The organism is Flavobacterium sp. P21, assembly GCF_050632225.1.
In the GTDB taxonomy this organism is placed as follows: Bacteria; Bacteroidota; Bacteroidia; order Flavobacteriales; family Flavobacteriaceae; genus Flavobacterium.
This window is the reverse complement of the sequence record NZ_CP192585.1, coordinates 3,458,462-3,689,147: the sequence shown is the minus strand read 5'-3', so window position 1 is coordinate 3,689,147 and position 230,686 is coordinate 3,458,462. Positions and strand designations below refer to the sequence as shown.

Sequence of the window (230,686 nt, the reverse complement as noted above, 5' to 3'; positions counted from 1 at the left end):
AAAGTTAAAACTGATTCAGCATTTTCAGTTAATTTCAATGCTTATTTGCAATCCATGTCGGTCTGCTGTTGGATATGACTACTATTGGGATTACTATTGGGGACCAGTGGCAGTTACTGATTATGCATCAACGTTCCAATTTGGTTTAGGAGCTGTTTTGAGTTATGATTTTAAAAAATAAAATCGCGATAAAGCATCTTTAATCTTAAAATTTTAATCATGAAAAAAGTAGTTTTATTAGCGCTTCTTGTTTTCTCTGCAAATTCATTTGCTCAATCGAGCTTAAAAGAAGATGTAGAAGTTATACAATCTATTTATGGGAAATCTAAAGCAGATTTGGTGAGACAATATATGAATTTGTCTGAGCCACAAGCTTCTGCATTTCAAAAAATTTATGACGAATATGAAGTTTCCCGAAAAGCTTTGGGACAACAAAAAGTTCAGATCATAAATGATTATGGAAATAATTATGCTACGCTTGATGATGCTAAAGTCATGCTCAGCTTACAGAGGCAAGTTTGAAAAACGTTGGCGATTACGACAAATTGTTGGCTAAAACTTACGGAAAGCTTAAAAAAGCAGTTGGCGGACTTAATGCGACAAAATTTGTTCAAATCGAACAATATCTTCAAGTGACAATAAGAGCGGCAATCCAAGATCAGATTCCTTTTATTGACGAAATAGATAAAACAAAAATTAGTAAAGCATAAATAAAGAAAGCGGTAATAGAAATTATTATCGCTTTCTTGTTTTTAGTAAACAGCTTATTTGTAAAATGCAGATTAAAAGCAGTATAACATCGTTATTTTATAAAATTCCAAAGAGATGTTATAATACTTAAACAGGGCTCAAGAAGTATTTTTGATTGGAGTTTTATACATGCATTTTATTGGTATAATCTCAACATTAAATAACATTCAAAATTAATACTATCATGATACATCAAATTGATACTACAGATAATATTGTTGCATTTCGAGCATTGGCAGAAGTAACAAAAGATGATTTTTTAAGCGTGGTTGTGCCAGCGGTCGAACATTTGGTAAAACAAACTAATGAAATTAATTTTTTGTTGGTTCTTGATACTGATATCGAAAATTTTACCGCAGGAGCTTGGCTTCAAGATGCGTTGCTTGGATTAAAGCATTTAGGAAAATGGAATAGAGCCGCAATTATTTCTGATTCAGAAGACATTATTTCATTTACAAACGGATTTAGTTTTGTAGTTCCAGGCGAATTCCACGGATTCAAAAAAGAGAATTTCAACAAAGCCTTGAATTGGGTTGAAGGGAATATTAATCTTTCATAATTGTGAGTTATGAGTTATGAGTTATGAGTTATAAGTTATAAGTTATTCGTCAAAGATTGAATAAAAAAACAGCTTAAATTTTATTAAAATTTAAGCTGTTTTTTTATGACAAAATCTAAAATCTAAAATCTAAAATCTAAAATCTAAAATCTAAAATCTAAAATCTAAAATCTAAAATCTAAAATCTAAAATCTAAAATCTAAAATCTAAAATCTAAAATCTAAAATCTAAAATCTAAAATCTAAAATCTAAAATCTAAAATCTAAAATCTAAAATCTAAAATCTAAAATCTAAAATCTAAAATCTAAAATCTGAAATCTTAGTGATTATATTCAATTCCGTCGCTATCTGTAAGTTCTTTTTTTGCTTTGTATGATTTTGAGATTTGTTTGTAGCAAGCTGTTGTTAAAAGAGGCAATGCTAAACTTCCTACCACTGCGGCTGTTTTATTATGTCCTGTTTTTTTCAACACTGCACCCACTAAAAGTGCTCCAAGTCCTGCACAAACTAAATTTTTTGTTGATAATTTTGAAGCCGGAGCCGGCGTTATTCCGTGTAATAAAGGATCTATGAAATTCAAATTTTCCATGTGTATAATTATATTTAGTTAAACTTTATTTCTATTTAGTTGGACAGTTTTTCATTCTCTGTCTCATTCTCAATTTTTTCTATTTCTACTTTTTCTTTTTTTATTGCTTGTCTTAATAAAGCAAAAAGGCTCATATAGATATTTGCCATAAAAACCAGCGAGAATCCTGCCAAAATGTAGCCACGCCAGTCATTTAACAAAAGTTTATAATCACAAAGCACTAAAAACGCAATTGTGACATAGTGACTAAAGCAATATTCACAAGTGAATAGATAAAATGCTTTTCTTGACCAAATTGTCTTGTCATTTTTGGAATGTCTGACACACCATTCTCGTGGTTCTTTAAAGATTTCTTCATGCGTCACCGTCCAGCTGATACAAGCAATTGGAACAGCTAAAACAAAAAGCCAGATAATTTGGGTGGTCAATTCCATGATCAATTCAATTATTCTCTCGGATGATTTTCAGGATAATGCTCTGCATCAAAATCATCCATATCTTTTGTATCGTCGTCATCTAAGTCGGCGCCCTTTTCCAAATCTAAATCGGGATCATAATCGTCATCAAAATCATTTTTTCGGTCATCATTTGTAATGGCGTCATCTTCATTTATAATTCGTTCTTGATTCGGAATATTTTCAGATCGAATGTTGCTGTTTTTTTCAAAATCTGTCGGCGGATGTTGCAGATCACCAATAAATTCTTCCTGATATTGATACGGATCTTCATCTCGTGCATAGTTATCATTGTCAACTAATGTGTTTTGATCAATATAATCAGGATCACTTTCGCCAAATTCACGATTGTCATGCTCCTTTAAATCTTGTTTGAATTCATCTTCATTAAAAGAACCATTCACGATAATATTTTGTTCGATAAAATCAGGATCGTGCTGATTGTAATCGGGGTTGTGATATTTTTCCATAACGTTTCCTTTTAAAGTTAAAAGTTGTGTTTTTACAAATTTACCAAGCAAACGCACAGAAGTTCTTACATGAATATTAATTATAGCCGCATAATTATCAGTTGCTTATAATACAACGCTATCAATGAGTTTTATCGTTTTTTATATAAGAAAAGATTTTGAATTGAAATGATAATCTGAAGAAGACAAACTTGGTGTTACTATTTACAAAGTTTCTGAATTGATTTTAAAGGAAATCAAAAGCTAATTCAAAAAGTATGAGTTATTGTATTGGTACAAAATGATTTATAAGTAATGTTTTACATTTTTGTTCTGAATTATAACTTGTAGTTATATTGTAGTATCAGTATTGTAAGAAAAAAAGTAGTTATTGCGTAATATTGCCAGAGAGAGTTAAAAAGAGACTACTTATAACTTTTGAACCATTCCTAAAATTTATTACCTCAATCCTATGTTCATTACCTTTACTCCAAATCAAGTCCATTTTTGCTATGGCAAAAAAAGTTGGTATTATGCTTTCGAAGAAATAATCGAGCTCGGTTTAGTTCGTAAAAAGAAAAATTATTTTCTTATAAACGTTTTGTTTGGTCTTGTTACAGCCATTGCTTATTACTGCATGCTTTTTACAACGATTCCAGATCTTTATTATATAATTCCTGCTTTAATGGCTTTTACAATTCTTACTATTTTAAGATTTCATGATACGGCAGAGTTTGATTATTATGTTTTAGTACGGGATTGCTATCAGAAGGAAATCGAAGTAAAAATTAAAAGCAAGGACAGACCTGCTCTAGGCAAGCAAATTGACATTTTTTCTACTATTCAATTTGAGCAAACGATAAAGAAAACAGCGTAACTTTTAAAATTTATAAATGAGAGTTACTGGAATTCTCCATTTCGACTTGGCTTTTATCGTTATTGCTGTCGTATATGGATTTATTATAACTACTAAGAAAAAATAACGGCAAAGTTGCTTTATTCACCTACGAATAAAGTAGCTTAGAACCCTTTAAAATTCAGGTTTAACTGCAATGCTACTTAATTAGTATTGGGCTATATCAGTTGAGCCATCCCAAATCAAAAATATGGCCACTTCAATTAAAAATAAAATTAAAAGCATTCGAGAATTAAAAAATTACACTCAGGAATATATGGCGGAACAACTTGGCGTGACTCAGGCAGGTTATAGTAAAATTGAAAAAGGTAAAACGGTTTTATCTTATGTGAAATTAGTTGAGATTGCCCGCATTTTAGAAGTCAGTGTAGAGGATATTTTGAGCTTTGACAGTGAAAGATATTTCAACAACTTTAATAAAGTAATTGGAAACAACAACGGAAGCATCTTGATTAATACTGAGGAAAATTCAACGACATTAAAAATCCTTTATGAAGACAAAATAAAACTATTGGAAAAATTGCTTGAAAAAACAGAAGCAGAGTTGGAACGCTACAAAAAAAATACGGCCCGATTTAAAATTGTCAGATAAAATAAAAATCACTATTTATAGTGATGTGTAAAATTGATTCGAATTATAGTTTTGCCCTTTATGAAAAGAGGTAAAACATATAGCAGGAGAATGAAAAATCACACAATTGTCTTCGATAAAATACTCAAGTTTTTTAGCATAATTTTCTTTTCGGGAATATTGTTTTCTTATGGTCAGAACGGCTGTCCGCAAATTCCCAAATCAAGTTTAAACGGATTTAATGGTTTCTCTGCAGAAGGAAAAGCTGGAGCAGATGATTTTGGAAAAAGTGTAAAAAGCGCCGGAGATATCAATAACGACGGAATTGAGGATTTAATGATTGGTGCTCCAAATGTAGATTTTGGCGGAAATTCGAACGTTGGGGAAATCTACATTATTTTCGGAAAAGCCGGACTTTCAATAAGCACTTTTGATGTGACAACGCTTAATGGTACAAACGGATTTGTAATAAGAGGTGTTGTTGCAAATGAGCGATTAGGTGCTGTAATAAGTGATGCAGGCGATTTAAATAATGATGGAATTGACGATATTATTATTGGAAGCGAATTTGGAAATCAAGCTACAGCATTTGTTTTTTACGGATCTTCTTCGCCATTTTTACCACTTTATAACAGAACAGATTTAAATACTTCAAACAGCGCCGCATTTTTAGTTGATTCTTCTACATACACAGATATTGTAGATCTAAGCAACGCTGGCGATTTAAATAATGACGGAATCAGCGATGTGCTTTTGACTATTGATGGCGGATTTTATGTTCACTACGTTATCGTTTTTGGAAAAAGCGGACTCACAAATTTGAATACAATGGCCTTAAATGGGGTTAACGGATTCATTATTAATGGTTATCATATTACTTTTTTAGGCCCGAATGTTGTCGGACGCAATGCTGGCGATATTAATAACGATGGAATAGACGATTTAATTTTTGGACTTCCTAGTTTTAGCGATGGCGGTTTTACAAATAATGGAAGAGCGGTAGTTTGGTTTGGGAAAAGCACACCTTATGCCGCTTTATATAGTTTGGATACAATGGGCGCTACCGAAGGTTTTGTGATTACTGGAACTGGAAATTATAATTATTTAGGAGCTTCGGTTGCAGGCGTTAAAGATTTTAATTCTGATGGTATTGATGATGTATTGATTGGAGGATATGGGAAAACCGTGAATGGAATTTCGCAAGCAGGGGAGGCTTTTGTGCTTTTCGGAAAAAATACTCCGTTTGCATCTACTTTTTCTAACAGTTCATTAAATGCATCTAATGCAGTAATTTTTCAAGGAAAAGTGGCTAATGAAAATTTTGGATACAAAGTAAATTCGGTCAGAGATATAAATAATGATGGAAAAAATGATATTATAATAACCGCCAAAAAAGGCGGAAGAGCGAATAATGGTGCCGCATATGTTGTTTTTGGGGGAACAACCGCGGCAGGCATTATTGGCAATAATGAAATTTTAGATGCAAAAGGTTATCAGGTTTTTAATGACGAAAACTATTACTCGTTTTATGTTTTTGGTGCCGATGCCAGTGGTCTAGGCGATTTCAATGCCGATGGAACAAATGATTTTGTTGTAGGTTCTATTGGAATGAGCGCTACTTTCAACATCAAAGGAAACGCATATGTTTTTTATGGAGAAAAATTTGATCGTAAAGATGCTGTTCTGCCCGTAATAAATTGCCCTACCGGAATGGAATTGTATGCAAATGCTACATTGCCAAATTATGTTCATTTTTTAGGTACGATTTCAGACAATTGTACAGATGTAAATGATTTGGTTTTTACTCAAAATCCTCCAGAAGGAACGCTTTTTACAGCAAATACTAATGTAACGATTACCGTTAAAGATGAATCAGGAAATGTCAGTTCCTGTACTTTCTTAGTAAAACTTAAAACTAATACTCCAGTATTTGATTGCAAAACGGCTTATTTAAGTACAGCAGATTTGAATGGTACATTAGGTTTTACAGTTTATGGAGAACAATCCTCAGGTCTTGCAGGTGCGAGCGTCAATACGGCTGGTGATGTTAATGGAGATGGAATAGCCGATTTTATAATTGGTGCTCCAGGCGAATATCAGTCGGCAAGTGGTCCTTACAATAATATTTACAGAACAATAAACGGTGCAGGTTATGTAGTTTATGGAACAGCTTCTGGTTTTCCGCCAAACATTGATTTGGCTTTGTTGAATGGAACAAATGGCTTTAAAATCACAAACGATTTGCCACAAACTAATTTTCCTCTAACGGGTTATGATGTTGGTCCGGCAGGAGATATCAATGGCGATGGAATAGCCGATTTTATGATTAGTGATCCATACAGGCATACTACATACGGAAATGAAGTTGGACATGTTTACGTCGTTTTTGGAAAAGCATCTGGTTTTCCTTCAGAAATTCTTTTGTCATCATTAAATGGAACAAACGGTTTTGCCTTAATTGGTGTAAACGGTTACTCGGCAATTGGAATTGATGTCACAAATGTAGGAGACATTAACGGTGATGGCATTGATGATTTGGCAACAATTGACAACGGCTACGGAACAACTACCGGAAATGTTTTTGTAGTTTATGGCTCACATTCGCCTTTTCCGGCCGTTCTACGAACCAATCAAATTAACGGAACTAACGGATTTATAATTCAAGGAGATGCTTCTCAAGGAAAAGTAGGGCGAATGATTTCGGGTCTTGGCGATGTAAATGGCGACGGAATTCAGGATATCGGAATTGGAACAGGAGATGATTCGGCCGAAATTAGAAAGTTTGTGGTTTTTGGACGTTCATCTAATTTTCCTGCAGTTTTGAACACACTGAGTTTAAACGGGACAAATGGTTTTGCAATCGAAAATTCGGTTTCGCCTTTGTCTGAAAGCATCGGAATTAAGAAAGCAGGTGATATCAATGGCGACGGATTAAACGATATGGCAATAAATGGAGATTACATCTTATTTGGTAAAAATTCTTTTCCGGCATTAATTGATTTAAAAGATCTTAATGGAACAAACGGATTTAAATTTCTGAATACTAGTGCTAGTGATGTTTTTTCTGGTGGAGGCGATTTCAATAATGATGGCTTTGATGATTATTTGGTGCGATCAAATAACAGTGTTGCCATTTATTATGGAAAAAGCACCTGGACTGCAACTGTTAACGTAAGTGCTTTTACAACAAAAGATTATATAAATATGTATGTGCCATATTCATATCCTGACGATATGAATTATGCCGGCGATGTGAATCATGATGGTATTGATGATGTAATTGTTGGAACTAAATTGGCACGATATACTATTGTGCCAAATAATCTGCCGGGCTTTGCTTATGTACTTTTTGGAAAGAAAATCGAGGATAATGAAAAGCCAGTAATTACAAATTGTCCGACAAATCAGAGCTTAAATATAGGAGATGCAATTCCGGATTACAAAGCGACAATAACCGTGACCGATAATTGCGATCCAAATCCTTTAATTGAACAAACACCGCTTCCAGGAACTATTTATGCTGGAGGGACACAAACGATAACGTTAAAAGCAACTGACGCCAAAACGAATTTTCAAACCTGCACTTTTACGATTTCAGCGGGTAGTGACATTTTGCCACCGAGCATAACATGTCCTGGAGATCAACAATTGGCTTGTGGCTCTTTGGTTCCAAATTATTTGAATCAGCTTATTGTTTCAGATGATATTGATACAAGCATTGATGTTACTCAATTTCCGGGCGCAGGTTCGACTTTTTTCGACGGAATGCAAATTAATTTTACAGCAAAAGATGATGCAGGAAATGAAAGCCATTGCAGTATTACGCTAACAGCTTCAGGAGCTGATACAGAACCGCCAACATTTACTTGTCCAACAAACGTAACTTTAAATTGTGGAGATGTAACACCAAATTATGCAATTGATCCCATGATGAATCTTGCCGATAATTGCAGTGAAACGGTTCATTATGAAATGACGCCGGCTGACGGAACGCCTTTTTATGACGGGATGCCAGTTCATATCAAATATACAGACGAATCTGGAAATTCATCTTTTTGTGATTTCATTATTCATAACGCGACGCCAGATGTTACAAAACCAGTAATTACATGTACAGGAAATAAAACTTTGGCTTGCGGAAGTGTTTTGCCAGATTACAGAAGTTTTGTAACGGCGAATGATAATTGCGCAGGAACAATTGTTTACACACAAAATCCTGCACCGGGAACTGCTTTTACAGCAGGAATGACAGTTACCATAACCGCAACAGACGTTTCAGGAAATTATGCTGATTGCAGTTTTATAATCAACGCTTCCGCGGATGTGACAAAACCTGTAATCACTTGCATTGGCAACCAAACATTAGCATGCAACAGCACGATTCCAGATTATAGAAACCTAATTTCAGTTACGGATAATTGCGATGCTTCGCCAATTCTGACTCAAAATCCAGTTGCAGGAACTGCTTTTGTTGATGGCATGTCCATAACAATTACAGCAACAGATGCCTCAGGAAATTATGCTGATTGTGGCTTTATAGTCAACGCTTCCGCGGATGTTACAAAACCGGTCATCACTTGTATTGGAAACCAAACGTTAGCTTGCGACAGCACGATTCCAGATTATAGAAACCTAATTTCAGTTACAGATAATTGTGACATATCACCAGTTTTGGTTCAAAATCCAGTTGCAGGAACTGCATTTGTTGATGGAATGTCCATAACAATTACAGCAACAGACGTTTCAGGAAATTATTCTGATTGCAGTTTTATAGTTAACGCTTCCGCAGATGTTACAAAACCAGTAATCACTTGCATTGGAAACCAAACTTTGGCTTGCAACAGCACGATTCCAGATTATAGAAACCTAATTTCAGTTACAGATAATTGCGATGCTTCGCCAATTCTGACTCAAAATCCAGTTGCAGGAACTGCTTTTGTTGATGGAATGTCCATAACAATTACAGCAACAGATGCTTCAGGAAATTATTCTTATTGTAGTTTTATCGTTAAAGCTTCCGCGGATGTTACAAAACCAGTAATCACTTGCATCGGAAACCAAACATTAGCATGCAACAGCACAATTTCCGATTATAGAAATCTAATTTCAGTTACAGATAATTGCGATGCTACGCCAATTCTGACTCAAAATCCAGTTGCGGGAACTGCTTTTGTTGATGGCATGTCCATAAAAATTACAGCAACAGATGCTTCAGGAAATTATTCCGATTGCAGTTTTATAATCAACGCTTCCGCAGATGTTACAAAACCAGTAATCACTTGCATCGGAAACCAAACATTAGCTTGCAACAGCACAATTCCAGATTATAGAAACCTAATTTCAGTTACAGATAATTGCGATGCTTCGCCAATTCTGACTCAAAATCCAGTTCCAGGAACTGCTTTTACATCTGGAATGTCCATAACAATTACAGCAACAGATGCTTCAGGAAATTATTCCGATTGCGGCTTTATAATTAACGCTTCCGCAGATGTGACCAAGCCTGTAATTACGTGTCTCGGCAATCAAGAATTGTCATGTGGTAGTGTAATTCCAGATTATACACCTTTAGTTACAGCAATTGACAATTGCGATGCCTCGCCAACAATTACGCAAAGTCCAGTCGCGGGAAGTGTTTTTACATCGGGAATGACGGTAAAATTAACCGCAACTGATATTTCGGGAAATTATTCAGATTGTAGTTTTGTTATTAACGCTTCCGCAGATGGTATTGCGCCGGTTATAACTTGCATTGGAAATCAAAATCTAAATGCAGGAACACTTCTACCAGATTATCGCTCAATGATTACCGTGACAGATAATTGCGATTCAGGTTTGACAGTTACACAAACGCCGAGCCCGGGAACTCCAATCACAAACGGAATGAGTGTTGTGATGTCAACATCAGACAATAGCGGAAATTCTAAAAGCTGTTCCTTTATCATTAATGTCGTGCAAGATAATGAAGCGCCAGTTTTCTCTTGTCTTTTAGATCAGTTCGTGTCTTGTAATACTAAAGTGATTCCTGATTTCACCAAAATGATTACGGTAACTGACAATTTCGATTCAAATCCAGAGGTAACACAATCGCCAAATCCTGGAAGTGCTTTTATAGAAGGAATGATTGTCGAAATAAAAGCCGTTGACAAAAGCTATAATTTAAAAAAATGTTCTTTTAAAATCCAATCAAATCCCGTAGTTGTCGATGCAGGAGAAGATCAAGAAACAACAGAAGGGCAATTAGTAACTTTGGATGGGATGGCATTAGAATCAGGAACGTATTCTTGGTCGCCTTCAAAAGGATTAAGCAATAGCAAAATCGCGAATCCGTCATTTTTTGCATCTGAAACAACAACTTATACGGTAAATTTTAAAAATGCACAAGGTTGTGAAGCGACAGATGAGGTTACGATTACAGTAACGCCATTGGATAAAGACGAAACAAAGTATGGCTTTTCACCAAATAACGATGGAATAAATGATTTCTGGGAAATTGATGATATTACACAATATCCGCAGAATCAGGTTTTGATTTACAGCCGTTGGGGAGATCTGGTTTTCCAAATGGATAATTATAACAACTCCACAAACGTATTTACCGGAATTGCAAACAGAAGTCGAAAACTAGGAGCCAACGAACTTCCAGAAGGAACTTATTTCTTTGAAATCCGTGTCAATCAGCCTAATCATTTTAAGAAAACCAAGGGCTACCTTGTTTTAAAACGTTAATTCATGAAAAATAAACTCAATATATTTATAGCCTTATTCATCATTATTATATTTATAGATGGCGCTTATGGCCAGCAAACTCCAGTTTTTTCAAGTTACAATTATAATGCAGTTTTAATAAATCCTGCGCATGCGGGTTATTATCCAGATACTGATATTGTGATGACAACAAATGGTTACTTTAATTCTGTTGACGGAAGTCCGAAGAATTTTGATCTTTCTATTAATACACTTTCTTGGAATGAAAAAATAGGTTTGGCAGGCGGAATTTCGAACGATCAAATTGGAGTGACAAATACGACGACTATTTTTACCTCGTATTCCTATAAAATCAAATTTGATTCGGATTATAAATATGGAAAATGGTGGGCATACGACCCTAATGTCATTTCGTTTGGTCTTACAGCGGGAGCAATGATTTACAATGAAAATCTAACGCAATTGGGTTTAGAAAATGATCCTGAATTTCAGGAAAATGTACATAGTGTTACACCGACACTCGGACTTGGTTTTTTGTATAATAAAGATGCCCTTTATTTCGGAGTCTCAGCTCCAAATGTGTTGAGCAGTACTTTCAATTCAAAAAACAATACCAATTTGCAGAATGCTTATTATAGTTATTTCGGTTATAGATTTTTTACAAATCGTTTTGAAGAAGTATTAATTAACCCGAGTTTTTTATTGAAATATGTTGAAGGAGCACCTTTTCAAGCCGATTTTAATATTTTGGTAAATTATAAAAACAAACTGGAATTTGGAGGAGGTTATCGAACATCAAATACCTTAAATCTTTTAGCGGGTTTTCATTTAAACGAAAACTTGAGAATTATTTGCACTTACAATAAATCTTTTGAAAATGTAGTGATTCCGGATACTTTTGGTTTGGTTTTGAATTACAGATTTGGCGAAGGTTTTGAATAAAATTAGTTCTTTGAACGCAATTTTCTAACACATAGTTCCAAAGCTCTAAGTCTCAAGTTTAAGCTATTGGTAAATTAAATTAATCTTATATAGGCATGACTTAAGCACAATATTGTCATTTCGACGAAGGAGAAATCTTCACGAGAAGCTCTACAAAGATTGGCTTATAGGAACGGAGTTACTTGCAAAGATTTCTCCTTCGTCGAAATTGTAAAGGTTAGATATTTCGGTAACAAAATTTAAATTTAATAAATTTTGTTACGATGAGAAATAATAGTCAAGATTGTACATTAGAGAGGAACTATTTAGAGAAATATCGTTTCTTGATAAAAGAATATGAGCAGGTGAAAAACAAAACTCATCCACTTTATAAAAAGGCGATGGATTTTTACACAGCAAATGACACGTGCAGAAAAAGTTTCTTAAAGTATTATAATCGCTATAAACAGAGTGGGAAATCTCAGGATCTATTGCCTCAAAAGCGAGGTCCAAAATATAAAACCCGACGTCCTTTGCCTTTTATAGAACAAAAAGTAATCGAATTAAGAGAAAAAGGAAACAACAAATATGAAATTGTTAGTATCTTAAATCCCAAATTAGGAAAACATGCACCATCATATTCTGGAGTTTATAATATTTTAAAAAGGCATAAAATAAATAGATTAACTCCGAAGATTAAAAAGAATCATCAGAAAATAATCAAGGAAAGAATGGGACAGCTGGGTCATATTGATTGTCATTATTTAAGTAAAAGCATAATTCGTGGAGAAAATAAAAAACTCTATTTAGTCTGTGTAATTGATGATTACAGCCGGATTGCCTGGGCAGAATTAGTTCCAGACATTACCAGTTTAACAGTGATGTTTGCGTCATTAAAATGCTTAAACATCCTAAGCAGTCATTATGAAATAAAATTTGAAGAGATATTATCTGATAATGGAGCTGAATTTGGACCTAAAACAAGCAAAGTCAAAAATAACCATCCATTTGAAAGAATGCTGATGGAATTAGGAATCGTGCACCGATATACAAAACCTTACCGTCCACAGACAAATGGTAAAGTAGAGCGGTTTTGGAGAACTCTGGAAGACGATTTATTAAGAGACACGGATTTTGATTCTCAAGAAGAGCTAAAAGAAGAATTATTACAATATTTATATTATTATAATCACGAAAGACCACATCAGGGAATCGATGGAAAAAAGCCAATTGAAATGATAAATCCGTTACCGAAATAAGTGACTTTTACAGAAATGACAAAACGTTGTGTTGAATAAAAATAGAGATCTAAAAGGTTTAAATTTAATCAACCAAACCATTTTCAACCGCATATTTTACAAGTCCAGCCGTATTTTTCGCATTCAATTTTGACAATAAATTGCGACGATGCGTATTTACAGTATTCAAACTGATAAAAGTTTTTTCGGCGATTTCGGCAGTATTGTATTCATGTGCAATCAGAACCAAAATTTCTTTTTCACGCGAACTTAGTTCAGTCAAAATCGAAACTTGTTTTTCAATTTTCAAATGATTGGCCAGATGTTTTTCTTCCGTTTCTTCCGAAAAATAATTCTCGCCCGAAGCAATTGTTTGAATTGCTTTCAACAATTCCGATTTTTCGGCATTTTTCAATAAATATCCATTTACACCAATTCGAATCAATCTCGAAATTATTTTCACGTTGCTGTGCGTGCTGACCACCAAAATCTTTACTTGAGGAAAATCTTTTTTCAAAATTTTGCTCAATTCAATTCCGTCCATTTCTGGCATGCTGATGTCGAGAATCACTAAATCAGGATTTTCAGTTTTTATTTTTTCCAAAGCTTCAATTCCGTTTACAGCTTTTCCAACAATATTGATTTCAGATTCTTGTTCCAATAAAGAAACAATTCCCTGTAAAAACATTGTGTGGTCATCGGCAATAAGCAGGTTGATTTTTTTCATTGTAAGTGGTATTTTGGTTGGGTTTGCCTTTTAATTAATCAGCTGATTTTTTATCTGAATTCCTTGAACTGGATTTTTCTTGACAGTGGATTGGTCCAAAATCGGAATTTCAATATTGGCAATTGTTCCTCTTTTTAGTTTTGAATCTAAAGCAAAAATTCCGTTCAGTTTTGCAATTCTAGCTTCTAAATTAATAAAACCAATTCCTGGAGAATAATTCTCAGTATTAAAACCAATGCCATTATCTTCAAATAAAATATTCAAAGATTGATCGATGAGATTGAGTTGCAGTTCAACATTTGAAGCTTTTGCATGTTTTATGGTGTTGGTCAAAAGTTCTTGGACAATTTTGAAAGTTTCAATCTGGATGGTTTCATCCATTTGATTTATAGCAGTTTTTGGATAGGAAGTAAACGCTATTTTGATTTTGCTTGCTTCGCTAATATTCGTCAAATAAGATTCTAAGACTTCGCAAAATTTATGATTGCTGAATTTCTTCGGAATCAGATTATGTGCCAAATTTCGCACCTGTTGATAGGTTTCATCAAGTTGCGCGCTGAGGTTTTCGATATTTTTTAAATTCGATTGATTCAGGTTGTTAAGTTGCAGTTTTATAGCCGCAAGATTACCGCCAATGCTGTCATGAAGTTCCTGCGAAATTCGTTCACGCTCTTTATCTTGACCACTTATTGACGCTTTTATCAATTTCAATTCTTGTTCTTTCAAAATTCCGTTGATTCTTTGCGCGCTGATTTCAATTTGTTTCGCATTCAGCAAACGTTGATTTTTTAAGCGGTTTCGGTATTGAAAAGAAAGCCCTGCAATCGGAATTAAAACAATCAGAAAAGCTAAAATTGTAAAAGCCCTATTTTTCTTTTGTTGCGAAATTTCAAGCGCTTTTAATTGCTGATCTTTTTTCAGAAGTGAAATTTCATTGCGTTTTTTATCGGCCGAATTCTGAAAAAACAAAATCGTATTTTCGTTGATTTTCTTAGTAATTTCTTCCTTAAGGCTCATGTTTTTAATGGCTTGCGCCTGATTGGCCAAAGTCAGTTTTTTGGTTTCGTTTTCAAATTCCAGCTGTTTTATGGCTTTTTCTTTTTCAGAAGTATGGTATTTGACTTCCAGTTCATTAATCTCCTTGATTTTTTGAAGTTCATTGATGGAATCTTTAAGCTGATTTGATTTTTCCAAGTAATTATAACCGTTTTTATAATCGTCTTGCGCAATAGCAATTTTTCGAAGTTCATCATAAAAATGAACTTGATCTTGCAATAATCCAAATTGCACGGCTTTCTGAATTCCTTCAGAAAAAATAAGTTTGGCCTCGTTGTATTTTTTCTGATCAATATAGATATCAGCAATATTTCCTCGGCCAATTACAGCGAGTTGATTCAATTCGCTTTTGTCAGCTATTGCAACTGCATTTTTGTACATTTTCAAAGCCTCGATTGAATTATTCTGCAATTGAAAATTGGCTCCTAAACTCAATAAAATAACTGCTCGACCTTGATTATTATTGGTTTTTTCGCAAAGCAATTGTCCTTTTTTGTAATATGAATTTGCATTATCATATTCCTTCAATTCCGAATAAATATCGCCAATATTAATGTAGCTTCCCAGAATGATTTCTTCGTCTTCTTTGTATTCCAAACACTTTTTAAACAATTCAAGCGCTTTTTTGTATTCGCCCAAATCACTGTATGTTTTTGCTAAACCGTGCGTATGAGTGTAATAAAGATTTTTCTCGTTGTATTTTTGCGAAGCTTCAATTCCTTTAATATGCCATTTTTTGCTTTCTTCGAGCAAACCGCGCTTTTTGTAATTGATTGCCATTAGATTATAGCCCAAACTGAAAAGTCTGTTTTTCAGCGAATCATTAACAATCGTATTGAATTTTAAAGCTTGTCGAGTGTAGTAAAGTGAAGAATCTACAAGCGCTCTTTTGTTGAAATAATACGCTAAAAGTAAGTTTGCAGATGCCGTTGAACGATTGCTTGAGGGCGATTTTAGTAAAGAATGTGCTTTGAGATATGCCTTTTTTTCGTTGCCTTTATTGTACAAGGCATACAAATCTTTAATGGTTTTTTCTTCTTGGCTTACGACAGTATTTTTATGCACAAATGTTTTCTTTCTATTTTCAAGCTGAGCCAGCGTAGAAAATGAAATGAACAAGAACATCCAGATATGAAGCCTTTTATAAGAAACTGCCATAATTTTAATTTGAACTCTAAAAAAATAGAGCAAGATTAAAGTCTTGTAAATTTGGGATTTATAAGAAAATTAAAATTCTAATTAGCGATAAAAGTACTACAAAAGGATTAAAATGGCTTTATTTTAATTCAATTTTTTGGGTTAAATTGTGATATAATGAGAGTGGTTAAGATACCTAGACTTTTTGTTTCTTCAAATGTTCCAATTCGGCGATGATTAATCCTTTCATCGTGGTGTGAACATAATCTTTCGCTTCGGCATATGAAATGGCATATTTTCTCGGAATATCTTGAAAATGAATAGGGAAGATGTTTAGAATTTTATCATAATACAAATCCAATTGTTTGTTGCTTGGCATTTCAAATTTTAATTTGATTTGAAATCTTCTCAGCAATGCAGTATCAATGCTATTATAAAAATTAGTGGCACAAATTAACAGGCAATTTGTTGGGAAATAATCAATCAACTGAATAATAGTATTGACTAGACGTTTCATTTCGGCAACATCTTTATCATCATTTTCACGACTTTTGGCAATTTGGTCAAATTCATCTAAAAATAAAACCGCATTTTCTCTCGTCGCTTTATCAAAAAGAGCTTTTGCATTTCGAGAAGTTTCGCCAATTTTTGCATTAATAATTGTGCTGAGGTTCACAATAATAATTTCTTTGTTCAAAGCAGTTGCAATGGCTTTTGCGGTAGTAGTTTTGCCACATCCAGAATGACCATGAAGCAATATTTTATTATCAACAGGAAGATTGTATTTTTTAATTCTTCAATATATATATGCTCTTTTATTACTTGCTCTAAAACTGCCTTGTTTTCTTCGCTGAAAAAAAGATTTTCAATAACAATTTTTTCGGTATCCTGTATGGTAAGCTCGTGTAGACTCATTTCAAAATTATTTGCTCGCAAAATTAAAGTTTATTCTGCAATATTTTCATTCCAAATTTCTTTGCCTAAAAATCGGTTTCCAAAGATCGAAGTTCCGATTCTGACCAAGTTTGAACCTTCGGCAATTGCCAGTTCTAAATCTTGCGACATTCCCATTGAAAGTTTCAAATCATTGATTTTGAGAATTTTTTCGGCATATATTTCATCCCTGATTTCTCTTAATAATTTAAGTGAAGGCCTCATTTTTTCTTTTTCAACATCTAATAAACCAATTGTCATTAAACCTTTAATTTTCAAAGAATCATACTGTTTTATTTTCTTGATGAAAGAAATCACTTCAGCAGGCGGAAGCCCAAATTTGCTTTCTTCAAAAGAAGTATTGACCTGAACATAAATATCAATATTTCTGCCTTCTTTCTGCAATTGTTTGTCTAATTCTTCCGCAAGATTTAGACGATCAATGGATTGAATGCAAGTGGCGTATTTTAAAACATCTTTTATTTTATTGGTTTGTAAATGTCCAATAAAATGACGCTCAATATCAAGTTGTTTTAAAGCTTCATCTTTATCGCGAAGTTCCTGCATTTTGTTTTCGCCAATCAAGGTTTCGCCGGCTTCAATCGCAATCTTGATTTTATCTGCCGAAACGGTTTTAGTTGCCAATAAAAGCTTGACATCTGAAGCATTTCGGCCAGAAAGTCTGCAGGCGTTTTCGATACGTTGGTGAACTTGTTTCAAATTAAAAATAATATCCTCTTTCATAGAAACAAAATTACATTTATCTGGATGTGTTAGGAAAGCCAGTTTTGTTTATTTATAATAGTCCAGATTAAAACTTGATTTTGAACTGGACCAGTAACTATGCATAAATCAAAAAACTGGATGAGATGTAAAATTGAAAGCTGTGATAAATTTGCAGTAATAAAAACATTGAAAAAATATTTTAAAACATACAATTATGAAAGTAGCAGTATGGGATACTTATGTAACCCGAAAAGACGGTAAAATTATGCATTTTGATATTTTGGTTGACGAAAATACAGATGATGCGGATCAGGTTTTTGAATTCGGAAGAACTTATCTTAAATCAGTAGCGCAGGAAGGTCAGCCTTTAACTTCAAAAGAATGCAATTTTTGTCATATTGATAAAGCTCCTATTGAAATTGAAAATCAAATTAGAGAAAATGGTTTTTCAATAATTGAAATGGAAAACTGCAATTAACTAATTTTAAAGGCATAAAGATTCCAAATGTGGGGATTTGGGTCTTTATGCTATTAAATAATTTGCTATAAAAGTTTAGAAAGGGCGATAATGCCTTCTTCCATTTGATTTTCAGTAAGTGAAGCATAACCAAGTCTTAAACCATGTATCGGAGTTTTGAAACTGAATTTTTCCGGACTCATTATCTTAATTCCTTTGGAATACAAATTTTCACAAACTGATTCCAGATCAATATCGGATTTTGGAACAATCCAAAAAGCCAGTCCGCCTTCTGGTTTTATATAGGTAATTTTCTCTTGAAGATGTTGCTGGCAAAGACTTTCAAAATAATCTCTTTTGGCTTTGTAAATTAAATGCGCTTTCTTAAGATGCCGTTTTATCTGACCTTCATTGATAAGAGTTAAAACAGCTTCTTCCATAATATTATCGCCTTGAACATCAATTATTTTTCGGTGTTTTGCCACTTTTTCTATGTTTGCAGAAGAGGTTGCCAGATAACCAATACGCAATGCAGGAGCAATTATTTTGCTTAATGTGCCAATGTAAATGAAATTTTGAACACTGCCGTAACTGGAAATAGGAAGAATAGGGCGCTGTCCAAAATGAAATTCATTGTCATAATCATCTTCTATAATTGTAAAGCCGTACTGATTAGAAAGTTCAATAAGTTTTAGTCTTTTTTTGAGACTCATGGTAACAGTAGTAGGAAATTGGTGGTGAGGTGTTACATAGATGGCCTTAATTGTACTGTATTTTTTGAGATAATTTTCGACTTCTTCCATATTTGCACCATCAGTTTCCACATTTACAGGAAGCAAAGTAGCGCCGGCATTTTCAAACGTTTCCCAAGCTGGTTTGTAACCAGGATTTTCGACCAAAACAAAATCTCCTTTTGTAAAAAGACAATGAGAAGCCAAATACATCGCCATTTGACTGCCGCGCGTTATGCAAATTTGATCTGATGAAATGTTGAGGCCTCTCTTAAAATTCAGCATTTGAACCATTGCTTTCCGAAATTCAATATCGCCAAGTTCATTGCTGTAACCCATTATTTGCCAGCGTGATTTTCTTTTGAAAATTTCTCTGTGAGCACGCGCCAAATCATTCATAGGAGCCAGACGGCTGTCTGGAAGTCCATCATCAAAAACAAGGTAAGGTTTTGGTTCCTCTTTATTTAGCAGTGATTTCTTTTCAGGTTTTGTCGCTTTTAGATCCGTTGGCAGTTCTGCAATAAAAGTGCCTTTTCTGTCAATTGACATAAGCCAGCCTTCAGCAATTAAAACATCTAAAGCTTCAACAACTGTGTTTCGGTTTACATTTAATAATTCGGCAAGTTTCCGGCTTCCAGGCAAAGCATTGCCAGCGGTTAAGTTCCCTGATTTTATAGCAATTATAACCGCATCGGCAATTTGCAGATAAAGTGCTTTATCTGATTTTTTATCTAGTTGAATTTCGAATTGCCAAGGACGCAACATCTGGACCAGTAGTTTTTGTTTAAAAGTAATTAAGCGGATAGTCCAAATTTACAATAATTTTAAAGCAAAAGCTCAGATTATTTTTGTTTTGAAAAATTATTTCTTTTTTAGTTTCAGTTTGAAAAAATCTATAGTTCTTGTCCACGATAAAGTTGCTCGCTGCTTCATCATATCGGGGTGTTGTGTTGTTATGAAAACCATGATTGACTCCAGGATAAAAATAAGCCGTATGCTCGACTTTATTTTTGTTTAGGATTTGTTCAAATGCTGGCCATCCTTCATTTACGCGCGTATCAAGGCCGGCGTAATGTAAGAGCAATGGTGTTTTGATTTTTTCGGCTTCTTCGGCAGTTGGTTGTCCACCATAATAAGGAACCGCAGACTTTCAAATCGGGTAATTTTACCGCCATCATATTCGAAATCCAGCCTCCAAAACAAAACCCGACTACGCCAACATAGCCATTACAGTCTTTATGCGCTTTTAAATATTCGTATGCGGCAATAAAATCTTCCAGCATTTCTTCACGTGTACGTTTCTTTTGCAATTCGCGTCCCGCATCGTCATTGCCGGGATAACCGCCTAATGGCGATAATGCATCAGGCGCAAGTGTAATGAAACCTTCGATAGCGACTCTTCGCCCAACATCTTCAATATAAGGATTAAGTCCGCGATTTTCGTGAACTACAATAATGCCCGGAAGTTTCTTTTTGGTTTCGGAAGGCTGAGACAAAAGTCCTTTAATGCTTCCGCCACCTTTCGGAGAATCATAATTGATATAACCCGTTTTTAATCTTGGATCAGTTGGTTGAACCAAAATGCTATCAACATAATTTGGCGTCATAAAGCTTAAAAGCGATGGAAGTGTCAATGTCCCAACCGCAAAAATGGATAATTTCTCAATAAATATTCTGCGGTCAATTTTATTGTGAGCATAATCATCATATAAGTCAAATACTTCTTGGCTTATGTCTTCTTTGGTTAGTTTGGTCATAGCATTTAATTTTAAAACTAATTTAAAAAAATTAATTGATTACTTTTAATTAGATTTTTAATTCTTGAAATAGAAAGCACATTTTCAACGTTATAACATGTAATTCTATAAGTTATGATAGAAATTATGTAAATCAAATCTGATTTTATTTAAGAAATTTGGATAATGCTACCCAAAACTATTTTTAATTTTAAATAATCAAATAAGATGAAAAAGATAACCTGCTTATTAGCGCTCTTCGCAATATTTTCGATTTCTTTAAGCTGTAACAGTTGTTCCAATGATAAAGATACTCCATCAGATCCCGGCACGGTGACTGATCCAGTGGAAACAAATGCACCAAACAGTGCCTATAAACCGGCATTTGAAGGACAAACCCGAATTAACGGAATTAAAACAAATACCAGTTTTGAAGGTAAAGTTATCACAAGTACTTTAGCAAGCCCGTGGGGAGTGAAAATGCTTCCGGACGGCCGACTTTTAATTACTGAAAAAGCAGGGCAAATGCGAATTGTAACTACAGCCGGCGTAGTCAGTAGTCCAATTACTGGACTTCCAGCAGTTAATCCTTCTGGTCAGGGCGGATTATTAGGTTTGTGCCTAGATCCTGATTTTGCATCAAATAAAATGATTTATTGGGTTTTTTCAGAAGCAACTACTGGCGGAAATAATACGGCTGTAGCCAAAGGAAAACTTTCTGCTGATGAAAAAACGATTGAAGGTGCAACGGTGATTTATCGTGCAAAACCCGCAAATTCAAGTAATCTTCATTATGGTGGCCGAATCCTTTTTGATAAAACGGGAAATCTTGTTGTAAGTACAGGAGAGCGTTCGGTTTTAGAAACTAGACCATTGGCACAATCAGTTTCTTCTGGTCTTGGAAAAGTGGTGCGATTAACAAAAGAAGGACAACCAGCATCTGGAAATCCTGTTTTTACAGGAAGTGGTGCATTGGCAGAATTATATTCGATTGGTCACAGAAATCCGCAAGGATTAGCACTTCATCCTGTTACTGGCGACATTTGGGAAAGTGAACATGGCCCGCGTGGAGGGGATGAAATTAACAGGCTAAAAGCGGGAGCAAATTTTGGATGGCCGACAATTACTTACGGAATTGAATATAGTGGTGAAAAAGTAGGAGCGGGAATTCAGCAACAAAGCGGTATGGAACAACCTGTTTATTATTGGGATCCGGTGGTTTCTCCAAGCGGTATGACTTTTTATAGTGGCAATCGTGTACCAGAATGGGAAAATAATTTATTTATTGGAGCTTTGAGCGGAATGCATATTGTAAGGCTTGCTATTGAGAATAATAAAGTAGTAGGAGAGGAAAGACTTTTGGCTTCCGAAAATCAGCGATTCAGAGATATTACACAAGGCAGTGACGGCGCTCTTTATGCCGTTACTGATCAAGGCCGACTTTATAAAATTGATAAAAAATAAAATTTTTTAAACGCTATTGAAAACTAATTCAGTAGCGTTTTTTGTTTAGAATTAGTTCTCGAAAAAATTATTCGTCACCCGAATTTTCAGTCGTTGAAGGTGCTTTTTTCGGATGCTGGTATTCAAGTAAAAAAACAATCTAATGGTATGATTCATATCATATTGATAACCTGAATATTTTTGCTGATAAACATTCATGTATCCAAAATCATAACTCCATTTTGGATTGATTGTTTTTTTGATTCCGATGAAAAATCGGTTTTGATCAAAAGTATTATAAACGACTTCTTCTCCAAAATGCAAAAGGATTTCATCAGAAAGCACCATTGATGGCCAAGATTTTTTATCGGAAATTCGGAAAGTAAAACTCGCTAAATAGCGTATTCTATTTGTAAAACGCCAATCTCCGCTTGGTTTGTCATCAACTATTTTTTCCTGCCATCGCTGTTCATTTCTCAAACGTTGCAAGATACTCACATTTCCCATTTTTGTATTTAATTGTGCCTGCTGATAAATTCTGTTTTCATCTGCAAATGTACTCCAGTCTGGATTTGACGGCGCCAGCCACATATGCGCATATCCTGCATTTACGGAAACATTTGAATTCGGAATGTAGCTTAAACCGCCTCTTATAAAATAAAAACTCGGATCGGAAACAAAGTCGTTTCGTCTAATATGAAAATCGCCAATAATTCCCCAATGATCAGCAAATTTAGTAACGCTGTTTATAGAAACCCAGGTTTGAAGTTGCTGGTTGATTTCTTTTTTTGACCTTCTTGTGCAAATAGCATAATTGGAAGCAAAAGAATATAAATCCAAGTAAAATTGTTTTTCATATACAATACGATAGAAATTAGGTTATTGAGTAAATTTCTTTTTAATCGATAAAAGGCAATAACTGAAAACAATATAAAGTAAAGATACTATTTTTCAGTGAAATAGTATTAAACAACTTTTTTAATCAAATGATTAAAAAAGTTGTTTAACATATCTAAAAATGATTTATATTTGCTGTAAATTATTTGAAATGAGTACTTCAGAATCTAAAAAGAAGGATACAACTACAGAAGAAAAAATTAAAACTGCGGCAAAAACAGTCTTTTATAAAAAAGGTTTTGCTTCAACACGAACTAGAGATATAGCCGAGGAAGCTGGTCTGAATTTGGCTTTGCTCAATTATTATTTTAGAAGTAAAGCCAAACTTTTTGAACTGATAATGACAGAAACTTTCGCTGGTTTTGTTGGGAGTATGAAAGTGATTTTGAATGAGGAAAAAACTTCTTTGGAACAAAAAGTCATCATAATTGCCGAAAGATATATTGATTTTATTAGCGCCGAACCAGAAATTCCAACATTCATTCTTACTGAGATTCGAAATAATCCTGAAGGGCTTTTAAAAAAATTGCCAATCAAAGAAATTGTAAACGAATCGGTTTTTATAAAGCAGTTTCAGGAAGCTGTGAAGAATAAAGAGATTTCGGAACCAAATCCGCTTCATTTTTTGATGAATATTTTAGGGTTGGTCGTTTTTCCATTTATCGCCAAACCTATTATTATGGGAAGCCGAAATTTGGAAACAGCAGATTTCAATAACTTGATGCAAGAGCGCAAAAAGAAAATTCCGATTTGGATAAAAGCTATGTTTTCAGCTGTTTAATGGATTTATTAAAGCTAGTTTATTTATGTAATATGAGGAAATTAGACGTACTTAAATATATAGGATTGCTATCCTTTATGAATGTTGTTTCAGCACAGACTTTGACAATTGACCAAAGCTACAAGCTTGCAGTTGAAAATTATCCCTTAATCAAACAATACGAACTGATTGAAAAAAGCAAAGAATATACCTTGAGCAATGCTAATAAAGCGTATCTGCCTCAAATAAGTGTAACAGCAATTGAAGGTTATGTTTTTGGCGATTTTCCAACTATGGGGAACTCTGGAAACGACAGTAAATTTAAATTTATCGGACTTGGTCAAGTAAATCAGGTAATTTGGGATGGCGGCGCAACTAAAACGCAAAAAAGATTGTAGAAGCTTCTTCAAATGTTGATAAAGCTTCGGTAGAAGTTTCGCTTTATGACTTGCGCTCGCGAGTGAATCAACTTTATTTTGGCGTATTGCTAATTGAGGAACAGCTGAAACAATTGGAAATACAAAATGCAATTCTTGCCAACAATATTGACAAGGTCAAAAAACTTCACGAAAATGGCTTGGCTTATAAAACTGATGTTGACGAAATGAAAGCCGAACAATTAATTCTAAGCAGGCAAAAAAAGGATTTTGAATATACTAAAAATGGCTACCAAACCATGCTTTCCTATTTAATTGGGAAAAACATCAATCAGTCAAAATTTGAAAAACCTATAAATGCTGTTGGTTTAGATACGTTGATTAAACGTCCAGAACAATTGCGTTTTTCGAATCAACGAAACTTGATAAACGCACAATCGGATATGCAAAAAGTAAGTTTAATGCCAAAAGTCGGCTTGCTTGGCGCTGGAGTTGTATTCGCGCCTGGAATTAATTTCGGAACAAATAAAATTTCGACCGTTGGTGTTGCTGGATTAAGCGTCAATTGGGATATAAAAGGCTTGTACAAAAATTCTAATGAAAAGGAATTGACAAAACAACAATTAAAGCAAGTCGATCTTCAAGAAGAAACGTTTTTGTTCAATACCAGATTTCAAATGAATCAAAAAACGGCTGATATTGAAAGGCAAACTTCAATTTTGAAAGATGATGATGCGATTGTAAAACTTCGCCAAACCATCCGTGAAGGATATCAACTAAAATATGACACTGGCGCCGGTCCGTTAATCGATTTGTTGAACGCGACAGAAAAAGAAGGAAATGCGCGAGCAGAGAAAGCTTTGCACGAAATTCAGCTTTTAATGAGCGCTTACGAATACCAAACAATCAAAGGAAATTAATACCAATATATTATGAAAAAGATAAAGCTTTTATGTTTTTTAGCGACAACGTTTTGCTTGTTTTCCTGCACTAAAAATGAAAATGAATTTGATGCGTCTGGATCTTTTGAAGCTGTAGAAACTATTTTATCCGCGGAAGCGAATGGACAAATATTAAAATTCAATGTTGAAGAAGGACAGCAATTAGAAGCTGGACAAAAAGTTGGTTTTATTGATAGTACTCAATTATCGATCAGCAAAATGCAGTTGAGACAAAATAAAAAGGCAATTTTAAGCGGAAGACCTCAAGAGCAGATTCAAACTGAAAGCTTAAAGAAACAACTGGCGAATGCGCTTTTAGATCGCAACAGAACTGAGAAATTGGTAAAAGGTGGCGTGGCTTCGCAGAAACAATTGGATGATGCCAACGCAAAAGTGGCGACTTTGCAATCTCAAATTGCGGCGCAAAAAATTCTTTGGAAATAACAAACGAAAATCTGACCGAACAAGGAAATACAGTTGGTGTTCAGCTAAAAGGAATTGACGACCAATTGAATAAAAGCGTTATTGTAAACCCAATCAAAGGAACCGTTTTGGCAAAATATGCCGAACAATACGAAATGGCAGTCGTAGGGAAACCTCTTTATAAAATTGCCAATCTTGAAACGCTTGATCTGCGAGCTTATATTACCGGAACACAATTGCCACAAATTAAAATTGGACAGCAAGTTAAAGTCAGAATTGATGAAGGCGAGAAAAAATATAAGGAATATCAAGGCACAATAAATTGGATTTCAGATAAATCAGAGTTTTCACCCAAAACAATTCCGACGAAAGACGAAAGGGCAAATTTGGTTTATGCAATAAAAGTACGTGTCAAAAATGATGGCTTTTTGAAAATTGGTATGTACGGCGAGGTTCTTTGGTCAAAATAAAACAGTTTTATGCCTGCAGTTGCGCTACATAATATTACTAAAAAATACGGCGATTTTGTTGCCGTAGATAATGTGTCTTTTGAAGTCAAGAAAGGCGAGCTTTTTGGACTGATAGGTCCAGATGGAGCTGGAAAAACCTCTATTTTTAGAATTTTGACCACATTGTTATTAGCTGAAGAAGGCACGGCAACGGTTGAAGGCCATGATGTTGTAAAAGATTTTCAGGAAATTAGAAATAAAGTGGGGTACATGCCAGGGAAATTTTCGTTGTATCAAGATTTGACTGTGAAAGAAAATCTGAATTTTTTTGCTACTATTTTTGGAACTACAATCGAGGAAAACTACGAATTGATAAAAGATATTTACGACCAAATAAAACCGTTTAATGATCGACGTGCAGGAAAACTTTCTGGCGGAATGAAACAAAAACTGGCTTTATGTTGCGCATTGATTCATAAGCCTGAAGTTTTGTTTTTAGATGAACCTACAACAGGAGTTGATGTGGTTTCCAGAAGTGAATTTTGGGAAATGCTCGACAAACTGAAAAAACAGCAAATCACAATAGTCGTTTCAACTCCTTATATGGATGAAGCAAAATTATGTGATCGCATTGCTTTGATTCAGAACGGAAAAATAATGAAAGTTGATGCGCCACAGCAAATTATAAATGATTTTCCAAAACCGCTTTTTGCCGCTAAAGCGAAAAATATTTACAAGCTTTTGAAGGATTTTCGAACCGATGCGACAATTGAAAGTTGCGATGCTTTTGGAGAATTTATTCATCTTACTTTGACATCAGAAACTGCGAATGAGGAAATTATAAAAGCAATTGCAGAAAAGTACAATCCGGAGAATTTTGAAGTCAAAAAGATAGAACCAACGATTGAAGACAGTTTTATTCGTTTTATGAGAGAACAAAGCAATTCAGAAGAATCTAAAGAAGTATCAAATGGAAAATAAAGCTATAGTTTGCAAAGATCTAACCAAGCAATTTGGTGATTTCAAAGCGGTGGATAAAATCAGTTTTGAAGTCAGCGAAGGCGAAATATTTGGTTTTCTCGGTGCAAACGGAGCGGGAAAAACAACGGCAATGCGAATTCTATGCGGACTTTCTTTTCCTACTTCTGGAGAAGCCAGTGTAGCAGGATTTGACGTTTACAAACAACAGGAGAAAATCAAGAAGAATATTGGTTATATGAGTCAAAAATTCTCTTTATATGACAATTTAACTATTCTGGAAAATATTGAATTTTATGGCGGTGTTTATGGGGTTTCTCGACCAGAAATAAAAGAAAGAAGCCAAGATTTGGTCAAAACTTTAGGTTTGGAAAAAGAAGCTAAAAAATTGGTTGGCGGATTGCCTTTGGGCTGGAAACAAAAACTGGCTTTTTCTGTAGCAGTTTTTCATCGGCCAAAGATTGTTTTTTGGATGAACCAACTGGCGGTGTCGATCCAATTACAAGAAGACAATTTTGGGATATGATTTATGAAGCTTCAGCCAACGGAATTACGGTTTTCGTAACGACGCATTATATGGACGAAGCCGAATATTGCAATAGAATAAGCATTATGGTTGATGGCAGAGTGGAAGCGATAGATTCGCCGGCAGGATTGAAAAATCGTTTCAATACCACTTCTATGGATGAAGTTTTTTATGAATTGGCACGAAACGCTAAAAGGGCGACAGATTAATATGAAAAGATTATTGGCTTTTATTCGAAAAGAATTTTATCATGTATTCAGGGACAAAAGGACTTTGCTGATTCTTTTTGGGCTTCCTGTTGCACAGATTATTCTTTTTGGATTTGCGTTGAGCAGTGAAGTTAAAAATATCGGAATTGCGATTCAGGATAATGCACATGATATTCATTCTGAAAAAATTATTAGAAAAATACAATCAAGCGATTACTTTCATGTCGAAAACCCGATTTTGGATTATAAAGATGTTGAGAATCGATTTAAAGACGGAAGCATAAAATGTGCTGTCATTTTTCCGTCAAATTTTGGTTCTGAAATACAACGTCTTGGTGGCGCAAAAATTCAAGTGATTGCCGATGCTTCAGATCCAAATACTGCAACTATTGTAACGAATTATTTAACAGCAATTGTTGGGGATTACCAACGAGAATTAAATCCAACGGCTAAATTAAATTATCAAATTGTTCCAGAATTAAAGCATCTTTACAATGAACAGCAAAATGGTTCGTTGAATTTTATTCCGGGCGTTATTGCCTTGATTTTTATGATTGTGAGCACAGCGCTGACTTCTGTGTCAGTGGTACGCGAGAAAGAACTTGGCACTATGGAAATTCTGCTTGTGTCGCCTTTCAAACCTATTATGGTTTTGATTGCAAAAGCAATTCCGTATTTAGTGCTTTCATTGATTAATTTTATACTGATTTTATTTTTGTCGGTATATCTTCTTCATGTCGAAATAAAAGGGAGTTTTTTATTGCTTTTTGCCGAAAGTATTTTGTTTATCATTACGTGCCTTTCTTTAGGTTTGCTGATTTCAAATGTGACAGATTCACAGCAAACGGCAATGTTGATTTCGATGATGGGAATGATGTTGCCAACGTTGATACTTACAGGTTTTATGTTTCCGCTGGAAAATATGCCTTGGATTTTTCAAGTTGTTTCGCATATTGTACCTTCCCGATATTATTATACTATTGTAAAAGCCGTAATGCTGAAAGGTTTGGGTTTTGAGTTTGTCTGGAAAGAAACTTTGATATTGGCCGGAATGGCGAGCATTTTTATTGACCGTGGCTTTGAAAAAATTTAAAATCCGTTTATCATGAAAGTGCTCCGATTTATATTGCAGAAAGAATTTCGCCAGATATTCAGAGATAAAACCATTTTGGCGATGATGTTTATGGTTCCCACAATACAACTTATTATTTTGCCTTTGGCGGCAAACTTTGAAGTGAAAAATGTAAACATCGCTTATGTGGATCACGATCATAGTTCATATTCTCAAAAACTGACAAACAAAATTGGCTCATCTGGATATTTTCATATTGTGGGCGCTCCAACTTCCTATTTAGGAGGATTAGAATTGATTGAAACAGGAGAAGCCGATTTGATTTTAGAAATTCCATCTGGATTAGAACGAAATTTGGTCAGAGAAGGAAGCCAGAAAGTAAACATCGCCGCAGATGCCATTAACGGAACAAAATCAAATATTGGATCTGCATATCTAAATGTGGTGTTAGCCGATTTTAGCCAAGATCTTGACATCCGGTTTAAATTGCCAAAACAATCTGCTTCGATTTCTCCGTCATTAATTACTTTGACCAGCACCAATTGGTACAATCCAAGAGCCGAATACAAGTATTATATGGTTCCTGGAATTTTGGTTTTGCTACTCACATTAATCGGCGGATTTATCACGGCACTCAATATTGTAAAAGAAAAAGAAATTGGAACGATCGAGCAAATCAATGTAACGCCTATTCAGAAATGGCAATTCATTTTAGGAAAATTAATCCCTTTTTGGATCGTCGGAATGATCGTGTTTACGGTTGGCCTCACGGTAATGTATTTGATTTATGGAATATTCCCAAAGGGAAGTCTTGCCGTATTATATCTTTTTGCGGCTGTTTATTTAATAGCTTTATTAGGTCTCGGACTTTTGATTTCTACATTTGCAGATACACAGTTGCAAGCCATGTTTATTGCCTTTTTCTTCATGATGATTTTTATGTTGATGAGCGGTTTTTTCACCAGCACAGACAGTATGCCAAATTGGGCTAGGACAATGTCTGAGTTTACGCCAGTAACACATTTTATTAAGGTCGTGCGCTTGATTGTTTTAAAAGGAAGCGGTTTAAAAGAAGTTGGAAGAGAACTTTTGTACTTAGGTATTTTTGCTGTAGTTTTAAATGCGCTCGCAATTTACAATTATAGAAAAACGAGTTAAATAAAAAAGTCTTTAGTTTGATTATTCGTACGGTAATATAGGTTCAGGATCAAATAAATAAGATTTTTGAGTTGAACTTATCATATTGTTTTCTTTATCTAAAGTAATATATATAGTTCCATATGCTACAAGATACTTTTGCGCCGTATTTTCTTTAAATCCAAGGTAAATAGGACGTTCTCTCAAACTCATCGTTATATTTTCTCCTTTTTGATTGAAATAATTATACAACTTTGATCTTTCTTTTACAGGAGGATATGTTGCATCTTCAGTTAAATAAAGACCTTCGGAAACTTCATATATCTCAGTTCTAATTTTAGATGAAGGAATAATTATATTGCCATTATAATCAATAATGTATTGATTGTCAGTGTCACCATTTCTTATATCTTCATACCTTCGATTTACAATAATTTGCCCATATTTATTAAAATTGCTAATTGTTGCTTGTATGTCAGGAAGTGATTTTACAATCTCAAAATTTTCATTTATGATTTTAAAGCTTCGGGTTTCACGTCGCGGAAATGGTTCTCCATAATAATTATAGCGCTGTTTTTCTTTAATTATTTCCTGTACTATGCAATGTCCGTTATAAAAATTGCTGTGGGGAACAAAAGCGCTTTCTATTTTACGGCCATTTTTATCAAAAAAGCCATTGTTATAAGTAAAGATTGTGCTTTTGGCTAATGGAATACCATTTAGTCTTTTGAAATCTTTCGGAACAGGTTGTATTTTTCCATCATGAACTAAAATGTATTTTTCCTGTTTATATTTTTTGACCAAATAATTGTTTGGATTCCAGTATTCTACAATACTGTCTTTTGTTGCTAATACTTCTTTTCCAGTTATTTGATCAATCAAAACAGAAACAAGCTTCTTCTTCTCGAAATAATAATTCAAATGCGGATTTTCTCGATAGTCAAATTCATTTGTGTATTTTAAATCGGTCAGGAATTTTCCTTTACTATTTACTAGTGCAAATTTTCCATTTCGCGAAGCAGAGCCATATTCTTCCGTCAATCCTGAGCGAATATTTTCATTTGTTAGTTCATTTGTTCCTTCAAAATAGTATTCGTCAATAAAATGCAACGCCTTCATTAATTCCAAAATATGAAAATCACCTTGAATACTGTAATTGTCGTTATTGGGTTTTAGACGGCTTTGACTTTTGTCTGCTTTTAAAATTGCTGTAATCCTACAGTTTTCAGGTATGTATAGATAGTCATATTCTTCAGATTCTAGCCCTTCAGGCCCAATAAAAACATAACCGTTTAGTGTTTTTTTATAGACAAATATCTGTTGATGATTTTAATGTCTCCCGTTTTTAGTAAATCTTGAGAAAAACACCAAAATGATTTCATCAGCAAAATGAGCAACAAAACTTTTTTCATAATTTCTCTTTTATAAGAAGATGCTCTTTTTTATAAAAAGGTTGGAACTAATATAATTATTTTAATTCTTTTTTGCTAAAAGCTTAAGCTTATCCGTTTTAAAATTGACTTCAGAAATAATAGTTGCAGAAAAAATTAGGGTTCCGCCCAAAAGAAGACGCCAACCTAGATTTTCACCCAAAATAAAAAATGCTCCAATAGCGCCAAAAACTGGTTCAAACAAATAAATGACAGCAACTCTTTCGGCTGATAAATAGCGTTGTGAAATATTAGAAACCGTGTACATATAAGCGGTTGAAAATAATGCACAGTAAATTACACCAAGCCAAAAAGTATTATTTTTGGAAGCCAATCTGCATGGCTGTCTGTAAGTGCAATGCAAAAAGTGAAAAGCGCGCAAAATGCAAACATTGGAACAATTGAATACAAAAGATTTTTTAAAGCCGAATGTTTTTCAACCGTAATTAAATAAACCGCAAAAGCAAAAGCTCCCGCAATGGTGTACAAATCGCCAATGTTTATTTCGAATTTTTCTTTGATAGCGATAATAAATAAACCTGTTAAAGCGGTAAAAGTCGCCACCCAAATTTTTAGTGAAGTATTGGTTTTATAAATCGCTAATTTTAGCAACGGAATAATTATAACGGTTAATCCGGCAATGAAAGAACATTGTGAAGCATTGGTATGTTTAAGTCCAATAGTTTGCAAATGAATTCCCAAAAACATCGGAATTGCTAGAATAGCTCCAGTTTTTATGGCTTCAAGATTGGTTTCTCTGACGTATTTCCAAAAAATTAGAGTCAAAACAAGTACTGCCAATAAAAATCGGTAAAATAAAAATGTTGCAGGAGAATAATCTCCAATTGCCATTTTTGTAATTGAATATGAAATTCCCCAAAAAGCTGTACCAATGATCAGCAAAATCAATAAAAGTCGTTGTTTTTCCATTTCGAAATTTATGTTTTTAGGATAAGACTTTTTTCATCATAAAATCGGTTTGCTCGTCATCGCCCAATCTAAAAATATGAGTATCAAATTGTACGAAACCGTTTTTAGTATAAAAACTTACGGCTCTAAAATTCTTTTCCCATACGCCAAGCCATATATACGAGGCGTTTAGTTCTTTTGCCGTTTTTAAAGCTTCTGCATATAATTCTTGTCCAATGTTTTTACCATGAAATTCTTTTGCAACATAAATGCGTTCAATCTCGAGAGCATTTTTATCTTGATTTTCAGTTTGAGCTTCTCCAGTGTTTAATTTCAAATAACCGATTACTTTTTCATCGATTTCTGCTAAATAAAAATAGGAGGATTTATTTTTAAGCTCGGAAGTCAATTTTTCCGTAGCAAAACTTTCTTCCAGATATTTTGCCATATTTTCTTCTGAATTTACTTCTGCAAAAGTTTCAGAGAAAGTTTTTCTGCCAATATCTTGAAGTTTTGCAATATCGCTTAGCGTTGCTTTTGTAATTTTTAGCGTATTCATTTTATTTCTTTTAATGCGTTAAAAGCTGTTTTTATTCTCAATAAATGCGTAAATTGCATCAATGGACTTACAGCAAATCAAATATTTTTTGGCTCTTGCCAAAGAACTTCACTTCTGGAACACTGCCGGAAAAATGAATATTACACAATCGGCATTGAGCAGACAAATTCAGTCGTTGGAAAATCAGTTAGGCGTACAGCTTTTTGAGCGCAACAAACGCAATGTCAAACTTACTGCGCGCGGGTCAATTTCTCAAAGAAAAATGGGAAGTCGAGCTCAGCAAGCTTGAATTTATTCATCAGTCAGCACGTCAGATTCAATTAGGCGAAAGCGGAACTATTACTATTGCGCATCCAGATTCTATTTCTGCTTCAATCATGCCCGATATTTTATCCCGAATTTCAGTTGCTTTTCCAAAACTCAAAATCAAATTGGTTCAAGTTCTTTATGAAGATCAGCAGGATTTTCTTCGAAATTATAAAATCGATTTGGCATTTACCAGAGATATAAATAATGCCAAAGATATTGCTTCAGAAAAATTCTATACTGATAATTTAGCCATCGTTGTTCCTGAAAATCATCCGTACAAAACGCCCGAAGATTTGACAAAAGAAACACTCGCTTTTCAAAAATTCATTCTTCCAACAAATGACGAAGGCGACAGTTACAGCGATTTGATTCAGAGATTATTCAATTCCTTTGAAAATGCTCCTGAGGTTTATCTTCATTCTGAATTCGGATCAGCGATTATCGCTTTGGTTCGAAAAGGACTCGGAATTGCAATTTTGCCTGATTCTTATCTTTTTCATGAAATTCCAGGCATTCGATTTATAAAAATGCCACTTCAAACCGATTTATTTATTAATTGGCGAACAGAAGATCATAATCCGGTATTGGCCAATGTTTTAAAACTGATTATCCCGTAATTCTTAATTTCTCAGCATTTCGATATGCGGAATTCCGTCTTCGTCGTACGGTGCGCCTTGCTCCATAAATCCAACTGATTGATAAAAGTTGGACAAATGATATTGTGCGCTAATCCGAATTGGGCCTTCGCCAAATTTTTCTTGACAGCCCGCAATCGAAGCTTCCATAATTTTTTTCCTAAACCTAATCCGCGATAAGCGGGAGCAATCACAACTCTTCCAATAGAAATTTCGTCATAAGACAAACCTGTTGGGAGCAATCGCGTGCAACCAGCCAATTCATTATTTACATAATATAACAGATGAAAACTTTTCTGATCCTTATTATCCAAATCCAGATAGATGCAATTTTGCTCTACCACAAAAACTTCACTTCTTAAACGGAGCATTTCATAAAGTTCCAAATTGGTAAATTCTCCAAATGCTTTAATTGCGTAGCTGTAATTCATTAAATACTGTTTTAACCTGTTGGGTGAAATTATTATTTTTCAATTTTGATTGCCATTTTAGATTCAAATCTGTGTAAATCTGCTGAAATCTGTAGAATCTTCGTGAAAAAATCGATGTGCAAAAGTATTTCACGCAGATTCTACAGATTTCAGCAGATCAAATTAGATTTTATTTGCTGAATAAAATTTTATTTTTTGTCAAAGATAAAATCCTGAGTAATGATATAAAATGCTATTTTTTTATCATGTGATGCTGAAAACGCATTAAAAGAGGGGGTAAAATTGTACAGAACTAGTACTAATACTAAAATGCCCCTTTTAGTATATCTAAATGGCCCTCATGTCTTTTAAGTGAATATCTAAATTTGTTTTCCAGAATTTGTCATCCCAAATTGATTTAAAGTGTACGTTTTTAAGATTTGGTTAGTGTTAGGGCCGTTCCTTTTTTATAAGTTTTTTATAAAGAAATGCTTTAAATCAATTTGGAATGACATTTTTTCTGTTTTTAAAACCAAAACCTTAGACAATCAAAAATAGTTAGATGAAGAAAATTTTTTTAGCGACTGTCGCTGTTTTTAAGTGCACAGATTAATTTTGCACAAACCAATGAATGGGAAAATCCGCAAGTGTTAGATCGAGGAAAAGAAGCCGGAAGAAGCTCGTTTCTTTTGTATAGCAATGCAGATGAATTAAAGGAAAACAATCCTAAAAAATCGGCATTGTATCAAAGTTTGAACGGACTTTGGAAATTCGATATTGTTAAAACTCCAGCACAGAGGCCAACGAATTTTTTCGAACCAAATCTTGATGTGAGCAAATGGTCAGAGATTCAGGTGCCTTCAAACTGGGAATTGCAAGGATATGATATTCCTATTTACACTAATATTACGTATCCATTTCCTAAAAATCCTCCTTTTATAGCAGGAGATTATAATCCTGTAGCAAGTTACAGACGTACGTTTACAGTTGCAGATTCTTGGAACGACAAAGAAATTATACTTCATTTTGGCTCTATTTCGGGTTACGCCAGAGTATTTTTAAACGGAAAAGAAGTCGGAATGACCAAAGCGTCAAAAACTCCGGCTGAATTTAATATTACTTCATTTTTGAAGAAAGGCGAAAACTTAATTGCGGTTCAGGTTTTTAGATGGCACGACGGAAGTTATTTAGAAGATCAGGATTTTTGGAGATTAAGCGGAATTGAACGCGACGTTTATTTGCAAGCAATGCCTAAAACGGCTGTTTGGGATTATTTTGTAAAAAGCGATTTAGACAATCAATATAAAAACGGACTTTTCAATATTGATGTTACTTTAAAATATTTCGAAAACAACAAGATCAAAAATCCGTCTATTAAAGTTGAATTGTGTGATAAAGAAGGAAAAACAGTTTATTCTGAAAACAAAAAGGTAAATGCTAAAGAACAAAATGTTAGCTTTTCGAAAACAATTGAAAACGTAAAACAATGGAATGCCGAAACGCCAAATTTATACCGTTATACGATTACTTTATTAGACAATAAAGGGAATGTGCTTGAAGCGGTTTCTAAAAAGACAGGTTTCCGAAAAGTTGAAATCAAAGACGCACAGCTATTAGTAAACGGAAAAGCGGTGATGGTAAAAGGTGTAAATATTCACGAACATGATGATGTAAACGGCCACGTGCCAAACGAAGAATTGATGCGAAAAGATCTTCAATTAATGAAGGAATTCAATATCAATGCGATTCGTATGAGCCATTATCCGCATGATACAAAATTGTATGATTTATGCGATGAGTATGGATTTTATGTTGTAGATGAAGCCAATATAGAATCGCATGCAATGGGAGCAGAATGGCAAAATTGGTTTGACCAGAAAAAACATCCGGCGTATTTGCCAGAATGGGCGCCGGCGCATTTAGACCGTATTAAAAGAATGTTCGCTTTTGATAAAAATCATCCTTCAATTATCATTTGGTCATTAGGAAATGAATGCGGAAACGGTCCCGTTTTTTATGATGCCTACGATTGGTTGAAACAAGTCGATTCAACGCGTCCAGTGCAATTTGAGCAAGCGGGAGAAAATAGAAATACAGATATTGTTTGCCCAATGTATCCAGGAATTAAAAGTATGAAATCCTATGCATCGGCAGATAAAAAACGTCCTTACATAATGTGTGAATATGCGCATGCAATGGGAAACAGCGGTGGAAATTTTCAAGAATATTGGGACATCATCAACAGCAGTAAACACATGCAAGGCGGTTTTATTTGGGATTGGGTTGACCAAGGAATAAAAACGAAAGATGCAAACGGAAAAACATTTTGGGCTTATGGAGGTGATTTAGGAGCTTCAAAACTTCAAAATGACGAAAATGGTTGTGCTGATGGTGTGATTTTTTCAAACAGAACGCCAAAACCAGCTTTAAGCGAAATTAAAAAAGTATATCAAAATATTCATTTTCAGCTTGATAATGAAACAGATTTAACGGTGAAAAACCTTTATAATTTTACCAATCTTTCTGATTTCAATTTTAAATGGGAATTGGTTAAGAATGGCGTAATTGCAAAATCAGGAGAATTTAATCTAGATGTTGCGCCTGAAGAAAGCAAAAAAGTAGCTTTAGATTTAGGTTCAATCGATTCTGATTCAGAATATTTTGTGAATGTTTATGCGGTTTCAAAATACGATGCGCCTTTGGTTGCTAAAGGACATGAATTTGCAAGAGAGCAGTTTGCAATTGGAAAAGGCTCTTATTTCAAAAATAATGAAAGCGCAAAAACGGCTTCAAAACTAAAGTACACAGTTAAAAATGATGTAGTTTCTTTTGAAACTGAAAATGTTGCTGGAGAATTTGATCTTAAAAAAGGAGAAATTCTGAAATACAATTTGAAAAATGATTCAAATCCAATTTTCACCAATTTCCCAACTCCATATTTCTGGCGTGCGCCAACCGATAATGATTTTGGAAGCAACATGCCAAATAAATTAGTGGTTTGGAAAGAAGCTTCAAAAAATGCTACAGTTGTAAGTGTCGTTTTAGACAAAAAAGCAACTGATGGATTATTGATAAAAGCAGTTTACAAATTGGCAACAATTGATGTTCCTTACACAGTTGATTATTTGATTCAGAATAATGGAGCAATAAAAATTACGGCTTCTATTGATTTAGCTGGAAAAGAATTGCCTGAAATGCCACGTTTTGGAATGCGCGCACAGTTAAACGGAAGTTTCGATAATTTGACATATTACGGAAGAGGTCCTTGGGAAAATTATTCAGATAGAAATTCGGCGGCGTTTGTTGGTGAGTATTCAGATAAGGTTATAAATCAGTACACTAAAAGTTATATTCGTCCGCAAGAAGGAGGTTATAAAACGGATGTTCGTTGGCTGACTTTGAAAAATGAGAAAAGTCAAGGCCTAAAAATCGAAGGATTACAAGCTCTTGGTTTTAGTGCTTTGAATATTTCGACAGAAATGTTGGATCCAGGAAAAACAAAAGCGCAACGCCACCCGTCTGATTTGGATTTAGATTCTAAAGAAGCTGTTTATCTTCATATAGATTATAAGCAAAGAGGTGTGGGAGGTGATGACAGCTGGGGCCGTTTGCCACACGATCAATATCGTTTAACAGACAAAAAATATACTTATTCTTATATCATTTCATTGGTTAATTAATTAAGAATTGTATGTGTTTTTTACAAGAAAACCTATGATTTATTTTCATAGGTTTTTTTTAAGATTAATTTAATAATTGTATTTTTCACACGAATAATTTATAATTCTCATTTTTAAAGGAAATAATACTATTCAAAAAATATATACTTAATCTCAAATCCGAAATTTTGAAAACCAAAATTCTATATTTTTTAGTGTTTTTAATTTGTTGCACAGCTAATTCACAGACTGCAGGAAATGCTATTCCCAAATTTGGACAAAAGAAATATGATATCAGGTATATCGGAATAAAAAATGGTCTTGCTAATAATGCTGTAACCTCTGTTTATAAAGACAAAAGAGGTTTAATGTGGTTTGGAACTTATGACGGAATCAGTCGCTATGATGGTTATAATTTTTTAAATTTCAGAAATGAGCCAAATGATGCTAATTCTTTAGTAAACAACAGAGTTGTAAGTATTTGTGGGACACAGAATGAAATTTGGATTGGAACAAAAGGAGGGATTTCTGTTTACAATTATTTGAGCAATCAATTTAGTACAAAGAATTATGTCAATGAAAAAACGTCTAAAAGTGAAAAGATAGATTTTGTTGTCAATCAAATCAGGGATTATAAGTCAAAAATGTATATCGCTACTGCAGGAAAAGGATTGCTGTATGCTCGCAGGAGAAAATGAAAATATTGTTCAAATTCCGCTTTTAGTAAAAGGAAAATTAAAGTGGGATTTTCACGTACAAGAATTAGATTTTGATGCTTCGGGCAAATTATGGTGCTCTGTTGCGGGCGTAGGTTTAGTGGCAATGGAATCTGGGACTAAAAGACTTTCTGTTGTTTTTGAGAGTACTGTTGGAAGTGGCTGTATTTTATTCGACAAATATTCAAATATTTGGATGGCGACTGAAGAAGGACTTTTGAAATACAATACAAAAAATAAAACACATCATCTTTATGCCAATCAGGAAATTCAATATCCAATTTCTGATTTGATGTTTAAGGCTTCTGCCAATGAACTTTGGATTGCTACAAACGGGAATGGAGTCGTAAAATACAATTACAATAAAGATTCTTTTTCGCTTTTAAATGCTTGTCTAGATGAGGAAAAACTCAACAGCAACGCTATTTCATCGTTATATTTAGATAATGAAAATCGAGTTTGGATTGGAACCTTGCGTGGAGGAGTAAATACGATTGAAGAGACAAAAAGTCCTTTTGTGACCATTTCTAAAAACGAGCTGACAAAAAACACTTTGCCAAGTGATTTTATTCTTTCGTTATGCGAACAAGATTCTGAAAACCTTTGGATTGGGACAGATGGAGCAGGCGCAAGTCTTTGGAACAGAAAAACAAATACGTTTAGCAATTATTCGTATAACGCAAATAATCCAAATTCACTCAGCAATAATTTCGTTTCGGCTATTTTAAAAGACAGCAAAGGAACTTGGTTTGGAACTTACGGTGGCGGAGTTTGTCTTTTTAATTCTCAAACGCACAGTTTTAAGAAATACAATCTTTTTAATCCAAAACTTAAAGGAGTTCAAAAAAATATTTGGGTTTTATTCAAATGCAAAAAGAATATTTTATGGGCGACTTCTCCAGATGAAGAAGGCTTGTACCGATATAATGAAATTACAGACCAATTTGATTTTGTGAACGCTGGAATTCGCGGTATTATTTCGATGGCGGAAGATCAGAATAATCTTTGGATTGGGAATTTTTCAAAGTTATTCCGATTCGATACCAAAACAATGCAACGAAGAGAAATCGACGTGAAATATCCAGTTCGATCTATTGTTTCGCATTCTGATTCAAAAATGCTTGTGGGTACAGAAGGTGGTGGTTTGATGATTTTTAACCCGAAAACTTTTGAAAGAAAATTTCTAACACAGCGAAATGGCCTGCCTAATAATTCAATCTTAAACATTGTTCGTGATAAACAGGGCGCTTATTGGTGCAGTACATATAACGGAATATTTGTATATAATATTGATACCGGAAAAACCACCAGTTATCATGATGCTGACGGACTTCAGAGCAATCAGTTTAATTACAATGCGGCGCTCAGGCTTTCTACTGGAGAAATCGTATTTGGTGGCATCAAAGGATTTAATATTATTGATACCAAAGTAAACAGCCAACTTCACGCTTTTCCTAAACTGGTGATTACTTCGATTAAAGTCAATAATAAAGTGTATGATCAAGAAGGTTTAGGAGCTTTCGGAATTGAAAAACTGAAGCTTCCTTATGATGAATCAATGCTTAATATTGATTTTGCGGCATTAGAATATAGTTTGCCTGAAAAAATTTCTTATGCCTATTTTTTAGAAGGCTGGGATTCGCAGTGGCATTATGTTGATAATATAAGAAGCGCAAATTATTCCAGAATAACCGAAGGCGATTATGTTCTTAAAATAAAATCTACAAATGCGGAAGGAGTTTGGAACACAAAAGCGATTTCAATGCCTGTTACCATATTACCGCCTTGGTACAGAAGTGGTTGGGCATACTGTTTTTATTTTATAGCCTTTCTGTTTATTATTTACGCCGTTGACAAATATCAGCGTGAACAAGCAAAACTTAAATATGAAGTACGTCTTTCTCAAGATTTGGCAAAACAAGAAAAAGAATTGAACGAGAAAAAACTAACTTTTTTACCAATATTTCGCATGAATTCAGATCGCCTTTAACGATGATTATTAATCCACTGAAAGATATTATTTATGGTACTGAACAGCAGATTGATCCTGTAGCGATAGAAATGGTTTACAGCAATTCAAGAAGACTTTTGAGTTTAGTAGATCAATTGCTTTTGTTTAGAAAAACAGAAACCGAAACCGGAAAGCTAAAAGTGGGGCAGATTGATATTGTTGAATTATCTAAAGAGGTTTTCAGCTGTTTTGTGCATCATGCAAAATCAAAAAAATAGATTACAGTTTTAGTATTTCGGAGGAAAATTTAATGGTGTATGTCGATCGGGAAAAAATAGAAATGGCATTGTTCAATCTGATTTCCAATGCCTTAAAATTTACCGAAAAAGAGAATGGAAAAGTCGCTGTCAATTTGCGTTGCACAGAAAATGAGATCATTATAAATGTTATTGACAACGGAGAAGGAGTTTTAGATGCCGACAAAGACAAAATATTTAATTTGTTTTATCAGTCGGGTAAAAACATCAAAAATAACCGCAAAGGATTTGGTATTGGTTTGTATCTCGTAAAGCAGTTTATTGAACAGCATCACGGAAAAGTAAGTTGTCGTGATAATGAAAACGGTGGTTCTGTTTTTGAAATTAGACTGCTTCTTGGGAAAGAGCATTTTGGCGATATTGAGATTCGTGAAGATTTGAGCGATAGAACTTTATTTCTGGATGAAGCTTTAGAAGAAACTGCTATTCGAGAAACTGTTTTGAAGCCAATTGAAGAAGAACCTGAAACTGTAAAAGATTTGATCAAAGATGCTAAAAGCATTGTAATTGTTGATGATAATGTACAGATTAGGAATTATTTAAAACGAATATTAGCTCCAAAATATCACGTTACCGCGACTGAAAATGCCGAAATGGCTTTAAGTATTGTTAAAAAAGTACAGCCAGATTTGATTATTTCAGATGTTGTGATGGGAGAAATGAACGGCGTGGAGTTTTGCAAACACATAAAATCAGATGCCGATTTAAAACATATTCCTGTAATTCTTCTTACCGGAGGAACGTCTGAAGATGTAAAATTGAAAGGAGCCGAAGTTGGAGCCGATGATTATATTACAAAACCATTTGATAATGATTATTTGTTGGCCAGAATCAACGGGATCCTGACGCGACGTGATAGTGAGCAAAATTATCTTCTTAATTCGGTTACAAAAAATGTGGCGGGTCCGAAATTGTCTGATGAAGATAAAAAACTCCTCGATAAAATCATCGAACTTATTGATTCTAATTTAGATGTTGACAATTTTAATATTAAAGAATTGGCATCAGAACTGGGAATGAGTCATTCTTTGGTGTACAAAAAAATTAAAAAAATTACAGGCAAATCGGTTTTGGAATTTACTCGAAATGTCCGTCTTCGAAAAGTTGCAACGTTATTAATTACAACCGATTTGCAAATAAGCCAAGCGGCTTCGATTGCTGGTTTTGGCGATATTAAATATTTCAGAAAACATTTTCAACAGTTTTATAATCTGAATCCTTCGGAATTTAAAAAGAAGTATCAAAATGTGAAGGATAACAAATACATTCTGAATGAGAGTTTTTGGAAATCAACGTAGAAAAAAGAAGAGAGAAAAAAGAAGAGAGAAAAAAGAAGCAAGAAGCAAGAAAAAAGAATATAAAAAGATAAAAGAAAATATATGAGTCATCGTTTTAAAAATGCTGTTTTAGCAGTATTTATTTGTTTACTAGCACTGAATGTTCAGGGACAATCAAAGAAACCAGAAAAAGATTCTCCGGAAAAAGTGCGTGAGTTTTTTGTGGCTTCTTTGGTGAAAATTGGTGATCCGGTTTTAACTGCCTTGAGCAATAATCAGTTGAAAACGTTGATGCCTGTCGAAAGATCGCCAGGCGCATGGGACGACCGAAAACATGTAACGTATTTAGAAGCTTTTGGAAGAACGCTTTCGGGAATGGCGCCGTGGCTGGAATTAGGAGCTGATAATACTCCCGAAGGAAAGTTAAGAGCAAAGTATATCGCTTTGGCACAAAAATCTATTCACAATGCGACTGATCCAACTTCGGCTGATTTTATGAATTTTGTAAAAGATAAACAGCCCTTGGTTGATGCGGCTTTTTTGCACAAGGTTTATTGCGTGCGCCAAAACAGCTTTGGGAACCGCTTGATGAAGTTACAAAAGCAAATGTTATTACGGCACTAAAATCGACTCGAGTGATTGAACCATATCAGAGCAATTGGCTTCTTTTTGCAGGAATGGTCGAAGCGGCGATTATCAAATTTGATAAAGAAGAAGATCCAAACCGATTGAATTTTGCTTTATTGAAACATAAAGAATGGTATCTAGGTGATGGAATTTATGGCGACGGACCTGATTTTCATTGGGATTACTATAACAGTTTTGTGATTCATCCGATGCAGTTGGATATTCTGAATCTTTTGAAAGAAAAAAACAGCGACTACAAAAAAGATTTTGAAACAGAATTGAACAGAGCGAGACGTTATGCGACAATTCTGGAAAGATTGATTTCTCCAGACGGAACTTATCCGCCAATTGGAAGATCATTGGCGTATCGTTTTGGAGCTTTTCAACTTTTGTCGCAAATAGCGCTTTGGAAAGAACTTCCAAAAGAAATTGCTCCTTCGCAAGTTCGTTCGGCGCTTTATTTCATGATTAATAATCAAATAAATGCCAAAGAAACTTTTGATAAAAATGGCTGGCTTCAGATTGGTTTATACGGTCATCAACAAAATATTGGCGAAGGTTATATTTCAACTGGAAGTTTGTATTTGTGTACAGAGGCCTTTTTAGTTCTTGGGCTTCCGGCTTCTGATTCTTTTTGGAGTGATCCTTATCAGCATTGGACACAAAAGAAAATATGGTCTGGTCAGGAAATTCCAATTGATCATGCTTCAAAATAACTAAACTACTAACCTTATTATAATTATGAATTTAAAAAAATCAATTTTTATGGCATTTATGGCAGTTTCATTACTTGCTGTTGGCTGTAAAAGCACTGCTGTAAAACAGGAATCGGCAATAAAAGAATCTAAAAAAGAGGTTATCGCAATTATCGATAAAGTAAATAATCGTTGGCAGACGACACATACAGAACCAGGAAATTCTTTTGGCATGTTTCGGCTTATCATACCGGAAACATGGAGGCTTATAAAGTCACTAAAAACAAAAAATATTTGGATTATTCTTTGGCTTGGGCAGAGAAAAATCAATGGATGGGCGCCAAATCAACTGATAAATCAAAATGGAAATACAATTACGGCGAAACCGATAAACATGTATTGTTTGGCGATTGGCAGATTTGTTTCCAGACTTATATCGATTTATACAATTTTACAGGCAAAAACGATCCTAAAAAAATTGCCCGTGCGCAAGAAGTTATGGAATATGAAATGAGTACTTCAGCAAACGATTATTGGTGGTGGGTTGACGGTTTGTATATGGTGATGCCTGTCATGACAAAGCTGTACAACGTTACCGGAAACGAAATGTATCTTGAAAAACTACATACTTATCTACAATATGCAGACAGTATTATGTATGATTCGGAATCAAAATTATACTTTAGAGATGCTAAATATGTTTATCCAAAACATACAAGTGCGAATGGCAAGAAAGACTTTTGGGCGAGGGGAGACGGATGGATTTTTGCTGGCTACGCTAAAATAATTCAAGATTTACCAAAAAAATCGAAGCATAGAGCGGAATACATAAAGCGTTTTAAAGATATGGCTCAAGCATTGACGTCAGCACAACAAAAAGAAGGCTATTGGACAAGAAGTATTTTGGATCCAGAACATGCTCCAGGACCTGAAACTAGCGGAACTGCATTTTTTACGTATGGTTTTTTATGGGGAATCAACAACGGAATTTTAGATAAAAAGACCTATTTGCCAGTAGCAGAAAAATCTTGGAATTATTTAACCACTTTCGCGCTTCAAGCAGACGGAACTGTTGGTTATGTACAGCCAATTGGCGAAAAAGCGATTCCGGGACAAGTCGTTGATAAAAATTCTACAGCTGATTTTGGTGTGGGTGCTTTTTTATTGGTCGCTTCAGAAATGTATCGTTTTGTGAAATAGTTTTCAGCAAAATAATAAGAGATGAATCGGCTTAATTTCATGTAGAAGTTAAGCCGATTTTTTGCAAAAAATGCAGATTTTGAAAAATGAATTTCGCTGTTATTTATATAAAATTTTGTGCATACTGTAAATATTGTTCTTGACGAAAAGAGATTTCATATTTATGGAATTTTGATTTTAGCAGTGATTTTTTTGAAAATATCTTAAAAACCTAGTGTTTTTGCGGTAAGATACCAATTTGACCCTTGTATATTATCATATTTCCCCCTCCACAACAATAGTGTTCTGCTAGATTTGTAACTCAAATTGAATGCAGTATTTCATATACAGCGACGATTTAACCAAACTAATTATTTAACCAAAATTACAACCAAGAAAATGAAAAACTTTATTAGGAAGATGAAGACTCCTGATTATGGATCTGCATTTGATTTTAAAAAGAAATTGGCCATTTTTTGTGTACTAGCTTCTTTAACTCAAGTTCAGGCATACGCAGGAATACCTTCAGGAACAAATGCGCTGGAAAAAATGGAACAGCAAAATGGAATCACTGGACAAGTTAAAGACCAAAACGGAGTGCTGCTTCCAGGAGCTACAGTTTCGATCAAAGGAACTAAAATTAGTACGATTACAGATTTTGATGGAAAATTTGATTTAAAAGGAGATCAAAATGCAATATTAGTTGTCTCTTATATTGGGTATGTGACTCAGGAAATTCAAGTAAATAATAGAACAAATATTGCAGTAAAACTGGTAGAAAATGCGACATCTTTGAGTGAGGTTGTTGTAGTTGGATACGGTAAAATGAAAAAAGTGATTTAACAGGATCAATAGTTCAGGTTAAACCAGATGCTTTGGCTAACCAAAATCCGCAAACGGTTCAAGATTTATTGAGAGGTGTTCCGGGATTAAAAGTTGGTTATTCTGCTGATGCAAAAGGAGGAGGATCTTTGCAGATTCGTGGGCAAACTTCTGTCTACAATCCTGATGGAGCTAATCATAATTCGCCTCTTATTATTTTAGACGGAATGCAGTTTTATGGTGAACTTTCAGAAATCAATCCTGATGATGTTGGCCAGATTGATGTTTTGAAAGATGCATCGGCAACAGCAGTATATGGATCTAAAGTCATGCGATGGGTGTAATTGTTATTTCTACTAAAAAAGGAAAAACAGGCAAGCCGATTATTAATATTACCACAAACATGACGGTTGTTAACGAAAGTGCCTATCGTAATGTATATTCTCCAGAAGGATATGTAAAATATCGTGAAGATTGGGAGACTGCTAAAACATATGGCACAAATACAACAACTGGAAATTATGAGGCATGGGTTACAGGAACAGTCGCGGGTAAACCGGGCTATTACACAAATCCTAGTCAATTAAGTCAGTACGGTATAACAGAGGCGCAGTGGCTTGCTTATCAGCCAGCGGCACAAATTCAAGGAAAAAGCTTGAATGAAGTGTGGGGATTGCGCTTAGGTATTACGGATGCTACGCTTTTGAAAAATTTTGTTGATGGAAAAACGCACGATTGGTACGACAGTACTTTTAGAACAGGAATAAACCGCGACAATAATTTAAGTGTTTCTGGAGCAAGCGATAAAGTAAATTATTATATCTCTTTGGGCTATTTAGATTCAGAAGGAGCTATTCAAGGTAATGACTATACAGCAGTTCGTTCCAATATGAAAGTGGATGCTAAAGTTACTGATTGGCTTGAATTTGGAGCAAATGTTAATTTTCAAGATCGTTCAGACGGAGATATTTCTGTGGGTACAGGAACTAATTACTGGGATGCCAATATGTTAAGAAACAGCCCGTTTGCGAACTTTAAAGAAACAAACGGCGACTATGCAAGACAGCCAATGGGACCAACAATTGGTGGATACAATTATTATTACGATCGCCAGTATATGGATCTTGACAGAGGCTACACTGTATTGAACACTATTTTCAATACAAAGGTTACTTTGCCTTATGGTATTACGTATTCATTTAATGCTTCTCCGCGTTATGAATTCTTCTACAATCGTTATTTTCAGTCTGCGGGCAATAAAAACTGGAGCGCCGCAAACATAGGAGTAGACAGAGAAAATGGTAAAAAATTCACTTGGAACATCAACAACACAATAGCTTGGGATCATACATTTAATGGAAAACACCACATTATTGCCACTTTTGTTCAGGAAGCTGAAGATTTAAAAACATGGTCAGATCGTATTGATGCAAATAATATTCAGCCTTCAGATGCTTTAGGATATCACAATATTGCGAATGCGACACTTGCAAATAGTTCATTTACAGCAACAGACACGCATCAAACCGCTGATGCATTGATGGGAAGAATTTTCTATTCTTACGATAATCGTTATATGATTACAGGAACAGTACGTCGCGACGGATACTCAGCTTTTGGTGCTTCTTATCCTTATGCCACTTTTCCTTCTGTAGCATTGGGCTGGAGTTTTAATAAAGAAAGTTGGTTTCATTGGGCGCCAATGAGTACTGGTAAACTACGTCTATCTTGGGGTAAAAACGGAAACAGATCGCTTGCAGATCCTTATTTGGCTTTAGCAAACTTAAGTTCTGGTACAGGAGCAACAATGGGATATCTGGATGCTTCAGGAAATATTGTGGATATGAAATACCTTGGAATTGATCGTATGGCAAATCCTAATTTGCAATGGGAAAAAACAACAGCATCAAACATTGGTCTTGATCTTGGTTTCTTAAATGACAGAATTACAAGTACAATCGATATTTATAGATCTGTTACTCACGATATGATCATGAGTCAGCGTCTGCCAGAGTTTACTGGTTTCTCATCAATTGCAACGAATCTTGGAGAAGTTGAAAATAAAGGTATTGAAATCGCTCTGAATACTTTAAATATAAAAAATCCAAACTTTGAATGGTCAACGATGTTTGCTTTTTCATACAATAAGAATACGATCAACAAATTGTATGGCAACATGGAAGACGTTAAAGATGCCAACGGAAATGTTATTGGAACTAAAGAAGCAGATGATAAAACGAACGGATGGTTTATCGGCAGACCAATTTCTCAAATCTGGGATTATAAAGTAATCGGAATTTGGCAGAAAGATGAAGCTGTTGAAGCCGCAAAATACGGACAACGCCCAGGTGACCCAAAAATCGAAAACAGTTATACTGCTGATGACGTAAACGGAAAACCAACCTATAACGAAAAAGACAAACAGTTTTTAGGACAAACAGCACCGCCAATCAACTGGTCGCTTCGTAATGAATTTAAATTTTATAAAAATTGGAATTTGGCAATCAATATGTATTCATACACGGGGCACAAATCAATGGATGGACGTTATATGAATAATTATAATGATGGAAGTTTGTACACAAACAACTACAATCCGTTTGTAAATCCATACTGGACAATTGACAATCCGACAAATGAATGGGCGCGTCTTGATGCAAGAGGTCCTGCAGGAGCTGGAGTTGCAAGATTGTATAATCGCAGTTTTATTCGTTTAGACAATATTTCGCTAGCGTATTCTCTTCCTAAAGATTTAATAGACCGCCTGCATGTCAGAAACTTCAAAATTTATGCTTCTGTTCAAAATGCGGCAACATGGTCAGCTTCTAAAGAATGGAAATATTTTGGAGATCCAGAAACAGGAGGGCTTGCTACACGAATGTTTAATTTAGGATTCAACGTTTCACTTTAAAAATTAGTCAATAATGAAAAGATATATACAAAATAAAATTTCAAGAATAGCGCCTTTAGTTGCGGTTGCTCGCTCTTTTTGTCTCTTGTTCGGAGGATTTTCTCGAACCAGATCCGCTTTCGTTTTACGAGCCTGAAACTACATTTAGTACTGAATCTGGATTGCAGGCCGTTTTAGCAAGTGCTGATAAACAGCTTCGTAACAATTATATTCATTATAATAGTGCCAGCAATAGCGTGCCTATTGGTACGGAATATGTTTTTTCTGATATGGCAAAATACGGAAAAACAGATAACAGTAGTACTATCGCTGATTTTGCCAATACGATGGTGCCAACCATGAGCTATAAAACAGCAACAAATGATGATTTTTATTTCGGATTTTACTGGACAGAAGCTTACACCGGAATTAAACATGCCAACACCGTATTGACGTACATTGATAAGGTGACAAGCTTAACAGAAGATGTTAAACGTAAATATATCGGTCAGGCTTATTTTCATAGAGCATACCGTTATCTTAACTTGGTTTATCAATTTGGAGATATTCCATTGATTACAAAAATTTTGGAAGTTCCAAAGCAGAGTTATTATTCTACTAAAAAAGAAGCGATCATTGAAATGATTACCGCTGATATGGAAAAAGCTGTAGAATGGGTACCCGAACAATCAAAATTGCCTTATTTAGGAGTGGTGAACAAAGGAGCTTGTCGCCAATTATTGATCAAATGTTATTTGGCTTCTGGAAGATTTAAAGATGCAGAAAATCAAGCCGATTTATTGATTAATTCATCTGGATATTCGTTAATGAAAAATTCTTTTGGAACGTTTGATCAAGGAGGAAATCCAACTACTTGGACAATCAGCAGAAATGTAATCTGGGACTTGCATCGACCTGAAAATAAGGTTATTGCTGGAAACACAGAAGCCATTATGGTGATGCCGAATGGTGGAGTTCAATCATTTTTACCTTTTGCCTCAATGAGAATTTTTGGACCAAACTGGAATTCAGCTACTGTTACAACGCCTGACGGAAAACAAGCGACTGGTCGTTTTGCCTCAAACAGTGCTAGTTACCAAGCAAAATATGATTATGCTAGAGCATTAGGTCGCGGTATTGCTACCATTAGTGCTTCTTATTATTCACAGCATCCAATGTGGGTTGTAAATGGTGTAGAAGACAAACAAGATCTTAGACACAATAGTACAGTGGGTAACTGGGTAAATATGGAAGATCTTAAGTACAGTGATAAAACTTCGGCATTCTATCAGCAAAATTTTAGATTGAGAAATGGTACGACTTTATTGTCAAAAGATACACTTCGCGAATGGTTTGATTTTCCATTATACAAAATATATTTACATGATGTTGTAAATGAAACAAATCCAAACGCAACAGATTTTCAAGGAGCGAGTACAGGAAGTAAAGCGCATTGGTATTTATATCGTTTAGCTGAAACGTATTTATTAAGAGCCGAAGCACGTTTTTATCAAGGGAATGTTGGTGGAGTCGCTCAGGATGTAAATGCAGTTAGAACTAGAGCAGGAGCTTCACAACTGTACACTACAGTCACTATTGGCGATATTTGCGCAGAGAGAGGAAGAGAACTTTATTTAGAAGAATGGAGAAATGTCGAGTTAAAACGTATCTCACATTGTCTTGCGCTCAGCGGAAAACCAGATGAATGGGGCCAGACTTATAATAAAACCAATTGGGATAAACAATCCGGTACCGATGCGGCTGGAGGTAGTTACTGGTACCAGCGTATTGCACATTATACGTTATATAACAAATATCCAAGCGGAATTGTGGTTCCAAATGGTACTAAGTTTTATACCATGGACAAGCGTAATAACTATTGGCCAATTCCAAATAGTGCCATAACCGCAAATATTAAAGGTAAATTAAGTCAGAACTATGGTTATGATGGTTATGATCCAAATATTAAAGTTTGGGATAAATGGCAGGATGCAGTCGCAGATGAAAGCCAGCTTTAATACAACTTTTTTGCCTATTTAGTTTAGGTATTGTGTTTTGGAATTAAATAATATCTCTGCTGTAACTACGGCAGAGGTATTATTTATAATAATTATTCAAGCACATTTTAAAGATCAGCATTTTGTTTTCATCGTTGGTCTATTCACAAACAACAAATGTTATATTGATTTAGAACGCATTATTATCGTAAAAAATAATGCTCTAGATTTTTATTGCATCAAATGAACCAAAATCGAAATGTTCTTTTTTCATTTTAAAGAAGAAAAATTTAGATTAAAAAATAAGAAAATGAAATTTTACCTTCTACGTTTTTTGCTTGTAATCGCAGTTCTGACAGTAATTTATGGATTTGTTTCAAATGCAGAAAAAGCGTTTAGGGATAAAAAATACAAATTAGTCTGGAGTGATGAATTTACAACAGACGGAACTCCTGATGAAAAGAATTGGAATTATGAATCTGGTTTTGTGCGAAATGAGGAAAATCAGTGGTACCAAAAAGAAAATGCATACTGCAAAGATGGCTTTTTGATTATTGAAGCGAGAAAAGAAAACAGAGCAAACCCGAATTTTATTTCTAAAAATCATCCTAACTGGAAGAAACAGAGAGATTCTATCAAAGTCACTTCTTCCTGTTTAATTACGCAAGGAAAGCATTCCTGGCAATATGGCCGATTCGAAATGCGGGCTAAGATTCCTGTTGGTAAAGGAATGTGGCCGGCCTTTTGGACTTTGGGCATAGATGGAAATTGGCCTGCAAATGGAGAAATTGATATCATGGAATATTATACCGGAAAAATATTAGCAAATGCGGCATGGAAATCCAATCAGCAAAATACGGCTTGGGACAGTCAAACAAAAAAGCTGAGCGATTTTAGAGACAATGCTTGGGCCGATAAATTTCACATTTGGAGAATGGATTGGGATGCCGATTGGATAAAATTATATGTGGATGATCAATTGCTGAATGAAATCAGTGTGAAAGGCGCAAATCAAAATCCAGATCAAAAAACACTTCCGTTTCAGCGACCACATTATTTATTGGTCAATTTGGCTGTTGGCGGTATAAACGGCGGGGAACTTGCCCCAGACAGTTTCCCGTCAAAGTATATAATAGATTACATCAGAGTTTATCAAAAAAATAATAATTAAAAAATGAGATTAAAATATTCAATCATTATAAGTTTTATCAGCCTATTAATGTATGGTCAAAATAAAGAATTTGTTCCAGGAAAAGAATGGAAAGATACTGATGGCGTTCATATCAATGCTCACGGTGGAGGGATTCTTTTTTCTGAAGGAACTTATTATTGGTATGGCGAATTTAAAACCGCAGGAAAATCAGGAAACACTTCTTTGGTAGGTTTTAGCTGTTATTCTTCCAAAGATTTATATAATTGGCAAAACGAAGGAATTGTATTAAAAGCAGAAGAAAACCCAAATTCTGAAATCACAAAAGGTTGTATAATGGAACGCCCAAAAGTAATTTTCAATAAAAAAACAGGCAAGTATATAATGTGGTTTCATTTAGAATTGAAAGGACAAGGTTATAGCGCGGCAAAAGCGACCGTTGCAATAAGTGATAATCCAAAAGGTCCCTTTAAATATCTTAAATCGTACAATCCTAATAAAGGCGTTTGGCCTATGGATTATAAAAATGAAAATAAAATTGCTTCCGCAAATGAAAGCCAGTTAAAATCATGGAGCCCTGAATGGCTAACTGCAATTGATAACGGAATGCTGGTTCGCAGAGATTTTAATAAAGGCCAAATGTCTAGAGATATGACAGTTTATGTTGATGATAATGAAAAAGCATATTTGATTCATTCTTCTGAAGAAAATTTGACCCTGCATATTTCAGAACTTACAGATGATTATTTGGATTTTACCGAAAAATGGTCCCGAATGGCGCCTGCAGGACACAATGAAGCACCTGCTGTTTTCAAAAAAGACGGGATTTATTATATGATTACTTCGGGTTGTACTGGTTGGGATCCAAATGAAGCGCGCTCTTTTTCGGCAAAATCGATTTTTGGCCCTTGGAAATCACTCGGAAATCCATGCGTAGGCAAAGATGCGGCGCTTACGTTTCATTCGCAAAGTACTTATATTCTTCCAGTTCAAGGAAAAAAGATCAGTTCATTTTCATGGCCGACCGTTGGAAACCTGAAAATCCAATTGATGGCGGTTATATTTGGTTGCCAATTACAATTGCAAATGAAAAACCTGTTTTGAATTGGTTTGACAAATGGAATTTAACAATTTTTGCAAAAAAACAATAAAAATATAGTAGTTGTTAATGTTGGTAAATTAATAAATTGCAGTTGCTTGTTAATCTTAATTGTTTTAAAAAATCTGAAAATGAAAACATTACAAAATTTTTTTATACAGAAATTAGGCCTTATTTCTCTTATGGTTCTCTGTTTTTTATTTTTTTCAGCGGTACATGCTCAGAAAAAAAGAACAATAAAAGAAGCAATTCCTTTAGACTCAATTAGATTGAGCGATCCTGCTATTTTAGCAGATAAGAAATCCAATATGTATTATATGACTGGAACAGGGGGCTTACTTTGGAAAAGCAAAGATTTAAAATCTTGGAGTGGTCCTTATGATATTGTCAAAACAGATCCAAATTCATGGATGGGACCGAACCCTATGATTTGGGTCGCTGAATTACATTTGTATAAAAATAAATATTACGATTTTGCCACTTTTACAAATCGTGACAAAAAAATAGATACAGTTGCTGGTAATGTTATTGAACGTCGTGCAAGTCATATTTTAGTGAGCGATAAAGCAGAAGGACCTTACGTTCCCGTGAAAAATAACATTTATTTGCCTGCTAATAAACCAACACTTGACGGTACATTTTGGGTTGACAAAAACGGGAAACCCTATATGATTTATTGTTATGAATGGTTGCAAAATGGAAATGGAACCATTGAAAAAATAGAACTTAAACCAGATTTAAGCGGTTCTGTAGGAGAGGGAAAATTACTTTTTAAGGCAAGCGATTCGCCTTGGAGCAGAGAGAAAGATGCAAAAGGCAATGATAAGCCAAATAAAGTTACTGATGGTCCTTATTTGTTTACAAGTGGAACTGGCCGTTTGGGAATGATTTGGACCAGCTGGATTTATGACGTTTATACGCAAGGAGTAGCCTATTCTAAAAGCGGTACTTTAGACGGTCCATGGATCCAAGAAAAAGATCCTATTACGCCGCCAAATTTTGGACATGGCATGTTATTTCAAACTTTTGAAGGAAAATGGCTGATGTCGGTTCACAGTCATAAAAAAGTAGATGGCAAAACAGTCAGAATTCCGAAACTTTTTGAGGTTGATTTGGCTGGAGATAAATTAGTGGTAGTAAAAGAATTGCAAAGTTTTTAAAATGAATCAATTAAAAGTATTATTGTTTTTGACTGTTATTTTCGGCCAGTCTTTATTTTCTCAACAAAAGGAAAACACGGAAAATGTATTTCAGGTAAAAAATCCTGATTTCAAAAATAGTCCCTATACCGGAATGACCAAACAGCATTGGCGAGATGCGGCATTGTATTTGCTTGAAGGAGCATTTACTTATGTTCATTCAATTGATGATCCAATGAAATTTCCAAAACAAGAAGGCAAAAGTTATCCAGCAAATGAATCTCAAGTTCCAACTGAAAAACTGGAAGGCCTTTGCAGAACATTATTTATAGCATCGCCGTTATTAAAAGAAAATCCGAATTTAGTAATCAACAATATTGAAGTTGCGGATTATTATCGATATCAAATAGGAAAATTGACAGATCCAACAAGTGCTTCATATATAGAGCCAAGAGGAAAAAATGGAGGTCCAAGCCAAAAATTAGTTGAATTTGGAGCTTTGGCGCTTTCGCTTATGACAAATCCAGATGTTCTGTGGAAACCGCTTCCGCAAAAGCAAAAAGACGATTTGGCAAAAATAATGCTGAGTTACGGAGACGGCCCGACAGTGGATTCTAACTGGAAATTCTTCAACATTTTTGTACTGAGTTTCTTTAAAGACCAAGGCTACAGCGTTAATGAAAAATTGCTTGTTGAATATTTAGAAAAATCTCTGAAACATTATCGAAGCAATGGTTGGTACAATGATGCTCCAGCTTTTGATTATTATAGTATGTGGGCTTTCCAGATGTATGGAACGATTTGGTCAGAGTTTTTCGGGAAAAAGCATTATCCCGAATTTGTAGCTAAGTTTGCTTCAAATTTTGGTGATCTAAAAGACAATTATCCTTATTTATTCAGCAAAAATGGTGAAATGATTATGTGGGGAAGAAGTATCAGTTATAGAACTGGTGCTGTTGTTCCTTTTCCGTTAATGGGATTTTATAACGATCCAAATACTAATTATGGCTGGATGCGCAGAATTTCGTCGGGCGTAATAAAGCAATTCTTAACGCATCCTGATTTTATGAAAGACAATGTACCAACGCTTGGTTTTTATGGCGCTTTTGAGCCAGCAGTTCAAAATTATAGCTGTCGTGGAAGTGTATATTGGATGGGGAAAGTCTTTTTAGGATTGTTGGTGCCAGATAATAATCCATTTTGGACAAGCAAAGAAAATAATGGAGATTGGGATACCAAGTTCAAAAAAGATGAAGTTTACAATAAATATCAAGGAGATTCTCAAATCCTGATTACAGATTACCCTAATATCGGTGCTTCTGAAGTCAGAGCGTGGTGTCACGAAAAAGTAAGCAGTGATTGGCAGAAATTTAGATCGACAGAAAACTATAACCGATTATCCTATAATAGTGCTTTTTTATGGCAGGCAGATGGAGAAAATGGAGAAGTATCGATGAACTATGTCATTAAAAACAAAAAAGAGCAATGGGAAGCATTTAGATTATACACTTTTAAAAAGTTTGAAAACGGAATTTATTACAGAAATGCAGTTTTAGAAACAGATGAAAATATAAAGTTTAATCTAGCCGATATTCCGCTTCCAAACGGAATTTTAAGAGTAGACAAAAACAATAGCGATAAATCAATTTCAATGCGTTTAGGGCATTATGCGTCGCCAAAATTAGATAAAGAAATCATTACAACTAAAAAGAAGATAGAAGGACATGAAGTTACGATTATCGATAATGGAAAATATCAACTTGCAGTCATTCCACTCCTGGGATGGAGTAAAACTGAAATTGTAAACGCAAAAGGATTGCATCCTGAAAGTAACGAAAGTACAGTCATAAACATAGTAGCAGTTTCCGAGCCAAAAAAATCGAATGTTTTTTCTGTCTTGATGCTTTGGAAAAAATCAGGTGAAAAATGGAGCAAGAAAGAATTGGTTCCTGCAAAAATTACTGATCAGGAAAACGGAAAAGTCGTAATCGAATTTAAAAACGGAAACAATAAGTTGGTTGATTTTAATGAGAAATAGTTGGGTTGTGTATTGAAAATCAGTAAATTGTCTCAGGGTAATTGCTAATGAATAACCAATAAGTGATATGAATAAATTATATTTTCTGCTTTGTCTTTTATATTTAGTTTATACGTATGGACAATCTAAAGAAGAAATGCAATTGGAAAAAACTTAGATGAACTTCTTTCTTCTAAGTTTGGTCCGTTAGAACCTGGTTGTGAAATATTGGTAGCAAAAAAAGGCAAGATTGTTTATAAAAATGCATTCGGAAACGCAAACCTAGAATTAAATGTTCCAATGAAGCCTGAAATGGTTTTTAAATTGGGATCAATAACAAAGCAATTTACTGCTGTTGCGATTTTGCAATTGGTAGAGCAAGGCAAAATTTCTTTGCAAGATAGCCTGCAGAAATTCATTCCTGATTACCCATCAAAATCTAAAACAATAACTATTGAGAATCTGCTGACTCACACCTCAGGAATTAAAGATTATATGCAAATTGACTACAAGGAACCTTATTTGGAAAGAAGAGACTTTGAGCCAAAAGAAATCATCGATCGTTTTAAAAACGTTCCTCTAGAATTTGAGCCAGGCACAAAATACAAGTACAGTAATTCAGGTTATTTTCTCTTGGGGTATATTATTGAAAAGATATCGGGCAAAAGTTATGAAACCTATATGCAGGAAAACATCTTAAAACCATTAGATTTAAAGCAAATCTATTTTGATACTTCTAACAATCTTATTCCAAACAGGGTTAATGGTTATCGAAAAGAAGGTAAAGAATTTAAAAATGCTGATTACTGGAGCATGACCATTGCATATGCGGCAGGTGAACTGATTTCAAATGTAGATGATTTGTTTAACTGGAACAAAGGTTTATATTCCTATAAAATACTTAAAAAAGAAACCTTAGAAAAAGCATTTGTGCCTTTTAAATTGAAAGATGGAAGTACAATAGGATATGGTTACGGTTGGATACTAAAAAATATAAAGGGTATAAAATCAATAGAGCATGGCGGAGCTATAACAGGATTTTTAAGTAATGAAATCTATTTTCCTGAAGAAGATGTATTTGTTGTCGCCTTATTTAATTGTGAGTGTGCTCCAAAAGAAGAATTGTCAGTTGATATTGCCAGTCTCGCTTTGGGAAAAACATTCCAAAATGAAGTAAAAGTTGACGATGCTTTACTAAATAACTATATAGGTACATATACATTATCAATAGATACTAAAAGAACTATTGTAATCACAAAAGAAAATGGGCATTTATTTGCTAAAATTTCAGGGCAAGGAACAGTTCCATTAATTTTTCAATCCGATACAAAATTCCAATTTAAAAATATTCTGGGAGCAGAATGTGAATTTATAAAAGAGAACGGAAAGGTTACAAAATTTAATGTAAGTCAGAATGGGAATTTTGAATGGAAGAAAAAATGAAAAATCTATTAGTTGAGCGTTTCAGTGCTTTCAATTCTTAAGCAATGTTCTGTCCCGAGATAAAGTGGGTTTCCATGTTTTTCAGACCAAAATCCATCAAGAACATCTCTGGTAATACATCTATAAACAGCAACTCCTTTATACGTTTTTCTATCGTCACCTTTATAATTAAAGTTAATGACAAGAATATTGTCTTTAAAAAAGCCTTTCCCTTTTTGTTCTTGTGAATTGTTAATTAACCAATGTGCAATTATTCGATTGTTTTCATCCAAAGTTAAAGTCAAAACACCTTTATAAGTTATTTGATTGCTTTCGTCCTGATTGCTTCCTGAAATAGCATATCTGCCAATTAAATTTTCTATTGTCATCTTAATAGGTAAAAAAAGTGAATAGTATTAATAGAATTTCATTTCAAGCAAATATAAAAAGGATATTTTGATAATATTATCTTCGTTATAATATATAGGTATGCTTATGGAACTTCATTTTTAATTTATGCCCGACAGGTTTCCAAAACCTGTCGGGTTTGTTTTTTGTGTACATATATAGTATAATAGAATAAGAAGCCTTTTAGGGTAGAGGCGCACAGCAGTGCGTCTTATGCACACGATGAAGACTCCTATGTAGATTTCGGATTTGTTCAGGAGCTGTTTCCCGCTATCCGCTTCAATCTTTTTGTGGCTCCCGAAGCCTCGGGACCGCCACAAAAAGGATTTCCTCCCGATGCCTCGGGACTATCGGGGTTATGGCGCCGGTTTTCAGGAGAAATTCATTGAAGGAAAAGACAATCCTGTGATGAAAAACAGAATAAAAAAGTGAAAACTCTGCGTCTTTGTGGCTCTGGGGGATTAAAAAGAGGATCCAAAAGAGATCTTAAGCCTTGTTTTTTCTTCAAAAAGAGTGTCGAAGACTGGGAATTCCATAAAACGGAGAGCAGAAAAGATCCGAAAACAATCAAAAGCATATCATAACTCAGAAAAACGCTACAATGACTCAAAAAACTTTGCTTTGTAAAGAAACGGTTATCAGCAAGTTAGGGAAAAAATAAAAAAAGACCGAAAAAACATTGAAAAAAGCCTTGCACAACTGGAAAAAGGTGCTACTTTTGCACCCGCAACAGCGAAAACGTTCACAGAAATACTGGCAGGCAATAGGAACCAAACGGGAAGAGATTCCTGAGAAAAAAAGTTCAAAAAAAGCTTGCAGGTTTTGAAAAAGCGTTCTACATTTGCACCCCGCAAAACACGGAAAGTTCCTTGAGAGATTGAGAGAGAAATGAGAAAATGGAAGCGAAAAAAAGTTTCAAAATTTTTCAAGTTTTTCTTGCGAGAAACAAAAAGAAGTTTTAGTTTTGCACCCGCTTTGAGAGACAAGCGGAATACAAGAAATTACGTTCGTAGACATATTGAATTGACAGCCGTTCCGATGAGAATCGGAACAAACAGAATAAGAGTAACGGAATCGGAAGATCCGAATATAACCACTAGATAAGCGTCGAATATACATTATTAAAATATACGATGAAGAGTTTGATCCTGGCTCAGGATGAACGCTAGCGGCAGGCTTAACACATGCAAGTCGAGGGGTAGAAGTCTTCGGATTTTGAGACCGGCGCACGGGTGCGTAACGCGTATGCAATCTGCCTTCCACAGAGGGATAGCCCAGAGAAATTTGGATTAATACCTCATAGCATCGTTTTCCGGCATCGGGAAGCGATTAAAGTCACAACGGTGGAAGATGAGCATGCGTCCCATTAGCTAGTTGGCAAGGTAACGGCTTACCAAGGCGACGATGGGTAGGGGTCCTGAGAGGGAGATCCCCCACACTGGTACTGAGACACGGACCAGACTCCTACGGGAGGCGACAGTGAGGAATATTGGTCAATGGGCGCAAGCCTGAACCAGCCATGCCGCGTGCAGGATGACGGTCCTATGGATTGTAAACTGCTTTTGTACGGGAAGAAACACTCCTACGTGTAGGAGCTTGACGGTACCGTAAGAATAAGGATCGGCTAACTCCGTGCCAGCGTGCAGCGGTAATACGGAGGATCCAAGCGTTATCCGGAATCATTGGGTTTAAAGGGTCTGTAGGCGGTCTTGTAAGTCAGTGGTGAAAGCCCATCGCTCAACGGTGGAACGGCCATTGATACTGCAGGACTTGAATTACTGGGAAGCAACTAGAATATGTAGTGTAGCGGTGAAATGCTTAGAGATTACATGGAATACCAATTGCGAAGGCAGGTTGCTACCAGTGGATTGACGCTGATGGACGAAAGCGTGGGTAGCGAACAGGATTAGATACCCTGGTAGTCCACGCCGTAAACGATGGATACTAGCTGTTGGGGGCGACCTCAGTGGCTAAGCGAAAGTGATAAGTATCCCACCTGGGGAGTACGAACGCAAGTTTGAAACTCAAAGGAATTGACGGGGGCCCGCACAAGCGGTGGAGCATGTGGTTTAATTCGATGATACGCGAGGAACCTTACCAAGGCTTAAATGCAGACTGACCGTTTTGGAAACAGAACTTTCGCAAGACAGTCTACAAGGTGCTCGCATGGTTGTCGTCAGCTCGTGCCGTGAGGTGTCAGGTTAAGTCCTATAACGAGCGCAACCCCTGTTGTTAGTTGCCAGCGAGTCATGTCGGGAACTCTAGCAAGACTGCCAGTGCAAACTGTGAGGAAGGTGGGGATGACGTCAAATCATCACGGCCCTTACGCCTTGGGCTACACACGTGCTACAATGGCCGGTACAGAGAGCGACCACCCCGCGAGGGGGAGCGAATCTACAAAGCCGGTCACAGTTCGGATCGGAGTCTGCAACTCGACTCCGTGAAGCTGGAATCGCTAGTAATCGGATATCAGCCATGATCCGGTGAATACGTTCCCGGGCCTTGTACACACCGCCCGTCAAGCCATGGAAGCTGGGGGTGCCTGAAGTCGGTGACCGCAAGGAGCCGCCTAGGGTAAAACTGGTAACTAGGGCTAAGTCGTAACAAGGTAGCCGTACCGGAAGGTGCGGCTGGAACACCTCCTTTCTAGAGCCTTAGTGTTGGTAGCAATACACGCTGAGGAAAAAAGATGCGGACCGGATGGTTTGGGATCCAAGACTGCGCTACTCTTGCTGTCGATTTAAAAAAAATGATAAAACTTAAGAAAAACAGAGTCTCGTAGCTCAGCTGGTTAGAGTACTACACTGATAATGTAGGGGTCGGCAGTTCGAGTCTGCCCGGGACTACTATTTGACTTGAGCAAAGGAAATTCTGGAAGCTGGGATTCGCCAAAAGAGATTAGAGAAGAATCAAGGGATCTAAAATCTGAATTCTAAAATCTGAGATTCAAAATGGGGGATTAGCTCAGCTGGCTAGAGCGCCTGCCTTGCACGCAGGAGGTCAACGGTTCGACTCCGTTATTCTCCACAATCCCGATGGATCGGGAAAAAGTTCATTGACATATTGAGATAAGAAAAATACAAAAAGTAGAAAGCGTTTCTGCCAGCGATGGCGGAAACAAAAAAACGGTCTCGTTTTGAAAACGAGATTGGTACAATAAGCAAAACAAGGGCGCATGGGGAATGCCTAGGCTCTCAGAGGCGAAGAAGGACGTGATAAGGCGCGAAAAGTCGCGGGGACTGGCACACACAGATCGATCCGCAGATATCCGAATGGGGCAACCCGCTATGCTGAAGGCATAGCACACCGATAGGTGGGCAAACCCGCTGAACTGAAACATCTAAGTAGGCGGAGGAGAAGAAAACAAAAGTGATTCCGTAAGTAGTGGCGAGCGAACGCGGATTAGCCCAAACCAGGCATGTTGCGGCATATCTGGGGTTGTAGGACCGCGACATTTCATGCACAAGGAACCGGAAGCTTCTGGAAAGGAGCGCCATAGAGGGTGACAGCCCCGTATGGGCAACGAGTGTAATGGATAGCGGTATCCTGAGTAGGGCGGGGCACGTGAAACCCTGTCTGAATTCGGCGGGACCATCCGCTAAGGCTAAATACTCCTGAGAGACCGATAGTGAACCAGTACCGTGAGGGAAAGGTGAAAAGAACCGTGAATAACGGAGTGAAATAGATCCTGAAACCATGCGCCTACAAGCGGTCGGAGCCCTTAAGTGGGGTGACGGCGTGCCTTTTGCATAATGAGCCTACGAGTTAACGTTGCCGGCAAGGATAAGTGGTTAAGCCATGGATCCGCGGCGAAAGCGAGTCTGAATAGGGCGCTTTAGTCGGCAGTGTTAGACGCGAAACCGTGTGATCTACCCATGGGCAGGTTGAAGCTGTGGTAACACACAGTGGAGGACCGAACCGGTTGACGTTGAAAAGTCTTCGGATGACCTGTGGGTAGGGGTGAAAGGCCAATCAAACTCGGAAATAGCTCGTACTCCCCGAAATGCATTTAGGTGCGGCGCTGATGATAGTTATATAGAGGTAGAGCTACTGATTGGATGCGGGGGCTTCACCGCCTACCAATTCCTGACAAACTCCGAATGCTATATAATGTTTCACAGCAGTGAGGGCTTGGGTGCTAAGGTCCAAGTCCGAGAGGGAAAGAACCCAGACCATCAGCTAAGGTCCCCAAATATATGCTAAGTTGAAAGAACGAGGTTTGTCTGCCCAGACAGCTAGGATGTTGGCTTGGAAGCGACCATTCATTTAAAGAGTGCGTAACAGCTCACTAGTCGAGCGGACGAGCATGGATAATAATCGGGCATAAGCATATTACCGAAGCTATGGATTTTGCGGCAATGCAAAGTGGTAGGGGAGCATTCCGACAGGGCTGAAGGTGTGTCGCAAGGCATGCTGGACCGGTCGGAAAAGAAAATGTAGGCATAAGTAACGATAATGCGGGCGAGAAACCCGCACACCGAAAAACTAAGGTTTCCACAGCTATGCTAATCAGCTGTGGGTTAGTCTGGTCCTAAGGCGAACCCGAAAGGGACAGTCGATGGCCGACGGGTTAATATTCCCGTACTACTAATTACTGTGATGGGGTGACGGAGTGATGAAAGCGCCGCGAACTGACGGAATAGTTCGTTGAAGTACCTAGCTATATTCTCTATAGGCAAATCCGTAGAGAATGGTGAAATACGATAGTACTCGGAGTCTTCGGACAAAGAGATAGTGCGCCTAAGGGCTTCCAAGAAAAACCTCTAAACTTCAGGTAATTAGTACCAGTACCGCAAACCGACACAGGTAGTTGAGGAGAGAATCCTAAGGTGCTCGAGAGATTCATGGCTAAGGAATTAGGCAAAATAGACCTGTAACTTCGGGAGAAAGGTCGCCCCGCCCACGGCGGGGCCGCAGTGAAGAGGTCCAGGCGACTGTTTATCAAAAACACAGGGCTCTGCAAAATCGCAAGATGAAGTATAGGGCCTGACACCTGCCCGGTGCTGGAAGGTTAAGAGGAGATGTTATCTTCGGAGAAGCATTGAATTGAAGCCCCAGTAAACGGCGGCCGTAACTATAACGGTCCTAAGGTAGCGAAATTCCTTGTCGGGTAAGTTCCGACCTGCACGAATGGTGTAACGATCTGGACACTGTCTCAGCCATGAGCTCGGTGAAATTGTAGTAACGGTGAAGATGCCGTTTACCCGCAGTGGGACGAAAAGACCCTGTGCACCTTTACTATAGCTTAGTATTGACCTTGGATAAATGATGTGTAGGATAGGTTGGAGACTATGAGGCGGCGTCGCCAGGCGTTGTGGAGTCATTGTTGAAATACAACCCTTTGTTTATCTGAGGCCTAACCCCGCGGCGCGGGGGACATTGCTTGGTGGGTAGTTTGACTGGGGTGGTCGCCTCCAAAAGAGTAACGGAGGCTTCTAAAGGTTCCCTCAGCACGCTTGGTAACCGTGCGCAGAGTGCAATGGCATAAGGGAGCTTGACTGAGAGACATACAGGTCGATCAGGTACGAAAGTAGAGCATAGTGATCCGGTGGTTCCGCATGGAAGGGCCATCGCTCAAAGGATAAAAGGTACGCCGGGGATAACAGGCTGATCTCCCCCAAGAGCTCATATCGACGGGGGGTTTGGCACCTCGATGTCGGCTCGTCACATCCTGGGGCTGGAGAAGGTCCCAAGGGTTGGGCTGTTCGCCCATTAAAGTGGCACGCGAGCTGGGTTCAGAACGTCGTGAGACAGTTCGGTCTCTATCTACTGCGGGCGTTAGAAATTTGAGTGGATCTGATTCTAGTACGAGAGGACCGAATTGGACCAACCTCTAGTGTATCTGTTGTCCCGCCAGGGGCACCGCAGAGTAGCTACGTTGGGAAGGGATAAGCGCTGAAAGCATATAAGCGCGAAACCCACCACAAGATGAGATTTCTTTTAAGGATCGTGGAAGATGACCACGTTGATAGGCTACAGATGTAAAGGCGACAATGTCACAGTCGAGTAGTACTAATAATCCGTAAGCTTATGTACATCCCTTTTCCCTCCGAGCAATCGGAGGGAGAGAACTTTCTATAATGGATATTGTTTCTTTGTCTCAGTATGTTAAGATATTAGCTCGCGCAAGAGCAGTGACTAGTAAAAAGTAACTAGTGATTAGTCCAAAGCTAATTGCTAATCACTAAAAGCTAATCACTTAAAACCTTAAGGTGGTTATTGCGGCGGGGCTCACCTCTTCCCATCCCGAACAGAGAAGTTAAGCCCGCCTGCGCAGATGGTACTGCATCATTGTGGGAGAGTATGTCGTCGCCTTTCTTTTGAAAACCCTGTCCAATTCGGACGGGGTTTTTTGTTTTATATGGTTTGCGGGGAATCATTAAAACCGGAACTTTCTTTTATGGCCGGAGCCGCGTTAGTGATGGGAGCGGCATCCTTTTGCGGGAACCCGCAACTTTCATCCTCCGTTGAAAGCTCTTCCGCAAAAGATACAGCGGACAGCACGGCCCGGAGGGAAACGCCATAATTATTCTTTCTACTTTATAAATCATTAGACATCTTTTGGATTAAGAAAGTATAGTAATATTGGGGTTTAAAATTTTCTTAAAAAAATGATACTTAATATGATATGGTAAAAAATGCCTTAGATGAAATTTCATTTAAGGGATTTTTTAATTTTAGAACTGAAAAGTATTTTTAGTTGTTTCCTGGTTCATTCATCTGTGCGTATTCTGTGGGTGTCATTTTGAATTGTTTCTGGAAATTACGAACTCAAATGTCGTTTGAGGATTATAGCCCACAATTTCTGCGATTTCATATACTTTATGATGGTCTAAACTTAGTAATTCTGCGACTTTTTTAAGTCGGGCGATATTTATGAGTTCATTTGGGTTTAAGTTGGTAATTTTTTTATTTTTCTGTAAAAAGTAGAACGGCTCATTGCCATCTTTTCAGCAAGGATTTCGACGCTTAATTCGGCATTTGATAAATTCTCATTGATGATTTCGTCTAGTTTTTTTAATAAATGTTTCGTCAATTTGGCTATGTGCGACACTTTTTAAATGTGATAGTGGTGAACTAGAATAAAAATCCATTAAATTTTTTCGATTCTCAATTAAATTCTCGATGTGAGCTTTTAGATATTCCATTGAAAATGGTTTACTTATATAGGCATCAGCGCCAACTTCAAGACCTTCAATTTTTGAATTCAAATTATCTTTCGCAGTAAGCAAAATCACTGGAATATGACTGGATTGTAAATCTGTTTTTATTTTTTGGCATAACACGAATCCGCTTATTTCGGGCATCATTACATCACTTATAAGAAGCTGGATCGTATGTTTTTCTTGATGAAGTTGCAATTCTAGGACAAAACTATTGTATTGCTTTTCAGCCGTATCTAATTTTAATGTTCCTGAATGCAATTCTGCTAGTGAATGCGAAAGTGATAATCCAATTCCGGTTCCCGTAATGCTCGTGGTATCTGGAGCTCTGAAAAATGGCTCGAAAATTTTGTTTTTGAGATTTTCTGGAATTCGATTTCCATCGCTTTTTATTAAAATTCTAAAATGAGAATTGTTTTTTTCTAAAGCGATAATAATTGTTTTTCTGCAATATTTTATGGATTATTACGAATGTGTAATTTACAATTATATTCTGCCCTCGTTAAATCCAGAAACAGGAATGGAGAATCACGCCAAATATGATGAGGCTATTTATGCCAAAGGAAACGAAGGTGATTTGTAAATCAATCTTTTTATTCCGTCTGTTTTAAATTAGAAAGAAAAAGGATTTAAAATAAAACAAATTAGAAATTTTCCGGAAAGTGATGAAGTGACTTTTGAGATTGAGGAAGGAAGTTTCAAAAATAAAATTTATTTGCGTGTTCCAATTTAGACTTCAAATGCGTCAGTGAAAATTAATGGTAAAAAAGCTACAGGAAATTTAACTTCGGCAAGTTATTTTGTGATTTAGGACGAACTAAAAAAAGTGATGTAATCGAATACATTATGCCGATACATCTTTATAATCAAGCTATGCCAGATGATCAGAAAAAAATGCAATGCTTTATGGGTCAGTGGTTTTGGCTTGAGAATTAGATAGAAATGCAATGAAAGCGAGAGAAATTCCGGTTTTGCTTACCAACGATTCTGATATTAACAATTGGACTCATTTAAATGACCAAAACAAGCTAAAATTTACTATAGACAATACTCAAAAAACTACTTTATTGCCATTATACTCGATAATTGACAACCGCTATATGGTATATTGGGATAAATTTTCTACAGCTTGAATGGAAAGTTCAGAAAGAAGTTTTTTAGGAACAACTTGTTGGATAAGAGTAACTTGAGGCTGTAACTTTAGATCATTTAAGAATTGGAGAAACGCAACCCGAAAGAGATCATCAGTATGTAGGGAAAAATACTTTTACGGGGAATTTCAAAATATGCGCTGGAGAGACGTGCGCGATGGTGGCTACTTTAGTTTTGTAATGAATACGAAAAACAGTACAGAAGCAAATTTGATTTGTACGTATTTTGGCAGTGATGGAGGAAAAAATCCTTTAGGATTTTAGTAAATAATGTCGAAATTGCGAAAGAAATTTTGAAAGCCAAGAAACTAAATTCGTTTTATGATGAAACATATACGATTCCGACGGCTTTATTAAAAAACGAAAACCAAATTACAATTCAATTTGTAGCAGATTCTGGGAATACAACCGGAGGATTTTTGACTGCAGATTGGCAAAACCACAAAATTAACACCATGATTAAAAAAAGATTTTACTGCTTGTAACTTTATTTTGCTTCGCGACTAGTTTCAGTCAGGAAAAAATGAAACAATCTATCAATTCTAATTGGCAGTTTTACAAAGGAAAATTAAATCAAGACGATTTAGAAAATGCAAACAAGAATGTTTGGGAAGATGTCAACTTGCCTCACAGCTGGAACAAATTTGACGTTATGGACGATCAATGGGGATATTACAGAGGTGAAGGCTGGTACAAAAAAACGCTTTTTGTAAATCCGGATTGGAAAAATAAATCGGTTTATCTTTATTTTGAAGGTGCAAATCAAACTACAGAAGTTTTCATCAACGGAAAAAAGTAGGTTCGCATATTGGCGGTTATTCTGCTTTCAGTTTTCCGGTAAATGAATTTCTTCAGTTTGAAAATCCTGAAAAAGGAAATCAAATTGTGGTAAAAGTGGATAATAGTTACAACGATGATATTCCGCCTCTTGATGCCGATTTTACTTTTTACGGAGGAATTTATCGCGACGTATATTTGATTGCTTCAAATGAAGTGCATTTTGATATGACAAACCGAGCTTCTGACGGTGTTTTTGTTACAACTCCAGAGGTTTCAGCTTTGGCGACAAAAATCCAAATTAAAGGAAGTATTGAGAACAATTCGAAACTTTCAAAAGATATAATTGTTTCTACTAAATTATTCGATAAAAATAATGTAGAAGTTGCTACTTTGAGTACTGCTTTAAAATTAAAGCCAAATTCTAAAACAGGATTTTTACAGCTTTCAAAAGCAGTTCAAAATCCAAAATTATGGTCGCCAGATGAACCTTATTTATACAAAGCGGTTTCAGTTATTGTAGATAAAAAAACAAAAGAACAACTGGATTTATTTTCTGCGCCAGTCGGTTTTAGATGGTTTTCATTTACTGCTGATAAAGGTTTTTATTTGAATGGAAAACCAACCAAATTAATTGGAGCAAACCGTCATCAGGATTATAAAGATTTGGCAAATGCATTGCCAGATGTTTTAGCCGAAAAAGATATGCAGTTGATAAAAGACATGGGCGGAAATTTTGTTCGTGTGGCACATTATCCGCAAGATCCATCGGTTTTAGAAGCTTGTGACAGAATCGGACTTTTGGCGATGGTTGAAACTCCGGAAGTAAACCGAATTACTGAGACAAAAGCTTTTGAAGAAAACAGCATTGAAATGCAACGCGAAATGATTCGCCAGAATTTCAATCATCCAAGCGTGATTGTTTGGGCGTATATGAATGAAATTTTGCTTCGTCCGAGATATGAGGATAAATCGCCAGAGAGACAAAACTATTATAAAAATGTTGCCGCATTGGCACAAAAACTGGAAAATGCAACTCGCGAAGAAGATCCAACACGTTATACGATGTTGCCAAATCACGGCGCTTTTGATTTGTATAATTCGGTTGGATTGACAAAAATTCCGATGATTGTAGGATGGAATTTATATCACGGTTGGTACAATGGTGAATTTGGCGGTTTAGAAAAATTCCTTGAAAATCATCATAAAGTATTGCCAGACAAACCTGTAGTTATTACAGAATTTGGTGCCGATGCTGATAGAAGAATGCGTTCTGATAATCCGAAAAAGTTTGATAAAACGATGGAATATGCCATGTTGTATCACAAACATTATTTGAATGCAATTGAAAATCTGGATTATGTTGCCGGAGGAACGATTTGGAATTTAGTTGAATTCAATTCAGAAGGAAGAGCGGAAAGCTGGCCACATATGAACAATAAAGGAATTATGTCTTGGGACAGAATTCCGAAAGATGCATATTATTTCTATCAAGCAAGATTGCTGAAAAAACCTGTTGTAAGCATCGGATCGAAAAGTTGGAATAATCGTTCGGGAGTTTTAAGTGCAGAAAACGAATCGGTTTTTTATCAGGATTTGGAAGTTTTTTCAAATGAAAATGAAATCACTTTAAAAGTAAACGGACAAAGTTTAGGAAGCCAGAAAACAAGAGAAGGATCGGCTATTTTTAAAGTTCCGTTCAAAAATGGGAATAATATCGTAGAAGCTTTTTCGACTTCAAATGAAAGCGTAAAAGATTTTGCTTCAATTCATTTTACACTTTATGCTCCCAATTTAAACAGTGAAAAATATCCTTTTGAAAATATCAGAATCAGTTTGGGAGATCAAAGACAATTTACCGAAGAATTGACACAGCAAAATTGGCTTCCAGAACAAGCTTATACAAAAGGAAGCTGGGGTTATGTTGGAGGGCAAGCGTACAAAATGCCTGGAAATCCTCAAATTCCATACGGAACAAATAAATTGATAAAAGGAACTGAAAATGACCCGATTTATCAAACGCAAAGAGAAGGTATTGAAGCTTTTAATTTTGATGTTCCTGACGGGAAATATGAATTGACACTTTATTTTGCTGAGTTTCTTTCAGGAAAAACAAGAGAAGCGTTGGCATATAATTTAGCAGAGAAAAGTCAGAAGGAGGAAAAAGCCTTTAGAGTTTTTGATGTTTTGGTAAACGGACAATTATTTCTGGAAAACTTCGGAAATAATAATTACTTGGAACCTGAAAAAGCCGTTGATATGAAAACGACGATTTATGTAAAAGACGGCAGAGGAATTCAGGTTGATTTCAAACAAAAAACGGGTAAAACCATCCTAAACGGAATTGAACTGAAAAGAATTTTCTAATGAATTTCATCGCAAAAGATGGCATGATGAAGTCGGGAAAGACAAATTTCTTAAAGACTAACCTGAACTTTTTGATGCATTATAAAATTGAATATTTTGAAATTGAATGAAAAAAAGTGCTGAATTTGTCAGCACTTTTTTTGTTTAATTATCTTGCGGTTAAATTTAAGGATATTGTTGAAATATTTCCTGTTCCGTCATAGCGTTCTGCCCATACTTCGATATAATCATCTTTTTTAAGTTGCACTGTTCCTACTATCGGCAACGCCAAAATACCTGCTGTAGCTAAAAATCCTGTTGATGGTCGGCCATAAACTTTTGTATCCGTCAATACAACACCATTTTTAGCAAAATACAATATTAATGTAATATCTGCGCCACTGCCTTGGTAGGACATTGAAGCTGTGATTTGAAAATATCTTGTTTTGTTTCCCCTATATGTGATTCTGTTATTTCCATCTTTCGTAAAACGAAATAAACTATTAGAAGTAGTTGTACCATTCAGTTTAGTTCTACTGGCCGAAGTTGTTCCGGTAAATGTTGTTGTAGCGCCGGTACCAACTGCGGCATCTAAATTTATATCGCCAGTAGCATCGCTGTCACCTTCCCTTGGAATTCCAGGCGCATCTACAGTCCAAGCAGTACTGAAATTATATCCAGGATAAGTCGAAGTCGCTAGCGTATCCTTTTACGTAACCTGTAGGTGCCGTTGTTGTTCCTGAAAAAACGGTACCAAGCAAGATTCCCGTTCCGACACTTAATGTACTGTCGCTGACATCTAAGGCTAAATCAGCTCCGTTGACAGAACTAAATCCACTGCTTTTTTGTACTAAACCAAAAGTGCCCGTAAGTGTTTCAAAAGTGCCATTGTTGGTATTTAGCCAAGCTTGATTGTTTAGAAGTAAACTTCCAATATTAGAATAAGTTATGCCATTCGTATTATTTATAAATTGAATGATATTGCCAAAATACAATCCGAAACCGGAAATATTTCCAACATTTGTCGTCATGCCGTCTATTATTACATTTTGAACCAGCATAGAAGTTGCTGTAGCAATTCCAGGACCTGTAACATCAAAAGCTTTTGCGCCTTTTAAGGTCAAATATCGGATGCTTCCTCCGGTAGTTCCTTGAAAAATAGTTCCAGATGACTGCAAAATATCCTCATTGGCATCTAATCCCGTAACATAAGCATTATTTAAATTTATGGGAGCTGTGAGTGTAATTGTTCCGTTTATTTCATATAAAGTATTTGTATTGAGCAGATAACTAGATCCTCCACCGGCAGTTAATTCTGGAGCTAAATCTGATGCTGTTTTTACAAGTTTATAATTGTTTCTTTTGATTGTGCTTTCTATGGCCATTCTAGTCCAAGTGCTGGTGGTTGTATTGTAGTAATAAAAAGCTTTATCAGTGGTATCATACACCAACAAACTTTCTGCAGGAGTGGTAATGGCTGTTCGTTGTGCAGTTGTCATTCTTGGGGCGAGTAATCCTTGAGTTGTAGAAGTTATATCTAATATGGAACTAGCATTTGGTGTGACGGTTCCAATTCCGATTTGAGCATGAATTGTCAGTGTTAAAAAAAGAAAACAAGAAATAACTTTATATGATTCTGAAATGTAGATTTAATTACCATAATATACGCGATTAGTTTGTTATTAAAATTGTAGTCATTTTATTTTCCCGAGTTAGAGATAACAACTTTCTGAGTTATTTTTTGATTGTCGTCAGTCAGAAATTCTGCTATATATATTCCGTAGCTTAATCCGCTGGTTGTAAAACTATAATTAGAGTTTGTTGTTAAATCTATTTTTGAAAAGACCACTTTTCCTGTCATATCATATAATTTGAACGATTTTATAGCGAGCAAATTCGGATTTGATGCTTTTAGATTATTGCGTTCATTGTCTTGATAAATGACAAATTGGTTTAAAATTTCATTATTTGGAATGCTTAAAGTATGACTTGTAAATGCGATTTTAAATCGATCCGTATAAGTTCCAGGTGCAATCGCAACTTCGTAAGAGCCAGTTTTTATATCATGATACGATTGATCAAGAGCATCATAGATAAAAATGGCTTGCGACGAATCAAAATTTATGATTTCAGGAATAGAAAATTTTAAGGTGGAATTTGCTGTCGCCTTAACAATTAACGGAATCTTTTTCTCCAGACTAAAATTGACTCCTTGAATGATATAATTGGCATCACTCAGCCAAAAATTGACATCATTAGGAAGATCTGCAGTCAAGTTCAAAGCATCAATGCCAATATCAACACCATCTGTAGCTTCAGGAAGAAATGCCAGCGCCAATTGTCTGGTAAATTCATTGTTGATTATAGCATTTAATCTAAAATAGGAAAGAGGTGCAGTTTCTTCTGTCTCATCATTATTTTTGTTTTCGGCATTTAGGGAGTGTTTTTCAAATTGGGAAGATCCAACTGCTTCTTTTAAAAATACGCGATGTGAATTTTTAAAAGTAACCGTTCCATTGGATTTTCCATTTAGCAGGAAACCTTGTCCAACTGGGACATGTCTTCGCAAAACAGCAGTTCCAGTACCTGATCCTGGCCCAGGATTTACGGTTCCATCTTGTTTGTAAGAGCTAAATGTTGGCGGAATATAAATTCCTTCAGAGGTTAAATTAATAGGAGAATATGATCCGTATCCGCCGCGATAAGCACTTAAATAATGAGAATTTACACTTTTGTCTTGTTGCCAAAAATAAGCTACACCTCCGGTAATTGCGGCATTTGTAGGATCGAGAAGAAAAGCATTTAAATGCAAAGCAGATGGATATGGATTGCCAGTCAAAGTGGCATTGTTAAGTCCTAATGCAATTGTGATATTTCCATCATTTGGTTTTCCCCTAAAATCATATCGTTGCGCACTTCCAGGATTATTTGATACACCAGTTCCTTCTGGATCGAGTACGTCAGTTCCGCTGGTTCCTTTCATGGTAAATCCTTCGCCAGCGACTAATGAGGTTGCACCACCTACAAGTACCCACTGTGAATAATTGTTTGCATTGACTAATTTATAAATCCATGAAGAAGCAATGGCTAATGGATTTGCAGTTCCATCATAACTTCCCGATGGAAGTATTGTCGCGACCGTTGATAAAGTGGAACTTGTTGGACGGCTTAGCATTGTAATTCCAAAATTCTCGTTGCCAACAGTTGCTGAGGCATTTCCAACAGGTGAGCACCAATAATTATAATCAAAATTGTCAGAAGTGCCTTCTTGAAAAACAGATAAAGTTCCCAAGCCTGAATTTCCTGAAACGGTAGTAGTGCCCTGAACTAGCTGTGAATTATTGCGCAAATATAAATTCGAATTTGATGCTAAATTGAGATTTTGTTTAACGTACAGCACTTGGCTTTTTACATACATATACGCATTAGGACTGAAATAAATCTGTGAAAAAGACGTATTGCAAATGCTTATTAGAATTAGAATCATTGTTTTTCTCATAACGCATTTTTTTTGAGTTTTAATCTTTTTGAAAAAGAATTTCGTTACTGAATTTTAAAGAAACTAGGAGATGTTTTTGTTATGATTTTTTCTTAATCATTACTAAAAAGCCAAATATTATTCCCGCAGTAAATAAAATAGCAGTTCCTTGTTCAATAGTTGCGGGAGGAGGATCAGGAAGCCCTGGCGGTGGTGGACCGCTTCCTTGAGCTAAAGTCTTAAATGGGAGGTAAACTAAAAGTAGGATCAGAAATGTTAGTTTTTCAACTTTCATATATTTTATTTTGAGGCGTGGATAAAAAAATATTTGATTATTGAATGCAATTATTCATGATGAAATAGACTAAAAAAAATGTTTTAGTAGGTTAATTTCATTTTTAAATTGTACATAAATAGTCGCATTTATTTCAAAACTACTTAAAAGAAATCTCTAATATTTTGAATCAAAAACATTTAACTAAGTTTTTTCTTATAATATGAAAACAGTGAAATCACGGTAAACAATTGTTAAAATTTAGAATCCTTGAAAGATGTATTTTAATGCTTGATAGTTATTGGAAGTCCGATGATATACGAGAATTTGCAATTATTTATTTTGAAGATTTGTAAAATTCTGACCATGCCAAGTGAGAGCGAGTAAAAAGAGAAATTTTCGCAAAACATGGGAATTGTATAAACTTGAAATTAAATTATATAAAATATCTATAATCAAAACGAAAAAATTTTATAAGTAAAATCTTTCAAATGTAAAATCTTTAAAAACATAGATTTATAAATGATAAAGATTTAACAGATAAGCCTTGTGATAAAACATCAATCTTAATATTTTTGTACTGTGCGAAAAATTTCTCTCTATATATTGATACTTCTAATCAACTTTAATAATTGCTTTTTCGGGCAATTATCTAAAGTTCCAGTGCTTGTACAGCATTATATGGAGCATCAGGAAAGGGCAAACGGACGAGGACTTGCCTTTGCCGATTTTATCGCTATGCACTATTTAGGTCAGGACATCAACGATAATGATGATGAGCGTGACATGCGACTTCCTTTTAAGAAGGTTGATCCACATTCGCAACATATTGTATTTATTCCAAACCGAGTTTATACCTCGACTTTGCATATAATTCCTTTAGATTCACATTTTGTAAATAATTACAAAGCAAATTTTCATACAAATCCTTATTTAGGAAGTCTGTTCAGACCCCCAATTGCCTAATTCTTTTATTGGAAGTTAACAATGCCATGCAGGTTTGTACTGTATGAGTATTGCATTTTAGTATTCCCAAAAAGAAAATATGCTTAATAAAATCATTCAGTTTTCAGTTAATAATAAACTGGCGATTGGGATTTTCACATTGCTGTGGATCATCTACGGCTTGTTTGAAGTAACCCGTTTGCCAATTGATGCCGTACCTGACATCACCAATAATCAGGTGCAAATTATAACCACGGCTCCATCATTGGGAGCCGAAGATGTGGAACGTTTGATTACGTTCCCTATTGAACAAGCCGTAAGTAATATTCCGCAATTGAAAGAAAGCCGAAGCATTTCAAGATTCGGTTTGTCAGTCGTTTCAATTGTTTTTGATGACGATACTGATGTGTACTGGGCGCGTCAGCAAGTAACAGAACGGTTGCAGAAAGTCGAAATAGACGAAAATGCCAGTATGCCAGAAATGGCGCCCGTAACGACAGGACTTGGTGAAATTTATCAATACGTTTTAAAACCACAACCGGGTTACGAAAGCAAATATTCATTAGCCGATCTGCGAACTATTCAAGATTGGACAGTAAGAAGACAGTTGCTTGGAACTCCAGGAATTGCTGATGTTTCTACCTTTGGAGGAAAACTGAAACAATACGAAGTTGCCGTAAATCCAGCCCGATTAAAAGCTCAGAATTTAACAATCAGCGATGTTTTTAATGCTTTAAGCCGAAGCAATCAAAATACAGGTGGAGCTTACATTGAAAAAGGTCCAACTGTATCCTATATTCGAAGTGTTGGTCTTGCCAAAAAGATCGAAGACATTGAGAATATTGTCATTAAAACAACTCAAGCTGGAACCCCAGTTTTGGTGAAAAATGTGGCAGAAGTAAAATTATCTTCGGCAATACGTTATGGTGCTTTAACGACAGATGATATTGGTGAATCGGTTGGGGGAATTGTGATGATGTTGAAAGGTGAAAATGCCAGCAATGTTATTGAAAACGTCAAAACTAAAGTAGCTGAAATCGAAAAAATCCTTCCGGAAGGTCTTAAAATAGAACCTTTCTTAGATCGTACCAAAATGGTGGACAACGCGATCGGAACGGTTGAGCACAACTTGATGGAAGGTGCATTGATTGTAGTCTTGGTTTTGGTTTTGTTTCTTGGAAATTTACGTGCTGGACTTATCGTAGCTTCTGTAATTCCGCTAGCCATGCTTTTTGCCATTATAATGATGAATACTTTTGGAGTGAGCGGCAACTTAATGAGTTTAGGTGCACTCGACTTCGGACTTATTGTAGATGGCGCTGTTATTATCGTCGAGGCGATTTTGCATCATATGCATACTTCAAAAAAATACAAATCGATAAATAACATTTCTCAGGAAGAAATGGATAAAGAAGTTTCAGGCTCAGCCTCGAGAATGATGAATGCGGCTGTTTTTGGACAGATCATAATTCTGATTGTATATCTACCAATTTTATCACTCCAAGGAATTGAAGGAAAAATGTTCAAACCAATGGCTCAGACTGTTGCGTTTGCGATTTTAGGAGCTTTTATTTTATCGTTGACGTATGTGCCAATGGTGAGTTCGCTTTTCATAAGCAAAAAAATAAGCCATAAACTGAATTTTTCAGATCGTGTAATGTTACGATTAGAAAATTGGTATGAAAAAGCACTTACAAAAGCATTAGCCATTAAAAAGAGCATTGTCATGACAGCAGTTGTACTGTTTGGTTTCGCCGTATTTTTATTCGGATTGATGGGAGGTGAATTTATTCCGCAGTTAGAAGAAGGAGATTTTGCGGTAGAAACCCGAATGCTTTTGGGAACAAATCTTTCGACTACAACTGAAACGATTGTAAAAATTTCTGCTGAATTGAAGAAACAATATCCTGAGGTCAAAAAAGTAGTTTCTCGAATTGGAAGCGCCGAAATTCCAACCGATCCAATGCCTATTGAAGGAGGCGATATGATTATTGTTTTAAAAGATAAATCAGAATGGACAAGTGCTTCTTCTTTCTCTGAATTGGCCGAAAAAATGGCAAAAACGGTTCAAGAAGTTGCGCCAGGTGTTACAACAGGTTTTCAGTTTCCGGTTCAGATGCGTTTCAACGAATTGATGACAGGAGCAAAACAAGATGTTGTTTGTAAAATATTTGGAGAAGATCTGGATAAGCTCGATGAATATTCAGAAAAACTTGGTGCAATAAGCAAAACTGTAAAAGGAACAGCCGATTTGTATGTGGAAAAAGTTACCGGTATGCCACAAATTGTAATTGAGTACAATTGGACAGAAATGGCAAAATATGGTTTGTATGTTCAAGATATTAACCGAACAGTAAATGCCGCCTTTGCCGGAGCCGTAGCTGGAAATATATACGAAGGTGAAAAGCGTTTTGATTTAGTTGTTCGCGTTGAAAACAGTGGCAGAAAAGGAATTGAAAATGTTAGAAACCTTTTAATCGCAACGCCTACTGGAGCGCAAATTCCGTTGTATCAAGTGGCTTCTGTTCAGGAAATCGAAGGGCCAAATCAGATTCAGCGTGAAGATGCCAAACGAAGAATTATTGTTGGATTCAACGTTCGTGGACGTGACGTTCAAAGCATCGTAAACGAATTACAAAAGAAGGTAAATGCACAGATCAAAATGGATCCCGGATATTACATTACTTATGGAGGTTCTTTTGAAAATTTACAGCAAGCCAAAAGTCGATTAGGAGTCGCCGTTCCAGCAAGCACTTTTAATGATTTTCGCACTCTTGTATTTTGCTTTTAAATCCTTTAAAGAAGGAATTATCATTTTTACTGCGATTCCGTTATCAGCTATCGGTGGCGTTTTTGCTTTATGGATGCGAGATATGCCGTTTAGTATCTCGGCAGGAGTCGGATTTATTGCTCTTTTTGGAGTGGCGGTATTAAACGGAATTGTCTTGATATCAGAGTTTAACCGAATCAAAAAACACGGCGAAATTACAAATCCTTTTGATATTATTATAACAGGAACCAAAAATAGACTTCGTCCGGTATTGATGACCGCGACAGTGGCTTCTTTAGGATTTTTGCCAATGGCACTTAGCAACGGAGCAGGAGCAGAAGTACAACGACCGTTAGCAACCGTAGTAATCGGCGGACTGGTGACTGCTACATTATTGACTCTTTTTGTACTTCCGGCCATTTACTTGATGACGTATAGTATGAAATCTTTTAGAAAGAAAAAGAAAATGAAAAACATCTCAGCAATTATAATTGTGCCATTCCTATTAAATGGTTTTAATAGCATTTACGCACAGCAAACGGAAAAAATTTCATTGCAACAGTCGATTGAAATTGCTCTAAAAAATAACAGCAGAATCAAAGCCGCAAAGTTCAATGAGGAATCCAAAACGTTTTTGAATAAATCGGCATATGATCTTCCAAAAACACAAATCGATGCCGATTATGGGCAATTCAACAGCCGTTTAAACGATACACGTTTTGGAATCAGCCAGACAATTAATTTTCCAACGGTATATTCTCGACAGAAAAAAGCATTTATGGCAGGAGCTGAAGCCGCAAAAGCACAAAACCAGCTTACACAGCAGGAAGTAAAATCATCGGTTCGCAAATTATATTATGAATTGGTTTGGCTGAATAGCAAACGTGATCTTTTACATTATGCGGACAGCATTTATCGCTTGATGGAAGAAAAATCGCAACTGCGATTTAAAGCTGGAGAAACGAATGTTTTAGAAAAAAGTGCTTCACAATCGGCTAGGCAGTTTTATACCAATCAGTTGAATATGTTGGAATTGGATGTTGATATTGCGCTTCGTTCGTTTAACGCTTTGTTGCAGGATGACAAACAATATTCGCCGGAAAAAACAAATTTAAAAATGGATTCGGGCTCACTTTCGGAAGTTAAAAATGCAGATGAATTGCCTATGACAAAAGTTTGGAAACAAGAAGCCGAAGTTGCAAAATGGCGCTGGAAAACAGAGAAAGCTCGTTTGATGCCCGATTTAAATTTTGGCTATAATAATTTGAGTATTACAGGTTTTCAAACCAATGCCGCAGGACAGGAAGTATATTATAGTTCTGGAGATCGTTTCAGTTATATCACAGCAGGAGTAAGTGTGCCCTTGTTTTTTGGAAGTCAATCTGCCAAAAGCAAAGCCGCAAAAGCTGAATTTCAAAATTTGGAAGCACAATCAGAAGCGGTAAAAATTGAAGTTTCTGCCCAAATACAAAATGCTTCTAAAGAAGTTGAGAAATACAAGCAAAGTCTTCAATATTATGAAAGCGAAGGTTTGGCAAATGCACAAACTATTATTGATGCCGCTAACAGTCAATTACGTAATGGAGATATTGATTACCTACAATGGGTTTTAGTCGTAAATCAAGCAATTACGATCAAGAATGAACATCTGGACACGGTAAATAATTATAACAAGGCTTTGATATCCTTGCAAACAATAATAAACTTATAATGCAATGAAAAAGAAAATCATTTTTGCGTTTGCAATAACTGTACTGATATTGACATCGTGCGGTAAAAAAGAAGAAAATAAACAGGTTGAAGCAGGAAAAACAGATTCTAATTTGATAACCTTATCAGCTGAGCAGGCTAAAAATGCCGGAATTGTAACAGGAAATCCTGAAGAAAAAGAGCTTAGTGCGATTGTACAGCTTCAGGGTGAAGTTACGGTACCGCCAAACAGTTTGGTAAATGTAACTTTCCCTTTAGGCGGATATATTAAAAAGACGAATATTGTTACGGGAATGCATGTTAGAAAAGGACAAGTTTTGGCCGTAATTGAAGATATGCAATACATTCAATTGCAACAGGATTATCTGACTGCAAAAGAACAGTTCAAAGCGGCAAATTTAGAATTCAGCCGTCAGAAAGAATTGAATGCAAAAAAGCAAGCAGTGACAAGGTTTTTGAGCAAGTCACAGCTGAACGCGAAACACAACGAATTGCAATGGCATCATTGGCACAAAAACTTGAATTATTAGGACTTAACGTAAGCCGATTGAATGCTTCAAACATTACAAAAGCGATTAATGTAGTTTCTCCCGTAAATGGTTTGGTTTCGAAAGTAAACATCAACAACGGAAAATATGTTTCGCCAACTGAAATGCTTTTTGAATTGACTAACATTCAAGATGTAATGCTGACTTTTAATGTTTTTGAAAAAGATGTTCAATCGCTTAAAGAGGGACAAAAACTAGAAGTGTATAGCAATTCTAATACTGAAAAGAAATTTAGTGCAAAAATTCAGTTTATTAATCACAGTTTGAATCAGGATCACGCCGCCGAGGTTATCGCTAGATTAGATCGTTATGATTCATTATTTCTACCGGGACTTTTTGTAAATGCGGACATTCATATCACGAATAAAAAACAGTTGACATTGCCAGAAAATGCCATTGTGGATTGGAAAGGCAAAAGCTATGTTTTTGAAGACAACGGAAACAACAGTTATAAAATAGTGGCTGTTAAAGCAGGAATCGCTCAAAATGGTTTCAAGCAATTTTCTTCGGAGGTCATTACAGCCTCATCAAAATTGGTGGTAGAAAACGCTTATACGCTTTTGATGAAAGCCATGAATGAAAGTGCTCAATAGGTTTAAATTCCAAAAAATAAAATTTCAAATTCCAAAACGATTGGAATAAAAAAACAGTTTAGTTTGAAGAAAGGCGGTGGTATTTATATCACTGTCTTTTTTTGTTTTCACTAAAAAATAAAAAGAAATAAATTCTGTTGGATTTTAGGACTTATTTTTTCTCCCATAAAGATTTTATTTTTCTTCTATATTTCTTATTTTTAGTAGATTAAACTGCTAAAACAGATTTCCATGATTTTAGGTACTAAACGTTTTCTATGTAATTTATCAATATTGTTACTATTGCTGGTTATCCCAAATACGGTATCTTCTCAATTATTGGGTACAGCTAAACCAGCCACAGAAGAACCTGAAAAATCACCAGAAGATTCTCTCGGAAGGCGTACACCTCAAGGAACAGTAAACGGATTCATAAAAGCAATTGGGGAGCAAAATTATTTGCGTGCCAGCCAATATTTTGTATTGAGCAAACGCTCGTATCGCAAAACTGCAGAAAGAATAAAAATTGCAAAGACTTTCCAATTGTTATTAGATCAAGGTGGTAACTTATCTCCTTCATCAATTATCAGTAACAAAGAAACTGGACGTACGGATGATGATCTAGCAATTGGAGTAGATCTCGTTGGAAACATATCTACCAATAAAACAGTAATACAGCTTTATGTAGAAAACCAGTCAGATGATAGCCAGCCTGCTTTATGGCTTTTTTCGGCAGAAACTATAGAATCGATTGTTTCAGCTGACGTTGCAAATGAAAAGACTTTTTTAGACCGGATATTGCCTGATTTTTTATTAGAAAAGAAATTAGGAAATGTTCCTTTGGGACATTGGGCAGTTGTCGTAATTATGATGGTAGTGTCATACTTGCTTTCTAAAATGTTGCTTTTTGCTTTGGTCTTTATGATTCAAATAATCTGGAAAAGAGCAGAAAGCGATAAAGGCAGGGCTATAATTGAAGCTTTTGAATTGCCTATTCAAATGTTTTTTGCCGTAATTTTATTTGTTGTATTTACGCAACGAATGGGGATTTCTATTGTAGTTCGTCAACGTTATAGTATCATTATCATCACTATTGGAATAATTGCTTTTTTAATATTGCTTTGGAGAATAACCGATTTTGTGAGTACGTTCACTCGTAGGAGAATGAGTTTAAGCGGACGGGTCTCAGCAGTTTCTACTATTTTATTCTTAAATCGTACCACTAAAGCGACAATTATTGTCATCGGAATTATTGCTATTCTTGGTATTATTGGCGTAGATGTTACAGCCGGACTCGCGACATTGGGAATTGGAGGGATTGCTTTGGCGCTTGGAGCACAAAAGACGATAGAAAATTTTGTTGGAAGTGTTAGTCTTATTGCGGATCAGCCAATTCGCGTAGGCGATTATTGCAGAGTCGATGATATCAAAGGAACGGTAGAAGCAATAGGAATGCGCTCTACAACGTTGCGAACTCAAGCGCGAACGATCGTGACAATTCCTAATGGACAATTATCGGCCAGCAAAATTGAAAATTTTGCACATCGCGACCGTTTTATATTTAATCCGATATTAGGTTTTAGAATGGAAACAACGCCCGATCAAATGCGTTATTTATTGGTAGAAATTAGATCTCTGCTTTATGCGCATCCGTCTATATTAGATTCGCCGCCAATAGTTCGTTTCACAGGAATTACTGCCGATGCCTTGAAAGTTGAGATTACAGCCTATATCGAAGCAATAAGTTTGGAAAAATCACAAGAAGTACAAGAAGATGTTTTATTGCGAATGATGGATATCATAGAAAAAAGCGGTACTTCACTGGCTTATCCATCTCAAACTATCTATATGGCGCGTGATACTTCTTCTTCAAATGAAAAATCTGCTCGCAGTTTCAGAAATCGTCAAAAAATGGAAAGAGAATAACGAACTGCAATTGCCAAATTTTGATCCAAAACGCATTGAAGAATTAAAAAATAGTATCAAATATCCTGACGATGGAAGTTTTAAAATGAAAGAAGAAGAAGAGTAAAAAAATATTACTCTTCAATAGTAGTTCTGTCGTTATTTGTTGTGGGTTGAGAAATCACAAGAAATTCAAGTTGCCCTGAAGTCTCATTTGCAATATAATGCTTTGTTTTTGGCTGAACCAATATTCCTTTTTGCTCGGTAACAATGGTTTTGTTTTCTTCCAAATAAAAAGTTGCTGTGCCGTTCAAAATGAAGAAAAATTGTTGCGCTTCTGTATGAAAATGTAATTTTTCTCTAGTTGAAGGAGGCATGCTTTCTTGTTTGATCGAAAGTCCAGCAGTATCTGTTAAAATCCAGCTATCACAATTTTCACCCCATAAATAATGTTCAGCGGTTTGTTTGTCAATTATTTGATCGCTCATTTTGTATTTAATGTTTTTGATTTAGATGTAATTTATTGTAAAACAAGTATTTAGTTTTTATTTTTCATAACTTTGTTAGCAACTTTCTTTGTTTAGGAATTGTTTCACTGATGTAATAAATTAAATAGTTTTTATGATGAAACATTATTATCTGCTATTTGCTGTTTTATTTCTTTTTGCTTGCAGTAAAAATAAAAATACTGAAACAAAATCTCCACAAATTACCTCAAAAATTGGTTGTTTAACTCCCAAGACAACAGATAAAGATTGGTATTCGTTAAATAAAAAAGCACCAAAATTTGAAGGTCTTAAAGGAATAGATTTTAAAATTTCTACTGAAAATCAAGAAGTACAGCAGTATTTCAATCAAGGAATGATGTTGGCTTATGGTTTTAATCATGCCGAAGCCGCAAGATCATTTTATGAGGCTTCGCGTTTAGATCCTAATTGTGCGATGGCCTATTGGGGTTTTGCTTATGTTTTAGGCCCAAATTATAATGGCGGAATGGAAGAAGATAATTTTCAGCGTGCTTATGATGCCATTCAAAAAGCTAAAAAACTTTCAGCAAAATGTTCTCCAAAAGAAATCGCACTAATAGATGCAATGGCAGTAAGATATGTAGAAAATCCGCCAGCCGACAGGAAACCTTTGGATATTGCCTACGCAGAAGCCATGAAAAAAGTCTATGTAAAATTTTCAACAGATCCTGATATTGGAGCACTTTATGCTGAATCTTTAATGAATTTGCATCCTTGGGATTTGTATGATAAAAATACCGGAGCAATAAAAAAATGGACTCCCGAAATAGTAGAAATTTTGCAGGAATTGATGGTGAGGAATCCGAAACATCCTGGAGCGCATCATTTTTATGTCCATGCGCTAGAGGCTTCTTCGACACCTGAAAAAGCCTTAAAAAGTGCTAAGTTATTAGAAACTTTGGTTCCCGGTTCTGGTCATCTGATTCATATGCCGTCGCATATTTATATTCGTACGGGAGATTATCATGAGGGATCACTTTCAAATATTCAAGCCATAAAGGTTGATAGCCTTTATACAACTGTATGCCATGCACAAGGAGCATATCCGCTTGCTTATTATCCGCATAATTACCATTTTTTGACGGCTACTGCGGCTTTAGAAGGAAACTCTAAATTGGCTTGGAATACTGCTAAAACACTTCAAGAGCATATTTCTGTCGAGATTATGCGCCAGCCAGGATGGGGAACTTTGCAACATTATTATACGATTCCATACTACATTGCAGTTAAATTTGCTATGTGGGATGCCATTATCGCACTTCCTAAACCAGACAATGATCTTGTTTATCCACAAGCGATTTGGCATTATGCGAGAGGCATGGCTTATCTTGGAAAAAATAATTTGATAAATGCCGAAAAGGAATTTTCAGCTCTTGATAAACTGTCGAAAAATAAAACTTTGAAGGACCTAACAATTTGGAATATCAATACGACTGCTGATCTTGCCGTTATTGCTTCAAAAGTTCTTGAAGCCGGAATTGCTTCAAAGAAAAAGGATTTAAATAAATCTATATTGTTGTTAAATGAAGCAATAGCAATTGAAGACAATCTCAATTATAATGAACCTCCTGACTGGTTTTTCTCGGTTCGTCATTATTTAGGAGCAGTATTGCTTAAAGCAGAAAAATACAATGATGCAGAAAAAATTTATCGAAAAGATTTAGAGATCTGGCGCAAAAACGGCTGGGCATTAATTGGACTATACAATTCGTTGCTAAAACAGAAAAAAGAAAGTGAAGCTTTAAAAGTAAAAACCGCTTTTGATGATTCATGGCAATATGCAGATTTTAAGATTTCATCTTCTGCGTCAATAATGGAATAAAAAAAGGGCTTTTGTCAAGAAAATTTTCGACAAAAGCCCAATGTTTTTTAAGCTGAATATTTAGAGTGCTTCGTACCAATTAAGAATATAATCGGCTACAGATTCCCAGCCAGGTTCTCCGCAAATAAAATGACTTTTGCCATCAAATATTTTTAGATCAACGCGACCAGATTGGTCACTATATTTATTAGCAATAGTTTCTGTGAGACTAGGAGGGAAGATGTGGTCACTGCCACCTCCAATAAATAAAATCGGTTCATGTAACTTCTTGAAATTGATATTTGAAAAAGAGTTCAAAACCAATTCGCGACTCACTTTATAACTTTCTGGAACGGCAAATTTCTCAAAAGCTTTTCTCTTTTCCGCTTCCGGAATTGTATTGAAAAAAGCATAGTCATACCATTTTCTGCTTCCCATAAAATATTTGTTTGATGAAAAGAAACCAAATGCAGGTATTACAGTTTTTAAGGTTTGAAATGGCGGAAAAACATTTTTGGGTGGTGCGCCATCAATACTTACCCCAGCGTGACTTTTCCTAATTCTACTAATTTCAAAGCGACCATTCCAGCCATTGAGTGGCCAATTACTAAAGGTTTTTCGGGTAGGGAATCGATTAATTTGCTGATATTATTAACTACATCTATAAAACCAGTTTGAATTAAATTTGGATGCACTTTTGCTCTTAATTCCGCAGGATCACCGTCGTGTCCTGGATTTGCAGGCGTATAAACGGTATATCCCTTTTGCTCATAGTACGTTTTCCAATCTGTCCAAGTTTTATCGTTGACAAAATTTCCGTGAATAAGTACAATCGTTTTTGATTTTGACATGATTATTTTTATTTGATTAATGTTAGAATTTTTTTGAAAGTTTCTTTTCTAGAGTCTTTAACAAGTTCGTAAAGGCACATTTCAATATTGGTCAAGTGAGCTCCTTTGGTTTGTAATTTTTGTAATGCTAATTCAATACTATCTTTTGACCTTGAAGAAACACAATCTGCGACAATTTCGATTTCAAAATTATTTGATAATAGTCCCATTGCAGTTTGGCACACACATATATGGGCTTCAATGCCACAGATCAGCCATTGTTTTCTACCCGAATCGATAATAGCATTTTTAAAAGATTCATTTTCAAAAGCATTAAAAGAATATTTTTCAATTGGCTTTTGACCTGTCAATAATTTTTCCAACTCGGGTATAGTTGAACCAAGCCCTTCGGGATTTTGTTCTGCCCAAATAATCGGAATTGACAATATTTGACAGCCTCGAATCAGCTTTTCCAAATTCGATACTAACTTTTCACTTTCATAAACAATTCGAGCAAGCTTTCCTTGAACATCAATCAATATTAATCCGGTGTTTTCTTGTGTTAGCATGATTTATTGTTTATCCAAATATTATTATAAAGCTGTTCCTATTTGAAATTTTAAAGCCATATTTCTTTTAAAGCTTTTTCTTCAATATTTTTTGCAAAAAGAGGCGTCTCCTCGGTATTATGTTTTACTAAATTTTGCAACATTTCATTTGTAACTAATTTATAATCAGTTATTTTTAATGATTCAAGTAAATTTATGAAATCTGGAGTAGAGTTTACAGCTACATGGTTAGAAAATTCACATGTTGTGTTGTTTAACTTCTTGATTTTTAATTCCCAAACAATATGAAGCTTAGTTTTTCCAGTTGCAGTAATAGAATCAGAAATTGATTGTACCATGCAATGATCTCGCTGGCTTACCTCTTCAACATAATGCTGGATCAACAAATTTCCTGCAATTTGTTCTACATTAATTGACATCCTTTTTCCGTTGTCAGCAATAGAATTTCCCGCGACGATATGATCAGATGAGCAAGCTTGATATTCAGAATCTTTCAAGCTAAAAAGCCACTCTGTTAAATCTATTCGTTCTAATGGAGCATTTATAATTGCTTTGCAAGTGCTTTCGGCTAACAATTTCATTTTAAATAATCTATGAATTCATCGGTAGATAATAAAGTATGTCCATAATTGGGAAAATTGGTTTCCACTGTTGCTTTGATTTCATCCCAATTGAAAGCTCCAATTCCATCTTTTATTAAAGTGACATGGTAACCAAGTTCAACGCCGTATCGTGCAGTCGAATCAATACAAGTATTTGCTCTCATTCCAGCTAAAACAATATGTGTTATGCCATGTTCTTTTAAAAGAAAATCAAGATCAGTATTAGAAAAACCGCTAGCTGTCCAGTGATTTTGTGCGATTAAGTCTTCTTCTTGTGGCTGAAGATCAGGATGAAATTCTCCGCCCCAACTGCCTTTTTCAAAAAGATTCAATTTTAAGCTCCCCATATGAGATGGAGATAAAAATTTCCAATTCAGATAATCTCCTTTTTGCGTTTTGCGATGTGGCGCATAAATAATCTGAATTTTGTTTTTTCTGCATGCGACAACCAATTTTATTAAATTGGGAATAACATTATTTTCAATAACGGTCTGTTTCACAGCGTCCCATAATTTGCCTCCTTCTGAAAGAAAATCATTATAAGGATCAATTAAAATTAAAGCTGTTTGACTAGATAAATGAGTTTCCATGATACTTTAAATTTATGTGTCAATTGTTGTGGCTATTTTTAGAATGCTAAAATTTTACTTTACAGAGTATGGCAAGGAAAGATTTCCACTCGCAACGGTATAAACTTTGTAAACACCAAGCATAGGTTTTGCTCCTTGAGAATCATGCGAGCCACCGGCGCCCGTGCTAACTTCCATATAACAACTAACAGCATCAAATTTGAAATCGGTTTTGTTGTTGATCCTAGAATTTGGTACAATCACTTTTATCGAATTTCCTTTCGTTACAATATTAAAACCTGGGCTATCCATATACATTGCCATTCCTGGATTTGTTGGTGGCAAAACGACCTTTGGATCTCCTTTTGTAAATTCTCTCACCGAAAGTCCTCCGGCAACACGTTTGTCTTCAACTAGTAAAACCCAATGCGCATGCCAAACCAAGCCATCGTTTAGATAATTTCCATCGAGATTTTCATCCCACAATGGAGTGTCTTCAAAATCTGGATGTGAGGTTAGAGCAAGTGCTACAATTCCTTCGGCTTGGCCAAAACCAATATCAGAAGATTTTAAAGTGGTTGGAAAAACATACGCCAGAACAGGAGCACCATTTAATTGACCAACTGGTTTGGGCATAGTTTTTCCTGCGGTTCCTTCAACTTTAATATCCCAAACTGTCAAGCCTAAATCGGCTTTGTGCGTAATTGTTGCCGATTTTATTTTAAAATCACTGTTGTTGTATGCAACACATTTGTCGCAGGCTTTTGCTTCGCTAAAACTTAGATACAAAATAATTAATAGCAGTATTGATTTTTTCATAATAAGTGGTTTTAGAATTTTACGATTCTAAGAAACCAATTTACATGCCATGCAATAAAGCATCAACAAACAATAGGTTTGCATGCTTTTTTAGGATTTAAAAGCACTATATTTCGCTAAACAGATTTAGATTAGTGAGATTTCGCTATCAAATTATCTTCTTTTTTCATTAATTGGAAATTCTTTCGAAAATTCGATTTTAAGTATCGTTCCATTTTTATTTTCCATAGAGAAATTAGCCTCCAAATCGTCGCTTAAGCCTTTTATCAAGCTTAATCCGAATGAATTGATTTTTTTGGCGCTTATATTTGCATCAAAACCAATTCCGTTGTCGGCAATTGTCAGCAGGTATTTGTTTTCAGAAGAAGCCACCAAAGTCACGTAAATCATGCCGCTTTTATCATCTGGAAAAGCATATTTTATTGAATTGGTAATCGACTCATTCAAAATTAATCCAAGAGGAACTGCCTGCGCAACATCTAATTCCAATGGATCGATTTTCAATTCAAAACGAATTCGTTGTCCAAGTGAAAAAGATTCACGTAAATATTCGACCAATTCTTTGATGTAATTAGGCATATTGATGGTCGAAATATTCTCAGAATTATACAATTTCTGATGGATCAATGACATCGAATGAATACGATGCTGGCTGTTTTTGATTGCCGAAAGCGCCATATCATTCTCTAAATATGCCGATTGAGAATTGAGCAGACTGATTACCGTTTGTAGATTATTCTTAACACGATGATGAATTTCTTTCAAAAGCCATTCTTTCTCATCAAGCAAATGTCTAAGATTGATGTTTTTCTGATTGATTTCTTTTTCCTTTAGTTCTAATTCGGCATTGTTTTTTTGCTTCAAGCGATAACTATTGTATAATAACGCAATTATTAGGACCAATAAAACCAAACTTGATATGGAAACTGTATTTAGTAGTTTTGATTTTTTTAATGCTGTTTCCTGCAAATCGGTTTCTTTATCTAATTGTTTGATTTTTTGTTCTTTATTTTCAGTTTCGTAAGCAATTTTAAGTTCTTCTATTTCTTTGTTTTTCTTGCTCCTAAACATGGAATCGCTTACAAGTTTAAAGTTTTGAAAGTGTTTTAAAGCTCCTTTGTAGTTTCCATCAAGAGAATCCAAGCGGAACAATAATACCTGAAAACCTTCTGAATTGTAATCTTTTCTATAAGTCTTGCGAAGTTCCATAACCTTATCAGCATAAAATCGGGCTTCTTTTAACTTGTTTTGGTTCGCATAAAACAAACTCATAAAAATATATTGATGAATAATTTCTCTTGCGGTTTCGTCGCCTTTCAACTGTTTGGCATAAAAATCCATTTCCTTGAAATATTTCTCAGCTTTTGTATAATCTTTTAATTTTTCATAACAATTCGCTTTAATATAGGCGATACACATTTTGTCAAAGGTATTATTAGGAGGATATTTTGCAGTCATGATATTGACATGATCAATGGCTTCCTTATTTTTTCCTTTTTCGGATAAAGCCGCAATTGCACCAAAAAAACTTTTGTACCAGGCTCCACTGTTTAAGGTATTTTGACCAATTTCAATGCTTTTATCATACATTCCTAATGCTTCTTCGGTGTGACCAAGTAAATTATAAACGTCGCCAAGGCGCATATAGTAAACATCGCCAAGAGTGAAATCCTTTTCTGCTTCCATTCTTTTTACACTTTTTAAAGCATAATAAAGTGCAACTTTAAGATCACGTTGATTTATGGCAATAAAGGCAAGAGTGGTCTCCGTAAATTGCTGATGTGTAAAATTAATTTTTCGTAGATCTATAAGATTTTGATAAAGCCTTTTTTTCGCTTCATTTATTTTTCCGCCCCAAAAATAAATAGTAGTAATTTTTGCGTAGTTCTCGATTCTTTTTTCCTCCATTTTTAATGAAGCATAAATTGAAATTGCTTCTTGCAGTATTTTTTCTTTCTGAGGATCTAAATTGAATAAAAGTGTCCCATACGCATCCAGAGCCCGAGCAAGACCTAATTGATCATTTTGCTTTCTGCATTCTTCAATGACTTTCAAAAAGCATTTATTTCCTTCGGCTTGATTATTCGCTTGATAATAAAATTTCCCAAGTAATAATAAACTCTCATGTTGCCATTTTTTGATTTTTAGATTATTTGATTCGGCAATAGATTGATCTATAAATGTTTTGGCATTTTGAAGATCGTCTGGTTTTGAGCCGGGCTTAAAAAGATAATAATTAGAAAGTTGATATAGAAGTTTGATGCGATCTTCATCTTTTGTTTTTGCCAAAAGCCTTTTAGCCGAATCAATATTTCCTTTATTAATTAGCTCATTTCCAATTAGATTTTCTCCATTATTAAAGCCTTCGTCGTAAGCAAGTGAAAGTGGAAGTTTATATGCTTTACAGGCTAATACAACAGAACTGTCGGCATCAATTGTGCCCTGATTAGCATTGTACAAGTACATGGCGCAATATTGGATCAGCAGTCTTTTTTCTTCAAGTCATAATTTGAAACAGATGGGGATTGAGCTGAAGAGAGGAAAACATTTACTAAAATCAGAAAGAAAGTAAAACGAAATTTCATAAAGGATTTATTTTTAGGTTTTTGGTTAAACAAATATAGAAATAAACGCAACTGATTGCTTGAAAAAATATCAAGAAAATTCACATTAAAAGTCTTTTTCATGATTTTTATTTGACAAAAAAGTTAATTTACTTCGATTAATTAAGTAATTTTATCTCAATGTTTTAGATTTGTAATAACACTAAAAATACCACAAAAATGGAAATAGCTTCTGGTCACGTTCAAAATTCGCCCGAATCTAATTTTAAAAGGAAGATTTTAATTGTAGAAGATCAATTTATTGAAGCACATGATTTACAGTTGATTCTCGAAAAGGCTAATTATGAAGTGACCGGAATTGCACGTTCGGTGGATCAGGCTTTGGAGCAAATTGAGATCGAAAAACCTGATCTGGTTTTCTTGGATATTATGCTGAAAGGAAGCAGAAGCGGCATTGAACTAGCGTATTTTCTTAAAGAAAAATATATTGGCTTTATATTTATTTCGGCCAACTCTAGCAAAAGCATTCTGGATCAGGCTAAAATGACACAACCCTACGGATTTATTGTAAAACCTTTTCGCGATCAAGACGTTCTCACGACTTTGGAAATTGCATTTTATCGCCAGCAATATAGTTTGGAAACCCAGTTGATGCAACAGTTTCAGCTCCAAAAAGAAATTACAGAAATTATAAATTCAGATTTAAAAAGAGAAGAAGCATTGCTGGCGTTCGGCAAAATAGTTCAAACGTATATTCCTTTCGATTATTTAGAAACGGGATTTGTAACGGCTAATAACTATGACAATCTCGGAATTATTCGAAAAAATATAGATTTGTATCAAATTATTGATTCCAAAAAGCTTTCACAAATTGCGGCAGTTTCTGAAAAAGAATTGAATGAAACCTACAATAAATCGAAAAAGGATAAAAACCCGATTATTTATAGTGAAGAATCGTTAATCAATAATCTTCAGGAAGCACCAATAAAAGCTCTTATTGCTCATAGTTTCAGAATTAAATCGTATTTGGTTTTTCCTATTTCGGTCGCTTCAATTCAGTGTTATCATTTTACTTTTTACAGCAGGAATTTAAACGTGTATTCTCAAGAAAATTTAAAACTCTTGAATTCTCTTGAACATACTTTCTCTCAGTTTATCAATAAAATTTATTCGAAACAAGATTTCAGTTCAACAACTCAAAAAACTGAAATTAAACAAACGAAAAACACAAAAACAACAGAAGGTTTTGAAGGAATTATTGGCAACAGCTCACAAATGATTTCTGTTTTCAATTATATCCGAAAAGTGGCTCCGTCTGATACTTCTGTTTTGGTTTTAGGCGAAAGTGGTACAGGAAAAGAAAAAATTGCGCAAAGCATTCATGCTTTATCTCCAAGAAAAGACAAACCATTTGTTGTAATTAATTGTGGCGCTATTCCCGAAAATCTTGCTGAATCATTGCTTTTTGGACATGAAAAAGGTGCTTTTACAGGTGCTTTAGACCGCAGAATTGGCAAATTTGAACTCGCAGAGGGTGGCACTGTTTTTCTAGATGAAATAGGAGAGATGTCGTTAGAGCTTCAAGTGAAATTATTGCGTGTTTTGCAGGAAAGAGAAATTGAGCGCGTTGGTGGATCGTCATCTTTAAAAATTGATGTTCGAATTATTGCCGCAACTAATAAAAATCTTGAAGAAGAAGTTGCGGCGGGAAGATTTAGAATGGATTTGTATTATCGTTTGCACGTTTTCCCGATTCTTGTTCCTTCGCTCAAAAAAGAAAAGAAGATATTCCAGATTTGGCAAATCATTTCATAAAAGTATATAGTGAGAAACTGGGTCGCAAAGCTCCAATTATTTCTGATTTTGCGTTGCGACAAATCATAAATTACAATTGGCCAGGAAACATTAGAGAACTAGAACACGTAATGCGGCGTGCCATTTTGCTGACAGAAGGAAATACAATCAAAGAAATTGAACTTTCGATGTCTGCAAAAATGCATCCGGAACAAACTTCTGAATCATTTTCTATCAAAACGATTCTAGAAAATGAGCGCGATTATATCCTTTATATTCTTAAAAAATGCAACGGAAAAATTTCTGGAGCTGGTGGCGCGACAGAGATTTTAGATATTCATCCGTCAACGCTGAATTCGAAAATAAAGAAATTGGAAATTAAGAGAGAAATCAGTTAAGCAATTTTTTTAAGCCAATTCGCAATAAATTCAGCGACAGTTTTCCAATTTTCCTGTTTTAAAACAAGATGATTGCTTTCAGGAAATTCTTTGTAACAACTTATCGAATGGACATTGTTGTATTTTTTAAAATTTGAATGCTGAATTGAAGTCACGATAAAGTGATCTTTGGAACCAGAAACAAATAACAAAGGGCAATGTTTTTTTGTGAAATCTATTTTTGAAGTCTTGAGATAAAATATCTCTTAGAACTAATTTGGATTCTGGAATTGCTAATTTTTCATACGTTTCTTTTTGTTCTTCGAATGACATTTCATTGGCAAAATAATATTGCCATTTTTTGAAAGGCATCAAATACGTTTTATCTGCAGAAGCAAAAAAAGAAACAGTGCTCCAAATTGTTTTATAAAAGGAAAAACGGAAATAAACTATTTCTGCTGGAGGAATGGCATGCATACAAACTCCAACAGAAACCAATTCTTTCTGAACCAATAATTGTGTTAAAAGTCCGCCATAGGAATGACCAATCAAAATTGGTTTTTCTGGCAGTTTTTCAATAATTTCAGCATAATAATCAACCAATTCGGTCAGTCGAAGATTGGCGATTTTGGGGTTTGAATTCGTTTGTCTTAAAGTTTCTGATGTTTCATTTTTGTACGGCCAAGGCGGTGCAACAGTTTTATATCCTTTGCTTTCAAAAAAACAATCCATTCTTCCCAACAAGAATGACTAACAAACGCCCCCGTAATAAACATAATCGTTTTTTTGTTAGATAAGTACATAGGCTCACATCGTTAAGATTGATTCAAGAAAGCAAGACAAATTTGGTTTTCAAAAACAAAAGGAATGCCTTTTTTGTAAAGTATTGATTATAAAAGCATTTGTGCAAAAGAGAATTTTTAGAATTATTATATATCGTTAAAAAGGAGTTTAAATTATTGAAATATCATAATTTGAAATGTTATGGTAATTTGTAAGTGCTTTATTTTTAAGTGTTTTGTGTTTTGGTTTAATCTTTGCCTGCCTCAATTCAAAAAAATGATTGCAATTTTTAAATTATAATTATGAAAAAAATTTATGATGCAGAAACACGTTTTGCCGATCTCGGCGATCGTAAAATTGCTTACCGTTCTTACGGAAAAGGGAAAGCGATATTTTTTGTAAACCGTTTTAGAGGAACTCTCGATACTTGGGATCCGTTATTTGTGGCATTGATGGCAAAAAAGTTCAATGTTATTGTATTTGATTATTCAGGAATTGGTTCTTCTACAGGCAGTTTAGCGCCCGATTTGACAATTGTTGCCAAGGATATTAAAGACCTTGCCGATTTTTTGAAATTGGATTCAATTGCGGTTTTAGGATGGTCTTACGGCGGATTGGTAGCACAAGCGGCAACTTTATTATATCCTAATCTTGTTACGCATGCGGTTTTAGTGGGTACAAATCCGCCGGGAACAAATTTGGTTCCAATTGAGCAGGCGTTTTATGATGCGACCTTAAAACCTTTAAATGATTTTGAAGACGAAATTGTTTTGTTTTTTGAGCCAAAATCAGAGTCTAGCCGATTGGCGCCTAAAGCTTCACATGACAGGATTCATAAAAGAATTGAAGTTGAAAAAATTCCATCAACAATGGATGTTTTTCAGTTGTATTTTGGCGGAGGCGATAGTTTTAGAGAAGATGTTTTAAATTTTAGAGAACAAATTAAAAAAACGAAAACGCCAATTTTGATTATTTGTGGCGATCACGATATTAGTTTTGCAGTAGAAAATTGGTATTCATTTTTCAATCAAATGACTAATGCCCAACTCGTTGTTCATTCTGGTACTGGACACGCGCCGCAACATCAATATCCAGAATTGACTTCAAAACAAATCATTAACTTTATAAAATACACATAATAGATTTAGAATTTCATTCACGCATAGGATTGAAATTCTATAAAAAATAGTATGTGTTAAAAGGAATAGTTTCAGCTACTATTCCTTTTTTTATAACGATTTATTACCGTTCCAATATTCCTTAGAGACGCACTGCAGTGCGTCTAAAGTATTGTGGATTTTCGTTGCGTAGACGCACAGCAGTGCGCCTCTACGATATGCTTTGTGTTAAAATCTGCGAGAGATAATTTGCTCGAAAAGACGCAAAGGCGCAAAGTTTTAATTTATTAAGCCTCGTATTAAAAAATCTGCAAAATCTGCAAAATCTGCGAAATCAGCGAGAGGAAAAATTGCTAACAAAGGCGCAAAGTTTTTATTTTTATCATTCCAAATATTCCGTAGAGACGCACTGCAGTGCGTGTAACGTATTGTAGATACTGTGCAACATTGCGTCTCTACAATATGCTTTGCGCTGAAAATCTGCGGGAGAAAAATAAAATGCAATTTTTGAATATTTTTTAGAAACGGTTTTTTTTAATAAAAAAACATAAATGATATTTCGCTAAAAAAACTTTTTTAGCGAAATATAACAGAGAAAAATGCTCTAAATTAAATATCGATTGTAGTATTTATTTTTGGCAAATAAAGTTGAAGATTAGCATTTTTGAATGCATCCAATGCTTTTTGATGATCCATAACAATGAACCCAAAAGTGTCGTAATGAACACCTAAAACTTTAATCACGCCCACAAGTTTTGAAGCTTCAATAGCTTCTTCAATTCCCATTGTGAGTCCGTCGCCAATAGGGAAAACGGCAAAGTCAAGTTTAGTGAATTTTGGAATAATCTGCATATCTAGAGTAAGTGCGGTATCGCCACTATAATAGAAGTTTCCGTCAGAAGTTGTAAGCACAAATCCGCAGGCAATACCGCCATAAGAGCCATCCATAAAACTGCTTGGATGTTGTGCAATCACGCATTTTACAGTTCCGAAATCAAAATCAAATTTTCCGCCTGGATTGATAGGATGCGCGTTTTCGATTCCGTTTTTTAAAAGCCAGTTATAGATTTCAAAATTCCCGAGCACTTTTGCTCCAGTGTTTTTTGCAATTCTTTCTACGTCTAGAATATGATCATAATGTGCATGCGAAATGAAAATATAATCAGCTTTTATGGCATCTACATCAACATCTTTTGCTAATTCATTTGGAGTAATAAAGGGATCAAAAAGAATATGTTTTCCATTGGCATAAACCGAGAAACAGGAATGTCCGTAATAGGTAATTTTCATGATTAAAGATTTAATTAGTTAATAGTCAGTATTGTTTTCAATAAATATGCCAGCGGATTTTAATAAAAAAAGCCGCCCAGATTTTTGACAGCTTTTACAATTATTTTATGTGTTTGATATAAAATCAAATGAGTTTTTTATTTTTCTGAAACTTCTTTTAATTTATCCATTGCCTTTGGATACATACTATTGAAATAATCCAAATAGTCATCAATAACATCCATTTCTACAGTTACGGTTGTAATGCCGTTATTTTCCTGAAAAGTATAATTTTCATGTCCGCCAGCCCATTTTTCTACTTGTTCGCCTGTGGTTACTTCAGTGTCTCCATCTAAAAAACCGTAATGACGAATGGAAACAAAATCAGCAGGTTTATGTTCTGCAATTTCCGATACCATTCCGCCTCTTTTGCCGTTTTCATCTGTTCCAACAAAAAGGATTTTGCTTCCTTTGTCCCAACTGCCTTCGTAAGTAGAAGTAGGGTTGAAGGTGGCCGTCCAATATTCATAAGTGGCTTTGTCCTTTAAGCCGAGCATCGTTTCATATACTTTTTGAGCTGATGCATTTATCTCTTTTTTAAATTGTAATTTTTGCATGGCTTCTTTGTTTTTTGAAGTTTGTAAATCAGTTCTAAGTCTATTTATTTAAACTAAAAAATCATACTTTAGAACTATAAATTTACGATTATAATTTGTAATCTAGGTTAATGCCTGTAAGCGTCTGCCATTTTCTATATGATATTTATAAATATAAAGGTATGTCTTTAAATTTTCGTTTTAATCTATTTTTAACTTGAGTGTTAAGCATGTTGTTTTTAAAATGAATATCGCCCAAAGACTTCATATTAAAGAATGATTCGGGTAAGGTTGTAAGATTGTTGTCGTCCATTGCTAAGCCATATAAATTAGGTAGTTTTCCAAAATTATCGGGCAGTTCTTCTATTTTATTGCTATCAAGACCAAAGTAGGTCAAACTTGTTAAATCAACAATGCTTGCGGGTAATTTAGAAATCAAATTTTTATCAAAATACAGCCAAGTCAGTTTTTTTAAATTTCCAATTGATGTTGGCAATTCTGAAATTTTATTGTAAGAAAAGCTTAAATATACCAAGCCAGAACAATTTCCTATTGTAACAGGCAGTGAAGTAAGTTCGTTACTGGAGATTTGCAAACTATATAAGTTTTTTAGGTCGCCAATAGTACTCGGAAGTTCTTTTATTTTGTTATTTGCACACTCAAAAACTATTAGGTTATTAAGTTTGCCTATATCTTGCGGAAGCTCCGCAAGTTTGTTCATCTCTAATTTCAGATGTGTTAGATTTTTCATTTTTGTAATAGACGAAGGAATTGAGGGAACTTCATTAAACATCACGTTTAATTCTATTAAGCTATCAAATGTTGAAATCCATTCGGGTATTTCTGTAATGTCATTAAATGCTAGATTTAGTGATTTAAGGTTAGTAAAAAGTTTGACTTCCTCAGGTATTTTTGTCAAAGATTGAGAAGACAAATCTAAAATTTGAACTTCTGTTGGAGATTTCATCGCCTCTGAAATGGTTTTGTAAACTTTCAGTCCTCGAAGATTTTCAGGAGGAACAGACATTGTTACAGCGCTATTGGAATGTGAAAACACTTCATTATCACCTGCAATTGTTAGCTCTACAGGTTCAGACTCAGGTAAATCATTTTTTTGGTTTTCAATTGCTCTTTATGCGATTGACAAGATGTAACAAGCATTAAAATGATTACTAGGTATTTCATTGTTTTTTATTTAGGATTTTTAATCACTTAATCCGATCGCGCGGATTTGCAATCCGTGCCCGCAACAGTAAGACACAAAGCAAATTATAAAAACAAAATTTACGTTTTTTTATTTACCGTTCGTTAGCGCAGATTTGTAATCTGTGCCCGCAACAGTAAGACACAAAACAAATCACTAAAGCACAAGTTACACAATAAATGTACTTTTTTATAATTACAAATAATACTCTCCAATCTTTGCGGGCACGGATTACAAATCCGCGCTATCGTTGCGGTGATAGATCTGCGCGATCGGGTTAGTGGAACGTGCCGCAACTTCGCGCAGTAGCGACTGTGTGAAACGTTTATTTCTTGCTAAGATAAGATTTTCTAGCGGCGAATCGAAAGTTGTTGTTTACGACAAAAGTAGCTATTGTGCTAAACCGCTGTGATGTGTAGCGCTATTGAGTTTAAAACTTTTTTACTTTTAGATCTTTTCGCATTTCTGCAATTATTTTCTTTTCAATATCTTCAAAAGGTTTATTGATTTTTAATTTATTTGAGGCTTCGAAGAATTCATTTAAGTTATCAGAATTTTTAACTGCTATATGTTTATAAAATTTTTCAAAAACTTCTTGAAATTCAGCGCGAATTTTATCTAAATCTGATATCATATCATCTGACAAAAAAGGTTGATTTATAGTATAGAACTCAATGTATTCATTTATTTTCAGCATCAGTTCTTTTCCTTCTTCTACGCCGCCTAAATATTGAAATCTATACAACTCTTTTTTTATTGTATAAGTTTTTTTAGTAAATCTCTATAGATGTCAACTTTTTCTTTAAAAAGACCTCCATAAGCAATTTTACTTTTTTCAATAGATTTACTTGTCCAAAGATAAAAGATTATATTTCCAATTATAGTTATAATAATTGGTAAATATTTTTCGATAAAAGTAGGTTCTATATTGCACATTTGTTAAAGCATTACACATAACTTATATATAAGTCTGATGAAACTAGATTTATCAGACTTAGTTTGGTTAGCTTTGTCTGATAAAAATCATTTTTTATAATTATCCAAATATAAAAGAATTTACTTACGCACAATCGAAATCCGATTAAATTTGCTAAAAACAAAAAAAGCCATCCCAATCAGGACAGCTTTTTCAAAAAAATAGTTGTGATATTCGGGTTAAACCCAATTTATTAAGCGAATTAATTTATTTTAACCAAATGAGCTTCAATCGCTTCTCTTTGAGACTCATATTGTGCAGGAAGTTTTAGGTTTTTGCCTAATTCTTCTAAGCTTTCATCTACAGTAAATCCAGGATTATCGGTAGCGATTTCGAATAAAACACCGCCTGGTTCTCTGAAATATAAAGAGTGGAAATATTGTCTGTCGATTTGTGGCGTAATCTGTAATCCGTAATCTTCGATTTTTTCTCTGAATTTCATCAAAATTTCATCATTTGGCACACGGAAAGCTACGTGGTGAACAGTTCCGTTGGCGTTTAAACCACGTTTTTCATCAGCTAATTCTACTAAATCTACGATTGCGACATTTTCAACAGCATCTGTTGCATAACGGTAACGGTTTACATCTTGGTCAATTAATTTATAACCAAATATTTCTGTTAATACCGCGACAGTTGGTTTGATGTCGTTTAAAGTCAAGGTAATGTTATGGAAACCTTTTGTTGCCACATCTGCTTTTACTTCGTCAGTTTCCCAAGCTTTTCTGTTGTCTTCGGTTTTAGATTCGATTAATTCTAATTTCAATCCGTCTGGATCTAAAAAAGTCAAATATTTCTCTCCGAATTTTTCAGCCGGTTTATTGTAAATTACGTTATATTTTTCAAAACGTTTTTGCCAGAAATCCAAGCTTCCTTTTGGAACAGAATATCCAATTTCAGTTGCCATTCCAGAACCTTTTCGTCCTTGTTGGATTCCTTCTCCCCAAGGGAAAAAGTCAAGATCGTTCCTGCACTTCCCACTTCGTCACCAAAGTAAAAATGGTATGTTCCTGGATCGTCAAAATTCACTGTTTTTTTGATGAATCTCAATCCTAAAATGTTTGAATAAAAGTTAAAGTTGCGTTTAGCGTCACCTGCAATAGCAGTAATATGGTGTAAGCCTAAAATTTTATTTTCCATGGTATTTTTATATTAAATTGTTGTTTGATTTTCTTATACAAATTTACGTCGGTTATGCTTCTGCATCGATTAACCTAGATTAAGAAATGAAGTAGAAGCATTTTTGAAACTTTTAAACGATAACCAAATAACATTCCACTCGAATTAATGTCTTAGTATTCAAGGATTTTTAAATAAAGTTCGTTTTAAGATTACACGATATATCGTGATTTTACGGAATGTGAACTGTATATTTAGAAAATCGATGGTTATTTAATTAAGACTATTTCTTAAATTTACTTTTTTACCGCCAAGAAATACCACCGAAATACCATTATGGAAAAGCCGATAGATCAAACTGCAATCCTAAAAAACCGAATGCAGGAAAGAGAAAAAGAACAAAAACTCATTTTAGCTATCTGCGCATCACTTTCTCAAGTTTCGAATAAAATAGAATTTAATGCTATTGTTGAAAATGTTTTAAAAGACAATTTTCAGTTTGATGATTTTATTTTGATTTCGTCAAATGAAGAGGAAACAGAATATCAACTCTTTTATCAATCTTCGAATAAAATCGAAGAAACAAAAAAGTATATTTTAAATGATGGATTTTTTGACTGTTGTTTGAATTCTGCAGACTTGGTTGTTTTTAATTTAACCGAAAATCAAAAACATCCAGATTATATTCAGGGAGTTTATAGAAAAGGTTTTAAAAATGGAGTAGGGATTGCTCTTCCGTATAATAAAGGAAACCGAAATGTTCTTTTTCTTTTCTTCAAAAAGGGCAATACTTTCAGTAAAGAATCTAATCGTATTTTAAGAGGAATTCTGACACAATTATCTATTACTATTCGAAATATTAGCTTGACGGAAGAATGCGAAAGAATTAAGCTTGAATTGACAACATTGAAAAGAAACGCTTCTCAAAATTTGGAAGCAACTATTGCGACACAAAATCTAGGGTTTAATGGAATTATTGGAAACAGCGATGCCATACAAAACGTGAACAGATTGATTTCGCAAGTAGCATCTTCTCCTTCAACAGTTCTCATTTTTGGGGAAACAGGAACCGGGAAAGAATTGGTTGCAAGAGCAATTCACGATTTATCGCAGGGCGCCAACAACAAAATGATTAAAGTCAATTGTGCATCGATTCCAGAAAATTTAATTGAAAGCGAATTATTTGGACATGAAAAAGGGGCTTTTACTGGAGCGACACAGCAAAGAATAGGCAAATTTGAAGAAGCAGAAAACAGCACCATTTTTTTAGATGAAATAGGAGAGTTGCCTTTAGAATTGCAAGGAAAGCTTTTACGTGTTTTGCAAGAAAAAGAAATTGAACGTGTTGGCGGAAACAAAAGTATAAAAGTAAATGCAAGAGTAATTGCGGCAACCAATAGATCACTAGAAAAGGAAGTTTCAGAACAAAGATTTAGAAGTGATTTGTATTATCGTTTAAATGTTTATCCAATTCTATTGCCGGCCCTCCGAGAGCGTAAAGAAGATATTGAAGTTTTAGCTAATTTTTCTTGGCAAAATACGCACAACGAGCAGGTAAAAATATAAAGGGTTTTACCAAAAAAGTGCTTAATAATATGAGAGCAAATCCTTGGCAAGGAAATGTGCGCGAATTGGAAAATATGATTGAAAGAAATGTTTTGTTTGCTAAGGACGATGTCATTAAAGAAATGGTTTTTCCTGAAATTTTTAAATCAGAATTGAGTTTTTCTGAAACGACATTACATACTAAAACATTGCAGGAAGTAGAGAAGGAGCACATTTTAAAAGTGATTAAAAAATGTAACGGAAGAATTTCGGGCCCACAAGGCGCGACCAAATTATTAGGACTTCCGCCAACAACTCTTGCTTCCAGAATGCAAAAAATAGGAATTAAAAGAGAGCATTTTTTAGAGTGAGAATGACATTATAATTTTATAAAAATTGACTTCCTCAGTCTAGGCTCAATATTTTTTGTTTTGTGACCTTTTCCTGTAGTGTCTTCTACCAATAATATTGAACCAGTTGGGAATGTTCTCTTTTCACCTAATGAAGTTTCGATTTCTACGCCGCCATCCAATAAAACAATATATTGACGGTCTGGAGCATTATGAAAATCGTAATCATAAGAAGGACTGACTTCTCTGAAAACGATCGATTTGACAGGCTCGTCATCAGATAAAAAACCAATGTCGCCATTGTTCTTCAACGGAACTTCAAAAACTTCAAAATGACTTTCGCCGTTGGAGTCACTGTAAACACGAGTAATCGTAATCATTATTTTTTATTGAAAATCAATGCGTTTGCACAATCTACCTCATCCTGGCTAATAGTATGTCCCATATTTGGATAGATTTTTTTAGTAACATCTGCTCCCATTTTTTCCATCAAAGCTTCAGTCTCATTTACTCTTTCTACAGGAACATGAAAATCGGGATCGCTTGTTCCTATAAAAACAGGAGTGTTTTCGAAGTTTCCAGTATAATGATTTTCATAAACTTGGTCGCCAATCAGTCCGCCAGTAAATGCTACGATGCCGCCATATTTTGCAAGCATTTCTAGTGGTGAATTCTAAAGCAAGACAGGCTCCTTGCGAGAAACCTAAAAAGTAAATGTTTTCTTTTTCAATTCCGTTTTGCTGAATGGCTACAACAACTTGATGAATGGCTTCTAATGATTTTGAAAACGAAGGTTCGTTTTGATCAAGAGGTGCTAAAAAAGAATAGGGATACCAAGTTCTATTTTCTGCCTGAGGCGCTACCAATGCAAAATCATCCACTTTAAGATGTTTTGCAATAGACAAGATATCGTGAGCTCCAGCGCCACGTCCGTGAATCATGACCAATGCTTTTTTAGCTTCGTTTAAAGGTACGCCGTCAGTTAATATTTCTGTGTTCATAGTTTTTTATCTTTTATTTTCATCTATGTCTGTTTTAAACCTATAGAAACATAGTTTTTTGTTTTGCATAAAGATATAGCTTGTTTTAATAATTCAAGCTCATTTCATTTTCTTATAGATTAATCAGATTTTTACAAATCTTTTGTCTTGCATCTTTCGTCTTTACTTTTTCCAAATATCTTCATACTCGTCTGGATGTCTTTTGAATTGCGCGTGCACGTAAGGACAAAGTGGCAAAACTTTTAAATTATTGGCACGAACATATGCCACCATTTCTTCTAAAAGTTTTTTTGCATAACCTTTTCCTTCACCTTCTGGTTCGACTCCAGTATGATAAACTGTCAATAAATCGGGTTTGATGCTAACGGTCATTTCGCCTAATTTTTTTCCGTCAACATAAAGATTAAAAGCACCGTGCTTTTTCTCGTCTAATTCTAGTTTTATTGTTTCCATATTTTTAATTATATCCTTGTTTTATACCTAATTTTTTCATTTTAGAAAATAAAGTCTGCGGTTGCATTTTTAATAGCTCTGCGGCACCTCCAGCGCCAGAAACTTTTCCTTCACACAAAAAGAGAGCATTCATTATATGTTCTTTTTCCATTTCTTCCATTGATTTTATTTTCCCTGGAATTTGTTCCACAGCAACGGAAGTTTTTATAGGAAGATCAAATTTTTCGATTTCATTAGTTTTAGCCAACAACACATTTCTTTCGATTAAATGCTCTAATTCACGAATGTTTCCCGGCCAATCATAATTGTTTAATTCTTCTAAAGCATTCGGACTTATACTTTTTACATTCTTTCTAGTGAGTGTGGCATATTTTTTTAGAAAATGATTTGCAAGTGCTTCAATATCTTCCTTTCGATCTTTCAGCGTTGGCAATTGTATCGGAAAAACATTCAAACGATAATACAAATCAAGTCTAAAACGTCCTTCGGCAACTTCTTTTTCTAAAATTCTATTGGTTGCCGCTACAACACGAACATTGATTTTGATGGTTTTATTGCTTCCAAGTCTTTGAATTTCTTTTTCTTGTAATACGCGCAATAATTTTACTTGAGAGTCTAAGGGAAGTTCTCCAATTTCATCGAGAAAAATAGTGCTGTTTGCGACTTGTTCAAATTTACCAATTCTCAAAGAATTGGCTCCAGTAAAAGCACCTTTTTCATGCCCAAAAAGCTCAGATTCAATCAAGGATGGTGTTAAAGTGGCGCAATTTACAATTACAATGGAATTTGATTTGTGCGACGACAAATTGTGTATCGAATGTGCCACTCTTTCTTTTCCTGTACCGCTTTCGCCCAAAATCAACACAGAAGTCTCAGCTGGTGCAACAAGTTTTATTTTCTCTATAACATCTTGTAAAAGCGGACTTTTGCCAATGATTTCTGAAATTTCATTATTTACGCCTTCGTTATCAATTGAAGCTAAAGTTCCAATTTCTTCATTATATTTATATTTTGCAATATCCAGCATTACAACTAAATCTTTTTCGCGAAATGGTTTCACTAGAAAACCATACGGATTTGTTGCTTTCACCGCTTCTAGCGTAGTCTGATTCGTATTTGCAGAAATGTAAACGAAAGGCAAATTTATTTTGCGAAGTTCCCACGCTAAATCTATTCCTGTCAGAGCGCCTTTGAGTATAATATCAAGCAGTACCCAATCTGGCTGTTTTTCTTCTATAAACTTTTTGGCCTGAGCAACAGAAGAAGCAATCCCTACAACTTGATAACCCGCTTTTTGCAACATGATTTTTAAATCATTTGCAACAATGAATTCATCTTCAACAATTAAAATTTTCTCTTTCATTGTAGTATTGCTGTAATTTCAGAATCTTCAACAACAGTTTCAAATTCATTATTTCTTGTAAATGTAACCTTGATTTTTAATCCGTTATCATTTTTCATTTCAAAAATTCCGTCTATTTGTGAGCTTAAGCCGGTCATCAAACTCATACCAAGTGAATCTCTTTCAGCATAGTTGAAATTTTTAGGAAGACCAATGCCATTATCTGCAATAATGAGTTCATAATCATTTTGTCCAATCTTTTTTAACGAAATGAGAATTTCACCTTTTCGCTCTAAAGGAAAAGCATATTTGATTGCATTACTGATGGCTTCATTTGTAATTAATCCAAGAGGAACAGCTTGTGCAACATCAAGACAGGTATTTTTTATTTCTAAAACAAAATTGATTTTTCCGTCTGTATCATAACATTCTTTCATGTAATTGATTAATTCATAAATATACCAAGACATATCGATATTTGAAAGATTATCAGATTGATATAATTTTTGATGAATCAATGACATGGCATGCATTCTATGCTGGCTGTTTTGAATGGCGAGTAATGCATCTTCATTATCCAAATAAGCAGATTGAGTATTTAATAAGCTAATTACAATCTGAAGATTATTTTTAACACGATGATGAATTTCTTTCAGAAGCCATTCTTTTTCAATCAGCATTTTTTTATTGAGCTCATTTTGCTCGTTGATTTGCTGACGTCGCATTTCTAATTCTTCATTCTTTTTCTTTTTAACTCTGAAACTATTGTATAAAAGTCCTAGAATGAGAATTAAGACCAAAACACTTCCAATAAAGACATATTTTACAACATTGTCTTTCTGAATTTGAATTTGCTGTACTTTGGCTTGTTGCGTTAGTAATTCAATATTTTTATCCTTTTTATTGCTTTCATATTGTACTTGAAGATTGTTGATTTGTTTGCTCGTCTCACCTTTGTAAATAGTATCTAAAATGTTTTTATAAAGCTGATAATGTTTTATGGCATCCAGGTATTTTCCTCTTGAAGAATCTGCTTTAAACCAGATAAGATAATTATCCGATAGCATTATCGTATTTTTTGCTGTTGTTGCAAGCGAATCTAAGCGATGAAGTAATGGATATAACTCATTATAGTTTTTTAACTGATAATGATAACGGACAAAACTTCTCAGAATCGGCAATCTGTTTTCGGCTTTTTTTCGGCATTTTTGCCATAATAGGCTACCAATTTTTTATAGTATACTGTGGCTTTTTCATTATTATTTAGCACTCGGTAAATACCAAGAAAAAGGTAATTTTCTTTTATCAGCCTCTCCTCATCATAAGAAGGATAATTTGCCTGCATTTCTTTTAAAAGTTGGAGTGCATCATTTCCTTTTTTTGCAAAATAAATGTTGAACAAAGATTATCGCCAATTGTCCTGACGTAATCTGTATCTTTATGCTTTTTGGCTATTACCAGACCCTTATAAAAATATTCCGCCGCATTATTTTTCTTTTGAAGATTGAGATACGCCATTCCAACATGATTGTAAATCGCACTTAGCTGTAGTGAACTATCACGTACCGCTAAGGCTGTTTTTTCTGCTAAAAGTGCATACTTCAAAGCCTCGGCAAAATTTCCTGTATGGGTATAACCGTCAGAAAGTAGATTATAGACACCTTGTAAATGAGGAAATTTTATCGATTGATACAAAAGAAGCGATTCTTTTAAAAGTGCTATACCTTTTTCCTCATTTTCATTCATAAGATATAATTCACCGGTTTCTTTTAAAACACCCGCCTGCTTAGCTTTTGCGCCTAATTTTATCAATAGCGGAATCGCCATTTCTTTGTATTTAATTCTCTCATCTAGAGATTCGCCATACATAGAAAGTTCTAAGTAAGCATCTGCCTGAAGTTCTGTTAAATAGTTTTGTTTGGAATATTGCGGCGCTTCTTTTGCTTTTTTAAGCCTTTTTCAGAATCTCCTTTTTCTCTATTAATCTGAGCGTTAAGAAGAATTGATTTTCCAATCCCAGATTTATAGTTTAATTGAGTACCTAATCGTTTTGCTTGTAAGTTTATACTATCGGCTTGATCGAGATCTGCCTTGTATTCGTGATCTTTGTTTAGATAATAAGCACTTAAAAGCAATAGTAAATCAACTTTTTGGCGATCATTATCTGCTTCAGCAATTCTTGTTTTTAGTTCTTTAGGATTCTTTTTTAATTGTGTCTGAGCGTTTAAATATGCTGAAAAAAACAAAAAAAATGCACATAAAATTTTTATGTGGTTTTTGGCAATAATACAACGGATAAAATTCATTTTTTAAAGGTACTATTATTATCAGCAATCTGCAATTTGCAATCCAAAAATTCTATGTTTATCGCACTTCGCGATGATACCAGTAACAAATAATCATTGCAGTTCCAGGAAGAATTAAGGTCCCCAATCCGAAAAACTTACCTGCAACTGCTCCCATAAAACATCCAATCAAAAATCCAATTATAGTGACTAATTGCTTTTTAAAGCTTAATAAAACCTCAGCATCTTTAAGTCCATTTTTTAGCAAGTTTCCCAGATCTAGAGAAGCTTGGGTTACATTTCCGGTCATCATAGTTGTTGGTCCATGCGTTTCTTTGGCGTAAAGCTTTCCAAAAGCATTCTGAAGTCCCATTGCAAATACAGTTGCCATTGCGACAGAATAAATTGCCCATTCTGAAGTATTGTCAAAGTAGCCAAAAAGATAGGCTCCAATACCACTTAAAACCAATATTACGCCTTCCCAAAACAAAATCGTATATCGATTGGTCGCTTTTAAAGCGATTCTTCCACCGGCAATTACAGCAATTATGAACACAGGAAATGTCAATAATTTTACCCATGCATGAATGTCATATCCTTTGATGATTTGGTAAGCAAAAACAATAAAGTTTCCTGTAACGTGCGCAGAAAAAATTGAATCGGCGGCGACAAAAGTCACGGTATCGCAATACCCTGCAATCATGGTGAGAAGCAGGGTTACGTACCAAATGTTTTTTTGTTGTAGTTCCATAGTTTTTAGTTCAAATGTGCACGAAGCATCCAAGCCATTTTTTCATGATTTTCAACAAGTCCTGTGATAAAATCACTTGTACCTGCATCTTGAAGTTCATTGGCAATACTGTTGATGTTTTCACGCAAATAGATTATGATGCTTTCATGATCCAAAAGCAATTCTTTAATAAAACCATTGGCATCATTTTTCTCTTTTAATTCTTCTGTAAGATGTGTCAATGCTAAGAAATCCTTTAACGTTGCAGGCGCATAATGCCCTAAAGATCGGATTCTTTCAGCAACTGTATCGACAATTTCGTCAATGGCATCATATTGTTGTTCAAAGAAAAGATGTTTGTTATAAAAATCTGGACCTTCAACATTCCAGTGTGCTCTTTTTGTTTTGGTATAAAGAACAAATTCGTCTGCAAGAATTTTAATTAATACCTCAACAACTGCTGAGATGTTTTCTTGTTTAATTCCGATGTTTGTTTTCATTTTTGAATTGGGTTTTATTAAGTTATGAGTTATGAATTATGAGTTTTGAGTTATGAAGGAATCTAAATGAATAAACACATAGAAACATAGATTTTCTTTGATTTGGAAAAGAATAAAGAAAGAAACTAGTTTCTCACACATAGATCTTTTTGTTGAAAAAGGGCAGATGAAAAAAATATAAATCTGCTTAATCTGCTCAATCTGCGAGAGAATAAAATATGCTATGTGTATTAATGCAAAGTGAAACGCCTTTTTTACGAATCAAATAGCTATGTTTCTATGTGTTAAAAATATTCTGTGTTTAAATTAATTGTTTACGAACGTCAATAAATAATAATCAAGTGAATAAGATCCTGCGCCAAGTGCAAGAAGTAATAACAATGATAAAGTGTACATATAAGGAACGTCGCGCACTTCGAGTGAATCATTTTTGTGAACCACAAAATAGCCAATTGCTGTTACGCCGATTGTGGGTAAAACAGCCAACCTTGTTCCGAGTCCGAGCATGATGAAAAACGGAATTATGGTATCTGAAAATGTTGCGACTAATCCATTTAGCTTTTCAGGCAAATGTAACGGATTTGGAACATGTTCTTTTTGACCGTTTTCAACTCTGAATTTTTTCATTCCATGCACTCTAAACAATTCAACTGCAAGCAGAATTCTAAAAATCAAAATTGCTCCATTATTGAAGGACGATCCTAAATCGGAATGCAGGATTTGTTTGATAATTTCAATCATTTCATCAAGATTTAAAAAGCAAAACAGGAGCAACCTAATGCACCCCAAAATGCATGATAATTATTAACCGGAACATTGCTCATTCAGGCGGCGTCGTGATTATGTGCGTGAACGCCACAACTTCCGCTACAACTGTGAATCTGTGCCGTCAGTTTTGGTTTTGAAGATGCTTTTGCATTTTTTTCAATTGCGCTTTGCAAGTTGCTTCTCACCGGATAGCCGTTGTAAATATTTGTTGGGGACCAATCTGGCAAAATCGGAATATGAGGAGGGAGAAAGATGAAAAATCACCATTGGCATAAACAATTTTTCCGTCAACAATCGTCAAATCAGATTCGATTTTTTTGATTTCTTCATCTTCAATGGTAAAATAGTCGCGATCTAAAACAGTTAAATCAGCAAACATTCCTACTTTGATATCTCCTTTTTTGGTTTGTTCTTGCGAAAACCAAGCACTTCCTCTCGTATATAATTCTAAAGCCGTTTGCCTGTTCAATCTTGTTTCATTGTACAATTGCAAACCTCCAACAGTTTTTCCAGCTGTCATCCAATACATTGAAACCCACGGATTGTAACTGCTCACACGTGTGGCATCTGAACCCGCGCCCACAGGAACTTCCATTTCAAGCATTTTTTTGATTGGTGGTGTATTTTCAGCGGCTTTTGCTCCATAACGATCTGTAAAATATTCTCCTTGATAGGCCATTCTGCTTTGTACAGCAATACCACCTCCTAAAGCTTTTACGCGTTCGATGTTTCTTTCATCGATGGTTTCGGCATGATCAAAAATCCAAGGAAGCCCATTGAAAGGAATGTCTCTGTTGATCTTCTCAAAAACGTTTAAAAATCTTGTAATGCTTTCGTTGTATGTAGCATGAAGCCTGAAGGGCCAACGGTTTTCTACTAAAAGACGCACGACTTTTTCTAATTCGGCTTCCATATTTTCGGGAAGATCGGGTCTTGGTTGAAGAAAATCCTCAAAATCGGCGACAGAGAAAACCAGCATTTCCCCAGCTCCGTTGTGACGATACATATCATTTCCTTGATATAATTTCACCGTATCAATCCAATCGGAGAAATCTTCAAATTCATGTTTGGGTTTTTGAGTAAAAAGATTGTAGGCAATTCTTACGGTCAATTGTTTCTTTTCATTCAATTCATTGACCACTTTATAATCGTCAGGAAAATTTTGAAATCCGCCACCAGCATCAATAACACTTGTAATTCCGAAACGATTCAATTCTTTCATATAATGACGAGTCGAATTGATTTGGTGTTCATAAGAAAGCGTTGGACCTTTTGCTAAAGTCGAATACAAAATCATGGCATTTGGCGTTGCAATTATAAGTCCAGTTGGTTCGCCGTTGGAGTCGCGTTCTATATGTCCGCCCGGTGGCGCTGGAGTGTTTTTGTTGTAGCCAACTGCTCTTAAAGCGGCTCTATTCATAAAGGCGCGATCATACAAATGAAGAATAAAAACAGGAGTATCAGGCGCAATCGCATTAATTTCTTCCAAAGTCGGCATTCTGCGCTCAGCAAATTGGAATTCTGACCAACCGCCAACCACGCGAACCCATTGCGGATTCGGAGTACGATCGACTTGCTCTTTCAACATTCTAAGCGCATCTGCTAAGGAAGGAACACCATCCCAGCGTAATTCTAAATTATAATTCAAGCCACCACGAATAAGGTGAATATGTGAATCGTTGATTCCGGGAACGACTCTCTTATTCTGAAGATCAATTATTTTAGTTTCTTCAGAAGAAAAACTCATAATGTCGCTATCATTTCCAACAGCAATAAATTTTCCGTCTTTGATTGCAACTGCCGTAACATTTGGAGTTTCTGGATTGAAACTATGAATTTTTCCGTTGAATAAAATTAAATCTGCTTTCATAAATTAATTGATTAGAGTTGTGCTTCGGATAGGTTCTGATATTGTAAATGAGTTTACTGATTAGTGTTTCAGCATTGTGTGTGCGTATTGAATTCCTATACCGTATGAACCTCCATATTTTTTCATTAAAGAAGTTACAGGACCGTAAGTTTCTTGACGAGCCCAATCTCTTTGAAGTTCTAATAAATATTGGATAGCAGTTATCGGAATTGCGCCAGCTTGTATCATTCTTTCTACAGCACGCTCGTGAGCTTCTTTGCTTACATCGCCACAAGCATCTGTAATTACATATACTTGGTAACCTTCTTCGATGGCTGATAAAACCGGACCAACGATGCAAACACTTGTCCATAATCCAGCAAGAACTAATTTTTGTTTTTTCTTTGCTACAATAGCTTTATAAGCATTTTCATCTTCCCAAGTATTCATTGTTGTACGATCGATATATCCAGAAGTTGCAATTGGATAAAACTCTTCTACTTCAGGAAATACTGGTCCAGAAAAACTTTCTTCTGCAACGGTTGTTACAATTGTACTTACATTAAAAATTTTTGATGCTCCTGCAACAATTGCAACATTTGTACGTAATTCGTGTACAGGAAGATTACTTGTAGCAAAAGCCATTTGTCCTTCAAAATCGATTAATACTAAAGCGTGATTGTCTGGGGTCAATAAGTTAACAGATGGTTTCATATGGTTTATTTTTTAAGATTTATAATTAGTTAAGCCAATGAAAGGCGAAACTTTTAATTTGTTTGCTAAAGAATTTGTCTTTCGAAAAGACATTTTAAATTATTGATGTATTGAAAGTTTTCTAATCATTTCAGTTGAAACACTGTCGGCATAAGTCCCGAAAGCACTTGTTAGGACACCTTTCAAATTATGAATTTCAGATGTAATGCCGTACACAATATCTTCATCTGCGGGATTACTATCGCCTTCAAAGCGAAATAAATATTCAATTTTGAATTCTTCGGGCGACAAGCTTTGTTTAGTAGTGTTGCATTGAAGACAATCTGAATCAATATTAAAATCGGCTGTAAAACCTTCAGAATTCAGCCATTGCAAAGCTTCAGTAACTGTGTCGAAAGAGGGTTGTTGGAAAAAACTCATAATGTAATAAGATTAAAACTGCCTGTAAAAACAGACCTTTTGCAGGCAGTTTTGATTGATTTATTTGATGAAAGCCAAAATATCCTTGTTGATTGTTTCTGCCTCGGTTGTAGGCATTCCGTGAGGAAACCCTGGGTAAGAAATCAATTTTCCGTTTTTCAGCAATGCGGCTGATTTTGGTGCCTGATGATAAGGAACGATCTGATCATCTTCTCCGTGCAATACAAGAACTGGTATATCTAAACTTTTAAGATCTTCTCTAAAATCAGTTTCAGAAAAAGCTTTGATTCCTTCATAATGCGCTAAAACAGATCCCATCATTCCTTGACGCCACCAATTTTGCTTAATCCCTTCTTGAACGGTTTGTCCTTCGCGATTCCATCCATAAAAAGGAATAGGGAAATCATAAAAATATTGTGATCTAGTAAAAGCTGTTCCGTTTCTGATTTCGTCAAAAATTGACAATGGAACACCTTCAGGATTTGATTCGCTTTGAACCATAATTGGTGGTACCGCACTAATGATTACTGCTTTTGCAATACGTCCTTTTCCATATTTGGCGACGATAACGAATTACTTCACCACCTCCAGTTGAATGCCCTACGTGAATTGCATCTTTTAAATCTAAAGCTTCAACTAATTGAGCAATGTCAGATGCATAAGTTTCCATGTTATTTCCTTCAGAAGTTTGGCTTGAACGTCCGTGTCCGCGACGGTCGTGTGCAATAACTCTGTAGCCTTTTTTACGAAAAACATCATTTGTGCGTCCCAATCATCACTTGACAATGGCCAGCCGTGATGAAAAACAATTGGTTGTCCCGTTCCCCAATCTTTATAATAAATTTCTGCTCCGTCTTTTACTTTAAATGTGCTCATGGTTTTTGATTTTAAGATTAATAATGTTTTGAATTTTTATTTATATAGATTATTTATTTCTGTTTTTTAACAATAAACTTGTTTAATATTCAGATTAACAATGTTTCTGATGCAAATGTATTATGGTCTTACTGGTGTATCGATTAATCTAGATTAAGAAGTAAAAAATACTGCTCATTTTAGTATTAGATTTCGCTTATAAGGCCATATTTGACGGTCTTCATCTGTGTCATTTTATAATTTGTGCCAGAATGCCAAAGAATAGCCAATTAGTGTGCCTTAATTCTTAAAACCTTTACTGGTAAGGCTTTTTGTGTTTTAGGCTATTATTTTAGTAGCGATATATCGTTAATTTATGCAACGAAATAATTTTATGGCGTTTTTTGAAGCTTGGTTGTTTTTATCGATGCCTTTTCTGTTTTTTTGCGTTTCTTTGTCCCATTAAATCTTATGTCAAGATTTAAAAAGTTTATTTCCTTTAGAAAGTTCGAGTAAGAATTAGAATCAATGTCAAATAATAAAAAATCCATTTATACACTTCAGTTTATGCTTGCTTTGTATGAGCTCGCTTTTATTTTCCTCCAGTTTCAATATGATTATACCAGAACTTCCGAATTACCTTAGTAGTTTGGGAGGAGCTGAATATAAAGGACTTATTATCTCGCTATTTACTCTTACAGCAGGATTATCGCGACCTTTTAGTGGAAAACTGACAGATAAATGGGGACGTGTTCCGGTTATGGCGGTTGGATCTGTGGTTTGTTTGATTTGTGGTTTTTTGTATCCCATATTAAGTTCAGTTGCTGGTTTTCTTTTTTGCGTTTAGTTCATGGTTTTTCAACTGGATTTAAGCCAACGGCGACATCTGCTTATGTTTCGGATATTATTCCGCAAGAACGTTGGGGCGAAGGCCTTGGAATGCATGGTTTATGCTTTAGTATTGGAGGTGCGCTAGGTCCTGCATTGGGTGGCATGGTGGCTAATGCTTACGGAATTGATGCTATGTTTTACAGTTCTTCATTTCTTGCTTTTTTGTCTATCGTGATTGTGATCAACATGAAGGAAACTTTGGAAACTAAAGAAAAACTTCATAAATCGATGTTTTTTCTAAGCCGTACCGATATTATTGATGTTGGTGCACTTCCCGCAGGCATCATTACATTTTTTTCTTATTCGGCATACGGATTAATTCTGACCTTGATTCCCGACTGGAGTGAACATCTTGGAACACAAAATAAAGGCGTATTTTTTACTGCTTTTACGGTTGCATCTGTTCTTGTGCGTTTTGGTGCAGGAAAAGTTTCAGACCGATATGGAAGAACAAATGTTTTACTCGTTGGATTAATTATTACGTCTTTAGCAATTTATACCATCAGCGAAGGCACAGATGTAACAATGCTGTTGATAGGTGCCGGAATTTACGGAATGGGGACAGGCATTTTATCTCCAGCCATAAACGCATGGACAATTGATTTGAGCAAGCCACAACAGAAGGGGAAAGCGATTGCGACGATGTACATTTCAATGGAATTGGGTATTGGTTTGGGCGCTCTCTTGGGAGGAAGTTATTACCAAGATCAGATTATGCGAATACCACAGATCTTAAAAATGGATATTTTGATGCTAGTATTGGCGATTTTATATTTAGTGTATTGGAAAAGAAAGAAAAAAGTCGAGCGGCTAAATCGCTTACATAATCTAGATTTTGAAAACCTGCAAAAAATCCTTGCAGGTTTTTTGTTTCCACCATTTTTGTTCAAAAGGAATTTATTCTCTAATTGATGTTTTATCCTGAAGCGTCATTTTGGCAATCTCGTCTTTTCTTTTAAAAGTTACGCCATTGTGTTTTTTCATATAATCCAGCAAGTCTGAGACTGTTTTTACCATTTGTGGTGTTCCGCCTATTCGGTCGTGAAAACTGATAGACATTTGTCTGCGTTTAAATTCACTTTCGGCATAGAGTTGGTCAAATTCAGCTTTTACTTGATTAAAGAATTGGTCAGTGGAAAAATTTTTGCCTTCAACCAAAACAATATCATTACAGCGAATGGTGTAGGGAACAACAACAAAATCTTTTTTATTGGCTTGTATAATAAAAGGCTCGTCTCGGCTTAAATCATCTATATGATAGATAAAACCCAATTCTTGCAGGATTTTGATTGTGTTTTCTCCACGTCTGAGCCAATTGGCATTGTAGCCAACTGCCGTAAAACCCGTTATATTTTTTATAGCATCAACACCGTCTTTGATGAATTTTTTTCTTCTTCATAAGACATCGCATATTCTGAACTCCAGTTCATTCCATGCGCTGCATGCTTCATGCCCGCGTTGTACAATTTCTTTGGCAAGTGCAGGATTTTTTAATACAGCGGAACCTACCATGTGCGAGGTAATTTTTATGCCGTGTTTGTCCCAGTTGTCCAGCATTCTCGGAATTCCTTCTTTATAACCATATTGATACCAAGTTTCAGCAGGTAAATCACGATATCCTTTTTGCATATTTTGAGGAAACGGACTTTCGGCATTTTCTGGTTGCCCGCCTGCTTCAAACTGCATCGAAACTGAAACGACTAATCTTGAACCGTCTAACCATTTGTTTTGTATTTCAGAATCCATTTTTTCTTGTTTTATAGGGTTTGAAAATGCATCAACAGGATTTGCCATTACTGCGGCGCCTGTTAAACCCGCCATTTTTATAAAGTTTCGTCGTGTTGTCATCTTTTTTACTTTTTGAATTTATAAAAGCTTTTTATTCTGAATGTTTTAATCTCGCAAAGTCGCAAAGACGCAAAGTTTAATTAAAAGGCTTAGAAAAAAGACTTTGCGTCTTTGCGACTTTGCGAGCAATTCTCAGCCAAAAAAACTTAAAATTTAAGTCGCATCGTAACGCCTGTAAAAAACATATTTTTTCCGGTTCCTGCGGCTTTTAAGAAATCCCCAGCTTTAAACCAAGTTGCCTCAACGCGGAAATACAAATATTGATTTGGCGTGTAGATAATTTCGCTTTCTAATTGTTTTCCAATTTCTTTGGCATCTGTCGCGTCGCCAGGATAAATCATGATGGTGTTTGGGCCGTAAATTCCATCTTCGCCGCTGTATCTCCAAAACATATCATAATCGATAACCCAATCGATGTTTTTTGCCAATTCTAAACTAATCGACGGATGAAAATCAACAAGATTCGAAGGACCAATTACAGATGCTAATCCGAAATAAGCGCCTCTTGGAAACAAAGGATTAAAAGTATTTAATTTAGTATCCCCATTCGTTTTATCTCCGCTGATCAATTCGACTTTAATTCCGAATTCTGGTTTTAAAACTACAGATGGAAGCCTGTATCCCGTATTTAAAGAAACCGTCCATGCTTTAATGTCTTTAGAAGCAACATCTCCAAATTGATAAACCGCTTCGGCATCATAACGCCATTCGTTGTATTTCCCCCAAATACGTGTTCCCACAGAATGACGTAATTCTTTTCCGCTGGCATCATCAAAATTGGCATTTGCTCTTTCGTAACCTAAATAATAAAGATCAATATTTTTGATGGCTGGAATTTTATTGATTACAAAATAACTTCCCCAAAATTGTCTTTTTTTATTCGAATAATCATCGAAAATACCGTCTTGAGCCACAACATAATGGCTATAGAATAAATCGGCACGATAATTATTTATTCCCAAAATTGCTTTTGCGGCATCAAATGACTGACGATTATTTGGTCCGTCACGAACCGCAACCAAGCGCTGAGAACCATAACTTAATTCTTGTCTTCCAGCTCTAAAAATCAATTGTTTGTTTCTTTCTGAAATGACATTAATATCAATAAATCCCTGATGCACTTCAAGCGGATTGCTGTCAACCGGACTGGGATCTATTCTTCCATTTGCATTACTGCTTTGAAGCTGAATAAAAGCTCGGAAATATTTGCTTGAATGAAAATCGGCGTGAAGCAAAAATCGGTTTAAAATGTAGCCGTCAGGATCTTGCGGATCGTCTCCCCATTTTTCATTTTTGGCATAGAAATATTGATACCTGACTTCTCCTCCAAAACTCAAATAAGTTTTCCCCGAAGAGGAAAGAGGCATATATTTCATGGTTTTGTGCCAACTTTTTTTGACGGTATCTTTTTGTAAAACTTCATAGTTTTCGTCAAATCGCAGTGGTTTAAAGTCTGGATATGACTGAGCATGAAGGTTAATACAAATAAGTAATAATAGAATGATTTTTTTCATGGCTTATTTGCCTAAACTGTTTTTCTTAATATCGTTGTAAGCGTTTGGAATATTGAAATTGTAATGCAACCAATTAAAAAGTACATAACCTTTATCAAATTCCTTCATCGTGACAGATGCTTTCACTTGCTCTAAAGTTTCCCCTTTTTTAACAGCAGACTTCTACATTTGTCTTCAAAGCATTTACATAATCAATAGTGTATTTAATTCCTTTTTTATTTGTAATTCGGCCGTGACCAGGAACGACAACATCATTATCGCCAATCATGTCATAAATTTTTTGAAGATTGCGAACAGGCTCCAAAAAATACCCGTCAAACAACCAAGGAATCGTTGGACTTTCAGCAATAAACGGATTTCCAGCCCACAATACATTTTTGTCTGAATCCTTCAAAAATACAAACAAATCTGCTGGCGATTGCGCTGTTCCTACATTAATAATTTCTACAATTTTATTGCCTCCCAAATCCAGTTTAATACTTTGATTTACTGCAATTGTAAGATCAGCGGGACGGTAAACGCTTTGTTCTATCCCGCGATCTTTTCCAAAAAGCATGATCATAAATTGTTTTATGTTTTCGAAATTCTTAGAAAGATTTTCTTTGCAGAATTCATTTTGTATCAAAATAGTTTCTTTTGGTAGCAGATAATTTCCAAAACAATGATCGCCATGATCGCTGGTATTTATTGCGTAAACTATTGGTTTTGGAGTAACAGAACGAATCAGTTTGTACAATTGATCGTATAATCTTTTGTTCAGCATAGTTTCGATCAACAAAACGCCTTTATCACCCACAATGAATCCAGCAGAAGTAGCTTGTGGAATTCCTTTTGTAGTTTCGGTTTCAGTCGTTGATGGCGAAACCGCATAAACATTATCCGAGATTTTATGCAATTGCAAGTTTACTTTATTGGCATCCCAAATTGGAACTTCTGGTGGCATTGGAAATTGCGCATACGTTTTTTGTGCCGATAAAAACACGACGACAAAAAGTATTGGAATTAAAATAGATTTATAATTTTTCATGGTTTATTAATTTTGTTAATGTTCAATTTTATTAGAAGCAAAAGCATTTGGCATTTTTGGATTCATGGTTCCTGCTCTCCGCTATATCTTTGCTTTTTTAAAGAAAAAAGCAAAGGATGTCGCTTCGATCAGGGCTAAAGGGTGAAAAATCGCTTTCTTGCAATCATCCCAAAAAAGAAAAAATCCGTTCAAATCCGCGTCTTCGCGAAAGCGAATCAGTAAAATCCGCGTGCCATTCTCATTTTTGATAACCTCCAAAATATTTCACAGGAGACCAATCCGGAATTACCGCAGGAATTTCTGGATTCAAAGCTTTATATTCCGCGGAAGCGTAAACAATTTTGCCATTAACAATCGTCAAAACCGATTCGATTTTTCGGATATCATCTGGTTTAAGCGAAAAATAATCATCTGATAAAATGGCCATATCGGCATACATTCCTTTGATTAATTTTCCTTTGTCTTTTTCTTCGCCAGAAAACCAAGCACTTCCAGAAGTATATAATTGCAAGGCTGTGAATTTGTCTAAAACCTGATCTTTAGGCCAGAACTGCATGCCACCAATTGTTTTTCCAGTTAAAAGCCAATGCAATGACATCCAAGGATTGTAAGTTGAAATTCGTGTTGCATCTGTTCCCATTCCAACTGGAATTCCTAATTCTAGCATTTTTTTAATTGGAGGCAATTGTGTTTTTGGAGCGCCATATAATTTGTTATACAATTCACCTTGATAATACATTCTGAATTGAACTGCGATACCGCCACCTAATTTTTTAACACGTTGTAATTCTGATGGTGTAATAGTTTCGGCATGATCGAAAAACCAGCGCAAACCGTTAAACGGAATTTCTTTATTCACTTTTTCAAAAACATTCAGCATTCTGTCAATAGATTCGCCGTAAGTGGCGTGAAGTCTAAAAGGCCATCTGTTTTTCACCAAAAGCCGAATAATAGGTTCCAAATCCGTTTCCATTTCATCAGATAATACAATTCGTGGTTCTAGGAAATTCTCAAAATCAGTTCGCTGAAGCGACGATGTTTTCTCCAGCGCCTTCTTCAACATAACCATTTGCTACAATCAGATTGTCATTTTTATTGATTTTGGTTTCGGCAACCCATTTTTCATAATCTTGTAATTCTTTGCCTTTTTGTTGTGCAAACAAATAGTATGAAATTCGGAGACTCAGTTTGTTTTGTTTGGCCAAATCTAACGAAGTAACATAATCAGCAGGGAAGTTTTGGCTTCCACCCGCGAGATCAATAACACTTGTCAATCCGAAGCGATTTAGTTCATGATTAAATTGTATGGAACTGTTGATTCGTTCTTCGGGAGTTAATTTTGTTGTTAATCCCATCGTCATGTAAATGGCTTTTGGAGTTTCTTTGGCGTACATCAAACCCGTTAAATTTCCGTTGGAATCTTGTTCTAAAAGACTTCCTTCGTATTTAGTGTTTTTGTTGTAACCAAGAACTTCAATTCCTTTTTTGTTTAGAAAAGCTTTTCCATATAAATACGTTATAAAAACCGGTTTATCAGGAACTGCGGCATTGATTTCGTCAATTGTGGGCTGTCTTTTTCTTCAAACTGAAATTCATTCCAGCCTCCAATAACTTTAATCCAAACACCATCGGGAGTTCTTGCGGCTTGTTCTTTCAGCATTTCCATGGCGCGTTTTAAGGTTTTTACACCATCCCAGCGCAATTCTGAATTGTAATTCAAGCCTTCACGAATTACATGCATATGACTGTCATTTAATCCCGGAACTACCGTTTTTCCTTTGGCATCAATCAATTTTGTTTGTTCTGATTTATAAGAAGAAAGGATGTTTTTCTCGGTTCCAACGTCCAGAATAATTCCGTCTTTCATTGCAATTGCTTGAACAAATTCTCCTTGTTTCTGCATCGTTGCAATTTTTCCATTATAAATAATCAGATCAGCTTTTTGCTGGGCTTGAGATGACAAGCCCGCAGAAAGCAATAGAATTAATAATAATTTTTTCATGATTTTTGTTATTTAGCCAAAAAGAAGGCTAGTAAATCTTTTTGTACTTGTGCCGTATTTTCTTGAACTAACCAATGCCCAGAACCAGCAATTTTAGATTCGGTAACATTTTCAGCAACTAATTTCGAATGGTCTTTAAGAAACGCAGCGACGAAATATTCTCCGCCCATTGCTAATAATGGCATTTTCAGTTTTTTCTTTGCGAAAATAACATTGTCTTTTCCATCTTGATCAAATGCGCCAAACCATTTAAATGCCGCAGTTGTACCTCCTTCAGTAGCATAAGCTCTAATAAATTCAGCTGATTCTTCTGGAGTAAATGGATCTTTTACATGTCCTACAATTGGCCAGAAATTAGTCAAGAATTCTTTTTCTTTTCCTTTAACAATTTCTCCAGAAGCAGGCCATCCGAAGAAACCAAACCACCACGCAGATCCTTTTACATTTGACCAAACTGGCTCAATTCCAGGCAAAAGTGCGTCCATCAAGGCTAGTTTATTGACGCTGTCGCCATATTGTGCGGCATAAGCATACGCCACCATAAGTCCGATGTCGTGCCCAGCCAAGTTGATTTTTTTATACCCAAGCTGATTTACCAATTCATGAATATCAGATGCCATCGTTTTTTTATCGTAACCGCTTTCTGGTTTGTCAGATTCGCCGACACCTCTTAAATCAGGAGCAATTACGGTGAAATGTTTAGAAAGTTCTGGCAATAAGCGATTCCACATGTACCAGTTTTGCCCAAAGCCGTGAACTAAAACTAGAGGATCGCCTTGTCCGCCAATTACATAATGGATTTTGATTCCGTTTACAGTTGCAGTTGCATGTTTAAAATTTGCTGGCGGATTTGCTGGCGCAACTTCTGCTGTTTCGGTTGTTTCTGCCGGTTTTGCTTCTGGCGTAGACGTTTCTTCGGTCTTTTTATTACAAGAAATTAAGGTCAATATTAAAATAGCAACAGCTAGAAACTGTTTCGCTTTTGTTTTTAAATTGAAAAAAGTAGTGTTTAATGAATTTGTTTTCATGATTAAAATTTTTAGAAGTGGTTAATGATTAATTGATTATTATGAATTTTGCGGAGGCAGTTTGGCAATCCATTCTTGGATGTAAACTGCTATTTCCTGCCATCCGGGCTGATTTAATACGAAGTGATTTCGATTTGGGAAAACCTTGAAATCGGTGATTGAATTTTTGTCGGAGTATTTTTTGTAGTTCGAAAAATTCAATGACTCGGGAATAGTGTGATCGATTGATCCTGCAATTAGCAATAACGGTTTATGCGGTGCCTTAAAATCTACTTTTGCAACAGAAGTTATCGTATCACGAACAATTAATTTAGATTCAGGAATTGCCGATTCACAATACGCTTTATCCTGCCATTCTTCAGGCATTCCGTTTGTAAAGGCATATTGCCACTGCGGAAAACTCATTAAGAAAGTTTTTTTGGTAGAAGTGAAAAAACCAAGTGGTCCCCAACCCGCCTTTAGGAAAGAAAATTTAAACGTCATTATTCCTTGAGGAGGAACCGAATGTATTGCAATTGCAGACGATGCTAGATTGCGCCGCAAGAGTATTTGCGCAATAAGCCCGCCAATAGAATGCCCAATTATAATAGGTTTCTGTGGAAGATTTTTAGCGATATTCTCAAAATATTCAATTAATTGAGACAATCGCAAACTCGCAATCTCCGGATCAGGATGACGGTCGCGCAAAACATTTGCTGGCGCATCTTTGTACGGCCATGCAGGAGCAAGGGTTTTAAAACCTTTGTTCTCAAAAAATAGTTTCCATTCATCCCAACATTTATTACTGACAAAAGCTCCCGTAATAAAAAGAATCGTAGTAGGGTTTTCGGTTAGCATAATATACATTTTAATGTTATGCCAAACTCTAAACTAAAACCGAACCTAAATTGTAACTATTTGATTTTTAAATATTTAGATATTTTAGAAGTAACTATGCCAAACTATATATCGTTAAAAAACGAAAAACCCCCAACTTAATATCGTCTTTTTTAATTATGAGTTATGAATTATGAATTATGAGTTGTGAATTTTTGAATTTTAAAATTTCAAATAAAAACTAGGTAATTAACAATTCATAATTTACCATTCACAATTAAAAATGACTTCTCTTAATCCCTAATTTTTGCATTCTTGACGCTAATGTAGTAGGAGGAAGGCCCAATATTTCCGAAGCACCGCCTGCGCCTCTGATTCTTCCGTTGCATTTTTCCAAAACATTGATAATGTGTTCTCGTTCATTTTCTTGGATGGTTTTGAAGTACCATTCGTTTGATTTATTGTTAACTTTGATTTCGTCAAAAGCAGGAAGCGGAATATGTTCTATAGTATCTGTTTTAGCCAGAAGAATGCTTCTTTCAATAAGATTCTCTAGTTCGCGAATGTTTCCTGGCCAATGATAAGCTAAAAGACTTTTTAAGGCAGTTTCTGATATTTCACGTACATTTTTCCCCGTTTTAGCGCTATATACCGCAATAAAATGACGGGCGAGAAGTCCTATGTCTTCTTTTCGTTCTCGTAATGGTGGCATTTGGATTGGAAAAACATTTAAACGATAATACAAATCAAGTCTGAAACGCCCATCTGCAACTTCTTTTTCGAGATTGCAATTGGTCGCCGCAATTATTCGAACATTTACTTTTATGGGAAGATTTCCACCAACGCGCTCAATCTCTTTTTCCTGAATTGCGCGAAGCAATTTTGCTTGCATTTCCAGAGGCATATCGCCAATTTCATCCAAAAACAAAGTACCATTGTTGGCTTGCTCAAATTTACCAATTCGTTTTTCGGTTGCACCTGTAAAAGATCCCTTTTCATGCCCGAATAATTCTGATTCAATAAGACTCGGCGGTAAAGCGGAGCAATTGATTTTTATGAACGGACCATTTTTTTACCAGATAATTGCTGAATGCTATTGGCAATACTTTCTTTTCCTGTACCGCTTTCGCCAGTAATCAAAACAGTTGTGTCTGCTGGAGCAACCTGTATAATATGATCGAATAACTTTAAAAGCATTGGGCTCTTGCCAACAATAGATTCGAATCCGGATATTTTTGTGTTTTTTCCAGTACTGTGATTTACAGCTGAGGTATTTTTTTGATCTAATTTTTTATCTGCATGAATTAAATTTTCAATAGCATATATCAAAGGCTCTTGGAGCCTGTCGCACAATTTTAAATGGTTTTTGTTGTAATTGGTAGCTTGTCTGCTAAAAAAGACAAATATAGTCCGCCGTTTTCATTAAGCGATAGCGGAACAGGAAGCATCAAATTGGACTTCATGTTCATTGAATTGGCAATCATTTTTTTGATTGGTGTTTTTTCGCATATTTTAACGAAATCATCGTCGTTATAGAATGTTGCATCAGTTTCAACTTTGCTTTTATTTCTTAATTCGTTGATTTCAGATTCCTTTAAAGCCGTAATGTTTTGCAATTCTTCAATTCCAATTTTCTGATATTCGTGCAAACCTGTTCTTGCGTATCCTAAAACGCGATTGGATAATTTGCCGTCAATGTAAAAAACAGCCATTACAAGATCAAAAGATATAAGAGATTGTAAAGAAGTGACAATATTCAAAACACGATCATCCCAAGTACCGCTTTTTTTGACGATTGATTTTAATTGTTTCTGAAATAAAAGCTCTTTTCTGATTGAAGATTCTATTCCGTGTTCTTGATGATATTCGGCGATTTCAATCGTAATCAATAAATCTTTTTCACGAAAGGGTTTTACTAAAAATCCATATGGATGTGTGAGTTTTGCTTTATTCAGCACTTCTTCATTAGAATTGGCAGAAAGGTAAATAAAAGGAATATTATTTTCTCTGAGTATTTCGGCAAGATCAATTCCCGTTTCTTTCCCTAAAAGAAAAATGTCCAAAAGAACCAATTCGGGTTTTTCCTGAGCAATATAATATTTGGCATCCGAAACTGATCGCGCCATTCCAGTAATCGAATGTCCCGCTTTTTTCAGCATCAATCGCAAATGATTTGCTTCTACAAACTGATCTTCAACAATAAGAATTTTTAAAGGTTTTGCCATTTTATAGAATTAAATTAATCAAGATTATTTTCATTGACAGTAAATTCCAAAGTTATTTTGGTACCGTTTGCGTTTGTTATTAAAAACTTTCCTTCTATATCAGCGGCCAAACCATGCATTAATTTTACACCTAAAGAAGGATTGTTATAAGGATCAAAATCGGGCGGAAGCCCAATGCCATTGTCACGTATGATGAGTACGTAATTATTGTCGTTATTTTGTTTTAGAGAAATATTGATAATGCCTTTTTCTTGATTTGGAAAGGCATATTTTATTGCATTTGTTACGGCTTCATTAAAAATAAGCCCAATGGGAATAGAGTGCGATAAGGGAAGACTAAAATTGTCAACATCTAGCTTAAACCGAATATTGTTTTGTATTTCGAAGGAATCTTTTAGATATTCTGTCAATTCAAAAATATAAGATGACATTTCAATCAAAGATAAATTCTCAGATTGATACAATTTTTGATGAATCATGGACATCGTCTGAATTCTGTTTTGACTGTCATTGATGGCCTGAACAGCTTCTGGTGTCTTTAAGAATTCAACCTGACTTGCTAATAAACCAACAACCATATGGAGATTGTTTTTTACTCGGTGATGAATTTCCCGCAACAGCCATTCTTTTTCGACTAATAGATTTTGGAGTGTGTTATTTTTTTTATTGATCTCATTTTGTTGCGTTTCTAGTACTTTATTGGTTTTTTTCTTGAACATAAAACTTTTATAAAGCAATCCAAGAATGATGAGCAAAAGCACCAGAAAAGTGATCATTGAGTTGCGCAAAATTGCCTCATTATTAAGTTTGCTTTGTTGCAAATGGTTTTTGTTTCTTAATTTGATAATATCTCTGTTTCTTTTTTCGGCTTCATAAATAATATTAAGTCTTGTAGAAATTGGATAAATAGCTTCTTCTTTTAAATGTCTTGCTCTATAATAAAATATAGCTTTTTTGAGGTAATTTAGAGAACTATTAAAATCAGAAGAAGAAAAATACAATTCGCTAATTTCTCTGTAGCAGTCGCCAATTCTTTTATTATTTCCCGATTTTTCAAATATAGAGGCCGCTTTAAAAATTGGATCCAACCTTTGCGCTATTGGTGCATTAGTTCGCATTTTAGAAGACCAAACCATAACCCAGGATTCTGCCAAATCATCTAAATCATCGGTCTGGGTTAATGCTTCGATTGCTTTTTTTGCGCAAATTTCTATCATTTTATTGTTGTTTCGCAATTCACTCACCATGGAGAGTTGCAAATAGCATTTCCCGATATAAATATTAGAATGAAGCGCTAAACTTATTTTAAGTGCCTGTTCACCATATTCAAATGCTTTTTCTAATGTTTTAGGGTTGTTGTAAGAAGCTTCATACCAATCGCTTACTTTTAATAATATTTTGATTTTATCGATGTTTTCTGGTAATGAGGGCAATTGTATTTCCGCTTTTTTTACTTGCTGTTCAGTATATGGCGCTTCTTTTTCTTTATGATATTTGTTTGTTGGAAGGCTTTTTTCTGCTGTTTCAATTTGTTTTTCATTTTTTAAATGAGTCAATGCATTTAAGTCCCCAATTGTAAATAAAACAAGGAGAAACAAAAAAACTTTTGTTTGGTTAGAAAACATCTTTGGTTGAATTAAACTTGCTATACGAAGGTATTGATAATTATGTACCTAAGTTTAAAATATCATAAAATTGATTGCCGACGATATTTCGTCGGCAATCAGATGAATTTAGCTTCTAAATGTTGAATATGAGGAAAGATATAAACTTAAGATTGCGGAATATAAATGTCAAAAGTTGCGCCTTGCATGGGTTGTGAAGTTGCGATTATGATCCCATTGTGATTTTCAACTATTTTTTTGACAATAGCAAGACCTATTCCGGTTCCGTCATAAATATCTCGGCTATGCAATCTTTGAAAAACGCCAAATATTTTTTCGCTGTGCTCGGGTTCAAAACCAATTCCGTTATCTCGAAAACTGATATGGCAGTAATTTTCAAGCGGAACCAATTTATCATTATGCAAATCTTTTCCAGTTGCAATACGGCTTTTGATTTCAATTTCTAGCGGAATTTCCTTTTGAGAAAATTTAAGCGAATTGTTGATCAGATTTTCGAGAAGCTGAATAAACAAAAACGGAATGATATTGACTCTTCCATGCAAATCAGTGATAATTTGGGCATTTTTTTCTTTAATATTTTCTCTAAGCGCTTCTTTTACATTATCGACAATCGATTCGAGATCAGTGTTTTCATAAATACGATCAATGACATTGGTTCTTGAAAAAGCTAAAAGGTCGTTAATCAATTCGCGCATTCTGTTGGTTGAATACAAAATCCGATCAAATTTTAGTCTTCCGTCGGGACTTAAATTTTCGTATTCTTTTGCTAGAATAATATTTGAAAAAGTTTGGATTTTTCGCAATGGTTCTTGAAGATCATGACTTGAAATATGCGTGAATGCGTCTAATTCGGTATTTTTTCTTTTTAATTCGTTTGCATATTTTTCAATAGCAAGATATTGCGCTACCAAATCGTCATTGGCTTTTGTAATTTTTGCGTTCAGTGCGTTTGTTTCTTCTTCTTTAATCTGTAATTCGCGTGTTTTCTTATATAATTCAGTAAAAACCATCACTTTTGCTTGAAGTATTTCGGCAGATAATGGTTTTATCATATAATCAACTGCGCCAGATTGATATCCTTTAAAAATATAATCTGACGTATTCATATTGGCGGTAAGAAAAATAATGGGTACGTGTTTGAGTTTGTCGCTTTGCCTAATAAGCTCAGCAGTTTCAAATCCGTCCATCAAAGGCATTTGCACATCCATTAGAATAATTGCAAAATCTTGGCTTTTCAAAAGAATCCGCAGAGCATCTTTTCCTGATGTGGCCTCAACAAATTGATAGCCACGATCAGCAAGAATGACTTGTAAAGAAAGCAGATTTTCCTTTTTGTCATCAACTAATAATATTTTAACAGGAGATTTTTCCATGATGTTTTTCATTTAAAATATTATTTCAGCCAAACCCTCATTAATGAAGACAATTGTTCGACATTAACCGGTTTGGTAATATAATCAGAAGCTCCAGACTCAATACATCTTTGTCGGTCTCCTTTCATGGCTTTTGCAGTAACGGCAATAATGGTCAAATCTTTGTGTCTTGCATTTTGTCGAATGATTTTCATCGTCTCATAACCATCTAATTCGGGCATCATAATATCCATTAAAACAATATCCATTTTGGCATTCTGATTTAAAATCTCAATCGCTTCATGACCACTTTCGGCACTGATTACATCAAGACCAAATCGCTCTAAGGCCGTAGTCAAAGCAAATAAATTTCGGACATCATCATCAACAAGAAGCACTTTTTTATTTATTAGGACGTCTTCTTTTAGATAATATGTTTCAATTTGTTCCCTCATGTGGTCTGGCATATCTTTATATACACGATGCAAGAATAGGGCGGTCTGATCTACTAATTCATCGATTGAAACTGCACTTTTGGTTATAATGCTGTGTGCAAATCGGCTTAATTTGCTTCGTTGTTTTTTATTGACATCGCCTGCAGAATGAATAATTATAGCGGTTTCTTGTCCGTTGATGTTGTTTTCTAAATCACTGATTAAATCCAATCCATCAGCATCTGGGAGAACGAGATCCAAAATAATGCAATCAAAAGATTTTTCTTGAATCAATTCAACGGCCTTTTTTGCTGTAAGTGCGGTTGAAATCAGAATGTCATCTCCTTTTACAGCTTCGACAATTCGTTTTAAGTCCACTGGATTATCGTCAACAACTAAAAGATTTTTTCTTTTTTGTTTTTGAAATCGTGAATGTCATTGAACATTGCAGTCAGCAAATCATTCTTTACCGGTTTTACCAGAAAGTTTCTTGCGCCACGTTTCAAACCTTTATTTCTTTCATCTTCTCCCGAAATAATATAAACCGGAATGTGTCGAAGCGTAAAATCGGTTTTTAAGCGATCAAGGATTTTCCATCCGCTCGTGTCAGGCATATTCAAATCCATTGTAATCGCATGAGGCTGAAACTGATTAATGTAATCAACAACATCATTTCCTTTTGTTGTCACCACAGCTTTAATATCGTGCTGATGCGCTCTTTCTAGCAAAATCTTGGCAAAAGTTATATTGTCTTCGGCAATCAATAGAATTTTGTCATTTGGACCAATATTAGCGCGATCATCGCCAACCTCATCTACAAAATACAAATCGACATCTGATTTATTAAAACTTGAAGACGGAAGCGATTTTAGGCGACTTTTTCCGGCATGAAGTACATTAGTTTCTTCATTGACATTTATGTCTTCAATTTCAGCAATGTGAACCGATTTTAAAGGTAAAAACAAGGTAAATTTACTTCCAATATTAGTGTCACTTTCAAGTTCAATACTACCGCCTAATAAATCAGAAAGTCCGCGGCTGATGGATAAACCTAAACCGGTTCCGCCATATTTACGGCTTGTTGATCCTTCGGCTTGTTGGAAAGCTTCAAAAATGATGTTTTGTTTTTCTTTTGAAATTCCAATTCCAGTGTCCGAAATTTCAAAAGCCACAACGGCTTCGGCATTTTCTAGATTGATATTTTTTGTTTTCCAATTATTATCTGCTTTGTAAATATTTAATCGGACTTGGCCTTTTTCAGTGAATTTGAATGAATTGGATAACAGATTTTTTAAGATTTGATTTAATCGTTGCGAATCTGTTTCCATTAATTCTGGAAGATTATCATCCATCAAAATTTCAAAATCAAGATGTTTTGCTTGCGAAATAGGGTTGAAGGTCGATTCCACGAATCGGCTGATTTCGGCAAAACTAATCGGATTGTAATCGACAGAAATATAACCGGATTCAATTTTGGAAAGATCCAAAATATCGTTAATTAACTGAATTAAATCGTCTCCGCAAGAATTGATTGTTTTGGCAAACTGAATTTGTTTTTCAGATAAATTCCCGTCACGATTGGCAATTAATTCGTTCGCCAAAATTTGCAAACTGTTTAAAGGCGTTCTCAATTCGTGCGACATATTCGCCAAGAACTCCGATTTGTATTTCGAAGTTAACGTAAGCTGATCTGCTTTTTCTTCCAAAGCTTTTCTGGCAACCTCGACTTCCTGATTTTTAAGTTCCACTTCTTCTTTTTGATTGGCCAGCAAAATTGCTTTTTCTTCAAGTTCTTCATTGGTATTTTTCAATACTTCTTGTTGACTTTTCAGCTCGTTTGCCAATGATTGGGATTGCACTAATAATTCTTCGGTTCTTGAATTTGATTCAATCGTATTCAATACAATTCCGATACTTTCTGTCAATCCTTCAAGAAAATCTAAGTGTGTCTGGTTAAATGTATCAAGTGAAGCCAATTCAATAACAGCTTTAAGTCGGCCTTCGAATAAAACTGGAAGAATAATTACGTCTTTTGGTTTCGCATCTCCGAGTCCAGAATTGATTCGGATATAATCCTTCGGAACATTGCTCAAAATTATTCTTTCTTTTTCAATAGCAACTTGACCAATAAGTCCTTCGCCCATTGCATATTGCGTAATAGAATCTTTTCGTTTGATGTAAGCGTAAGAAGCAATTAAATTCAGTTTTGAATCCATAAAATCTTCGTCTTCTTCCAGAATATAGAAAAGTCCGTGTTGCGCTGTAACGACCGCGACAAGTTCAGAAAGGATTTTTTTGGTAACGGCATTCAGCTCTTTTTGGCCTTGAAGCATTTGCGTAAATTTGGCTAAATTCGATTTCAGCCAATCCTGTTCCTGATTACGTAAAGTGGTAGCTTTAAGATTTGAAATCATTTGATTAATAGTGTCTTTAAGTGCTTCAACTTCACCTTTTGCTTCAACACCAATTGTTCGGGTCAAATCTCCCTGAGTTACAGCAGATGCCACCTCAGAAATGGCACGCACTTGAGTCGTAAGATTCGCCGCCAACTGATTTACGTTTTCCGTCAAATTTTTCCAAGTTCCCGAAGCTCCCGGTACATTTGCCTGACCGCCTAATTTTCCTTCTGCACCAACTTCACGGGCAACGGTTGTAACCTGATCGGAGAAAGTTGCCAGCGTGTCAATCATTTCATTAATAGTGTCGGTAAGTTGTGCTACTTCACCTTTTGCATCAATAGATAATTTTTGTTTCAGATTTCCTTTCGCTACCGATGTTACAACCTTTGCAATTCCACGAACTTGACCGGTTAAGTTGGATGCCATTACGTTAACCGAATCTGTTAAATCTTTCCACGTTCCGGCAACACCTTTTACTTCAGATTGTCCTCCCAGTTTTCCTTCTGTACCAACTTCACGCGCTACACGGGTAACCTCAGAAGCGAATGAATTTAACTGTTCCACCATCGTATTGAAAGTGTTTTTCAAATCCAGAATTTCACCTTTTACGTCAACGGTAATTTGTTTCGAAAGGTCACCATTTGCAACGGCTTTCGTTACATCGGCAATATTACGTACTTGTCCAGTTAAGTTCGATGCCATTTGGTTCACCGAATCGGTCAAATCTTTCCATGTTCCAGCAACACCAGGAACGAAGGCTTGTCCGCCCAGTTTTCCATCGGTACCAACCTCACGCGCCACACGAGTTACCTCTGATGCAAAGGCACGAAGCTGATCCACCATTGTGTTTACGGTTTCTTTCAATTGAAGAATTTCTCCACGTACGTCAGCTGTAATTTTTTTGACATATCTCCATTCGCCACGGCAATCGTAACCTCAGCAATATTACGCACTTGGGTCGTTAAGTTACCCGCCATTTGGTTAACAGAATCTGTTAAATCCTTCCATGTTCCGGCAACACCTGGAACGTTGGCTTGTCCGCCTAGTTTACCTTCAGTACCCACTTCACGAGCCACACGAGTTACCTCAGAAGCAAACTCACGAAGCTGATCCACCATCGTATTTAAGGTTTCTTTTAATTGAAGAATCTCCCCGCGAACGTCAACCGTAATTTTTCGGGACATATCTCCATTTGCCACGGCAATCGCCACATCGGCAATATTACGTACTTGTGCGGTAAGATTTCCGGCCATTTGATTAACAGAATCCGTTAAATCTTTCCAGGTTCCGGCAACTCCGGGAACGTTTGCCTGACCTCCAAGTTTTCCTTCGGTACCAACTTCTCGTGAAACCCTTGTTACCTCCGAAGCAAAGCCTCGAAGCTGATCCACCATCGTGTTGATGGTATTTTTTAATTCTAAGATTTCTCCTTTTACGTCAACCGTAATTTGGAGTGATAAATCTCCTTTTGCTACGGCAGTCGTAACTTCGGCGATATTACGAACTTGTCCGGTTAAGTTGGATGCCATTTGATTCACTGAATCTGTTAAATCTTTCCAAGTTCCTCCAACACCTTCGACCTGCGCTTGTCCTCCCAGTTTTCCTTCGGTTCCAACCTCACGCGCCACACGAGTTACCTCAGAAGCAAAGGAATTCAGCTGTCCCACCATCGTATTAATGGTATTTTTCAGCTCTAAGATTTCTCCTTTGGTATCAACCGTAATTTGGCGTGATAAATCTCCTTTTGCTACGGCTGTTGTTACTTCGGCAATGTTACGTACTTGTCCGGTTAAGTTCGATGCCATTTGATTCACGGAATCCGTTAAATCCTTCCAAGTTCCACCAACACCTTTTACTTTTGCCTGACCACCTAGTTTTCCTTCGGTACCAACCTCAAGCGCCACACGCGTAACCTCAGAAGAGAAAGAGTTCAGCTGATCCACCATGGTATTGATGGTTTTTTCAATTCCAAAATTTCCCCTTCGGCTACAGCCGTAATTTTTTTCGATAAATCTCCATTTGCTACAGCGGTTGTAACTTCGGCGATATTACGAACTTGTCCGGTAAGATTCGATGCCATTTGGTTTACTGAATCCGTCAAATCTTTCCAGGTTCCACCAACACCTTTTACTTTTGCCTGACCACCCAGTTTTCCTTCAGAACCAACTTCACGCGCCACACGAGTTACCTCGGCCCCAAAAGAGTTCAGCTGATCCACCATGGTATTGATGGTATTTTTTAATTCGAGGATTTCGCCCTCAACGTTTACAGTAATTTTTTTCGATAAATCGCCTTTGGCTACGGCTGTTGTAACCTCGGCGATATTACGAACTTGTCCGGTTAAGTTTGATGCCATTTGGTTCACCGAATCTGTCAAATCTTTCCAAACACCGCCCACACCTCGAACTCTTGCTTGTCCTCCAAGTTTTCCTTCAGAACCAACCTCACGTGCCACACGTGTAACCTCAGAAGAAAAGGAATTCAGCTGATCCACCATCGTATTAATGGTATCTTTTAGTTCCAGAATTTCTCCTTTTACATCAACGGTAATTTTTTTCGAAAGATCTCCTTTTGCCACCGCGGTTGTTACATCGGCGATATTTCTAACTTGTCCGGTTAAGTTTGATGCCATTTGGTTTACCGAATCCGTTAAATCTTTCCAAGTTCCACCAACACCTTTTACTTGTGCTTGTCCGCCCAATTTTCCTTCGGTACCAACCTCACGCGCCACACGAGTTACCTCAGAAGAAAACGAGTTCAGCTGATCCACCATGGTATTGATGGTATTTTTCAATTCCTGAATTTCTCCTTTTACGTCAACCGTAATTTTTTTCGATAAATCGCCTTTTGCTACGGCCGTTGTTACATCGGCAATGTTACGTACTTGTCCAGTTAAATTGGACGCCATTTTGTTTACAGAATCGGTCAAATCTTTCCAAACCCCGCCAACACCACGGACTTTTGCCTGACCACCCAATTTTCCTTCGGTACCAACCTCACGCGCTACACGAGTTACTTCCATAGAAAAAAGATTAAGCTGTTTTACCATGGCATTTACCTCTTTTGCAATTCGAAGGAATTCCCCTTGCAACGGATTCCCTTCAATGGACAAAGGCATTTCTTGCGACAGATTTCCCTTTGCAACCGATGTAATTACGTGTGCAATTTCAATTGTTGGGTGAACCAAGTCGGAAATCAAAGTATTTACCGAATCTACGCAAGAGCTCCATGAACCGCGAGCACCATCAAGAACAACGCGGTTGGTTAGTTTTCCTTGTTTGCCAATACTTTTTCCAACTTTTTGAAACTCAAAAACCATTCTTTCGTTAAGGTCAATAATTTCATTTAAAGTATCACAAATGGCTCGTTTTGTTCCATCTTGATCTGTAGGGAATCGTTGTGAAAAATTACCGTTTTTTACTTTCAGCAAAATTTTAAGAAATTCAGCATCGCTTAGAATAGATTCTTCAGTTTTGCTTTTCTTGCTTTTGCGATTCGTTATTTTTTCATCTGTTATAATTGGCGACATGACCAGTACTTCTTTTTTCGGTATCTTATCGATTGGTTTATTTTTTCATAATTGGTGACTCTTTTGCTGAAGGTTCTGTTTTTGGTGATTCGAGGTTAGTTATTAATTATTAATTATTAGTTATTAATTGTTAATTGTTAATGTGAGTTTTTGATTTTCATTAATAATTAACAATTCATAATTAACAATTGTTTTACACGTTTTCATTAAGTAAAATTTTCCTAAGATGAAATTGCACAAAAGCTTCCATTGAATCGGGTCTTTTTGTGTTATCATTATAATTAAGCGGTTTTATGATATAGCCTGAAATTCCAAGTTTTTCCGCCGTTACACGATCACTTCCTTCAGAAGAAGTTGTCATGATAAAAACTTTCAGATCTTTTAAATTTTCATCATTTCTGAGAATCTTCAAGAATTCGATTCCGTTCATTTTTGGCATATTGATATCAAGCAGAATAACATCAGGAATAAGCGGATCTTCAGTTTTTCTCAACATTTGAAGCGCTTCAAGACCATTGTATGCGGTATGTAGGTCATACTGAATTTCCAGTTTTTTTAAAGATCGCTCCACCGAAATCGTGTCAAGTTCGTCGTCTTCTATCAATAAAATATTAGGCTTTCTCATATTTTTTATTATTTCTCCAGGTGAAAGTAAATTTAGTTCCTTCGCCTAGTTTTGATTCTACATGAATTTCTTCTCCTTGATCGTCAATGATTTTTTTTACAATTGCCAATCCAACTCCAGTGCTTTCCATTTCATTTTTTCTCTCAGTGTCTGGAAAATTTCAAATATTTTTTGATGATATTGGGAGTCAATACCAATACCGTTGTCTGCTACTGAAAATTCATAAAAAGTGCCTACTTTTTGACACGTTATTTCAATACTTGGATTTTCTGGTTTAGAGTACTTGACAGCATTGCTTATTAAATTCGAAAAAACTTGCTCCAGTTTTAAACGTTCTGTAACAAGTTCTGGCAGATTGATAATTTGTAGCTTGAATTCTCTTGGAACAATTGATTGTGCGATTTCATGAACGAGAACATTCGTATCGACAAATTCTGGAATTGTCTTTCGATTTATGCGGGCATAGTCTAAAAGTCCATTAATTAAAGCTTCCATGCGCTGTGTTCTTTTTGGAATAATGTCTAAGTAATTTTTTAGAGCAGGAGATAGTTCGTTAGATAAATCTTCTTCGATCCAACTGATAACATTATAAATGCCACGTAACGGCGCTTTTAAATCATGAGATACTACGTAAGCAAATTTATTGAGTTCCTCATTTTTGTTTTCCAGTTCCTGAATATTCATTTCCAATCGGCGCGACATGATATTTAAAGATGATGCAAGCGCACTCAGCTCATCGTTTTTAAAATCTTGGACAATTGTAAAGCGCCCTTTTGAGATCGTATCGGCTACACGAACCATTGAATTTATTCGTTTTGTAATCATATTTACAATGTATGCCGTACTGCATATTCCCACGAAAACCGTAAGCGTTAAAAAAATCAACGAATACGTTCTTGCTTTTTTAAACTGTGAAGCAACATTTCGCTGTGATGTGCTCTGGCCTTATATTCGATTCGCTCAAAATTTCTAAACTTTTTTGTGATCGAATCATTAATATTTTTGCCAATGTGCTTTTTAAGTTTAGTATCTAAGAGATATAAGTATTCTGTGGGATTTTCTCTTCTGGCGCGAATCAATTCCGATGTATAAGAGAGCCATTCGCTATGAAGAACACTTATTGAATCCAAGATGGAAGCCTGAATACTGTTGCTGTCAATGAGCGTGTGCTGTTCGACAATAAATCCGGGCACTTTTTCTATGCCACTATAATAAGGAACCAAATAAGTGCTGTCATTCGTGAGCAAATAACCTCGAACAGCACTTTGCATTTGCAAAATGGCTCGATGCGTTTTGTTTGAATTTCGTATCACTTCTTCCGATTTTGATAGAAATGCCGAATTTTGATTGACTTTAAGCGATAACCTGTAATTGCTGTATGAATCTGCGGCAGAAAGCAAAATGATAAGCGTGAAGGCCAAAATTATTTGAGTTGATAATTTCATTGTCTTTCTGTTTAAGAAAACCCGTTAAGAATAAATAATTCTAAAATTGCATAAAAGCTTCTTTTTGATTGGGAGCAGAAACTTTGCGGCTATAGTTCACAGAAGAACCATAATTTGAAATTGAAATTAAAAATAGCGCAAAGATTATCGGAAAGTATAGGTGTTTCATTGAAGTCAAAAATTTAATATTAAGATTGCATTGAAAATAAGAAATAAGATTTCTCTTTCTTTTATATAATTTCTTTAAAAGTTTATATAATTAACATCATTATGATTTGCGGCTAGAAAAAATGGTTTTTGTCTTTGAATTGAAAATCATGATTTTTTGTAGAAAAAAGTTATTGATCTAGTGTAATTTTTTTTATAAAAAAGAATTTTAAAATTTAGCTTAATCTTTTTTTTTAAATCTTTTAGGGTACAAAAAAAAGCATTGATTAAGGAAATTTGCACTCAGATTTTAAGTGAATTTATGAGTGAGGTTTTCTATTTAAGATAGGTCAATGTGTCTTGATGTTCAGGGAAAACTTCCTTGTAGCAGAATTCAAATGAAATTTGCCCGCTCCAAGTCAATATTATTCTAAAAATTTATTCAAAAAATGCATATTAAGAAATGATAAAATCTATTTGGATTGCAATTGTAAGTGTACTGCTCTTATTTATTATTGTGGGTTGCGAAGCAGAAACACAAAATGTGGAAAAAAATGCGAATAAACCCGAAATCGTAACAGACTACAATTATTCTTATATGGAACTCGAAACCGAAAGATTAATAAATGAATACAGAATTTCTAATGGCTTAGATTCTCTTAAAATAATAAATCATTTATCCTATAAATCAGAAGAACATAATATTTATATGATAGAGAAAAAAGTTGCCAGCCATGATGATTTCGTTAAACGATCACAAGATATAACGGAAGTTTTAGGAGCGAAAAAAGTTGCAGAAAATGTTGCGTATAATTATCGTTCAGCTGAAGGAGCATTAAATGGTTGGTTAAATAGCCCCGAACACAAGGAAACTATTTTAGGTGATTTCAATTATTTCGGAATTTCTATAAAAGAAGATCCAGAAACTGGCAAAAATTATTTTACTACTATTTTTGTTAAGTTATAAATTAAGATGCATGCGCTGTTTTTAAAGCATTTTTCAAATATTCATATCTAAAGTTTGTATTTTTGCTTTTATGAATGACAACTTTATAAATGAGTATTTTGGTATAGGAATACAAAATGGTAAAACGCCTGAAAATTTAGGAGTTTTGTGGCGATCAGCTCAAAATATGGGCGCTACTTTTATATTTACTATTGGTAATCGATATGCAAAACAAGCCTGTGATACGCATGATGCGGTAAAATCAATTCCTTATTTTCATTATGAAACTTTTGAAGCTTTCTTTGAAAATTTGCCTAAAGGAGCACGATTAGTAGGTGTAGAATTAGCTGAAAGAGCATCTGATCTTGAAACTTTTGAACATCCAAGAAGATGTGTCTATTTATTAGGAGCCGAAGATCATGGCTTGTCTAAAAAAGCAATGGATAAATGCCATCATTTAGTAAAATTCAAATCGGAAAAAAGTCTAAATGTGGCCGTGGCAGGAACTATTATAATGTACGACCGAAACTTGTCGAAGCCACGATCTTAAAACAATCATTAAAAAAAATAATATTTAGATTTTCAATAATTTTTGCCAGATACAATTCATCATTAGCCAATAAATGGTTTTGAATTTTGTATCTGGCAAAATAATTAGATTTAATTGGTTTGTTCTAAAATCAATTGTTGCCCGGTTGTAATTAAGCCCGGAACATAAAATGTTATTGTAGCATTAAAAAATGAATTTGCTGGAATACTCCAATTCGCCAAATTTTGCGCCGGCTGTGTTGGCGTTGTGTAAATATTTTTCAAAGCTCCGTTTAAATAAAGCGGTCCGTTAAAAGTAAATGAAGGCGAATTTGTTCCCGATGTAAAGTTAGAAGCAAAAGTAAGCGAAACATTTTTTGCCGTACTGTTTTGATTGTTTAGTTTAACAGTCAAAGTATATTTGTGGCCATAATTTCCGTAAGTATTTTGCGAAGCACCATTTAATTTATAAGAGTAAGGCGCATTTTGATTTTGCAAATAAGTGCCACCAACCGCAAATTTTGAACTTGTATTTAAGCACAATCCCATGTATGCTGGCCCTGAAGGTAAATCGATATCTGTAGTTCCAGACCAGCCAGATTGCGTGTAGATTCCAGCTTCTCGGCCATAAGCGTTTGTACTTTCAGTATAAATATCTCCCAGTTGCGGCAGTTTGAGTGGCAGTTACAGCGTCGTTTATATTTCCAGTTGAGGTTACAACGGTATAAACATAAACACCTTGTGAAGCTGTAATTTCATAAGATCCATCAACCATATTATTGTTTGCCAATGTTGCTTTGTAAACTTCATAAACTTTAGAAGGATTAATAGTTACATTGCTAAAAGTCGTACGAGGCGTATTTTGCAACCAGTCTTTCGAAACAAAATAACTTTGTCCTGTTGCGCTTCCGTTTAATGGTTTTTCAGCATTTGTATAAGTTGATCCTTTTCCACTAATAGTTAGTGCAGTAGTTTGCGGATTAGAAACTAAAACATGCAGGTATTTAGTGGAGCCTGATTGGTTGATGTGGAATAAATAAACTCCAAAAGTTCCAGAAAGCGGATTTGAAGAACCGCCTCTGCTAGAATCAACTCTAGCATTTTGCATCAGCCATCCGTTTCCTTTTATAATTTCGGGATTGTTGCTTTTCCAAATTTGCTTGTCAGATAAATTTCCACTTAAAAATTTCAAATTTTGAGGTGGAACAATCGAAGTTGACAATGTCCCTGAAGTCCAGTCTGAAGAAACTAGTGAATTGACAGCTAATGCTGTTTTTGCACTCGATTTTGTTGTGCTTTGAATGGCGGTTTTTTCAGCAGAATCATCGCTTGAGCAAGCATAAGTAAGAATTGCTGTAATAACAAAACATAATAGTTTTTTTGTTTTCATAATTGGTTAGATTTAATTGATTTGACAATCAGTTAGTTGGTGGCTAAAATAACAAAAAATTAATATGTGTAACGAAATTATTAAAAATATTTAATATTAATTTCGTATTTAATTTATATTTTTTTAAATCTTTGGATGAAAATAAAAAAGACATAATTTTAAGATGTTTTTTCTTATACTGTTTTGACGGCATGCATTTTTTGAGGGTCGTTGCGCCAGAATTGCTGTTTTTTATATTGCAAGATTGCGTTTTAATTTTTGTAATAAAAAAGCAACGGTTAAGTTAAAAATGAATTATGTTTGTAATGGAATTTGTTAAAATCGATGATAAATGAATTTAAAAGATTTACTTGATATTAGTAAAGACAATAGTCTTTCTGGGCAAAAATGGCACATGCTCAGACAGTCAATTGTAAAACGATTACTTTCTGCAGGTAATGCAACAATTGCAGAAATAAGTTCTGAATTGCAATCCAGCGTTCCTACCGTTACTAAAGCGGTAAATGAGCTTTTACAGGAAGGCACTGTAGTTGATATGGGAAAAATTACCAACAGTGGCGGACGAAGACCTTCTTTATACAGTATCAACCCAACTTGTGCTTTTTTCTTGGGTGTTGAGGTTGGAAGAACGCATATGTCGATTGGGTTGCAGAATATAAAGAATGAGTTCATAAGCCTAGATTTGCGCGTTCCGTTTGCATTAAAAAATTCGCAAGAATCTTTGTTGGAGTTTTGTGCGCTTATCAATAATTATATTGAAGAAAGCTCCGTAGAGAAAAAACTAATCGTCGGGATTTGTATTAACTTTTCTGGTAGAATCAATTCGATGGAAGGTTTCAGTTATAATTATTTCTTTAGTGAAAACAGGCCTTTAACAGAGATTATATCAGAACAATTAGGGCTTCCTGTACATCTTGAAAACGATACTCGCGCAATGGCTTTTGGAGAATATTGCGAAGGCGTTGTTGACGATGAGCAAAATATAATTTTCTTGAATTACAGTTGGGGAGTAGCTATAGGAATCATGACTGACGGAAAGCTGTATTATGGGAAATCCGGTTATTCTGGTGAGTTCGGGCACAGTACACTTTTTGAAAATGAAATCATTTGCCAATGTGGCAAATTAGGTTGTCTTGAAACTGAAATTTCAGGCTGGTCTTTAGTGCGACAATTTAAAGATGCGCTTAAAGAAGGCAAGCATTCAAAAATAGAGCTCAATGAAAATGAAGATCTGCAACATTTGGATATTATTTCTGGAGCCATTAACCTGGAAGACAGTTTGTGTATCGAATTAGTTACGAGACAGAGTGAAAAAATGGGACGTTATTTGTCTATTTTGCTGAATATCTTTAATCCCGATCTTCTTGTTATTGGTGGAGATTTTTCACAGCTTGGAGATTTTGCGTGCTACGCTAATTCAGTCGGCACTTAAGAAGCATTCCCTTGGTCTGGTAAATCGAGATATGAAATTGAAAAAATCAACACTCGGGCATCGTGTGGGCGTAATTGGCGCTTGTTGTATTGTAAAAGAAAAGATGCTTTCTCCCTTTTTTAAATAAGTAAGTCTTCATAAGATTTTTAAAAACTCTATAATTAATTTTATAGAGTTTTTTGTTTTTGTACTTCTAGCTTATTGCGCCGTAAAGGTTCTTTTGGTGCTTAGATTTCGTTTTTAAAGTTTTTTCGAAATCTGTTTTCTGATTGCTTTTTTGGGTAGATAGAAATTGCTTTAGAGGATTCTTTTAATTGAGAAACATTCAGTGTTTCATTCATTTCTTGGCATCGTACAGAGTTTTTTTGTGCGAATAATTTTCTTTTCAAAAAAAATATCCCTAAAAAAGTAAAAATATTTCAAATATGTTTTTCGCGCCTTATTGGCTGTATTTGCTGAGAATTTCTATAACACTCCTAAAACTTTCTAAAAATAAGCTAAATATTAATTAATAAATTTTTTTAATAACTAAGTTGTGGTTAGTAAAATTTTATATATTTGCTCAAGCCAAAAAACAAAACCAATGCAGAATATCTTAAAAATTACCTTATTACCTATTTTATTGTTTTCGCTTTTTTGTTGTGCAAGCAATACAGCATCAATTAATGGCAAATCTCCAATTGTTCCAGTTAAAGGAGTTTGGATTACTAATGTTGCGTCAAAAGCTTTAGATTCAAAAGAAAATATTATCGAGGCTGTTGCGCTTTGCAAAAAATCAGGTATTACAGATATTTATGTAGTGGTTTGGAACAGAGGAACGACTTTGTATCCAAGTACGATTATGAAAGATTTATTTGGAAAGCCAATTATGGAACGTTTCGGAGATCGCGATCCATTACAAGAAATGATAGATGCAGGACATAAAGCAAATATAAAAGTACATGCATGGTTTGAATTTGGTTTTGCATCTTCTTATGGTGAAAATGGCGGTGCAATCCTAAAGAAATTCCCAAACTGGAAAGCAATTGATAATAAAGGAAACTTGGTAACAAAAAATGGTTTTGAATGGATGAACGCTATGGATCCAGAAGTTCAGAATTTTGTAAAATCATTGATTATAGAAGTTGTAAAGAAATATAATGTTGACGGAATCCAAGGTGACGACCGTTTGCCTGCAATGCCATCGCTTGGAGGTTACGATCCTTATACAATAGCTTTATATAAAAAAGAACACAATGGTAATCTTCCTCCTGATGATTATAAAAATGCAGATTGGCTTACTTGGCGCGCAGATAAACTGACTGTTTTTCTTGGCCAACTTTATAAAGAATTAAAAGCAATCAAACCTAAATTGATTGTGAGCATGGCGCCAAGTATTCATCCTTGGGCAAAAGAAGAATATCTGCAAGACTGGCCAACTTGGCTGGACAAAGGATATTGCGATTATGTAATTCCGCAGGTTTATAGAAAAACAATTGACAGTTACACTTCTACATTAGAAGAGCAAGTGAAATTTCTTAAAAAAGATCAGAAAGATAAATTCTTCTCTGGAGTCTTGTCGCAAGTAAATGGGGTAAACCCGCAACCTGATTTTTTAAAGCAAATGATTGATGTCAACAGAAAACTAGGAGTAAAAGGAGAATCTTTCTTTTTCTACGAAGGTTTGAAAGCTTTCCCAGAGTATTTTTCTACAGAATACATTAAAAAGTAGATTGACAAGAAAGTCAAACATATAAGTCGCTGATAAAGCGACAGCTATAATATTGTCTTAAAAATAATTGATTTTTAAAATCTGGATATGAAAACAAGAGCTTTGTCTATAGATGCCTTAAGAGGATTTGCGATTATCGCAATGATACTTTCTGGACAAATGATCCTTACGTATTTGCCTGCCTGGATGGCGCACGCACAAGTGCCACCTAATTCATCATTTAATCCGAATATTTATGGAATTACATGGGTAGATTTAGTTTTTCCATTCTTTTTATTTTCGATGGGCACGGCATTTCCTTTTTCATTAGGAAGTAAATTAGAAAATGGCGTTAATAAATGGATGCTCTGCCGAGATTCCTTTTTTAGAGGACTTCAATTGGTATTTTTTGCTATATTTTTTGAGCATATGAGACCATTTGTAATCAGTAATCCTGTTGATGTTGTTTCATCTATAATTTCTTTAGGCAGTTTTGTTTTGATGTTTTTTATGTTTTCAACAGATACATTGCCGTTTATAAAAGCATTAAAAAATCCAAAATTATATAGTTCGATCATAAAATTAGCCGCTTTTGCAATTGGATTCGCCTTGCTATTGGCGATAAATTTTCAAGGAAAAGAAAATCATGATTTTGATTTTTATTACAGCGATATTATTCTGATTGTTCTGGCAAATATGGCTTTTTTGGCAAGCGTGATTTATATTTTCACATTCAAAAAACCAACTTACCGACTATTGGTTTTGCCGTTTATTATGGCCGTTTTTTTAGCAAGCACAAACGATGGATGGGTAAAGCAATTGTATAATTTTACGCCGTTTGCATGGGCTTATAAATTTTATTACTTAAAATATTTCTTTATTGTAATTCCAGGAACTCTTGCCGGAGAATATATAAAAGAATGGGCTGTTGCGCCGGAAAATGAAGTGCGAGAAAATGATAACAAGGCAATTGTGGTAGGTCTGATTTCTTTATTAATTATTATAAGCAACGTTTATTTTTTATTTGTACGTGAATTAGAAATGAATCTTGTGGTTACTTTAGGTTTGTTGATTTTGAATTATTTCATTTTAAAATCAAATACTTCTGAGTTTGGTGTTTTTTGGAAAAAACTTTTTTCGGCAGGGGCTTACTGTTTAGTATTAGGATTGTTTCTAGAGGCTTATGAAGGCGGAATTAGAAAAGACACTTCAACGTACAGTTATTATTTTGTGACATCAGGTTTGGCATTTTTCGCGATACTATTTTTCTCTGTGGTTTGCGATTATTTCAAATGTATCAGAGCAACTAAATTCTTGGTTTTGACGGGACAAAATCCAATGATGGCCTATGTTTCGACGGCAATGGTTGTGATGCCAATTTTCACCATTTTAACGATTACAAATTATTTTGACGTATTTAATGAAAATGCTTTTACAGGATCCCTGAGAGGATTTATACTGACTGTACTAGCTGTTTTGATAACAACCTTTTTCTCTAAAAAGAAAATATTTTGGAGAACCTAAATGATTCAATCTTGCTATTAAAATATTATATATTATGAAAATTCAAATAATCGCATTTTTTTTATTTTGTTATGGGTATTCTCAGAATATCACCAAAAAAACGGTTGACGTTTTAGTAATTGGAGGCTCTACCAGCGGAACATCTGCTGGTATTGCATCTTCAAGATTGGGAGCTAATACATTGATTGTTGAAGAATCTCCATGGATAGGAGGTATGTTTACTTTGCAAGGGGTTGGTGCCTGCGATGGTAATCATAATCTAGATTCTGGAATTTGGAACGAATTCAGAGGCGCACTGAGAGATTATTACGGCGGAGTCTGCGGCTCTTGAAACAGGTTGGGTGAGCAACACACTTTTTGAGCCTTCTGTTGGGAATAAGATTTTTAATCAAATTGCGGCAAAAGAGAAAAAACTCGAAATTATCCATGGCTACTACGTAACAAGTATTTTGAAAGAAGGGAATTCAGTTAAAGGAGCTACTTTCAAAAATGATAAAAATGAGACTCTTGAAGTTCATGCAAAAATCACAATTGATGCTACAGATATTGGGGAAACGCTGAAAATGGCTGGAGCGGCTTATCGCTTAGGAATGGATTCCCAAAAAGAAACTAAGGAAGCCAATGCTCCATTAAAAGCTAATAATATTGTTCAAGATTTGACTTGGGTTGCCATTTTAAAAGATTATGGTAAAGGAACCGACAAAACGATTGCAAAACCAAGCAATTATTCAGCTTCAAATTTTACTGGTTCTTGTATGGAAACGGTTGATCACAAGGAAATTGACTGCGATAAAATGTTGTCGTACGGAAAAATGCCAAATAATAAGTACATGATTAACTGGCCGAAAAAAGGCAACGATGTCTATCTTGACGTAGTTGAATTATCGAGAGAAGACCGAAATAAAGAATTATTAAAAGCCAGAAATTATACTTTACAATTTGTTTATTACATCCAAAATGAGCTAGGATACAAGAATCTTGGCTTGGCTGATGACGAATTTGATACTTCAGATTTATTAGCTTATGCTCCGTATTATAGAGAAGGACGACGCGTTAAAGGAGTTTCGTTTTTGACTTACAACCACGTTGCTGACCCATACAATCAAAAAGAAGCTTTATATAAAACAGGAATTTCTGTAGGAGATTATCCTGTAGATCACCATCACAAACAAAACCCCAATGCCCCTGATCTAGGATTTCCTGCGGTACCTTCTTATAATGTACCGCTAGGATCTCTAATTCCTGAAAAAGTTGATGGATTTATTGTCTCAGATAAAGCGATTTCAGCTTCAAATTTAATTAATGGTGCAACACGTCTACAACCTGTAGTTTTATTGACAGGACAGGCGGCAGGAACTTTGGCAGGAGTTGCAATTAAAAATAATATAGAGCCACGTAAGGTTTCAGTAAGAGAAGTGCAACAATCACTTTTAAATCAAAAAGCATACATCATGCCTTTGTATGATGTAAAACCTACAGATCCTGCTTTTGAAGCTATTCAAAAAATTACTGCAACAGGAATTTTAAAAACAAAAGGTGAAAGCTACAAATGGGCTAATAGAACTTGGTTTTATCCAGAACAAAATATTACCGTTCAGGAATTTACAGAAGGTTTGAATCAGTTTGATAAGAAAAATAAAATTGTAAAAAGCTCAGTACTTCTAACAGAGCAGGAGGCAGTTAATATTTTGACAAAAGCAGGGGCTAAATTCCCAAAAGAAAATCTTTCGGCAAAGCCAATTAGTAAAAGAAACTTGGCAATCCTAATTGAAGAAAGCCTGCATGCCTTTGAGAAAGAAATTGATTTTTCAGGAAATATTAAAACCAAAAAATAGTAAAATGTTAAAAAGTCTTTGTTTTTTCTTTTCAACTCTGTTTATGGGGCTTTTAGCTCAAGAAAATAAGCAGGTTTTTCATAATTATTTCTATGACCAAAGACGTTCGTTTTTTGAATCAATGCCAGCAGGAAAAAACGAAATTATTTTACTCGGTGATAGTATAACAAATTGCGCCAACTGGGATGAAATTTTTCGGGAGGCAAGGTTAAAAACAGAGGAATTTCTGGCGATATCACTTTGGGAGTCTTAGATAGAATGGATGAAATCGTAAGACGCAAACCTAAAAAAGTATTCATTATGATTGGAATTAATGATATCGCTCAAAAAATCAGTAACGAAACAATTTTGAAAAACTATCAAAATATAGTTTCAAGATTAAAAAATGATAGTCCTAGAACGGTAATTTATATTCAAAGCATTTTACCTACAAATGATGAGTTTGACACATTCAAAAATCATCAAGGAAAAATGGAAACTATAAAAGAAATGAATATAGAATTAGAAAAATTGGCTAAAGAAAATAAAGCGGAGTTTATAAATCTTTTTCCGCATTTCTTGGGTCAAAACGGCAAGCTGAGCAAATCCTATACAAATGACGGACTGCATCTTTTAGGACCCGGTTATCTGTTATGGGCATCCATCATAAAAAAATACATTGAGTAGAAATAATAAACTTTTAAAAATATAGTGTAAATGTTAGAGACTAAAAATGATATCAAATTTGACCAAATTCAGCATACAGATTTGGCTCAATACGCAGACTTATACAAAGATGAATTATTGAAAGAAGTGATTCCGTTTTGGGAAAAATATTCAATTGATAATCAGTACGGCGGATATTTTACTTGTTTAGACAGGCAAGGTAACGTTTACGATACTGATAAATTCATCTGGTTGCAAGGCAGACAAGTTTGGACTTTCTCTATGCTTTATAATAAAGTAGAAAAAAACAAGAGTGGCTTGATATAGCACTTCATGGAGCAAAATTTTTGTTGGCAAACGGAAGAGACGAAGAAGGAAACTGGTATTTTTCTTTAAACCAAAAAGGAGAGCCTTTAGTTGTTCCGTATAATATCTTTTCAGACTGTTTTGCCGCAATGGCTTTTGGCGAATTGTATAAAGTGACAAACGACACTTTGCATAAGGAAGTTGCTGTAAATACTTATAATAATATCATCGCAAGACAAAATAATCCGAAAGGGAAATGGAGTAAGGCGTTTGGAGGAACAAGAGAATTGAAAAACTTCTCGCTTCCAATGATTTTATGCAATCTGTCTCTTCTTCTAGAAGAAGTAATTGGTAAAGAAGTAGTAGATCAGATGGTTCCGCCACTTATTGAGGATATCATGACTAATTTCTTAAACAAAGAACATGGCATCATCATGGAAAATGTTGGCGCAAATGGTGCTTTTAGTGACAGCTTTGAAGGAAGAATCATCAATCCTGGCCACGGAAATGAGTCAATGTGGTTTTTGATGGATATCGCGGCTCGATACAATAAGCCAGAGCTTGTTAAGCAATGTGAAGAAATTTTAATCAAAACAACAGAATTTGGCTGGGATCAAGAGTTTGGAGGAATCTATTATTTCTTAGATATCAAAGGCCACCCAACACAAGAACTGCAATGGAATCAAAAGTTATGGTGGGTACATATCGAAACCATGATTTCTTTTGCAAAAGCTTATAAACTGACAGGTAATGAAAAAAGCAAAGAATGGTTTGTAAAACTTCATGACTATACCTGGAACCACTTTAGAGATGAAAAATACAAAGGAGAGTGGTTTGGTTACCTGACAAGAGAAGGAAAACCGCTTCTGGAAGCAAAAGGAGGAAAATGGAAAGGATGTTTTCATGTTCCTAGAGGATTGTACGAATTATGGACGACTTTAAAATAAACTAATTAATCAAAAACCAAATTATTATTAACTATGAAAAAAGGAATATTATTCTTGATGTTTTGTTTGGTCTCGCTGTTTGCTGAGGCACAGACAAGACAGTTAAAAGGGGTGATTACAGATTCTGACGGCATGCCGCTGGTAGGAGCTAATGTTTTGATCCAAGGTTCAAAAACTGGAGCTTCGACAGATTTTAACGGAAGTTTTCAATTAGATGTACCCAACCAGAAAACAACGTTGGTTGTAAGTTACATCGGATTTAAAGACATGACGGTAGATGCAACAGGAAAAACTACTATAAAAATACAAATGCAGTCGGTAACAAACCAAATGCAGGAAGTTGTTGTTGTAGGATACGGAACACAAAAGAAAGCAACTTTAACTGGAGCTATCGGAATTGTAAAAGGTGCTGATCTAAACAAAAGAGCAGTCGCTTCATTATCAACTGGATTGCAAGGAACTATTGCAGGGGTTACGGTACAACAAACTTCTGGGGAGCCGGGAAGTGATGGTTCTAATATCAGAATTAGAGGTATTGGTTCTGTAAATTCAAGTACATTTCCATTAGTATTGGTAGATGGTATCGAGATGGATATCAATCAAGTAGATATGAATACGGTTGAAAATGTTTCTGTTTTGAAAGATGCGACTTCAGCTTCTATCTACGGGTCTAGAGCATCAAATGGGGTAATTTTGATTACAACAAAAAGAGGAAAAGACGGAAAAATGAAAGTAAGCCTTGATGCTTATACTTCTATTCAATCACCTACAAATATGCCTGTAGTTTTAAAAGCCGCAGATTATCTTCAAGCAGAATTGAATTCTTTGGATAATGCTGGAGTTACAATTCCGGCAGATCAGAGAGTCGCAAGAGAGCAAATGATTGCAGATCAAAGAAATTACAAGCCAGATAACTGGAACAGATATGATACAGATTGGAAAGATGCGACTATCAAAAAGAGCGCAATTATGACCAATAACAATATTTCATTGTCTGGTGGAGGAAAAGACATTAAATATTTTGGAGCTTTAACCTCTCTTAAACAAGATGGTTTAATCGAAAACAATAATTTCAAAAGAATCAATGTCAGATTAAATACTGATGCGAAAATTAATGAGTGGTTGAAATTAAATAATGAAATCTCATATAGAACTTCTACTCAATTGACACCTGGAATTTCAACTCCAAAAGGAATCATAAACAAAGCATTGTATATGTTGCCAACGCTTTCTGCAGTTAAAGAAATTGATGGCAATTGGGGATATGGTAAAAACGGAGACAATCCTGTGGCAAATGCGGAAGCGTCAGGAAGCCAGACAATCGAAAGGCCAGAGATTTTGCTAAATGCTACTTTGATTGCAACTCCAGCAAGCGGATTGGAATTATTAGCACAATACAGTTACAGAAAAACTGAAAACAGAGGAACATTTATCACAACTCCGTACATGACATCATTAAAAGGTGTGGTACAAGGTTTTTACCCAGCTAGAGATGGTGTTACGGAGGCTTACAGCGCTAATGTTCGCAACTATTTTAGAGCACAGGCTTCATATGCTAAAACTTTCGGAGAGCATGATTTTAAAATCATGGCAGGAACGCAAAGCGAAAACAACATTCTTAAAGATATCAGCGCAAGCAAAAATGGTTTTGACTTAGAAAGATATTACTTAGTAAACGGTGACGGAGCAACAGCATCAGCAACAGGTGGAGCAACAGAATGGGCAATGTCTTCTTTTTATGGTAGATTTAATTACGATTTTGGTGGAAAATATCTGTTTGAAGTAACCGGCCGTTACGATGGTTCTTCTAGATTTAGTGAAGGACAACGTTGGGGATTCTTCCCATCTTTCTCTGCTGGATGGATGGTGAGCAAAGAGAAATTTATGGAGCCAATCTTGGATTATGTAAGTGATTTTAAGCTAAGAGCATCTGTAGGAACTTTAGGAAATCAAGATATCGGAAACTATCCTTATGCATCAACTATTCAGCCTGGATATAGCTATTGGCTAGATAAACAATTGGCACAAGGTGTAGCGCAAACTACATTATCGAATCCTAATATTACTTGGGAAAAATCAAAACAGACTGATTTTGGTCTTGATGCTACTTTCTTCAACAGAAAACTTTCTGCTACGTTTGATTATTACATAAAAGACGTTTACGATATGCTTTTGGTTTATCCGGTGACTTATTATACAGGTCTTAACGCAACGTATACCAACGCTGGTGATATGCAAAACAAAGGTTGGGAGGTTAGTCTTACGTATAAAAATCATATTGGAGATTTTAATTACAGCGTTACAGGAAACTTGAGCAATAATGAAAATGAGATTACAAAATTATACGGACCAAATTCAGACAGATCAGTTACTGTAGGATATCCTAACGGCGGAATTTGGGGATATAAAACAGATGGATATTATGTAGATGCTTGCCGATGTGGCAAATTCTCCAAAATTATCTAATGCTACAAAACCTGGTTATGTGAAGTATGTAAAAATGGATCCAACTGGAGCAAATCCTACACTTATTACAGAAAATGACAAAGTATATTTAGGAGATCCATTTCCTCATTATGAGTACGGATTGAACCTTACAGCAAATTATAAAAACTTTGATCTTACCTGTTTTTTCCAAGGAGTTGGAGAGCGCAAAGTATTGATGAGCGGTATTGGAGTAAGACCATTCTTTAACGGATCAAACTTATTTGCACATCAAGTAGATTCTTGGACACCTGATCATCAAGATGCCGAGTATCCAATTTTAGTTCCTGAAGCGAACTCTGCTGATAACTTTGTTGCATCAGACAAATGGGTTAAAAACGGAGCTTACTTAAGATTGAAAAATATTGTTTTAGGATACAGTCTTCCAAAAACATTTTTAGAAAAAGCGCATATTGATGGTCTTCGCTTGTATGTAAGCGGACAAAACTTATGGACTTTGAGCCATTTCTTCCCAGGTTATGATCCAGAAGTAAGTTACGGAGGAAATCTAGGAGGTGAGTTTTATCCAATTATGCAGACGGTAACAGTAGGTGCTAACTTAAAATTTTAACAAGATGAATTTAATTAAGAAAACAGTTATAGGATTAAGCCTTATCGTTGGGTTAGGATCTTGTGATGACTATATAGACAAAGAGCCTTTGAGTGATTATTTATCCTCAAACTTTTACAACAACGAAGCGACAATTAAACAAGGTACAAACGGTTCGTACCAAGGTTTATACATGGAAAGCGACCAATTGCCGTTTTTCACGCTTTATGACATGTACACTCCAATGGGAATCGAAAGAGCCGATAACAGCTCTATTGGAGTAAACAATGTAAACTTGGAAAACAACTTTATTGTAGAAGCACAATGGGCTAACTTTTATAAAGGAGTTGCAAGAGCAAATACGGTTATTGAAGGTTCTGCGCCGTACATTGACGGTTTAAGCGATAAAGCAAAACAATATGTAGCAGAAAATAAAGTAATCAGAGCAACACATTATCATTATTTGATTTCTTTATACGGAGATGTGCCTTTCTTTACTAAATCTGTTACGCCAGAAGAGCAAAAAAGTGCAACCAGAAAGCCTTGGATGGAAATTGTTGATTATTTGTTGAATGATCTTGAAGAAGCTAGTACACAATTGCCTTGGCAAGCTACAGAACTTGGACGTGCAGATAAATCGTATGCTTTGGGTCTAAAAGCTAGAATTGCTTTGTACGCTGGATCTTGGTGTAAGGAAGGTTTTGGTCAAAAGGGAACTAAAGACAGCTGCAAAAGCGGCTTATTATTTTGACATTGCGGCTCAAACTTCAAGAAGAATTATTCAAGAATCTGGAAGAGGTTTAGCACCAAATTTTGATGATTTATTTACAAGAGCAGGCCAGTTAACTGGACCAGCAAAAAGAGAAAATATTTTTGCACTTGCTTATTCTGATCAAGCATCAAAAAAGACACATTATCAGTCTTTTGGTGAAATGGCGAGAACAGTTGGTGGACAATCAGGAAGATTCCCTACTCAATTATTAGTGGATACTTTTGAAATGGCAAACGGAAAAAGAATTGACGAACCAGGTTCTGGCTACGATCCTAAAAATCCATTTGCAAACAGAGATCCTCGTTTAAAAATGTCTATTTATACGCACAAATCTAACATCATTGCGAACAATGGAGGTGTAAAATTGAACATTATTATGGAGTTGTACAAACCGACAACTTTGTCATTTGATGCTGACAAATAACTCGACTTCAATTTCAAATCTTGATTATACAGGCTCTGTGGCACAATACGGTTATATTCAGAGTGGTGTTGGATATTTATGGAGAAAATACAATTATTTTAATGACGAAATTGTTTCTGAGCCTTCATACAATATTTTAATGATGCGTTATGCAGAGATTTTGTTGATGTATGCTGAAGCAAAAATCGAATTGAATCAAATTGACGGTACAGTAACAGGCGCTATCAATGAGGTTAGAGCGAGAGTAAACATGCCAGCGACAACACTTACAGATCAAGCAAAATTAAGACAATTGGTTCGTAGAGAACGTAAAGTAGAACTTATCAGAGAAGCAGGTTTGCATTTCTTCGATATGAGAAGATGGAGAACAGGGGCATTGGAAAATGCTGAAAAAACATACGGTTTCCCAATTGCTACTGGAGTAAATGCCGCAACGAATACGTATCCTGATGGTTACACTCAAGTTACTGCAGATATGGTTCCAACTTATGGTGCACCTGGTTCTGACAGAGATTTGAATGATTTGGCTCTTTACGGTGCATATGGCAGTAAATTACGTCAAAGAGATGCAGACAGACCAAACAATTGGAATGACAAATTCTATTTATGGCCAATACCGCAGGTTGAAAGAAACAAAGCGCCTTGGTTAACACAAAATGATGGCTACGGTCAATAATCGTTAATTAAAAAGATAAAGATAGAAAATGAAAAAAATATTTTATTTGCTTATGAGTCTGTCGCTATTGTCCTCGTGTGATGATAGTTTTAAAGACGAGCGCGGCTATCAATCGGCGAAGATTGTAGCCGTTAAATTGAATAATGTTTTATACAACATTGCAGAAAATGATGCGAACGAGGCAAAGGTTGTATTGCCTGCCGGTACTAATCTTAAAGATGTTAAAACAGAAATATTAGTTGCTAATGGTACTGTTGTAAGCCCAGAAAACAATGTTAATCGTGATTTGAGCAAACCGGTAGATGTTTCTATTTCGGGTCAAGACGGTGAAAATAGTGTTTGGAAACTTATAGTACAATCACCTCCAAAATTGACTAATTTAAGTGTTGTTGGACTTCCAATTGCAAAAGATAAAATCTTCTTTGGAAAAACATCTATAATTGTTCAAGTTCCAGTTGGAACAGACATTACTAATTTGGCAGTTACCTATGAATTCTCAAACGGAACATTAAAAAATTATGTAAACGGATCAACAAAAGATTATAGTTTTAATCTGCCAAGTAAAGCACCTTTTAGTTTAGAAGTACTTGGAGTTGACGGCGTAACAGTTTATAAATATGATGTAGTATTTACATCTGAAGCTGTTGGTCCTGCAAAAATCAACAGTATGATAATCAATGGAGATTTAACTTCTGAAATTATTGTAGTTGATGCGGCTAAAAACATTGTACAACCAGTAGTTCCTTATTTAACTAGTTTCTCTGATGCAACGGTTGTAATCAATGCTTCTTTTGGAAATACAATTGATCCTGCTTTCAAAGGAACAAATGTGAATACATTAGCTGGATTTAAAGTTAAAATAACAGGAACTGATGGAATTGAGCGTGAATTCACAGTCAAAAATCCTTTGATTAAATCAAATCCAATTTTGGAAAAATCTCATGCTGATTTTGGTTTTGCGGCAAATGCAGGTTCATCTGCAGGATTCAGCGGAAACAATATCGTAATTGCAACAAATGCAATGAATGCAGGGCAAACAGCTGTATTAGGTATTAATGCTTACGACTTGTCAGGAAACTACTTGAACGGACTTGCGAAAACAGGTACAAACTTCGACGGTGGAGCAGTTACTGGTATTAGAAAACTTGCTACAGATGACAACGGAAAAATCCTTGGAGTACAGCTGGGAGCAGGTGCTGGAGGCGGCAACGACTTTATCAATCATCAAATGGAATTCTATTTCAGATGCGGCGCCAACGAACTACATTACGTATTCTCAAAACAGTTTAGGCTTAACATTCGCGCCAAGAAGTGCTGGTATCAGCATCTCGGGATCATTGGATGGAAATGCTACAATTACAGTTCCTTTGGCACAAAAAACAAATGTATTAATCTGGAAAGTAGTTAATGGGGTTTTAAACCCAACACCAACACAGCAATCATTCCCTTACTCAGGAACTGGTTTCTACTATAGTGTTCAGCCAGATGATACAGGATTTGTTGGAGCTTCGACAGGAACAGCATATAGCGGAATCAATTTGATGAGTGGTTCTTTCTCTGAAACTTTTAAAACAACTTCTGGTTCTGTAACAACAGATTGTAAAACAATTGTTTACAAAGGAAGAAAATACATTGCTTATGTAGCATTTGTGGGCGGTAAACATGTTTTCAGATTAGTTGATTATACTACAGCAAGTACAGCCGCTCTTGAAAGTCCAATTTTAGAAGTTACTGGAGCCGCAGTTTCAAATGCTAATAATACTATAGATGCTGACTTTGCAGTAATAAACGGCAAATTGCATGTATTGTATTATGGAACTAATGATAGATTAGCAGTTTACAAATTAGAAAAATAAAGATTTGGGAGATTTTTTTTGAAAAAAGAAAATCTCCTTTAAAAACAATAAAAATGAAAAAGTTATTAATCTTATCTCTTGCCGTATTATTTTTTGCGTGCAATAGCGAAGAACCGCCGAGAGTTTATCCAAACAATCCAGTTCAAACAGGAAAAGCCATGAAAGGTGTTTGGGTTACCAACGTAGCTTCAACGGCTTTGGGTTCGTTAAATGCCATTAAAGAAACGGTACAGACCTGCAAAAAATCAAATATTACAGATATTTATGTGGTGGTTTGGAACAAAGGAAGAACGCTTTATCCAAGTGAAATCATGAATAAAGAATTCGGTATTTCAATCATGGAAGGCTATGAAGGAAGAGATCCATTATTGGAAATGGTTACCGAAGCACATAAAGAAAAAATAAAAGTTCACGCTTGGTTTGAATATGGTTTTGCGGCTTCAAACGGACAGCAAGGTGGCGTGATTTTGAAAAAATATCCGCGATGGGTCGCTAAAGATGCTTCCAAAAATTTATTGGTTTCGTCAAATGGTTTTGAATGGATGAACGGAATAAATCCGGATGTTCAAAATTTCATGAAATCATTGATTTTAGAAGTTGTGAAGAAATATGATGTTGACGGAATTCAAGGTGACGACAGACTTCCAGCAATGCCAATTGCTGGTGGATATGACGACTATACAGTACAGCTTTATAAAACTGAAAAAGGTGTTAATCCGCCAACAAATGAAAAAGACGCAAGCATGGCAAGATTGGAGGGCTAATAAATTGACTGAATTTTTAGGGGATTTATACAAAGCTGTAAAAGCCGCTAAACCTACTGTAATTGTTTCAATGGCGCCAAGTGTGCATCCTTGGGCAAAAGATAATTATTTGCAGGATTGGCCAACTTGGTTGGATAAAAAATATTGCGATTATGTAATTCCGCAGATTTATCGTTATGATTTTGCGACTTATTCACAAACATTAAAATCACAAGTTTCTTATGTTAAGAATAGTGCGGATCGCTCAAAATTGTTTGCTGGAGTTCTGATTCAATCTGGAACCTATAATGCTACTAATCAGTTTGTAGAGCAAATGGTGAACGAGAACAGAAACAATTATGTAAACGGAGAAATATTCTTCTTTTTTGAAGGATTAAAATACAATTCTGAATATTTTACAACTAAATACGCTTCAAAATAATTAAAAAATACTACTGCCAGAAATGAATTTTGGCAGTAGTATTTACATAAAAATCAAGCAGAGAAAAATTTAGATATGCGCCAAAAAAAATACCATATTATTTTTTGCACTCATTTTCTTAATGAGCATGGCTGGTTTTGCACAACATCAATCTTTTGCTTTTGCTAAAAAAGAATCGAGAGAAAAGTTACTAGTAAAACTAAAGGATTCCATAATCAATCAGGAAGCGACGGCTTATTTAAATTTCAATAAAAACATAAACTGGAACAGCTACGCGTGGGCAACTGCTTTCGTGATAGATAATTCAGAACAGAATTTTAAAGTCCTAAAAAAGGCATTATCAGATTATAAACAACTATCAAAACGTGATTTAAAGAAAGTTTTTGAATCAGCTTTTGCTTGTTTTCCAAATGAATTTGTTTTAGAAATGACTGATATTGCAGAAAATGAAACTGAAAACGCTTCAATTTTTGCAACATCACTACATTATTTAGCACAAAATAATAAAGAGGTAAAACAGCTTTTACAAACTAAGTTTGTTAATGATAATAGCCCTGTGATGCAGGCTTTACGAAACGAATTGAAATCAGATTACAAACCAATTTCAATCGCTGATTTGATGGAGTTGATAAAGTTTAATGCTCGCTAAAAAAGAGAAATTTTTATACTCCATTCAACACACAAACAGAGATTTGCCAGGAAAAGTTTTTGTTCAGAATGAAAATGGTTTTTTAGTAAAAGAAAACGGAAAAGTTATTCTTGTCGATCAATTGGCAAGAAGTGCTACTAATTTGCCAATGTACATTACAAACGGAAATACGCCGACAGGTTTATTTAAAATTGAAAGTCTTGCCAAGTCAGAAAATGTTTTTATAGGACCGACTTTGAGTTTTGTTACTTTTTTGCCTTTTGAATGTGATGCTTCGGTTTTTTATAATGATGATAAAAAGGATTTTCTTTTGGAAGATTATCTGAAATTTTTCCCAAAGAAACTGCATTCAAATTTAAGTATCCAGCAAACTTTTTGGGCAGGAAAAGCAGGAAGAGGTGAAATTCATTTTCATGGAACAACCATAGATCAAGAAATATATAAAAATCAGATTTTCTACGGACAGACACCTTCAATGGGCTGTTTGTGTACCAAGGAAATTTGGAATGAAAATGGTAATTTAACCCAAAGTGATCAGCAAAAATTAGTTGATATTTGGCAAAAATCCAATACTGAAAAAGGTTACGCGTATGTTTTGGAATTACAGGAATCTGATTGGATAAAATTTGAAAAAAGCATAAACACAAAATTATAATGAAAAAATTAATCCCAGTTTTAATCTTAGCCTGTTTGTTTATTTCATCAGGCAAAAAGGACAAAATAAATGACGTTACCCAATATGTAAATCCGTTTATTGGAACCGGCGGGCACGGACATACTTTTCCTGGAGCAGTAGTTCCTTTCGGGATGGTGCAACTGAGTCCAGACACGAGAACGCAGGGCTGGGATGCTTGCAGTGGTTATTATACAGAAGATACCAGTATTTTAGGATTTTCGCACAGACATTTGAGCGGTACCGGAATGACCGATTTTGCCGATGTACTTTTTACGCCTTTTACGGGTAAACTGCAATCGGAAAACGGTAATCTAAAAGAATATTATCCGTTAAATTTTTCGCATAAAAATGAAAAAGCTTCGGCAGGTTTTTATACAGTGAATTTTGATAATGGCATAAAAGCTTCTATGACAGCATCAACAAGAGCGGGATTTCACGAATATAAATTTCCTTCGGAAAAAGCCGGAATTATTATCGATTTGCATCATAATCTGAACAATCAAAAGGTTTTGGAATCTTCTATAGAAATTGTCAGCGATACCGAAATTAGAGGAATGAGATTGACTGAAGGCTGGTCAAAAAGAGATTATGTTTATTTTCATGCGAAATTCAATAAACCTTTTAAAATTGAATTGTACAAGGATAGTAAAATTGTTTCTGGCAAACAGCTAAATGCAGATCATATCAAAGCGGTTTTATATTTTGAAAATCCGAAAGAAGTAAAAGCAAAAGTTGGGATTTCTCCAGTTGATGAAAAAGGGGCTTTGCAAAATCTAGATGCTGAAATTCCGCATTGGGATTTTGATAAAACGAAACAGCAGGCGGTAGCATTATGGAAAAACCAGCTTGAAAAAATTAAAATTGAAGGAGGAACAGATGAGCAGAAAACGATTTTCTATACCGGATTGTATCACGCATTTATTCATCCGTCAACATATTCAGATCCAGATAAAAGATATAGAGGACAAGATTTAAAAATTCATACACTTGATTCTGGAACGTATTACACGGTATTCTCACTTTGGGATACGTATAGAGCACAAATGCCTTTGATCGATTTGATTACGCCTTCTAAAACAAATGAATTTATCAATTCACTTTTGATAAAGTACCAGCAAGGTGGTTTGTTGCCAATGTGGGATTTGGCGACCAATTATACAGGAACAATGATCGGGGCACATTCGACATCTTTAATTGCAGATGCTTATACCAAAAACATACGCGGTTATGATACAGAATTGGCCTATAAAGCCATGATGCGTTCAATCCCTTATGATACAACAGGAGTAAAAGTAAATCACCCTGCTATTTGGGAATGGTTGATGACAAAAGGAAAAAAATACAATCAAGAAATGGGATTTATTCCTGCCGATAAAGATGTGATTTTTGCCACTTCAAGAGGTTTAGAATATGCTTACAATGATTGGGCTTTGGCTCAAGTAGCAAAAGATATGGGAAAAACAGAAGATTATAAATGGCTTTCAGAACGTGGAATGCGTTACAAAAAATACTACGACAAAGAAACTGGTTTCATGCGTGCCTTAGACAGCAACGGAAATTTTATCGGGCCATTTAATCCTTCGTTTTCAGATCATATGAACAGTCCGTATTGCGAAGGAAATGCTTGGCAGTGGACTTGGTTTGTGCCACAAGATGTAAACGGATTAATTGATTTGATGGGAGGAAAATCATCTTTTGAAAAAAATCTAGACGCTCTTTTTAATACAACTGCAAAATTGGAGGGAGCAGATGCATCTGCTGATATTTCTGGATTAATTGGACAATATGCACATGGAAATGAGCCAAGCCATCATATTATTTATTTTTATAATTATATCAACAAGCCTTTCAAAACTCAAGAATTGGCCGATAAAATCATGAAAGAGCAATACAGAAATGCTCCCGATGGTTTAAGCGGAAATGAAGATTGCGGACAAATGTCCTCATGGTATATTTTGAATGCAATTGGCTTTTATCAAGTTGCGCCTGGAGATCCAACTTATACGATTTCAAGACCTCTTTTTGATAAAGCAACTATTGAACTTGAAAATGGTAAAAAGCTAATTATTAAAACGATAAACAACAGTGCATCAAATAAATATGTTGAATCGGTTTCTTTGAATGGGAAGAAATTGAATTCGCTTTTCTTCAGTCATAATCAAATTGCTTATGGAGGAGAATTAGTTTTTAAGATGACGAGTAAGATTGCTAAAAACTAAATAAGAATCCGCTCAATCTGCCAAATCTGTGGGCTAAAAATTTTTCTCGCAGATTTAGCAGATCTGCAGATAAAATATAGCCACAGATCAACAGGATTAAAAAGATTAGAAAAAATCTGCTTGATTTGCCAAATCTGCGGGAGAAAAAATCCTTTCAATCTTTTTAATCTGTGGCAAAAAAGTTAGCAGTATGTTTTAATTCATAAAATATATTTAAACATGAAAAAGTATATTATTTATATTGTTCTTCTTTTTGGAATTTTCTCGCTTTCAGCGCAGGAAAGTCAGTATGATATTTACAGGACAATTCCTTTGGCTCAATCTATAAAAGAAGTTGAAGGAAAGTCTTTTATTCTCAATACGGAATCAAAAATATTTTATCCAAAAAAGAATGACAATTTAAAGCAGATTGCTGTTTTTTTATCAGAATACATTCAGATTGCTAAAGGATTAAAAATTGAAATTTCAGTGGAAAGTCCAAAGAAAAATGGGATTGTTTTGCAGGATAATTTCAAAAATGATAATAAAGAAGCATACACTTTCGCAGTTAATCAAAATCAAATTCTAATAAACGGAGCATCCAGCGCTGGAACTTTTTATGGAGTGCGACTTTTGCGTAAAGTTTTGCTCGAAAATGAAACTAAATCACAAATTGAACTTCCTGCTGTTGAAATTACAGATTATCCAAGATTTGCTTACCGCGGTATGCATTTAGATGTTGCGCGTCATTTCGCATCAGTAGCATTTGTGAAAAAATATATTGATCTGTTGGCTTTGCACAATATCAATACATTTCATTGGCATTTGACCGATGATCAAGGATGGCGCGTCGAAATCAAAAAATATCCAAAATTAACTGAAATAGGATCCGTAAGAACAGAAACACAGGTAGGAAAACAAGTGGGAGTTTATGACGGAAAACCTCATAGTGGATTTTATACCCAAGAACAAATTAAAGAAATTGTAGCCTATGCACAAAAACGCTTCATTACGATTATTCCCGAAATTGATTTGCCAGGTCATATGGTCGCCGCTTTGGCATCTTATCCAGAACTTGGCTGTGTTGGAGAAGGTTATGAAGTGTACAAAAAATGGGGAGTTTCAGATGATGTTCTTTGTCTCGGAAATGAAAAGACTTTTACTTTTTTAGAAGGCGTTTTTACCGAATTGATTCCGCTCTTTCCTTCAAAATATTTCCATATTGGAGGTGATGAATGCCCAAAAAAGAGATGGGAAAAATGTCCTAAATGTCAAGCAAAAATCGCCGAATTAGGGTTGCAAAAAGACAGCAAACATTCGGCTGAAGAAAAATTACAGAGTTATTGCATGTCCAGAATCGAAAAATTTTTGAATGCAAAAGGAAAACAAGTAATAGGCTGGGATGAAATACTCGAAGGAGGAATTGCTCCAAATGCCACTATAATGTCTTGGAGAAGTGCTCAGGCAGGAGTAGAAGCAGTTAAGCAAGGGCATAAAGCGATTATGACGCCAAGTTCGCATGTTTATTTTGATTATTATCAAAGTACAGATGCCACTTCTGAACCTTTGGCAATTGGCGGTTTTACAAATTTAGAGCGCGTGTATTCCTTCGAACCAATTCCAGATGGATTGACTGAAGATGAAAGAAAACTCGTTATTGGTGCGCAGGCAAATCTTTGGAGAGAATATATCGACAGCGATGCACAAACAGAATATATGGTTTTGCCAAGGCTTGCCGCTTTAAGCGAAGTAGTCTGGACAAATGCAGATAAAAAGAATTACGGAGATTTCTTAAATCGATTATCTGATTTCTTAAAAATCTATGATAAACTAAACTACAATTATGCGAAACATATTTTAGAAGTTTCACCAGAATACAAAGTTGATACAGAAAATGGTCAATTGATTTTAAACCTAAAAACATCAAGCAAATCGCCTATTTATTATACTTTGGATGGTTCAGAACCGACTTTGCAAAGTAAAAAATATTCAGAAAGTATAATTATTAATAACGCTGTAACCGTAAAAGCGGCGGTTGTTTCAGAGAATTACAAAAGCAAAGTTTTTACCAAAAAGTTTGATTTCAACAAAGCGACTGCAAAACCTATTGTTTTGAAAAATGAGCCTGTTGACCGTTATCGTTTTAATGGCGGAAAAACTTTGGTTGACGGAAGAACTGGAACAACAGTTTTTAGCACAGGAGACTGGATCGCACTTTACAAAGATGATTTTGAAGCAACTATTGACTTGAAATCAGTTCAACAAATTTCAGAAGTTACTATGAATAGTTTTACCTCTCCAAACGATTGGATTTTTGGACCAAAACAATTTCAGGTTTTAATTTCAACCGACGGAATAAATTTTAAAGAGGTTCACACTCAAGATTTAAAAATCGCTCAAAAAGAGGATGGACCAAAAATTACAAATTTAAAAGCTCTTTTTGCCAAACAAGACGCACGATTTATTAAAATTAAGGCTCCAATTTTTGAGAAAATTCCGGAATGGCATTACTCTGCGGGACAGCCGACATTTTTATTTGTTGACGAAATTTCAATTAACTAATACCATTAAATAACCATGAAAAAAAGCTGTTTAATTCCATTATACACACTTTCAGCCTTATTTTTTCTAGCTGGTTGTTCTGAAAGCAATTCACAGTCAAAACCAACTGTAAAAACAAGCATTGAAGAACAAATTAAAACCAAATTTGAAAAAGAAATATTACCTGCGCCCTCAAGCCCTTGTTTTGCGGGAGCTTATTACAGAAAAGCCTATTCCAGTAAAGATTATTGGTTGGGAATTGGAGGAACGGTCGTATTGCCTGTTTTGACTTATGATCCTTCTCGAACAAATCCTAACAAGCCTGGAGCATATTTGGACAATGCCTCAATATATTTAGGCGGAAATTCAGATGAACAGGAAACAGATATTGGATTGACTTGGGAAGTAATCCGTGAAGCAGATGGCACAGTAAGTAAAGAGCACAAAGCATTTCGTCCGTTTTTGCGACGTACAGGATATAAATCGGGACAGACGGCACTTTACATGAATGCACCTGCAGAACCTGCGTATTACTGGTATCCAGGAGAAACGGTTACCATCAGCATCCAGTTGATAGAATCGAAAAAACTAAAATTTATTGTTGAAGGTGCCGGAAAAAAATACGAACAAATATTTGATGTTGATGGTTATGATCCAACATTTATGGCACAGTACAAACGTGTAAATGCCATTGATCAAGTAGCAAATGAAGGAAAACCAGCACAACCGACTACAGCAAAAGTAACGGGCGCAAAGTGGGTTGAAACTTTCCTGTTTCGTTCTGTAAACGGAAATATAGTAAAAGCGCCAATGCATACGAAACGCTTTACAGATATGCAATGTCCTGCCAAAAGTTACTTTAATTTGAGCACTTTTGGTGAAAGTGGAGAATCAATTGATATTTTTGGTTCCAGATAAAATTCAAAAAATAACTACTAAGCTATAAAAACATAAAAAATGAAAACCAGAAGAGATTTTTTAAACCAATTAGGATTAGGTGCGGCATCTGCAATGAGTATTCCTTTGTTGAGTTCTTTTGAAAGTGCTTCAGCTATAAAAACTGAAGAAAGACCAGCATTAATTACACAAGATCGTCCAGAATTATTGGTTCCAAAAGGAAATGCATTACGAATTACAGGAACTTTCCTTGACGAAATTTCACATGATATTCCGCATCAAAATTGGGGAGAAAAAGAATGGGATCAAGATTTTGCCCACATGAAAGCCATTGGGATTGATACCGTAATTATGATTCGTTCGGGTTATAGAAAATTCATTACATATCCGTCAGATTATTTAATCAATAAAAGAGGCTGTTATAAGCCTGGAGTTGATCTTTTGGATATGTATTTACGTTTGGCTGACAAGCATAAAATGAAGTTTTATTTCGGATTATATGATTCTGGTGTTTATTGGGATACGGGAGATATGACGACTGAAATCGAAGCAAATAAATTTGTGATCGAAGAAGTTTGGAAAAAATACGGACATTATAAAAGTTTCGCTGGCTGGTATTTAAGCGGCGAAATTAGTCGTAAAACGAAAGGAGCTATCGAATCATTCAGAACTTTAGGTCAGTTGTGTAAAGATGTTTCTGGAGGTTTGCCAACCTTTATGTCACCTTGGATTGATGGCAAAAAAGCAGTAATGGCGGCTTCAGGAAAACTTTCTAGAGAAGATGCAGTTTCAGTTCAGGAACACGAAAAGGAATGGGGTGAAATTTTCGACGGAATCAAAGGTGCGGTTGATGCTTGCGCTTTTCAAGATGGACATATTGATTATGATGAATTAGATGCTTTCTTTTCAGTAAATAAAAAATTAGGTGATAAATATGGTTTAGAATGTTGGACAAATGCAGAGACTTTTGACAGAGATATGCCAATCAAATTTTTCCCTATCAAATTTGAAAAATTGAGATTAAAATTAGAAGTCGCACAAAGAGCAGGATACCAAAAAGGAATCACTTTTGAATTTTCGCACTTTATGAGTCCGCAATCTGCTTATTTGCAGGCAGGACATTTGTACGACAGATACAAAGAGTATTTTGGTATCAAATAATAAAGTCTTAAAATTTTAATCACAAATAAAAAATGAATCAAAAAGAGAATATTAAGTATATAATTTTCCTGTCGATTATTGGTGCTATAGGAGGATTTCTTTTCGGATATGATGTCGCTGTTATTTCTGGAACCATAGAGCAAGTAACCAAACAGTTTTCACTTGACAATGTATCGGTGGGCTGGTACGTTGGTTGCGCTTTGATAGGTTCTATTATCGGAGTGGCTTTTGCAGGCAAAATCGCCGATCTTTTAGGGCGTAAATGGACTATGCTTTTGGTACTGCGCTTTTTACAACTTCGGCAGTTGGATGTATGTTTGTTTCGAGTTTTGAAATGTTAATCTGGGCAAGAATCCTTGGCGGGATGGGAATCGGAGTTGCTTCAATTGTTTCTCCCTTATATATTTCTGAAGTTTCGCCGGCACGTTTTAGAGGAACTTTGGTAACACTTTATCAGTTGGCAATTACGATTGGTATTGTGGCTTCGTATTTTGCGAATGCTAAAGTTTTGGCTTGGGCAACTTCAGGCCATTTTGAAGCGCAATGGGCAACAGTTATTTTCCAGACAGAATATTGGAGAGGAATGTTGGGATTATGCGGTGTTCCGTCTCTTTTATTTTTCATAATCATCTTCTTTATTCCAGAAAGCCCGAGATGGCAGATTTCGAAGAATAATTTGGTCGCGACCGAAAAAACGTTAACGCAATTGTTTGGTGCGAGCAGAAGCCAAAGAACAAATTGAAAACAACCAAAAATCACTTTTAAATAAAGAAAAAACAGACTGGAGAATATTATTTCAACCAGGTTATAGAACAGCTTTATTTATCGGGATGAGTTTGGCTATTTTAGGACAATTCATGGGAGTAAATGTGATTTTCTATTATGGACCAATAATTTTTAAAGAAGCAGGAATGGCATCTCAAGGTTCATTAGATTTCCAAATTGTAATTGGTGTTGTAAACGTATTATCTACGGTTTTAGGAATGTATCTTGTGGATAAAATTGGAAGAAAACAATTGGTTTATATTGGTGTAACCGGAATGTTTGCCATGCTTATTGCCATTGGCGCTTATTTCTATTTAAGTTTCAATAATCCAAATATTCTGCTTTATCTAATTATTGGTTATATTTTCTTCTGCGCGATTTCAATTTGTGTGGTAATCTGGGTGTTGATTTCAGAAATGTATCCAGTAAAAGTACGTGGATTGGCAATGTCAATGGCAGGTTTCTCGCTTTGGATAGGTTCATATCTTATCGGGCAATTGACACCTGTATTATTAGAATCATTAAGTCCGGCAATTTCATTTTGGATTTTTGCAGTAATGTGTATTCCATATCTTTTGATAACACGTTTTTATGTTCCTGAAACCACAGGAAAATCTCTTGAAGAAATTGAAGATATCTGGATTGCTCATTAATTTTTATATTTACTACGAAACACTATCAAACCAAAACCAATTATGAAATTCTTTTCAAAGCTCCAAGCCAAAGAATCAAAGTCAATTTTAAATGCCGCTGTTATTGTAGTCGCTTTAGGTTATTTTGTTGATATATACGATCTTTTATTATTCGGAATTGTCCGAACAGATAGTCTAAAAGACTTAGGAATTACCGGCGATGCCATTCGAAATCAAGGTGAATATCTCATCAGCATGCAGATGTTCGGAATGTTGTTTGGAGGAATTCTGTGGGGAATTCTAGGAGACAAAAAAGGAAGAATTTCAGTTTTGTTTGGCTCTATTCTGATTTATTCTGTTGCCAATATTGCGAACGGAATGGTTCATACAATTGATGCATACGCTTTTTGGAGATTGATTGCCGGAATTGGACTTGCCGGAGAATTAGGCGCCGGAATTACGCTTGTAGCAGAATCTTTGCCAAAGGAAAAACGTGGTTACGGAACCATGATTGTAGCTTCGGTTGGAGTTTCGGGAGCAGTTGCCGCATATATCATTTATGAAGTTTTTCAAGACTGGCGTTTGTGTTATTATGCAGGTGGCGTTTTAGGAATCTTATTATTGTTTTTAAGAATCAGCATTACAGAATCAGGAATTTTTAAAAGAGTCCAGGAAGAGAATGAAAAGACTGGTGATTTTTTGTCCTTGTTTACCAATAGAAAGCGATTTTTCAAGTATATAAACTGTATTTTGATCGGAATGCCTTTGTGGTTTTTGGTTGGTGTATTGATTACGTTTTCGCCAGAATTTGCAAAAGCATTAAACATTCAGCAAGCCGAAACTATTGAGGCCGGAAAAGCCATTGCATTTTGTTATGCGGGATTGGTTTTTGGAGATATTGCCAGCGGACTTTTGAGTCAGTGGCTGAAAAGCAGAAAAAAGTGATGTATTGGTTTTTGGCTTTCAATCTGTTAATGGTGTTTGTTTATCTGAATGTTTCTGCAATTTCGACAAATGTGTTTTATTTTCTTTGTCTTTTAATGGGAGTTTCTGTTGGTTACTGGGTTTTGTTTGTAACCATCGCGGCAGAACAATTTGGAACCAATATTAGAGCAACTGTTACCACAACGGCACCAAATTTTGTGAGAGGTTCGCTTCCGTTGATCATCTTGATTTATTCGTATTTCAGAGATTCGATTTTTGAAGGAGATATTATCAAATCAGGAATGGTCGTAGGATCTTTATTATCTATAATTTCATTGTTGGCTTTGTCACAATTAAAAGAAACATTCTCTGTAGATTTAGATTATTCTGAAAAAGCATAATAAAAAACCAATATTAAATTATTTCATTTACCTAAAGTTGAGTGCTTAATGGTTTGGTTATCAATTGCACCAATTGAATTCAATAAATGGTTATTTTTTAGTAAATTTAATTTTACTTGTAGATTATTGATGAAGATTGTTTTTGTAAATAATTTAATGGAAAAGGAAGGTAGCGATGCCTTCCTTTTTAAATATTAATTCAATTGAATATGAACAAATTGCTAAAATAAATTTTATGTATAAATCTCTTTTTTTAATTAGTCTTTTATGTTTTCTTTCTGGTTGTAAATCAGCAAAAAACAGTCCAATCACTCAAATTTTAAAAAGTGATAACAGTGCTATTAAAAAAGTGGCAGATCAGCCGGAACATTATGAATTGCAGATTATTTATACTTCGGTAAAAAGAAAAAACGATGGAAAAGTGATTTTAAAAGATTACAAATATAACGTCGATGCTTCAAATTATTTTTACCCGGCAAGTACAGTAAAACTTCCCATTTCGGTTCTAGCTTTGGAAAAATTGAACAAGATGAAAGATCTTGATGTAAATACCGTTTTTACCGTTGATAATGACACAACTAAAGCATCTTTTTCAGACGATTTGCGTAAAATTTTTGCAGTGAGTTCAAACGAAGCAAGCAATGATTTGTATGAATTTATGGGTCGCGATTATATTAATTCAAAACTCAATGAAAAAGGATTGAAAGAAGTTCGGATAAATCATCGTTTATCAACTCCGAATTCGGGAGCTTCGCAGACAAAAAAATAACGTTTTATAAAAAAGATGGTGAAAAAATAATCATTCCAAGTGTCGATGATAGCAAAATTACTCCATTGAAATTAAATAAAACTCTAAAAGGGAAGGGTTATCTTGAAGACGATAAACTGGTTAATTCTCCAATGGATTTTAGCAAAAAAAATTATCTTCCGCTAGAAACATTGCACGGAGTTATGAAAAGAATTGTTTTCCCGAATAATTTTTCAAGCAAAGAACGTTTTGATTTGTCAAAAGAAAACAGGGAACTCCTTTTGTTTGATATGCAGAATTTACCTAGAAATGCGGGTTATAACCCAAAAGAATATTACGACGGATACTGCAAGTTTTTAATGTTTGGTGATACAAAAGATCCAATTCCAAGTAACATAAAAATATATAATAAAGTTGGAGATGCTTACGGAACATTAGTCGATTGTGCGTACATCTTAGATGAAGTTAATCATGTCGAATTTATTCTTAGTGCTACTTTATTGGTCAACGAAGACCAAATTTTCAATGATGGGATTTATGAATACGAAAAAATTGGTTTGCCTTTCCTCGCACAACTCGGACGCGCTTTTTATGATTTGAATTTAAAGGAAAGTAAAAAGGATTAGTTGTAATCAAACTCTAGTTTTTTTGATTATAATCGGCTTTATTTGAAAACAATAGAGACGATTCTTCAATAATTTTATTATTAAAATATTTTAATAATAAAATTATTAATGGTAAAATATTTTATATATTTGCTTTTTTAAAATAAATTTTGAAAATATCATAAATCAAAATTTCATTTAGAAAGGTAATCATAACTTTACTATGTCTTGCACAAAATATTTAACTGATTTGAATGAAAAGTAAAACCGTTTCTATAAAAAATATTGCCGACGAATTGAAGATTTCAATAACGACGGTTTCTTTTGTATTGAACGGTAAAGCAGTAGAAAAGCATATTTCAAAAGAAGTGACGCAAAAAGTGCTGGATTATGCAAAACGCATAAACTACAGACCAAATTTAATTGCACAAAGTCTGAGAACTGGAAAATCAAAGATTCTGGTTTTTATGGTTGAAGATATTTCAAATAGTTTTTTCTCGAAATTGGCAAGAATTTTTGAAGATATGATTTATGAAAAAGGCTATAAAGTTATATTTTGCAGTAACGAGAATAATGATGAGCGGTCGAAAGAACTTATAGAATTGTTTCATTTCCGGCAAGTAGATGGATTCATAATTGTTCCTTCTCCGGGTATTAAAGATTCGATTGAAGGTCTTATAAAGAATAATATTCCGGTTGTTTTGATGGACCGGTTTTTTGATGATCTAGATTGCAATTATGTCGGAATTGATAATGAGAGAGCTTCAAATGATGCTGTAACGCATTTGATTGATAATCAGTTTAAGAATATTGGTTTTATCACCACAACGTCGAATCAATCTCAATTGAGAGATCGTTTACAAGGTTATGAAAATGCAATTGCGGCGCACGGATTACAACCTGCAATACTGCGAATCCCTGAAAATAAATTGATGGATGGAAAAGAATACATCAATGACTTTTTTAATAAAAATACAGATCTAGATTCTGTTTTTTTCTCCACTAATTATCTTGCACAACACGGATTAGAGACTTTTAAGGATAATGATTATCAATTATTAAAAAAGCTTGGAATAATTTCTTTTGATGATCACGATATGTTTCGTCTGTGTCCAACTTCAATTACCTGCGTATCGCGACCTCTTGCTGAAATTTCTGCAAAACTGATAGAAAAGATGCTATTTCTGCTAGATAGCAAAGATGAAAACAAATCATTTAAAAAAGATGTATTAAAAGCAGAGCTAATTATACATGAGTCATCATTGATGAAAAAATGTATTGAAAATCAGATTGTATAGAACAAAATGCTTTTGTTTATTTCTATCTTAATTTAATAAACTGCGACATCCCAAACATTTGCCATACGGGCTTTTCCTGAAGGTCCTTCGATATCCAGTATAACAATATATTTGCCGGCATTTTTATATTCATGAATTGGGTTTTGCTCATTTGAACTCGTACCATCTCCAAAATCCCAATGCCATTTGGTGATATTGCCTGTACTTTCGTCTATAAATGATACCTGTCGCTTATTCATATTTGTCACTTTAAACGACCATTTAGCATCAAATGTTTTTTGATATTTTTGTTCCAGTGGTTGCAAGGTAAAAATGGTTCCCAAACTTGAGTTGCCATACATTTTATGGTTTTTAGATAAGTTCCAAAAGCCTTTTTTCTTTTCGTCGTTTACATCATCATAATCAATTACTGCCCAAGTGAGCCCAATTTTTTTGTTATCATACAAATTTGATTCCACAGCTCTTTCTGGGCTTTCACCTGCATAATCAAAGAGTGTAATCCAAAATTCTGCAATAAGTTTTCCAGGTTCACCAGGCTTAAAGTTATAGGAATAGGCAATGTTCGAATAAGGCATTTTTTTGATCCAAGGCTGACTGCCCCATGCAAGTGCCCAGTCTTTGCCAACAGCCGGCGTAAAGATGTGGTAATTCTGTGCATGTACACCATGAAAATCAAAATAGCGTTGACGCCAAGAAAGATCTTGATTCAAATGTAGTTGATCAGTCAAAGGACCACCAGAGAGATCGCCATCTACTATTATTTCAAAAATATCATTGTGGAGATCGGGTAAAGAAAAATCCCAATAATCATCATAAGCTTCATATAAAAAGTATAATCGGTTCAGGCCTTTTACCCAAGCAACTCTCACTTTTACATCCAAATTTGAAGGATCTGTTTTTGGGTAATGTTTTGAATCATCCCACAATTGATCAGTACCTACAATATATTCCGAAGGAAAAGTATCCCAATCATCTGTATTGCCATCAATTCTTGGAATCATATTGGCTGGAAACTGATATATTTTATAGCCTCTATCTTCTTGGGAAAATGCCAATGAACTTAAAATTAAAAAGGTGCTAATTAGTAAGAGAAATTTGGTTTTCATAATGAATTTCATTTCTAATATGTTTTCGTTGTGGTTTTTTGAATTTCTAAATCTTTAAATGGCTTGCTGTCTTTAATAGAAATTTCGCTAACATCTTTTAAAACGAGGATTCCAGATTTTCGATTTTCTGGCACATTTAGATTACGCATTTTTATATTTTCTATATCTGTTAGCATTATAGCGGGACGAATTTCTTGTCCTAGCAAATAAAGATTGACATTCATAAGCTCGATGTTTTTAGCGTGCCGAATAAAAAATCCATAAACAGGTAATACACCGAATTTTTGTGGTTCAGGATAGGCTTTTTCAAATTCAGGAACTTCTTGTTGTATATTAGTTTCTAAAGAATCGAGAGCGCGATACCAAATACTGATGTTGCTAAGACGAATGTCTTCAATTGGATGATTCGGAATTCCGCTTATAAGAGTAGCAAAACGAGAATCGGCATTATATACATTTATGTTGCTGATATTTATACGACGTAATACGCCAACAGCAGTACCATCTGGCGCTCTCATTCGTCCGCCAAGACGAAGAAAAATAGGGGAGTTGACAATATCCCGCATGGTTATATTGGTAATAGTAACGTCTTCTAATATGCCACCGTCAACGGTTTCGAGTGCGAGTCCGCGGCAGTTTTCAAATACACAGTTGCTTATCGCGATGTTTTTAAAACCACCGTTTGATTCTGTACCAAACTTGATTCGCCCGGTTGGCCCTTCTTTATCCGGTACTAAATGTCCTTCATTACGCAAGTAAGTTCCATTATAAAAAGTGCCACGATCAAAACCGCTTACGCCGCAATTTGTTATGGTGACATTTTCAGTAGGTCTGGAATAGCCCAAGGCAAATGAACTTTTAAGACAAATCCCGTCATCCCAAGGAGAATTTACGGTGCAGTTTGATATTCGAACATTTTTGCAACAGTCAATATCTATTCCGTCACGATTGGTGTCAATTTTTAAGTTGTCTATCGTAAGATTGTCAACGCCAGTAGCAAGTATGCCAAAATGGCCACCATATAGTATGGTAAAATCTTTCAGTATCACATTTCGGCAAAGTTTAAGTGCAATTGCTTTATTTCCGATTGGCGCCTTAAAAGGTCCGCTTCGTGACAATCCTTTTCCGTGAATTATTCCTGGCCCAAGAATCGAAATATCTTCAAGATTTTCGCCCCATATCAAACTATTATGCCAATGACTATGTCCAAAATCCTGAAACTGATCATTTAAAGCTGGTTCAGGTGCATCGTAACCAATCTCACCATCTGGCGAAGCGCCAACGATAGTAGCTCCTTGATCCATATAAAGCGCAATATGGCTTTTCAAACGGATAGAATAACTTAGATAAGTCCCTGCTGGGAAATATACTGTGCCACCGCCTGCTTTTGCGTACCGCTATTATTGTATTGTTTATAGCATTAGTATCTAGCGTGGTACCATCGCCTTTGGCCCCAAAATTCTTAACATTATAGGTTGTTTCTGGAAATGCCCAAATAGTATTTAGTGTGATAAAAAACAGACACAAACTAAAAAAGAATTTATGGAATAAAAGTGAAGGAGCAGTTGATCGAGTTTTCATATAGCTGAGACGAATGATAGACTAATTGTTTGTAATGTAGTAGTTTGTTTATAAACAAATATCCTGTACCATCCTGCTTCCTAAATCATATAGCTCTTGTCTTTGTATGTTCATAAAAAAAGCGATTGAATTTTTCAACCGCTTTTTAATTTTTTGTAAAGATTATTTTCCTGAAATCAATTCCATGATTTTATCATAAATAGCCGTATTTTGATAAACGCCTTTAAAATTATCAGCTCCCGGCCCATAAGCAAAAACGGGAACTGGAACTGCTGTATGATCATTTGTACTGAAACTTCCATGAACATAACCTTTTTCAATACTTCCGTCGATTAACGATAATCCGCCAGTTTCATGATCTGCGGTTACTATTACTAAAGTTTCTGGATTTTTATCTGCAAATTCCATTGCTTGTCCTACTACTTTGTCAAAATCCAACATTTCTCGTACAACATATTCTACATTATTCTGATGCCCGCCGTAATCAATTTGTGCGCCTTCGGCCATGATGAAAAATGGATTTTTTGTTTTTGAAAAAGTGGCAGTGGCTTTCGCTAAAGATTTAGTTAGAAAATCTCCTCTTCCGTTTTTGATTGAAACTACTGCTTGGTCTTCTAAAACAACAAATCGGTTGTTTTTGATTGTATCTAAACTTGAAAATTTATTTGAAAATGTATATCCTTTTTCAATCAAAATTTTAGACAAATCTTTGCCGTCTTTTCTAGATTTAAATTCATTTTGTCCGCCACCAATTAAAATATCCGAAGGATTTGCTAAAAAATCATTTGCTATAGGTTCACTGTAACTTCTTTCTGGCTGATGAGCATAAAACGCCGCTGGCGTTGCATCTGTAATATTTCCTGCAGAGATAATGGCAGTTTTATAGCTTTTTTAGCCAATTGTTGTGTGATCAATTCGAGCGGTTTTCCCTGCTCGTCAACACTGATAAATCTATTGTTGGTTTTGTGTCCTGTTGCCATTGCTGTTGCGCCCGCGGCAGAATCGGTAATATAGCTGTCTGATGCTTTTGTGATAGAAAATCCTTGAGTTGGAATATTAAAAAGGCTTAATTGTCCTTTATTCGCCGTATAACCAGCATAAATTTGAGTTAGTCCCATTCCATCGCCAATCAGCAAAATAACATTTTTTGGGCGTTTGCTTTTGAATGCATTTTTTGGGACATAAGCTTGGTGAAAATCTGTGTTTTGGTAAAACGTAGTTTTAATGCTGTTGATGAATTGAGTCAATTCGGCTACTTTATCAGTTCCAATAAAATCGACTTTTAAATTAATTAAAGTCATGTAAGTATTGACGTTGTCTTGAGTGGCCCAAAATCGCACTTTTTTATTTTGACTGTGGACTTTCTTTATAATTGACTGAATTTTTTCAGAATCAGCTTGGGTCAAAACTCCTTTTCCGTTCCAAACGGTGATTTCTTTTAAATCTTCACTAATCATTTCCACACGAGCTAGTTGATCTGCTGTGTATTCTTCATTTATTCTTCCATCAAAATAAATGAAATCAGGAAAATCTTTCCAAAGAGAGGGTAGAGGCCTATTTCCTGAAATGACCACTTTTATATTTTTATTCGAAATGATGTCCGGAAAGGTTTTTAACTGTTGTGCAATTGCTTTCAAGGTAGCATCAGCATCAGATTTAATATCGATCATTAAAATTAAAGGCTTGTTGCTCGGATAGGCTTTTCCTTCTAATGTTTTTAATTTGGAAGAAAGAGGTTCAAGATATAAACTTTTAAGCGTGTTGTAAGTTTTGATTTCTTTTGAAGTATGTGCAACAAAAAGTTCATTATTTATTAAAAAAACATCCGCTTCGATAACGCCGGTTTCATTAGAATAAGCGCCATAAAAAGGCAATTTACTTTCATAATCGTTATGAGAATGAATATTGGAAGAACTGTATTCCTGCGCTTGCGCAAAAACAAAAAACTGAAGGCAAAAAAGGGTGATTATTTTTTTCATCGAAAATTGATTTGATTCTATAAAGTTGTAGGTGACTTTATAGAAAATTGAATTATAGCTTGAATTGACTTTTTAAGCAGAAACCAGTCTTTTTTTGAAGACTGGCTTATTATTTATATTGATAATTGTTTTTTTGTTTTTACCGCAACAGACTTTATACAAGCCTGTGCAGTAAAAAAACTAACAACAAAAAATGAAACTACTTTTTTACCAACCTTGGTTTTGAGTCAATGATCCTTTGCTCACTGCAATTTCATCTGGCGGAATAGGCCAAACGTGATGAATCGCTGGATTAAAATTACGTGCTGGGTAAATTACGCTTCCGTTATAATGATGCAATGGTTTTGCGTAGGTTTCTTTTGCATCACCCCAGCGTACTAAATCAAAGTGGCGATCTGTCCATTCTCCTGCTAACTCACATCTTCTTTCTCTTTTCAAATCGGTCAATGTAGCTCCTGAAAGATCTCCAAGTCCCGCACGACGACGAATCATATTGATTTCGGTATCGGCATTTTGGCCTTTCATTAATTTGGCTTCAGCCAACATCAAAATCACATCAGCATAACGTAAAAGAGGTACATTTAAAGTTGTTGAAGGTTTATCTCCGTTTGCATTTACGTAGCGAATATCTACAGCTCCAGATCCCGTTTTTGGATAACTGAAAGGCTCCATATATTTTTTAAACTGATATCCTGTTCTGTTGCTTGAACTTACAGTATATTTTCCTTCATTAAAAGTCACTTCTTCGCCAAAATAAACGAATTTGTCTCCTTTTTGTAAAATAGTAGCGCTGCGTCTTTTATCATTTGGAGCATAAGCATCAAACAACTCTTTTGTTGGATAGAAATTTCCCCATCCGTTATAAGCTCCCCATCCTTTATCTTCTAGACATACTCCTGGGAAAATAGAACCTAAAGAAGTATTATCGGCACTTGATGTTACAGACCAAATATATTCTGTTGACCAGTTGTTTTTGATTTTGAAAACATCTTCAAAATTATCCAGAAGTTTATGCTTGCCACTGTTTACAATCAAATTGGCGTATTTAATCGCATTGTCCCAATCTTTTGCATACAAATAGGTACGAACTAAATATCCCCAAGCGGCGGTTTTATGTGCACGACCATAATTGTCAGGAGATAATTCATTGAAATATGGAAGCAAATCGGCGGCTTTGATTAAATCGGCGACAATGTATGCGTAATTTTCAGCTACGTTTTTTGCACGAGGAACATAAACGTTTGATGGATTTGCACGGTCCTGAATCGGAATTCCTGCGCGGTCATCTCCATAACGGTAGGCTAATTCCAAATGCATTACAGCATGATTAAAATAGGCTTCTCCCAACATTCCGTTTTTTGTTTTTTCATCCAAAGGAATATTCGGAATATTGCGAATTACATCATTACAGCGTTTCATGACTTCATAGTGCAGTCTCCAAATATCTTTAGTGTCTGATTCTGCTCCGTCAACAATAAAGTTTTTGATACGTTCTGCATTTTGTCTTGGCTTTGTTCCGATATCATCACTGGCATTGTTAAGCCAGAAGAAACCACGACCATACATGTTATCATCAGAATATAAAGCATACATTGCATTTACTCCCGCCTTTGCATCTGCTGGAGTTTTCCAGAAATTCCCGCTTGAAGGCGCTCCTTGCGGAATTACATCAAGTTCGCTTTCGCAAGCCGAAGTGCTTACCAACAGCACAAAACTTAATACTAATAGACTTAAATTTTTCATTTTGTTAGTTTTATATTTTTAAAATGTTGCGTTTACACCCGTCATATAAATGCGAGAAAGTGGATATTTGCCTAAGTCAAGGCCAAAATTGGTAAGTCCAACTTCTGGATCCATTCCTGAATATTTTGTAATTGTAAATAGGTTTTGTCCTGAAAGAAAGAATCTTAGTTTCGCTTTTCCGTTTAACCAGTTATCTTTGATGGTGTAGCCAATAGAAACGTTTCTTAATCTTAAGAAAGAAGCATCTTCGATATAAAAGTTCGAAATTCTTCCGAAGTTATTATTGTTGTCCGTTGCCGAAAGTACTGGAATATCAGTATTTGTATTTGTTGGCGACCATGCATTTTTTGATTCTGCCAATAAATTATATCCAGGGAATGAACCATTTAAGCCAGTATATTTTACAGCATTAAAAACACTGTTTCCGGTCGCCTCCGCTGAAAAAGATATTCATGTCAAATCCTTTGTATTTAAAGTTGGTGTTTAAACTGAATGTTGTTTTTGGAAACGGACTTCCTAATACATGTCTGTCGCTATTATTGATTACGCCATCTCCATTAAGATCTTTAAATTTGATATCTCCAGCAACAGCATTTGGCTGATACACTTCACCTTTTGCATTTACATAAGCTTTTGCTTCGGCAGTACTTTGAAATAATCCGTCAGTTTGATATCCGTAGAAAGCACCAACTGGACTTCCTACTTGATAAATATTCGCTAACGGCAAACTTCTAACTCGGCTTAAATTCAAAGGCTCAAGTGAAGTAAGATCATCTTTAATAGAACCAATTCTGTTGCTCAAGAATCCGGTATTTGCTGTTACATCAAATTTAAATTCGCCACGTGTTTTTTGGTACGTCAAACTTACCTCGATACCTTTATTTTCAACATCTCCAGAGTTTACGATTCTTCCTTGCGGTGTACCAGAAACACCTGGCAATTGGTCGCGGACAAGCATATCTTTGTTTGTTTTTACATAAGCATCAACAGAACCTAAAAATGTGTTGTTGAACATAGTGAAATCCAAACCAATGTTTGTCTGTTCTGAGCTTTCCCATTTTAGGTTAGGATTTGAAAGTTCTCTCTCAGAATAACCATAGTTGGTAACAGGAGTCGCTCCAATTAAAGCTGTAGTTTGAGTCAAAGGAACACTAAATTGGTATGGCCCAAGATTCCCTAAGTTTCCTATTTCTCCCCAGCTTGCACGTAATTTTAAACTGCTTACAATTGGATTGATGCTTTTCATGAAATTTTCTTCAGAAATCAACCAACCTACAGAGACAGAAGGATAAACTTTCCAACGGTTTTCTGATAAAAGTTTTGATGTTCCGTCACGACGCACAATTCCTGACAATAAATATTTTTGATTAAAGTCGTAATTGATTCTTCCAACATAAGATGAAATAATCTCATCTGACATTCCTGCACCAGTCTGCTGAATTAATTTTGCATTCAATAAATAACGTTGCGATGGATCTTCATTGTCAAATCCGGTTCCTTCAACGGTATAAAAATCTCTTTTAGTTTCTTGATATGTATATCCTGCTAAAGCTTTCAGATTATGTTTTCCGAATGATTTCTCATAAGAAATGGTCTGCTCGCTCAATAAATCACTGATTTTCAAAGATTTTTTAGTCAGACGATTGAAATCGAAAATTTTTCCAGGTTCTGTAATTTTAACTGTAAAATCTGTTGCATTATCTTGTATTCTGGTATATCCCCAGTTTGATTTTACTTTTAAGCCTTCGATAATTTCCCATTCAGCATACGGATTGATCAAAATTGTAGAAACAGGATTTCTATTGTCCAATCTTTTTAAATAAGCAACAGGATTGATCACATCACCATAAGACCCAATATATTTTGTAGGAACACCGCCAAATTGCCCTGAACCATCTTCTTTATAAATAGTAGCGTTTGGTGGATAAAAAATAGCGCCTAAAATAGCTCCAGTATAAGCACTTGACGTATTTGCACTCTGTCCATCGGTTAAAGAGTACGATAAATTTTCGCCCAAAGTAAAGTTTGGTGCCAATTTAAAAGAAGAGTTTGCCCTAACTGTGTAACGTTCTGAATAAGTATTTAGCAAAATCCCCTCATTTTTTCTATAACTTCCAGAAAGAAAGAAATTTGATTTTTCTGTTTTTCCATTTACAGAAAGAGACAAATCCTGAATTTCTCCGGTATGGAAAATTTCATCCATCCAGTTTGTTTTGGTTGTTCTTGCTGTTGGTTCAAAAGCAGTATTAAAAGCTGGAATTCTAGGCAGTCCCGCATTATCTGTGGCAGTATTCATTGCATCAGCATATTCTGCGGCATTTAAAACATCCAGTTTTTTTGCTACATTTTGAAAACCTCCCTGATAATTTACATTTACATTAAGACGATCAGAAATTCCTTTTTTAGATGTAATTAAAATCACCCCGCCAGAAGCTCTAGCTCCATAAATTGCCGCAGAAGCCGCATCTTTCAAAACACTGATTGAGCCAATATCATTTGGATTTATCGTATTCAAAGAACCACTGTAGATAATTCCATCCAAAACAATCAATGGAGTTTCGGCATTCAAAGAACCAATTCCACGAATGTTAATTGTTGGAGAAGCTGTTGGATCACCTCCGTCGCTTATTACCGTAACACCGGCAACAGTTCCTTGCAATAATTCGGCGACTGTTGTTATACGTTCGGCTTGAGCTTTCTTTCATAGAAACGGTACCAACAGCTCCAAGAACCTCATTTTTTTCACACTTCCGTATCCCATTACAATTACTTCCTGAAGCTGTTTAACATCCGCGCCTAGTTTTACTGTAATGTTTTGAGTGCCGTTTACTTTTACTTCCTGAGTTACATACCCTACGTATGAAAAAATAAGCGTCGCTTCCGATGCATTGATTTCCATTTTGAATGTTCCGTCAAAATCTGTAGTTGCAGTTGCTTCAGAAGTTTTATCTTTAATTCCAACACCCGGCAACGGCATATTGTCATCTCCTCCAAAGACAGTTCCTGAAACCGTAATTTTATTCTGATCTGAATTTGCAACTTTCTGATTTTTCTTGATCACGATATTATTGCTTAAAATTTCATATCGGAGAGCAACACCGCAAATTTTATCTAGTGCTTGCTCAAGTGTTACATTATTTAATCTTAAGCTTAATTTCTGATTGGTGTTTACTTGACTGCTTTCGTACATGAAATGTACATCAGCTTGATTTTCAATTTTATGAAAAATATTTTTTATACTTTCATTTTCAACTTTTAGTGTCACTCTTTTGTTAATGTCAACATTACCGGCATTTACTGTTAATGATGCAAAAAATAAAGTAATAAAAAGGAATAATTTGATTCCCATTGTCCTTATGCTTTCACACTTTACGGTATTCCGCATTTGTTTTTCATTCATAATGTTTAGTTTTAATTGTTTTGTTTGTGGGTTTTCTACGTAGTTTTATTTTTGATGCGTTTATTCTATTTTATATACTCCAGAATCTATTTTATAATTAGCATTGATAATATTGCAGACAAGCCCAATTACTTGATCAGCCGTTAATTCTTTGAAGTAGGCACTAATCTTTAATTCGTTTAAATTTTTGTTTTTGATTTCAATCGCCACGTTATAATTGCGGTTTATGGTCGCCACAACTTCTGCAAGAGGTGTTTCTTCAAATACCATAATGTTTTTTCGCCAGAGCGAAATGGTGTTTACAGGAACATCTTTAAAAGCTTGCAGTTTGTTATTTTGAGATCTAAAAACCGCTTTTTGGCCCGGAGTCACATATACATTTTCTTCTGTAACGGTAGATTTTACATTCACTCTTCCAGTTAAAACAGAAACTTCTTGTGTTCTTTGATCTGGATAAGCCTGAACATTAAAACTGGTTCCAAGAACTTTTGTGTCCATTTTATTGGTATGTATGATAAAAGGATGCTTTTTATCTTTGGCTACATCAAAAAAGCTTCACCGCTCAAGTAAACTTCTCTGGTATCTCCTTTAAATTCTTTTGGATATTTTAAAACGCTTCCTGCATTTAGCCAGATTTGAGTTCCGTCGCTTAATTTTATTTTGGCATGTTCACCAAGTTTTACGGCAAATTGTTTGTTCTCAACCGATGTGGATGATTGGTAAAAGAAAATTGATAAACCAATTAATAAGGTTAAAGATGCGACAACGGCCCAGTTTTTATATGGAAGCGAAATGACGTTATTGGTATTCTTAATGGCTTTTAGTTCTTTTTTAAGTTTCGAACGATTCGAATGAATCATTTCCATATTTTCAAAAAAATCATCGGTACGGTCGTACCATTTGTTCCACATTTCTTGTCCTTTTGGAGAATATTTTCCGTCTAAAAAATGTTTTATTTCTTGTCTTAATTTATCAGGCATTATAATTTCTTTATGTCTTTAATAGTATGTCTTCGGAATTGTAATTTTGGGTAGGTGCAAAAGGTTACGCTTCTGTTAAGAAAAAAGCTGGTTTCTTAATCTGAATTTTACTTTTTAATTAAACTCACCTAAATAAGTGCGCATGAATTTCAGCGAATAGGTAATGTGATATTTTACAGTTTCGATCGAAACATTGAGTTCGTCTGCTATTTCTTTGTTGGAATAATGTTTTATGCGACTTAGGATAAAAACTTCTTTTGATTTTTTAGGAAGAAGCATGGTTGCTTTATCAACTGCTTTTTGTAATTCTTCATAATAAATAAAATCTTCGGTCACGTTATGACTGGAAAACGAAATCGTGTTTTTATCTAAAACTTCTTGTATGTATTGGTCAGTAACACTGTGGGATTTAAAATAATCTAAAGTCATGTAGCGCACGGAGGTATATATGTATGCCGCAAAACTTTTTTGAATTACGATTGTCTTTCGGCGTTCCCAAATACTGGTGAAAACTTCCTGAACGATTTCTTCAGAGATTGCTACCGATTTCATTCTGAGGTAAACAAATCGTACAAGGATATCGCGGTATCTAAAATAAAGTTCGTCAAAAGCTTTATCCTTGCCAGATTTTAATAATTCGACAAGTTCTTCGTCTGTAAACTTCTTATACATGATACATTGTTTTGGTGTGGATAATCAAATGAATCGTGCAAGATGGATCACTCTTTCTGATTTCGTTTGAATAATGATCATGCGCTTTTAAAAATGACATATATAAAGTTTTGGGTTCTTTTTATATGTCTCCAAAAATAAAGATGAGGGTAGGTGTGAAAGGTTACGTTTACATTAATAAAATCACCTTAAAACAAAACATATTATTAACATTTGGAACCAATGTTAGCTGAACATTTGAGGATTAAATTTCTTTCGGATAGATAAATGTTTCTTAAAAGTGATTTTTAGGGTTGTTTTTTAAACCATTATAGGGGTAAAATGACATATTTAAAAATAGTAACTATTTATTTACTAATGTTTTATGTGAGAAAAGAGAGCTGAAAAAATTAAGCAATTACACCATTAGATGGTAAAAAAATAAATACTAATTACTTGTTTATCAGTGTGTTATATGTAAAAAGAAAGGAACTTGAATATTTACGAAAATAACCACTCAATGGTTATGAAAAAAATAAATATAAAAAGCTGATTTTCAGTGTGTTTGTTCTTGTTTGTTCGAAAAAAAGACTTATTTCCTAAAAAAAGAAAAAAAGTAAGAAATTATCGTAAAGAGAAAATGATATCAATCGTTTTGAAAAATATATTTGTAATGTCAAACTGCAGTTGAAGACAAAGAAAGATGAAAAAATATAAAAAACTAAAAACTAAAATTATGTCAGACTTTTTAAATCAATTCGGAGAGGATCTAGAAAAAAATTGCCCAGGTTTTATTGCAGTATCAATTGCAGAAATTCAAAGTGGTATGTCGTACTTCTCACTTTCAGCAGTAAAAGATTTTGATCCTGAATTAGCTTCTGCTTTCAACCTTGAAGTTGTTAAAGCGAAACTTAATGCAATCAGCGCCTTAGGACTAAAAAATCAAATTGTCTCAGATATCATGATCACCTTATCATCTCAAATTCATATTATTGACATTTCTGATAATAATTTGTACATGATTTATCTTGCAGTTGACTCAACTAAAGCTAATATGGGAATGACAAAAGCAATTCTTAACAAGTATAAAAAAGAGATTGCTTCCAAATTATAATGGATTTTGAAATTGTGGGAAGGCTGACTTTATATGGTTAGCCTTTTTTTAAAATAATTTAAAAAGAAGAAGTTATGAAAAAGAAAATATCCCTACTTGTATTTTTTACTTTCACATTATTGGGTAACGCCCAAAACATCAAAGGTATCAGTGGCGATACAAATTGGTTAAATATGTGGACAAACTTCAATCCCAAAACCACCAGTTATAATGAGGCTTCTCAAATTATAACTGGTGTAATTACTTCAAACATGACATTAAAAAAAGAAAATGTTTATGTTTTGGTAGGGGCGGTTTATGTTGCCCCAAATGTTACCTTGACTATTGAACCCGGCACGTTGATAAGATGTGATACGAAAACGTTGAGCATATTAGTCGTCACCAAAGGCGCCAAAATTATTGCTGAAGGGACTGAAACAGATCCAATTGTGTTTACTTCCGACAAGAACTTAGGAGACAGAAATCCGGGTGATTGGGGAGGTATTATTCTTTTAGGAGATGCCCCAATTAATAAAACAGGAGGAATTGGTATTTTAGAATTCGATCTTGATCCGCAAAAAGCAATGTATGGCGGAGATAATAAAGACAGTGATTCTGGCATTTTAAAATATGTTCGAATTGAATTTTCAGGAAGAAGAACACCTGCAAATAAGCCTATAAACGGATTGTCATTGGCTGGAGTTGGCAAAAAAACAAAATTAGAATACATACAAGTCACCTTTTGTGATGACGATTCTTTTCAGTTTTACGGAGGATATATAGATACTAATCATTTAATATCTTTGCGATCGGCTGATGATGATTTTGATTTTACTCAAGGTGTGCAATGCAATATTTCTAATAGTATTGCAATTAGAAGTCCGTTTTTATCTGATAAATACGGATCTCGTTGTTTTGAAATGGAAACTGTTGATACCAGAAAAGGAGAGGTTTTAGACAGTAAAAAAGAAATGACAAGAGTTAATGCTTCAAATTTTACAATGATGCATACGGAAGATATTGGGCCTGAAATCCAAGGTCTTAAATATGAAGCAATACTAATTCGAGAAAATACCTTTTTGACCTTAACGAATTCGGTGATATCTGGATTTAGCCAACTCATCGTATTTGCAGATACAATTCCGATTACCAATGAATATTTGGACAAAATAATCTTAAAAGATCTGCTTGTAAATGATACCAAGACTCTTGGAATAACTCAAAACAAAGACTACAATTTCCTTATCAGTAATTGGTATCAGGACAAACAATATGGAATTGAGTTTATAAAACTTAAAAACAATGAATTGTTTGCAAGCGCATCCATGAAGAAAAAACCTGATTTTAGAATTAAAAACTAAGTTATCCTTAATAGTAGGATTTGCAGAAACATACTTGATTTTAAAAAATAAAGCGTTTTTTTATTAACTTATCTACCTAACTAAAAAAATCAATAAAAAACCAGTAATCGATTCGGTTACTGGTTTTTTATTGATTCAATATTTTAAGTGTATCTTGATCTTCGTAATCGTTGTCTAAATATATAAAACAGCTTTATTTTAAATGGAATTTTAGCAAAGATACTGCGTGGAAAAAGTAAATTTTTAACGGATATTTTTTGCTCTCTTTGCAGAATCTGCAATGTAGGAAAGGAGCCAGGCCATTTGTCCTTGTTTTGTAAAATAGATGTTTTTAGATTTGATATCGGGCATTTTTTCTAACAAAGTCAATAATAATGAATTTGCCGCAATCAAGTATTTTTGAGAATAGGTTTTTAGCACTTTTTCAATATCCTTGTTTTGAGATGCCAACGCTTCAAATTTTGCATAATCAGTTTTTATCATTTTGTTGTAGGCTTCAACGTCCTTAACTTCAAACGGATTAAAATTTTCTGTTGCTCCATTTCCTTTGTACAAAGTATAAAATGCCCATACTGCGCCACCTGACATGTATATGTTATCCTTTTTGAAAATTTTTGCGTTTTGCTGATACAAACTATTAGTCTGATCTTTTAATTCAGGTAGTGCAGAAGACAATAGTTCATTAAATTCATCAATTGAATTGGTTTTTGCGTTTTTGCTTATTTTTTCTGTAAAAGTTACAGTTCCTAAATCTAATGTTACAGGATAAAATACCAAAATATCCTCTTCACTGAATTCTTCAACATAACCACCTTTTGTATTTCCGCCACCTATATCAAGAATCAAAGAGTCTGAATACTGTTTTGGCGGAATGCATCCTTTTAACAATAACTTTGCTTCCGTTTCAGAGGTAATTATTGCTACATCAATGTTTGTAAACACATGCAGTTTTTGTCGCAAAATATCTATATTTTTAGCCATTGCAACTCCCGATGACACTACTATAAAAATATTTTGTTCTTTAATTTTGTCCTCCTTAATTAATTTGGTGTAATTTTTTACAACCACATTAAAAGCAGTTTCAATATCATTTTCTGCTAAATTTCCATCTTTGGATATTCCTTTTGCAATACCTACATTTTCTGTCCAGAAATCAACTACATCATATTTTCCTTTTTTTATGTTTTGAACATTGATTATCGACATTTTTACTCCCTTGCTTCCTATTTCAATTCCGCCATAAAGTTCTTGTGAAATTATGCGAGAAGGGATAAAAAAATAAAAACAATTATGACCTTTAGTGCAATGTATTTTTTCATATTGAATGTTTTTTTTAAATACTAGAAAGAAGTAGTTCCCTTTTTTGTTCAAATATTGAAAAGGAATTAATATTTCATTTTCATATTGAAGCAAGCTAAGATCTCTTTTTCTTGTCTACAAAAATTGATTGCACAATTTTTATTTTAGTTTCGATTGCTTCTTTTTCAACCATTTTCACTAAAAAGTAACATAGCGTAATAGCTAGTATGCCTATTAAACTCATAAATATAAAATCAGCTCTGTAGCTTGCATAGGCAACAATTTCCATTCCTGTTTTGGCACTTAATATATGAGCAAGACTAAAACTCATTGTAAATACAGACATGTATCTTCCTTCCTGATTATTGTGCGATCTTGTCATGGCAAATGAGTTTGAAAAAGGGAAAGTCAACATTACACCTAAAGTCATGAAAAACATCATTACATACAATATTCCATACCATTTGTCATTTAACAACAGAAGAATATAACTAAGTACCATAAATGATAATCCGACCATTATGACATTCAGCTTGTTCATTCTGTTTTTTTCGACATAATTGACAATCGGTAATTCAAACAGCAAAGTCAATATTCCGCTAAAACTTAAAAGCAAGCCACTATTTACTTCTGATAGATTAAATTGTTCCTTGTGATAAAGCGTCAAAGTTGTGAATACTTGGAAATACATAATTCCTGTAATGAGCGAAATGAACATATGAGTTAAAAAAGTTCGATCTTTTAATATCGCATATTTATCTACTCCATAATTATGTGATTTCAGTTTGAAAGGTAATTTTCTTTCTTTTACTAATAAGACAAAAACTAAAACTGCCAAAATGCAGGTAGCAGAATCTACATAAAAGAGATATTTGTAGCCAACTAATATTATTATAAGGCCACCCAAAGGAGGTCCAAATAAGAAACCAAGGCTTGTTGCTGATCTTACCAAAGACAACGCTCTAGTTTTATTTTCTTTTCGTGTATAGGTGTTTAAAGATACCAACATGGCTGGTCTAAACATATCTGCAATGGTTGTTAAAAGCAGAATTGACAAACAAAATCCTTCAAATGACGTAATAAATTGAAGCATAAAAAAGATTAATCCAGTCGCCAAAAAGACTGCCGATCATTACTTTATAAAATCCAATTCTATCAGATAAAACACCGCTTAACCAGGTACCTATAAAAGAACCAACTCCAAAACAAACCATAACCCAGCCAATCTGATTATATTCAAAATGGAGGTTCTCTTTCATATATTTTGACAGGAAGGGAATTACCATTGTTCCTGTTCTGTTTATAAAAGTTATTAATGTCAAAATCCAAATTTCTTTTGGAAAACCACTATAATTTTCGATGTATTTTTTTCTTAAGTCGCTAATCATTTTCTTTTTTTTGGGGGTGAAGTTTTTTCTTTTTAATCCAATTTTTATAAATCAAGATCTATTTAAATTATTCTCGTTTTAACCGAAATATACAGTAGCGCGATAGTAATAATTTCTGCCAATGGGCAAAAGTCATTTTTACTATGAATAATTTTTTAAAAATAATTTGATTTACTCTTTTTGCTTTTAAGAGGATGAGTCTTTGTTGAAAATAATAGTATTTACCACAACTTCTTTCATCCATTTAATAGTTTCAATTACACCTGTTTCTTTACAAATCATATTGCAATTTTGGTGTCCCCAAGCTAAATTATAGGGAGCATGATTGAATTCACCAGTTTTCAGCTGATTGATATAAAAAAGGTTAATAGGGCTGATTTCCTTGCTGAGATCTAATTTCTCTGCCGATTCAAAGAAATTCAGCAGAAAGGCGTCGGCGCTTAATTTTTTTAAACAAAGCGGACAGATCGTGTTTTTAGCATTATCAATAATTCGGGTTTTGTAAAGCCGATCAGTATTTGATAATTTTTGGTTGTTACAAGCCGTAGTTATAGTCGCTATTCGATTTTCAATCTCGCTCTCAGTCATTCCGGCTCCAAGTGCTATTTCTTTAGAATTATAGCAAAGCCAGAATAAATATTCTAATTGTAAATGAGAGGATTTTATCGTTAAGAGAGAAGCATATTCTGCAACTCTAATTCCAGCGCCTTTACAGCTACTGGTATTAAAACCAAGAATAATTTTTTCTTCTTTTGATGAAGAGGAAGGTATTCGAGCAACAAAGTGTCCCTCAATAGGAGAGGTTCTTTTTTCAGCTACGCTAAGCTTGTTTTTGTAAGGATTAAATTCATTCCACTGCGCTCTGGTCTCATAAAACAAGATCGCATTGACACCAAGTTTTAATTTGCGAGCCTTCATTAAATCTTGCGTGTCGGGATTTGTGTAGTATTCTTCAGGACTAATTACAACGATAAATCCACTTTCAAATCTGTTGGAAGTGAAGTCGGAAATGTCAAATAAATTGATTGATTCAAAAGGAATCAAAACGGTACCATTTCTGTTGGCTCTGTTTTGATAGATTACATCATCATTAGCACTTCTGGTTTGTCCGGTCTTGTAAATTTTGCTTTGCGGCAAAGGAGGTAGTTTGGGTAGTCTTTTTGCCATAGGTTAGTGTTAAGTTGGTTGTATGGTTGATTATGGGACTGACAGATATGGAAAAATTATTGAAATAGATAAAACCATTACCTGGCAGAATTGAGCAATTGAACTAACTTTAGTATGTTGAGTTTATATCATAGGCATATCAAATTTGTTAAAGTTTGGTAAAAGCAAACTAAGATTAAAGAAATATTCTCAACATCCTTTAAGCTTTTCCTTTGCGCAATATTAAATATATATTCTTAAAGTTGTTTAACTTTTTTAGTTAAATTTCAATCTGTTTTTAGCTGTTTTTTTTCTATCGTTTTTTTAAAATGAATTTAATATTTTACTTGTTCCTTTAAAATGAGTGCTTTAGTAGCTGTTGTCTCTTTTTCTAGGGCTAAAAAAACAAAAAAAACATATTTTACTTTTTATTTAACAACTTGAACGTTTGTTAAATAAAAATAAGAAAAATTTAACCACTTTTTTCTTCTTTTTGAAATATTTTTTTAGAGATAGATGAATAAATAAAAACTGGAAGTAAAACAAGCGGGGTGTTAATCCAGATAAGGTATTTTATCAACTATCATATTATATATTACGATTTTTGAAAAAAATAATGGTTTAAAAATGTCTTGCTTTTGAGTTAGTTAAATTATTTAAATTTTTGATTATATCGATAAGTATAAATACGGTATTTTTATATCAAGCAGAATTTTAGAATAATTATAAACAAGTATAGATTGATTTATCCCTTTCTCTTCTACATAAATGAGATACATGTTTTGATGTTGTCTCCCTATTGATTACGCTCTGACCAAACGTTCGACAAATTTTCCTGACTTACTTTGTCAATTTAATTTTGCGAAATCCACCAATTTTTAAAATTCGATTTTTAATTAACGGGTTATTAGTGTTTTATGTTTACGCACTTTCCTCATAAAGAAGTATTAAAACGTAGTCTTTTTCTGTAAAACAGAAATAGCTCTAAAATTTTTAAAATATTTTATTAACAATTGTTAATTATTTCCTACTAAAACTTTTCTTGTGTTTATAAGCTTTTGTGCATTATTTGCATACTTATTTGCGTTATTTTGCATGTTTTAAATTTAAAACTCATTATTGAATAAGTGTTTTTGCATGTTTTTTATAATATATTTACTAATATTTTAACTAAAAACAACCAAATCTATGAAGCAAAAACTACTTAACTTATTCTTTTTGATAATTGTGAATGGTCTGATTTTGGGACAAGGAACCAATATACCACTGGGCTGTTCTAACAGTGGCCCTGAAATAGGTACTAGCCCAAAAGCAGATTTAAGAGGTACATATTTGACCTCTGTTTATAATCTAGATTGGCCAAGTAACAGAACTGCAACTCCTGCAGTTCAACAAGCTGAGTTGATCACAATTTTAGATAAATTGGTTCTTACAGGAATCAATACGGTTTATTTTCAGGTTCGACCAGAATGCGACGCTCTTTATAATTCATCAATTGAACCTTGGTCATATTGGCTGACAGGAACGCAAGGTGTTGCGCCAAATCCTTTATGGGATCCTTTAAGTTTCGCTATTACAGAATGCAGAAAACGTGGATTAGATTTGCATGCGTGGTTAAACCCTTATCGTGCAAGTGTTGGTGGTTATACATTGGCGAATAATCACGTTTCTAAATTGAATCCTTCTTGGGTTTTTACAGCTTCAAATAATGCAAATCTTAAAATTTTGAATCCGGGTTTGCCTGCGGTGCGAAATTATATTATCAGCATTGTACAAGATATTGCTTCGCGTTATGACATCGACGGAATTGTATTTGACGATTATTTTTACCCAGATCAAGGAATGGCAAATAATCAGGATGCCGCGACTTACGCCAATAATAATCCGACAGGAATAAGCAATATTGATGATTGGCGTCGTGATAATGTCAACAAAATGATTGCTGGAGTTTATGATGCTTTGCAGGTCATTAATACCAACAATAATAAAAATATCGTTTTTGGAGTTGCTCCATTTGGTATTTGGAAAAGCGGTGTTCCAGCTGGAATTGTTGGGAACCCTTCTTATAGTGCTTTATACTGTGATCCTATAAATTGGTTGCAAAATGGTAAGGTAGATTTTATTTCGCCTCAATTATATTGGAAAATTGGAGGTTCTCAAGATTATATAAAACTTTCGCAATGGTGGAATGATCAAGTTGCCACTTATGGAAGACATTTATATGTGAGCCAAGGTTATGATCGCTTGCCGAGTACTTCATCTCAGAATTGGCCAGCTTCGGAAATTCAGAATCAAATCGATCAAAACCGAATTCCGGGAATGACAAATACTTTTGGTCAGACTTCTTATTCGACTCAATATATAATGAGCAACGAAAAAGGAATTGCTACAACTTTGCAGAATAATCAATACAAGTATAAATCTTTTCCACCTTCGATGCCATGGAAAGACAATGTTTGTCCATTGGAACCAACAAACATTCGATTTGAAGGAAATGTTTTAAAATGGGACGCTCCAGTTGCCGCTACTGATGGCGATTTGGCAATAAAATATGTAGTATATGCATTTGCTACACAGGCTGATATTCCAAATTTCAAACAAGATGGAACGAAAGTTTTGGATATTGTAAATGCAACTCAACTTACGTTGACTACAGCGCAATTGACTGCTCCAAATAATTATTTCTTGGTAACGGCTTTGGATAAAAACAATAATGAAAGTGCTAACATTACGGGTGTTCCCTATAGTAGTTTGCCAGCCGCTCCAGTAGCTTTGAGTCCGACGGAAGGGGAATTATATGTGAATTCTCCAGTAGATTTTTCTTGGAATTCTAGTGTTAGTAATGGAGATTACCGTATTCAGGTTTCAAAATCTAATTCAGGTTGGACAGAAACTAACGGATTTACAACTGCCACAACTCCAAACGCTACAGTTGTCGTAAACGCCGTTGTGAATACAACAATGAGTTATGTTTGGGATCAGCCTAATACTGCTGTTTATGAAGCCCCAATAGGAGGAACGACATATTATTATACCATACGAAGTTATAGTGCGGCAACAGGAACTTCAAAATATTCTGCTCCAGTAAGTTTTACTCCAACAAGTGCTAATTGTACCGTACCAGGAACAACTGTCATTACTATAGATAATGTTGATGCAACTCTCGTAGGATCATGGACAGCAACATCGGCAACAGCAGGTTATGTTGGGTCAAATTATATTCATGATGGAGATACTGCAAAAGGTACAAAAACAGCAACTTTCACTCCAACAATTACGCAACGAGGAAAATATGAAGTTTTTATTAATCATACTGCTGGAACCAATCGCGCGAATAATGTCCCTGTGGATATCATTCACGAAAGTGGAACTACAACTGTTCCTGTGAACCAGCAAATTAATAACGGAACTTGGGTTTCATTAGGAACTTATAATTTCAGTGCTGGGACAAACAATAAAGTTGTGATTCGTACAACAGGTACTTCGGGTGTTGTTATTGCCGATGCTGTTCGGTTTTATTTCATAGATTGTTTACCAGATGCCGCGTCAGCCAGTGGCTGATTTTACTCCGGCTTCGGCGTCTATCTGTGCAGGGCAAACAGTTACATATACAAATGCTTCTACCAATGCAACTTCTTATAGTTGGTCATTTCCGGGAGGAACTCCGAGTACAAGTACCGCAACAAGTCCGGTTGTAACGTATAATACTGCTGGAACTTATAATGTTGCTCTAACAGCGACAAACGGGGCAGGTTCGAATACAAAAACATTGACTAATGTAATTACTGTAAATCCTTCGGGAACAGTCGTAGCTGGGTTCACCGCTCCTTATTCAGAAGTGGCGACTGGCGAAAATATGACATTGACTAATACTTCTACAGGTGCAACAACTTATGCTTGGACTTTCCCTAATGGTTCTCCAGCCACAAGTACAGCCGCAAACCCAACAGTGAATTTTACAACAACGGGTACTAAAACTATTACTTTGGTAGCTTCAAATGCCTGCGGAAGCAATACCTATACAATGACAATTTGCGTTGGAACAAATACCAAGACTACTTTGGAGACTTTTGAAGCTTCAGCAGGAAGATTTACTAGCGTTCCAACGGCATCTGGTTCGACGGTAGGAATTGCAACAACATCTACATTGGCAAGAGCTACAGATAGTTACAAAAACGGAACAGCGAGTCTAAAAGCTGTTTTAAATGATAATACTTCCGTAACTACAAACTGGTTAGTTCGTTTGCTTTCTGGCGGAGGAACTCCAGCAAATAATCAAGCTTTTGTGGGGAATCAAGGATCTTTTGGTTTCTGGTTGAAAACAAGTACTGCAAATGCTGGAGCAACTGTAACAGCTTGGATCGATGATACCGATGGTTTAGAAGAATTGCCTCCGCAGACTATTATCAATAACGGAGCTTGGAATTACTACGAATGGTTTTTACCGACTTCAGTTGGAACAACTATCACAACAGGAAACGGAATTGTTGGCGGTGCTTCTGTAACCTTAGACGCCATCGTAATCAAGCAAAACAATACTGCAACTACAATGACAGTTTGGATTGATGATATTCAGCACAATTATATTTCGGCTTGTTCCGGAACCAGAAAAATGTCTAATGTAGAAGATGTTGCGGCGCTTGAAGAGGAAAAGGTTGAAGACATCAAAGTTTCGAATGAATTAGTAGTATATCCAAATCCAACAAACGGAATATTGAATTTGAAATTAGACAGCAATATAAAATCAGACGTTCGATTGTTTAATGTTCTAGGACAGCAAATGCTGAATACCATTTTTGAAGGAACAGAACAACAACTTGATCTGAATAATTTAGGAAAAGGAATTTACCTTCTTCAGGTTGAAACCGATGGAAAAATCACTACGAAGAAAATTATCTTAAATAAATAATGTTTGGTTTTTGGACTAAAAGACCGCCAAGTAATCTGGCGGTTCTTTTAGGTTTTAAAAATTACATTTTTACGTGATTTCGTACTATTAATAACCCCAATGTAAGCTATTTATTAACTAAATCAAAAAGTATGAAGAACAACAAACCTATTAATCTTCGAAACCAAATTGCCGCAATTATGGTTTTGTTTAGTGTTGCAACCGGTTTGGCGCAGAATACGCCAGACCCTAAAAAGCCAAGTGATACACAGTTGTATTCTTTGGCTGACAAGTATTTGAAATCTTCTATTAAAAAGCAAGTTAAACCTGATGGAGAAGTATTTCTGCAAAGAGATATGGACGATTATTTGGCATTAACAAATAAAAAAATGCCGTAACCAGCAAGCCGGGTTCAGTCGAAAAACACGATGAATTAGAATGCGATCACAACGGTGAACTTTTGAAAGAATATCTAAACAGGCCTCATCCATCTGTTGCAACAATGGCCAAATATTTTGCTGATGCTAGTAAGGAATTTGGTGTTCCTGTAGAAATTTTGATGGCAGTGGGACAAGTTCAAAGTAACTGGGCACAAGTTTCCTCTTCTTTCTACGGTTCTTGGGGGGTAATGGGATTAATTGAAAGTGACTACAACAATCAAATTGCTGAAGGCGCAAAATTAATCAAATCTACTCCTGAGGCTATTAAAAAAGATGCAAAAACGAATATTAGAGCAACTGTGACTTTACTCAAAAGTTATCAAAAAAATGCAAGTCCAAAAGGATTGGCAGATTGGTTTGATGCAACTCGTGAATTAACTGGTTTGAAAGATGAAGCGATGAAAACTTCATTGGCAGAACGTATTTTTAAAGTAATTAAAGACGGTTCAAAAACAGTTACACTTTGGAAAGAAATTATTGATCTTAAAGGAAATGTAGTAACGATCCCGTCAGCCAAAACTTCAAAAGGCTCTACTGCTAAAGGAAGTGCAACTGAAGCCGTTATGGCTGTTGATTATCCTGGTGCTTTATCAAGAATTACAGCTTGTAATTATGGTGTAGGACGCAATGGATATGGTATTGATTACTATTTTGTTCATTATATGGCGACAGGTACTTATGAAGGTGCTATCTCTTATTTTAATGATTGCGGCAGAACAACACCAACATCTGCACACTATTGTATCCGTAACTCTGATGGTCAGATTTCGCAAGTAGTTCGTGAGGCAGACCGTGCTTATTCTCAAGGAGTTTCTGGGTATCCGCAATGGAATGGAGCAGGGGTCAGTACAGAACATGAAGTATTGGCAACAAATTTATCTATGTGGGATAGCCAGCCAATGTTGAATGCGTGTACGCTTTGGCAATTGATGTTTGTGATAGAGCTGGTGTTCCAAAAACAAGACGAGTAACTAATGGAAATCGTGGAATTTACGGTCACAACGACGTAAATACAGGTACAGATTGTCCTAATCTTACAACTGCTCGTTGGAATGTTTTACTAGCTAAAATTGTCGCTGGAAGTACAACAAATGTTCCTGTACCTACTGCGCCTACAGCGGGCCAAATTTATGTTAGCACTCCGGTAAACTTTACTTGGGATTCTACAGTTTCAGGAGCAGATTACCGTATTCAGGTTTCTAAATCGAATTCAGGATGGAATTCTACAGACGGATTTACATCGGCAACTACGCCAAATAGTACTGTAGTGGTTAATGATGTTGTCAATACGGTAAAAACATATTCTTGGAATGCAACAAATGCGGCAGTTTCAGAATCTCCAATTGGCGGAACTGTTTATTATTATACAATCAGAAGTTACAGTGCCGCAACCGGAACTTCAAATTATTCTGCTCCAGTAAGTTTTACGCCAAAAAGCGCTGGCTGTACTTTGCCGGGATCGACTTCAATTACGGTAGATAATTTAGCCGCAACTTTGGTAGGGGCTTGGACATCTACTTCTGCAACAGCAGGATACATTGGTACAGATTATATTCACGATGGTGATACAGGAAAAGGAACTAAATCAGCGACTTTTACTCCATCAATTGCTCAAAGAGGGAAATATGAAGTATTCATCAACTTTACAGCAGGAACAAATCGTCCAACAAATGTTCCTGTAGATATCATTGATGAAAACGGAACAACTACCGTTACAGTAAATCAGCAGATCAATAATGCGACTTGGGTTTCATTAGGAAGATATGATTTCAGTGCAGGCTCTACAGGAAAAGTGGTGATTCGTACAACGGGCACAACTGGAGTTGTTATTGCCGATGCTTTCAAATTCACTTTTGTTGATTGTTTGCCAGAAAATGTAGCTCCAGTAGCTAATTTCACACCAGCAACTGCCGCAGTTTGCGAAGGACAAACAGTGAGTTATACTAGTACTTCTACAAATGCAACTTCTTACAGCTGGTCATTCCCAGGAGGAACGCCGAGTACGAGTACTGCCGCTAATCCAGTAGTCACATATAGTACTTCAGGAACTTATGATGCAAGCTTGACAGCAACAAATTCAGTAGGTTCTGATACTAAAACAGTAACAGGATTGGTGACTGTAAACCCTGCGGCGGCTGTTGTAGCTGGATTCACAGCTCCTTTAACTGAATTAGCAGTAGGAGAGAGCATGACTCTGATAAACACTTCTACAGGAGCAACTGCTTATGCTTGGACTTTCCCTAACGGATCTCCTGCAACAAGTACAGCCGCAAATCCATCAGTAAGTTTTACGACTGCAGGAACAAAAACGATTACTTTGGTAGCTTCAAATGCTTGCGGAAGCAATACATACACAATGACAATTTGTGTGGGTGCAAGCACGACTACTACATTAGAAACTTTTGAAGCTTCGGCTGGAAGATTTACGCAAGTCCCAACTACTTCTGGTTCTACTGTTGGTATTGCAACTACTTCTACTTTGGCAAGAGCTACAGATAGCTATAAAAACGGAACTGCAAGCTTAAAAGCAGTTTTGTATGATAATACTTCGGCAACTACAAACTGGTTGGTTCGTTTGCTTTCTGGCGGAGGAACTCCAGCAAACAATCAGGCGTTTGTTGGAAATCAGGGTTCTTTTGGTTTCTGGCTGAAGACAAGCACGGCAAATGCTGGAGCAACAGTAACAGCTTGGATTGATGACGCTGACGGACTTGAAGAATTGCCTCCAATTGCAATCATCAACAATGGAGCGTGGAATTATTACGAATGGTTCTTGCCAACTGCAGTAGGGACAACAATTACAACAGGAAACGGAATTGTGGGCGGAGCATCTGTAACTTTGGATGCAATTGTCATCAAACAAAACAATACGGCAAACACAATGACAGTTTGGATTGATGATATTCAGCACAATTATATTTCTGGATGTTCTGGAACTAGAAAAATGCTGGATGTTGCCGATGTTGAAGAAGTAAAAATTACAGAAGGTTTGGTAGTATATCCAAACCCGACAAACGGAATTTTGAATTTGAGTTTGGAAAACAACACAAAATCGGATGTTTATCTGTATAATATTTTAGGTCAGCAATTGTTGAATACCACTTTTGAAGGAAATGAAAAAGAGCTTGATCTGAATAATTTCGATCAAGGGATCTACCTCCTTCAGGTCATAACCGATGGCAAAACATCAACCAAGAAAATTATTTTAAATAAATAATCTTTTTAAACTACCCAAGCATTGCTTAAAATGTTTGGGTAGTTTTTATTTCAATCGGTTTGCTTTTATAGTTTAGTTTAAAAAAAATAATTGAAAATGTTATGCTATGAAAAAACACTACACTTTATTATTATTGTTATGCGGCATAATGCTTGTAAAGGCGCAAACATTTCAGCAAAAATTACAAACCGCTGTTACAAACTCATGGTCAGGAAGCGGACTTCCGGGAGTTTCCGTGGCGGTATCTACTCCAAATTTAGGAATGGTATATGCCTCAGCAGGTATCGGAAATGTATACACGCAATCGCCAATTTTGCAGAATACTCAATATAGAATTGCAAGTGCAACCAAAAACTTTACGGCAACATTAATTATGCGATTGCAAGAAGCGGGTTATTTTAATATCAATGATAAATTATCGCAACACTTAGTAATTCCCGGTTTACCAAATGGAAGTACAATTACGATTAAACAATTATTGCAACATACTGCTGGCGTAGGTGACTATTTAAACGGAAGCTCGGATTTTATAAATGCCGCCGTTCCTGACAAAATCTTTACAGATGCCGAAATAGTGGGTTACATTAATAATATGGGAGCGACATTTACTCCGGGAAGTTCTTATGAATATTCTAATGGAGGTTTTTATTTGCTTGGAATGTTAATCGAAAAGAAATTAGGAAAAACATTAGATGTAGCGATTCAGGAATGGGTTGCTTCGCCACTTGAATTAACTAATACTTTTATGGATTTTACAAGTACAACGACCAACAAAATTCCAAATTTAGCCGAAGGAACAAGAGCTTACAATTATTCGCCAACATCGGTAAAAGGGGCAGGAGCCATTGTGGCAAATCCTGGCGATCTAGCAAAATATTGTAAAGCCGTTTTTGGAGGGAATTATTTGACACAAAGTTCTATAAATGCAATGATTTCGCCTTCTGCGCTTAATTCTGCATATGGTTTAGGAACGCGACTTTATACTTCTTCAAACAATGTTAAATATCACGGTCATACAGGAACAATCCTTGGATATAATTCATTTATGTATTTTATTCCATCACTAAATGTTTCTGTCGCAATTACTACCAATGCTTATGCGAGCCCTTCTTCATTATGGGATAATATTAAAACAGCAGTTTATAATGTTGTAGAGCAAGAATATCTAAGTTATTGTGCGGCAAATAATTGTTTTAGTGCCAATATTCCTGTACCTACAGCACCTACAGCAGGCCAGATTTATGTGAATACTCCAGTAAACTTTGCTTGGGATTCTACAGTTTCAGGAGCAGATTACCGTATTCAGGTTTCTAAATCGAATTCGGGATGGAATGATACAGACGGATTTACATCGGCAACTACACCAAATAGCACAGTTGTCGTAAATGATGTTGTAAATACTGCAAAAACGTATTCTTGGAATGCAACAAATGCGACAGTTTCAGAATCTCCAATTGGCGGAACTGTTTACTATTATACAATCAGAAGTTACAGTGTTGCAACAGGAACTTCGAAATATTCTGCTCCAGTAAGTTTTACGCCAAAAAGTGCTGGCTGTACTTTGCCGGGATCGACTTCATTTACGGTTGACAATTTAGCGACAACTTTGGTTGGGGCTTGGACATCTACTTCTGCAACAGCAGGATACGTTGGTACGAATTATATTCATGATGGCGATACCGGAAAAGGAACTAAATCGGCAACTTTTACTCCGTCAATTGCTCAAAGAGGAAAATATGAAGTTTTCATAAACTTTACAGCAGGCACAAACCGTCCAACAAATGTTCCTGTGGACATTATTGACGAAAACGGAACAACTACTGTTACAGTAAATCAGCAGATCAATAATGCGACATGGGTTTCATTAGGAAGATACAATTTCAGCGCTGGTTCTACAGGAAAAGTTGTGATTCGCACAACAGGTACAACAGGAGTTGTTATTGCTGATGCTTTCAAATTCACTTTTGTGGATTGTTTGCCAGAAAATGTTGCTCCAGTAGCTAGTTTTACGCCAGCAACGACTGCAGTTTGCGAAGGACAAACAGTAACTTATACCAGTACTTCTACAAATGCAACTTCTTACAGCTGGTCATTCCCAGGAGGAACGCCAAGTACGAGTACTGCGACAAATCCAATAGTCACTTACAGCACAGCAGGAACTTATGATGCAAGCTTAACAGCAACAAATTCAGTAGGTTCTGATACTAAAACAGTGACAGGACTAGTAACTGTAAATCCAGCGGCAACAGTTGTGGCTGGCTTTACAGCTCCTTTGACAGAATTGGCAGTAGGCGAGAGTATGGCATTAACCAATACTTCAACTGGAGCAACGACTTACGCTTGGACTTTCCCTAACGGATCTCCTGCAACAAGTACAGCCGCAAATCCGTCAGTTAGTTTTACGACTGCAGGTACAAAAACGATTACTTTGGTAGCTTCAAACGCTTGCGGAAGTAATACCTATACAATGACAATTTGCGTTGGAACAAATACCAAAACTGCACTGGAAACTTTTGAAACTTCTGCAGGAAGATTTACTAGCGTACCAACGACATCTGGTTCTACTGTTGGTATTGCTACAACTTCTACTTTGGCAAGGGCTACAGATAGTTACAAAAACGGTACTGCAAGTTTAAAGGCAGTTTTGTATGACAATACTTCGGTAACAACAAACTGGTTGGTGCGTTTGCTTTCCGGCGGAGGAACTCCAGCAAACAATCAGGCGTTTGTTGGAAATCAGGGCTCTTTTGGTTTCTGGCTGAAAACAAGTACGGCAAACGCTGGAGCAGTTGTAACGGCTTGGATTGATGACGCTGATGGTTTAGAAGAATTGCCTCCAATTGCAATCATCAACAATGGAGCTTGGAATTATTACGAATGGTTCTTGCCAACTGCAGTAGGGACAACGATCACAACCGGAAACGGAATTGTTGGTGGAGCTTCTGTAACTCTGGATGCAATAGTCATCAAACAAAACAATACAGCTAATACAATGACAGTTTGGATTGATGATATTCAGCACAATTATATTTCTGGATGTTCTGGAACTAGAAAAATGTTGAAAGCAGAAGACGTTGCGGCTCTTGAAGAAACAGAAGACATTAAAGTTTCTGATGAATTAGTGGTATATCCAAACCCGACAAACGGAATCTTGAATTTGAGTTTGGAAAATAACACAAAATCAGATGTTTATTTATACAACATTTTAGGTCAGCAATTGTTGAATACCACTTTTGAAGGAAATGAAAAGGAACTTGATCTGAATAATTTGGATCAAGGGATTTACCTCCTTCAGGTCATAACAGATGGCAAAACATCAACTAAGAAAATTATTTTGAATAAGTAATTTTTATCAACTACCCAAAATCATTTTAAATGATTATTACAGGTTATCCATTACGTTTTTAAACCTAAAAAGGCTGTCTCGTTTTTTGAGACAACCTTTTCGTTTTATTGTTTTCTACTTGAAAAAATAAAAAAGGAAAAGAAATTAGAAATTAAACTAGCAACAACCCAAGACCGCATCCAAAAAAGAGAAAATTCGATCGATCTGTGCAGTTTAAACAAGCAAGAATCAAGGTTATGAATAAAGTTGTGATACAATTTCTAAAAGCTAATCTCCAAGATTTTTTAATCGAGAATATTCCAGTCTTCACTTTAATTTAAATTGATTAACTGAGGGCCAAATTCTTCGTAGAAAATATTCTCTGTTTTAATATTTAAATTAATAAGAGATTCATATTGGGATTTAATAAATAATTCTGGGCCACAGATATAAAATTTAGCTTCATCCAGTAAAATTGATTCTTTGCATTTATGAAGGTCAACGCGTCCTTGCAAAATTTGATCTGAGGAATTATTTAGATTATCTACTGTATCATAAAATGTGAATGTTTCAAGCCATTTTGCTTCTTTTTTAAACTTGAAATCTGTTTTTTAAACGCATGAACAGATTCATTTCTGCAACCATGAACCCAAACGGTTTTTTTATTTTGAAGCGCGTTTATATTCGTTTCAAGCATGCTAAGCATCGGTGTAAAACCAACGCCACCGCTAATTAATACTAATGGGTTTTTTGAATCTTTTTCTAAATGGAATAATCCTGCAGGCGATGAAATTGAAATAATTTCTCCTTCTGATTTAGAATTTAGCGTATTGGAAACCATTCCAGACGGATTTGAACCGAATCCATTTTCTCTTTTTACAGAAATTCTATAATATTCAGGATTGAACGCATTTGACAAGCTATATTGTCTCGGTTGCGACAGATTTAATTCTTCTACAAAAACCTGCACACTGATAAATTGGCCCGGATAAAAATCAGCAATTGCTTTTCCATCTTCGGGATATAAATAGAAAGATTTTATTTCAGCTGATTCTTCGACTATTTTTTTAATTACAAATTTTCGCCATCCGTTCCAGCTTCCTGGTTTTGTTGCGTTTTCAATATATAACTCTTTTTCTAGGTCAATCATAATTTGCGCAAGCTGATAAAATGCAACAGTCCATGCTTGGAGAATTTCGCGTGTTGCGGCCTCTCCAACAACTTCTCCAATTGAAGCAATTAAATGTGTACCAACAATTTTGTATTGATCTGGCTGAATATTAAGACTTCTGTGTTTCGTCCCGATTCCTTTAAGTACTCCCAAAAGAACACCGGGATTATCTATATTTTCGGCATAAGCAAGCACTGCATTTGCTAAGGCTGATTTTTGTCTTCCATTGGCCTGATTTCCCATATTAAACATATTTCGAAGTTCAGGATGATGTTTAAACATTCGGGCATAAAAATAATTTGTCAGGTCTTCGCCACTTGATCTTAAAATTGGAATTGTTGCTTTTATAAGCTCTTTTTGATCTGCATTCATTCGTATTGATATTTGGATTAAATATTTGATTTGCTGAAACAGCGTTGTTTTGCTATTTCATTAATTGCAAATTTAGATGGCGACCAAAGCTCAAGTTTATGATTGAAATCATAATTCGAATGAAAGTTTTCATTTACTATTCATTCAAAAAAAACGTTTTAAAAATATTCAAAACCAGAACGTATAGATTATTATAAGAACTGGACTATCAGTAATTTAATAATCATATTTAATTTTGAAGTGTAATGTAGCATATCGCATATCTGTTTATCATATAAAAAAAATAGTCATGTCAAAATTTCATTTAAATACTAAAGAATTAGTTCAAGGAGAATTCAAAATGCATAAAGTAAATGTTGCTTTTGTATTTCAAGTAAATTGTCCGGGTTGTTTTATATACGGAATTCCTATTGTGAATGAGCTTTATAGTTTATTTAATAATAAAATTGGTTTTATTGGAGTAGCTACTGCTTTTGAAGACTTTGAATACAATAACGAAGCGAGTTTGAAACTACTTTTAGAAAGCGGAACATTAGTTGGAGAAACTTTAAAATATTACCGCGCAAACTATGGAATTTCAACTTACTCAGAAGCCTTAAAATTTCCAGTAGCTTTTGATTCTATTGCTTCTTCTGAAGAGTTTATAAATTCAGATAAGGTGGAATTAATCTGTAATGCCATTCCTAATTTTGAAAATTTTTCTGAAATCGAAAGAAAGACTATAATTCAGAAAGTAAAGTCATATTATTCTGAAATACCTGTAATAGCCGAAACATTTACAGTCAATCAATTAAAAGGAACTCCATCTTTTATTATTTTCGATGATGAATACAATATCTTGGGGCATTATTTTGGTCATCAGAGCACGGACGTTTTAAAAACTAAACTGAACGATTTATTGGCATAGTTTTAACCTTTTTAAAAATGCGAATGCGATTTTTAGCAGTTGGCTAAAAGTTTAAAATTACCATTCTGGGACAAAACTTGCAATTCTGAAATACCTTAAAAACGACCTTAGTTTTTTGTAGTAAAAAATATTTCCGCTTCAAAATTTGTAATTCACGTAATTGCCAGATTCTCAAGATTGTTAAATATCTTCAGACTCAATTCGTTTACTTTTTTATTAAATGTTTTCTTGAAGTAGCATTTTATTTAGATTTTAATTTTATCATGATTTGGTAAAATTTAAATAAATTTTATCTTTGGCTTTGAAATGCTCCAACAAACACTAAAAAAATGGTTAAACCAGTTTAAGCAGTACTTTTTTACGTACAGCAATGGTTTCTATCATCTTCCTTACAGCAGTAAAACTCCAGAAGATCTTGTGGAGAGTTTGGCTAATTACCCCTTTATGAAACATGATAGAGTAAAACAGAGTGTTTACGCTAATACGCCATTTTGTTCGGGAGGTTTCAATTATCAAAAATTAGAAGAAGGCCTTTGGGTTATTTATTCTAAAATGAGATATAAAACTAATGTTGCTTTTGATCTCATTTATGATGACCCCGCAGAAATGAAAATTGAGGATAAAGGATACTATATGCTTAGCCTTAATAATGTTACAAGTCAGCCCATAATCGATCTTAAAATTTGTGAAAAGCAATTATGTTTTGCAAATTACAGCTGGACATTCTTTAAGCCAAAAGAACGCAATTGTGATGTAAATTTTAAAGGAGCAAATAATAAATACATCACTTTGTATTTTAATGAAGAATGGCCGCAAAAAAACTTGCTTCAAAATAGTTTGTTCTCAGAAGCTGGATTGGACAAATTTATAACCTCTGATCAGCCTTATATAGCTTGGCCGGTTGATGAGAAGGATGAGTTGGTGAAAAACTTCGGTATTTTTGATGAGGTTATGAATATGAACAATGAAGCCAGTCATATCGATTTTCTTCAGTTTAAACTCTGTACTTTAAATCTTATTTTCGGTTTTTTAAGAACTTGTAGAGATCAGCAAGTGTTTGAAAAACATTTTGCAATTGATTACGAAGATAAATTCAGTATCAACAAAGTCGAGAATTATTTGACATGCAATCTTTATGATAAATTTCCTGGAATTGATTTCTTGGCTGAAAAATTCAAAATTTCAGAAAGCAAGCTTAAGTCTGAATTTAAGCAGTTTTTTGGAAAACCAATCTACAAGTATTTTCAGGAAAAACAAATGATGCTGGCTAAAGAACTTATTATCGAAAACAAACTTTTGATAAAGGAGATTTCGTATAAGTTTGGCTATGAAAATACGAGCAAATTTACAGTCGCTTTTAAAAAATATCACGATATCCTGCCATCAGAACTTCAAAAGCAGGAATTCGATGTTGCAATTTAAAATCAATTTTTTTCTTCTACTTTTTTCTTTTCCCCAAAAAAAAACTTTTTGGGCTATAGATTTTCTTTGTCAAAACTTTTTGGAGTGCTTTTGAGCTTGTTCGCTTGTCTAATTTTGCGAGGAAACTATAAAATGCTATATGTATATTTTTTTGAAGCTTTTATTAAGAAATATACAGAGCTTATTTTGTTGATTTTAAATCGTATAAGTTAACAAGCTAACCCCAAAATATGAAGAAAAAACTACATTTAATTTTTACATTTATTCTTATCCTTTTTGCCTCGGCCAATATGTTTGGGCAAATGAAAGTTGTCTTGACTAAGACGGATATAGATTCTAATTCGCCAACTGGATCAATTACAGCCAATATTGTGAATGGATTTCCTCCTTACACATATTCGTGGTCAAATGGGCAAAGTACTCAAACAATATCTAATTTAAGTCAAGGGCTTTATTATGTACAAGTAATGGACTCCAATAATAATATGGTTTTTGCTAATATAGGGATAGGTGAATGTTTTCAAAAGGCAAAAGCAATTGCAGTCCAAACGAATGCTTCGTGTACTGGTGCAGTAAATGGTTCAGCAACAGTAGCGGTAAAAGGTGGATCTGGAAATTATAGCTACCTTTGGAATACACCAGCGTTACAAACTACACAATCAGTAACAGGGCTTTCGGCAGGAAGTTATACAGTAAGAGTAACGGACAATGTTACCTATTGTTCGACCCTTGGAACAGTTGATATTACTCTCGCTCCTACAACTTCAGTAGGTGACCCGACAGTTTATGGCAATAATTCTTGGAATGTATATGCCTGGAATAAAGGAGCTGTTAGCGGTGACGCTTGGCAAGCAGACTATTCCGGTTATTTTACGGCTAATACTTTAAGCTTTAATTCGGAGGATTATTTCGAAGATTATGACGTTCCGTCTTCAGTTGCAGGTTACCAAGGATGTAAAGTAAATGGTGATGATCATTCTTGGAGTGCAAAAAGACAAGGATTTCCTTGCGGATACTATCAAATTGATATTCCAATGCACGATGATTGGGTGAGATTGTTTATTGATGATGTACAAGTATTTGGAGACAATAATTGTTGTGAGTCACATACAAATGTTTGGCAAGGGTTTTTAGATAATAACAGTAAAGTTGAATTTAGAATTGCAGAAGAACGAGGGCAGTCTAGGGGAAATATAAAATTCAATTTGATTGAACATACAGCATCTATTACTAATGTTTCGTGTAATGGAGGAAACAATGGTGCAATCACTTTAACAGTTCCAACAAATGGAAACTATACTTATAATTGGGGTAATGGAATAACTACAAAAAATAGATCAGGACTTGCTCCTGGAGATTATACGGTGACTGTTACCAATCCAACTGGTTGTGAAAAAACAAGTACATATTCAGTTTCTCAGCCCGATGCTATCGTTACTACTCCATCACAAACGAATGTATCTTATATTGGTGGAAGTGATGGTTCTGCTACTGTGGCAGTAACTGGGGGAGTGGGACCGTATTCTTATTCATGGACACCATCTGGGCTATATGTGTATGATACGACAGCTTACTTTCTTACTAAAGGAACTTATACAGTAACTGTCAGGGATGCAAACAACTGTACGGCAACACAAAGTTTTACTATTACCGAACCAGATGCACTTGATGCAACACTAGTTTCGCAACATAATATTGACTGTAATGGAGCAAATACAGGATCAATAACAATAAGCGCAAGTGGTGGAGTTGCGCCATATTCATATTGGTGGGATCATTCAGGAGGAAATGGTGCAACAGCTTCTGGTCTTGTTGCAGGAATCTATACGGTAACTGTTTATGATGCATATTATAATTCAGTAACTAAAAGCTTTACAATTACAGAGCCTGATGCCTTAACAGCGACAGCGACTGGACAGACAAATATCGTTTGTCATGGAGCAAACACAGGATCAGCAACAGTTAGTGCCAATGGAGGGACAGGATCATATACCTATTCATGGACACCATCTGGAGGCAGTGCGGCAACAGCTTCAGGACTTAGTGCGGGAACTTATACGGTAACCGTTACCGATTCAAATTCTTGTACAGCAACGCAGAGTTTTACGATCACAGAACCTGATGCCATCGTTATCACTCCATCACAAACAAATGCATCCTGCAAGGGAACAGCCAATGGTTCAGCTATTGCATTTGTAACAGGCGGTGCAGGAAACTATACCTATCAATGGTCTCCTTCCGGTGGAAGAAATGCCTCAGCAACAGGGCTTGCCGCAGGTACATACACAGTTACAGTGACCGATGCAAATTCATGTACAGCGACACAGAGTTTTACCATTACAGAACCAGATGCTTTGATTGCATCAAAAGGAGCTCAGACAAATAATGCTATTCGCGGAGTCGCGACAGGATCGGCAACAGTGAACGTGTCGGGAGGAACAGGCTCATATTTATATTCATGGGCTCCATCTGGAGGAACTTCAGCAACTGCAACAGGTCTCAGTGCAGGAACTTATACAGTCACAGTAACCGATGATAATGCATGTACTGCAACGCAGAGTTTTATAATTACAGAACCTGATGAACTTATAGCATCAAAAGCTTCTCAGACAAATATCACTTGTCATGGAGGCGGCGACAGGATCAGCAACAATAAGTGTGACGGGAGGAATAGGATCATATTCGTATTCTTGGTCGCCTTCTGGCGGAAGTTCTGCTACAGCAACCGGACTAACAGCTGGAACATATACAGTTACAGTGACCGATGCAAATGCAAGTACAGCAACGCAGAGTTTTACGATCACAGAACCTGATGCTATCGTTATCACTCCATCACAAACAAATGCATCCTGCAAGGGAACAGCCAATGGTTCAGCTACTGCATTTGTAACAGGCGGTGCAGGAAACTATACCTATCAATGGTCTCCTTCCGGTGGAAGGAATGCCTCAGCAACAGGGCTTGCTCGCAGGTACATACACAGTTACAGTGACCGATGCCAATTCTTGTACAGCGACAAAGAGTTTTACTATTACAGAACCAGATGCTTTGATTGCATCAAAAGGTTCTCAGACAAATATTGCTAGTCGCGGAGCTAGCAACTGGATCAGCAACAGTAAATGTAATCGGAGGAACAGGCTCATATTATTATTCATGGGCTCCATCTGGCGGAACTTCAGCAACTGCAACAGGTCTCAGTGCAGGAACTTATACAGTAACAGTGACCGATGATAATACATGTACTGCAACGCAGAGTTTTGCTATTACAGAACCCGATGAACTTATAGCATCAAAAGCTTCTCAGACAAATATCGCTTGTCATGGAGGAGCAACAGGATCAGCAACGGTTAGCGTAACCGGAGGAACAGGAGCATATTCTTATTCTTGGTTGCCTTCTGGAGGAACTTCAGCAACAGCAACTGGCCTTAGAGCAGGTACATATACAGTTACAGTGACTGATGCAAATTCTTATACAGCAACGCAGAGTTTTACCATCACAGAACCAAATGAGCTTATAGCATCCAGAGATTCTCAAACTAATATTTCTTGTCATGGAGCAAATAATGGATCTGCAACAGTAGTTGTGACGGGAGGAATAGGATCATATTCATATTTATGGTCTCCCTCTGGTGGAACTACGGCAACAGCAACAGGTCTTAGCGCAGGAACCTATACCGTAACTGTGACTGATGCAAATTCATGCACAGCAACCCAGAATTTTACTATTACAGAACCAGATGAGCTTGTAGCATCAAAAGGTTCTCAGACAAATATTGCATGTCATGGAGGTGCAACTGGATCAGCAACGGTAAATGTGACTGGAGGAAGAGGCTCATATTCATATTCATGGGCTCCATCTGGCGGAACTTCTGCTACTGCTTCGGGACTTGAAGCAGGAACTTACACAGTAACGGTGACTGATGCAAACAATTGTACAGCTACGCAGAGTTTTACGATTATTGAACCAACGAAGCTTACAGCAACAGCGGTGGCTCAGACAAATATTGCATGTTATGGGGATGCAACTGGATCAGCAACGGTAAGTGTGACTGGAGGAACAGGCTCATATTCTTATTCTTGGTCTCCTTCTGGCGGAACTTCAGCAACAGCGACAGGTCTCACTGCAGGAACTTATACAGTAACCGTTACCGATGCAAATTCTTGTACAGCAACGCAGAGTTTTACAATTATTCAACCTGCATCAAGTCTTTCAGCAACAACGGCATCAGTTGCAGTTAGTTGTTTTGGAGGAGGAAATGGTGTAGCTAGTGTAAGCGTATCAGGAGGTAGTCCAAATTATACTTATTCTTGGGCACCTTTCGGCGGAACTGCGGCAACAGCAACGGGACTTAGTGCCGGAGATTATACTTGTACAATAACAGACTCAAAGGGATGTACCTTGACAAAAACTATTACTGTTGGTACTCCGGATCAAATATCTGCTTCCATAACAAAAACGGATGTTTCATGTAATGGAGGATCAAATGGTTCTGCAACCGTAATAGCTTCTGGTGGAGTTGGGGCATATTCTTATTCTTGGGCGCCTGCCGGAGGAAATACCGCTACTGCGTCTGGACTTTCTAAAGGAAATTATACGGTAACAATTCAAGATGGAAATACTTGTACATACACCGTTGGTGTTACTATAGATGAACCACCAGTATTGGCGGCATCAATTTCTCATACAGATGTTTTATGTAATGGTGGCGCAACCGGAACGGCAACAGTAGTTCCTTCAGGTGGCACTAGCTCATATTCTTATTTATGGTCACCTTCAGGCGGTACGGCGACAACTGCAACTGGCTTGGCAACTGGAATCTACAGCTGTAAAATTACCGATTCTAATGGTTGTTTTATTACCAAATCAATCAGAATTGATGAGCCTGCAGTATTAAGCGCTACAACAAGTCAAATAGATACAAGCTGTATGTCGTCTGGACAAGCGGCTGTTAGTGTGAGTGGAGGAGTAGCCCCTTATACTTATTTATGGTCACTTTCTGGTCAAACAACAGCGATAGCAACAGGATTAAATAATGGTAGTTATTCTTGCTTAATTACAGACAGTAATGGGTGTACCATTACTAAAAATTTTGTAATTCACACAACCAACACTTTGACTGCTGTAGCATCGCAAAACGATATTTTATGTAATGGTGCTAATACGGGATCCGCTTCCGTAATTCCATCTGGAGCGCCGGGTCCTTTTACTTATGTTTGGGCACCGACTGGTGGATCAAGTAATACTGCAAGCAATCTTGTGGCTGGTAGTTATTCAGTAACGATAACTTCTGCAAATGGTTGTTCGATTGTAAAAAACTTTACAATTACTGAGCCTTCTGCATTAAAAATTACACCGTCACAAACTAATTTATTATGTCATGGCGCAAATACAGGATCGGCAACAGTTAGCGTAAGCGGAGGAAAACCAGGATACAGTTATTCTTGGGCTCCATCTGGAGGAAATTCTGCCACAGCTTCGGGACTGAGCGCTGGAACTTATACAGTAACCGTTACCGATACAAATTCTTGCACAGCGACACAAAGTTTTACAATTACAGAGCCAGATGCTCTTACAGCAACAGCAGTTTCTCAAACCAATATTGCTTGTAATGGATCAAATACAGGATCAGCGACAGTTGGCGTAAGTGGAGGAAAACCAGGATACAGTTATTCTTGGGTTCCATCTGGAGGAAATTCTGCCACAGCTTTTGGACTAAGCGCTGGAACTTATACAGTAACTGTTACCGATGCAAATTCTTGCACAGCGACACAGAGTTTCACAATTACAGAGCCAAATGCTCTTACAGCAACAGCAGTTTCTCAAACTAATATTGCTTGTAATGGATCAAATACAGGATCAGCGACAGTTAATGTAAGTGGAGGAAAACCGGGATATAGCTATTCATGGGCTCCGTCTGGAGGAACTTCTGCCACAGCTTCAGGACTGAGTGCTGGAACTTATACAGTAACCGTTACCGATGCAAATTCTTGCACAGCGATACAAAGTTTTACAATTATAGAGCCAAACGCTCTTACAGCAACAGTAGTTTCTCAAACCAATATTACGTGTAATGGATCAAATACAGGATCGGCAACAGTGGGCGTAAGCGGAGGAAAACCGGGATACAGTTATTCTTGGGCTCCATCTGGTGGAACTTCTGCTACAGCTTCAGGACTGAGTGCTGGAACTTATACAGTAACCGTTACCGATGCAAATTCTTGTACAGCGACACAGAGTTTTACAATTACAGAGCCAGCATTACTTGAAGCTATAACTTCAAAAACGGATGTATCTTGTTATAATGGAAATGATGGAACCGCAACTATAAATGTGAGTGGAGGAAAAGGAGCCTATACTTATTTATGGTCGCCAAAAGGAGGAAACGAAGCTACTGCAAGTGGACTTACAGCGGGAACATATTCTATTACCATTACAGATGAAAATTCTTGCTCTATCTCTAAAACAGTAGTAATTGAAGAACCTGAGCCTTTTGTAGCAAATACATTAGTTCCAACAAATATAACAGTTTCTGGAGCAGTAGTTTCTGGAACAATTTCTTCGGAAAAAAATGATGGAAAATGTTTAGCAGAAACAGGATTTGTTTATTCGCTTACATCAAATCCGATGATAACAGATAACAAAGTTATTGTAGGCAGTTCATTAGGATCAATTACTTCAACGTTGATTAATTTAAAAGGGAATACAAAATATTATGTAAAAGCCTATGCGATAAATAGTAATGGATTTGTAGCTTACGGAAATGAAGTTAATTTCACCACAAACAAATATACTCTTACGATTACTGCTTCAACAGGACATCAGAAAGTTTTTGGCACAACGGATCCCGTTTTTAAATATACGGTTTCCGGACTTGTAAATGGTGATGCAAATACAATTATAACAGGAGTTCTTTCACGAGAATCTGGTGAAAATGCTGGAAAGTACAAAATTAATGTTGGAACAATTGATGCTGGAGAAAATTATAAAATTGTTTTTGAAAGTACTGTTTTTGAAATCACTAAAGCTGATCAATTGATTACATGGAATCAAGATTTACAATTTGGCTGTGAAACCGAAAACAACTTAAATCTTAATGCAATTTCAAATAGTGGTTTGCCAATAACTTATTCGGTTGCGAATAGTAATATTGCTGAGGTTTCAGGTAATAATTTGGTAATAAAAAATTCGGGAAGCACATTAATTACAGCATCTCAGAATGGAGATCAAAATCATAATCCAGCTGTGGCAGTTATAAAACCTATTGAAGTTACGCAGGGCGGACTTATATCGCGACATTGGTCTGATGTTCTTTTCTTTGATAATAAAAACAAAGATTTTGTTTCTTGGCAATGGTATAAAAACGGAACAGCAATCTCTGGCGCAACTCGACAGTATTTCAGCGAAAATCAAGCTTTAAATGGCACTTATTATGTTATTGCGATAGATAAAAACGGAAACAAAATTAAATCTTGTTTGTTTGAAATAACTGGAAAAGTATTTTCAAATAATATGAAAATATATCCTAATCCGGTAAGAACTTCGAGTGAATTTACCTTAGAATGTAATTTTAGTGAAGCACAGCTTAAAAGTGCCATTATTGATATTTTTGACATTAACGGAAAATTAATTCAGACTATTTCTAATGTGAAAACTCAAAACCAAATAATTGCACCTTCGCAAACTTCTATTTATATCGTAATGCTTACTTTATCAAATGGTGAGAAGAAAACACTTAATGTCTTGGTAAAGTAAAATGAGTTTTAATTTAGGATCAATGAAAATCAAAATCAAAATGAAAATCAAAATTGCAATTGCGATATTCTTATTATATAGTTCAATACAAGCGCAAGAAACTAGTATAAAGCTTAGTGGAGGTCCATCAGGGATTCTTTATGAAAGTTCTCAGGGGGATGGAAATTTGAAAACTGGTGGCGGTTTAGGAATTGGGTACACTTATTTTTTAAATAATCACTGGGGAATTAATACTGGCATAGATGTTTTTTACAATCAAAATACATTTAAGCTGTATGAAGGAACAACAATCAATTCAAATGAAGTTGATGACCAGATGTCGGCATTTGAATATCGAGTTTCACCGAAAAATTATCAAGAAAAACAGTATTTTGTTTCTTTTGCTATTCCTGTTCTTTTACAATACAGAACCTCAGTTTCAAGCCAATCACAGTGGTATCTAGGTTTTGGAGGAAAAGTTTTATTTCCCGGAAAACAAAACATAAAAGCTTCTGCTGATGAATTACAGTTAAGCGGTTATTATCCAGATTCAGATCTTGTTATTGATGATTTGCCTTCGCACGGATTTGGTAAAGTAAACAATTGGCAGGATAAAACATCGGCAGATCTTAAGACTTCATTTTTAGTAAGTTTAGAAACAGGCTTGACTTTCAAATTAAAAGAGAATTTACAGTTTTATACTGGTGTATTTGCTGACTACGGATTTTCTGATTTAGCAAAAAATACCGAAAATACCAATATTGTTTTGTATAATCCAAACGGAATTGAAAATACGCAGGCAAACGGTGTTTCAAGAAATAAAATGATAGTGCAAAAGAGCAATTATTTTTCTGCAGGGTTACAAATCAAATTAGGATTTTCATTTATAAAACCAAAGGAAATTAAGTAAGAACATAATATTATTAAAACAAAAAGGTGCGTTTCATATTGAAACGCACCTTTTTGTTTTAATTAAAGTTTTTTAAAAATATCACAAAATGAAACAAACTTTTTTAAACTTCTAAATACAAGAAGTGTATTTTGTGAATTTGCAGAAAAAACAAGTTTTAATAGCTTGTTACAAGGAGTAGGCTTGCAATGTCTTTCTTGCCCATTTTCCCCAGTCTTTCAAAGCATCCAAAAGTATTTTGTTTAGTGCTTTGTTATCAGTAGGTTTACCCTTAATTGGTGGAGCTAAATCTTTGTCAGATACTGGAATTTCAGTAACTTTTGTGGCAAACCACGTCATATTTTCGTGAGGCATTGCCAAGCCTAAAATTGTTCCAGGTAAGCCTGTAAAAGATTCAGGACCGCCTGAGAATGGAATTTGAATGGTGTAATAGGCAACAACATAAACAGAATCAAGAACTATAGCATTTGCTCTACGGCATTCGTAACCTGCAATTTCTCTGGTTTCATCGGTAATTTTCCAGTTGATTTTACGCAAACTATCTTTAACTAAATATAAATCATCGTAAACGTTTTTTTGGGTAATGCTGGTTTGGGTATCTAGATCTGTGGCGATAATATTTTTTAAATTAGCCATTGCATCATCTGCAATCCAATTGGCGTTGCTTGTTGATTCATTGGTTTCATTCCATTTATATAAACTTTTGTTTTTTGAAAAGGTGAGTGTACTCTTTACAGTTTTGAATTGTGGATTGTTTTTTTATAACTTTCAAAAGCTAGTTTATAATAACTCTCCGTTTCTCCTTTTATTTTTTTGTAATCAAAGCGTACATATTTGACTTTTTTCAAATTCGATTACGCCATTTTGTACAAAGTGATTATTTTGTACTAATTGCTCATTTTGTGCAAAAGTATTACAGCTTGCCAATACAATTATTAAAAGTAAGATGCGATTTATCATTGTTTTCATGATTTTAGTTTTGTTTAATTTCTCCTCCGCCCATTTTGCTGAAATCCCAGCTTACAGAGAACATAAAGTATCTTTGGATAGTTGTGTAAGTGCTTTGGTTGATATTTCCATTGGATGCAGAACGATTAAATCCTACATTTTGGTTCAAAAGATCTCTTCCCGTTATAGAAACTCTTAAATTATCTGATTTTAAGAATTTTTTGGTGACAGATGCATTCCAAATAAAACGTTCAAAACTTTCCTGAATCACTTGTGTTTTTCCATTATATTGATAATTACCATCTGTGCTAATTTCTAGTTTGAAAGGCAATTGTACACTGGACCAGAAATTTCCATTAAACCCCCAACCATTACTATCACTATTTTCGTTGATACTTGCATCAGAAACGTTGTAAGTAGGTCCGAAGCTAGCATTAAAATTATACTTTTTTCTTTATTCTTAGATAAGTTTAAATTAAGGGAATAAGTTGAATTTTTAGTTTGATTCAGTTTTGTATTGATGTAATTATAGTTTAAATTTTTGCTGGCACTTAAACCAATTCCTGCCGACATGTCTATGGCTTTGATCGTTTTGCCAAAATTACTATTCAAATAATAACTTGTTGCGGCTTTGTTTTTTAGGTTTACAAATTGAGAAATACTTTGACCTCTCTCATTTGTAACCACATTACTTATGATTGGATCTAGAGTAAAATTATACGATCCATTAACCGAAAAATATTGATTGCTAAGTACTTTATACGAATAATAATTCCCTCTAAAGCTATTTTTAAACGAAGGATCTAAATTTGGATTACCCAAAATCGTATTTAATGGGTTTTGATTATTTGGTATCGGTTGTATTTGTTCTAATGTTGGCTGATCGTTGTTTCCGTTATATGACAAACGCAACGATTCTCTTTGTTTAAAATTATATTGATAGCTTATCTGAGGCATGTAGTTGACAAATTTTCGATCAAAAGAACTATCTCTATAAACATCATATTGTTTAAATTTTACACCACTAAATTTAGAACCAGCAGAAAAAACAGTTTTATTTTTTTGTAGTTGAAAATCGCTCCAACTTGGTTTATCGTTTGGTCTAATTCATAATTATTACTAAAGATGGAATCCAAAACAGTATAATCACCATTTGTATCTTGATTAAAAGATTTACGATCAGCTTTACCGTTACTAATGTTGAATCCGTAATTAAGAATTAAAGATAGGCTCTTGGATAACGGTTCGGTATAGATTAAATTTGATTTAAAAGCGGTATTACTAATATTATTGACTTTGTTTTGATCGACTACTTTGGTGCTATCGGGACTAATTACAGATGGTGTAAAAAATTCAGCTCTAGAATTTAAATAACCATTACTTTTGCTATCTGTACTTGATTGACTTAAATTAAGAGATAATGTTCGCCCCGTTTTTTTAAATCTTTTGGTTAATAAAGTATTTATATTAAATGTTTTATCATCAACATCGTTTGTAGTTGTTTGTTTCAAATTATTCAATTGATTACCTTGCTCGTCAGTACCTTTTCGCGTTTCTGCGTCACTTGAATTACTCTTTTTAAATAATCCATCTACATTTAATTTTAATGTTAAAGTAGTATCAATTTTAATTTCGTAAGCTAGATCAAGTTTGTTTTTAGTCATGTTTTTCTCAAAACTCTTGTCTGAAGTATTATAAATACTGCTAGAACTTAAATTTTGCTGGTTAATATCATTGCGATTTCCTGAAAGTTTGATATCACCAATTTTATAATTTACATTGATAGATTCTTTGTCTTTGTTCCATTTATTGTCAAAATGTATTCCGCCAGTTTGAGCTACAGGAATTCCTTCGCCATTAAATTGTCCATCCCAGCTGTCAAATTCATCATTTCCATTGTTTGTAAAATAAATACCGCCATCATCAGTTACTTGGTAACTTGTTTGGCCATATTTATCTTTATCTCCCCATCCTAATCCTACTTGTCCTGTATTGCCAAAAATACCATAAGTCGCTAATTTTTTCTTATCCCAAAACTTATTAAACATGGCTTGACCTTTGTAAAAATTATCAGTTCCTCCTCCGAGTTCTAATTTCCCAAAATGACCATTTTTTTTGTCTTCTTTAAGTTTAACATTCAGCGTTTTGGTTTTCTGACCATCATCAATTCCTGTAAAAGCGGCTTGATCACTTTTTTTGTCGTACAATTGTACTTTATCAACCATGTCCGCACGTAGATTTTTTGTAACTAAAGTGGGATCATCACCAAAAAATTCTTCACCATCGACCAAAACTTTGGTTACAGTTTCGCCTTGAGCGGTAATTTTTCCATCCTTGTCAATTTGTATTCCTGGGAATTGTTTTATCAGATCTTCCACTTTTGCATTAGGTTCTATTTTAAATGCTTTTGGGTCAAATTCTAATGTATCTCCTTTGATTTTCATGGCGGCTCTATTGCCTTTGATAATTATTTCAGATAGTATTTTTCCTCTATCTTCTAAATTAATTTTACCATAATCCTTGATTAACTTTGTGGAATCAACAGAAAATTGATCTACAAAATCAGCATATTTGGGATAAGAAACCAGTAAAATAAATTTATCGGCTTTAATATTATTCAACTCAAAATAACCATTTTCTTTGGCTCGGGTGAATTTTACTAAAATGGAATCTTTTGCTCTTAACAAAGAGATTGATGCATTCGTTAAAGTAGAATGATTTATGGTATCTGTTACATATCCTTTAACCGTGCCTGATTTTTGTGCTTGTAAAGTAGTTGATAAAGAAAGAAAGCAAAATAATAATAGTATTGTTTGTCTCATTAATTGGTTATGGTTTTTTGAAAAATAGGCATTATAGTTCCTATTCTATTTTTTTTAGAAATAGAAAATTAATGCACTTGTTATGTAATTTGTTTTTGGGTAAAAAGAGAGAGTGAAGATTCTATAGTAGAAATTGAAATTGCACTTTTTTAAACAGGTTTGCAGAAGTATAGTGGCTTTTTTTTGTGAAATTCATAATTTTTTTGTGAGGTTTTGATTGATAGTAATGTAAGTTTTAACGATTTTAATTGGCAATCTTTAGCATAATAGTTAAATATTGACATGGTTCAAATCTAAGTAAAAATACTACAATGTAAAAAACGACTTTGCTTTTTTTTAACATAATAAATTATTAACAATCTTGTTTTCTGCTGATATTTTTGGCAGGTACACCGTTTTCTTCTGTACAATTGAAACAGCAATTTCGGACTATTTTTTTCTCAAAATGTCATTAATTTTTTTGTGGTAAAATTATATCAAGCCTAAAAAAGGAGTTGCCACCAATCTGGTAAAGCTCTTTCTGTTATAAACTGAGCAAATTCTAGTACCAGTATGTGTGATAATAGGTCAAAAAAAAAACTCGTTCGTTTTTCGAGGTACAAAATCGGCACATTTTTTTTAAAATCACTCAAAATCTAAAAGAAAAAGCAAATAACAAACGAGTTAAAATTTCACTTTAACTCGTTTGTTTGTTTTTGTTTTGCGTTATTTTGTTGCTCTACTTCTGGTGCAGAAATTAGCTATCCAATATTTACTGAGTTTGACAGATGTCGAGGTACAATGGAGGTGCAAAATCGGAATAAAATATCATCAAACAAATACAAACAAATTTTTATAAAACTTTTCAATTGAACAATTGTATTCTTTCAATTTGTAGAAGTATATTTTTAAGAATTAACCAGTGGTTAGAGCAAAGTTATATAATTTTAAATTGTTGAAATTTGATCGGCGATTCAAAAATCTTCGTTTTTTATAATTTTTAATGAAAATATCTCAGAAATTTCCTGATTTGGAGTATTTAGATTTGTAGGATAAAATATTATCTGGACGGTCTGCGTAGTCAAAAGAGTCATGTCAAGATCGTTTATGCCATGTGAAATATCAAACAAGTTAAAACGAAATCTTTAAAAATTAAAATTATGATACCTAAAACGATGAAAGCGGCGGTAGTCCGCGGACCAGGAAAACCGCTCAAAATTGAGGAAGTTCCAGTTAAAGAACCTAAAGGGAATGAAATTTTGGTTAAAGTCATAGCTAGTGGAGTTTGTCACAGCGATGTTCATGCCGCGCTTGGCGAATGGGATGTGCCAACTTTGCCTTTAGTGATTGGACATGAAGCTATAGGTCATGTAGTGGCACTAGGACCTTATGTCACTAGTGTAAAAGAAGGTGATGTTGTTGGAGTGCCTTGGTTGAACAGGGCTTGTGGACATTGTGGCTATTGCGCGTCGGGACATGAGGTGTTATGTGGAGATCAGGATAATAGCGGTTTTTCTGTTGACGGTGGCCATGCCGAGTATGTAATAGCAGATGCAAACTATGTAGGTCGTTTCCCTAAAGAAGGAATTGATTTTTATGAAATGGCGCCTATTCTTTGTGCTGGACTTACTGTTTACAAAGGTTTGAAAACCTCTAATCTTAAACCTGATGATTGGGTTGCAATTTCAGGTGTTGGAGGGTTAGGGCATCTCGCTATACAGTATGCAAAGGTAATGGGATATAATGTAGCCGCAATAGATATTGCGGATGAAAAACTTGATTTTGCGAAAGAAAATGGAGCCGATATTACAGTGAATGCCGCAAAAACAGATCCTTGGACTTTTCTTCAGGAGAAGGTGGGTGGTGTTCATGCAGTGGTGATAACTGCTGTTGAAAATGAGGCATTCAAAGATTCTCATAAAGGGCTTCGACGTGGAGGGACTATAACGCCGCTAGGAATTCCTGATGGAAGTGTTGAAATGCCAATTGGTCCAACAATCATGAATGAATACACATTACGTGGATCAGTAATTGGTAACCGCCAAGATTTGCAGGAAGCCATTGATTTGGCCGTAAGGGGTAAAGTGAAAACGAGGGTAACTAAAGCAAAACTTGAAGATTTAAGTGACGTTCTTGACAAACTTAAAAACGGAAAAATTATTGGACGTATGGTATTGGAAATATCACAGCCAGTTTAACAAATTATATAAAATATAATCTTGATAATAAATGTTTTATTGGTTTGTAAAAACTGATTTCGACTACAAATGAATAATATAGAAACGAATTGAAATTAATAAAAACGTCCTAAAATGGACGTTTTTATTTTATTATCACTCATGAATTATACTGATTCATTTATTTCATGTTTCTTAACATAGGTTAATGTTTTTTAATAAAAGACTTGACAATTTTGCACTGCATTTCCAGTCGATAAATAAAAGATATACATGGTATTTATAAACCACTATTATTGTCTTTTGTATTTGACATGGTGATAAAAAATCATCCCAAATATTAACCGAATTTATATGAAAAGAAAATTATTAAAATGCGTATTATTAGTTTTTATTCTCTTTAGCCCTCTTTGTTATGGACAGAACATAGCATTAAACAAGCCGAAATCATTTAAGATATTAGGTATTATAAAGGGAAATATTAAAGATAACTACGTTCATTTATATTTTAATAAGATAGAAGATAGTGTAAAAATAATAGACAATACGTTTGAATTTAATGGAGTCGTGAAAGATACAACTACTGCGTGGATCGGTATTAATTCATCTTCAAACGCACCTTTGTTTTATATTGAAAACAATAATTATGAAATGCAGATCACGGTTGAAGACATTGTTAAAAACGGAAAGCCTGCCCAGAAAATGAATATTGATGCAATCAAGGGTTCAAGCTCTTTCATAATACAAGAAGAATATAAAAAATTTTATCAGGCAAATGTCGGGAAAAGTGATTTTAATAAAACCTTGTATTCTAAATTAAAGATTTTTTTAAAGAAACATTCCGCCCATCCATTTAGCGGGGCAATATTGGCAGAATTAGCATTGATGAACCCAATATTGAATCAGAAAGAACTAAATGAACTTTTTATACTTATAGATTCAACGAAACAAAATGAACAAGATCTTAAACTATTTAAGAAAGGAATTGCGAACTTGGATTTATATGGAATCGGTAAATCTTTCCCAGATTTCAATTTACCAGATCAGACAGGAAATATTATTAGTTTAAAAAATTACAAAGGGAAATTTATTTTAATTGATTTTTGGGCATCGTGGTGCGCGCCTTGCAGAAAGAAAAATCCTGAGTTAGTCGATTTGAAACACCAGTTTGCTTCTTCTAATTTTGATATTATTGGAATTTCTATTGATGACAATAAAAAGTCTTGGCAAGGAGCAATAATAAAAGATAAGTCGCTTTGGACAAATGTATTGGATGCTAATCAAAACTTTAAAAAGACACTTGGCATAGAACATATTCCTTATAATTATTTGCTAGACGATAAAGGCACTATCATTGCTGTGAATGTAGAGATTTCTGAATTGAGAAAAATTGTATCTGCACTCAAAAGCAGTTAATTTGGATATAATATTTTTGAAACCTTATAAGGAAACGGGTTTGTTAAATTGTTGAAAATCAGTTTTTGTTTTTTTGTTATTAATAAAAAGCCTCTTTAATTAGAGGCTTTTTTACTTCAAGGATGTAAAAATCTTAATTACATTGTCATCGGTACTTCCATTAAAAGTATTTCTGAATGATCATTTTTAGACTGAACATCAAGAGTTTCAATATTCCAAATTCCGAAACCGTCTCTTTCATTTAAAAGTGAGCCATTTACAAGAAAACTTCCTTTAATTATGAAGGCATAAACACCGTTCCCTGTTTTTTTGATTTTGTAAGTACTTTTATATTTATTATCAAAGACACCAAGATGAAACCAGGCTTGCTGGTGTATCCAAACTCCCTCATCTTTCGCGTTAGGCGATAAAATCTGCTGAAATCTGTTTTGACGGTCTTTCAGATTTAAACTGATCTGATCATACCTCGGAACTACATTTTTTTGTTTGGATAGAGCCAAATCTGAAGAAATTTAACCTGCTTATCTCCATTATTGTTAAATTCACTATGATAAATTCCGGTACCTGCACTCATTACCTGAATATCTCCTTTTTTGATAATGGCAACATTATTCATACTGTCTTTGTGTTGTAAATCACCTTCAAGAGGTATTGAAATAATTTCCATATTGTCATGAGGATGTGTTCCGAATCCTTGTGAAGGATCTACAACATCATCATTAAGCACTCTCAGTACTCCAAAATGCATTCGCTCAGGATTATAATAGGAAGCAAAACTAAAAGTCTGATGTGTGTCCAGCCAGCCATGATTGGCATGTCCTCTGGATTGTGCTTTATGCAGGACCGAATTTTCTGTGACAACTGTATCGTTTAAAGGAAGATGGTTAAAGCCAACCGGATCTAGGGGCTTTATCTCGTCTATATCATTTTTCATAATATTGGCAACTGCAGTAGAGGCCACAAACATTCCTGTTCCCAAAAGGCCTTTTTTAATAAAATCTTTTCTGTCCATAGTGATAAGTGTTAAATTGCAAAAGCAAATTTCTTTTATAAAAAAAACTTAAGCATTGAACTGGGACAAGATTTTTAAAATTAAGACTTGAGTTTCCTGGTTCTGATTTTTGAAAGGAATTCTGGCGATATGCCAAGATAAGAAGCAATATAGTGTTGGGCTACACGAAGTGGAATCGTAGGATATGCTTTCAGAAATTCATCATATTTTTGTTCCGCTGTAAGAGTTATGTTTTGGAGTAAACGATTTTGAGTTACAGCCTGATGACGTTGCATTAAAATGCGAAAGGCTCGTTCAAATTTAGGTGCTTTTTCAAAAAGTTGTTCTTTCGTTTGGGGACTAAACATTAAAAAATCAGAATTTTCGAGAGTTTCTATAAAAACCTGACTGACTTCGGTTTCATAAATACTGAAGGAAATATCACTTATCCATGAATTTTCAACAGCGAACTGTAAAATCACCTCAAAACCATTTTGATCAATATAATATTTTCTAACACAGCCCCGAATTACAAATGCTTCAAAATTACATTTTTCACCCTTTTGAAGCATAATGGTTTTTTCGGAATTTGTTTGAAGGACAACAAAGCATTAAAAATATCCAATTCTTCCTGAGTGAAGTTTACATACCTTGAAATTGCCGTATTAATTTGTGTAAACATGGTTTAATTAATTTGTCCAATGGTAAAATTAATACAATCATGTATTATAATCAGGATTTAAAAATGATAATTATCGGAAATCAAGTTTTAGTAAATCAATGCTACTGAATTTACTTTTTTGAATGTGCCTGATCACTTTTGTTTGTTATTAAAATAGTCTTTTCAAAATTTAGCTGTAGTAAAGTACCGTTCTTATTTTCAATTGAAAAATGAGCCTTTAAATCATCACTCAGCCATTTTATTAGATTTATTCCGAATGATTTATTGTTTTCAGAATTTGAATTTACCGGAATTCCAATGCCATCATCCTGAATAGCTAGTAAATATCGATTCTGATGGGTTGAAAGCAGTGTTATAGAAATGATGCCGTCTCTATTATTTGGAAAGGCATATTTAAGAGCATTAGTAATCGCTTCATTTATAATTAGACCTAACGGAACTGCCTGCGTAACATCTAACTCCACTTCTTCAATTTTTAATTTAAAATTAATACGTTGTTTTGAATCAAATGAATCTTTTAAATATTCAACTAATTCTCTAATATAAATCGGCATATTGATAGTCGAAACATTCTCAGACATAAAAAGTTTTTGATGTATTAAAGACATTGCAAGAATTCTGTTTTGACTGTTTTTAATTGTCGATAATGCTATTTCATTGTCAACAAATGAAGATTGTAAATTCAGTAAACTGATTACCATTTGCAGATTATTTTTTACTCTATGATGAATCTCTTTTAGCAACAATCGGTTCTCATCGAGCAAGTGCTTAAGGTTTGCATTCTGAAAATTAATTTCCTTTTCTTTAATTTCTAATTTTTTATTATTTTTTTCTTTACTACATATTGGTTATACAATAATGCTAGAATTATCAGCAACAGCAAAATTAATCCGATAGACAAATTGTTTAAAAGTTTTGATTTCTCAATTTTAGTTTCCTGTAATTTACTCTGTAATTCTAAAGTTTTAATATTTTCTTTATCTTTTAAAGTTTCATACTGAATTTTTAATTCTTCAATTTGCCTGTTCTTTGCTATATTAAATAATGAGTCGTTAATTCGTGTATAATTTAGATGATGCCTGATAGAAGAAGTATAGTTTCCATTAAGAGAATCGAGCGTATATAAGGCTAATTCTAACATTTGAGGCTGATACTTTTGTTTTGTTTTTTCATTGTACGAAATAAGCTTGTCAGCATAAAATTTTGCTTTAGTTGAATTTCCTTTTTTTGCGTAAAAAATGGACATTGATAAATAACCAAAACCCACTGTCATGGCAGTTTTTTGAGATAAGAGCTTATCAGCATATTTATCCATTTCTATATAATTTTTTTCTGCGACTGGCATATTACCTAATTTTTCATAGGTTGATGCTTTAATTTGTAGTACAAGGTATTTGTCTAAATCATTTTTAGGAGGATATAATTCGCTTTTTTTATTATATAGTCAAGGGCTTCCTGATATTTTTTAGCTTTACAAAGGGATTCATTAATAAGCATAATGCTTTTGTAATAAGTACCGCTACTAATATATTTTGTCCCTGCTTCAAAACTTTTTTCATACATTTCGATAGCTTCTTTGTCATACTCCATTTTGCTGTAGATATTGCCTAATCGCATGTAGAAATTATCAGCGCAGATTAAATCATTTGTAGCTTCCATTGTTTTAATATTTTCAATGGAATAATATAGTGCCTTGTTTAGATCAAATTTTTCAGTATATATGTAGGCAAGCGGGGCAGTTGTATAATGAAGATGTTTAAAGCCTATTTTTTTTGAAGAGCATAACAATCTAAAAGTTCTTTCTCAGCCAGATCCATTTTTCCTATCCAAAAATGGACAGTAAGCAATTTCATTTGTGTTTCTATTTCAAGCTCTTTTTCTCCAAGTGCTCTATAAAGCAACATGGCTTCGGATAAAATTTGTTCTTTATTTTCTTCATTTAAGGGGAGAAATGTACCTTCATTATGTAATGCATCTGCCAACTTTTTTCTATTGTGCAATTTTCTGCTCTCCGACGCTATTTCAGAAAATATTTTTTTGCTTTCCACAAAGTTACTGGTCTGCACATAATATTTTCCTAGCAAAATAGTACTCTGTCTTTGCCATTTTGGTATGCCTAGCGATTCACTTATTTGATCAGCTTGTTTAAAGTATAGATAAGTATTTTGAAGATCCTCTTTTTTTTGCCGGCTTTATATAAGAAATGATATCCGAGATGTAGTAATAATTTTAAGCGATCTTTATTTTTTAATTTTGGAAGTACTTTTTTTGTTGCAGTTATATTATTTTGATCAATCAATATATCTCCGGGCAAGTATTTTCCATCACTATAGGCTTCGTCATAAAGTATTGATATTGGAATTTTATTGTATGCACAAGCGATTATCATTGTACTGTCGGCATCTATAAATCCTTGGTTTACAGAGTACATGTACATTCCTGTGGATTTGATTAATAGCTTTGTTTTTTTTAAGTCATAATTTTCTGGGAAATTTATTTTTTGGGCATAGCTCTGAAAAGTAATAGTTATAACAAGACTTAAGAGGTACAGTGCTTTCATATTTTATTTTATCAGAATTCAATTTGCTTTGAATAAATTTTTCTTAATTAGGGATTAAGAAGGCTTTATAAAAATAAGAATTTAAGATGAAAAAATAATAAAAGTAGGCTGTAATGCTCAAATATACAGGTGATTGTCATTTTTTAAGCTTTATACCTATAATTTATGACATAGAAAAAGAAGAAAAGGCTTTAAATAGCATTCCGACTTTTAGAAGGAAAAGTGGCAAGCAAATTTGTATCAACAAAGAAAAATCTTTTTTGATGAGTACGTTTGTATGTACTTTTTATAATTAAAAATGTTCATGAGAGATGCCAAGTTTTTTCATTTTGGCATAAAGGGTTGTAGGGTTTATTTTTAGTATTTCTGCGGCTCCTCCAGGTCCGTAAACTTTACCATTACAAGCTTGAAGTACCTGCATAATATGATTCCGCTCCATATCCTGCAAAGATTGGAGATCCCTATTTTCTGTAGTTGTATTGTGTTTTTCTGCAAGTACAGGTATGTTGATTTGGGAAATTTCGTCGCCAGTAGTAAGCAACGTCTTGCGTTCAATAAGATGTTCAAGCTCCCGAATATTGCCAGGCCAATTATGATTTTCTAATTGTTCAAGTACAATTGGAGAAATGCCGTTAACATTTTTGTCATAGACTAGTGCAAATTTTTTAAGAAAATGCATCGCAAGTTCTTTTATATCTTCCTTTCTTTCACGTAGTGGAGGAAGTTCAATAGGAAATACATTAAGTCTGTAATATAAATCTAGTCTGAAATGCCCTTCAGCAACTTCTCGCTCGAGATTTTTATTTGTAGCTGTAATGATTCGTACATCAACTTTTATGGTTTTATCGCCACTTATACGCTCAATTTCTTTTTCTTGTAGTACTCTCAAAAGTTTTGCTTGAGCATCAAGAGGAAGTTCTCCAATTTCATCAAGGAAAAGTGTACCTCCGTTTGCCTGTTCAAATTTGCCGATTCTTTGTGAATCAGCTCCTGTAAAAGCTCCTTTTTCATATCCAAACAACTCTGATTCGAGCAGTGAAAATGGAAGTGCGGCACAGTTTATCACTACTAATGGCTTGTTTTTACGCAGTGAATTTTCATGAATAAGATGTGCAATTTTCTCCTTGCCCGTACCGCTTTCACCAGTAATAAGAACTGAAGTTTCAGTAGGAGCAACGATGTTTATTTTTGAAAATATTTCATTTAATAAAGGACTTTTTCCAATAATTCCATGAAATATGTTGGAGTGTATTTCATTTTCAGTTAAAAAATTTTTCGTTTGATTTTCTACAATATGGCGGTAATGTGCAATGTCCAGCATTACCAGAAGATCTCTATGTCTGAAAGGTTTTACCAGAAAACCATACGGCTCTGTTTTTTTTACTGCTTCCAGAGTTGACAGATCAGTATTTGCGGAGATAAATAAGAACGGTGTTTTGCTTTTTTTAATTCCAAAGCAAGATCTATTCCTGTTTCCTCGCCTTGGAGTATGATGTCAAGTAACACCCAATCAGGCTTATCATTTTTTATCAAACTTCTTGCTTGCTCAACAGATGATGCAATACCAACCACTGTGTAGCCATTTTTTTGCAATAGCATTTTGAGGTCTATAGCCACTATATATTCGTCTTCGACAATTAATATTTTTTGCATATCTTCCATCTTACAGTAGGGGCTTAAATGCGTTTTTTTTTATAAAGTTAAATTTTATTATTACATCTTAAAAGTTTTATGTAGTTGTTTCACTTATTAAACTCTAAGGTTTTTATCCACAAAAAATCGAACAAAACTTTTAAAAATTTTGTTTTTTCACTTCATGATAATGGATTTTAAATTGTCGAACACCTGACTTGTATGGCGAAATGACGAATAATTCAAGATATGGCTCCCGGTTGCTTAATGCTAAATTTTCAGCATATACTTCATACAGCTATTAAAAAAAGCATTACTTGTTTTTTTAAATAACTTATGGAGTCTGTGTTTGTAAGCAAAATGTTTTTTGAAGGTGATAAGTAGCAACGCAAAATTAGTTCTGATAAATTTCGGCTCTTGTATTTTTAGTTCTAAGATAGTAAACTTGTATGATTGTCGGAATGTTGAAAAAAGACAATTAATTATAAAAATTAAAGATATTTTCAAAGATGCAAAAAAACATGAAATACATAATTTTATAACTCATTAATAGTAAATACGACCTTTCAATTTTATAATTAAAAAGATAAATTATATAGATATGCAAATCTGAAGTTTACCTAATTTTAGTGAAATTATAAAACTTAGAGATATGAACACAAACAATCAAAATCAGAGGAAAACTCAAAAAAGTGGTCCTGATCATCGAAGTGATATGAGGAAACATCAGTATAAAGATCATGATGAAATTTTGACAAACGATGAAAATTATGATGTTGACACTCATAAATTTAAAGGTGAAAAACCTGATTTCGATGATCAGTTGAATAATGAAGAAAAAAATAAAATTTACAGACGTCTCAATTACCAAATTGAGGCGTTTTTTTTAATCTATTTTGAAAGTAGTCATTCTCAAATCACAGTTGATTTTTATAAGTAATATCCATTTTTGTTATTACTCCTTCTTTTGCATCTAATGTAAATTTGTTTTATACAAAAGCAAATTACACGATGAAACATTTTATAATACATCAAATTGCTCACTTAGAAGATTACGCTAAAAGTATTGTGCGCTCTGCTCTTGTTGTAATTTTTATATGGATTGGAAGTCTTAAATTTTTTACCTATGAAGCAGATGGTATAGTTCCTTTTGTCGCAAATAGTTCATTTATGAGTTTCTTCTACAACTCACCTAAAGATTATAAAGCCTATCAAAATAAAGAAGGAGAATTTATAGCATCAAATCACGAATGGCATCTTCAGAATAATACTTACGGTTTTTCAAAAGGACTTGGTGTTTTTTTAATTGGAGCCGGTATTCTTGTCACATTACACAGAACAGCACCATTATGGAGTATGATAGGGAGTATATTAATATTTTTTACGACCGTAGGAACACTTTCTTTTCTTATAACTACTCCAGAATGCTGGGTTCCAAATCTTGGCGATTCTGATTATGGTTTTCCTTTTTTATCAGGAAGAGGCAGACTTGTTGTTAAAGACATAGCTCTTTTAGGATGCTCGTTAATTACCATGAGTGAGTCGGCAAAACTGTATTTAAGAAATAGTAATTCAAAAAATTTGCAATCATGAAAACCATCAATGTACCAACAAAAGAACAAGTGAGTGAACAATCGCAGTTATTGTTTGAAGCGATTACTAAGAAAATCGGAAAAGTGCCTAATCTTTATGCAACAATTGGTTATTCTGCTAATGCACTTAAAGGTTTTCTTGAATTTGAGGAAGCTTTTAGTCATGGAACTTTCAGCGCCAAAGAGAGGGAAGGCATTAACCTTGTAGTTTCGCAAGTAAATCATTGTAGTTATTGCCTTGCGGCGCATACTATGCTTGCTAGTATGAAAGGTTATACTAACGAAGAAATAATTGGATTGAGAAAAGGCTTATCTGATGACAGTAAATTTCAAACAGCTCTGAAGCTTGCAAAATCCATGGCTGAAAATAAAGGTGAAGCAGATGCATCTTTTAAAGATGCTTTTTTTGAAGCAGGTTATAATGAGACAGATCTTATAGATCTTGTAGGTATTGTAACAGTAAGAACTTTTACGAATTATGTTTATGCCCTTACCGAAATACCAATTGATTTTCCAAGAGCATCGGAACTTTAAAGAATTAATCAACCTTTAATTAAGTCAAATCATCATGAAAAAATATCCAATTCCTCCCTTTACACTAGAATCAGCAAAGGAGAAAATACAGTTAGCTGAAGATGCTTGGAATAGCCAAGACCCGAACAGAATAGCTCAAGCATATACTATTGATAGCGAGTGGAGAAACCGTCATTTGTTTATTAATGGCAGAGAAGAAATTATTGCGTTTTTAACTGGCAAGTGGCAAAAAGAACTCGATTATAAGTTGAAAAAAGAATATTGGGCGCATACTGACAATCGCATTGCTGTACGATTTGAGTATGAATATCATAATGCGACGGGAGAATGGTTTAGAGCGTATGGAAATGAAAATTGGGAATTTGATGAAGATGGCATTATGAAGAGAAGATTTGCCAGTATTAATGATCTTCCAATCAAAGAAAGCGACAGGAAGTTTAGATGATTTAAACAAATTAATAAATTAAAAATGCAGTGTTATGAAAACAAGTTATCACATAAAGAATATTAATGGAGTAGATATTTTTTATAGAGAAGCAGGTAATAAAGAAAATCCAACGCTTCTTCTCTTGCATGGTTATCCAACTTCTTCACATATGTTTCGCAATTTGATTAATTATTTAGCCGATGATTTCCATTTAATTGCGCCAGATTATCCAGGCTATGGAAGAACTGAACAGCCTCCAATGTCGGGTTTTGCTTATACGTTTGAGAATTTCAGTAATTTAATGAAAACATTATTAGATGAATTGAATATTAAAAAATTCAGCCTTTATTTAATGGATTATGGCGCTCCTATAGGTTTTAGAATTGCAAGCCGGAACCCGGAAAGAATTGATACGCTAATAGTGCAAAATGGTTGTGCTTATGAAGAAGGTCTTGAAACTTTTTGGGATCCTATTAAAGCATATTGGAAAGACAGAAATAATAAGGAAGCCGAAAACACACTCAGAGGTTTTCACGATCCAAATGGATTGAAATGGCAGTATACTCACAGCGTTCCCGATCCCACAGTAATTTCGCCAGACAATTGGGAAATCGATTTGAGACATTTAGAAAGATTAGAAAATGACGCTATACAATTAGCCATGTTTTATGATTATCAGACCAATGTAACCTTGTATCCAGAGTGGCAGGAATATTTTAGAAAACATCAGCCAGAAATGCTTATCGTATATGGAAAAGACGATTATATTTTTCCAGGTTCCGGAGCGGAGGCTTTTAAGAAAGATGTAAAAAATCTTGAGTTTCATCTTTTTCCAACCGGTCATTTTGCGTTAGAAAGCTTTGGTGATGAAATTTCAGCACTTATTAAAGATTTTCTTAAAAGAAAAACAGCTAAGAAATAATTGAGATATAATTAAAAATGAAATCTCATACACCTATATTAGAGAAAAAATAAAGTTGAAGAGCGATCTTCGTTTTATCGGAAGATGAAAAAATGATCTACGATTTAAATAAATAATTTTAAAATTAATGATCTGATACATAATGTTTTTTGCTAATCCCTAGTTTTTTTATTTTGGAATTTAATGTTGTGGATGGTATTTTTAAAAGAGAGGCAGCGCCGTTTGGACCGGAAATTTTTCCTCCACACAATTTAAGTACTTTGAGGATATATTCTTTTTCAAACTCATTCCAAGGTTTTATAATGGTATTATCATTAGTAGAAAGTACTGTTTTATAATTATTGGAATCAAGTTTTTTAATAACGCTTCCAGGAGTTAATAATACAGCTCTTTCTATTGTATGCTCTAATTCTCGAACATTTCCTGGCCAATTAAAGAATTTAAGCGAATTAAGAAGCGAGTCAGCAATTGTCTTTAATGGCTTTTCGTTTTTAACACAATAATTATGGACAAAGAAGTTGGCAAGATCGGCAAGATCATCTTTGCGGTCTCTTAGCGGAGCAATTTCAATTGGAAAAACATTAAGTCGGTAAAACAAATCGGCTCTAAAATTACCTGCACTTACTTCTTCCAGTAAATTTTTGTTACATGATGTAATGATGCGGGTATCGACAATAATGGTAGTATTACCTCCAATGCGCTGAATCTCTTTTTCTTGAATGGCTCGTAATAATTTTACCTGTAAATCTAAAGCCATTTCATTTATATTATCAAGAAATAATGTTCCTTGGTGCGCTTGTTCAAATCGGCCGATTTTTTGGGATATGGCCCCGCTAAAACTTCCTTTTTCGTAACCAAATAATTCACTTTCGATTAAACTGTCCGGGATTGCGGCACAATTTATTTTTATGAAAGGTTTTTTAGCTCTTTTTGAATTTTGATGTATCGCTTTTGCAACAAGTTCTTTTCCCGTTCCGCTTTCACCTTGTATAAGAACATTGCTGTTAGTACCACTGACAAGTTTAATAAGTTTTCGAAGATTTTGTGTAGCTTCACTGCTTCCAATAATTCCCATATTGTCAATAGTTTCTTCATTATTGAACGTTTTTATATGGGTTTCAATTGGAGCATTAGCAAGCATATTTTTTTCAAATAATAAAATATTGGTTATCGTAATTCCAAGTTGAGGCGATATCATTTTGATCCTATCTAAAATAGACCTTTCCGGAGGTAAACCTTTAAAATCGAAAATTAAAACACCCTTGCAATAGTGAAACGGAATAGAGCAAAAAACAATGTTTTGTGAGTTTTTGAAGGTTTCTTTTATTAAGAATGGGACTCTATTTTTATTTGCAAATTTACTTTTAGATAAAACAAAAGGTTCTGGAGAATTAAAAGCAGAGGCAAATAATTCAGAATTATCAGTAAAATATTCATTTTTATATTGATTATAGTGGGAAGGAATATTATGATAAAAAAGGTTGTAGTTTTTTTGTAATGCATCTTCAAGACAAATCATCACTTGACTAAATCCAATTATTTGTTTTAATGTAATATTTATGACATCATTAAGCTCGTTTTTTGTAGTTATAGGAGCAAGGCTTCCGCTCATTAAAATAATTAGGGATTGTTCATATTCTCTTTGTTCCAGACGCGTTTTAATGTCTAAATTAGATCTCATATTTACTGCTTTAATTTGTAAAGAGTTAAATATCTTTTTTTAATTAGGTTTGGCTTGATTTTTTTATGTAAATCATTTGTATAGAACAGGTTATTAAAATTACTTTTTTATTTTCAAAACTTCATACATTTGTAATTATATTTTAATATTTCGAAGGTCTCTCGGAGTATATCCCGTATGTTTTTTCAAAAAAATAGTGAAGTACGACATGTACGGAAAACCTAGGCGATATGAAATTTCTTTTATAGAAAGTGAATTATTCTGAAGTAAGTTTTCAGCGAGCAAGAACGGTTTTTTCAGTAATCCAATGACTTACCATTTTTCCTGTTCTTTTTTTAATTACATCCGAAAGGTAATTGGCATGAATTCCCTGCATATTGGCATAGTCTTTAACTCTAAGTTGTGTTCGTACTCGGCCTTCCTGTAATAGTTGAGAGTGATATTCAAGGTTTTTAATGAATTGTTTTAAAATATCATGCTCTTTGTTTTGTCCTAGCTGTTGGTCATAATTTTGCCAAAAGTTTCGTTTAATTCTTAAAAGAAGACGGGTTACGAGATTAGCAATAATATTTTTTTAAAAGGTGAATTTCCTCTGCTTATGATGTCGATTTGCTTACAGATACTGCAAAGATCTTCAAAATTTTCAGAAAGCATATCTTTAGGTGTAACAGTCTCCAGGACTAAAAAAGGAAATGTTTTAAAAAGTTCAACTCCTGCATATTTGGCAAGAAACCGTTCCGAAAATTTGATGTGATAAATTTCATCTAAATTATGCCATTCCAGTTGTCGGTGCTTATCTGGTCGGCTAAAAAAAGTGTTTTCGGAGCAACTTCTAATCTATTGGTTTTTGTAGTATAAAGTCCAGACGCTTTGATGGCTAAAGTCAGCGAAAAACAATTGGAATTAAACCATAATGTAGCATTATGAGAAAGATCTGAATGAAATTTGACATTTAAACTCCCAAATTCATCATCATTTATATGTTTTTTGATTGATCTTTCCTTTGAAACGCTTTTAGCGCGATCTTTTTTATATTCAGCAGTTTCATTTTGTACCATGATTGATAAAATTTTAATGTTATTAAAAGAATGAGATGAGGCTGTTTTGAAAAAAAGATCATAGAAAGCTAAAATCTCTTCTAAATGTACCCGGCGCATTTTGGGTGTGTCTTTTGAAATAATTGTAAAAATAATTAAGATCATAAAAACCATAAAGTGTAGCGATATCTCTCATTGGTTTATCGGTATATTTCAGCAAATACTTGATGTCTTCGATTAGTTTTTCATGAATCCATTGATTGACAGATTTTCCGGTCGCAGTACTTACAATTTTAGACAATGTTGATTCATTAAGATTTTGTTTTTTCGCATAATCATTTATATGAAATAGCATATTAGAGTGTCCGCAGGCAATTTTACTGAAGTTATCTTCTATGTCATGGATAAAGGTCGTTACATAAGAATTGTATTTTTTTTGTAAATTTCCTGATGTATTTTCAAATTGTTCCTGACGAATAAATAGCAGAAGATTAAAGATAAGATTGGTAATTAATTCGTGTTTATAGGGCTCTTTAGAAATGGCTTCTTTATAGATTTCAAGGCAGGTAGTTTCAAAACTTTTCATCATTTTGTCCGTAAGATTTGTAATGGAATTTTTAGAATTTTCTAATTTTTGAATCTCATCTATGCCTGCAGGCCAATATTGCAAAAGGAATTTTTTGCTGAAAGTTATAGTGTAAGCTTCGCCTAAACTGGACCATCGGCTTGTAAGAAAAGAATCTGGCCTTGAAAAAAGTATGCAATTTTGACCAAGTTCATAAACAGAATTACCTATATAATAAGTGACGTTTCCTTCAATAACAACAATTATACTATAATGGTCAGGTCTGAAAATTGGCGTTTGATAAGGAAGTTGCATTCCAAGTTGCTCCATGCGAATTATCGCAAAGTCGTCATTATCAATATAATCAAAAAGAGGAAGATCCATAAAAGTCAAACAGTCAGTAAATTTTCTAACTGTTGTTAATAACGGTTTCATGTTAGTTGATTTTGAAAAATGAATAATATAGTGACTTGGGAGCATCGATTACAGGATATGAATCTTATATCGTTTGTCAATTGCTTTTTATTTGAGGTCGCTGAGGTTTGAATTGCTTTCATAAACTTTAATGTTTGGTTATTAATGGTTTATGAGTGCAAATCAATTTTCCGACCCTTTTATTTAAAGTATTGTTTATCAGTTATTTATGTTTTTTGTTTGTGTTTTTTTTTACTTTATTTCGTCATTTTACAATAAGATTTACAAAATATATTGTTCAAAGTCGCATTTCGAAAAATCTTTATTTAATATAATTTTTAATTGGAATAGGAGAGATTTACGCTTTTAATTAATGCCTAAATTTGTAATGGAGAGATTGTTTTTTATAAAAAATAAATTAATAAATAGAACATATGAAAAATCAAGTTTCTTATAAAACGGCAAATATCGATGGTCTTACTATCTTTTATCGTGAAGCGGGTGTTCGTAAAGATTCGACTATATTACTGCTTCATGGTTTTCCTTCTTCATCGCATATGTACAGAGATCTTATAGCAGATCTTGCAGAATCCTTTCATGTCATTGCTCCTGATTATCCTGGTTTTGGTCAAAGTAGTGCACCAACACTTCAGGAATACAATTATACTTTTGACAATTTATCTGTTACCATAGAACATTTTATAGATCATTTGAACCTTAAAAATATAAGCCTTTACATTCAGGATTATGGCGGACCCATTGGATTAAGAATTGCCGCACGACGACCGGAGATTATTTCATCTCTGATCATTCAAAATGCTAATGCATATCTTGAAGGCCTGGGCGAAGCATTGGCTCCATTAACTGCTTATATTGATAATCAGAATACTGAAACAGAAAGCAAAGCGAGATTTTTTTGACACTCGAAGCAACCAAATGGCAATACTTTAACGGTGCCGAAAATATCGACAAAATAAGTCCCGACAGCTATGCGATGGATCAGTATTATCTTCACCGCCCCGGGAATGATTTAATACAATTAGCATTGTTTAGAGATTACGGCAGTAACGTAATGAAATATAACGATTGGCAGGATTATTTCCGAAAATATCAGCCACCGGCATTGGTTGTATGGGGAAAAAACGATGCC

Annotated in this window: 210 protein-coding genes, 2 tRNA genes, 3 rRNA genes and 18 pseudogenes (2 of these 233 cut by a window edge); 120 read left to right on the top strand and 113 right to left on the bottom strand. The window is 34.9% G+C overall.

Going from position 1 to position 230,686, the window contains the following annotated elements; all coding sequences use genetic code 11:
• The 4 genes from ACQ9BO_RS18515 to ACQ9BO_RS18500 form a co-directional block, all read left to right on the top strand.
• Window positions 1–78: the 3' end of an outer membrane beta-barrel protein gene (locus tag ACQ9BO_RS18515; RefSeq protein WP_431241931.1), read on the top strand. Its footprint begins 471 nt before the window's first position; the window shows 78 of its 549 coding nt (coding positions 472–549); its start codon lies beyond the left edge, outside the window; the stop codon is at window positions 76–78.
• A gap of 141 nt (window positions 79–219) precedes the next feature.
• Window positions 220–522 carry a hypothetical protein gene (locus ACQ9BO_RS18510; protein WP_431241930.1) on the top strand — a complete coding sequence of 101 codons (303 nt, stop codon included), beginning with the start codon at window positions 220–222 and terminating at the stop codon, window positions 520–522.
• Entirely contained in the window at window positions 519–710 is a 192-nt protein-coding gene (locus ACQ9BO_RS18505) for a hypothetical protein (RefSeq protein WP_431241929.1), read from the top strand. Before ACQ9BO_RS18510 ends, ACQ9BO_RS18505 begins: the two co-directional genes overlap by 4 nt.
• A 224-nt stretch (window positions 711–934) precedes the next feature.
• On the top strand, window positions 935–1,309 hold the full coding sequence (locus ACQ9BO_RS18500; protein ID WP_320567795.1) for an STAS/SEC14 domain-containing protein: 375 nt from the start codon (window positions 935–937) through the stop codon (window positions 1,307–1,309).
• Window positions 1,310–1,628: 319 nt separating this feature from the next.
• Here ACQ9BO_RS18500 and ACQ9BO_RS18495 read toward each other — a convergent pair whose 3' ends face one another.
• From ACQ9BO_RS18495 to ACQ9BO_RS18485, 3 genes are read right to left on the bottom strand one after another with little or no spacing between them, the layout of a single operon-like run.
• A complete protein-coding gene (locus ACQ9BO_RS18495) occupies window positions 1,629–1,898 on the bottom strand; it encodes a PrgI family protein (protein WP_431241928.1) in 270 nt (89 codons plus the stop codon).
• Between the two features lie 35 nt (window positions 1,899–1,933).
• On the bottom strand, window positions 1,934–2,332 hold the full coding sequence (locus ACQ9BO_RS18490) for a hypothetical protein (protein ID WP_320567793.1): 399 nt from the start codon (window positions 2,330–2,332) through the stop codon (window positions 1,934–1,936).
• Between the two features lie 11 nt (window positions 2,333–2,343).
• Window positions 2,344–2,823: a hypothetical protein gene (locus ACQ9BO_RS18485; protein ID WP_431241927.1), complete on the bottom strand. Its 480-nt coding sequence runs from the start codon at window positions 2,821–2,823 to the stop codon at window positions 2,344–2,346.
• Window positions 2,824–3,274: 451 nt separating this feature from the next.
• Between ACQ9BO_RS18485 and ACQ9BO_RS18480 the strand changes: the two genes are divergently transcribed.
• From ACQ9BO_RS18480 to ACQ9BO_RS18460, 5 genes are all read left to right on the top strand, one after another.
• Complete coding sequence (locus tag ACQ9BO_RS18480) at window positions 3,275–3,679, top strand: hypothetical protein (protein ID WP_431241926.1); 405 nt, start codon at window positions 3,275–3,277, stop codon at window positions 3,677–3,679.
• Between the two features lie 229 nt (window positions 3,680–3,908).
• A complete protein-coding gene (locus ACQ9BO_RS18475) occupies window positions 3,909–4,310 on the top strand; it encodes a helix-turn-helix transcriptional regulator (RefSeq protein WP_431241925.1) in 402 nt (133 codons plus the stop codon).
• Between the two features lie 90 nt (window positions 4,311–4,400).
• Window positions 4,401–11,018: an HYR domain-containing protein gene (locus ACQ9BO_RS18470; RefSeq protein ID WP_431241924.1), complete on the top strand. Its 6,618-nt coding sequence runs from the start codon at window positions 4,401–4,403 to the stop codon at window positions 11,016–11,018.
• 3 nt (window positions 11,019–11,021) lie between these two features.
• A complete protein-coding gene (locus ACQ9BO_RS18465; RefSeq protein WP_431241923.1) occupies window positions 11,022–11,939 on the top strand; it encodes a PorP/SprF family type IX secretion system membrane protein in 918 nt (305 codons plus the stop codon).
• A gap of 263 nt (window positions 11,940–12,202) precedes the next feature.
• Window positions 12,203–13,177, top strand: coding sequence for an integrase core domain-containing protein (locus tag ACQ9BO_RS18460; RefSeq protein WP_431241922.1), 975 nt, complete (start codon window positions 12,203–12,205; stop codon window positions 13,175–13,177).
• A 64-nt stretch (window positions 13,178–13,241) separates the two neighbouring features.
• Here ACQ9BO_RS18460 and ACQ9BO_RS18455 read toward each other — a convergent pair whose 3' ends face one another.
• The 4 genes and pseudogenes from ACQ9BO_RS18455 to ACQ9BO_RS18440 form a co-directional block, all read right to left on the bottom strand.
• On the bottom strand, window positions 13,242–13,883 hold the full coding sequence (locus ACQ9BO_RS18455; protein WP_431241921.1) for a response regulator: 642 nt from the start codon (window positions 13,881–13,883) through the stop codon (window positions 13,242–13,244).
• A 30-nt stretch (window positions 13,884–13,913) separates the two neighbouring features.
• Window positions 13,914–16,097 (bottom strand): tetratricopeptide repeat-containing sensor histidine kinase, encoded by a 2,184-nt coding sequence (locus tag ACQ9BO_RS18450; protein ID WP_431241920.1) that lies wholly within the window; start codon window positions 16,095–16,097, stop codon window positions 13,914–13,916.
• Between the two features lie 175 nt (window positions 16,098–16,272).
• Window positions 16,273–16,991, bottom strand: a pseudogene (locus ACQ9BO_RS18445) (AAA family ATPase).
• 30 nt (window positions 16,992–17,021) lie between these two features.
• Complete coding sequence (locus ACQ9BO_RS18440) at window positions 17,022–17,753, bottom strand: YggS family pyridoxal phosphate-dependent enzyme (protein ID WP_431241919.1); 732 nt, start codon at window positions 17,751–17,753, stop codon at window positions 17,022–17,024.
• Between the two features lie 196 nt (window positions 17,754–17,949).
• On the opposite strand from ACQ9BO_RS18440, the gene ACQ9BO_RS18435 reads away from it, so the two are divergent.
• Window positions 17,950–18,213 (top strand): DUF2024 family protein, encoded by a 264-nt coding sequence (locus tag ACQ9BO_RS18435; protein WP_431241918.1) that lies wholly within the window; start codon window positions 17,950–17,952, stop codon window positions 18,211–18,213.
• Window positions 18,214–18,278: 65 nt separating this feature from the next.
• On the opposite strand, the gene ACQ9BO_RS18430 is transcribed toward ACQ9BO_RS18435, so the two are convergent.
• On the bottom strand, window positions 18,279–19,688 hold the full coding sequence (locus tag ACQ9BO_RS18430) for a PLP-dependent aminotransferase family protein (protein ID WP_431241917.1): 1,410 nt from the start codon (window positions 19,686–19,688) through the stop codon (window positions 18,279–18,281).
• 96 nt (window positions 19,689–19,784) lie between these two features.
• Window positions 19,785–20,680: pseudogene (locus ACQ9BO_RS18425) on the bottom strand (dienelactone hydrolase family protein).
• A 207-nt stretch (window positions 20,681–20,887) separates the two neighbouring features.
• On the opposite strand from ACQ9BO_RS18425, the gene ACQ9BO_RS18420 reads away from it, so the two are divergent.
• Complete coding sequence (locus tag ACQ9BO_RS18420; protein ID WP_431241916.1) at window positions 20,888–22,123, top strand: PQQ-dependent sugar dehydrogenase; 1,236 nt, start codon at window positions 20,888–20,890, stop codon at window positions 22,121–22,123.
• A 51-nt stretch (window positions 22,124–22,174) separates the two neighbouring features.
• Here ACQ9BO_RS18420 and ACQ9BO_RS18415 read toward each other — a convergent pair whose 3' ends face one another.
• A complete protein-coding gene (locus ACQ9BO_RS18415) occupies window positions 22,175–22,942 on the bottom strand; it encodes a DUF2490 domain-containing protein (protein ID WP_431241915.1) in 768 nt (255 codons plus the stop codon).
• Window positions 22,943–23,150: 208 nt separating this feature from the next.
• Between ACQ9BO_RS18415 and ACQ9BO_RS18410 the strand changes: the two genes are divergently transcribed.
• From ACQ9BO_RS18410 to ACQ9BO_RS18370, 9 genes and pseudogenes are all read left to right on the top strand, one after another.
• The gene (locus tag ACQ9BO_RS18410; protein ID WP_431241914.1) at window positions 23,151–23,780 is read left to right on the top strand and encodes a TetR/AcrR family transcriptional regulator; all 630 of its coding nucleotides are present in this window, start codon (window positions 23,151–23,153) and stop codon (window positions 23,778–23,780) included.
• Window positions 23,780–24,396 (top strand): annotated as a pseudogene (locus tag ACQ9BO_RS18405) (TolC family protein); the annotation flags it as partial. The gene ACQ9BO_RS18410 and the pseudogene ACQ9BO_RS18405, both read left to right, overlap by 1 nt.
• Window positions 24,397–24,435: 39 nt before the next feature.
• Window positions 24,436–25,056, top strand: a complete 621-nt coding sequence (locus ACQ9BO_RS18400; protein WP_431245155.1) for a TolC family protein — start codon at window positions 24,436–24,438, stop codon at window positions 25,054–25,056.
• Window positions 25,057–25,068: 12 nt separating this feature from the next.
• Window positions 25,069–25,521: a hypothetical protein gene (locus tag ACQ9BO_RS18395; protein ID WP_431241913.1), complete on the top strand. Its 453-nt coding sequence runs from the start codon at window positions 25,069–25,071 to the stop codon at window positions 25,519–25,521.
• Window positions 25,512–25,970 (top strand): HlyD family secretion protein, encoded by a 459-nt coding sequence (locus tag ACQ9BO_RS18390; RefSeq protein ID WP_431241912.1) that lies wholly within the window; start codon window positions 25,512–25,514, stop codon window positions 25,968–25,970. Before ACQ9BO_RS18395 ends, ACQ9BO_RS18390 begins: the two co-directional genes overlap by 10 nt.
• A 9-nt stretch (window positions 25,971–25,979) precedes the next feature.
• Window positions 25,980–26,930, top strand: a complete 951-nt coding sequence (locus ACQ9BO_RS18385) for an ATP-binding cassette domain-containing protein (protein ID WP_431241911.1) — start codon at window positions 25,980–25,982, stop codon at window positions 26,928–26,930.
• Window positions 26,920–27,662: pseudogene (locus tag ACQ9BO_RS18380) on the top strand (ABC transporter ATP-binding protein). Before ACQ9BO_RS18385 ends, ACQ9BO_RS18380 begins: the two are co-directional and overlap by 11 nt.
• Before the next feature lies 1 nt (window position 27,663).
• Window positions 27,664–28,771: pseudogene (locus ACQ9BO_RS18375) on the top strand (ABC transporter permease).
• Window positions 28,768–29,892 (top strand): ABC transporter permease, encoded by a 1,125-nt coding sequence (locus ACQ9BO_RS18370; RefSeq protein WP_431241910.1) that lies wholly within the window; start codon window positions 28,768–28,770, stop codon window positions 29,890–29,892. The pseudogene ACQ9BO_RS18375 and the gene ACQ9BO_RS18370 overlap by 4 nt, the downstream one beginning before the upstream one ends.
• A 21-nt stretch (window positions 29,893–29,913) precedes the next feature.
• Here the strand turns inward: ACQ9BO_RS18370 and ACQ9BO_RS18365 are convergent, their stop codons facing one another.
• From ACQ9BO_RS18365 to ACQ9BO_RS18350, 4 genes are all read right to left on the bottom strand, one after another.
• Complete coding sequence (locus tag ACQ9BO_RS18365) at window positions 29,914–30,990, bottom strand: hypothetical protein (protein ID WP_431241909.1); 1,077 nt, start codon at window positions 30,988–30,990, stop codon at window positions 29,914–29,916.
• A 354-nt stretch (window positions 30,991–31,344) separates the two neighbouring features.
• On the bottom strand, window positions 31,345–31,635 hold the full coding sequence (locus ACQ9BO_RS18360) for an EamA family transporter (protein WP_431241908.1): 291 nt from the start codon (window positions 31,633–31,635) through the stop codon (window positions 31,345–31,347).
• Complete coding sequence (locus ACQ9BO_RS18355; protein WP_431241907.1) at window positions 31,599–32,231, bottom strand: DMT family transporter; 633 nt, start codon at window positions 32,229–32,231, stop codon at window positions 31,599–31,601. Before ACQ9BO_RS18355 ends, ACQ9BO_RS18360 begins: the two co-directional genes overlap by 37 nt.
• A gap of 16 nt (window positions 32,232–32,247) precedes the next feature.
• Window positions 32,248–32,769 carry a GNAT family N-acetyltransferase gene (locus ACQ9BO_RS18350; RefSeq protein ID WP_431241906.1) on the bottom strand — a complete coding sequence of 174 codons (522 nt, stop codon included), beginning with the start codon at window positions 32,767–32,769 and terminating at the stop codon, window positions 32,248–32,250.
• Between the two features lie 61 nt (window positions 32,770–32,830).
• Between ACQ9BO_RS18350 and ACQ9BO_RS18345 the strand changes: the two genes are divergently transcribed.
• Both ACQ9BO_RS18345 and ACQ9BO_RS18340 read left to right on the top strand, forming a co-directional pair.
• Window positions 32,831–33,058, top strand: coding sequence for a LysR family transcriptional regulator (locus ACQ9BO_RS18345; RefSeq protein WP_431241905.1), 228 nt, complete (start codon window positions 32,831–32,833; stop codon window positions 33,056–33,058).
• Entirely contained in the window at window positions 32,991–33,695 is a 705-nt protein-coding gene (locus ACQ9BO_RS18340) for a LysR family transcriptional regulator substrate-binding protein (RefSeq protein WP_431241904.1), read from the top strand. Before ACQ9BO_RS18345 ends, ACQ9BO_RS18340 begins: the two co-directional genes overlap by 68 nt.
• Window positions 33,696–33,698: 3 nt before the next feature.
• Here ACQ9BO_RS18340 and ACQ9BO_RS18335 read toward each other — a convergent pair whose 3' ends face one another.
• Window positions 33,699–33,863 (bottom strand): GNAT family N-acetyltransferase, encoded by a 165-nt coding sequence (locus tag ACQ9BO_RS18335; protein ID WP_431241903.1) that lies wholly within the window; start codon window positions 33,861–33,863, stop codon window positions 33,699–33,701.
• A 29-nt stretch (window positions 33,864–33,892) separates the two neighbouring features.
• Window positions 33,893–34,084 (bottom strand): annotated as a pseudogene (locus ACQ9BO_RS18330) (GNAT family N-acetyltransferase); the annotation flags it as partial.
• 686 nt (window positions 34,085–34,770) lie between these two features.
• Between ACQ9BO_RS18330 and ACQ9BO_RS18325 the strand changes: the two are divergent.
• The 16 genes and pseudogenes from ACQ9BO_RS18325 to ACQ9BO_RS18250 all read left to right on the top strand — a co-directional run bounded on the left by ACQ9BO_RS18325 (window position 34,771) and on the right by ACQ9BO_RS18250 (window position 57,101).
• Window positions 34,771–37,803, top strand: coding sequence for a glycoside hydrolase family 2 TIM barrel-domain containing protein (locus ACQ9BO_RS18325; protein WP_431241902.1), 3,033 nt, complete (start codon window positions 34,771–34,773; stop codon window positions 37,801–37,803).
• A gap of 194 nt (window positions 37,804–37,997) precedes the next feature.
• Complete coding sequence (locus ACQ9BO_RS18320) at window positions 37,998–38,480, top strand: ligand-binding sensor domain-containing protein (RefSeq protein ID WP_431241901.1); 483 nt, start codon at window positions 37,998–38,000, stop codon at window positions 38,478–38,480.
• Window positions 38,461–40,488 carry a ligand-binding sensor domain-containing protein gene (locus ACQ9BO_RS18315; protein WP_431241900.1) on the top strand — a complete coding sequence of 676 codons (2,028 nt, stop codon included), beginning with the start codon at window positions 38,461–38,463 and terminating at the stop codon, window positions 40,486–40,488. The genes ACQ9BO_RS18320 and ACQ9BO_RS18315 overlap by 20 nt, the downstream gene beginning before the upstream one ends.
• A gap of 2 nt (window positions 40,489–40,490) precedes the next feature.
• Entirely contained in the window at window positions 40,491–40,727 is a 237-nt protein-coding gene (locus tag ACQ9BO_RS18310; RefSeq protein ID WP_431241899.1) for a hypothetical protein, read from the top strand.
• 32 nt (window positions 40,728–40,759) lie between these two features.
• A complete protein-coding gene (locus tag ACQ9BO_RS18305) occupies window positions 40,760–42,064 on the top strand; it encodes a hybrid sensor histidine kinase/response regulator transcription factor (RefSeq protein WP_431241898.1) in 1,305 nt (434 codons plus the stop codon).
• A gap of 81 nt (window positions 42,065–42,145) precedes the next feature.
• Window positions 42,146–43,386: pseudogene (locus ACQ9BO_RS18300) on the top strand (DUF2264 domain-containing protein).
• A 171-nt stretch (window positions 43,387–43,557) separates the two neighbouring features.
• Window positions 43,558–44,565 (top strand): glycoside hydrolase family 88/105 protein, encoded by a 1,008-nt coding sequence (locus tag ACQ9BO_RS18295; protein ID WP_431241897.1) that lies wholly within the window; start codon window positions 43,558–43,560, stop codon window positions 44,563–44,565.
• A gap of 378 nt (window positions 44,566–44,943) precedes the next feature.
• A complete protein-coding gene (locus ACQ9BO_RS18290; RefSeq protein WP_431241896.1) occupies window positions 44,944–45,387 on the top strand; it encodes a carboxypeptidase-like regulatory domain-containing protein in 444 nt (147 codons plus the stop codon).
• Between the two features lie 32 nt (window positions 45,388–45,419).
• The gene (locus ACQ9BO_RS18285; protein ID WP_431241895.1) at window positions 45,420–45,710 is read left to right on the top strand and encodes a TonB-dependent receptor plug domain-containing protein; all 291 of its coding nucleotides are present in this window, start codon (window positions 45,420–45,422) and stop codon (window positions 45,708–45,710) included.
• Window positions 45,701–48,277 carry a SusC/RagA family TonB-linked outer membrane protein gene (locus tag ACQ9BO_RS18280; protein WP_431241894.1) on the top strand — a complete coding sequence of 859 codons (2,577 nt, stop codon included), beginning with the start codon at window positions 45,701–45,703 and terminating at the stop codon, window positions 48,275–48,277. Before ACQ9BO_RS18285 ends, ACQ9BO_RS18280 begins: the two co-directional genes overlap by 10 nt.
• A gap of 59 nt (window positions 48,278–48,336) precedes the next feature.
• The gene (locus ACQ9BO_RS18275) at window positions 48,337–50,274 is read left to right on the top strand and encodes a RagB/SusD family nutrient uptake outer membrane protein (protein ID WP_431241893.1); all 1,938 of its coding nucleotides are present in this window, start codon (window positions 48,337–48,339) and stop codon (window positions 50,272–50,274) included.
• A 289-nt stretch (window positions 50,275–50,563) separates the two neighbouring features.
• Window positions 50,564–51,424, top strand: a complete 861-nt coding sequence (locus tag ACQ9BO_RS18270) for a glycoside hydrolase family 16 protein (RefSeq protein ID WP_431241892.1) — start codon at window positions 50,564–50,566, stop codon at window positions 51,422–51,424.
• Window positions 51,425–51,427: 3 nt separating this feature from the next.
• Window positions 51,428–52,507: a glycoside hydrolase family 43 protein gene (locus ACQ9BO_RS18265; protein ID WP_431241891.1), complete on the top strand. Its 1,080-nt coding sequence runs from the start codon at window positions 51,428–51,430 to the stop codon at window positions 52,505–52,507.
• Between the two features lie 126 nt (window positions 52,508–52,633).
• The gene (locus tag ACQ9BO_RS18260; protein WP_431241890.1) at window positions 52,634–53,662 is read left to right on the top strand and encodes a glycoside hydrolase family 43 protein; all 1,029 of its coding nucleotides are present in this window, start codon (window positions 52,634–52,636) and stop codon (window positions 53,660–53,662) included.
• A 1-nt stretch (window position 53,663) separates the two neighbouring features.
• Window positions 53,664–55,679, top strand: a complete 2,016-nt coding sequence (locus ACQ9BO_RS18255) for a DUF2264 domain-containing protein (RefSeq protein WP_431241889.1) — start codon at window positions 53,664–53,666, stop codon at window positions 55,677–55,679.
• Window positions 55,680–55,820: 141 nt separating this feature from the next.
• A complete protein-coding gene (locus tag ACQ9BO_RS18250) occupies window positions 55,821–57,101 on the top strand; it encodes a serine hydrolase domain-containing protein (protein WP_431245154.1) in 1,281 nt (426 codons plus the stop codon).
• 8 nt (window positions 57,102–57,109) lie between these two features.
• Here the strand turns inward: ACQ9BO_RS18250 and ACQ9BO_RS18245 are convergent, their stop codons facing one another.
• Window positions 57,110–57,469 (bottom strand): hypothetical protein, encoded by a 360-nt coding sequence (locus tag ACQ9BO_RS18245; protein ID WP_431241888.1) that lies wholly within the window; start codon window positions 57,467–57,469, stop codon window positions 57,110–57,112.
• Between the two features lie 1,149 nt (window positions 57,470–58,618).
• Between ACQ9BO_RS18245 and ACQ9BO_RS18240 the strand changes: the two genes are divergently transcribed.
• The 5 genes from ACQ9BO_RS18240 (at window position 58,619) to rrf (ending at window position 63,806) form a co-directional block, all read left to right on the top strand.
• Window positions 58,619–60,134: ribosomal RNA gene (locus tag ACQ9BO_RS18240) — 16S ribosomal RNA — on the top strand.
• A gap of 126 nt (window positions 60,135–60,260) precedes the next feature.
• Window positions 60,261–60,334, top strand: a tRNA-Ile gene (locus ACQ9BO_RS18235).
• A gap of 107 nt (window positions 60,335–60,441) precedes the next feature.
• Window positions 60,442–60,515, top strand: a tRNA-Ala gene (locus ACQ9BO_RS18230).
• 127 nt (window positions 60,516–60,642) lie between these two features.
• Window positions 60,643–63,524, top strand: a 23S ribosomal RNA gene (locus ACQ9BO_RS18225).
• Window positions 63,525–63,696: 172 nt separating this feature from the next.
• A 5S ribosomal RNA gene (gene rrf, locus ACQ9BO_RS18220) occupies window positions 63,697–63,806 on the top strand.
• Together the 16S, 23S and 5S rRNA genes with 2 tRNA genes alongside form the textbook arrangement of a ribosomal RNA operon.
• A 574-nt stretch (window positions 63,807–64,380) precedes the next feature.
• Here rrf and ACQ9BO_RS18215 read toward each other — a convergent pair.
• Both ACQ9BO_RS18215 and ACQ9BO_RS18210 read right to left on the bottom strand, forming a co-directional pair.
• Window positions 64,381–64,542, bottom strand: coding sequence for a helix-turn-helix domain-containing protein (locus ACQ9BO_RS18215; protein ID WP_431241887.1), 162 nt, complete (start codon window positions 64,540–64,542; stop codon window positions 64,381–64,383).
• Window positions 64,481–65,044 (bottom strand): ATP-binding response regulator, encoded by a 564-nt coding sequence (locus tag ACQ9BO_RS18210; protein ID WP_431245153.1) that lies wholly within the window; start codon window positions 65,042–65,044, stop codon window positions 64,481–64,483. Before ACQ9BO_RS18210 ends, ACQ9BO_RS18215 begins: the two co-directional genes overlap by 62 nt.
• A gap of 19 nt (window positions 65,045–65,063) precedes the next feature.
• Between ACQ9BO_RS18210 and ACQ9BO_RS18205 the strand changes: the two genes are divergently transcribed.
• The 7 genes and pseudogenes from ACQ9BO_RS18205 to ACQ9BO_RS18175 all read left to right on the top strand — a co-directional run bounded on the left by ACQ9BO_RS18205 (window position 65,064) and on the right by ACQ9BO_RS18175 (window position 68,946).
• A complete protein-coding gene (locus ACQ9BO_RS18205) occupies window positions 65,064–65,234 on the top strand; it encodes a hypothetical protein (protein WP_431241886.1) in 171 nt (56 codons plus the stop codon).
• Between the two features lie 364 nt (window positions 65,235–65,598).
• On the top strand, window positions 65,599–65,784 hold the full coding sequence (locus ACQ9BO_RS18200; protein WP_431241885.1) for a DUF4986 domain-containing protein: 186 nt from the start codon (window positions 65,599–65,601) through the stop codon (window positions 65,782–65,784).
• A 64-nt stretch (window positions 65,785–65,848) separates the two neighbouring features.
• Window positions 65,849–65,983 (top strand): annotated as a pseudogene (locus ACQ9BO_RS18195) (hypothetical protein); the annotation flags it as partial.
• Window positions 65,938–66,066, top strand: a complete 129-nt coding sequence (locus tag ACQ9BO_RS18190) for a hypothetical protein (RefSeq protein ID WP_431241884.1) — start codon at window positions 65,938–65,940, stop codon at window positions 66,064–66,066. The pseudogene ACQ9BO_RS18195 and the gene ACQ9BO_RS18190, both read left to right, overlap by 46 nt.
• Window positions 66,067–66,095: 29 nt before the next feature.
• Window positions 66,096–66,287, top strand: a complete 192-nt coding sequence (locus ACQ9BO_RS18185; RefSeq protein WP_431241883.1) for a hypothetical protein — start codon at window positions 66,096–66,098, stop codon at window positions 66,285–66,287.
• A gap of 38 nt (window positions 66,288–66,325) precedes the next feature.
• Entirely contained in the window at window positions 66,326–66,601 is a 276-nt protein-coding gene (locus tag ACQ9BO_RS18180) for a sugar-binding domain-containing protein (protein WP_431241882.1), read from the top strand.
• 95 nt (window positions 66,602–66,696) lie between these two features.
• Window positions 66,697–68,946 (top strand): glycoside hydrolase family 2 TIM barrel-domain containing protein, encoded by a 2,250-nt coding sequence (locus ACQ9BO_RS18175; RefSeq protein ID WP_431241881.1) that lies wholly within the window; start codon window positions 66,697–66,699, stop codon window positions 68,944–68,946.
• Between the two features lie 148 nt (window positions 68,947–69,094).
• Here ACQ9BO_RS18175 and ACQ9BO_RS18170 read toward each other — a convergent pair whose 3' ends face one another.
• Window positions 69,095–69,343: a hypothetical protein gene (locus tag ACQ9BO_RS18170; protein WP_431241880.1), complete on the bottom strand. Its 249-nt coding sequence runs from the start codon at window positions 69,341–69,343 to the stop codon at window positions 69,095–69,097.
• Window positions 69,344–69,371: 28 nt separating this feature from the next.
• On the opposite strand from ACQ9BO_RS18170, the gene ACQ9BO_RS18165 reads away from it, so the two are divergent.
• The gene (locus ACQ9BO_RS18165) at window positions 69,372–69,611 is read left to right on the top strand and encodes a hypothetical protein (RefSeq protein ID WP_431241879.1); all 240 of its coding nucleotides are present in this window, start codon (window positions 69,372–69,374) and stop codon (window positions 69,609–69,611) included.
• On the opposite strand, the gene ACQ9BO_RS18160 is transcribed toward ACQ9BO_RS18165, so the two are convergent.
• The 3 genes from ACQ9BO_RS18160 to ACQ9BO_RS18150 all read right to left on the bottom strand — a co-directional run bounded on the left by ACQ9BO_RS18160 (window position 69,597) and on the right by ACQ9BO_RS18150 (window position 72,698).
• Complete coding sequence (locus ACQ9BO_RS18160) at window positions 69,597–70,424, bottom strand: hypothetical protein (protein WP_431241878.1); 828 nt, start codon at window positions 70,422–70,424, stop codon at window positions 69,597–69,599. The genes ACQ9BO_RS18165 and ACQ9BO_RS18160 overlap by 15 nt on opposite strands.
• A gap of 200 nt (window positions 70,425–70,624) precedes the next feature.
• On the bottom strand, window positions 70,625–72,424 hold the full coding sequence (locus ACQ9BO_RS18155) for a T9SS type A sorting domain-containing protein (protein ID WP_431241877.1): 1,800 nt from the start codon (window positions 72,422–72,424) through the stop codon (window positions 70,625–70,627).
• 79 nt (window positions 72,425–72,503) lie between these two features.
• Complete coding sequence (locus ACQ9BO_RS18150) at window positions 72,504–72,698, bottom strand: hypothetical protein (protein WP_431241876.1); 195 nt, start codon at window positions 72,696–72,698, stop codon at window positions 72,504–72,506.
• A 585-nt stretch (window positions 72,699–73,283) separates the two neighbouring features.
• Between ACQ9BO_RS18150 and ACQ9BO_RS18145 the strand changes: the two genes are divergently transcribed.
• The 6 genes and pseudogenes from ACQ9BO_RS18145 (at window position 73,284) to ACQ9BO_RS18120 (ending at window position 81,254) form a co-directional block, all read left to right on the top strand.
• The gene (locus ACQ9BO_RS18145; RefSeq protein ID WP_431241875.1) at window positions 73,284–73,643 is read left to right on the top strand and encodes a hypothetical protein; all 360 of its coding nucleotides are present in this window, start codon (window positions 73,284–73,286) and stop codon (window positions 73,641–73,643) included.
• Between the two features lie 79 nt (window positions 73,644–73,722).
• Window positions 73,723–78,103 (top strand): annotated as a pseudogene (locus tag ACQ9BO_RS18140) (CusA/CzcA family heavy metal efflux RND transporter).
• A gap of 4 nt (window positions 78,104–78,107) precedes the next feature.
• On the top strand, window positions 78,108–78,632 hold the full coding sequence (locus ACQ9BO_RS18135; protein WP_431241874.1) for an efflux RND transporter periplasmic adaptor subunit: 525 nt from the start codon (window positions 78,108–78,110) through the stop codon (window positions 78,630–78,632).
• Window positions 78,599–79,243: an efflux RND transporter periplasmic adaptor subunit gene (locus ACQ9BO_RS18130; RefSeq protein WP_431241873.1), complete on the top strand. Its 645-nt coding sequence runs from the start codon at window positions 78,599–78,601 to the stop codon at window positions 79,241–79,243. The genes ACQ9BO_RS18135 and ACQ9BO_RS18130 overlap by 34 nt, the downstream gene beginning before the upstream one ends.
• 231 nt (window positions 79,244–79,474) lie before the next feature.
• Window positions 79,475–81,148 (top strand): mechanosensitive ion channel family protein, encoded by a 1,674-nt coding sequence (locus ACQ9BO_RS18125; RefSeq protein WP_431241872.1) that lies wholly within the window; start codon window positions 79,475–79,477, stop codon window positions 81,146–81,148.
• A complete protein-coding gene (locus ACQ9BO_RS18120) occupies window positions 81,096–81,254 on the top strand; it encodes a hypothetical protein (protein WP_431241871.1) in 159 nt (52 codons plus the stop codon). The genes ACQ9BO_RS18125 and ACQ9BO_RS18120 overlap by 53 nt, the downstream gene beginning before the upstream one ends.
• 7 nt (window positions 81,255–81,261) lie before the next feature.
• On the opposite strand, the gene ACQ9BO_RS18115 is transcribed toward ACQ9BO_RS18120, so the two are convergent.
• Entirely contained in the window at window positions 81,262–81,615 is a 354-nt protein-coding gene (locus tag ACQ9BO_RS18115; protein WP_431241870.1) for a cupin domain-containing protein, read from the bottom strand.
• A 133-nt stretch (window positions 81,616–81,748) separates the two neighbouring features.
• Here ACQ9BO_RS18115 and ACQ9BO_RS18110 point away from each other — a divergent pair, with 133 nt between their 5' ends.
• On the top strand, window positions 81,749–83,476 hold the full coding sequence (locus ACQ9BO_RS18110) for a hypothetical protein (protein WP_431241869.1): 1,728 nt from the start codon (window positions 81,749–81,751) through the stop codon (window positions 83,474–83,476).
• Window positions 83,477–83,536: 60 nt separating this feature from the next.
• Here the strand turns inward: ACQ9BO_RS18110 and ACQ9BO_RS18105 are convergent, their stop codons facing one another.
• The 7 genes from ACQ9BO_RS18105 to ACQ9BO_RS18075 all read right to left on the bottom strand — a co-directional run bounded on the left by ACQ9BO_RS18105 (window position 83,537) and on the right by ACQ9BO_RS18075 (window position 89,310).
• Window positions 83,537–83,893, bottom strand: a complete 357-nt coding sequence (locus tag ACQ9BO_RS18105; protein WP_431241868.1) for an alpha/beta hydrolase — start codon at window positions 83,891–83,893, stop codon at window positions 83,537–83,539.
• A gap of 98 nt (window positions 83,894–83,991) precedes the next feature.
• Window positions 83,992–84,306, bottom strand: a complete 315-nt coding sequence (locus ACQ9BO_RS18100) for an esterase/lipase family protein (protein WP_431241867.1) — start codon at window positions 84,304–84,306, stop codon at window positions 83,992–83,994.
• 8 nt (window positions 84,307–84,314) lie between these two features.
• On the bottom strand, window positions 84,315–84,824 hold the full coding sequence (locus tag ACQ9BO_RS18095) for a hydrolase (RefSeq protein WP_431241866.1): 510 nt from the start codon (window positions 84,822–84,824) through the stop codon (window positions 84,315–84,317).
• An 80-nt stretch (window positions 84,825–84,904) separates the two neighbouring features.
• Window positions 84,905–85,435 carry a hypothetical protein gene (locus ACQ9BO_RS18090; RefSeq protein WP_431241865.1) on the bottom strand — a complete coding sequence of 177 codons (531 nt, stop codon included), beginning with the start codon at window positions 85,433–85,435 and terminating at the stop codon, window positions 84,905–84,907.
• Window positions 85,432–86,046: a cysteine hydrolase family protein gene (locus tag ACQ9BO_RS18085; protein ID WP_431241864.1), complete on the bottom strand. Its 615-nt coding sequence runs from the start codon at window positions 86,044–86,046 to the stop codon at window positions 85,432–85,434. The genes ACQ9BO_RS18090 and ACQ9BO_RS18085 overlap by 4 nt, the downstream gene beginning before the upstream one ends.
• A 54-nt stretch (window positions 86,047–86,100) precedes the next feature.
• Window positions 86,101–86,844, bottom strand: coding sequence for a hypothetical protein (locus ACQ9BO_RS18080; RefSeq protein ID WP_431241863.1), 744 nt, complete (start codon window positions 86,842–86,844; stop codon window positions 86,101–86,103).
• 153 nt (window positions 86,845–86,997) lie between these two features.
• On the bottom strand, window positions 86,998–89,310 hold the full coding sequence (locus ACQ9BO_RS18075) for a histidine kinase dimerization/phosphoacceptor domain -containing protein (protein ID WP_431241862.1): 2,313 nt from the start codon (window positions 89,308–89,310) through the stop codon (window positions 86,998–87,000).
• A gap of 317 nt (window positions 89,311–89,627) precedes the next feature.
• On the opposite strand from ACQ9BO_RS18075, the gene ACQ9BO_RS18070 reads away from it, so the two are divergent.
• Both ACQ9BO_RS18070 and ACQ9BO_RS18065 read left to right on the top strand, forming a co-directional pair.
• Window positions 89,628–91,223 (top strand): sigma 54-interacting transcriptional regulator, encoded by a 1,596-nt coding sequence (locus tag ACQ9BO_RS18070; protein WP_431241861.1) that lies wholly within the window; start codon window positions 89,628–89,630, stop codon window positions 91,221–91,223.
• Window positions 91,205–91,600 carry a hypothetical protein gene (locus tag ACQ9BO_RS18065; RefSeq protein WP_431241860.1) on the top strand — a complete coding sequence of 132 codons (396 nt, stop codon included), beginning with the start codon at window positions 91,205–91,207 and terminating at the stop codon, window positions 91,598–91,600. Before ACQ9BO_RS18070 ends, ACQ9BO_RS18065 begins: the two co-directional genes overlap by 19 nt.
• 126 nt (window positions 91,601–91,726) lie before the next feature.
• On the opposite strand, the gene ACQ9BO_RS18060 is transcribed toward ACQ9BO_RS18065, so the two are convergent.
• Window positions 91,727–92,311, bottom strand: a complete 585-nt coding sequence (locus ACQ9BO_RS18060) for an alpha/beta fold hydrolase (protein WP_431241859.1) — start codon at window positions 92,309–92,311, stop codon at window positions 91,727–91,729.
• A gap of 353 nt (window positions 92,312–92,664) precedes the next feature.
• On the opposite strand from ACQ9BO_RS18060, the gene ACQ9BO_RS18055 reads away from it, so the two are divergent.
• Window positions 92,665–93,501: an alpha/beta fold hydrolase gene (locus ACQ9BO_RS18055; protein ID WP_431241858.1), complete on the top strand. Its 837-nt coding sequence runs from the start codon at window positions 92,665–92,667 to the stop codon at window positions 93,499–93,501.
• Between the two features lie 588 nt (window positions 93,502–94,089).
• On the opposite strand, the gene ACQ9BO_RS18050 is transcribed toward ACQ9BO_RS18055, so the two are convergent.
• The 6 genes from ACQ9BO_RS18050 to ACQ9BO_RS18025 all read right to left on the bottom strand — a co-directional run bounded on the left by ACQ9BO_RS18050 (window position 94,090) and on the right by ACQ9BO_RS18025 (window position 98,665).
• Complete coding sequence (locus ACQ9BO_RS18050; RefSeq protein WP_431241857.1) at window positions 94,090–94,770, bottom strand: metal-dependent hydrolase; 681 nt, start codon at window positions 94,768–94,770, stop codon at window positions 94,090–94,092.
• Window positions 94,771–94,907: 137 nt separating this feature from the next.
• On the bottom strand, window positions 94,908–95,366 hold the full coding sequence (locus tag ACQ9BO_RS18045) for an SRPBCC family protein (RefSeq protein WP_431241856.1): 459 nt from the start codon (window positions 95,364–95,366) through the stop codon (window positions 94,908–94,910).
• A gap of 145 nt (window positions 95,367–95,511) precedes the next feature.
• Entirely contained in the window at window positions 95,512–96,372 is an 861-nt protein-coding gene (locus ACQ9BO_RS18040) for a leucine-rich repeat domain-containing protein (RefSeq protein ID WP_431241855.1), read from the bottom strand.
• Window positions 96,373–96,979: 607 nt separating this feature from the next.
• The gene (locus ACQ9BO_RS18035; RefSeq protein ID WP_431241854.1) at window positions 96,980–97,294 is read right to left on the bottom strand and encodes a hypothetical protein; all 315 of its coding nucleotides are present in this window, start codon (window positions 97,292–97,294) and stop codon (window positions 96,980–96,982) included.
• Window positions 97,295–97,727: 433 nt separating this feature from the next.
• The gene (locus ACQ9BO_RS18030) at window positions 97,728–98,432 is read right to left on the bottom strand and encodes a ring-cleaving dioxygenase (RefSeq protein WP_431241853.1); all 705 of its coding nucleotides are present in this window, start codon (window positions 98,430–98,432) and stop codon (window positions 97,728–97,730) included.
• Window positions 98,354–98,665, bottom strand: a complete 312-nt coding sequence (locus tag ACQ9BO_RS18025; protein WP_431241852.1) for a VOC family protein — start codon at window positions 98,663–98,665, stop codon at window positions 98,354–98,356. The genes ACQ9BO_RS18030 and ACQ9BO_RS18025 overlap by 79 nt, the downstream gene beginning before the upstream one ends.
• 315 nt (window positions 98,666–98,980) lie before the next feature.
• Between ACQ9BO_RS18025 and ACQ9BO_RS18020 the strand changes: the two genes are divergently transcribed.
• Together ACQ9BO_RS18020 and ACQ9BO_RS18015 are read left to right on the top strand one after the other, a co-directional pair.
• Window positions 98,981–100,210: a sigma 54-interacting transcriptional regulator gene (locus ACQ9BO_RS18020; RefSeq protein WP_431241851.1), complete on the top strand. Its 1,230-nt coding sequence runs from the start codon at window positions 98,981–98,983 to the stop codon at window positions 100,208–100,210.
• A 29-nt stretch (window positions 100,211–100,239) separates the two neighbouring features.
• Window positions 100,240–100,560, top strand: coding sequence for a helix-turn-helix domain-containing protein (locus tag ACQ9BO_RS18015; protein WP_431241850.1), 321 nt, complete (start codon window positions 100,240–100,242; stop codon window positions 100,558–100,560).
• 8 nt (window positions 100,561–100,568) lie between these two features.
• Here ACQ9BO_RS18015 and ACQ9BO_RS18010 read toward each other — a convergent pair whose 3' ends face one another.
• The 18 genes from ACQ9BO_RS18010 to ACQ9BO_RS17925 form a co-directional block, all read right to left on the bottom strand.
• Complete coding sequence (locus tag ACQ9BO_RS18010; RefSeq protein WP_431241849.1) at window positions 100,569–100,919, bottom strand: hypothetical protein; 351 nt, start codon at window positions 100,917–100,919, stop codon at window positions 100,569–100,571.
• The gene (locus tag ACQ9BO_RS18005) at window positions 100,919–101,197 is read right to left on the bottom strand and encodes an alpha/beta hydrolase (protein WP_431241848.1); all 279 of its coding nucleotides are present in this window, start codon (window positions 101,195–101,197) and stop codon (window positions 100,919–100,921) included. The genes ACQ9BO_RS18010 and ACQ9BO_RS18005 overlap by 1 nt, the downstream gene beginning before the upstream one ends.
• Window positions 101,133–101,540 (bottom strand): alpha/beta hydrolase, encoded by a 408-nt coding sequence (locus ACQ9BO_RS18000; RefSeq protein ID WP_431241847.1) that lies wholly within the window; start codon window positions 101,538–101,540, stop codon window positions 101,133–101,135. Before ACQ9BO_RS18000 ends, ACQ9BO_RS18005 begins: the two co-directional genes overlap by 65 nt.
• 162 nt (window positions 101,541–101,702) lie before the next feature.
• Entirely contained in the window at window positions 101,703–101,993 is a 291-nt protein-coding gene (locus ACQ9BO_RS17995) for a GNAT family N-acetyltransferase (RefSeq protein ID WP_431241846.1), read from the bottom strand.
• 4 nt (window positions 101,994–101,997) lie between these two features.
• Window positions 101,998–103,356 (bottom strand): sigma-54-dependent transcriptional regulator, encoded by a 1,359-nt coding sequence (locus ACQ9BO_RS17990; RefSeq protein WP_431241845.1) that lies wholly within the window; start codon window positions 103,354–103,356, stop codon window positions 101,998–102,000.
• Complete coding sequence (locus ACQ9BO_RS17985; protein ID WP_431241844.1) at window positions 103,353–104,402, bottom strand: sensor histidine kinase; 1,050 nt, start codon at window positions 104,400–104,402, stop codon at window positions 103,353–103,355. Before ACQ9BO_RS17985 ends, ACQ9BO_RS17990 begins: the two co-directional genes overlap by 4 nt.
• A 283-nt stretch (window positions 104,403–104,685) precedes the next feature.
• Entirely contained in the window at window positions 104,686–105,204 is a 519-nt protein-coding gene (locus ACQ9BO_RS17980) for a tetratricopeptide repeat protein (RefSeq protein WP_431241843.1), read from the bottom strand.
• A 35-nt stretch (window positions 105,205–105,239) separates the two neighbouring features.
• Entirely contained in the window at window positions 105,240–105,641 is a 402-nt protein-coding gene (locus tag ACQ9BO_RS17975; RefSeq protein WP_431241842.1) for a hypothetical protein, read from the bottom strand.
• Between the two features lie 58 nt (window positions 105,642–105,699).
• The gene (locus ACQ9BO_RS17970) at window positions 105,700–106,371 is read right to left on the bottom strand and encodes a YoaK family protein (protein WP_431241841.1); all 672 of its coding nucleotides are present in this window, start codon (window positions 106,369–106,371) and stop codon (window positions 105,700–105,702) included.
• A 5-nt stretch (window positions 106,372–106,376) separates the two neighbouring features.
• The gene (locus ACQ9BO_RS17965; RefSeq protein WP_431241840.1) at window positions 106,377–106,850 is read right to left on the bottom strand and encodes a Dps family protein; all 474 of its coding nucleotides are present in this window, start codon (window positions 106,848–106,850) and stop codon (window positions 106,377–106,379) included.
• 306 nt (window positions 106,851–107,156) lie between these two features.
• The gene (locus ACQ9BO_RS17960; protein ID WP_431241839.1) at window positions 107,157–107,591 is read right to left on the bottom strand and encodes a DoxX family protein; all 435 of its coding nucleotides are present in this window, start codon (window positions 107,589–107,591) and stop codon (window positions 107,157–107,159) included.
• 83 nt (window positions 107,592–107,674) lie between these two features.
• A complete protein-coding gene (locus tag ACQ9BO_RS17955; protein WP_431241838.1) occupies window positions 107,675–107,803 on the bottom strand; it encodes a hypothetical protein in 129 nt (42 codons plus the stop codon).
• Window positions 107,800–109,488 carry an amidohydrolase gene (locus ACQ9BO_RS17950; RefSeq protein ID WP_431241837.1) on the bottom strand — a complete coding sequence of 563 codons (1,689 nt, stop codon included), beginning with the start codon at window positions 109,486–109,488 and terminating at the stop codon, window positions 107,800–107,802. The genes ACQ9BO_RS17955 and ACQ9BO_RS17950 overlap by 4 nt, the downstream gene beginning before the upstream one ends.
• Before the next feature lie 60 nt (window positions 109,489–109,548).
• Window positions 109,549–110,181, bottom strand: a complete 633-nt coding sequence (locus ACQ9BO_RS17945; RefSeq protein ID WP_431241836.1) for a hydrolase — start codon at window positions 110,179–110,181, stop codon at window positions 109,549–109,551.
• A 99-nt stretch (window positions 110,182–110,280) separates the two neighbouring features.
• Window positions 110,281–110,601 carry a phosphoribosylpyrophosphate synthetase gene (locus tag ACQ9BO_RS17940; RefSeq protein ID WP_431241835.1) on the bottom strand — a complete coding sequence of 107 codons (321 nt, stop codon included), beginning with the start codon at window positions 110,599–110,601 and terminating at the stop codon, window positions 110,281–110,283.
• Window positions 110,602–110,661: 60 nt separating this feature from the next.
• The gene (locus ACQ9BO_RS17935) at window positions 110,662–111,102 is read right to left on the bottom strand and encodes an alpha/beta fold hydrolase (protein WP_431241834.1); all 441 of its coding nucleotides are present in this window, start codon (window positions 111,100–111,102) and stop codon (window positions 110,662–110,664) included.
• A 16-nt stretch (window positions 111,103–111,118) separates the two neighbouring features.
• Window positions 111,119–111,328: an alpha/beta fold hydrolase gene (locus ACQ9BO_RS17930; RefSeq protein ID WP_431245152.1), complete on the bottom strand. Its 210-nt coding sequence runs from the start codon at window positions 111,326–111,328 to the stop codon at window positions 111,119–111,121.
• Window positions 111,238–111,477 (bottom strand): alpha/beta fold hydrolase, encoded by a 240-nt coding sequence (locus ACQ9BO_RS17925; protein ID WP_431245229.1) that lies wholly within the window; start codon window positions 111,475–111,477, stop codon window positions 111,238–111,240. Before ACQ9BO_RS17925 ends, ACQ9BO_RS17930 begins: the two co-directional genes overlap by 91 nt.
• A gap of 559 nt (window positions 111,478–112,036) precedes the next feature.
• On the opposite strand from ACQ9BO_RS17925, the gene ACQ9BO_RS17920 reads away from it, so the two are divergent.
• Window positions 112,037–112,303, top strand: a complete 267-nt coding sequence (locus ACQ9BO_RS17920) for an MFS transporter (protein ID WP_431241833.1) — start codon at window positions 112,037–112,039, stop codon at window positions 112,301–112,303.
• On the top strand, window positions 112,294–113,259 hold the full coding sequence (locus ACQ9BO_RS17915) for an MFS transporter (protein WP_431241832.1): 966 nt from the start codon (window positions 112,294–112,296) through the stop codon (window positions 113,257–113,259). The genes ACQ9BO_RS17920 and ACQ9BO_RS17915 overlap by 10 nt, the downstream gene beginning before the upstream one ends.
• Here ACQ9BO_RS17915 and ACQ9BO_RS17910 read toward each other — a convergent pair.
• The 22 genes and pseudogenes from ACQ9BO_RS17910 to ACQ9BO_RS17805 form a co-directional block, all read right to left on the bottom strand.
• Window positions 113,245–113,619 carry a hypothetical protein gene (locus tag ACQ9BO_RS17910; RefSeq protein ID WP_431241831.1) on the bottom strand — a complete coding sequence of 125 codons (375 nt, stop codon included), beginning with the start codon at window positions 113,617–113,619 and terminating at the stop codon, window positions 113,245–113,247. The two genes, ACQ9BO_RS17915 and ACQ9BO_RS17910, sit on opposite strands and share 15 nt — an antisense overlap.
• Window positions 113,620–113,742: 123 nt before the next feature.
• On the bottom strand, window positions 113,743–114,195 hold the full coding sequence (locus tag ACQ9BO_RS17905) for a polysaccharide deacetylase family protein (protein WP_431241830.1): 453 nt from the start codon (window positions 114,193–114,195) through the stop codon (window positions 113,743–113,745).
• Between the two features lie 146 nt (window positions 114,196–114,341).
• A complete protein-coding gene (locus tag ACQ9BO_RS17900; RefSeq protein WP_431241829.1) occupies window positions 114,342–115,709 on the bottom strand; it encodes an alginate export family protein in 1,368 nt (455 codons plus the stop codon).
• Window positions 115,710–115,712: 3 nt separating this feature from the next.
• Complete coding sequence (locus ACQ9BO_RS17895; RefSeq protein WP_431241828.1) at window positions 115,713–115,835, bottom strand: hypothetical protein; 123 nt, start codon at window positions 115,833–115,835, stop codon at window positions 115,713–115,715.
• 22 nt (window positions 115,836–115,857) lie between these two features.
• On the bottom strand, window positions 115,858–116,736 hold the full coding sequence (locus ACQ9BO_RS17890) for an MBL fold metallo-hydrolase (protein WP_431241827.1): 879 nt from the start codon (window positions 116,734–116,736) through the stop codon (window positions 115,858–115,860).
• 238 nt (window positions 116,737–116,974) lie between these two features.
• Window positions 116,975–117,799, bottom strand: coding sequence for an amidohydrolase family protein (locus ACQ9BO_RS17885; RefSeq protein ID WP_431241826.1), 825 nt, complete (start codon window positions 117,797–117,799; stop codon window positions 116,975–116,977).
• Entirely contained in the window at window positions 117,753–118,256 is a 504-nt protein-coding gene (locus ACQ9BO_RS17880; RefSeq protein ID WP_431245151.1) for an amidohydrolase family protein, read from the bottom strand. Before ACQ9BO_RS17880 ends, ACQ9BO_RS17885 begins: the two co-directional genes overlap by 47 nt.
• Complete coding sequence (locus ACQ9BO_RS17875) at window positions 118,253–118,738, bottom strand: amidohydrolase family protein (RefSeq protein ID WP_431241825.1); 486 nt, start codon at window positions 118,736–118,738, stop codon at window positions 118,253–118,255. Before ACQ9BO_RS17875 ends, ACQ9BO_RS17880 begins: the two co-directional genes overlap by 4 nt.
• Before the next feature lie 8 nt (window positions 118,739–118,746).
• On the bottom strand, window positions 118,747–119,766 hold the full coding sequence (locus tag ACQ9BO_RS17870; RefSeq protein ID WP_431241824.1) for an alpha/beta fold hydrolase: 1,020 nt from the start codon (window positions 119,764–119,766) through the stop codon (window positions 118,747–118,749).
• A 39-nt stretch (window positions 119,767–119,805) separates the two neighbouring features.
• Window positions 119,806–120,603, bottom strand: a complete 798-nt coding sequence (locus ACQ9BO_RS17865; RefSeq protein ID WP_431241823.1) for an alpha/beta hydrolase — start codon at window positions 120,601–120,603, stop codon at window positions 119,806–119,808.
• Between the two features lie 256 nt (window positions 120,604–120,859).
• Window positions 120,860–121,294, bottom strand: coding sequence for a helix-turn-helix domain-containing protein (locus ACQ9BO_RS17860; RefSeq protein ID WP_431245150.1), 435 nt, complete (start codon window positions 121,292–121,294; stop codon window positions 120,860–120,862).
• A gap of 48 nt (window positions 121,295–121,342) precedes the next feature.
• Window positions 121,343–121,779, bottom strand: a pseudogene (locus ACQ9BO_RS17855) (sigma-54 factor interaction domain-containing protein); the annotation flags it as partial.
• 158 nt (window positions 121,780–121,937) lie between these two features.
• Window positions 121,938–122,807, bottom strand: a complete 870-nt coding sequence (locus tag ACQ9BO_RS17850; protein ID WP_431241822.1) for a response regulator — start codon at window positions 122,805–122,807, stop codon at window positions 121,938–121,940.
• Window positions 122,808–122,821: 14 nt separating this feature from the next.
• On the bottom strand, window positions 122,822–124,405 hold the full coding sequence (locus ACQ9BO_RS17845) for a sensor histidine kinase (RefSeq protein ID WP_431241821.1): 1,584 nt from the start codon (window positions 124,403–124,405) through the stop codon (window positions 122,822–122,824).
• A 173-nt stretch (window positions 124,406–124,578) separates the two neighbouring features.
• Window positions 124,579–125,817 (bottom strand): sensor histidine kinase, encoded by a 1,239-nt coding sequence (locus ACQ9BO_RS17840; RefSeq protein ID WP_431241820.1) that lies wholly within the window; start codon window positions 125,815–125,817, stop codon window positions 124,579–124,581.
• A gap of 8 nt (window positions 125,818–125,825) precedes the next feature.
• Window positions 125,826–126,596, bottom strand: a complete 771-nt coding sequence (locus tag ACQ9BO_RS17835; RefSeq protein ID WP_431241819.1) for a response regulator — start codon at window positions 126,594–126,596, stop codon at window positions 125,826–125,828.
• Between the two features lie 17 nt (window positions 126,597–126,613).
• Window positions 126,614–129,481: a HAMP domain-containing protein gene (locus tag ACQ9BO_RS17830; protein WP_431241818.1), complete on the bottom strand. Its 2,868-nt coding sequence runs from the start codon at window positions 129,479–129,481 to the stop codon at window positions 126,614–126,616.
• Window positions 129,478–130,563 carry a HAMP domain-containing protein gene (locus ACQ9BO_RS17825; RefSeq protein WP_431241817.1) on the bottom strand — a complete coding sequence of 362 codons (1,086 nt, stop codon included), beginning with the start codon at window positions 130,561–130,563 and terminating at the stop codon, window positions 129,478–129,480. The genes ACQ9BO_RS17830 and ACQ9BO_RS17825 overlap by 4 nt, the downstream gene beginning before the upstream one ends.
• The gene (locus ACQ9BO_RS17820; RefSeq protein WP_431241816.1) at window positions 130,548–132,146 is read right to left on the bottom strand and encodes a HAMP domain-containing protein; all 1,599 of its coding nucleotides are present in this window, start codon (window positions 132,144–132,146) and stop codon (window positions 130,548–130,550) included. Before ACQ9BO_RS17820 ends, ACQ9BO_RS17825 begins: the two co-directional genes overlap by 16 nt.
• A 193-nt stretch (window positions 132,147–132,339) precedes the next feature.
• Window positions 132,340–132,771, bottom strand: a complete 432-nt coding sequence (locus ACQ9BO_RS17815) for a response regulator (RefSeq protein ID WP_431241815.1) — start codon at window positions 132,769–132,771, stop codon at window positions 132,340–132,342.
• A pseudogene (locus tag ACQ9BO_RS17810) lies at window positions 132,758–133,596 on the bottom strand (sensor histidine kinase). The gene ACQ9BO_RS17815 and the pseudogene ACQ9BO_RS17810 overlap by 14 nt, the downstream one beginning before the upstream one ends.
• Before the next feature lie 56 nt (window positions 133,597–133,652).
• A complete protein-coding gene (locus ACQ9BO_RS17805; protein ID WP_431241814.1) occupies window positions 133,653–134,216 on the bottom strand; it encodes a CHASE3 domain-containing protein in 564 nt (187 codons plus the stop codon).
• Window positions 134,217–134,826: 610 nt separating this feature from the next.
• On the opposite strand from ACQ9BO_RS17805, the gene ACQ9BO_RS17800 reads away from it, so the two are divergent.
• On the top strand, window positions 134,827–135,330 hold the full coding sequence (locus tag ACQ9BO_RS17800) for a CAP domain-containing protein (RefSeq protein ID WP_431241813.1): 504 nt from the start codon (window positions 134,827–134,829) through the stop codon (window positions 135,328–135,330).
• A 70-nt stretch (window positions 135,331–135,400) separates the two neighbouring features.
• The gene (locus ACQ9BO_RS17795) at window positions 135,401–135,859 is read left to right on the top strand and encodes an RNA methyltransferase (protein ID WP_431241812.1); all 459 of its coding nucleotides are present in this window, start codon (window positions 135,401–135,403) and stop codon (window positions 135,857–135,859) included.
• A 110-nt stretch (window positions 135,860–135,969) separates the two neighbouring features.
• On the opposite strand, the gene ACQ9BO_RS17790 is transcribed toward ACQ9BO_RS17795, so the two are convergent.
• Both ACQ9BO_RS17790 and ACQ9BO_RS17785 read right to left on the bottom strand, forming a co-directional pair.
• A complete protein-coding gene (locus ACQ9BO_RS17790; RefSeq protein ID WP_431245149.1) occupies window positions 135,970–136,491 on the bottom strand; it encodes a DUF3370 family protein in 522 nt (173 codons plus the stop codon).
• Complete coding sequence (locus ACQ9BO_RS17785; RefSeq protein WP_431241811.1) at window positions 136,481–137,227, bottom strand: DUF3370 family protein; 747 nt, start codon at window positions 137,225–137,227, stop codon at window positions 136,481–136,483. Before ACQ9BO_RS17785 ends, ACQ9BO_RS17790 begins: the two co-directional genes overlap by 11 nt.
• Window positions 137,228–137,558: 331 nt before the next feature.
• Here ACQ9BO_RS17785 and ACQ9BO_RS17780 point away from each other — a divergent pair, with 331 nt between their 5' ends.
• The 29 genes and pseudogenes from ACQ9BO_RS17780 to ACQ9BO_RS17640 all read left to right on the top strand — a co-directional run bounded on the left by ACQ9BO_RS17780 (window position 137,559) and on the right by ACQ9BO_RS17640 (window position 167,048).
• Window positions 137,559–138,659 carry an ROK family protein gene (locus ACQ9BO_RS17780; RefSeq protein ID WP_431241810.1) on the top strand — a complete coding sequence of 367 codons (1,101 nt, stop codon included), beginning with the start codon at window positions 137,559–137,561 and terminating at the stop codon, window positions 138,657–138,659.
• A gap of 583 nt (window positions 138,660–139,242) precedes the next feature.
• Entirely contained in the window at window positions 139,243–140,370 is a 1,128-nt protein-coding gene (locus tag ACQ9BO_RS17775) for a glycoside hydrolase family 10 protein (RefSeq protein WP_431241809.1), read from the top strand.
• 87 nt (window positions 140,371–140,457) lie between these two features.
• Entirely contained in the window at window positions 140,458–141,873 is a 1,416-nt protein-coding gene (locus tag ACQ9BO_RS17770; RefSeq protein WP_431241808.1) for a DUF5009 domain-containing protein, read from the top strand.
• A 34-nt stretch (window positions 141,874–141,907) separates the two neighbouring features.
• The gene (locus ACQ9BO_RS17765) at window positions 141,908–142,204 is read left to right on the top strand and encodes an FAD-dependent oxidoreductase (protein WP_431241807.1); all 297 of its coding nucleotides are present in this window, start codon (window positions 141,908–141,910) and stop codon (window positions 142,202–142,204) included.
• A 10-nt stretch (window positions 142,205–142,214) separates the two neighbouring features.
• Complete coding sequence (locus tag ACQ9BO_RS17760; protein WP_431241806.1) at window positions 142,215–143,708, top strand: FAD-dependent oxidoreductase; 1,494 nt, start codon at window positions 142,215–142,217, stop codon at window positions 143,706–143,708.
• A gap of 4 nt (window positions 143,709–143,712) precedes the next feature.
• Window positions 143,713–143,961 carry a hypothetical protein gene (locus ACQ9BO_RS17755; protein ID WP_431241805.1) on the top strand — a complete coding sequence of 83 codons (249 nt, stop codon included), beginning with the start codon at window positions 143,713–143,715 and terminating at the stop codon, window positions 143,959–143,961.
• Window positions 143,962–143,966: 5 nt separating this feature from the next.
• The gene (locus tag ACQ9BO_RS17750; RefSeq protein ID WP_431241804.1) at window positions 143,967–144,374 is read left to right on the top strand and encodes a GDSL-type esterase/lipase family protein; all 408 of its coding nucleotides are present in this window, start codon (window positions 143,967–143,969) and stop codon (window positions 144,372–144,374) included.
• A 30-nt stretch (window positions 144,375–144,404) separates the two neighbouring features.
• Window positions 144,405–145,606 (top strand): annotated as a pseudogene (locus ACQ9BO_RS17745) (AGE family epimerase/isomerase).
• A gap of 33 nt (window positions 145,607–145,639) precedes the next feature.
• Window positions 145,640–148,072 carry a SusC/RagA family TonB-linked outer membrane protein gene (locus ACQ9BO_RS17740; RefSeq protein WP_431241803.1) on the top strand — a complete coding sequence of 811 codons (2,433 nt, stop codon included), beginning with the start codon at window positions 145,640–145,642 and terminating at the stop codon, window positions 148,070–148,072.
• Window positions 148,035–148,661 (top strand): hypothetical protein, encoded by a 627-nt coding sequence (locus ACQ9BO_RS17735; protein WP_431241802.1) that lies wholly within the window; start codon window positions 148,035–148,037, stop codon window positions 148,659–148,661. The genes ACQ9BO_RS17740 and ACQ9BO_RS17735 overlap by 38 nt, the downstream gene beginning before the upstream one ends.
• 4 nt (window positions 148,662–148,665) lie before the next feature.
• Complete coding sequence (locus ACQ9BO_RS17730) at window positions 148,666–149,391, top strand: RagB/SusD family nutrient uptake outer membrane protein (RefSeq protein WP_431241801.1); 726 nt, start codon at window positions 148,666–148,668, stop codon at window positions 149,389–149,391.
• Complete coding sequence (locus ACQ9BO_RS17725) at window positions 149,342–149,836, top strand: RagB/SusD family nutrient uptake outer membrane protein (protein WP_431241800.1); 495 nt, start codon at window positions 149,342–149,344, stop codon at window positions 149,834–149,836. The genes ACQ9BO_RS17730 and ACQ9BO_RS17725 overlap by 50 nt, the downstream gene beginning before the upstream one ends.
• Window positions 149,823–150,512, top strand: coding sequence for a RagB/SusD family nutrient uptake outer membrane protein (locus ACQ9BO_RS17720; RefSeq protein WP_431241799.1), 690 nt, complete (start codon window positions 149,823–149,825; stop codon window positions 150,510–150,512). The genes ACQ9BO_RS17725 and ACQ9BO_RS17720 overlap by 14 nt, the downstream gene beginning before the upstream one ends.
• Before the next feature lie 28 nt (window positions 150,513–150,540).
• Window positions 150,541–151,920 carry a hypothetical protein gene (locus ACQ9BO_RS17715; RefSeq protein ID WP_431241798.1) on the top strand — a complete coding sequence of 460 codons (1,380 nt, stop codon included), beginning with the start codon at window positions 150,541–150,543 and terminating at the stop codon, window positions 151,918–151,920.
• Window positions 151,880–152,368, top strand: coding sequence for a hypothetical protein (locus ACQ9BO_RS17710; protein WP_431241797.1), 489 nt, complete (start codon window positions 151,880–151,882; stop codon window positions 152,366–152,368). The genes ACQ9BO_RS17715 and ACQ9BO_RS17710 overlap by 41 nt, the downstream gene beginning before the upstream one ends.
• A gap of 53 nt (window positions 152,369–152,421) precedes the next feature.
• Entirely contained in the window at window positions 152,422–153,132 is a 711-nt protein-coding gene (locus ACQ9BO_RS17705) for a glycoside hydrolase family 10 protein (protein ID WP_431241796.1), read from the top strand.
• Complete coding sequence (locus ACQ9BO_RS17700) at window positions 153,095–153,553, top strand: family 10 glycosylhydrolase (protein WP_431241795.1); 459 nt, start codon at window positions 153,095–153,097, stop codon at window positions 153,551–153,553. Before ACQ9BO_RS17705 ends, ACQ9BO_RS17700 begins: the two co-directional genes overlap by 38 nt.
• A gap of 121 nt (window positions 153,554–153,674) precedes the next feature.
• Window positions 153,675–154,202: a hypothetical protein gene (locus tag ACQ9BO_RS17695; RefSeq protein ID WP_431241794.1), complete on the top strand. Its 528-nt coding sequence runs from the start codon at window positions 153,675–153,677 to the stop codon at window positions 154,200–154,202.
• Entirely contained in the window at window positions 154,192–154,857 is a 666-nt protein-coding gene (locus ACQ9BO_RS17690; protein ID WP_431241793.1) for a hypothetical protein, read from the top strand. The genes ACQ9BO_RS17695 and ACQ9BO_RS17690 overlap by 11 nt, the downstream gene beginning before the upstream one ends.
• On the top strand, window positions 154,857–157,097 hold the full coding sequence (locus ACQ9BO_RS17685; protein ID WP_431241792.1) for a GH92 family glycosyl hydrolase: 2,241 nt from the start codon (window positions 154,857–154,859) through the stop codon (window positions 157,095–157,097). The genes ACQ9BO_RS17690 and ACQ9BO_RS17685 overlap by 1 nt, the downstream gene beginning before the upstream one ends.
• A 219-nt stretch (window positions 157,098–157,316) precedes the next feature.
• Window positions 157,317–159,638, top strand: a complete 2,322-nt coding sequence (locus tag ACQ9BO_RS17680; RefSeq protein WP_431241791.1) for a glycoside hydrolase family 20 protein — start codon at window positions 157,317–157,319, stop codon at window positions 159,636–159,638.
• A gap of 15 nt (window positions 159,639–159,653) precedes the next feature.
• Window positions 159,654–160,535, top strand: a complete 882-nt coding sequence (locus ACQ9BO_RS17675; RefSeq protein WP_431241790.1) for a hypothetical protein — start codon at window positions 159,654–159,656, stop codon at window positions 160,533–160,535.
• 39 nt (window positions 160,536–160,574) lie between these two features.
• Complete coding sequence (locus ACQ9BO_RS17670; protein ID WP_431241789.1) at window positions 160,575–161,675, top strand: DUF4434 domain-containing protein; 1,101 nt, start codon at window positions 160,575–160,577, stop codon at window positions 161,673–161,675.
• A gap of 32 nt (window positions 161,676–161,707) precedes the next feature.
• Window positions 161,708–163,093, top strand: a pseudogene (locus tag ACQ9BO_RS17665) (sugar porter family MFS transporter).
• Between the two features lie 42 nt (window positions 163,094–163,135).
• A complete protein-coding gene (locus tag ACQ9BO_RS17660) occupies window positions 163,136–164,017 on the top strand; it encodes an MFS transporter (RefSeq protein WP_431241788.1) in 882 nt (293 codons plus the stop codon).
• Window positions 164,014–164,397 (top strand): hypothetical protein, encoded by a 384-nt coding sequence (locus ACQ9BO_RS17655; RefSeq protein WP_431241787.1) that lies wholly within the window; start codon window positions 164,014–164,016, stop codon window positions 164,395–164,397. Before ACQ9BO_RS17660 ends, ACQ9BO_RS17655 begins: the two co-directional genes overlap by 4 nt.
• A gap of 235 nt (window positions 164,398–164,632) precedes the next feature.
• Window positions 164,633–165,166 (top strand): serine hydrolase, encoded by a 534-nt coding sequence (locus tag ACQ9BO_RS17650; RefSeq protein ID WP_431241786.1) that lies wholly within the window; start codon window positions 164,633–164,635, stop codon window positions 165,164–165,166.
• Window positions 165,167–165,231: 65 nt separating this feature from the next.
• Window positions 165,232–165,771, top strand: coding sequence for a hypothetical protein (locus ACQ9BO_RS17645; RefSeq protein ID WP_431241785.1), 540 nt, complete (start codon window positions 165,232–165,234; stop codon window positions 165,769–165,771).
• A 233-nt stretch (window positions 165,772–166,004) separates the two neighbouring features.
• Window positions 166,005–167,048, top strand: a complete 1,044-nt coding sequence (locus ACQ9BO_RS17640; RefSeq protein WP_431241784.1) for a LacI family DNA-binding transcriptional regulator — start codon at window positions 166,005–166,007, stop codon at window positions 167,046–167,048.
• A gap of 32 nt (window positions 167,049–167,080) precedes the next feature.
• Here the strand turns inward: ACQ9BO_RS17640 and ACQ9BO_RS17635 are convergent, their stop codons facing one another.
• The 11 genes and pseudogenes from ACQ9BO_RS17635 to ACQ9BO_RS17585 form a co-directional block, all read right to left on the bottom strand.
• Window positions 167,081–168,103 carry a PKD domain-containing protein gene (locus ACQ9BO_RS17635; RefSeq protein WP_431241783.1) on the bottom strand — a complete coding sequence of 341 codons (1,023 nt, stop codon included), beginning with the start codon at window positions 168,101–168,103 and terminating at the stop codon, window positions 167,081–167,083.
• A gap of 65 nt (window positions 168,104–168,168) precedes the next feature.
• Window positions 168,169–169,533: pseudogene (locus ACQ9BO_RS17630) on the bottom strand (rhamnogalacturonidase); the annotation flags it as partial.
• A 364-nt stretch (window positions 169,534–169,897) separates the two neighbouring features.
• Window positions 169,898–170,590, bottom strand: a complete 693-nt coding sequence (locus ACQ9BO_RS17625; RefSeq protein ID WP_431245148.1) for an alkaline phosphatase — start codon at window positions 170,588–170,590, stop codon at window positions 169,898–169,900.
• Complete coding sequence (locus tag ACQ9BO_RS17620) at window positions 170,524–171,714, bottom strand: alkaline phosphatase (protein ID WP_431241782.1); 1,191 nt, start codon at window positions 171,712–171,714, stop codon at window positions 170,524–170,526. Before ACQ9BO_RS17620 ends, ACQ9BO_RS17625 begins: the two co-directional genes overlap by 67 nt.
• A 207-nt stretch (window positions 171,715–171,921) precedes the next feature.
• Window positions 171,922–173,457, bottom strand: a complete 1,536-nt coding sequence (locus ACQ9BO_RS17615; RefSeq protein ID WP_431241781.1) for a RagB/SusD family nutrient uptake outer membrane protein — start codon at window positions 173,455–173,457, stop codon at window positions 171,922–171,924.
• 18 nt (window positions 173,458–173,475) lie between these two features.
• Window positions 173,476–173,817: a hypothetical protein gene (locus ACQ9BO_RS17610; RefSeq protein WP_431241780.1), complete on the bottom strand. Its 342-nt coding sequence runs from the start codon at window positions 173,815–173,817 to the stop codon at window positions 173,476–173,478.
• 49 nt (window positions 173,818–173,866) lie between these two features.
• Window positions 173,867–176,116, bottom strand: a complete 2,250-nt coding sequence (locus tag ACQ9BO_RS17605; protein ID WP_431241779.1) for a SusC/RagA family TonB-linked outer membrane protein — start codon at window positions 176,114–176,116, stop codon at window positions 173,867–173,869.
• 42 nt (window positions 176,117–176,158) lie between these two features.
• Entirely contained in the window at window positions 176,159–176,857 is a 699-nt protein-coding gene (locus tag ACQ9BO_RS17600; protein WP_431241778.1) for a carboxypeptidase-like regulatory domain-containing protein, read from the bottom strand.
• Between the two features lie 60 nt (window positions 176,858–176,917).
• Entirely contained in the window at window positions 176,918–177,355 is a 438-nt protein-coding gene (locus ACQ9BO_RS17595; protein ID WP_431241777.1) for a FecR family protein, read from the bottom strand.
• Between the two features lie 41 nt (window positions 177,356–177,396).
• Window positions 177,397–177,837, bottom strand: coding sequence for a hypothetical protein (locus ACQ9BO_RS17590; protein ID WP_431241776.1), 441 nt, complete (start codon window positions 177,835–177,837; stop codon window positions 177,397–177,399).
• A 114-nt stretch (window positions 177,838–177,951) separates the two neighbouring features.
• The gene (locus ACQ9BO_RS17585) at window positions 177,952–178,509 is read right to left on the bottom strand and encodes an RNA polymerase sigma-70 factor (RefSeq protein ID WP_431241775.1); all 558 of its coding nucleotides are present in this window, start codon (window positions 178,507–178,509) and stop codon (window positions 177,952–177,954) included.
• Window positions 178,510–179,224: 715 nt separating this feature from the next.
• On the opposite strand from ACQ9BO_RS17585, the gene ACQ9BO_RS17580 reads away from it, so the two are divergent.
• Together ACQ9BO_RS17580 and ACQ9BO_RS17575 are read left to right on the top strand one after the other, a co-directional pair.
• Window positions 179,225–179,602, top strand: a complete 378-nt coding sequence (locus ACQ9BO_RS17580; protein WP_132988014.1) for a hypothetical protein — start codon at window positions 179,225–179,227, stop codon at window positions 179,600–179,602.
• A 74-nt stretch (window positions 179,603–179,676) separates the two neighbouring features.
• A complete protein-coding gene (locus tag ACQ9BO_RS17575; RefSeq protein ID WP_431241774.1) occupies window positions 179,677–180,942 on the top strand; it encodes a hypothetical protein in 1,266 nt (421 codons plus the stop codon).
• Window positions 180,943–181,185: 243 nt separating this feature from the next.
• On the opposite strand, the gene ACQ9BO_RS17570 is transcribed toward ACQ9BO_RS17575, so the two are convergent.
• The 4 genes from ACQ9BO_RS17570 to ACQ9BO_RS17555 all read right to left on the bottom strand — a co-directional run bounded on the left by ACQ9BO_RS17570 (window position 181,186) and on the right by ACQ9BO_RS17555 (window position 184,766).
• A complete protein-coding gene (locus ACQ9BO_RS17570; protein WP_431241773.1) occupies window positions 181,186–182,148 on the bottom strand; it encodes an exopolyphosphatase in 963 nt (320 codons plus the stop codon).
• 208 nt (window positions 182,149–182,356) lie between these two features.
• Window positions 182,357–183,334 carry an MFS transporter gene (locus ACQ9BO_RS17565; protein WP_431241772.1) on the bottom strand — a complete coding sequence of 326 codons (978 nt, stop codon included), beginning with the start codon at window positions 183,332–183,334 and terminating at the stop codon, window positions 182,357–182,359.
• Window positions 183,309–183,629, bottom strand: coding sequence for an MFS transporter (locus ACQ9BO_RS17560; RefSeq protein ID WP_431241771.1), 321 nt, complete (start codon window positions 183,627–183,629; stop codon window positions 183,309–183,311). Before ACQ9BO_RS17560 ends, ACQ9BO_RS17565 begins: the two co-directional genes overlap by 26 nt.
• Window positions 183,630–183,815: 186 nt before the next feature.
• Window positions 183,816–184,766, bottom strand: coding sequence for a BstXI family restriction endonuclease (locus tag ACQ9BO_RS17555; RefSeq protein ID WP_431241770.1), 951 nt, complete (start codon window positions 184,764–184,766; stop codon window positions 183,816–183,818).
• Window positions 184,767–185,963: 1,197 nt separating this feature from the next.
• Between ACQ9BO_RS17555 and ACQ9BO_RS17550 the strand changes: the two genes are divergently transcribed.
• The 6 genes from ACQ9BO_RS17550 (at window position 185,964) to ACQ9BO_RS17525 (ending at window position 196,666) form a co-directional block, all read left to right on the top strand.
• Window positions 185,964–188,336, top strand: a complete 2,373-nt coding sequence (locus ACQ9BO_RS17550; RefSeq protein ID WP_431241769.1) for a family 10 glycosylhydrolase — start codon at window positions 185,964–185,966, stop codon at window positions 188,334–188,336.
• Window positions 188,314–189,684: a PKD domain-containing protein gene (locus ACQ9BO_RS17545; RefSeq protein ID WP_431241768.1), complete on the top strand. Its 1,371-nt coding sequence runs from the start codon at window positions 188,314–188,316 to the stop codon at window positions 189,682–189,684. Before ACQ9BO_RS17550 ends, ACQ9BO_RS17545 begins: the two co-directional genes overlap by 23 nt.
• Before the next feature lie 131 nt (window positions 189,685–189,815).
• Entirely contained in the window at window positions 189,816–190,061 is a 246-nt protein-coding gene (locus tag ACQ9BO_RS17540) for a hypothetical protein (RefSeq protein WP_431241767.1), read from the top strand.
• A gap of 62 nt (window positions 190,062–190,123) precedes the next feature.
• Window positions 190,124–191,074, top strand: coding sequence for an N-acetylmuramoyl-L-alanine amidase (locus ACQ9BO_RS17535; RefSeq protein WP_431241766.1), 951 nt, complete (start codon window positions 190,124–190,126; stop codon window positions 191,072–191,074).
• Window positions 191,014–193,320 (top strand): PKD domain-containing protein, encoded by a 2,307-nt coding sequence (locus ACQ9BO_RS17530; protein ID WP_431241765.1) that lies wholly within the window; start codon window positions 191,014–191,016, stop codon window positions 193,318–193,320. The genes ACQ9BO_RS17535 and ACQ9BO_RS17530 overlap by 61 nt, the downstream gene beginning before the upstream one ends.
• Before the next feature lie 106 nt (window positions 193,321–193,426).
• Window positions 193,427–196,666 (top strand): serine hydrolase, encoded by a 3,240-nt coding sequence (locus ACQ9BO_RS17525; RefSeq protein WP_431241764.1) that lies wholly within the window; start codon window positions 193,427–193,429, stop codon window positions 196,664–196,666.
• A gap of 523 nt (window positions 196,667–197,189) precedes the next feature.
• Here ACQ9BO_RS17525 and ACQ9BO_RS17520 read toward each other — a convergent pair.
• Window positions 197,190–198,188: a globin domain-containing protein gene (locus ACQ9BO_RS17520; RefSeq protein ID WP_431241763.1), complete on the bottom strand. Its 999-nt coding sequence runs from the start codon at window positions 198,186–198,188 to the stop codon at window positions 197,190–197,192.
• Window positions 198,189–198,477: 289 nt separating this feature from the next.
• On the opposite strand from ACQ9BO_RS17520, the gene ACQ9BO_RS17515 reads away from it, so the two are divergent.
• From ACQ9BO_RS17515 to ACQ9BO_RS17485, 7 genes and pseudogenes are all read left to right on the top strand, one after another.
• Complete coding sequence (locus ACQ9BO_RS17515; protein WP_431241762.1) at window positions 198,478–199,095, top strand: hypothetical protein; 618 nt, start codon at window positions 198,478–198,480, stop codon at window positions 199,093–199,095.
• 306 nt (window positions 199,096–199,401) lie between these two features.
• Window positions 199,402–200,517 (top strand): helix-turn-helix domain-containing protein, encoded by a 1,116-nt coding sequence (locus tag ACQ9BO_RS17510; protein WP_431241761.1) that lies wholly within the window; start codon window positions 199,402–199,404, stop codon window positions 200,515–200,517.
• Between the two features lie 230 nt (window positions 200,518–200,747).
• Window positions 200,748–202,979 (top strand): annotated as a pseudogene (locus ACQ9BO_RS17505) (hypothetical protein); the annotation flags it as partial.
• A gap of 163 nt (window positions 202,980–203,142) precedes the next feature.
• Window positions 203,143–203,190 (top strand): annotated as a pseudogene (locus ACQ9BO_RS17500) (hypothetical protein); the annotation flags it as partial.
• An 84-nt stretch (window positions 203,191–203,274) separates the two neighbouring features.
• Window positions 203,275–203,601: a SprB repeat-containing protein gene (locus ACQ9BO_RS17495; RefSeq protein WP_431245147.1), complete on the top strand. Its 327-nt coding sequence runs from the start codon at window positions 203,275–203,277 to the stop codon at window positions 203,599–203,601.
• A complete protein-coding gene (locus tag ACQ9BO_RS17490; protein ID WP_431241760.1) occupies window positions 203,595–208,268 on the top strand; it encodes a T9SS type A sorting domain-containing protein in 4,674 nt (1,557 codons plus the stop codon). The genes ACQ9BO_RS17495 and ACQ9BO_RS17490 overlap by 7 nt, the downstream gene beginning before the upstream one ends.
• A 40-nt stretch (window positions 208,269–208,308) precedes the next feature.
• Complete coding sequence (locus ACQ9BO_RS17485) at window positions 208,309–209,157, top strand: hypothetical protein (RefSeq protein WP_431241759.1); 849 nt, start codon at window positions 208,309–208,311, stop codon at window positions 209,155–209,157.
• A gap of 168 nt (window positions 209,158–209,325) precedes the next feature.
• On the opposite strand, the pseudogene ACQ9BO_RS17480 reads toward ACQ9BO_RS17485, so the two are convergent.
• From ACQ9BO_RS17480 to ACQ9BO_RS17465, 4 genes and pseudogenes are all read right to left on the bottom strand, one after another.
• Window positions 209,326–209,883, bottom strand: a pseudogene (locus ACQ9BO_RS17480) (GLPGLI family protein); the annotation flags it as partial.
• A gap of 247 nt (window positions 209,884–210,130) precedes the next feature.
• Window positions 210,131–210,499 carry an outer membrane beta-barrel protein gene (locus ACQ9BO_RS17475; RefSeq protein ID WP_431245146.1) on the bottom strand — a complete coding sequence of 123 codons (369 nt, stop codon included), beginning with the start codon at window positions 210,497–210,499 and terminating at the stop codon, window positions 210,131–210,133.
• A complete protein-coding gene (locus tag ACQ9BO_RS17470) occupies window positions 210,421–211,212 on the bottom strand; it encodes an outer membrane beta-barrel protein (RefSeq protein ID WP_431245145.1) in 792 nt (263 codons plus the stop codon). Before ACQ9BO_RS17470 ends, ACQ9BO_RS17475 begins: the two co-directional genes overlap by 79 nt.
• Window positions 211,122–212,927, bottom strand: coding sequence for a hypothetical protein (locus ACQ9BO_RS17465; protein ID WP_431241758.1), 1,806 nt, complete (start codon window positions 212,925–212,927; stop codon window positions 211,122–211,124). The genes ACQ9BO_RS17470 and ACQ9BO_RS17465 overlap by 91 nt, the downstream gene beginning before the upstream one ends.
• 1,139 nt (window positions 212,928–214,066) lie before the next feature.
• Here ACQ9BO_RS17465 and ACQ9BO_RS17460 point away from each other — a divergent pair.
• Window positions 214,067–215,104 carry a zinc-dependent alcohol dehydrogenase gene (locus tag ACQ9BO_RS17460; protein WP_431241757.1) on the top strand — a complete coding sequence of 346 codons (1,038 nt, stop codon included), beginning with the start codon at window positions 214,067–214,069 and terminating at the stop codon, window positions 215,102–215,104.
• A gap of 333 nt (window positions 215,105–215,437) precedes the next feature.
• A complete protein-coding gene (locus ACQ9BO_RS17455) occupies window positions 215,438–216,499 on the top strand; it encodes a redoxin domain-containing protein (protein WP_431241756.1) in 1,062 nt (353 codons plus the stop codon).
• A gap of 137 nt (window positions 216,500–216,636) precedes the next feature.
• On the opposite strand, the pseudogene ACQ9BO_RS17450 reads toward ACQ9BO_RS17455, so the two are convergent.
• The 9 genes and pseudogenes from ACQ9BO_RS17450 to ACQ9BO_RS17410 form a co-directional block, all read right to left on the bottom strand.
• Window positions 216,637–217,511 (bottom strand): annotated as a pseudogene (locus ACQ9BO_RS17450) (pirin family protein).
• An 80-nt stretch (window positions 217,512–217,591) separates the two neighbouring features.
• Window positions 217,592–218,062 carry a Crp/Fnr family transcriptional regulator gene (locus ACQ9BO_RS17445; RefSeq protein WP_431241755.1) on the bottom strand — a complete coding sequence of 157 codons (471 nt, stop codon included), beginning with the start codon at window positions 218,060–218,062 and terminating at the stop codon, window positions 217,592–217,594.
• Window positions 218,063–218,282: 220 nt separating this feature from the next.
• Window positions 218,283–218,936, bottom strand: coding sequence for a sensor histidine kinase (locus tag ACQ9BO_RS17440; RefSeq protein ID WP_431241754.1), 654 nt, complete (start codon window positions 218,934–218,936; stop codon window positions 218,283–218,285).
• 47 nt (window positions 218,937–218,983) lie between these two features.
• Window positions 218,984–219,517 (bottom strand): hypothetical protein, encoded by a 534-nt coding sequence (locus ACQ9BO_RS17435; protein ID WP_431241753.1) that lies wholly within the window; start codon window positions 219,515–219,517, stop codon window positions 218,984–218,986.
• Between the two features lie 53 nt (window positions 219,518–219,570).
• On the bottom strand, window positions 219,571–219,831 hold the full coding sequence (locus tag ACQ9BO_RS17430) for a hypothetical protein (protein ID WP_431241752.1): 261 nt from the start codon (window positions 219,829–219,831) through the stop codon (window positions 219,571–219,573).
• 104 nt (window positions 219,832–219,935) lie between these two features.
• The gene (locus tag ACQ9BO_RS17425) at window positions 219,936–220,154 is read right to left on the bottom strand and encodes a hypothetical protein (protein WP_431241751.1); all 219 of its coding nucleotides are present in this window, start codon (window positions 220,152–220,154) and stop codon (window positions 219,936–219,938) included.
• Window positions 220,155–220,300: 146 nt separating this feature from the next.
• Complete coding sequence (locus ACQ9BO_RS17420) at window positions 220,301–220,732, bottom strand: hypothetical protein (RefSeq protein WP_431241750.1); 432 nt, start codon at window positions 220,730–220,732, stop codon at window positions 220,301–220,303.
• A 292-nt stretch (window positions 220,733–221,024) separates the two neighbouring features.
• On the bottom strand, window positions 221,025–222,053 hold the full coding sequence (locus ACQ9BO_RS17415; protein WP_431241749.1) for a sigma-54 interaction domain-containing protein: 1,029 nt from the start codon (window positions 222,051–222,053) through the stop codon (window positions 221,025–221,027).
• Window positions 222,054–222,112: 59 nt separating this feature from the next.
• Window positions 222,113–222,394 carry a response regulator gene (locus ACQ9BO_RS17410; protein WP_431241748.1) on the bottom strand — a complete coding sequence of 94 codons (282 nt, stop codon included), beginning with the start codon at window positions 222,392–222,394 and terminating at the stop codon, window positions 222,113–222,115.
• Between the two features lie 622 nt (window positions 222,395–223,016).
• Here ACQ9BO_RS17410 and ACQ9BO_RS17405 point away from each other — a divergent pair.
• The 5 genes from ACQ9BO_RS17405 to ACQ9BO_RS17385 all read left to right on the top strand — a co-directional run bounded on the left by ACQ9BO_RS17405 (window position 223,017) and on the right by ACQ9BO_RS17385 (window position 225,839).
• Window positions 223,017–223,304, top strand: a complete 288-nt coding sequence (locus tag ACQ9BO_RS17405; RefSeq protein ID WP_431241747.1) for a hypothetical protein — start codon at window positions 223,017–223,019, stop codon at window positions 223,302–223,304.
• Window positions 223,305–223,375: 71 nt separating this feature from the next.
• Complete coding sequence (locus ACQ9BO_RS17400) at window positions 223,376–223,957, top strand: DUF417 family protein (RefSeq protein WP_431241746.1); 582 nt, start codon at window positions 223,376–223,378, stop codon at window positions 223,955–223,957.
• Window positions 223,954–224,490 carry a carboxymuconolactone decarboxylase family protein gene (locus ACQ9BO_RS17395; protein ID WP_431241745.1) on the top strand — a complete coding sequence of 179 codons (537 nt, stop codon included), beginning with the start codon at window positions 223,954–223,956 and terminating at the stop codon, window positions 224,488–224,490. Before ACQ9BO_RS17400 ends, ACQ9BO_RS17395 begins: the two co-directional genes overlap by 4 nt.
• Before the next feature lie 34 nt (window positions 224,491–224,524).
• Window positions 224,525–224,935 (top strand): DUF1348 family protein, encoded by a 411-nt coding sequence (locus ACQ9BO_RS17390; protein ID WP_431241744.1) that lies wholly within the window; start codon window positions 224,525–224,527, stop codon window positions 224,933–224,935.
• Window positions 224,936–224,969: 34 nt separating this feature from the next.
• Window positions 224,970–225,839: an alpha/beta fold hydrolase gene (locus tag ACQ9BO_RS17385; RefSeq protein WP_431241743.1), complete on the top strand. Its 870-nt coding sequence runs from the start codon at window positions 224,970–224,972 to the stop codon at window positions 225,837–225,839.
• A gap of 124 nt (window positions 225,840–225,963) precedes the next feature.
• On the opposite strand, the gene ACQ9BO_RS17380 is transcribed toward ACQ9BO_RS17385, so the two are convergent.
• The 4 genes from ACQ9BO_RS17380 to ACQ9BO_RS17365 all read right to left on the bottom strand — a co-directional run bounded on the left by ACQ9BO_RS17380 (window position 225,964) and on the right by ACQ9BO_RS17365 (window position 229,557).
• On the bottom strand, window positions 225,964–227,520 hold the full coding sequence (locus ACQ9BO_RS17380) for a sigma-54 interaction domain-containing protein (protein ID WP_431241742.1): 1,557 nt from the start codon (window positions 227,518–227,520) through the stop codon (window positions 225,964–225,966).
• 135 nt (window positions 227,521–227,655) lie between these two features.
• Window positions 227,656–227,805: a helix-turn-helix domain-containing protein gene (locus tag ACQ9BO_RS17375; RefSeq protein WP_431241741.1), complete on the bottom strand. Its 150-nt coding sequence runs from the start codon at window positions 227,803–227,805 to the stop codon at window positions 227,656–227,658.
• Between the two features lie 479 nt (window positions 227,806–228,284).
• Window positions 228,285–228,578: a hypothetical protein gene (locus tag ACQ9BO_RS17370; protein ID WP_431241740.1), complete on the bottom strand. Its 294-nt coding sequence runs from the start codon at window positions 228,576–228,578 to the stop codon at window positions 228,285–228,287.
• Between the two features lie 58 nt (window positions 228,579–228,636).
• The gene (locus tag ACQ9BO_RS17365; RefSeq protein ID WP_431241739.1) at window positions 228,637–229,557 is read right to left on the bottom strand and encodes an AraC family transcriptional regulator; all 921 of its coding nucleotides are present in this window, start codon (window positions 229,555–229,557) and stop codon (window positions 228,637–228,639) included.
• Between the two features lie 413 nt (window positions 229,558–229,970).
• Between ACQ9BO_RS17365 and ACQ9BO_RS17360 the strand changes: the two genes are divergently transcribed.
• Together ACQ9BO_RS17360 and ACQ9BO_RS17355 are read left to right on the top strand one after the other, a co-directional pair.
• Complete coding sequence (locus ACQ9BO_RS17360; protein ID WP_431241738.1) at window positions 229,971–230,456, top strand: alpha/beta fold hydrolase; 486 nt, start codon at window positions 229,971–229,973, stop codon at window positions 230,454–230,456.
• Window positions 230,453–230,686: the 5' portion of an alpha/beta fold hydrolase gene (locus ACQ9BO_RS17355; RefSeq protein WP_431241737.1), read on the top strand. It continues 144 nt past the right edge of the window; 234 of the gene's 378 nt are visible here — the first part of the coding sequence; its start codon is at window positions 230,453–230,455; its stop codon lies beyond the right edge, outside the window. Before ACQ9BO_RS17360 ends, ACQ9BO_RS17355 begins: the two co-directional genes overlap by 4 nt.

Excerpts from the sequence above, each read along its gene's own strand:
- ACQ9BO_RS18510 (WP_431241930.1), top strand. The coding sequence starts at position 220 with ATGAAAAAAGTAGTTTTATTAGCGCTTCTTGTTTTCTCTGCAAATTCA.
- ACQ9BO_RS18500 (WP_320567795.1), top strand. The coding sequence starts at position 935 with ATGATACATCAAATTGATACTACAGATAATATTGTTGCATTTCGAGCA.
- ACQ9BO_RS18495 (WP_431241928.1), bottom strand. The coding sequence starts at position 1,898 with ATGGAAAATTTGAATTTCATAGATCCTTTATTACACGGAATAACGCCG.
- ACQ9BO_RS18490 (WP_320567793.1), bottom strand. The coding sequence starts at position 2,332 with ATGGAATTGACCACCCAAATTATCTGGCTTTTTGTTTTAGCTGTTCCA.
- ACQ9BO_RS18485 (WP_431241927.1), bottom strand. The coding sequence starts at position 2,823 with ATGGAAAAATATCACAACCCCGATTACAATCAGCACGATCCTGATTTT.
- ACQ9BO_RS18480 (WP_431241926.1), top strand. The coding sequence starts at position 3,275 with ATGTTCATTACCTTTACTCCAAATCAAGTCCATTTTTGCTATGGCAAA.
- ACQ9BO_RS18475 (WP_431241925.1), top strand. The coding sequence starts at position 3,909 with ATGGCCACTTCAATTAAAAATAAAATTAAAAGCATTCGAGAATTAAAA.
- ACQ9BO_RS18470 (WP_431241924.1), top strand. The coding sequence starts at position 4,401 with ATGAAAAATCACACAATTGTCTTCGATAAAATACTCAAGTTTTTTAGC.
- ACQ9BO_RS18465 (WP_431241923.1), top strand. The coding sequence starts at position 11,022 with ATGAAAAATAAACTCAATATATTTATAGCCTTATTCATCATTATTATA.
- ACQ9BO_RS18460 (WP_431241922.1), top strand. The coding sequence starts at position 12,203 with ATGAGAAATAATAGTCAAGATTGTACATTAGAGAGGAACTATTTAGAG.
- ACQ9BO_RS18455 (WP_431241921.1), bottom strand. The coding sequence starts at position 13,883 with ATGAAAAAAATCAACCTGCTTATTGCCGATGACCACACAATGTTTTTA.
- ACQ9BO_RS18450 (WP_431241920.1), bottom strand. The coding sequence starts at position 16,097 with ATGGCAGTTTCTTATAAAAGGCTTCATATCTGGATGTTCTTGTTCATT.
- ACQ9BO_RS18440 (WP_431241919.1), bottom strand. The coding sequence starts at position 17,753 with ATGAAAGAGGATATTATTTTTAATTTGAAACAAGTTCACCAACGTATC.
- ACQ9BO_RS18435 (WP_431241918.1), top strand. The coding sequence starts at position 17,950 with ATGAAAGTAGCAGTATGGGATACTTATGTAACCCGAAAAGACGGTAAA.
- ACQ9BO_RS18430 (WP_431241917.1), bottom strand. The coding sequence starts at position 19,688 with ATGTTGCGTCCTTGGCAATTCGAAATTCAACTAGATAAAAAATCAGAT.
- ACQ9BO_RS18420 (WP_431241916.1), top strand. The coding sequence starts at position 20,888 with ATGAAAAAGATAACCTGCTTATTAGCGCTCTTCGCAATATTTTCGATT.
- ACQ9BO_RS18410 (WP_431241914.1), top strand. The coding sequence starts at position 23,151 with ATGAGTACTTCAGAATCTAAAAAGAAGGATACAACTACAGAAGAAAAA.
- ACQ9BO_RS18400 (WP_431245155.1), top strand. The coding sequence starts at position 24,436 with ATGCTTTCCTATTTAATTGGGAAAAACATCAATCAGTCAAAATTTGAA.
- ACQ9BO_RS18395 (WP_431241913.1), top strand. The coding sequence starts at position 25,069 with ATGAAAAAGATAAAGCTTTTATGTTTTTTAGCGACAACGTTTTGCTTG.
- ACQ9BO_RS18385 (WP_431241911.1), top strand. The coding sequence starts at position 25,980 with ATGCCTGCAGTTGCGCTACATAATATTACTAAAAAATACGGCGATTTT.
- ACQ9BO_RS18370 (WP_431241910.1), top strand. The coding sequence starts at position 28,768 with ATGAAAGTGCTCCGATTTATATTGCAGAAAGAATTTCGCCAGATATTC.
- ACQ9BO_RS18365 (WP_431241909.1), bottom strand. The coding sequence starts at position 30,990 with ATGAAGGCGTTGCATTTTATTGACGAATACTATTTTGAAGGAACAAAT.
- ACQ9BO_RS18355 (WP_431241907.1), bottom strand. The coding sequence starts at position 32,231 with ATGGAAAAACAACGACTTTTATTGATTTTGCTGATCATTGGTACAGCT.
- ACQ9BO_RS18350 (WP_431241906.1), bottom strand. The coding sequence starts at position 32,769 with ATGAATACGCTAAAAATTACAAAAGCAACGCTAAGCGATATTGCAAAA.
- ACQ9BO_RS18345 (WP_431241905.1), top strand. The coding sequence starts at position 32,831 with ATGGACTTACAGCAAATCAAATATTTTTTGGCTCTTGCCAAAGAACTT.
- ACQ9BO_RS18340 (WP_431241904.1), top strand. The coding sequence starts at position 32,991 with ATGTCAAACTTACTGCGCGCGGGTCAATTTCTCAAAGAAAAATGGGAA.
- ACQ9BO_RS18335 (WP_431241903.1), bottom strand. The coding sequence starts at position 33,863 with ATGGAAGCTTCGATTGCGGGCTGTCAAGAAAAATTTGGCGAAGGCCCA.
- ACQ9BO_RS18315 (WP_431241900.1), top strand. The coding sequence starts at position 38,461 with ATGCTCGCAGGAGAAAATGAAAATATTGTTCAAATTCCGCTTTTAGTA.
- ACQ9BO_RS18310 (WP_431241899.1), top strand. The coding sequence starts at position 40,491 with ATGATTATTAATCCACTGAAAGATATTATTTATGGTACTGAACAGCAG.
- ACQ9BO_RS18305 (WP_431241898.1), top strand. The coding sequence starts at position 40,760 with ATGGTGTATGTCGATCGGGAAAAAATAGAAATGGCATTGTTCAATCTG.
- ACQ9BO_RS18290 (WP_431241896.1), top strand. The coding sequence starts at position 44,944 with ATGAAAAACTTTATTAGGAAGATGAAGACTCCTGATTATGGATCTGCA.
- ACQ9BO_RS18280 (WP_431241894.1), top strand. The coding sequence starts at position 45,701 with ATGGGTGTAATTGTTATTTCTACTAAAAAAGGAAAAACAGGCAAGCCG.
- ACQ9BO_RS18270 (WP_431241892.1), top strand. The coding sequence starts at position 50,564 with ATGAAATTTTACCTTCTACGTTTTTTGCTTGTAATCGCAGTTCTGACA.
- ACQ9BO_RS18265 (WP_431241891.1), top strand. The coding sequence starts at position 51,428 with ATGAGATTAAAATATTCAATCATTATAAGTTTTATCAGCCTATTAATG.
- ACQ9BO_RS18260 (WP_431241890.1), top strand. The coding sequence starts at position 52,634 with ATGAAAACATTACAAAATTTTTTTATACAGAAATTAGGCCTTATTTCT.
- ACQ9BO_RS18255 (WP_431241889.1), top strand. The coding sequence starts at position 53,664 with ATGAATCAATTAAAAGTATTATTGTTTTTGACTGTTATTTTCGGCCAG.
- ACQ9BO_RS18245 (WP_431241888.1), bottom strand. The coding sequence starts at position 57,469 with ATGACAATAGAAAATTTAATTGGCAGATATGCTATTTCAGGAAGCAAT.
- ACQ9BO_RS18200 (WP_431241885.1), top strand. The coding sequence starts at position 65,599 with ATGAAAGCGAGAGAAATTCCGGTTTTGCTTACCAACGATTCTGATATT.
- ACQ9BO_RS18190 (WP_431241884.1), top strand. The coding sequence starts at position 65,938 with ATGCGCTGGAGAGACGTGCGCGATGGTGGCTACTTTAGTTTTGTAATG.
- ACQ9BO_RS18180 (WP_431241882.1), top strand. The coding sequence starts at position 66,326 with ATGAAACAATCTATCAATTCTAATTGGCAGTTTTACAAAGGAAAATTA.
- ACQ9BO_RS18170 (WP_431241880.1), bottom strand. The coding sequence starts at position 69,343 with ATGTCCTACCAAGGCAGTGGCGCAGATATTACATTAATATTGTATTTT.
- ACQ9BO_RS18160 (WP_431241878.1), bottom strand. The coding sequence starts at position 70,424 with ATGACAACTGCACAACGAACAGCCATTACCACTCCTGCAGAAAGTTTG.
- ACQ9BO_RS18155 (WP_431241877.1), bottom strand. The coding sequence starts at position 72,424 with ATGAGAAAAACAATGATTCTAATTCTAATAAGCATTTGCAATACGTCT.
- ACQ9BO_RS18150 (WP_431241876.1), bottom strand. The coding sequence starts at position 72,698 with ATGAAAGTTGAAAAACTAACATTTCTGATCCTACTTTTAGTTTACCTC.
- ACQ9BO_RS18135 (WP_431241874.1), top strand. The coding sequence starts at position 78,108 with ATGAAAAAGAAAATCATTTTTGCGTTTGCAATAACTGTACTGATATTG.
- ACQ9BO_RS18130 (WP_431241873.1), top strand. The coding sequence starts at position 78,599 with ATGGCATCATTGGCACAAAAACTTGAATTATTAGGACTTAACGTAAGC.
- ACQ9BO_RS18125 (WP_431241872.1), top strand. The coding sequence starts at position 79,475 with ATGATTTTAGGTACTAAACGTTTTCTATGTAATTTATCAATATTGTTA.
- ACQ9BO_RS18120 (WP_431241871.1), top strand. The coding sequence starts at position 81,096 with ATGAAAAATCTGCTCGCAGTTTCAGAAATCGTCAAAAAATGGAAAGAG.
- ACQ9BO_RS18115 (WP_431241870.1), bottom strand. The coding sequence starts at position 81,615 with ATGAGCGATCAAATAATTGACAAACAAACCGCTGAACATTATTTATGG.
- ACQ9BO_RS18110 (WP_431241869.1), top strand. The coding sequence starts at position 81,749 with ATGATGAAACATTATTATCTGCTATTTGCTGTTTTATTTCTTTTTGCT.
- ACQ9BO_RS18105 (WP_431241868.1), bottom strand. The coding sequence starts at position 83,893 with ATGGGAAGCAGAAAATGGTATGACTATGCTTTTTTCAATACAATTCCG.
- ACQ9BO_RS18100 (WP_431241867.1), bottom strand. The coding sequence starts at position 84,306 with ATGTCAAAATCAAAAACGATTGTACTTATTCACGGAAATTTTGTCAAC.
- ACQ9BO_RS18090 (WP_431241865.1), bottom strand. The coding sequence starts at position 85,435 with ATGAAATTGTTAGCCGAAAGCACTTGCAAAGCAATTATAAATGCTCCA.
- ACQ9BO_RS18085 (WP_431241864.1), bottom strand. The coding sequence starts at position 86,046 with ATGGAAACTCATTTATCTAGTCAAACAGCTTTAATTTTAATTGATCCT.
- ACQ9BO_RS18080 (WP_431241863.1), bottom strand. The coding sequence starts at position 86,844 with ATGAAAAAATCAATACTGCTATTAATTATTTTGTATCTAAGTTTTAGC.
- ACQ9BO_RS18075 (WP_431241862.1), bottom strand. The coding sequence starts at position 89,310 with ATGTACTTGTACAATGCTAATCAGGGCACAATTGATGCCGACAGTTCT.
- ACQ9BO_RS18070 (WP_431241861.1), top strand. The coding sequence starts at position 89,628 with ATGGAAATAGCTTCTGGTCACGTTCAAAATTCGCCCGAATCTAATTTT.
- ACQ9BO_RS18060 (WP_431241859.1), bottom strand. The coding sequence starts at position 92,311 with ATGGATTGTTTTTTTGAAAGCAAAGGATATAAAACTGTTGCACCGCCT.
- ACQ9BO_RS18055 (WP_431241858.1), top strand. The coding sequence starts at position 92,665 with ATGAAAAAAATTTATGATGCAGAAACACGTTTTGCCGATCTCGGCGAT.
- ACQ9BO_RS18050 (WP_431241857.1), bottom strand. The coding sequence starts at position 94,770 with ATGAAAATTACCTATTACGGACATTCCTGTTTCTCGGTTTATGCCAAT.
- ACQ9BO_RS18045 (WP_431241856.1), bottom strand. The coding sequence starts at position 95,366 with ATGCAAAAATTACAATTTAAAAAAGAGATAAATGCATCAGCTCAAAAA.
- ACQ9BO_RS18040 (WP_431241855.1), bottom strand. The coding sequence starts at position 96,372 with ATGTCTGTTCCTCCTGAAAATCTTCGAGGACTGAAAGTTTACAAAACC.
- ACQ9BO_RS18030 (WP_431241853.1), bottom strand. The coding sequence starts at position 98,432 with ATGGCAACTGAAATTGGATATTCTGTTCCAAAAGGAAGCTTGGATTTC.
- ACQ9BO_RS18025 (WP_431241852.1), bottom strand. The coding sequence starts at position 98,665 with ATGGAAAATAAAATTTTAGGCTTACACCATATTACTGCTATTGCAGGT.
- ACQ9BO_RS18020 (WP_431241851.1), top strand. The coding sequence starts at position 98,981 with ATGGAAAAGCCGATAGATCAAACTGCAATCCTAAAAAACCGAATGCAG.
- ACQ9BO_RS18015 (WP_431241850.1), top strand. The coding sequence starts at position 100,240 with ATGAGAGCAAATCCTTGGCAAGGAAATGTGCGCGAATTGGAAAATATG.
- ACQ9BO_RS18010 (WP_431241849.1), bottom strand. The coding sequence starts at position 100,919 with ATGATTACGATTACTCGTGTTTACAGTGACTCCAACGGCGAAAGTCAT.
- ACQ9BO_RS18005 (WP_431241848.1), bottom strand. The coding sequence starts at position 101,197 with ATGCTTGCAAAATATGGCGGCATCGTAGCATTTACTGGCGGACTGATT.
- ACQ9BO_RS18000 (WP_431241847.1), bottom strand. The coding sequence starts at position 101,540 with ATGAACACAGAAATATTAACTGACGGCGTACCTTTAAACGAAGCTAAA.
- ACQ9BO_RS17995 (WP_431241846.1), bottom strand. The coding sequence starts at position 101,993 with ATGGAAACAATAAAACTAGAATTAGACGAGAAAAAGCACGGTGCTTTT.
- ACQ9BO_RS17990 (WP_431241845.1), bottom strand. The coding sequence starts at position 103,356 with ATGAAAGAGAAAATTTTAATTGTTGAAGATGAATTCATTGTTGCAAAT.
- ACQ9BO_RS17985 (WP_431241844.1), bottom strand. The coding sequence starts at position 104,402 with ATGCTATCGGATAATTATCTTATCTGGTTTAAAGCAGATTCTTCAAGA.
- ACQ9BO_RS17980 (WP_431241843.1), bottom strand. The coding sequence starts at position 105,204 with ATGTATGGCGAATCTCTAGATGAGAGAATTAAATACAAAGAAATGGCG.
- ACQ9BO_RS17975 (WP_431241842.1), bottom strand. The coding sequence starts at position 105,641 with ATGAATTTTATCCGTTGTATTATTGCCAAAAACCACATAAAAATTTTA.
- ACQ9BO_RS17970 (WP_431241841.1), bottom strand. The coding sequence starts at position 106,371 with ATGGAACTACAACAAAAAAACATTTGGTACGTAACCCTGCTTCTCACC.
- ACQ9BO_RS17965 (WP_431241840.1), bottom strand. The coding sequence starts at position 106,850 with ATGAAAACAAACATCGGAATTAAACAAGAAAACATCTCAGCAGTTGTT.
- ACQ9BO_RS17960 (WP_431241839.1), bottom strand. The coding sequence starts at position 107,591 with ATGATTGAAATTATCAAACAAATCCTGCATTCCGATTTAGGATCGTCC.
- ACQ9BO_RS17950 (WP_431241837.1), bottom strand. The coding sequence starts at position 109,488 with ATGAAAGCAGATTTAATTTTATTCAACGGAAAAATTCATAGTTTCAAT.
- ACQ9BO_RS17945 (WP_431241836.1), bottom strand. The coding sequence starts at position 110,181 with ATGAAACCATCTGTTAACTTATTGACCCCAGACAATCACGCTTTAGTA.
- ACQ9BO_RS17940 (WP_431241835.1), bottom strand. The coding sequence starts at position 110,601 with ATGAGTTTTTTCCAACAACCCTCTTTCGACACAGTTACTGAAGCTTTG.
- ACQ9BO_RS17935 (WP_431241834.1), bottom strand. The coding sequence starts at position 111,102 with ATGGTTCAAAGCGAATCAAATCCTGAAGGTGTTCCATTGTCAATTTTT.
- ACQ9BO_RS17925 (WP_431245229.1), bottom strand. The coding sequence starts at position 111,477 with ATGAGCACATTTAAAGTAAAAGACGGAGCAGAAATTTATTATAAAGAT.
- ACQ9BO_RS17920 (WP_431241833.1), top strand. The coding sequence starts at position 112,037 with ATGAGCTCGCTTTTATTTTCCTCCAGTTTCAATATGATTATACCAGAA.
- ACQ9BO_RS17905 (WP_431241830.1), bottom strand. The coding sequence starts at position 114,195 with ATGACAACACGACGAAACTTTATAAAAATGGCGGGTTTAACAGGCGCC.
- ACQ9BO_RS17900 (WP_431241829.1), bottom strand. The coding sequence starts at position 115,709 with ATGAAAAAAATCATTCTATTATTACTTATTTGTATTAACCTTCATGCT.
- ACQ9BO_RS17890 (WP_431241827.1), bottom strand. The coding sequence starts at position 116,736 with ATGAAAAATTATAAATCTATTTTAATTCCAATACTTTTTGTCGTCGTG.
- ACQ9BO_RS17885 (WP_431241826.1), bottom strand. The coding sequence starts at position 117,799 with ATGTTGAAGAAGGCGCTGGAGAAAACATCGTCGCTTCAGCGAACTGAT.
- ACQ9BO_RS17875 (WP_431241825.1), bottom strand. The coding sequence starts at position 118,738 with ATGAAAAAATTATTATTAATTCTATTGCTTTCTGCGGGCTTGTCATCT.
- ACQ9BO_RS17870 (WP_431241824.1), bottom strand. The coding sequence starts at position 119,766 with ATGAAAACAAATTCATTAAACACTACTTTTTTCAATTTAAAAACAAAA.
- ACQ9BO_RS17865 (WP_431241823.1), bottom strand. The coding sequence starts at position 120,603 with ATGCTAACCGAAAACCCTACTACGATTCTTTTTATTACGGGAGCTTTT.
- ACQ9BO_RS17860 (WP_431245150.1), bottom strand. The coding sequence starts at position 121,294 with ATGCCACCATTACGAGAACGAAAAGAAGACATAGGACTTCTCGCCCGT.
- ACQ9BO_RS17850 (WP_431241822.1), bottom strand. The coding sequence starts at position 122,807 with ATGGCAAAACCTTTAAAAATTCTTATTGTTGAAGATCAGTTTGTAGAA.
- ACQ9BO_RS17840 (WP_431241820.1), bottom strand. The coding sequence starts at position 125,817 with ATGAAAAACATCATGGAAAAATCTCCTGTTAAAATATTATTAGTTGAT.
- ACQ9BO_RS17825 (WP_431241817.1), bottom strand. The coding sequence starts at position 130,563 with ATGGTGGATCAGCTGAACTCTTTCTCTTCTGAGGTTACGCGTGTGGCG.
- ACQ9BO_RS17820 (WP_431241816.1), bottom strand. The coding sequence starts at position 132,146 with ATGTCGCCAATTATAACAGATGAAAAAATAACGAATCGCAAAAGCAAG.
- ACQ9BO_RS17815 (WP_431241815.1), bottom strand. The coding sequence starts at position 132,771 with ATGAGAAAGCCTAATATTTTATTGATAGAAGACGACGAACTTGACACG.
- ACQ9BO_RS17805 (WP_431241814.1), bottom strand. The coding sequence starts at position 134,216 with ATGAAATTATCAACTCAAATAATTTTGGCCTTCACGCTTATCATTTTG.
- ACQ9BO_RS17800 (WP_431241813.1), top strand. The coding sequence starts at position 134,827 with ATGATAAAATCTATTTGGATTGCAATTGTAAGTGTACTGCTCTTATTT.
- ACQ9BO_RS17795 (WP_431241812.1), top strand. The coding sequence starts at position 135,401 with ATGAATGACAACTTTATAAATGAGTATTTTGGTATAGGAATACAAAAT.
- ACQ9BO_RS17785 (WP_431241811.1), bottom strand. The coding sequence starts at position 137,227 with ATGAAAACAAAAAAACTATTATGTTTTGTTATTACAGCAATTCTTACT.
- ACQ9BO_RS17780 (WP_431241810.1), top strand. The coding sequence starts at position 137,559 with ATGAATTTAAAAGATTTACTTGATATTAGTAAAGACAATAGTCTTTCT.
- ACQ9BO_RS17775 (WP_431241809.1), top strand. The coding sequence starts at position 139,243 with ATGCAGAATATCTTAAAAATTACCTTATTACCTATTTTATTGTTTTCG.
- ACQ9BO_RS17770 (WP_431241808.1), top strand. The coding sequence starts at position 140,458 with ATGAAAACAAGAGCTTTGTCTATAGATGCCTTAAGAGGATTTGCGATT.
- ACQ9BO_RS17765 (WP_431241807.1), top strand. The coding sequence starts at position 141,908 with ATGAAAATTCAAATAATCGCATTTTTTTTATTTTGTTATGGGTATTCT.
- ACQ9BO_RS17755 (WP_431241805.1), top strand. The coding sequence starts at position 143,713 with ATGTTAAAAAGTCTTTGTTTTTTCTTTTCAACTCTGTTTATGGGGCTT.
- ACQ9BO_RS17750 (WP_431241804.1), top strand. The coding sequence starts at position 143,967 with ATGGATGAAATCGTAAGACGCAAACCTAAAAAAGTATTCATTATGATT.
- ACQ9BO_RS17740 (WP_431241803.1), top strand. The coding sequence starts at position 145,640 with ATGAAAAAAGGAATATTATTCTTGATGTTTTGTTTGGTCTCGCTGTTT.
- ACQ9BO_RS17735 (WP_431241802.1), top strand. The coding sequence starts at position 148,035 with ATGCTTGCCGATGTGGCAAATTCTCCAAAATTATCTAATGCTACAAAA.
- ACQ9BO_RS17730 (WP_431241801.1), top strand. The coding sequence starts at position 148,666 with ATGAATTTAATTAAGAAAACAGTTATAGGATTAAGCCTTATCGTTGGG.
- ACQ9BO_RS17720 (WP_431241799.1), top strand. The coding sequence starts at position 149,823 with ATGCTGACAAATAACTCGACTTCAATTTCAAATCTTGATTATACAGGC.
- ACQ9BO_RS17715 (WP_431241798.1), top strand. The coding sequence starts at position 150,541 with ATGAAAAAAATATTTTATTTGCTTATGAGTCTGTCGCTATTGTCCTCG.
- ACQ9BO_RS17705 (WP_431241796.1), top strand. The coding sequence starts at position 152,422 with ATGAAAAAGTTATTAATCTTATCTCTTGCCGTATTATTTTTTGCGTGC.
- ACQ9BO_RS17700 (WP_431241795.1), top strand. The coding sequence starts at position 153,095 with ATGAAAAAGACGCAAGCATGGCAAGATTGGAGGGCTAATAAATTGACT.
- ACQ9BO_RS17695 (WP_431241794.1), top strand. The coding sequence starts at position 153,675 with ATGAGCATGGCTGGTTTTGCACAACATCAATCTTTTGCTTTTGCTAAA.
- ACQ9BO_RS17690 (WP_431241793.1), top strand. The coding sequence starts at position 154,192 with ATGCTCGCTAAAAAAGAGAAATTTTTATACTCCATTCAACACACAAAC.
- ACQ9BO_RS17685 (WP_431241792.1), top strand. The coding sequence starts at position 154,857 with ATGAAAAAATTAATCCCAGTTTTAATCTTAGCCTGTTTGTTTATTTCA.
- ACQ9BO_RS17680 (WP_431241791.1), top strand. The coding sequence starts at position 157,317 with ATGAAAAAGTATATTATTTATATTGTTCTTCTTTTTGGAATTTTCTCG.
- ACQ9BO_RS17675 (WP_431241790.1), top strand. The coding sequence starts at position 159,654 with ATGAAAAAAAGCTGTTTAATTCCATTATACACACTTTCAGCCTTATTT.
- ACQ9BO_RS17670 (WP_431241789.1), top strand. The coding sequence starts at position 160,575 with ATGAAAACCAGAAGAGATTTTTTAAACCAATTAGGATTAGGTGCGGCA.
- ACQ9BO_RS17660 (WP_431241788.1), top strand. The coding sequence starts at position 163,136 with ATGAAATTCTTTTCAAAGCTCCAAGCCAAAGAATCAAAGTCAATTTTA.
- ACQ9BO_RS17650 (WP_431241786.1), top strand. The coding sequence starts at position 164,633 with ATGTATAAATCTCTTTTTTTAATTAGTCTTTTATGTTTTCTTTCTGGT.
- ACQ9BO_RS17640 (WP_431241784.1), top strand. The coding sequence starts at position 166,005 with ATGAAAAGTAAAACCGTTTCTATAAAAAATATTGCCGACGAATTGAAG.
- ACQ9BO_RS17620 (WP_431241782.1), bottom strand. The coding sequence starts at position 171,714 with ATGAAAAAAATAATCACCCTTTTTTGCCTTCAGTTTTTTGTTTTTGCG.
- ACQ9BO_RS17615 (WP_431241781.1), bottom strand. The coding sequence starts at position 173,457 with ATGAAAAATTTAAGTCTATTAGTATTAAGTTTTGTGCTGTTGGTAAGC.
- ACQ9BO_RS17600 (WP_431241778.1), bottom strand. The coding sequence starts at position 176,857 with ATGAATGAAAAACAAATGCGGAATACCGTAAAGTGTGAAAGCATAAGG.
- ACQ9BO_RS17595 (WP_431241777.1), bottom strand. The coding sequence starts at position 177,355 with ATGGACACAAAAGTTCTTGGAACCAGTTTTAATGTTCAGGCTTATCCA.
- ACQ9BO_RS17590 (WP_431241776.1), bottom strand. The coding sequence starts at position 177,837 with ATGCCTGATAAATTAAGACAAGAAATAAAACATTTTTTAGACGGAAAA.
- ACQ9BO_RS17585 (WP_431241775.1), bottom strand. The coding sequence starts at position 178,509 with ATGTATAAGAAGTTTACAGACGAAGAACTTGTCGAATTATTAAAATCT.
- ACQ9BO_RS17580 (WP_132988014.1), top strand. The coding sequence starts at position 179,225 with ATGTCAGACTTTTTAAATCAATTCGGAGAGGATCTAGAAAAAAATTGC.
- ACQ9BO_RS17575 (WP_431241774.1), top strand. The coding sequence starts at position 179,677 with ATGAAAAAGAAAATATCCCTACTTGTATTTTTTACTTTCACATTATTG.
- ACQ9BO_RS17570 (WP_431241773.1), bottom strand. The coding sequence starts at position 182,148 with ATGTCGATAATCAATGTTCAAAACATAAAAAAAGGAAAATATGATGTA.
- ACQ9BO_RS17565 (WP_431241772.1), bottom strand. The coding sequence starts at position 183,334 with ATGCTTCAATTTATTACGTCATTTGAAGGATTTTGTTTGTCAATTCTG.
- ACQ9BO_RS17560 (WP_431241771.1), bottom strand. The coding sequence starts at position 183,629 with ATGATTAGCGACTTAAGAAAAAAATACATCGAAAATTATAGTGGTTTT.
- ACQ9BO_RS17550 (WP_431241769.1), top strand. The coding sequence starts at position 185,964 with ATGAAGCAAAAACTACTTAACTTATTCTTTTTGATAATTGTGAATGGT.
- ACQ9BO_RS17545 (WP_431241768.1), top strand. The coding sequence starts at position 188,314 with ATGCCGCGTCAGCCAGTGGCTGATTTTACTCCGGCTTCGGCGTCTATC.
- ACQ9BO_RS17540 (WP_431241767.1), top strand. The coding sequence starts at position 189,816 with ATGAAGAACAACAAACCTATTAATCTTCGAAACCAAATTGCCGCAATT.
- ACQ9BO_RS17525 (WP_431241764.1), top strand. The coding sequence starts at position 193,427 with ATGAAAAAACACTACACTTTATTATTATTGTTATGCGGCATAATGCTT.
- ACQ9BO_RS17520 (WP_431241763.1), bottom strand. The coding sequence starts at position 198,188 with ATGAATGCAGATCAAAAAGAGCTTATAAAAGCAACAATTCCAATTTTA.
- ACQ9BO_RS17515 (WP_431241762.1), top strand. The coding sequence starts at position 198,478 with ATGTCAAAATTTCATTTAAATACTAAAGAATTAGTTCAAGGAGAATTC.
- ACQ9BO_RS17510 (WP_431241761.1), top strand. The coding sequence starts at position 199,402 with ATGCTCCAACAAACACTAAAAAAATGGTTAAACCAGTTTAAGCAGTAC.
- ACQ9BO_RS17485 (WP_431241759.1), top strand. The coding sequence starts at position 208,309 with ATGAAAATCAAAATTGCAATTGCGATATTCTTATTATATAGTTCAATA.
- ACQ9BO_RS17465 (WP_431241758.1), bottom strand. The coding sequence starts at position 212,927 with ATGAGACAAACAATACTATTATTATTTTGCTTTCTTTCTTTATCAACT.
- ACQ9BO_RS17460 (WP_431241757.1), top strand. The coding sequence starts at position 214,067 with ATGATACCTAAAACGATGAAAGCGGCGGTAGTCCGCGGACCAGGAAAA.
- ACQ9BO_RS17455 (WP_431241756.1), top strand. The coding sequence starts at position 215,438 with ATGAAAAGAAAATTATTAAAATGCGTATTATTAGTTTTTATTCTCTTT.
- ACQ9BO_RS17445 (WP_431241755.1), bottom strand. The coding sequence starts at position 218,062 with ATGCTTCAAAAGGGTGAAAAATGTAATTTTGAAGCATTTGTAATTCGG.
- ACQ9BO_RS17435 (WP_431241753.1), bottom strand. The coding sequence starts at position 219,517 with ATGCCAGTCGCAGAAAAAAATTATATAGAAATGGATAAATATGCTGAT.
- ACQ9BO_RS17430 (WP_431241752.1), bottom strand. The coding sequence starts at position 219,831 with ATGGAAGCTACAAATGATTTAATCTGCGCTGATAATTTCTACATGCGA.
- ACQ9BO_RS17420 (WP_431241750.1), bottom strand. The coding sequence starts at position 220,732 with ATGAAAGCACTGTACCTCTTAAGTCTTGTTATAACTATTACTTTTCAG.
- ACQ9BO_RS17415 (WP_431241749.1), bottom strand. The coding sequence starts at position 222,053 with ATGCTGGACATTGCACATTACCGCCATATTGTAGAAAATCAAACGAAA.
- ACQ9BO_RS17410 (WP_431241748.1), bottom strand. The coding sequence starts at position 222,394 with ATGGAAGATATGCAAAAAATATTAATTGTCGAAGACGAATATATAGTG.
- ACQ9BO_RS17405 (WP_431241747.1), top strand. The coding sequence starts at position 223,017 with ATGAACACAAACAATCAAAATCAGAGGAAAACTCAAAAAAGTGGTCCT.
- ACQ9BO_RS17400 (WP_431241746.1), top strand. The coding sequence starts at position 223,376 with ATGAAACATTTTATAATACATCAAATTGCTCACTTAGAAGATTACGCT.
- ACQ9BO_RS17395 (WP_431241745.1), top strand. The coding sequence starts at position 223,954 with ATGAAAACCATCAATGTACCAACAAAAGAACAAGTGAGTGAACAATCG.
- ACQ9BO_RS17390 (WP_431241744.1), top strand. The coding sequence starts at position 224,525 with ATGAAAAAATATCCAATTCCTCCCTTTACACTAGAATCAGCAAAGGAG.
- ACQ9BO_RS17385 (WP_431241743.1), top strand. The coding sequence starts at position 224,970 with ATGAAAACAAGTTATCACATAAAGAATATTAATGGAGTAGATATTTTT.
- ACQ9BO_RS17380 (WP_431241742.1), bottom strand. The coding sequence starts at position 227,520 with ATGAGATCTAATTTAGACATTAAAACGCGTCTGGAACAAAGAGAATAT.
- ACQ9BO_RS17370 (WP_431241740.1), bottom strand. The coding sequence starts at position 228,578 with ATGGTACAAAATGAAACTGCTGAATATAAAAAAGATCGCGCTAAAAGC.
- ACQ9BO_RS17365 (WP_431241739.1), bottom strand. The coding sequence starts at position 229,557 with ATGAAACCGTTATTAACAACAGTTAGAAAATTTACTGACTGTTTGACT.
- ACQ9BO_RS17360 (WP_431241738.1), top strand. The coding sequence starts at position 229,971 with ATGAAAAATCAAGTTTCTTATAAAACGGCAAATATCGATGGTCTTACT.